At 59.1% G+C, this 230,686-nt stretch carries 182 protein-coding genes, 1 tRNA gene, 1 pseudogene and 1 riboswitch (1 of these 185 cut by a window edge); of the genes and pseudogenes, 74 read left to right on the plus strand and 110 right to left on the minus strand.

What is annotated here, in order from left to right:
- Positions 1-730 precede the first annotated feature (730 nt).
- The 15 genes from argH to infC all read right to left on the minus strand — a co-directional run bounded on the left by argH (position 731) and on the right by infC (position 16,343).
- A complete protein-coding gene (argH, locus tag QP995_RS01245) occupies positions 731-2,170 on the minus strand; it encodes an argininosuccinate lyase (protein WP_016422893.1) in 1,440 nt (479 codons plus the stop codon).
- Between the two features lie 45 nt (positions 2,171-2,215).
- Positions 2,216-3,415, minus strand: coding sequence for an argininosuccinate synthase (locus QP995_RS01250; RefSeq protein ID WP_284852836.1), 1,200 nt, complete (start codon positions 3,413-3,415; stop codon positions 2,216-2,218).
- A 49-nt stretch (positions 3,416-3,464) separates the two neighbouring features.
- On the minus strand, positions 3,465-3,947 hold the full coding sequence (locus QP995_RS01255; RefSeq protein WP_070437612.1) for an arginine repressor: 483 nt from the start codon (positions 3,945-3,947) through the stop codon (positions 3,465-3,467).
- Between the two features lie 4 nt (positions 3,948-3,951).
- Positions 3,952-4,893, minus strand: a complete 942-nt coding sequence (gene argF / locus QP995_RS01260; RefSeq protein WP_038625624.1) for an ornithine carbamoyltransferase — start codon at positions 4,891-4,893, stop codon at positions 3,952-3,954.
- A gap of 6 nt (positions 4,894-4,899) precedes the next feature.
- Entirely contained in the window at positions 4,900-6,105 is a 1,206-nt protein-coding gene (locus QP995_RS01265) for an acetylornithine transaminase (protein WP_070429632.1), read from the minus strand.
- A 56-nt stretch (positions 6,106-6,161) separates the two neighbouring features.
- Positions 6,162-7,055 carry an acetylglutamate kinase gene (gene argB, locus QP995_RS01270; protein ID WP_070429631.1) on the minus strand — a complete coding sequence of 298 codons (894 nt, stop codon included), beginning with the start codon at positions 7,053-7,055 and terminating at the stop codon, positions 6,162-6,164.
- Positions 7,056-7,076: 21 nt separating this feature from the next.
- Complete coding sequence (gene argJ / locus QP995_RS01275) at positions 7,077-8,285, minus strand: bifunctional glutamate N-acetyltransferase/amino-acid acetyltransferase ArgJ (RefSeq protein WP_070605570.1); 1,209 nt, start codon at positions 8,283-8,285, stop codon at positions 7,077-7,079.
- Complete coding sequence (argC, locus tag QP995_RS01280) at positions 8,282-9,322, minus strand: N-acetyl-gamma-glutamyl-phosphate reductase (protein ID WP_187403959.1); 1,041 nt, start codon at positions 9,320-9,322, stop codon at positions 8,282-8,284. Before argC ends, argJ begins: the two co-directional genes overlap by 4 nt.
- Before the next feature lie 184 nt (positions 9,323-9,506).
- Complete coding sequence (locus QP995_RS01285; protein WP_070866612.1) at positions 9,507-10,343, minus strand: trypsin-like serine protease; 837 nt, start codon at positions 10,341-10,343, stop codon at positions 9,507-9,509.
- Positions 10,344-10,370: 27 nt separating this feature from the next.
- Positions 10,371-12,863 carry a phenylalanine--tRNA ligase subunit beta gene (gene pheT / locus QP995_RS01290; RefSeq protein ID WP_284852837.1) on the minus strand — a complete coding sequence of 831 codons (2,493 nt, stop codon included), beginning with the start codon at positions 12,861-12,863 and terminating at the stop codon, positions 10,371-10,373.
- A 33-nt stretch (positions 12,864-12,896) separates the two neighbouring features.
- Complete coding sequence (pheS, locus tag QP995_RS01295; RefSeq protein WP_070429629.1) at positions 12,897-13,946, minus strand: phenylalanine--tRNA ligase subunit alpha; 1,050 nt, start codon at positions 13,944-13,946, stop codon at positions 12,897-12,899.
- 98 nt (positions 13,947-14,044) lie between these two features.
- A complete protein-coding gene (locus tag QP995_RS01300) occupies positions 14,045-14,875 on the minus strand; it encodes a TrmH family RNA methyltransferase (protein ID WP_070549335.1) in 831 nt (276 codons plus the stop codon).
- 184 nt (positions 14,876-15,059) lie between these two features.
- Positions 15,060-15,443, minus strand: coding sequence for a 50S ribosomal protein L20 (rplT, locus tag QP995_RS01305; protein WP_016422904.1), 384 nt, complete (start codon positions 15,441-15,443; stop codon positions 15,060-15,062).
- A gap of 77 nt (positions 15,444-15,520) precedes the next feature.
- Positions 15,521-15,715, minus strand: coding sequence for a 50S ribosomal protein L35 (gene rpmI / locus QP995_RS01310; protein WP_005511726.1), 195 nt, complete (start codon positions 15,713-15,715; stop codon positions 15,521-15,523).
- Positions 15,716-15,791: 76 nt separating this feature from the next.
- Positions 15,792-16,343 carry a translation initiation factor IF-3 gene (gene infC / locus QP995_RS01315; protein WP_172954614.1) on the minus strand — a complete coding sequence of 184 codons (552 nt, stop codon included), beginning with the start codon at positions 16,341-16,343 and terminating at the stop codon, positions 15,792-15,794.
- A 411-nt stretch (positions 16,344-16,754) separates the two neighbouring features.
- Between infC and QP995_RS01320 the strand changes: the two genes are divergently transcribed.
- Complete coding sequence (locus QP995_RS01320; RefSeq protein ID WP_284852838.1) at positions 16,755-19,148, plus strand: DUF2339 domain-containing protein; 2,394 nt, start codon at positions 16,755-16,757, stop codon at positions 19,146-19,148.
- Here the strand turns inward: QP995_RS01320 and uvrA are convergent.
- A complete protein-coding gene (gene uvrA / locus QP995_RS01325; protein WP_284852839.1) occupies positions 19,141-22,002 on the minus strand; it encodes an excinuclease ABC subunit UvrA in 2,862 nt (953 codons plus the stop codon). The two genes, QP995_RS01320 and uvrA, sit on opposite strands and share 8 nt — an antisense overlap.
- 139 nt (positions 22,003-22,141) lie before the next feature.
- Here uvrA and QP995_RS01330 point away from each other — a divergent pair, with 139 nt between their 5' ends.
- From QP995_RS01330 to QP995_RS01345, 4 genes are all read left to right on the plus strand, one after another.
- Entirely contained in the window at positions 22,142-22,849 is a 708-nt protein-coding gene (locus QP995_RS01330; RefSeq protein WP_284852840.1) for an MBL fold metallo-hydrolase, read from the plus strand.
- A gap of 166 nt (positions 22,850-23,015) precedes the next feature.
- Positions 23,016-23,885: a DoxX family protein gene (locus QP995_RS01335; RefSeq protein WP_016422909.1), complete on the plus strand. Its 870-nt coding sequence runs from the start codon at positions 23,016-23,018 to the stop codon at positions 23,883-23,885.
- Positions 23,886-24,018: 133 nt separating this feature from the next.
- Positions 24,019-26,520, plus strand: coding sequence for a HelD family protein (locus QP995_RS01340; RefSeq protein ID WP_070605588.1), 2,502 nt, complete (start codon positions 24,019-24,021; stop codon positions 26,518-26,520).
- 34 nt (positions 26,521-26,554) lie between these two features.
- Positions 26,555-27,649 (plus strand): DNA glycosylase AlkZ-like family protein, encoded by a 1,095-nt coding sequence (locus tag QP995_RS01345; RefSeq protein WP_065421639.1) that lies wholly within the window; start codon positions 26,555-26,557, stop codon positions 27,647-27,649.
- 84 nt (positions 27,650-27,733) lie between these two features.
- On the opposite strand, the gene QP995_RS01350 is transcribed toward QP995_RS01345, so the two are convergent.
- A complete protein-coding gene (locus tag QP995_RS01350; protein ID WP_005511992.1) occupies positions 27,734-28,174 on the minus strand; it encodes a universal stress protein in 441 nt (146 codons plus the stop codon).
- 132 nt (positions 28,175-28,306) lie between these two features.
- Positions 28,307-30,439 carry an excinuclease ABC subunit UvrB gene (gene uvrB / locus QP995_RS01355; RefSeq protein WP_284852841.1) on the minus strand — a complete coding sequence of 711 codons (2,133 nt, stop codon included), beginning with the start codon at positions 30,437-30,439 and terminating at the stop codon, positions 28,307-28,309.
- A gap of 390 nt (positions 30,440-30,829) precedes the next feature.
- On the opposite strand from uvrB, the gene QP995_RS01360 reads away from it, so the two are divergent.
- From QP995_RS01360 to QP995_RS01370, 3 genes are all read left to right on the plus strand, one after another.
- A complete protein-coding gene (locus QP995_RS01360; RefSeq protein WP_049193954.1) occupies positions 30,830-31,714 on the plus strand; it encodes a DUF559 domain-containing protein in 885 nt (294 codons plus the stop codon).
- 94 nt (positions 31,715-31,808) lie between these two features.
- A complete protein-coding gene (locus tag QP995_RS01365) occupies positions 31,809-32,498 on the plus strand; it encodes a hypothetical protein (protein WP_240593373.1) in 690 nt (229 codons plus the stop codon).
- Between the two features lie 104 nt (positions 32,499-32,602).
- A complete protein-coding gene (locus QP995_RS01370) occupies positions 32,603-33,817 on the plus strand; it encodes an aminotransferase class I/II-fold pyridoxal phosphate-dependent enzyme (protein WP_147721755.1) in 1,215 nt (404 codons plus the stop codon).
- On the opposite strand, the gene coaE is transcribed toward QP995_RS01370, so the two are convergent.
- The 4 genes from coaE to polA all read right to left on the minus strand — a co-directional run bounded on the left by coaE (position 33,750) and on the right by polA (position 40,271).
- Entirely contained in the window at positions 33,750-34,391 is a 642-nt protein-coding gene (coaE, locus tag QP995_RS01375) for a dephospho-CoA kinase (protein ID WP_069359775.1), read from the minus strand. The two genes, QP995_RS01370 and coaE, sit on opposite strands and share 68 nt — an antisense overlap.
- A 33-nt stretch (positions 34,392-34,424) precedes the next feature.
- Positions 34,425-35,516 carry a glutathione S-transferase family protein gene (locus QP995_RS01380; protein ID WP_255456234.1) on the minus strand — a complete coding sequence of 364 codons (1,092 nt, stop codon included), beginning with the start codon at positions 35,514-35,516 and terminating at the stop codon, positions 34,425-34,427.
- A gap of 378 nt (positions 35,517-35,894) precedes the next feature.
- Positions 35,895-37,358 carry a 30S ribosomal protein S1 gene (gene rpsA, locus QP995_RS01385; protein ID WP_005510285.1) on the minus strand — a complete coding sequence of 488 codons (1,464 nt, stop codon included), beginning with the start codon at positions 37,356-37,358 and terminating at the stop codon, positions 35,895-35,897.
- A gap of 282 nt (positions 37,359-37,640) precedes the next feature.
- Positions 37,641-40,271, minus strand: a complete 2,631-nt coding sequence (gene polA, locus QP995_RS01390) for a DNA polymerase I (protein WP_284852866.1) — start codon at positions 40,269-40,271, stop codon at positions 37,641-37,643.
- A 459-nt stretch (positions 40,272-40,730) separates the two neighbouring features.
- Here polA and QP995_RS01395 point away from each other — a divergent pair, with 459 nt between their 5' ends.
- The 3 genes from QP995_RS01395 (at position 40,731) to QP995_RS01405 (ending at position 42,632) form a co-directional block, all read left to right on the plus strand.
- Positions 40,731-41,321 (plus strand): TetR/AcrR family transcriptional regulator, encoded by a 591-nt coding sequence (locus QP995_RS01395; RefSeq protein ID WP_284852842.1) that lies wholly within the window; start codon positions 40,731-40,733, stop codon positions 41,319-41,321.
- A 209-nt stretch (positions 41,322-41,530) separates the two neighbouring features.
- A complete protein-coding gene (locus QP995_RS01400) occupies positions 41,531-42,508 on the plus strand; it encodes a DUF368 domain-containing protein (protein WP_049193963.1) in 978 nt (325 codons plus the stop codon).
- Between the two features lie 50 nt (positions 42,509-42,558).
- Positions 42,559-42,632 (plus strand) — tRNA-Leu (locus tag QP995_RS01405).
- A 276-nt stretch (positions 42,633-42,908) separates the two neighbouring features.
- Here the strand turns inward: QP995_RS01405 and QP995_RS01410 are convergent.
- Both QP995_RS01410 and QP995_RS01415 read right to left on the minus strand, forming a co-directional pair.
- A complete protein-coding gene (locus QP995_RS01410; RefSeq protein ID WP_070767265.1) occupies positions 42,909-43,199 on the minus strand; it encodes a hypothetical protein in 291 nt (96 codons plus the stop codon).
- A gap of 148 nt (positions 43,200-43,347) precedes the next feature.
- Positions 43,348-44,106 (minus strand): Ltp family lipoprotein, encoded by a 759-nt coding sequence (locus tag QP995_RS01415; protein WP_083317208.1) that lies wholly within the window; start codon positions 44,104-44,106, stop codon positions 43,348-43,350.
- 756 nt (positions 44,107-44,862) lie between these two features.
- Here QP995_RS01415 and QP995_RS01420 point away from each other — a divergent pair.
- The 4 genes from QP995_RS01420 to ehuA all read left to right on the plus strand — a co-directional run bounded on the left by QP995_RS01420 (position 44,863) and on the right by ehuA (position 48,957).
- The gene (locus QP995_RS01420) at positions 44,863-46,182 is read left to right on the plus strand and encodes an NAD(P)-dependent malic enzyme (RefSeq protein ID WP_284852843.1); all 1,320 of its coding nucleotides are present in this window, start codon (positions 44,863-44,865) and stop codon (positions 46,180-46,182) included.
- Positions 46,183-46,308: 126 nt separating this feature from the next.
- Complete coding sequence (locus QP995_RS01425) at positions 46,309-47,202, plus strand: ABC transporter substrate-binding protein (protein WP_016422930.1); 894 nt, start codon at positions 46,309-46,311, stop codon at positions 47,200-47,202.
- A gap of 63 nt (positions 47,203-47,265) precedes the next feature.
- A complete protein-coding gene (locus QP995_RS01430) occupies positions 47,266-48,183 on the plus strand; it encodes an amino acid ABC transporter permease (protein ID WP_370550222.1) in 918 nt (305 codons plus the stop codon).
- A complete protein-coding gene (gene ehuA, locus QP995_RS01435; protein ID WP_016422932.1) occupies positions 48,184-48,957 on the plus strand; it encodes an ectoine/hydroxyectoine ABC transporter ATP-binding protein EhuA in 774 nt (257 codons plus the stop codon).
- An 8-nt stretch (positions 48,958-48,965) separates the two neighbouring features.
- On the opposite strand, the gene QP995_RS01440 is transcribed toward ehuA, so the two are convergent.
- The 3 genes from QP995_RS01440 to QP995_RS01450 form a co-directional block, all read right to left on the minus strand.
- Positions 48,966-49,727: a sulfite exporter TauE/SafE family protein gene (locus tag QP995_RS01440; RefSeq protein ID WP_049170334.1), complete on the minus strand. Its 762-nt coding sequence runs from the start codon at positions 49,725-49,727 to the stop codon at positions 48,966-48,968.
- 85 nt (positions 49,728-49,812) lie between these two features.
- On the minus strand, positions 49,813-51,156 hold the full coding sequence (gdhA, locus tag QP995_RS01445; protein ID WP_016422934.1) for an NADP-specific glutamate dehydrogenase: 1,344 nt from the start codon (positions 51,154-51,156) through the stop codon (positions 49,813-49,815).
- A 255-nt stretch (positions 51,157-51,411) separates the two neighbouring features.
- Positions 51,412-51,795 (minus strand): hypothetical protein, encoded by a 384-nt coding sequence (locus tag QP995_RS01450; protein ID WP_042388759.1) that lies wholly within the window; start codon positions 51,793-51,795, stop codon positions 51,412-51,414.
- 110 nt (positions 51,796-51,905) lie between these two features.
- Between QP995_RS01450 and QP995_RS01455 the strand changes: the two genes are divergently transcribed.
- Complete coding sequence (locus tag QP995_RS01455) at positions 51,906-53,255, plus strand: DUF4921 family protein (protein WP_187401584.1); 1,350 nt, start codon at positions 51,906-51,908, stop codon at positions 53,253-53,255.
- Positions 53,256-53,298: 43 nt separating this feature from the next.
- Positions 53,299-54,576 carry an amidohydrolase gene (locus QP995_RS01460; RefSeq protein WP_049193967.1) on the plus strand — a complete coding sequence of 426 codons (1,278 nt, stop codon included), beginning with the start codon at positions 53,299-53,301 and terminating at the stop codon, positions 54,574-54,576.
- Between the two features lie 140 nt (positions 54,577-54,716).
- On the opposite strand, the gene pyk is transcribed toward QP995_RS01460, so the two are convergent.
- The 12 genes from pyk to hisH form a co-directional block, all read right to left on the minus strand.
- On the minus strand, positions 54,717-56,132 hold the full coding sequence (gene pyk, locus QP995_RS01465) for a pyruvate kinase (RefSeq protein WP_016422938.1): 1,416 nt from the start codon (positions 56,130-56,132) through the stop codon (positions 54,717-54,719).
- A gap of 33 nt (positions 56,133-56,165) precedes the next feature.
- Positions 56,166-57,089 carry a prolipoprotein diacylglyceryl transferase gene (lgt, locus tag QP995_RS01470; protein WP_016422939.1) on the minus strand — a complete coding sequence of 308 codons (924 nt, stop codon included), beginning with the start codon at positions 57,087-57,089 and terminating at the stop codon, positions 56,166-56,168.
- Between the two features lie 7 nt (positions 57,090-57,096).
- Entirely contained in the window at positions 57,097-57,876 is a 780-nt protein-coding gene (gene trpA / locus QP995_RS01475; RefSeq protein WP_049193968.1) for a tryptophan synthase subunit alpha, read from the minus strand.
- Positions 57,877-59,166, minus strand: coding sequence for a tryptophan synthase subunit beta (gene trpB / locus QP995_RS01480; RefSeq protein ID WP_080985634.1), 1,290 nt, complete (start codon positions 59,164-59,166; stop codon positions 57,877-57,879).
- Between the two features lie 147 nt (positions 59,167-59,313).
- Positions 59,314-60,120, minus strand: a complete 807-nt coding sequence (trpC, locus tag QP995_RS01485) for an indole-3-glycerol phosphate synthase TrpC (RefSeq protein WP_016422942.1) — start codon at positions 60,118-60,120, stop codon at positions 59,314-59,316.
- A gap of 4 nt (positions 60,121-60,124) precedes the next feature.
- A complete protein-coding gene (locus QP995_RS01490) occupies positions 60,125-60,775 on the minus strand; it encodes a TIGR02234 family membrane protein (protein ID WP_049182100.1) in 651 nt (216 codons plus the stop codon).
- Positions 60,776-60,782: 7 nt separating this feature from the next.
- Positions 60,783-62,327, minus strand: a complete 1,545-nt coding sequence (locus QP995_RS01495) for an anthranilate synthase component I (protein ID WP_049193970.1) — start codon at positions 62,325-62,327, stop codon at positions 60,783-60,785.
- Between the two features lie 111 nt (positions 62,328-62,438).
- Entirely contained in the window at positions 62,439-62,837 is a 399-nt protein-coding gene (hisI, locus tag QP995_RS01500) for a phosphoribosyl-AMP cyclohydrolase (protein ID WP_048734633.1), read from the minus strand.
- On the minus strand, positions 62,834-63,610 hold the full coding sequence (hisF, locus tag QP995_RS01505; RefSeq protein ID WP_284852844.1) for an imidazole glycerol phosphate synthase subunit HisF: 777 nt from the start codon (positions 63,608-63,610) through the stop codon (positions 62,834-62,836). The genes hisI and hisF overlap by 4 nt, the downstream gene beginning before the upstream one ends.
- Before the next feature lie 83 nt (positions 63,611-63,693).
- Positions 63,694-64,506 (minus strand): inositol monophosphatase family protein, encoded by an 813-nt coding sequence (locus QP995_RS01510; RefSeq protein WP_049170313.1) that lies wholly within the window; start codon positions 64,504-64,506, stop codon positions 63,694-63,696.
- A gap of 102 nt (positions 64,507-64,608) precedes the next feature.
- Positions 64,609-65,343, minus strand: a complete 735-nt coding sequence (priA, locus tag QP995_RS01515) for a bifunctional 1-(5-phosphoribosyl)-5-((5-phosphoribosylamino)methylideneamino)imidazole-4-carboxamide isomerase/phosphoribosylanthranilate isomerase PriA (RefSeq protein WP_016422946.1) — start codon at positions 65,341-65,343, stop codon at positions 64,609-64,611.
- 148 nt (positions 65,344-65,491) lie between these two features.
- Entirely contained in the window at positions 65,492-66,190 is a 699-nt protein-coding gene (gene hisH, locus QP995_RS01520) for an imidazole glycerol phosphate synthase subunit HisH (RefSeq protein WP_049193971.1), read from the minus strand.
- A gap of 188 nt (positions 66,191-66,378) precedes the next feature.
- Between hisH and QP995_RS01525 the strand changes: the two genes are divergently transcribed.
- Positions 66,379-67,002, plus strand: coding sequence for an arsenate-mycothiol transferase ArsC (locus QP995_RS01525; protein ID WP_284852845.1), 624 nt, complete (start codon positions 66,379-66,381; stop codon positions 67,000-67,002).
- Between the two features lie 105 nt (positions 67,003-67,107).
- Here the strand turns inward: QP995_RS01525 and QP995_RS01530 are convergent, their stop codons facing one another.
- The 5 genes from QP995_RS01530 to hisD all read right to left on the minus strand — a co-directional run bounded on the left by QP995_RS01530 (position 67,108) and on the right by hisD (position 71,992).
- Entirely contained in the window at positions 67,108-68,529 is a 1,422-nt protein-coding gene (locus QP995_RS01530; protein ID WP_048734650.1) for an MFS transporter, read from the minus strand.
- Positions 68,530-68,742, minus strand: a complete 213-nt coding sequence (locus QP995_RS10900; RefSeq protein ID WP_016422950.1) for a CG2302 family histidine operon protein — start codon at positions 68,740-68,742, stop codon at positions 68,530-68,532.
- Between the two features lie 71 nt (positions 68,743-68,813).
- A complete protein-coding gene (gene hisB / locus QP995_RS01535) occupies positions 68,814-69,452 on the minus strand; it encodes an imidazoleglycerol-phosphate dehydratase HisB (RefSeq protein WP_070438967.1) in 639 nt (212 codons plus the stop codon).
- A gap of 45 nt (positions 69,453-69,497) precedes the next feature.
- Positions 69,498-70,640 (minus strand): histidinol-phosphate transaminase, encoded by a 1,143-nt coding sequence (locus QP995_RS01540; RefSeq protein ID WP_070545583.1) that lies wholly within the window; start codon positions 70,638-70,640, stop codon positions 69,498-69,500.
- Positions 70,640-71,992 carry a histidinol dehydrogenase gene (gene hisD / locus QP995_RS01545; RefSeq protein WP_284852846.1) on the minus strand — a complete coding sequence of 451 codons (1,353 nt, stop codon included), beginning with the start codon at positions 71,990-71,992 and terminating at the stop codon, positions 70,640-70,642. The genes QP995_RS01540 and hisD overlap by 1 nt, the downstream gene beginning before the upstream one ends.
- A gap of 296 nt (positions 71,993-72,288) precedes the next feature.
- On the opposite strand from hisD, the gene QP995_RS01550 reads away from it, so the two are divergent.
- From QP995_RS01550 to QP995_RS01560, 3 genes are all read left to right on the plus strand, one after another.
- On the plus strand, positions 72,289-73,995 hold the full coding sequence (locus QP995_RS01550; protein ID WP_016422953.1) for a hypothetical protein: 1,707 nt from the start codon (positions 72,289-72,291) through the stop codon (positions 73,993-73,995).
- Between the two features lie 77 nt (positions 73,996-74,072).
- On the plus strand, positions 74,073-75,863 hold the full coding sequence (locus QP995_RS01555) for a hypothetical protein (RefSeq protein ID WP_016422954.1): 1,791 nt from the start codon (positions 74,073-74,075) through the stop codon (positions 75,861-75,863).
- A 50-nt stretch (positions 75,864-75,913) separates the two neighbouring features.
- Positions 75,914-76,489, plus strand: coding sequence for a hypothetical protein (locus QP995_RS01560; protein ID WP_049170302.1), 576 nt, complete (start codon positions 75,914-75,916; stop codon positions 76,487-76,489).
- Positions 76,490-76,524: 35 nt separating this feature from the next.
- Here the strand turns inward: QP995_RS01560 and nadC are convergent, their stop codons facing one another.
- From nadC to bioB, 6 genes are all read right to left on the minus strand, one after another.
- The gene (gene nadC, locus QP995_RS01565) at positions 76,525-77,406 is read right to left on the minus strand and encodes a carboxylating nicotinate-nucleotide diphosphorylase (RefSeq protein WP_016422956.1); all 882 of its coding nucleotides are present in this window, start codon (positions 77,404-77,406) and stop codon (positions 76,525-76,527) included.
- Positions 77,407-77,412: 6 nt separating this feature from the next.
- Entirely contained in the window at positions 77,413-78,972 is a 1,560-nt protein-coding gene (gene nadB / locus QP995_RS01570) for an L-aspartate oxidase (protein ID WP_049170299.1), read from the minus strand.
- Between the two features lie 10 nt (positions 78,973-78,982).
- Positions 78,983-80,059 (minus strand): quinolinate synthase NadA, encoded by a 1,077-nt coding sequence (gene nadA / locus QP995_RS01575; protein WP_049193980.1) that lies wholly within the window; start codon positions 80,057-80,059, stop codon positions 78,983-78,985.
- Between the two features lie 292 nt (positions 80,060-80,351).
- Positions 80,352-80,930 (minus strand): hypothetical protein, encoded by a 579-nt coding sequence (locus tag QP995_RS01580; RefSeq protein ID WP_049193981.1) that lies wholly within the window; start codon positions 80,928-80,930, stop codon positions 80,352-80,354.
- 75 nt (positions 80,931-81,005) lie between these two features.
- Entirely contained in the window at positions 81,006-81,308 is a 303-nt protein-coding gene (bsaP, locus tag QP995_RS01585) for a biotin synthase auxiliary protein BsaP (RefSeq protein WP_016422960.1), read from the minus strand.
- On the minus strand, positions 81,295-82,302 hold the full coding sequence (gene bioB / locus QP995_RS01590) for a biotin synthase BioB (protein WP_049190419.1): 1,008 nt from the start codon (positions 82,300-82,302) through the stop codon (positions 81,295-81,297). Before bioB ends, bsaP begins: the two co-directional genes overlap by 14 nt.
- A 161-nt stretch (positions 82,303-82,463) precedes the next feature.
- Here bioB and QP995_RS01595 point away from each other — a divergent pair, with 161 nt between their 5' ends.
- The gene (locus QP995_RS01595; RefSeq protein WP_239271831.1) at positions 82,464-83,162 is read left to right on the plus strand and encodes a TetR family transcriptional regulator; all 699 of its coding nucleotides are present in this window, start codon (positions 82,464-82,466) and stop codon (positions 83,160-83,162) included.
- A gap of 40 nt (positions 83,163-83,202) precedes the next feature.
- On the opposite strand, the gene QP995_RS01600 is transcribed toward QP995_RS01595, so the two are convergent.
- The 5 genes from QP995_RS01600 to QP995_RS01620 all read right to left on the minus strand — a co-directional run bounded on the left by QP995_RS01600 (position 83,203) and on the right by QP995_RS01620 (position 88,526).
- A complete protein-coding gene (locus QP995_RS01600; protein ID WP_070862939.1) occupies positions 83,203-84,567 on the minus strand; it encodes a Na+/H+ antiporter family protein in 1,365 nt (454 codons plus the stop codon).
- An 89-nt stretch (positions 84,568-84,656) separates the two neighbouring features.
- Positions 84,657-85,016 (minus strand): biotin/lipoyl-containing protein, encoded by a 360-nt coding sequence (locus QP995_RS01605; protein ID WP_284852847.1) that lies wholly within the window; start codon positions 85,014-85,016, stop codon positions 84,657-84,659.
- 71 nt (positions 85,017-85,087) lie between these two features.
- Positions 85,088-85,393 carry a hypothetical protein gene (locus tag QP995_RS01610; RefSeq protein ID WP_016422965.1) on the minus strand — a complete coding sequence of 102 codons (306 nt, stop codon included), beginning with the start codon at positions 85,391-85,393 and terminating at the stop codon, positions 85,088-85,090.
- Entirely contained in the window at positions 85,393-87,006 is a 1,614-nt protein-coding gene (locus tag QP995_RS01615; protein ID WP_284852848.1) for an acyl-CoA carboxylase subunit beta, read from the minus strand. The genes QP995_RS01610 and QP995_RS01615 overlap by 1 nt, the downstream gene beginning before the upstream one ends.
- A gap of 23 nt (positions 87,007-87,029) precedes the next feature.
- Positions 87,030-88,526 (minus strand): methylmalonyl-CoA carboxytransferase subunit 5S, encoded by a 1,497-nt coding sequence (locus QP995_RS01620; protein WP_284852849.1) that lies wholly within the window; start codon positions 88,524-88,526, stop codon positions 87,030-87,032.
- Between the two features lie 274 nt (positions 88,527-88,800).
- Here QP995_RS01620 and glgX point away from each other — a divergent pair, with 274 nt between their 5' ends.
- Positions 88,801-90,942 (plus strand): glycogen debranching protein GlgX, encoded by a 2,142-nt coding sequence (gene glgX / locus QP995_RS01625; protein WP_070841043.1) that lies wholly within the window; start codon positions 88,801-88,803, stop codon positions 90,940-90,942.
- Positions 90,943-91,090: 148 nt separating this feature from the next.
- Here the strand turns inward: glgX and QP995_RS01630 are convergent, their stop codons facing one another.
- Positions 91,091-91,333, minus strand: a complete 243-nt coding sequence (locus tag QP995_RS01630) for a HigA family addiction module antitoxin (RefSeq protein ID WP_005510305.1) — start codon at positions 91,331-91,333, stop codon at positions 91,091-91,093.
- A 323-nt stretch (positions 91,334-91,656) separates the two neighbouring features.
- On the opposite strand from QP995_RS01630, the gene QP995_RS01635 reads away from it, so the two are divergent.
- The 3 genes from QP995_RS01635 (at position 91,657) to QP995_RS01645 (ending at position 97,032) form a co-directional block, all read left to right on the plus strand.
- Positions 91,657-93,300 (plus strand): exonuclease domain-containing protein, encoded by a 1,644-nt coding sequence (locus QP995_RS01635; RefSeq protein WP_284852850.1) that lies wholly within the window; start codon positions 91,657-91,659, stop codon positions 93,298-93,300.
- Between the two features lie 113 nt (positions 93,301-93,413).
- Positions 93,414-95,876 (plus strand): malto-oligosyltrehalose synthase, encoded by a 2,463-nt coding sequence (gene treY / locus QP995_RS01640; RefSeq protein WP_048734725.1) that lies wholly within the window; start codon positions 93,414-93,416, stop codon positions 95,874-95,876.
- Positions 95,866-97,032: a GTP pyrophosphokinase gene (locus QP995_RS01645; protein WP_070566032.1), complete on the plus strand. Its 1,167-nt coding sequence runs from the start codon at positions 95,866-95,868 to the stop codon at positions 97,030-97,032. Before treY ends, QP995_RS01645 begins: the two co-directional genes overlap by 11 nt.
- Here QP995_RS01645 and QP995_RS01650 read toward each other — a convergent pair.
- Together QP995_RS01650 and QP995_RS01655 are read right to left on the minus strand one after the other, a co-directional pair.
- Positions 96,980-97,372 carry an RNA-binding S4 domain-containing protein gene (locus QP995_RS01650; protein WP_080969602.1) on the minus strand — a complete coding sequence of 131 codons (393 nt, stop codon included), beginning with the start codon at positions 97,370-97,372 and terminating at the stop codon, positions 96,980-96,982. The genes QP995_RS01645 and QP995_RS01650 overlap by 53 nt on opposite strands.
- Entirely contained in the window at positions 97,373-97,618 is a 246-nt protein-coding gene (locus QP995_RS01655) for a hypothetical protein (RefSeq protein ID WP_005510313.1), read from the minus strand. It abuts the gene before it with no gap.
- Between the two features lie 152 nt (positions 97,619-97,770).
- On the opposite strand from QP995_RS01655, the gene QP995_RS01660 reads away from it, so the two are divergent.
- A complete protein-coding gene (locus tag QP995_RS01660) occupies positions 97,771-98,517 on the plus strand; it encodes a helix-turn-helix domain-containing protein (protein WP_016422973.1) in 747 nt (248 codons plus the stop codon).
- Positions 98,518-98,523: 6 nt separating this feature from the next.
- On the opposite strand, the gene QP995_RS01665 is transcribed toward QP995_RS01660, so the two are convergent.
- The gene (locus QP995_RS01665) at positions 98,524-99,225 is read right to left on the minus strand and encodes a YigZ family protein (protein ID WP_370449640.1); all 702 of its coding nucleotides are present in this window, start codon (positions 99,223-99,225) and stop codon (positions 98,524-98,526) included.
- Positions 99,226-99,354: 129 nt separating this feature from the next.
- Here QP995_RS01665 and treZ point away from each other — a divergent pair, with 129 nt between their 5' ends.
- On the plus strand, positions 99,355-101,271 hold the full coding sequence (gene treZ, locus QP995_RS01670; RefSeq protein ID WP_070429574.1) for a malto-oligosyltrehalose trehalohydrolase: 1,917 nt from the start codon (positions 99,355-99,357) through the stop codon (positions 101,269-101,271).
- On the opposite strand, the gene QP995_RS01675 is transcribed toward treZ, so the two are convergent.
- From QP995_RS01675 to dnaE, 3 genes are all read right to left on the minus strand, one after another.
- Complete coding sequence (locus QP995_RS01675; RefSeq protein ID WP_187404135.1) at positions 101,268-104,948, minus strand: hypothetical protein; 3,681 nt, start codon at positions 104,946-104,948, stop codon at positions 101,268-101,270. The two genes, treZ and QP995_RS01675, sit on opposite strands and share 4 nt — an antisense overlap.
- 106 nt (positions 104,949-105,054) lie before the next feature.
- A complete protein-coding gene (gene ilvA, locus QP995_RS01680) occupies positions 105,055-106,350 on the minus strand; it encodes a threonine ammonia-lyase IlvA (protein WP_049190440.1) in 1,296 nt (431 codons plus the stop codon).
- A 56-nt stretch (positions 106,351-106,406) separates the two neighbouring features.
- Positions 106,407-109,964, minus strand: a complete 3,558-nt coding sequence (gene dnaE / locus QP995_RS01685) for a DNA polymerase III subunit alpha (protein ID WP_016422978.1) — start codon at positions 109,962-109,964, stop codon at positions 106,407-106,409.
- Positions 109,965-110,208: 244 nt separating this feature from the next.
- Here dnaE and QP995_RS01690 point away from each other — a divergent pair, with 244 nt between their 5' ends.
- The 3 genes from QP995_RS01690 (at position 110,209) to QP995_RS01700 (ending at position 113,167) form a co-directional block, all read left to right on the plus strand.
- Entirely contained in the window at positions 110,209-110,373 is a 165-nt protein-coding gene (locus QP995_RS01690; RefSeq protein ID WP_016422979.1) for a hypothetical protein, read from the plus strand.
- 80 nt (positions 110,374-110,453) lie between these two features.
- Complete coding sequence (locus QP995_RS01695) at positions 110,454-111,743, plus strand: alanine racemase (protein WP_049190443.1); 1,290 nt, start codon at positions 110,454-110,456, stop codon at positions 111,741-111,743.
- Complete coding sequence (locus QP995_RS01700) at positions 111,740-113,167, plus strand: D-arabinono-1,4-lactone oxidase (RefSeq protein ID WP_048734784.1); 1,428 nt, start codon at positions 111,740-111,742, stop codon at positions 113,165-113,167. Before QP995_RS01695 ends, QP995_RS01700 begins: the two co-directional genes overlap by 4 nt.
- Here the strand turns inward: QP995_RS01700 and rarD are convergent.
- From rarD to lspA, 4 genes are all read right to left on the minus strand, one after another.
- Positions 113,164-114,132 (minus strand): EamA family transporter RarD, encoded by a 969-nt coding sequence (gene rarD, locus QP995_RS01705; protein ID WP_049193996.1) that lies wholly within the window; start codon positions 114,130-114,132, stop codon positions 113,164-113,166. The two genes, QP995_RS01700 and rarD, sit on opposite strands and share 4 nt — an antisense overlap.
- Positions 114,133-114,256: 124 nt before the next feature.
- Entirely contained in the window at positions 114,257-114,982 is a 726-nt protein-coding gene (locus QP995_RS01710) for a hypothetical protein (protein WP_049193997.1), read from the minus strand.
- The gene (locus QP995_RS01715; protein ID WP_042389388.1) at positions 114,979-115,890 is read right to left on the minus strand and encodes an RluA family pseudouridine synthase; all 912 of its coding nucleotides are present in this window, start codon (positions 115,888-115,890) and stop codon (positions 114,979-114,981) included. Before QP995_RS01715 ends, QP995_RS01710 begins: the two co-directional genes overlap by 4 nt.
- A gap of 68 nt (positions 115,891-115,958) precedes the next feature.
- A complete protein-coding gene (gene lspA, locus QP995_RS01720) occupies positions 115,959-116,528 on the minus strand; it encodes a signal peptidase II (RefSeq protein ID WP_049193998.1) in 570 nt (189 codons plus the stop codon).
- A gap of 90 nt (positions 116,529-116,618) precedes the next feature.
- On the opposite strand from lspA, the gene QP995_RS01725 reads away from it, so the two are divergent.
- A complete protein-coding gene (locus tag QP995_RS01725; protein WP_246821782.1) occupies positions 116,619-117,647 on the plus strand; it encodes a hypothetical protein in 1,029 nt (342 codons plus the stop codon).
- A gap of 178 nt (positions 117,648-117,825) precedes the next feature.
- Here QP995_RS01725 and QP995_RS01730 read toward each other — a convergent pair whose 3' ends face one another.
- A complete protein-coding gene (locus QP995_RS01730; RefSeq protein ID WP_049190453.1) occupies positions 117,826-118,593 on the minus strand; it encodes a WKL family lipoprotein in 768 nt (255 codons plus the stop codon).
- A 91-nt stretch (positions 118,594-118,684) separates the two neighbouring features.
- Between QP995_RS01730 and QP995_RS01735 the strand changes: the two genes are divergently transcribed.
- Positions 118,685-119,671, plus strand: coding sequence for an asparaginase (locus tag QP995_RS01735; protein WP_080969603.1), 987 nt, complete (start codon positions 118,685-118,687; stop codon positions 119,669-119,671).
- A 1-nt stretch (position 119,672) separates the two neighbouring features.
- On the opposite strand, the gene QP995_RS01740 is transcribed toward QP995_RS01735, so the two are convergent.
- From QP995_RS01740 to QP995_RS01845, 22 genes are all read right to left on the minus strand, one after another.
- Positions 119,673-120,335 (minus strand): DapH/DapD/GlmU-related protein, encoded by a 663-nt coding sequence (locus QP995_RS01740; protein WP_080969604.1) that lies wholly within the window; start codon positions 120,333-120,335, stop codon positions 119,673-119,675.
- A gap of 66 nt (positions 120,336-120,401) precedes the next feature.
- The gene (locus QP995_RS01745) at positions 120,402-121,868 is read right to left on the minus strand and encodes a DNA polymerase IV (protein ID WP_284852851.1); all 1,467 of its coding nucleotides are present in this window, start codon (positions 121,866-121,868) and stop codon (positions 120,402-120,404) included.
- A gap of 15 nt (positions 121,869-121,883) precedes the next feature.
- A complete protein-coding gene (gene ileS, locus QP995_RS01750; protein ID WP_284852852.1) occupies positions 121,884-125,144 on the minus strand; it encodes an isoleucine--tRNA ligase in 3,261 nt (1,086 codons plus the stop codon).
- 420 nt (positions 125,145-125,564) lie between these two features.
- Entirely contained in the window at positions 125,565-126,578 is a 1,014-nt protein-coding gene (locus QP995_RS01755) for a DivIVA domain-containing protein (RefSeq protein ID WP_049170271.1), read from the minus strand.
- A 398-nt stretch (positions 126,579-126,976) separates the two neighbouring features.
- Entirely contained in the window at positions 126,977-127,276 is a 300-nt protein-coding gene (locus tag QP995_RS01760; protein ID WP_284852853.1) for a YggT family protein, read from the minus strand.
- Between the two features lie 63 nt (positions 127,277-127,339).
- Positions 127,340-127,861: a cell division protein SepF gene (gene sepF / locus QP995_RS01765; protein ID WP_048731168.1), complete on the minus strand. Its 522-nt coding sequence runs from the start codon at positions 127,859-127,861 to the stop codon at positions 127,340-127,342.
- Positions 127,862-127,983: 122 nt separating this feature from the next.
- Positions 127,984-128,706 carry a peptidoglycan editing factor PgeF gene (gene pgeF / locus QP995_RS01770; RefSeq protein ID WP_049170269.1) on the minus strand — a complete coding sequence of 241 codons (723 nt, stop codon included), beginning with the start codon at positions 128,704-128,706 and terminating at the stop codon, positions 127,984-127,986.
- A gap of 6 nt (positions 128,707-128,712) precedes the next feature.
- Positions 128,713-130,032 (minus strand): cell division protein FtsZ, encoded by a 1,320-nt coding sequence (gene ftsZ, locus QP995_RS01775; protein WP_049170267.1) that lies wholly within the window; start codon positions 130,030-130,032, stop codon positions 128,713-128,715.
- 268 nt (positions 130,033-130,300) lie between these two features.
- Positions 130,301-131,077: a cell division protein FtsQ/DivIB gene (locus QP995_RS01780; RefSeq protein ID WP_049170266.1), complete on the minus strand. Its 777-nt coding sequence runs from the start codon at positions 131,075-131,077 to the stop codon at positions 130,301-130,303.
- Between the two features lie 4 nt (positions 131,078-131,081).
- Entirely contained in the window at positions 131,082-132,575 is a 1,494-nt protein-coding gene (gene murC, locus QP995_RS01785) for a UDP-N-acetylmuramate--L-alanine ligase (protein WP_049170265.1), read from the minus strand.
- Positions 132,576-132,588: 13 nt separating this feature from the next.
- Positions 132,589-133,761, minus strand: coding sequence for an undecaprenyldiphospho-muramoylpentapeptide beta-N-acetylglucosaminyltransferase (murG, locus tag QP995_RS01790; protein WP_016422999.1), 1,173 nt, complete (start codon positions 133,759-133,761; stop codon positions 132,589-132,591).
- 4 nt (positions 133,762-133,765) lie between these two features.
- Positions 133,766-135,574, minus strand: a complete 1,809-nt coding sequence (gene ftsW, locus QP995_RS01795) for a putative lipid II flippase FtsW (RefSeq protein WP_284852854.1) — start codon at positions 135,572-135,574, stop codon at positions 133,766-133,768.
- On the minus strand, positions 135,567-137,045 hold the full coding sequence (murD, locus tag QP995_RS01800) for a UDP-N-acetylmuramoyl-L-alanine--D-glutamate ligase (RefSeq protein WP_016423001.1): 1,479 nt from the start codon (positions 137,043-137,045) through the stop codon (positions 135,567-135,569). Before murD ends, ftsW begins: the two co-directional genes overlap by 8 nt.
- Complete coding sequence (gene mraY, locus QP995_RS01805; protein WP_016423002.1) at positions 137,042-138,148, minus strand: phospho-N-acetylmuramoyl-pentapeptide-transferase; 1,107 nt, start codon at positions 138,146-138,148, stop codon at positions 137,042-137,044. The genes murD and mraY overlap by 4 nt, the downstream gene beginning before the upstream one ends.
- On the minus strand, positions 138,149-139,675 hold the full coding sequence (locus QP995_RS01810; protein ID WP_284852855.1) for a UDP-N-acetylmuramoyl-tripeptide--D-alanyl-D-alanine ligase: 1,527 nt from the start codon (positions 139,673-139,675) through the stop codon (positions 138,149-138,151).
- 132 nt (positions 139,676-139,807) lie between these two features.
- The gene (locus QP995_RS01815; protein WP_284852856.1) at positions 139,808-141,382 is read right to left on the minus strand and encodes a UDP-N-acetylmuramoyl-L-alanyl-D-glutamate--2,6-diaminopimelate ligase; all 1,575 of its coding nucleotides are present in this window, start codon (positions 141,380-141,382) and stop codon (positions 139,808-139,810) included.
- A 138-nt stretch (positions 141,383-141,520) separates the two neighbouring features.
- On the minus strand, positions 141,521-143,431 hold the full coding sequence (locus QP995_RS01820; RefSeq protein WP_048731186.1) for a peptidoglycan D,D-transpeptidase FtsI family protein: 1,911 nt from the start codon (positions 143,429-143,431) through the stop codon (positions 141,521-141,523).
- Positions 143,432-143,772: 341 nt separating this feature from the next.
- On the minus strand, positions 143,773-144,603 hold the full coding sequence (gene ftsL, locus QP995_RS01825; protein ID WP_070866631.1) for a cell division protein FtsL: 831 nt from the start codon (positions 144,601-144,603) through the stop codon (positions 143,773-143,775).
- 64 nt (positions 144,604-144,667) lie between these two features.
- A complete protein-coding gene (gene rsmH, locus QP995_RS01830; RefSeq protein ID WP_070767281.1) occupies positions 144,668-145,708 on the minus strand; it encodes a 16S rRNA (cytosine(1402)-N(4))-methyltransferase RsmH in 1,041 nt (346 codons plus the stop codon).
- A 260-nt stretch (positions 145,709-145,968) separates the two neighbouring features.
- Positions 145,969-146,400, minus strand: a complete 432-nt coding sequence (gene mraZ, locus QP995_RS01835; RefSeq protein WP_005510286.1) for a division/cell wall cluster transcriptional repressor MraZ — start codon at positions 146,398-146,400, stop codon at positions 145,969-145,971.
- A gap of 708 nt (positions 146,401-147,108) precedes the next feature.
- Positions 147,109-147,552 carry a DUF3040 domain-containing protein gene (locus tag QP995_RS01840; RefSeq protein ID WP_016423008.1) on the minus strand — a complete coding sequence of 148 codons (444 nt, stop codon included), beginning with the start codon at positions 147,550-147,552 and terminating at the stop codon, positions 147,109-147,111.
- A gap of 230 nt (positions 147,553-147,782) precedes the next feature.
- Positions 147,783-148,271 (minus strand): SAV_6107 family HEPN domain-containing protein, encoded by a 489-nt coding sequence (locus QP995_RS01845; protein WP_049170259.1) that lies wholly within the window; start codon positions 148,269-148,271, stop codon positions 147,783-147,785.
- Between the two features lie 206 nt (positions 148,272-148,477).
- Between QP995_RS01845 and QP995_RS01850 the strand changes: the two genes are divergently transcribed.
- The gene (locus QP995_RS01850; RefSeq protein ID WP_049170258.1) at positions 148,478-149,068 is read left to right on the plus strand and encodes a GNAT family N-acetyltransferase; all 591 of its coding nucleotides are present in this window, start codon (positions 148,478-148,480) and stop codon (positions 149,066-149,068) included.
- Positions 149,049-149,723: an LppM family (lipo)protein gene (locus tag QP995_RS01855; RefSeq protein WP_284852857.1), complete on the plus strand. Its 675-nt coding sequence runs from the start codon at positions 149,049-149,051 to the stop codon at positions 149,721-149,723. Before QP995_RS01850 ends, QP995_RS01855 begins: the two co-directional genes overlap by 20 nt.
- A gap of 3 nt (positions 149,724-149,726) precedes the next feature.
- On the opposite strand, the gene metF is transcribed toward QP995_RS01855, so the two are convergent.
- Positions 149,727-150,713: a methylenetetrahydrofolate reductase [NAD(P)H] gene (metF, locus tag QP995_RS01860; RefSeq protein ID WP_016423012.1), complete on the minus strand. Its 987-nt coding sequence runs from the start codon at positions 150,711-150,713 to the stop codon at positions 149,727-149,729.
- Positions 150,714-150,779: 66 nt separating this feature from the next.
- On the opposite strand from metF, the gene QP995_RS01865 reads away from it, so the two are divergent.
- The 4 genes from QP995_RS01865 (at position 150,780) to QP995_RS01880 (ending at position 156,301) form a co-directional block, all read left to right on the plus strand.
- On the plus strand, positions 150,780-151,892 hold the full coding sequence (locus QP995_RS01865; RefSeq protein ID WP_049170256.1) for a polyprenyl synthetase family protein: 1,113 nt from the start codon (positions 150,780-150,782) through the stop codon (positions 151,890-151,892).
- 18 nt (positions 151,893-151,910) lie between these two features.
- The gene (gene crtI / locus QP995_RS01870) at positions 151,911-153,611 is read left to right on the plus strand and encodes a phytoene desaturase family protein (protein WP_048731199.1); all 1,701 of its coding nucleotides are present in this window, start codon (positions 151,911-151,913) and stop codon (positions 153,609-153,611) included.
- An 86-nt stretch (positions 153,612-153,697) separates the two neighbouring features.
- Positions 153,698-155,314: an alpha-(1->6)-mannopyranosyltransferase A gene (locus QP995_RS01875; RefSeq protein WP_049192941.1), complete on the plus strand. Its 1,617-nt coding sequence runs from the start codon at positions 153,698-153,700 to the stop codon at positions 155,312-155,314.
- A gap of 6 nt (positions 155,315-155,320) precedes the next feature.
- Positions 155,321-156,301, plus strand: coding sequence for a phytoene/squalene synthase family protein (locus QP995_RS01880; RefSeq protein WP_049192940.1), 981 nt, complete (start codon positions 155,321-155,323; stop codon positions 156,299-156,301).
- A 30-nt stretch (positions 156,302-156,331) separates the two neighbouring features.
- Here the strand turns inward: QP995_RS01880 and QP995_RS01885 are convergent, their stop codons facing one another.
- Entirely contained in the window at positions 156,332-156,706 is a 375-nt protein-coding gene (locus QP995_RS01885; RefSeq protein ID WP_005510311.1) for an Rv2175c family DNA-binding protein, read from the minus strand.
- 79 nt (positions 156,707-156,785) lie between these two features.
- Between QP995_RS01885 and QP995_RS01890 the strand changes: the two genes are divergently transcribed.
- The gene (locus tag QP995_RS01890) at positions 156,786-159,158 is read left to right on the plus strand and encodes a Stk1 family PASTA domain-containing Ser/Thr kinase (protein WP_049192939.1); all 2,373 of its coding nucleotides are present in this window, start codon (positions 156,786-156,788) and stop codon (positions 159,156-159,158) included.
- A gap of 72 nt (positions 159,159-159,230) precedes the next feature.
- Here QP995_RS01890 and QP995_RS01895 read toward each other — a convergent pair whose 3' ends face one another.
- From QP995_RS01895 to QP995_RS01925, 7 genes are all read right to left on the minus strand, one after another.
- Positions 159,231-160,616 (minus strand): class II 3-deoxy-7-phosphoheptulonate synthase, encoded by a 1,386-nt coding sequence (locus QP995_RS01895; protein WP_049182155.1) that lies wholly within the window; start codon positions 160,614-160,616, stop codon positions 159,231-159,233.
- Between the two features lie 68 nt (positions 160,617-160,684).
- Complete coding sequence (locus tag QP995_RS01900) at positions 160,685-161,176, minus strand: polyadenylate-specific 3'-exoribonuclease AS (protein ID WP_016423018.1); 492 nt, start codon at positions 161,174-161,176, stop codon at positions 160,685-160,687.
- 151 nt (positions 161,177-161,327) lie between these two features.
- A complete protein-coding gene (locus QP995_RS01905; RefSeq protein WP_038625849.1) occupies positions 161,328-162,119 on the minus strand; it encodes a lysophospholipid acyltransferase family protein in 792 nt (263 codons plus the stop codon).
- Between the two features lie 103 nt (positions 162,120-162,222).
- A complete protein-coding gene (locus tag QP995_RS01910) occupies positions 162,223-163,236 on the minus strand; it encodes an ROK family glucokinase (RefSeq protein WP_284852858.1) in 1,014 nt (337 codons plus the stop codon).
- Positions 163,237-163,245: 9 nt separating this feature from the next.
- Positions 163,246-164,400 carry a glycosyltransferase family 4 protein gene (locus tag QP995_RS01915; protein WP_049192937.1) on the minus strand — a complete coding sequence of 385 codons (1,155 nt, stop codon included), beginning with the start codon at positions 164,398-164,400 and terminating at the stop codon, positions 163,246-163,248.
- A gap of 53 nt (positions 164,401-164,453) precedes the next feature.
- Entirely contained in the window at positions 164,454-165,524 is a 1,071-nt protein-coding gene (locus QP995_RS01920) for an NlpC/P60 family protein (RefSeq protein ID WP_350309311.1), read from the minus strand.
- Between the two features lie 346 nt (positions 165,525-165,870).
- The gene (locus QP995_RS01925) at positions 165,871-166,449 is read right to left on the minus strand and encodes a C40 family peptidase (protein ID WP_048731217.1); all 579 of its coding nucleotides are present in this window, start codon (positions 166,447-166,449) and stop codon (positions 165,871-165,873) included.
- A gap of 14 nt (positions 166,450-166,463) precedes the next feature.
- Positions 166,464-166,606, minus strand: a riboswitch (cyclic di-AMP (ydaO/yuaA leader).
- 413 nt (positions 166,607-167,019) lie between these two features.
- Here QP995_RS01925 and QP995_RS01930 point away from each other — a divergent pair.
- Positions 167,020-168,609 carry a DEDD exonuclease domain-containing protein gene (locus QP995_RS01930; RefSeq protein ID WP_284852860.1) on the plus strand — a complete coding sequence of 530 codons (1,590 nt, stop codon included), beginning with the start codon at positions 167,020-167,022 and terminating at the stop codon, positions 168,607-168,609.
- On the opposite strand, the gene trpD is transcribed toward QP995_RS01930, so the two are convergent.
- Positions 168,606-169,673 carry an anthranilate phosphoribosyltransferase gene (trpD, locus tag QP995_RS01935; protein WP_049190496.1) on the minus strand — a complete coding sequence of 356 codons (1,068 nt, stop codon included), beginning with the start codon at positions 169,671-169,673 and terminating at the stop codon, positions 168,606-168,608. The two genes, QP995_RS01930 and trpD, sit on opposite strands and share 4 nt — an antisense overlap.
- A 537-nt stretch (positions 169,674-170,210) precedes the next feature.
- Between trpD and ctaE the strand changes: the two genes are divergently transcribed.
- The 5 genes from ctaE (at position 170,211) to QP995_RS01960 (ending at position 176,518) form a co-directional block, all read left to right on the plus strand.
- The gene (gene ctaE / locus QP995_RS01940) at positions 170,211-170,825 is read left to right on the plus strand and encodes an aa3-type cytochrome oxidase subunit III (protein WP_088611596.1); all 615 of its coding nucleotides are present in this window, start codon (positions 170,211-170,213) and stop codon (positions 170,823-170,825) included.
- A gap of 75 nt (positions 170,826-170,900) precedes the next feature.
- Entirely contained in the window at positions 170,901-171,791 is an 891-nt protein-coding gene (qcrC, locus tag QP995_RS01945) for a cytochrome bc1 complex diheme cytochrome c subunit (RefSeq protein WP_016423027.1), read from the plus strand.
- Positions 171,788-172,999, plus strand: a complete 1,212-nt coding sequence (gene qcrA / locus QP995_RS01950; protein ID WP_049170241.1) for a cytochrome bc1 complex Rieske iron-sulfur subunit — start codon at positions 171,788-171,790, stop codon at positions 172,997-172,999. Before qcrC ends, qcrA begins: the two co-directional genes overlap by 4 nt.
- Complete coding sequence (gene qcrB / locus QP995_RS01955) at positions 172,996-174,624, plus strand: cytochrome bc1 complex cytochrome b subunit (protein ID WP_016423029.1); 1,629 nt, start codon at positions 172,996-172,998, stop codon at positions 174,622-174,624. The genes qcrA and qcrB overlap by 4 nt, the downstream gene beginning before the upstream one ends.
- Positions 174,625-174,790: 166 nt before the next feature.
- On the plus strand, positions 174,791-176,518 hold the full coding sequence (locus QP995_RS01960; protein ID WP_049192933.1) for an ABC-F family ATP-binding cassette domain-containing protein: 1,728 nt from the start codon (positions 174,791-174,793) through the stop codon (positions 176,516-176,518).
- A gap of 163 nt (positions 176,519-176,681) precedes the next feature.
- Here QP995_RS01960 and ctaF read toward each other — a convergent pair whose 3' ends face one another.
- Positions 176,682-177,128: an aa3-type cytochrome oxidase subunit IV gene (gene ctaF / locus QP995_RS01965; RefSeq protein WP_016423031.1), complete on the minus strand. Its 447-nt coding sequence runs from the start codon at positions 177,126-177,128 to the stop codon at positions 176,682-176,684.
- Between the two features lie 35 nt (positions 177,129-177,163).
- Entirely contained in the window at positions 177,164-178,339 is a 1,176-nt protein-coding gene (gene ctaC, locus QP995_RS01970) for an aa3-type cytochrome oxidase subunit II (protein WP_049190506.1), read from the minus strand.
- A 500-nt stretch (positions 178,340-178,839) separates the two neighbouring features.
- Here ctaC and asnB point away from each other — a divergent pair, with 500 nt between their 5' ends.
- Complete coding sequence (gene asnB, locus QP995_RS01975) at positions 178,840-180,765, plus strand: asparagine synthase (glutamine-hydrolyzing) (protein ID WP_049192931.1); 1,926 nt, start codon at positions 178,840-178,842, stop codon at positions 180,763-180,765.
- Positions 180,766-180,943: 178 nt separating this feature from the next.
- Here the strand turns inward: asnB and QP995_RS01980 are convergent, their stop codons facing one another.
- Positions 180,944-181,285, minus strand: coding sequence for a HesB/IscA family protein (locus tag QP995_RS01980; protein WP_005512007.1), 342 nt, complete (start codon positions 181,283-181,285; stop codon positions 180,944-180,946).
- 309 nt (positions 181,286-181,594) lie between these two features.
- Between QP995_RS01980 and QP995_RS01985 the strand changes: the two genes are divergently transcribed.
- The 4 genes from QP995_RS01985 (at position 181,595) to QP995_RS02000 (ending at position 184,982) form a co-directional block, all read left to right on the plus strand.
- Positions 181,595-182,359 carry a DUF3043 domain-containing protein gene (locus QP995_RS01985; protein WP_016423034.1) on the plus strand — a complete coding sequence of 255 codons (765 nt, stop codon included), beginning with the start codon at positions 181,595-181,597 and terminating at the stop codon, positions 182,357-182,359.
- 11 nt (positions 182,360-182,370) lie between these two features.
- Positions 182,371-182,964, plus strand: coding sequence for a bifunctional adenosylcobinamide kinase/adenosylcobinamide-phosphate guanylyltransferase (locus tag QP995_RS01990; RefSeq protein ID WP_049190511.1), 594 nt, complete (start codon positions 182,371-182,373; stop codon positions 182,962-182,964).
- 102 nt (positions 182,965-183,066) lie between these two features.
- Positions 183,067-184,104: a nicotinate-nucleotide--dimethylbenzimidazole phosphoribosyltransferase gene (gene cobT, locus QP995_RS01995; protein WP_049190512.1), complete on the plus strand. Its 1,038-nt coding sequence runs from the start codon at positions 183,067-183,069 to the stop codon at positions 184,102-184,104.
- Positions 184,105-184,109: 5 nt separating this feature from the next.
- Entirely contained in the window at positions 184,110-184,982 is an 873-nt protein-coding gene (locus QP995_RS02000; protein ID WP_258225332.1) for an adenosylcobinamide-GDP ribazoletransferase, read from the plus strand.
- A 569-nt stretch (positions 184,983-185,551) separates the two neighbouring features.
- Here QP995_RS02000 and QP995_RS02005 read toward each other — a convergent pair.
- Positions 185,552-187,429 carry a vWA domain-containing protein gene (locus QP995_RS02005; protein ID WP_070566889.1) on the minus strand — a complete coding sequence of 626 codons (1,878 nt, stop codon included), beginning with the start codon at positions 187,427-187,429 and terminating at the stop codon, positions 185,552-185,554.
- Between the two features lie 489 nt (positions 187,430-187,918).
- Positions 187,919-189,034: a branched-chain amino acid aminotransferase gene (locus QP995_RS02010; protein ID WP_284852861.1), complete on the minus strand. Its 1,116-nt coding sequence runs from the start codon at positions 189,032-189,034 to the stop codon at positions 187,919-187,921.
- Positions 189,035-189,256: 222 nt separating this feature from the next.
- Here QP995_RS02010 and QP995_RS02015 point away from each other — a divergent pair, with 222 nt between their 5' ends.
- From QP995_RS02015 to QP995_RS02045, 7 genes are all read left to right on the plus strand, one after another.
- Positions 189,257-190,795, plus strand: coding sequence for a leucyl aminopeptidase (locus QP995_RS02015; protein ID WP_080969608.1), 1,539 nt, complete (start codon positions 189,257-189,259; stop codon positions 190,793-190,795).
- A gap of 173 nt (positions 190,796-190,968) precedes the next feature.
- Positions 190,969-192,999, plus strand: coding sequence for a 2-oxoglutarate dehydrogenase, E2 component, dihydrolipoamide succinyltransferase (sucB, locus tag QP995_RS02020; protein ID WP_150961050.1), 2,031 nt, complete (start codon positions 190,969-190,971; stop codon positions 192,997-192,999).
- Positions 193,000-193,568: 569 nt separating this feature from the next.
- On the plus strand, positions 193,569-195,194 hold the full coding sequence (locus QP995_RS02025; protein WP_049170217.1) for an inorganic phosphate transporter: 1,626 nt from the start codon (positions 193,569-193,571) through the stop codon (positions 195,192-195,194).
- Positions 195,195-195,346: 152 nt separating this feature from the next.
- Positions 195,347-196,150 (plus strand): lipoyl(octanoyl) transferase LipB, encoded by an 804-nt coding sequence (gene lipB, locus QP995_RS02030; protein WP_049170215.1) that lies wholly within the window; start codon positions 195,347-195,349, stop codon positions 196,148-196,150.
- 9 nt (positions 196,151-196,159) lie between these two features.
- The gene (lipA, locus tag QP995_RS02035; protein WP_016423044.1) at positions 196,160-197,218 is read left to right on the plus strand and encodes a lipoyl synthase; all 1,059 of its coding nucleotides are present in this window, start codon (positions 196,160-196,162) and stop codon (positions 197,216-197,218) included.
- Positions 197,219-197,311: 93 nt separating this feature from the next.
- Complete coding sequence (locus tag QP995_RS02040) at positions 197,312-198,091, plus strand: DUF4191 domain-containing protein (RefSeq protein WP_005511046.1); 780 nt, start codon at positions 197,312-197,314, stop codon at positions 198,089-198,091.
- Between the two features lie 267 nt (positions 198,092-198,358).
- Positions 198,359-199,978: an aspartate:alanine exchanger family transporter gene (locus tag QP995_RS02045; RefSeq protein WP_172954657.1), complete on the plus strand. Its 1,620-nt coding sequence runs from the start codon at positions 198,359-198,361 to the stop codon at positions 199,976-199,978.
- 2 nt (positions 199,979-199,980) lie between these two features.
- On the opposite strand, the gene QP995_RS02050 is transcribed toward QP995_RS02045, so the two are convergent.
- Complete coding sequence (locus tag QP995_RS02050; protein ID WP_016423046.1) at positions 199,981-200,499, minus strand: RDD family protein; 519 nt, start codon at positions 200,497-200,499, stop codon at positions 199,981-199,983.
- 404 nt (positions 200,500-200,903) lie between these two features.
- On the opposite strand from QP995_RS02050, the gene glnA (QP995_RS02055) reads away from it, so the two are divergent.
- From glnA (QP995_RS02055) to QP995_RS02080, 6 genes are all read left to right on the plus strand, one after another.
- Complete coding sequence (glnA, locus tag QP995_RS02055; protein ID WP_048732575.1) at positions 200,904-202,340, plus strand: type I glutamate--ammonia ligase; 1,437 nt, start codon at positions 200,904-200,906, stop codon at positions 202,338-202,340.
- A 962-nt stretch (positions 202,341-203,302) separates the two neighbouring features.
- Complete coding sequence (locus tag QP995_RS02060; RefSeq protein ID WP_049170206.1) at positions 203,303-204,475, plus strand: ornithine cyclodeaminase family protein; 1,173 nt, start codon at positions 203,303-203,305, stop codon at positions 204,473-204,475.
- A 72-nt stretch (positions 204,476-204,547) separates the two neighbouring features.
- The gene (glnA, locus tag QP995_RS02065) at positions 204,548-206,005 is read left to right on the plus strand and encodes a type I glutamate--ammonia ligase (protein WP_049170204.1); all 1,458 of its coding nucleotides are present in this window, start codon (positions 204,548-204,550) and stop codon (positions 206,003-206,005) included.
- Positions 206,006-206,167: 162 nt separating this feature from the next.
- Positions 206,168-206,362: a PspC domain-containing protein gene (locus QP995_RS02070; RefSeq protein WP_048732581.1), complete on the plus strand. Its 195-nt coding sequence runs from the start codon at positions 206,168-206,170 to the stop codon at positions 206,360-206,362.
- 52 nt (positions 206,363-206,414) lie between these two features.
- The gene (locus QP995_RS02075; protein WP_070866641.1) at positions 206,415-206,705 is read left to right on the plus strand and encodes a PspC domain-containing protein; all 291 of its coding nucleotides are present in this window, start codon (positions 206,415-206,417) and stop codon (positions 206,703-206,705) included.
- 309 nt (positions 206,706-207,014) lie between these two features.
- On the plus strand, positions 207,015-207,674 hold the full coding sequence (locus QP995_RS02080) for a hypothetical protein (RefSeq protein WP_070827458.1): 660 nt from the start codon (positions 207,015-207,017) through the stop codon (positions 207,672-207,674).
- Positions 207,675-207,756: 82 nt separating this feature from the next.
- Here the strand turns inward: QP995_RS02080 and QP995_RS02085 are convergent, their stop codons facing one another.
- Positions 207,757-208,374 (minus strand): DNA-3-methyladenine glycosylase I, encoded by a 618-nt coding sequence (locus QP995_RS02085; RefSeq protein ID WP_049189582.1) that lies wholly within the window; start codon positions 208,372-208,374, stop codon positions 207,757-207,759.
- 52 nt (positions 208,375-208,426) lie between these two features.
- Positions 208,427-209,344 (minus strand): 2-dehydropantoate 2-reductase, encoded by a 918-nt coding sequence (locus tag QP995_RS02090; protein WP_048732590.1) that lies wholly within the window; start codon positions 209,342-209,344, stop codon positions 208,427-208,429.
- Positions 209,345-209,605: 261 nt separating this feature from the next.
- Between QP995_RS02090 and QP995_RS02095 the strand changes: the two genes are divergently transcribed.
- From QP995_RS02095 to QP995_RS02135, 9 genes and pseudogenes are all read left to right on the plus strand, one after another.
- Positions 209,606-211,726: a glucose PTS transporter subunit IIA gene (locus QP995_RS02095; RefSeq protein WP_049189584.1), complete on the plus strand. Its 2,121-nt coding sequence runs from the start codon at positions 209,606-209,608 to the stop codon at positions 211,724-211,726.
- A gap of 65 nt (positions 211,727-211,791) precedes the next feature.
- A pseudogene (locus QP995_RS02100) lies at positions 211,792-212,607 on the plus strand (PRD domain-containing protein); the annotation flags it as partial.
- Positions 212,608-212,784: 177 nt separating this feature from the next.
- Positions 212,785-213,051 (plus strand): HPr family phosphocarrier protein, encoded by a 267-nt coding sequence (locus QP995_RS02105; protein ID WP_224433282.1) that lies wholly within the window; start codon positions 212,785-212,787, stop codon positions 213,049-213,051.
- Positions 213,052-213,139: 88 nt separating this feature from the next.
- The gene (ptsP, locus tag QP995_RS02110) at positions 213,140-214,831 is read left to right on the plus strand and encodes a phosphoenolpyruvate--protein phosphotransferase (protein ID WP_070653252.1); all 1,692 of its coding nucleotides are present in this window, start codon (positions 213,140-213,142) and stop codon (positions 214,829-214,831) included.
- Between the two features lie 467 nt (positions 214,832-215,298).
- The gene (gene brnQ / locus QP995_RS02115; protein WP_284852862.1) at positions 215,299-216,702 is read left to right on the plus strand and encodes a branched-chain amino acid transport system II carrier protein; all 1,404 of its coding nucleotides are present in this window, start codon (positions 215,299-215,301) and stop codon (positions 216,700-216,702) included.
- An 80-nt stretch (positions 216,703-216,782) separates the two neighbouring features.
- Positions 216,783-218,027, plus strand: a complete 1,245-nt coding sequence (locus QP995_RS02120; protein WP_070429144.1) for a dicarboxylate/amino acid:cation symporter — start codon at positions 216,783-216,785, stop codon at positions 218,025-218,027.
- Between the two features lie 123 nt (positions 218,028-218,150).
- Entirely contained in the window at positions 218,151-219,599 is a 1,449-nt protein-coding gene (gene thrC, locus QP995_RS02125; RefSeq protein WP_049189589.1) for a threonine synthase, read from the plus strand.
- Between the two features lie 134 nt (positions 219,600-219,733).
- The gene (locus QP995_RS02130) at positions 219,734-221,470 is read left to right on the plus strand and encodes a thiamine pyrophosphate-binding protein (RefSeq protein ID WP_256700298.1); all 1,737 of its coding nucleotides are present in this window, start codon (positions 219,734-219,736) and stop codon (positions 221,468-221,470) included.
- A gap of 77 nt (positions 221,471-221,547) precedes the next feature.
- Positions 221,548-222,975 carry an MFS transporter gene (locus QP995_RS02135; protein WP_070653248.1) on the plus strand — a complete coding sequence of 476 codons (1,428 nt, stop codon included), beginning with the start codon at positions 221,548-221,550 and terminating at the stop codon, positions 222,973-222,975.
- A 29-nt stretch (positions 222,976-223,004) separates the two neighbouring features.
- Here QP995_RS02135 and QP995_RS02140 read toward each other — a convergent pair whose 3' ends face one another.
- From QP995_RS02140 to QP995_RS02150, 3 genes are all read right to left on the minus strand, one after another.
- Complete coding sequence (locus QP995_RS02140; protein WP_284852863.1) at positions 223,005-225,227, minus strand: hypothetical protein; 2,223 nt, start codon at positions 225,225-225,227, stop codon at positions 223,005-223,007.
- Between the two features lie 98 nt (positions 225,228-225,325).
- Positions 225,326-228,508, minus strand: a complete 3,183-nt coding sequence (locus QP995_RS02145) for a bifunctional [glutamine synthetase] adenylyltransferase/[glutamine synthetase]-adenylyl-L-tyrosine phosphorylase (protein ID WP_049189593.1) — start codon at positions 228,506-228,508, stop codon at positions 225,326-225,328.
- A gap of 61 nt (positions 228,509-228,569) precedes the next feature.
- The gene (locus QP995_RS02150; protein WP_005511085.1) at positions 228,570-229,910 is read right to left on the minus strand and encodes a glutamine synthetase family protein; all 1,341 of its coding nucleotides are present in this window, start codon (positions 229,908-229,910) and stop codon (positions 228,570-228,572) included.
- Positions 229,911-230,050: 140 nt separating this feature from the next.
- Here QP995_RS02150 and panB point away from each other — a divergent pair, with 140 nt between their 5' ends.
- Positions 230,051-230,686, plus strand: the 5' portion of a protein-coding gene (gene panB / locus QP995_RS02155) for a 3-methyl-2-oxobutanoate hydroxymethyltransferase (RefSeq protein ID WP_224783789.1). Its footprint extends 174 nt past the window's final position; 636 of the gene's 810 nt are visible here — the first part of the coding sequence; it begins with the start codon at positions 230,051-230,053; its stop codon lies beyond the right edge, outside the window.

Genomic DNA, 230,686 nt, shown 5'->3' on the forward strand with positions numbered 1-230,686 from the left:
ACTACGACAGACTATCTGGGCGATACGCCGGTGCGAATGACCTGCCCGCAGGCAATCGGCAATAAGTAAGCGTTCCGTCAGCCCTAGCCGCCGACCAGCGCCAACACGAGATACATCACCAGGTGTTATCCGACTGCGGGTATTCATAGTGGTTAAACTAGCCCGCCGGTTATACACCGTGGTTGTGCACACCCCAGCCTGCGCGGCAATCTCGGCAACACTATATGAGCCGGCCATAAGCATCTCGTAGATCACGCGATGCTTATGCATCATCGAGACCTTCGGGCAGTGCGATTGGTGCTGAATCGCAATTCCGGCTTGTCGCGCCCACCGCCTGACAGTTGGTGAGGGTATCCCTAACTCACGTCCAACTGCGCTTGCTGATGCCCCGTTGGCGATGTGTTGAAGCGCAATCGGTTTGATGGCACTGTATTTCGTTCGGCGGGTTTGCTTCACTACTTCTCCTGGTCGAAAGTGGTGATGCATTCACCGCCTGAACCTACCGGCCTGAAAGTGTCATAAACTTACACAGTTTCACATTTGCAGCCCGTATTCGCACGTGGAGCCCGTAATTTTTCGGGTTGCTAGTTACCGGGTCATCAGTTGTCGGGTTGCTGGTTTTTCTACTCTCCCCCCCCGGGCTGTAAAAAATCGGCGTGCGGTCGATTGACCGCACACCGATTAATTAGCCGCTTTAGCTGAGCTAGCAGGTTTGCTAGCTCTAGCAGCTTTAGCCGCGAACCGGCTTTTCAGCCCACTGCTTCAGCTCGGTATTCTTCTCGTCAACGCGAGCGAGCTGCTCTGCAACACGGACACCCGCGGTGCCGCCGCGAGTATCGCGGGAAGCGACAGCGCCGTCAATAGTAAGCACTTCACGGACCTTCGGAGTCAGTGCCGGGTGGACACCGGCGAGGTCCTCGTCGGAAAGCTCGTCCAGACCGATACCGCCCTTGGACTCTGCGATGCGGACACACTGGCCGGATGCCTCGTGAGCGTCGCGGAACGGTACGCCCTCGCGGACCAGCCACTCAGCCAAGTCCGTGGCCAGGGTGTAGCCAGCCGGAGCGAGCTCGCGCAGACGGTCTTCGTGGAAGGTCAGCGTTGCCACTAGACCGGTCAAAGCCGGAAGCAGTAGGGTTAGCTGCTCGACCGAGTCCACCAGAGGCTCCTTGTCCTCCTGGAGGTCGCGGTTGTAGGCCAGCGGCTGAGCCTTCAGCGTGGCCATGAGCCCTGCAAGATTACCGATCAGGCGACCGGTCTTACCGCGGGTCAGCTCTGCCACGTCCGGGTTCTTCTTCTGCGGCATGATGGAGGATCCAGTCGACCAGGCATCAGCCAGAGTGACGTAACCGTACTCCGGGGTGGCCCAGTAGATGATTTCCTCTGCCAGGCGAGACATGTCCACGGCAATCTGGGCGAAGACGAATGCCGCCTCAGAGGCGAAGTCACGCGAAGAAGTGCCGTCAATGGAGTTGTCCGTGGCAGAGTCGAAGCCGAGCTCTTCAGCAATGGCTTCCGGATCCAAGTGCAGCGAGGACCCTGCGAGCGCACCAGAACCGTACGGGGACACAGCCAGTCGACGGTCGAGATCGCGGATGCGGTCCAGATCGCGCAGCAGCGGATGCGCGTGAGCCAGCAACTGGTGGGCCAGCAATACCGGCTGCGCTGCCTGGGAGTGGGTCTTGCCCGGCATGATGGCATCCGGATGTGCCTTGGACTGAGCCACCAGGGCGGCAACCAGGTCAGTGACATCCAGTGCAACGCCGCGCACGGCATCGCGCAGCCACATGCGGAACAGAGTTGCCACCTGGTCATTGCGGGAACGACCAGCGCGCAGGCGACCGCCGACCTCCGGGCCGACGCGATCAATCAGACCGCGCTCCATGGCACCGTGGACGTCCTCATCTGTCGGCTCCGGACCAAATTCGCCGGAGGCAACGTCGCGACCGAGCTGATCAAGGCCTTCGATCATGGTGTCAAAGTCGGCATCGCTGAGCAGCCCACGGGCATGCAGCACTCGGGCGTGGGCCTTGGACGCAAGAACGTCGTAAGGCGCGAGCACCCAGTCAAAATGGGTGGACTTGCTCAATGCGGCCATCGCCTCGGACGGGCCACCGGCAAAGCGGCCGCCCCACAGGGAGCCTTCGTTGGTACCGTGCTTTTCGACCATTGTCTTTTCCAATAGGCCTTTCGCTCTAGTTGCTCTGGAGAATCTTTACAGTTTGAAGTCGCGCTTTGCGGCCATCTTCGAGGACAGGCCGTGCAGCTCGACAAAACCGCGAGCCAGGGTCTGGTCGAAGGTGTCGCCCTCGTCGTAGGTAGCCAGGTTGAAGTCGTACAGCGAGGTGTTCGAACGACGACCGTTGACGTTGCAGTGACCTGCGTGCATGACCATGCGGATGTCACCGGAAACGCCCTTCTGGGACTCCTCGATGAAGGCATCCAGCGCGCGCTTCAGCGGCGAGAACCACAGGCCGTCGTAGACCAGGTTGGCCCACTCGCCCTCGACCTGGCGCTTGTAACGAGCCAGCTCACGCTCAACGGTGACGTCCTCGAGCGCTGCGTGTGCGGTCATGATGGCAATTGCGCCCGGAGCCTCGTAAATCTCGCGGGACTTAATGCCGACCAGGCGGTCTTCAACCATGTCCAGACGACCGATGCCCTGAGCACCAGCGCGGCGGTTCATCTCTTCGATGGCCTCAAGCACGGAAACCATCTTGCCGTCGATGGCAGTCGGCTTACCATCCTCGAAGGAGATGATGACCTCGTCCGGGGAGCTGAAGTTCAGGGTCGGATCCTCGGTGTACGCGTAGACATCCTTGGTCGGTGCGTTCCACAGGTCCTCCAGGTAGCCGGTCTCAATGGCACGACCGAAGAGGTTCTGGTCAATGGAGAACGGAGAGGACTTGGACTGCTCAATTGGCAGACCCTTCTCCTCAGCGAAGGCAATAGCCTTGTCACGGGTCCAAGCGAAGTCACGAGCCGGAGCAATAATCTTCAGATCCGGGGCGGTGTTGGCGAAACCAACCTCGAAACGGACCTGGTCATTGCCCTTACCGGTGCAGCCGTGTGCGACGTGAGTGCCACCGAACTCCTCTGCAGCCTTCGCCATGTGCTTAACAATTAGCGGGCGAGACAGTGCAGAAACCAGCGGGTACTGCTTCATGTAGAGACCATTGGCCTTAATGGTCGGCAGGCAGTACTCCTCGGCGAACTCGTCCTTGGCGTCGACAACGACAGCTTCGACAGCGCCGGCGTCCAGAGCGCGCTGACGCACGGACTCCATGTCCTCGCCGCCCTGTCCGACATCGATGGAAACTGCGACGACCTCGCCGTCGGTCATTTCCTTGAGGTACGGAATAGCAACGGTGGTGTCGAGGCCACCAGAGTAAGCAAGAATAACCCGGTTGGTCATAGGGTAAGCGCTCCTTTAATCGGTGCTTTAAAGCATTTCGTGGAATAGTTTACTGGTTCGTTCCGGCGGCTAGACGCTGGGCTAGGTCAGCGCCGGAAAGTGGTTCTCTAGCCAGGCACATTACGGTGTCATCTCCCGCAATTGTGCCAACGATTTCTTTGAGTCCCGCACGGTCAATCACACTGGCTAGATACTGTGCGGCTCCCGGTGGTGTACGCACAACCGCGATGGTGCCCGAATGATCAATAGAGACCAGCAGCTCGTCTAAAACGCGCCGCATCCTGGCCACTGCCCCGCTGGAGACAACGAGTGCATCTTCGACGATGGAATAACGCGAACCGTTGACTCCGTCGCGAATCTTTCGGGCGCCCAGCTCATCGAGGTCTCTGGACAACGTCGCCTGCGCAATCTCAATGCCTTCGTCGGCAAGCAGCTCGACGAGCTGAACCTGACTGGACACGTGATGCTGCGCCAACAGGTCAGCGATGCGCGTCTGCCGAGCTGTGCGAGAACCTGGTTGTGCTGCGGTCATGACCTTACTGCCTCTCCACCAGCCAGGTCAGCAACGCCTTCTGAGCGTGCATGCGGTTTTCCGCCTCGTCAAAGACTACCGACTGCGGGCCATCGATGACCTCGGCAGTAACTTCGTTGCCGCGGTATGCCGGCAGGCAGTGCAGGAAGATGGCATCCTCATTTGCCTTCGCCATCAGCTCAGCGTTGACCTGGTACGGCAGAAACGGAGTGCGACGATCCAGGCCGTCGTTCTCCTGCCCCATGCTGACCCAGGTATCGGTGATGACAACGTCGGCACCGGCAATGGCCTCATCGACGTCTGCGGTTACGGCCACGGCCGCACCGGTCTGCTCCGCGACCTTCTTGGCGCGGTCGACGTAGACCTGCTCCGGCTGGAAGTTCTCCGGTGCACAGATGGTGACGTCCAGCCCTGCGGTGGCGAAGCCTACTAGGTAGGAGTTGGCCATGTTGTTGGCACCATCGCCAAAGTAGACAGCCTTCTTGCCACGCAGTCCCGCCTGGCCTTCTTCCGGGCATTTGTGCTCGATGATGGTCTGCAGGTCAGCGAGAATCTGGCACGGGTGGAACTCGTCGGAAAGCGCGTTGACAATCGGCACCGTCGCGGTCTCAGACATGGCCTCCAGCCCTGACTGTGCGTAGGTACGCCAGACGATTGCCGAGACAAAACGGCTGAGCACAGCAGCGGTGTCCTGGTAGGTCTCACCCTTGCCCATCTGCGAGTTTCCGGTTTCAACCACAATCGCGTTGCCGCCCAGAGCCGCAATGCCAGCGTCGAAGGAGAAACGGGTACGAGTCGAGGTCTTGTCGAACAGCACCGCAACCGACTGCGGCCCCTCAAACGGCCGGCGGGAGTACGGCGCTGCCTTCAGCTCTGCAGCCAACTGCAGCACCTCAGCCTGCTCCTGTGGAGTCAGGTCATCATCGGCGAGAAAATGACGGAGCATCAGTTCCTAATTCCTTCCATTGTTGGCGACAGCCTCAACGGCGTCGTTCAGGCAGGCATCAATCAACTCGACGGCGCGGTTGACTTCCTCATCGCTGAGGTTCAACGGCGGCACAATACGCAGCACATTCGCCTGCGGAGCGTTCAGAATGACACCACGTTCATAACCGGCGTTAACCGCTTCCTTCGCCAGGTTCTCGCGCAGCACCAGTCCAAGCATGAAGCCGCGACCACGCACGTGATCGACATGGCTTAACGACGCGAGCTTGCGAGCCAGGACCTTGCCCTTCTCGGTGACTCGATTGAGCAGCTTTTCTTCTTCCAGCGTCTCGATGACGGCCAGGCCGGCAGCGGCACAGACCGGATTGCCACCAAAGGTGGTACCGTGCGCACCAGGAGTAAACAGTTCCGCTGCGCGGCCGTTGGCGATGACAGCACCGAGCGGCAGGCCGCCGCCGAGGCCCTTGGCCAACGTCATGACATCCGGCACGATGCCATCGTGCTGGTGGGCAAACCACTGGCCGGTACGGCCGATGCCGGTCTGTACTTCGTCGACAATCATGAGAACGTCGAAGCGCTTGGTCAGTTCGCGGACGGCAGCGAGGTATCCCTCTGGCGGTGCGACCACACCGGTCTCACCCTGAATTGGTTCCAGAATCACCGCAGCGACACCCAACGGATCGGATTCGATGGTCTTGGTGAGGAAGTCAATGTCACCGTACGGCACGAACTCGACTCCACCCGGCATCGGTTCGAACGGGGTGCGCTTGTCCGGCTGACCGGTCATGGCAAGTGCGCCCATGGTGCGGCCATGGAACCCGTGGTGGGTCGCGATAATGCGGTTGCGTCCCGTCAAACGTGCCAGCTTGAACGCCGCCTCATTGGCCTCGGTGCCGGAATTGCAGAACATAATCCGGGTGTCATCAGTGTCCCAGCCAGTGAGCTCAATGAGCTTCTCGCCCAGTGCCAACGGTGGCTCAGAGGCGAAGATGTTGGACACGTGCCCCATCGTGGAAATCTGCTTGGACACAGCTTCCACGATGGCCGGATGTGCGTGACCCAACGCGTTGACTGCAATACCGGCGAGCAGATCCAGGTATTCCTTGCCCTCGGAATCCGTGACAATAGCGCCCTTACCCTGCACAAGCTCAATGCGCGGCGTGCCGTAATTGTTCATCATCGTGTGTTGCCACTGCTGCTTGAAGTCGCTCATGTCGTCTTTCGACCTGCCTAACGTGTGTAGCTAAATTCTTGTCAGTCTTTTCTGCCTTATCCGGGCTCTACCATTGTGCCGATACCGCCGGAAGTCATCAGCTCCAGCAGCACCGAGTGTGGCTGGCGGCCGTCGATAACGTGGGCTGCAGGCACTCCCCGATCTACTGCGTTCAGGCAGGACTCCATCTTCGGAATCATTCCGGAATCCAGCGTCGGAAGGATTTCTCGCAGATGCGAAGTGGAAATCCTCGACACCAGCGAATCGCGGTTCGGCCAATCCGTGTAGAGACCCTCGACATTAGTCAGAATCACCAAACGGTTCGCGTTAATTGCCGATGCCAGTGCACCTGCTGCCGTGTCGGCGTTGATGTTGTAGACCTCTTTGCCATCAGCGGACGGCGCAATCGTGGAGACCACCGGAATACGTCCGGCATCAATCAGGTCTAACAGCGTTTCCGAGTGCACCTCGGTGATATTGCCAACCAGCCCGATATCTGTCTCCTTGCCACCGACATTTACCGTGCGTCGAGTACCGGTGAACAGGCCACCGTCCTCACCAGAGGTACCCACTGCATAGGGGCCGTAGGCGTTGATGAGGTTCACCAGTTCGCGGCCGACCTGCCCGAAGAGCACCATGCGGACAATTTCCATGACCTCCGGAGTCGTGACGCGGAAACCGCCTCGGAACTCTCCCTCCAGCCCCAGGCGCTTGAGCATCGACGAAATCTGGGGGCCGCCACCATGGACAACCACCGGCTTGACACCCACGGTGCGCAGGAAAACCATGTCCTGCGCGAAGGCCTTCTTCAGTTTCAGGTCGGTCATCGCGTTACCGCCGTACTTGACCACCACAATCTTGTCGCGGTGGTGCTGCAGCCACGGCAGTGCTTCCGCCAGCACATGTGCCCGCTGCTCGAAGGACAGCCCTTCGGTCAACTGGTGAACCATTGCAGAGTCTCCTCAAAACCTTTACGACGAATAAGCCGAGTTGATGTGAACGTAGTCGTGGGAAAGGTCAGTCGTACGAATCGTGGCCTCTTCCGGATTACCAGTACCGAGGTCAACCTCAACGGCAATGTCCTTGCCGGACAGATCCACTTCACGTGCATCTGGCGTGCCACCGGTATCGCGACAGACTACGTGACCATTGAAGGAAACCGTGATGTGCTCCGGATCCATATCCACCGGCGCAGTGCCGACAGCCGCCAGCACACGACCCCAGTTCGGGTCCGAACCGAACATCGCACACTTGAAGAGGTTGTCGCGGCCGATAATTCGAGCAGCTACCAGGGCATCTTCCGCGCCACCGGTGCCACGCACGGTCACGGACACACGCTTGGTCACACCTTCGGCGTCCGACTGCATCTGGCGTGCGATGGAATCACACACACTGAGCACTGCCTGGTCGAGCTCCTCCTGCGAGGGCTTCACACCAGAGGCGCCGTTAGCCAAGATGATGACGGTGTCATTGGTGGATGTGGAGCCATCAATATCTAGGCGGTTAAACGTAACCTCACTAGCCTTGGCAATAGCCTCGTGCGCCATTTCTGCGCTTACCGACGCATCCGTCGTAATCACACCGAGCATCGTGGCCATCGACGGGCTAATCATGCCAACACCCTTGCCCATAGCGCCGACAGTGAATCCGTCACCATGCGCAACGGCCTGCTTTGCCACCAAGTCAGTGGTCAAGATGGCTTCTGCTGCAGCCGTACCTGCGGCGGCATCGCTGCCCAGATTCTCACACAGCTTCGGCACACCTGCCAGCACAATGTCCATCGGCAGCCGGTCACCAATCAAGCCGGTGGAACAGGTGCCAATCTCGGTAACGTCGACGCCGAGCTCATCTGCGACCTTTTGACAGACTTCGAGGGCGTCGGAAATACCCGGCTGACCATTGCAGGCATTGGCGTTGCCCGAGTTCAGCACCACAGCTGACAGCTTGCCGTCAGCGATATGCTTCTTGGATACCGTCACCGGCGCAGCCTGGACACGGTTGGTAGTAAAGACAGCCGCCGCGGTCTTCTCCGGCCCCTGGTTTACGATGAGCGCCATGTCCGGGTTTCCGCTGACCTTGATGCCTGCAATGACACCACTGGCCGCGAACCCCTGAGGTGCACATACGCCGCCTTCGTCACCAGCGACGTTGACGAGACCTTCTTTTTCTTCCTTCATCATGGGGCAACTCCTACCAGTGGAAGTCCTGCAGTTTCATTCTGTCCAGTAACCAAATTCATGCACTGAACTGCGGCACCACCGGTGCCCTTTGTCAGATTGTCAATCGACGAGGTCAACACCAGACGCTTGGCGCGTTCATCTACCTCAACCTGAATCTGAACCAAGTTAGAGCCAATTACCGACTGCGTCTGCGGCTGCAGCCCTTCGGCCAACACCTGCACAAACGGCTCACCCTTGTAGAACTCGAGGTAGGCCTCCCGTGCGGCTGCCTCCGTCACCCCGTCGACAAGCGGGGCGGTGATGGTGGTGAGAATGCCGCGTGACGTTGGGGCGAGCACCGGCGTGAAGCTGACGGTGAGATCCTCTGCGTACGGCTTGAGGTTTTGCAGAAATTCTGCGGTGTGGCGGTGCTTGCCCGCAGTGTTGTAGGCGCGGAGATTGCCCATAACCTCGGACCCGAGCAGGGGCACAGCTGCCTTCTTGCCCGCACCGGAGGTACCGGTGACGGAAACAACGGACAGATCCGGCTTGACCAGACCCTTTGCAACTGCCGGCAGTGCCGTAATAGTCCCGCCAGTGGGGAAACAACCCGGCACAGCAATACGCTTGGAAGCAGCCACTACTTCCCTGTTGCCCGGCAGCTCCGGAATACCGTAAGTCCAGGTACCGGCGTGCTCCGAGCCGTAGTAGTGCTCCCACTCAGCGGCGTCCTGCAGGCGGAAATCCGCGCCGCAGTCAATAATCACTGTGTCATCCCCCAACTGCTCTGCAATCGCAGCCGAATGACCGTGGGGCAGACCGAGGAACACCACGTCATGCCCAGCGAGTGTGTCACCATTAGTCGGCTCAATACGGCGGTCAGCCAAAGGTGCCACATGAGGCATAATATCGCCCACACGAGCACCCGCGTTGGATGCTCCCGTTAGTGCGCCGATGGTCAGTTCGCCGGAAAGATACGCCGGGTGCGACAACAGGAGGCGGAGGATCTCTCCTCCTGCGTAACCGGTCGCACCGGCAATGGCAACGGAAATACTCATGCCAAACATTCAACACTTTTATTCACCGTGTTGCAAGATATTCATAGAATTCGTTGTCAAAGTGCTGGAACTCTACCGATGTGACTGGAGTGAATTATGAATATAACGCCGTCATCGGTACATACTCTTCGTTCACTGAGCGCGCCGGTCATTCAATCAGCACGCCGGATTACTCAACGCCGGACTATTCAACTACGACGCTTGGCTCCTGACTCATCACGCCATCTGCCCACTGCGCCACCGATGACGTCGTGGTGTAAAGATAGTAACCCGACTCCTCCGGTGCGACGCTGCCATCAAAAGCCACCGCGCCCGAGAACACCGCCGCTAGCTGGCCGTCGATAAAAAGCGGTCCGCCCGAATCGCCCACCTGCAACGCCGCGGGGCGCTCCATGCGCGCCAACACCGAGTCTTCCCGCACGCATTGTTGATACTTCACTGGACACATCGAAGCGGTGACGGTCGCCGACGGCAGCGTGCCATCCGCAACATCGCCGAGCAGCGATCGCCCATAGACCGTGCCTGCCGTTTCTTGCTCCGAAAACGCTTGACGACGTTCCATTGCGGGATACCCCGGAAGAGCTGCGTCGCCCGCAAGGTGAACAAGCGCTACGTCACCGGTGGGCGCAATTTCCCAGCTATCGATAGGAACACGCCGGGCATCCGGGCCGAATCCGACCTCGACTTCCCCAACCTGCTGCGGGACATCACGCACGCAGTGGGCTGCGGTCATTACCCACTGCGGGGCGACTGCAGTTCCTGTGCAAAAGTTTCCGGTATGGGGACTGGTCTGGACCATGATCGCCACCACGGAGTCCGCCGCCACACTAGGCGCAGCAACCTCCCCGCCAACCAGCGCAGCCGCACTCGGCGCGCCGGTGAGCAACAGACCTGCCGTGACAGCAGCTGCAGCCACAGTCGCCGCAGGCTTCGCGCTGCTCACCGCGCGCGCTCCAACGCGCTGCTCTCGTGCCTCAGCGCTATTCAGCCTGTTGCCGCGGTGCCGCAAGATGCCAATCATGGGTATCTCTCCCTGTGGTCTCCCCTTTTAGCCACGCAGCTGAGCGCCGTGACGGGTAGTGGCCAGCTCAATGGCCGCCTCGCGAGCCGCGGAAGCTTCCTCTTCCCTCAGCGTACGGTCCGGTGCGCGGAAACGCAGGGAGTACGCCAGTGAGCGAACGCCTTCGCCCATCTGCTCGGAACGGTAAACATCGAAGATACGAATGGATTCGAGGAGCTCACCGGCACCTTCCACCAGAGTCTTCTCCACCTCTGCGGCGGAGACCTCATCGCTGACAACAAGCGCGACGTCCTGGTGGACAGCCGGGAACGGGCTGAGTACCGGCGCCGGCAGGTGCTCCGTCACTGGCAGTGCATCGAGATTAATCTCCATCGCGCAGGTGCGCTCCGGCAGACCAACGTCCTTGCACACCTTCGGGTGCAGCTCACCGGCGTGGCCGACGACGTGACCGTCGACAAGCAGCTCAGCGCAGCGGCCCGGGTGCCACGGCAGCACCTCAGCGTTACGGATCTCCAGCTCGACGTTGGCAGCGCGGGCAACAATGCGCGCGGCTTCGATGGCGTCGGCGACGGTGTACGCGGCCTCGTCACCCCACGGGCTATCCAGGCGGATACGACCGCAGGCGACAGTGGCGACGTGCAGCGGCTGCTCCGGCAGCGAGTCCAGCAGCTCGGCGCGCTCGGCCTCGCTCGGCAGACCCGCGGTAGACGGCATCGGCGAGACACCGTTGCCACGCTCGATGGATACCTGCTCCACACCGTAGAGCGACAGGTCGACCTGGCCGCGAGCAACATTGCGCTTCAGCGATTCAAGCATGGACGGCAGCAGAGTCGTGCCCAGCTGAGCGTGGTCGGACTCCAACGGGTTGATGACCTTGACGGTGTTACGACGCGGGTCATCAGCGTCCAGGCCCCAGACGTCGAAGACATCGTTGGCAATGAACGGTGTCGGCAGAATCTCCAGGTAGCCATTGTGAGCCAGCGCGTGACCGACGAAGCGGCGGCGCAGCTGACGCTCGGTCAGACCGCGACCGGCCGGGGCGATTGGGAGGATAACCGGAATGTCTTCCAGGCCCTCCAGTCGCAGGATTTCCTCAACCAGGTCAGCGGACATGGTCAGGTCCGAGCGCCAGGTCGGCGGAGTGACAGCCAGGCGGTCACCGTTGTCGACGACCTCGCAACCGACCTCGCGCAGGCGTCCAATGACGGTCTCACGCGGGTAATCAACGCCCGCAACTTCGCTGGCGCGGTTGACGGCAAAGTCAATAGTCGGCATGGTGGCAACCTCACCGAGCAGGGTGCGACCAGTGTCGATAGTGCCGCCGGCGATGTCAGCGAGCAGCTGGCAGGCCAGATCCAGAGCCGGCTCGACCAGAGCGGTGTCCACGCCGCGCTCGAAACGTCGTGAAGCCTCGGAGCTCAGCTTGTGGCGGCGACCACTGCGGAAGACATGCAGCGGCGACCAGTTGGCGGCCTCGAAGACCACATCGGTGGTGTCGTCGGCGATCTCGGAGGTGAGACCACCCATGATGCCGGCCAGCGACTGAATACCGTTGTCGTCGCAGATGACAACGTCCGCCGGGTCGAGCTTGCGGTCCACGTGGTCGAGAGTGGTCAGAGTCTCGCCGGCCTTAGCGTTGCGGATGTGCAGGCCACCAGCGATCTTGGAACCATCGAAAGCGTGCATCGGCTGGCCGAGCAGCAGCATCACGTAGTTGGTGACGTCCGTGGCCACGTTGACCGGACGCTGACCAGCCAGCAGCAGGCGGCGACGCATCCACCACGGGGTCTCGGCGTTCGGGTCGATGCCGGTGACTCGGCGCAGACCAAAGCGGCGGGTGTCGGTGTCCTCGTCGATGGTGACGTTCAGGACCTCTCCTTCCACCGGCAGCTCGTTGACCTTCGCCGGATCGGCGAAGTCGAGGTTGAAGGCGGAGCAGATCTCGCGGCCCAGTCCGCGGGCCGACAGCGCGTAACCGCGGTCCGGGGTGATGTTGACCTCGAACTTCTCGTCATCGAGACCGATGAATTCCTTGGCGCACGAACCCAGCTCAGCTGGGGCCGACGGCAGCGTGAGAATACCGGCGGAGGAATCGGTCATGCCCAGCTCAGCTTCGGAGCACAGCATGCCGTTGGAAACCTTGCCGTAAGTCTTCCGTGCGGAAATCTCGAACCCACCCGGCAGCACGCAGCCCGGCAGTGCGACGATAACAATGGAGCCCTCTTCGAAGTTGCGGGCACCACAGATGATCTCCTGCAGCTCGCCGGTGCCATTGGCATCACCGACATTGACCTGACAGAAGCGAATTGGCTTCTTAAAGCCCTCGAGCTCCTCAATGTGGTCGACGCGACCGAAAACCAGCGGCCCCTCGACCTTCTCCAGCGGCTCGTGCCCCTCGGTTTCAAAACCAACGCGGACGAAGCCCTCATCCAGCTCGTCCGGAGTGACGGACCAGTCTAGGTTGATGGTGTTCTCTGGGCCGCGAACGATTTCAGTGACCCACGACTGTGGAATGAACATGTAAGTAAAACTCCTAATCTGTAGGTCAGTGAATTAGCCGCGGATACCGAACGGCTGCGTGAAGCGGACGTCGCCTTCGACCATGTCGCGCATGTCGGTCAGGCCATTGCGGAACTGCAGGGTGCGCTCCAGACCCATGCCGAACGCGAAGCCCGAGTACACCTCCGGGTCAATGCCAGAGGCCCGCAGCACGTTCGGGTTGACCATGCCGCAGCCACCCCACTCGATCCAGCCTGCGCCGCCCTTCTTGTTCGGGAACCAGACGTCGACCTCAGCGGACGGCTCCGTGAACGGGAAGTAGTTAGTGCGCATGCGGGTCTTGGTCTCCGGACCGAACAGCGCCTTTGCCATGTGATCCAGCGTGCCGCGCAGGTGCCCCATGGTCAGCCCCTTGTCCACGGCCAGTCCCTCCACCTGGTGGAAGACTGGCGTGTGGGTGGCGTCGAGCTCATCGGTACGGAAGGTACGGCCCGGGCAGATAACGTAAATCGGCAGGTCACGCGACTGCAGAGTACGAACCTGAACCGGCGAGGTGTGCGTACGCAGCACCTGCTTGGATCCTTCCGGCGCAATGTGAAAAGTATCCTGCAGAGTACGAGCCGGGTGATCCGGCAGGAAGTTCAGTGCGTCAAAGTTGAAGTACTCGGCTTCGACCTCTGGGCCCTCGGCGACTTCCCAGCCCATGCCCACAAAGATGTCACCGATCTGCTCGGACAGAATGGTAATTGGGTGCATGCCGCCGCGCTGGCCCCGCGTGGTGTCCACCGACACGTCGATACGCTCCGCGACCAGACGACGCGCGTTTTCCTCTTCCTCCAGCACCGCAAGTCGCTCAGCATAGTGCTTTTCGACGGCTCCGCGAACAACATTTACGCGACGACCAGCATCCTTGCGCTCAGCCTTCGGAATGGAGCCCAGCGCGCGGCGAGCCTGTGGAATGTACCCTTCATCCCCCAAGTGCTCACGGCGGGCGGCAGAAAGCTCATCCAGATTGCCGGCAGCATCAAAGGCATCCGTGGCCTTCTGCGCAGCCGCCTGGAGGGCGTCCTCGGAAAGATCGATAGGATTTGGCGAATCGCTCACGTGTCAACCACTTCTATATAGGACTATCAGTTCTTGTGATGGAACAATCATAGTCGAGGATAACTGCACACGTGCACGCACCTCACCATCGAGGTTTCCTACTTACCCCGGACCGTCTCCCACAGGCACATGGCCGCTGCGGTGGCGAGGTTCAACGACTCCGCCTCGCCCTTAATAGGGATGGACACACTTGCCCCCGCCGAGGCCGTAATCTCCTCCGACAGGCCATGTGCTTCGTTGCCGAAAAGCCAGGCGACGGGACCGTCGGGAAGCGCATCAACGCCGAGAGTGAGAGCGCCATCCATCGCCGTGGCGAGGGTGGTAAAGCCCGCTTCCCTGACTTTCTCCATAACGACATCAATATCGCGCTCGCGTGCGACAGGGGTATGAAAAACAGAACCTGCCGAGGAACGCACAGCCTTAGAGTTCAAAGGATCGACCGAATCGCCAGCAAGGATAACCGCGCCAGCGCCGAGGGCGTCAGTCATACGCACAATCGTGCCGACATTACCCGGGTCATTGCACTCCACCGGAATCACCAGACAGCCGGACCGCTTTCCAACCTCAATAGCCTCTTCCAACGAAGTGGACACCGCATTAGTGTCACAGACGGCGAAGAGTCCGGTGGTGGTGACAGTTTCACTCAAAGAGCGGGCGGCGGAGTCGTCGATAAGCGAAACAGACTTACGCTGCGTCCCAGATTCGAGATACCCCGTGAGCAGCTCACGGAACTGCTCGGCGGCGGCTGCCGTGACGAAAACTTCCACGACAGCCTCTGCGCGGATAGCTGCATCGACGGAATTGAAGCCCTCGATGAGGAAGCGCCCGGCCTTCTTCCGCTTGGCCGCACGGTGGAGCTGAATAGCCGCCGAGACTCGCGGAGTGCGAGGAGTAAACGGCTCGTCATTGAAGTACAGCGCAGAGTTCATAGTGATTAATCCTAGTGATGCGGCTCGGGATTCATAACCGCCAGCAGGCCAATGCGGATACGAAAAACCACCGCCGAGGTTATTCGTTAACCCAATCGACGGTGGTTTTTCAAAGATGTTGGCAGGCGCACTGCCAGTAAGCAGACGCTTGCCGACGCTACGTACGAGTTACCTCGTAGCTGCTTTACTTAGCAGCAGGAGCGTTGACGTCCTCCGGCAGAGCGTCCTTAGCGACCTTGACCAGAGCAGCGAATGCCTGCGGGTCGTTGACAGCCATCTCAGCCAGGTTCTTACGGTCAACCTCAACGCCAGCCAGGTTCAGGCCCTGGACGAAGCGGTTGTAGGTGATGTCGTTAGCGCGGGCAGCAGCGTTGATACGCTGAATCCACAGACGACGGAACTGACCCTTACGGTGGCGGCGATCGCGGAACTCGTAGGTCTTGGAGTGGAGCATCTGCTCCTTGGCCTTGCGGTACAGGCGGGAGCGCTGACCACGGTAGCCCTTTGCGGAATCGAGAACTTCGCGACGCTTCTTCTTAGCGTTAACAGACCGCTTCACACGTGCCACGGTGATACTTCCTTTTCGTTGTCTTTAAGAACTAGTGAAATTAAGAGGGCGATTGCCCTGGGACGAGGCTTGAAAAATTAAGCCTTGCCCAGCAGACGCTTGACGCGCTTGACGTCCGACTTAGCAACGTCCGTGGTGCCCTTCAGGCGACGGGTACGAGTGGACGGCTTGCCCTCCAGGAGGTGGCGGCGGTTAGCCTGCTCGCGGCGCAGCTTGCCGGAACCGGTAACCTTGATGCGCTTTGCGGTGCCCTTGTGGGTCTTCTGCTTCATGTTAAAACTCTCCCCTACCGATCTTTGACGCTCGTGGCGCAAAAATCTCGTTTACAACCATTTCTGGTCAGGTCGGTTACTTCTTACCCTTATTCCGAACCGGCCCCAGGACCATAGTCATGTTGCGACCGTCCTGCTTCGGGCGAGACTCGACAATGCCGTACTCTTCGACATCGGCGGCCAGACGCTCCAACAGGCGGAATCCCAGTTCTGGACGAGACTGTTCACGGCCACGGAACATAATCGTGACCTTGACCTTCGAACCCTTCTCCAAGAAACGAACAACGTTGTTCTTCTTGGTTTCGTAGTCGTGGTCATCAATCTTCGGACGGAACTTCTGCTCCTTGACCACAGTCTGCTGCTGGTTCTTTCGAGCCTCGCGTGCCTTCTGGGCTTGTTCGTACTTGAACTTGCCGTAGTCCATAATCTTGGCGACCGGCGGCTTTGCTCGCGGAGCAACCTCAACCAGGTCAAGGTCTGCTTCGTAAGCGAGCTTGAGTGCGTCACCGGTGCGGACAACGCCCACCTGCTCACCATTCGGTCCTACAAGGCGGACTTCCGGTACTCGAATATCCTCGTTAATACGAGCTTCAGCGCTGATGTGGCCTCCTAGGTTGAACCTGAACAATCTTCGTTTCAAACCGCGATAGCAAGCGGGAAAGGAAGAAAAGCCACGCGTCTACAGCGGATTACTACACACTGTATAAGGACGCCTTCCAATCGTGCGATGTGACATCACCGATTAGGGTGGACCCCGGCGCTACCGTAATTCTTTGGCGCACCTAGGGTGGGACTTAAATCCTCTTCGCTGCCGAATGCAACTAAATGCTCCCCGAAGGCAGCAAGCATCGCATTCTGGCGGTCGTAGACGAGATGTTAACACAGCTGTTCTCGCATACCAAAACCGGCTCTCACTCCGGGTTATTCACCATCGGCACCCGACGCGATACCAAGCGTCAAAAAAGTGCAATCCGAATTGTAATCAGATTGGTAGATTCTCTCCATAGTTTTTAGGCCAAACACGATTAAAGTCGTCACCATGAATACTGGCTCCAACGGCTTTGGCCCTAAAGCCGAGAACACCAATCCTAATCAGCACTCCGCCCGATACGACAAGCCTCCGACCGGCGATTTTGTCCTGACCGGCGACTCCGTCTCAGAGCTTTCCCATGCTCTGGCAGATTTGGAGGCCAGCTCGCTTCGACTGGCTCAGCTCACCCGTACCTGGCAGGTGCGCCTTTCGCAGGCAAGCGGGCAAGCGCCGACTGCACCGAGCGCGCCTCAAACTACGGGAACGGAGTTTGCGTCGGTACCTAAAGCGGTACCTAAATCGGCGCCTGAGCGGACACCTCAAGCGCCGCCCCATGTTGCACCCCAAGGGGCACCTCAACACAATCCGCAGCCACCGCCAACACAAGCGGACTGGCGGAATCAACCAGCTCCCCTGCCACAGAGCGGCGCAACTGCGCAGCCGATGTTCGGCTTCCCCTCTGCCCACCAGTGGCGGCGGGATTCGAAGTCGCCGCAGTCTTCTCCCTTGCCGCAGTCTTCCCCCTCGCCACAGTCTTCCCCAACCGGCTCGGCCCCGCCGTCGAAGCTGCCGGAGGCACCGCGTGAACCTCGCGAGCCCCGCGAACCCTGGTGGCGCAACGAGAAGGCAATCATCAGAATCATCGCCATCTTCGGTGGTCTCATCACCGCTGCCGGTATCGCGTTTTTCGTCGCGGTCGCAATCCAATCCGGCCTGATTGGACCAGCCGGTCGTGTGATCCTGGCTTACTTGTTGGCCGCCGTGCTCGCGGTCGCGGCTGTGCGAGCGCACCGTCGTCAAGCACCGCCTGCTGGTGTGACGGCGCTGATTGCGACATCACTAGCCGCTGCGCACCTGACAACGATGTCGATGTCCTACCTCCTCGACTGGATTCCTGTGGCAGCGACGCTGGTCATCATGTTGCCTTTCGCCGCAGTCGGTCTATACGGCGCGCGGTGGACGAAGTCGAGTGCAACCGCGGCGTGGACAATCACAATCAACACCGGATTAATGCTGTGGGCGACGATCGGCCTCAACTTCCACGCCCGCCCGCTGAGCTCCTCGCTCGCGCAAATCACCCTTCAACTGATGGTCATCGCCGCTATCGTCTGCCTCCTGAACGTCCCCTTCCGGAAGTACGTAGTCGCATTCCTGCTCGGCGCAAACGTTCTCATCGGCGTAATCACGACCAACAATGCACTGGTGATGCCCGCAATCGCCGCACTCACCATTGCCCTTTTCGCGTTTGCCCAGTTCGGCCCGCTGGCGTTGGCTCGCCAACTCACTCCCGAGCTTGACGACGAGCCTTCGGAAACCAGCACCTGGGAAGACGATCTGGTCACCATCACGTCAGTAGTTGCCTTCTCGACTCCGGTTGTAGCTGCAGTCCCAACGGTCAACGCCACACAGTCCACCTCCAGCCTCTGGTTGCTGTTCTACGGCGGATTCGTGCTGTTCATCGCAATTGCTGCAGTATTCCTTTGGAACCGTGCCATCTTCCGCTATCTCGCCCCAATGGCCTTAGCCACGGCAATTCTGCCCTGGCTAGCGCTCGCGGTGGCAGGCCCGGAAAGGAGCTCAGGAGCCGATACTGGACCCCACTCTTGGGGTCTCATCCCAATCTCTATCGGTGCCGCGCTCTTTGTCTGGGCGCTGGCCACAGCATCGAAGCACGGCGCGATTGGCGCACGACTACAGGCTCCTGAACCAACCCGGGATGCCGTGGCACCATATACAAAGATTGCGGCACTGACCTGGCTGCTCGGCGCAACGGTAGTACACCTCTACATCCTGCCCGCAGCATTGAATGCCGGTGCTGCGGACGACTACTCGGCAACGTGGGCAGAAATGCTTTCGCTATTGTTCCTGCTGTGCGCCGACGTCGGCCTGGCCGTGACGGCAGCGAGGTCGCAGCTACCGCCAGCTTTTGCACTGATTGGCCTGGCTGCACTGGGTATGCCATTTATCGTGCTGCTCACGACTATTGGCGTGAGCTTCAACGCTGCACACATGTTGTTGAGTATTTTCTGGGCCACGATTGCCGGCATGCTGGTGCTATCGAAGAGGTTCCACCACATTCCGGCGCGACTGGCAGCGGGTTTAACGATTGCGGCGCTGTCTATCGTCAAGCTGATCTTCTACGACATGGCAACGCTCGATGGCGTTATCCGCGCCTTGGCGTTCCTCGGCTGTGGCCTGATTCTGCTGGCCATGGCGGTCTCCGGGGCGAAGCAGAAGAGTGCCGAGGAGCCGGCGGCACCGGACCGTGACGGCACCGCCAGCAATACTGACGCTGCCGGCGCGAGCGGCGCAGCAGATGCCGACCCCGCTGCTGACAGAATGGAAGGCATCACCCGCACCGACGGTCCTGAGATCTCCGACGGAAACGACCCGACTACCTAAGCTGCTTAAGCAGCGGCTTCAGGTACTGCCCGGTGTGGGAGCCGGAACAGTTCGCGACATCCTCCGGCGTGCCCTCTACAACCACGGTGCCACCGCCGGAGCCGCCTTCCGGCCCCATGTCGATGATCCAATCCGCAGACTTGATGACATCCAAATTGTGCTCAATGACAATGACGGTGTTGCCCTTGTCCACCAGGCCCTGCAACACCAACATGAGCTTGCGGATGTCCTCAAAATGCAGCCCCGTGGTCGGCTCATCCAAGATGTAGACCGTCCGGCCATTGGAGCGCTTCTGCAGCTCACTGGCCAGCTTTACACGCTGAGCCTCACCACCCGAGAGCGTGGTCGCCGCCTGCCCGAGACGGACATAGCCCAGGCCGACGTCGACAAGCGTATTGAGATAACGCGCAATCGACTGAATCGGCTCGAAGAACTCCGCTGCCTCGGAGATGGGCATGTCCAGCACCTCAGCGATGGTCTTGCCCTTGTAACGAACCTCCAGCGTTTCGCGGTTGTAGCGCGCGCCATGGCAAACCTCGCAAGGCACATAGACGTCCGGCAGGAAGTTCATCTCAATTTTGATGGTGCCGTCGCCCTTACACGCCTCACAGCGGCCGCCCTTGACGTTGAAGCTGAATCGACCGGGCTTATAGCCACGAACCTTGGCCTCTTGCGTCTCGGCGAAGAGGTTGCGGATCTTGTCGAACACACCGGTGTACGTCGCTGGGTTGGAACGCGGGGTGCGACCAATCGGCGACTGATCAACTTGCACCAGCTTGTCCAGCTGATCCAACCCCTCCACGCGGCTGTGTCGACCCGGCACCTGACGAGCACCGTTGAGCTCGTTGCTCATCACCTTGGCCAGGATTTCGTTGACCAAGGTGGACTTGCCGGACCCGGAAACACCCGTAACGCAGGTCAACACGCCGAGGGGGAACTTCACGTCGATCTTCTTCAGGTTGTTTTCGCGAGCGCCCTTGACCGTCACCATGCGCGATTTATCAATCGCACGCCGGTTCTCCGGCACCGCCAACACCCGACGACCCGAGAGGTACGCACCTGTCAGCGACTCTTCGCAGTCAACAATGCCCGACGGTTCGCCCTGGTAGACGATCTGTCCACCGTATTCACCGGCCTTGGGCCCAATGTCGACCAGCCAATCGGCCTCGCGAATCGTCTCCTCATCATGCTCGACCACAATCAGCGTATTGCCCAGGTCGCGCAGGTTCTTCAGAGTCTTGATTAGACGACTGTTATCGCGCTGGTGAAGACCAATCGACGGCTCATCCAAGACATAGAGCACGCCGGCGAGCCCCGAGCCAATCTGGGTGGCCAGACGAATTCGCTGCGCTTCGCCACCGGACAGCGTGCCCGCCGAACGCGACAGGGACAGATAGTCCAGCCCCACATCCAGCAGGAACTTCAGACGAGCCTGCACCTCACGCAGAACGCGACCGGCAATCATTTCCTCGCGCTTGCCCAAAGTCAGCGAATTCAGGAATGCCGAGCCATCGTGGACCGACAGCTCTGTGAGCTCGGCAATATTCTTCTGCCCGAACTCCGCCGAATCCAGCGTCACCGAAAGAATTTCTGGCCGCAGACGCGTGCCATTACACGCCGGACACGGCACTTCACGCATGTATCCCTGGAAGCGGTCCTTCTGGGAGTCACTCTCTGCCTGCGACAGCTTGCGGTGCAGGTACGGCATCACGCCTTCAAACGGCGCGGTGTACTGGCGAGTACGGCCGTACCTATTGCGGTAGCGCACCGTGACCTTGTGACTGGAACCATGCAGCAGGGCCTTACGCTGCGGCGCTGTGAGATCTTCGAAAGGCGTGGTCGGGTCGAAGCTCATCTCGGTAGCGAGCCCCTCGACCAGCTTTTCAAAGTACTTCTTGTTCAGCGTCTGTCGCCACGGCGCAATAGCCTCGATCGTCGGCAGTGACGGATCTGGAATGACCAGGTCCGTGTCCACCTCCAGCTTGGTGCCAATGCCGTCGCACTCCGGGCAGGCACCGTACGGCGAGTTAAAGGAAAACGACCGTGGCTCCAGCTCATCGATAGCAATGCGGTGCCCATTCGGGCAGGCCATCTTTTCCGAGAATCGCTGGGTTCGACGCGGGTCATCTGCCTCCAGCCCGACAGCGTCGATGACCACGACGCCGTCGGCAAGCAGAAGCGCCGTTTCGACGGAATCGGTGAGCCTGCGCTGCTGCGACTCCTTCACCTGGAGGCGGTCAATAACCACGTCAATGTCATGCTTGACCTGCTTCTTCAGCTTCGGCGGATCCGTTAGGCGATGCATTTCGCCGTCGACGATGACACGCGCGTAGCCCTCAGATGCGAGGCGTTCAAACAGGTCGACGAACTCGCCCTTGCGCGTACGCACGACGGGTGCGAGGACCTGGAATTTGGTGCCCTCCGGCATCTCCATGACCTGATCGACAATCTGCTGTGGAGTCTGTGAGGAGATTACTTCCCCACAGGTCGGACAGTGCGGAGTACCGGTGCGCGCGTAGAGCAGACGCAGGTAGTCATACACTTCTGTGATGGTTCCGACGGTCGAGCGCGGGTTGCGGTTCGTCGACTTCTGGTCGATCGACACCGCCGGCGAGAGCCCCTCAATCATCTCTACATCGGGTTTTTCCATCTGCCCCAGGAACATGCGCGCATAGGAGCTCAGCGACTCCACGTAACGGCGCTGGCCCTCGGCGAAGATTGTGTCAAATGCCAGTGACGATTTACCCGACCCCGACAGACCGGTGAAAACCACCATCTTGTCTCTGGGCAAATCGATGTCAACACCCTGCAGGTTATGCTCGCGGGCGCCTCTGACCACTAGACGTTCAGCCACAGTGGGAAACCTCAATTCGTCGACGATTCACTGCCGACCAGTCTACAGTCCATAACCAATTTTTCGCACATGTGTTCAGAGACTCGCAGTTACGTTGCGTTCCTAGCGCGCCGACAGACACCTCATTACCCTGGGGCGCATGAACGACGTCATTACAATTAGCCCCTACTCCAACGCGCCGAGCACGCGCGGCGTTGAGCGCATTGACTACGGCAATGTCACTATTTATAAGACCTCCGTCGGACCGATGGAAAACAACGTCTACCTTTTGGTCGACTCCCGCGAGCCCGACAATTCCCTACTTATCGATGCCGCCACCGACGCCGACCATTTAATCCGCTTGGTTGAGCACGTCGGCGCGCAGGTCCGCACGATTGTCACCACGCACTCCCACGGCGATCACGTCCAGGCGCTCGGCGAGCTCCTGCAGGCATTCCCTGCCCGCCACATCACGTCAAGCCTCGACGCTGCAGACATTCCCGAACCCGCCGACCAGCAACTCGACGGCGGCGAGACCATTACTTTCGGCCAGGGCATCACGCTTCCCATGTTCATCCTGCGCGGGCACACCAAAGGCGGCCTCTGTCTCGACCTGTCCGCCAAGGAAACCGGCGCGCTTTCCGACGACACCCCGTCACACCACCTCTTCGTCGGTGACAGCATCTTCCCAGGCGGTGTCGGCAAAACGTACTCGCCCGAGGATTTCACGCAGCTTATCGACGATGTCGAGAGCCGTGTCTTCCGCGTCTACCCCGCCGACTCGGTGATTCACCCCGGCCACGGCAAAGACACCACAGTTGGTGTCGAGAGCCCCGAGGTCGAGAACTGGCGCCAGCGTGGTTGGTAGCGCTGGATGAGCGTGGTCGGTAGTGCTGGATGGTGCCGCAGCTTCTGAAAAACTTGTCATTCCCGCGACATAAATAGGCCGGGCTGCGTAGGATTAATAGTGAATTACAGCGACCAGATGGCCAAAAACACGGTTTCACCTGGACGACAAAGGAGATGGAATTTAGATGATTCGCAAGTTTGCCCGACCAATGCTGGCCTCGGTTTTCGTTGCCGACGGTGTCGACACGCTGATGAACCAGAAGGATCATGAAGAGGGCGCACGCGACCTGATTGCCCGCGTCCGCTCCGTAACCCCGAACCAGTACAACAAGTACGTGCCAAATAGCGAGAAGCTGGTTGTCCAGGTCGTCGCTGGCACCAAGGTTGCTGCGGGTTCCCTCTACGCTCTGGGTAAGGCCCCACGCCTGTCCGCCACCGCTCTGGTCGCTGCACAAGTTCCGACGATGCTCGCTCGCCACGCATTCTGGGAAACCCAGGATTCGAAGGAGAAGGCGGCTCGCCGCACTGGTTTCCTGACCGACATCGGTTTGCTGGGCGGCCTCTTCCTGGCTACTGCTGACACCGACGGCAAGCCGGGTGTCGCTTGGCGCGCTGAGAAGGCAGGCAAGCAGCTGAACAAGAAGGTTCAGGCTGCCCTGCCGACCAAGTCTGAAACCGAGCAGCGCACTGAGGAAATCAGCGCAGCCTTCGCTTCCGCCGGCGAGAACGTCCGCGAAAAGGCCGGCCTGCTCCGCGACCGCGCTTCTGAGGCCACCGATGGCGCTCGTGAATACGTCGAGGACAACAAGGACGGCTGGCGCGAGCAGCTCACCGACGCCTTCGACACCGCTAAGAGCTACGTCGAGGACAACAAGGACGACTGGATTGCCAAGGCCACCGAGCTCGCTGAGGACGCGCGCGACTATGCCGAGGACCTGGGCAAGGATCTCAAGAAGGACACTCGCAAGCAGCGCAAGGAACTGCGCAAGCGCGCAGCCAAGGCTTCCAAGGAGGCCAAGAAGTCCGCAAAGAAGGCGCAGAAGCGCCTGCAGTAAGTTTGCTGCCGCAGTTAAAGCGGTATACTTAAACGCTCCCCACGCCACTACGCGTGCGGGAGCGTTTTCATATTTTTATATTCATTCAGCACATCAGTTAGCACTAATTTTGCGATTCGTTGAGGAGACCAGGTTGGCGTCGCGCGCATCCGAGCCCGGGCAGGACCAGACAGGCCGCATTGGCCACACTGGCCAGGCAGGTCTGCCGGACCAGGCAAGTTCAGCACCACAGCGAGAAGAAGAAAGCATCCTTGCTGCCGAACAGGCCTACGTCGACCGTGCGTTCAGCTTCCTCGACCGGGCACGCGAGCGCGACCAAGAGTACCTGCGCCAGGTCATGCTCATCGACGACCCAGACCCGCAAGCCCGCGTTGAACGCGAGGTGGAATACCACCGACTACAGGCTAATCTGGACCGCTACCGCTCAGCCGAGATCGGCCTGGTCTTTGGTCGAATCGATATCGATGACACAGATCCCGACAATCCTTTGGCAGAGGAAGGGCCGGGGGCGACCGTCGATAAGCGATACATCGGGCGAATCGGCCTGTCCGATGAAAACGACGACTACCGCACGGTCATCATGGATTGGCGTGCCGACGGCGCGCGCCCGTTTTACCTGGCCACGACCGCGCATCCCGAGGGAGTCAGCCTGCGCCGACACCTGCGCACGCACGGCCGGAAGGTCCGCAGCATTGACGACGAATGGCTCTCCGGCGAGGAAGCCGACAGCGCACACGAGACCGAAGTTGAAGCGGGCGTCGGTGGCGAATCGGTGCTGCGGGAGGTCATGAATCAAGCGCGCACCGGCCATATGCGCGGCATTGTGGAGACCATTCAGCGCGAGCAGGACCTCATCATCCGCGACTCCACCCGCGGCACTCTGGTCGTCCAGGGCGGCCCCGGCACGGGCAAGACGGCGGTGGCGCTGCATCGCGTCGCATGGCTTCTCTACACCTACCGCGATCAGCTGGCGAAAACCGGTGTCCTCATCATCGGCCCGAACACAACCTTCCTCGACTACATCTCCCGCGTGCTGCCGAGCCTCGGCGAAACGGGCGTGGTGCTGACCACCATCGCCGATCTCTACCCCGGCGTGCGCGGTTCCGACGCGCTTATCGACGGACACAACCCCGAACCCTTGGTTGCGCAGGAAGTTAAGGGCTCGATTGAGATGCTCACGATCCTGCGTGAGGCCGTGCGGGCCTACCAGGAGCTGCCCGCGGAACCTCTTGAGGTCCGGAACGACAACATCACTCTGACCATCACGCCGGAGATGGTGAAAGCCGCGCGGACGCGTGCGCGGAGGACTCGTAAACCCCACAATCTGGCTCGCCCGATTTTCCGCGATCACGTGGTGGAACTGCTGGCCGCACAGATGGCCGAGGTCATCGGTGCCGATCCGCTGGGCGGCGAAAACCTCCTGTCCGTGACCGACATTGCCGATCTACGCGACGAAATCGACGAATCCGGAGCAGTTGCCGACATCCTCGATGAGCTGTGGCCTGCGCTTACGCCCGAGCGGGTGCTGTCGGAGCTGCTGAGCTCTCGCGAGGCCATCGACTACGCCGCCACCGATTACGACGAGCTGACGCGCGAGGCTCTCTACCGGCCGGAAGGCACCGACTGGATGCCTTCCGACGCCCCGCTTCTCGACGAGCTGGCGGAACTCCTCGGCCCAGTTGGTGACGCGGAGGCCGATGAAGAGGATTGGCAGGCCCGCGTCGAGGAGGCGCAGGGCGCGTTGGATACCCTGTCCAGTTCTGCGTCCCAGGATCTTGACGACGGCTTTGAGGCCGAAATTTTGTCAGCGTATGACGTCATCGATGCCGAGGCACTGGCCGAACGCCACCGTGAGCGCGACCTGCGATCCACCGCCGAGCGGGCGGCGGCGGATCGCCTGTGGGCCTACGGCCATGTCATCGTCGACGAGGCTCAGGAACTCTCCGCGATGGCCTGGCGAATGCTGCGCCGCCGCAGCCCCAACGGCTGGATGACCCTCGTCGGCGACGTGGCCCAGACGGGCTCCCCCGCAGGTGCCGCGACCTGGGATGATGTGCTGGAACCCATCATCGGCTCGAGGTGGCATCTCCACGAGCTGACCGTCAACTACCGCACCCCAGCTGAGGTGATGGAGGTCGCCGCCAGCGTCCTGGCCGAGATTGATCCGGAGCTGGAGGCACCGCAGTCGATCCGCGCGACCGGCCGCAAGCCTGTCCAGGCTCGCACCGTGACGGAGGCTCTGGCGCATGTGGAGCAGGTTGCGCAGCCGGACCGCCTGGTCGCTGTGATCGCGCCCGCCGAGTTGCTCGAAGCCACGCGCGCGGAGGTGCGGGATTTTCTCGGTGGTGGAGCTGATGGAGATGGTGACCCTGATGGTGCTGGCGGGGCTAGTGCCGCCGATGACGCACCTGCTACTCGCCCCAGCAAACTCACCAACTGCGCGGTCTACGACATCACGACCTCAAAAGGCCTGGAATTCGACGAGGTCATCGTCGTTGCGCCCGACCAGATTGTGGCGCAATCCCCACAGGGGCTACAGGACCTGTACGTTGCACTGACTCGTGCGACCCAGGGGCTAATTGTTGTGGCGCCTCAGCAGTCGGGCGTTTTGCCGGAGCTGCAATGGTTAGAATGACGAGGATAGTGCCGTACAGAATGAGTGAGACATTATGTCCCAAAACTATCTACCTCAGCTAGCTGAACTTCGCGCACGCCGTCTCATTGCCCAGGGGTTAGCTGCAAGTCAAGCACGCAGCGATTGGAATACAAACCTCAACTCGCCTGCATTATCAGCAACGCATGGCATGGTCGCTCTACAAGGGCAGAATTATTCGAACGGTGTTAATGCCATCGCCCTACGCAGTGGCAGCACCACCGACGATGTTTTAGCAGCCATTTCTTCTTACGACATCGTTCGCTGTTGGTCTCAACGAGGCACCCTGCACTTTGTTTCAGCGCAAGACGCGGGAGCAATTATGAGGTTGACGAATCCGCGCATCGAAAAGGCAGCAGCAAGACGTCGTACGACACTCGGGCTTTCTCAAGATGATGTGCAGACCGCAAGGGCAGCATTTCATTCCGAATTGCGCTCACGTGGCCTGTCCGACCCGCTGACTCGGACTGAAGCCTATGAGGTTTTCGCAGATCATGGAATAGACCCCACGGAACAAAGAGGTCCTCACCTACTGCGCACATTCGGCGGCGAAGGCGCTGTCGTCCAAGGGCCACGAAAAGGATCCGAAGATACCTTCGTCCTGCTTGCCGACGTAACTTTCAAAGGCGGCCTCTCAGCAAATACCACGGAGGGCTCCAGCACAGAACACTCAGCTGAATCCACGCTGGCCGACATTGCCTGGCGCTATGTTAATTCCCGCGGACCTATCTGTGTAGCTGACTTCGCGTGGTGGCTGGGGCTGACGAAAACTCAAGCGAAAAAGGCCTTTAAGCTTATCGACCACTTAATAGCTCCTTTCTCCCTCGATTCCTCTGCCTCTCCGCACACGCCAACTGACACAGAATTCACCGGCGAAGGACTCGCACAAAATGAGTACTTCATGCCGGCATGGCAGCAGAACGTAGCTGAGGCCGAGCTTGAAGCCGCGCTTTCACTGACGCTTCGACTGCCCGCTTTTGACGAGTACCTCATGGGCTATGGCAGCCGTACCGAAGTTCTTCCTGAATCCCTTCGCAACCAGGTCTTAACCAGAAACGGAATTAGCTGGCCTTTTGTAGTTGAAGAAGGGGTTATCACCGGCCGACAATAGAAAAACCGGCACCTCAACTAAGAGATGCCGGTTTAAAACGAAAGCTAAATTGTTAGCTGACGGTCTTACTAGCTCACCGTTTTGTTAGCTCACAGTGTGAACAATCATGACGTCACAGTCCGACTGACGAGCAACATCAGCCGGCACGGAGCCCAGCAGACGACCAGTCAGCGAGTTAATACCGCGGTTGCCAACCACCAGCAGGTCAGCGCGACGGTCAGTGACCAGAGACATCAGAGCCTCAACCGGGGAGCCGGAACGAACCTCGGTCTCAACCTTGGTAGCGCCGACGGCCTCTGCGGCCTCCTTAGCAGCAGCCAGGTTCTTCTGAGCCGGGTCATCACCGAGGACCTGAACCGAATCCTGGCGCAGGGTCTTGGACGCATCCTCTGCAGTCTCGTAGTAAGCGCAGCCGATAACCAGGGTGGCATCGAAAGCCGCGGCAATCGAGGCAGCGCGCTCTACTGCGAGCAGCGACGACTTAGAACCATCCGTGCCGACAACAATGGTCTTGTAATCACTCATGAAAACTATCCCTCACTGTGGAAGTTGCATTAAAACAGTTCATCGTGCGTAACGCCGTCGTTGCCCCGAACCCACTGGCCAGAGCCACTTTCGCGAATACACTGTTTTACTTCCCACAACAGTAGCAAAAAACTACTCGACACCGGCCTCAATCATCCCCTTAAGTTCCTTCTTGAGGTCGAGAATCTCATCGCGCAAGCGCCCCGCGAGCTCGAACTTCAACTCTCGCGCAGCCGCGGCCATCTGCTCCGACAGGTCCGCGATAAGCGCCTCGAGCTCCGCCCTCGGCATCTGCTTACCGCTAGCACCATCGGCCGCGCCCGAGCCGTCGGCACGCGAGAGCAGCGCATCAGCGGCCGCACCGGTCTTGCCTTCGTAATCGGTGTCAGCGTTGTCGTAGACCTGATCCAGAATGTCCGCGATCTTCTTGCGCAGCGGCTGCGGATCGATGCCATGCTCAGTGTTGTAAGCAATCTGCTTTTCGCGGCGGCGCTCCGTCTCGTCGATAGCGAACTGCATGGAATCGGTGATCTTGTCGGCGTACATGTGCACCTCGCCGGAGACGTTTCGCGCGGCACGACCAATCGTCTGAATCAACGAACGCTCCGAACGCAGGAACCCCTCCTTGTCAGCGTCGAGGATTGCCACCAGCGAAACCTCGGGCAAGTCGAGGCCCTCGCGCAGCAAGTTAATGCCGACCAGCACGTCGTACTCACCGAGACGCAACTGTCGCAGCAGCTCAACGCGCTTGAGCGTATCCACATCCGAGTGCATATACCGCACCTGCACGCCATTTTCGAGCAGGTAGTCGGTCAGATCCTCCGCCATCTTCTTCGTCAGGGTGGTCACGAGGACGCGTTCGTCACGCTCGGTGCGCTTACGGATCTCACCGATCAAATCATCAATCTGTCCCTCCGTAGGCTTAACGACGATCTTGGGATCCACCAGCCCCGTCGGACGAATAACCTGCTCCACATACTCGCCACCGGTCTTCTCGAGCTCATAGTCACCCGGCGTTGCGGACATGAACACGACCTGGCCCACGCGGGCATCGAATTCGTCGAACGTCAACGGGCGGTTATCCAGCGCCGATGGGAGGCGGAAACCAAAGTCGACAAGGTTGCGCTTACGGGAGGCATCGCCCTCGAACATGCCACCAATCTGCGGCACAGTGACGTGCGACTCATCGATGATGGTGAGGAAGTCCTCCGGGAAATAGTCGATGAGCGTCGCGGGGGCCGAGCCCGGCGCGCGACCATCGATGTGGCGCGAGTAGTTCTCAATACCGGAGCAGAAGCCGACTTGCTCGATCATTTCGAGGTCGTACTCAGTTCGCATGCGCAGACGCTGTGCTTCCAGCAGCTTGCCGCGGTTTTCCAGATCGGCCAGGCGTTCCGCGAGCTCGGCCTTGATGTCCGCGACGGCACGTTCCATGCGCTCCGGGCCGGCGACGTAGTGCGTAGCAGGGAAAATGCGCAGCTCAGGGACTTGGTCGATGACGTCGCCGGTGACTGGATTGAGGTAGTACAGCGAATCAATCTCGTCACCGAAGAACTCCACTCGCACGGCCTTTTCTTCGTAGGCCGGGATGATGTCGACCACGTCGCCTTTTACTCGGAAGGTGCCGCGGGTAAAGGCGATGTCATTGCGGGCGTACTGAATGTCCACCAAAAGGCGCAGGAATTGGTCGCGGTCGACTTCTTCGCCCTCCTTCAGCCACACCGAACGGTCGAGGTATGACTGCGGGGTACCCAGGCCATAGATGCAAGAAACAGAGCTGACGACGACTACGTCGCGACGCGACAGCAGCGCTGAAGTAGCCGAGTGGCGCAGGCGCTCCACGTCCTCGTTGATGGAGGAATCCTTTTCAATATAGGTATCGGTCTGCGCGATGTAGGCCTCGGGTTGGTAGTAGTCGTAGTACGAAACGAAGTACTCGACCGCGTTGTTTGGCAGCAGGCTGCGGAGCTCATTGGCCAGCTGGGCCGCAAGCGTCTTGTTCGGTGCCATGACGAGGGTTGGCCGCTGCACCTTTTCGATCAACCACGCTGCGGTGGCTGACTTACCGGTGCCCGTGGCACCCATCAGGACTACCTCGCGCTCGCCTCTATCTAGGCGCTCCGACAGTTCCGCGATTGCCTGCGGCTGGTCGCCCGAGGGCTCGAACTCGCTGATGACCTCGAAGTTTCCCTCAGCGCGCTCGACTTCACCGACGGGACGGAACTCCGAGTGCGCGAGGACGGGTTGCTCTGCTGCAAATGCCATAGTTCCCAGCGTAGCGAAGGCTGTCTTGAAAGCGGCTGGTTACGTTACTTCCTGGGGCTTTGGGCTGTCCAGGGCTGGGGCCCAGGGGCTTAGGAGCGGCTGTCGAGTTCCGGACCAACATTAAAATCGGCACAGATTTGGACAAGGCTGGCATAAAGTCGCTGCCAGGCCAGCAAAGGCGGGTTCCGCTTCACCAGCTGGCCCTTAGTGCGCATGGACTGACTCCTGGTGAAGCGCAAGCCGTCTTATCGATGGTCCGCGGCTGCGGCTGCAAGGCTGCAAGGCTGCGGGAGGCCTGGGTTATCCACACCCTGAAAGTTGTCCACAGATTGGACGTGGAGCCTCTCTCACAGAAAATCCCCTGGGCCGAAAAAGCTTAGAGTCCCGACCATGGGAAGTTTCACCACGGCCGAGTTGCGTGCACTCGGCATCGGAGAGAAAAAGACCAGAGCCCTCCTACAACAAGGCAGGCTAATTAAATTGGTACGTGGCCTCTACATTGACGACCACTCTCCCGCCTCAGTCGCCCGAGCAATCACGGGGCATTACAAAAGCATTGCGCTAACCGGTAAAAGCGCAGCTCAAATCCACTTGAGACTTCCCCTGACACTTCCTATCCAGGCAGAAGGCGCGGGATCAGTTCAGGCCGAGACCTTCTCCATTAGGCACAGCCGCCTACCGTCCTACACCAGCATCAATGGCCTCCCAGTTGTCGAAGCACTCTGGGCAGCACGAGCTTCAAAAGACTATGCACGCAGAATCCTGGAAACACACTACGCCGGCCGGGACGGCGAGAAGCGACTCAACCACGACCTCAGCCGGATGCGGAAAGTTCCCGCCTGGCTGCGTGAAACCATCGCCACCACGCCAATCGGCTCATGCAGCGAACTCGAGCGCAAGCTGGCCCGTCCACTAATCAAGCGCGGGTACCGCATCCGAATGAACCAGTACATCGGCCCCTACTGCTTCGACATCCTGCTTGACCAGTGGAAAATAGCTATCGAAGTCGACTCAGAGACGTACCACGCTAACGAGGACTCGTTCATCGCAGATCGCTGGAAGGCCAACTCCGGCACGCTGCACGGCTGGATAGTCCTGCGGTTCACAGACTCATGCATCAATTGGAATCTCGACAGTGTCCTCGACGAAATCGAGCAGGCAATTCGATGGGTGCAAAAGCGCCGTCCCCGCGTGGACTATAAACCAGGATGGCCTGCCTGTCAGAAAGTTTGGGAATGGAATCCAACGGTTGGCTACGCCAATAAGCAGCGATAAACAGCCGATATCGCGAGATAAACAGCCATCCACTTGCCAAATTGTTATTTATTTTGTAATGAAAACTGACCGAACAGCAACTAGCCTGGCGCCTATGAACACTTCGCGCCGCACACCAGTCCACACGCCCGCTACGACTCGCCCAGGTTCCACCACTCGAAAAGCAACCTCACACCGAGCCCTTGTGGCCGGCATCCTCGCTACCACCGCATTGGCTTTCACCGCCTGCTCAACACAGGAAACTGAAGCAGCGCCCGAATCTGCTGCTCCGGTTGAAACCACTACCGTTACTCAGACCGAGGATGGCGTGTCTGACAAGAGTTCGGGCAACACGCCAAACCCAACCGGTTCTGCACCGGACCAGGGAGGCGATACATCGACGGCGGAGACTGGTGGCGCGTCGACGTCGTCAAGCGAAAGAGGCGACAACGGCGACGGGAGCCGGCTTCGTCAGGACATGACCGCTGAAATCTACAACAACCCCTCGCCGGGATCTACCTTCATGGCGGCCGGCGAACAGGCAACCACCTGCATCTACGGCGATGGGTACGGCCTCAACCTCATCGCGGCGGGCCCGAATACCAGCTGCGACTTTGCGAAGGCCGTTTTCAACCAGCAGACCGAGGGGCTTAACGCCTCGGAGGACAATATCCGCGACCACCTGCAGCCAAACATCAAGGCCAAGAGTCCCGCGACCGGGAAGACCTACGACCTCAGCTGCAGCACACAAGACGACGTTGTCGTGTGCACCGGCGGCAACAACGCGAAGATTTACATGTACTAGCGCACCAGGTGGCGGTCGGCAGTCGGTGCAACTGCTGGCCGCCAGCCGCGATTCGCCGATGGGGAATCGCAACAAGCCCGCAAACTCCCGCCTACAGTGAAACCATGACTGTTTCCCGCTTGCGCCCCTTCGGCGAGACCATCTTCGCCACCATGTCCCGCCTCGCTACCGAGCACGAGGCAATCAATCTTGGGCAGGGCTTCCCGGATTGGGATGGGCCGGACGAGGTGCTCGCGGAGGCGCGACATCAGATAGCTGGAGGAAACAACCAGTACGGCCCCGGCCGCGGTATGAAGGTGCTCCGTGATGCCATCGTCGCCGATCGCGCCCGCCGCACGGGGCAGGTCTACGACGCCGACACCGAATGCCTCGTCACGGTCGGCGCCACGGAGGCGATTGCCGCCACCGCCTTGGGGCATCTCGAACCCGGCAGCCACGTCATCGTCATCGAGCCGTACTACGACTCGTACAAAGCCGCCATCGCACTGGCTAACTGCACATATACCGCGGTGCCGCTCATCCCCGCAGCTTCCGGCACGGCACGCTCCTGGTCGCTCGACCGCAGCGCGCTTGCCGATGCCGTCACCGCTAAAACGGCCATGATTATCATCAATTCGCCGCACAACCCCACCGGCACCGTCCTCACGGAGGAGGACTTGCAGGCCATCGCCGATGTCGCCATCGCAAACAATCTACTCGTGCTTGCCGACGAAGTCTACGAACGCCTGTACTTCAACGGATTGTCACACTCTTCCATCAGCGCTCTGCCCGGCATGCGCGAGCGGACCATTGTCGTGTCCAGTGCCGCAAAAACATTCAACGTCACCGGCTGGAAGATTGGCTGGGCGCTCGCCCCGACCGAACTACTCGATGGCGTCGTCAAGGCCAAGCAGTTCTTGAGCTATGTCGGCGCCACTCCCCTTCAGCCCGCAGTCGCCCGTGGCCTGCAGGAATGTGCCCCATGGGTGGACGAGCTGGCGGGTCAGCTCGAGGGCAACATGCGGCTCCTCGCCGATGGGTTGGAGGGCCTTGGCGCCGACGTCTTCACGCCGCAGGCAGGGTTTTTTGTCGTCGCCGATGTCTCGAGCTGGGGGCTTGGCGACGCCCTGGAGACCTGCACCCGCCTGGTCAAGGAATGCCGCGTCGCAGCCATCCCCGTCACCGCTTTTGTGGATGACCCAGAGTCAGAAAAGTACCGCTACCTGGTGCGGTTCGCTTTCTGCAAGCGCGCCGAGGTGATTGAGGAGGCTATCATCCGGCTGCGGGATTATCTTGCTGCCCGGCCTGCAGCTGGCGAATCTGATTCAGCGGCTGAATAATCCGCTCCCAAATCCGGTCGACCTGGCGCACGAGGTCCTCCTCGGTGCCTGAGTTTTCCAGAACCACGTCGGCGAACTGCAGGCGCTTGTCATCGCTGATTTGCTTAGCGATGCGCTGCTTCGCATCCTCTCGGTCTACACCGCGGCTTTCCACCAGACGGTCGAGACGGACCTCCACCGGGGTATGCACAACTACGACGAGGTCCTGTGCTTCCGACTGCCCCATTTCAATCAACAGCGGAGAGTCAAAAACAATGATGGCGTCACCTGCCGCGTTGAACTGCTCTTCGGTGCGCTGCTCAATACGCGGATGGGTGATGGAGTTCAGCAGCTCCGTCTTCTCCGCGGATACGAAGGCCCGCTTCGCAAGTTCGCCGCGGTTGAGGGAGCCGTCGTCAAGCAAAATGCCCTCGCCGAAAGCTTCGGCGAGTTCGGCCAGCGCCGGTTCCCCGGGTTCGACGACATCGCGAGCGATCTGATCAGCGTCGATGATGACAGCACCGAGCTCGGCAAACCTACGGGCGACCGTAGATTTCCCACTGCCCATGCCACCGGTTAGTCCTACTTTGAGCATGTCTCTAAGGGTACGTGGACACGCCCCCGCACGTTAGTGCTTTACGACGAGATCCTCGATGCGGTGACCCTCTTCAACGGGATCTGGGTTGACTGGGGCCGGGGCGGTGCCGTTACCGAATGGGCTGCCACCAAGGGCCTCACGGCCGTGCGGCTGGAGCAGGTCAGAGAGCTCCGGCCCCTTCGGGACAATCCCTAAAGGATTGAGGTCGCGGTGGACCTCGTAGTAATGGCGCTTGATATCGACGAGGTCAGTGGTGTCGCCGAAGCCCGGAGTCTGGAAGAGATCACGCAGGTAGTTGTATAGAACCGGCATCTCGGAAATCTTGCTCCGGTTGCACTTGAAGTGGCCGTGGTAGACGGCATCGAAGCGGATCAGGGTCGTGTAAAGGCGAATGTCGGCCTCAGTGATGTGGTCGCCCATGAGGTAACGGCGGGTCTCTAAGCGCTCAGAAACCTTGTCTAGGGCATCGAACAGCCGGTCGTAAGCCTTGTCGTAGGAGTCCTGCGAGCCTGCGAAACCACAGCGGTAGACGCCGTTGTTGATCTCGGTGTAGATGAACTGCATAAGCTCATCCATTTCCTCGCGCATCTCCACCGGGTAAAGATCCGGGGCGCCTTCGCGGTGGAACTCGGTCCACTCGGTAATGAAGTCCAAGGTGATCCAGGGAAAGTCATTGGTCACGACCTCGCCCGACTCGATCTCGACGATGGCCGGAACAGTAATGCCACGCTGGTAGTCCGGGAAACGCTTGAGGAATGCCTCCTGCAGGCGCTCGTAGCCGAGTACTTCATCGCGGCCACCTGGGCCTTTGTCGAATGTCCAGGAGCGGGCATCGTGCACTGGCCCTGGAATTCCGACTGAAATTGCATCTTCCAAGCCGAGCAACCTGCGAACAATAAGCGTGCGGTGTGCCCATGGGCACGCGCGAGCCGCGATGAGGCGGTAGTGACCGGCTTCAACGGGCCACGTCTTAATTCCGTCGCCTACCTCGCGACCGTTCTTAACAATGCGGTCGTTGATATAGCGGGTGTCGCGGTTAAAGTCCTTACCCTCCTGCGAGTACACACCGCCTGTGGAGTGGGAGGAATCCTCTACGTGATTAGCCTGATTCTTTGTTGTCATGTCACCAATCATATGGGCAGAAAGATAGGCTGTCAACGGCAGTAAAGACCGCCAGAGCCACCAAAATCGACAGGGCCACCAGGGCATTAGAGTCATTAGGGCCATTAGGACGGCTTGCGCTTCGCCAGCAGCCGGTTACTGTGCAGCAAACTACTTCTGGTGAAGCGTAAGCCCGCCCTAGACAACAGCGGCACCACCCTCATGGCCCAAAGCCCCATCACCCGGACCAAGGATGCAGCAAGCCCTCAAGCCGCCGATATAAGAACAAGGCCGAGCAGGTGCCCGTCGTAAAGCAAAGAAGGCACGAAAAAGCCCCAGCGAGGAAAACCTCGCCGGGGCGATTTCTCAAAGGGACGTGTAAGCCCTTAGCGGCCTAGCTTAGTTGCCAGCCAGCTTCTCGCGCAGAGCAGCGAGCTGCTCGTCGGAAGCCAGGGTGCCGCCTGCGTTGTCTGCAGCCGGTGCGGCCGGAGCAGCCGGGGCTGCCTCGCCGGACTCGGAGGAGTAGTTCGAAGCGGTCTCTGCAGCCTCGGCAGCTGCAGCGCGGTGACGCTCGATCTGGGCAGCGTGCAGCTGGTGGTGACGCTCTGCCTCTGCGTAGCGAGCCTCCCACTCTGCGCGCTGGGTCTCGAAGCCCTCCATCCACTCGTTGGTCTCCGGGTCGAAGCCCTCCGGGAAGATGTAGTTGCCCTGCTCGTCGTAGGAGTCGCCCATGCCGTACTTGGTCGGGTCGAACTCTTCGGTGAAGTCCTCGTCAGCCTGCTTGAGGGACAGGGAGATACGACGACGCTCGAGGTCGATGTCGATGACCTTGACCATGACCTGCTCGTCGACGGAGACGATCTGGTCCGGAACATCGATGTGGCGGGAAGCCAGCTCGGAGATGTGAACCAGGCCCTCGATGCCCTCCTCGACGCGGACGAACGCACCGAACGGAACCAGCTTGGTGACCTTGCCCGGTACAATCTGACCGATTGCGTGAGTGCGGGCGAAGACGCGCCACGGATCTTCCTGAGTAGCCTTCAGGGACAGGGAAACGCGCTCGCGGTTCAGGTCGACCTCGAGAACCTCGACGGTGACCTCGTCGCCAACCTGGACAACCTCGGACGGGTGGTCGATGTGCTTCCAGGACAGCTCGGAAACGTGAACCAGGCCGTCAACACCGCCGAGATCGACGAATGCGCCGAAGTTGACGATGGAGGAAACGACACCCTTGCGGACCTGGCCCTTCTGCAGCTGGTGCAGGAACTCAGAGCGGACCTCAGACTGGGTCTGCTCGAGCCATGCACGGCGGGACAGAACGACGTTGTTGCGGTTCTTGTCGAGCTCGATGATCTTGGCCTCGATCTCCTGGCCGATGTACGGCTGGAGGTCGCGGACACGACGCATCTCGACGAGGGAAGCCGGCAGGAAGCCGCGCAGGCCGATGTCGAGGATCAGGCCGCCCTTGACGACCTCAATGACGGTACCGGTAACCGGCTCGTCGTTCTCCTTGAGCTGCTCGATGGTGCCCCAAGCACGCTCGTACTGAGCGCGCTTCTTGGACAGGATGAGGCGGCCTTCCTTGTCTTCCTTGGTCAGGACCAGCGCGTCGATCTCATCGCCAACTTCGACCACTTCGTCAGGGTCGACATCGTGCTTGATGGACAGTTCGCGGGAAGGAATGACACCTTCAGTCTTGTAGCCGATGTCGAGAAGAACCTCGTCGCGGTCAACCTTAACGACGGTGCCTTCAACGATGTCACCATCGTTGAAGTACTTCATCGTCGAGTCGACAGCGGCCAGGAAATCCTCAGCGGTGCCAATGTCGTTGATGGCAACCTGAGGGACGTTAGAAGTGGACATATAAGATGTGCTCCGAAGCGGATAGAAATCGAAAAACGGACAATTTCGGCCTTGCCCCTCAAAGAAACCCCTGGACAACCGGGCCAAATCCGCTTTCGGCGAATCTCACCATTGGCAATTAGTTAACCCGATGTCCATGAAGCTCGAGGCTGCAAAGTCGGCACGCTAATGCATACCTAGCGAACAATACCGATTTGAGCTGCGACATTCAAGTCCGCAACACATCCGCGGCAAGCCCGCATCAAGTCCGCCGACCAGCACTACGGCCCGACCTTCGCACCACTAATGCGCAGCAGTATCCCAGTTCACACCAGCACCGATGGAAACATCCAACGGCACCAGCAATTCAGCCGCCGAGTCCATCTCGCGATGCAACAGCTCCTTGATGGCTCCCTCTTCCCCATCTGCAACTTCAACAACCAGTTCGTCATGAACCTGCAGGAGGACACGTGAGCGCAACCCGCCCCGTCGTAGAGCATCGTCGACCCGGAGCATCGCAATCTTAATAATGTCTGCCGCCGACCCCTGAATCGGCGAGTTCAATGCCGCACGTTCCGCGTTATCGCGAGCGATGCGGTTGTCGGCGTTGAGTTCCGGCAGGTAGCGACGACGATCGAACATCGTGGCCGTAAAGCCGTCCTTGCGCGCCCGCTCAACAACCTTGTGCAGGTAATCGCGCACGCCGCCGAAGCGCTCGAAGTAGTCCTCCATGAGCTTCTTCGCCTCGCGCTGCGGAATGTCGAGCTGCTGCGCCAGACCAAAAGCACTCAGACCATAAGCCAGACCGTAACTCATCGCCTTCACACGACGACGCAGCTCGGGCGTAACCTCATCGATGCCGACACCGAAAACCTTCGAACCAACGTAGTTGTGCAGGTCCTCGCCCTGTCGGTAGGCCTCAATCAGCCCCGGATCCTGCGACAGGTGCGCCATCACGCGCATCTCAATCTGCGAGTAGTCCGCGGTGATCAGCTGCTCATAGCCATCGCCGACCACGAACGCCTCACGAATCCGTCGCCCGAACTCCGTGCGCACCGGGATGTTCTGCAGATTCGGCTCCGTCGACGACAGACGCCCCGTCGCCGCGACCGTCTGATTAAAAGTCGTATGAATACGGCCATCATCAGCGACAGCCTTAATCAGCCCCTCCACGGTCGACTTCATCTTCTGCGACTCGCGAAACTTCAGCAGGTAATCCAGGAACGGATGCGGGTTGACCTTCGCCAGCCCCTCAATCTCCTTCGCCGCCGTGGAATAGCCAGTCTTCGTCTTCTTTGTCCTGGGCATCCCCAGCTGGTCAAACAGGACCTCTTGCAACTGCTTCGGCGATCCGAGATTCAACTCAGGCTTATCGACGAGGTTGCGAGCCTCACTCTCCGCTTCATCGGTAGCCGCCTGCGCCTGCTTTCGGAGCTCCTCGAGCGCATCAACATCGACAGCGATACCGGCACGCTCCATCCGACCCAGCACTGGGGCGAGCGGGACTTCCAGGTCGGCGTACACGCTGTAGAGCCCGGCCTCGTCGAGTTCGACAGCCAATCGCTCAGCCAGGTCGATGACGGCGGCGACATAGGAAGCGTCTTCGGCCGGGCCATCGAGCAGGGTCATTTGGCCATCGGCCTGCGAAAGAGTCTGGCCCAGGTGACGCTGGACGACGTTGTCCAAGCTGTAGCTGCGCTGGCTTGGGCGCAGCAGATACGCAGCCAGGAAGGTGTCGTGGATGACCCCGGCCAGCTCGAAGTCGTAGTTCCAGAGTGCATGCATGGCCGTTTTAGAGTCATGCACCAGCTTCGGATGGTCGCCAGCGAGCCACTCGCGCAGTGCGTCGGCATCTTCGGCGGAAAGATCACCCAAGTCGAGAGAAACAGCCTGGCCGGAGGTCTTGCCCTTCTCATCTGCGGAGCCAATCATCAGGGTGTGCTCCCCGACCTGCAACGCGGCCGGCTCGTGCAGATTATCGAGCCAGGCAGCCAGGGCGCCGTCGTCAAGCGAAACAGCCTCGAGCTTTGTCGCACTGTCGCTGGTGGAGGCGGTGACGCCCGCGCCTTCGATGGAAAGGGTGCGGAAGACGCGTTCGCGAAGGTTGTCGCCGAATTCGAGGCGGTCGAAGAAGTCGATGATTCCCTGGGCGTCGGCGGGACGGAGCTCGAGCTCGTTCGGACCGTACGGCAAGGGCAGATCCTTGACCATTTCGGTGATGTCGCGGTTCAGCTGGACGTTTGCGACGCGCTCGCGGAAGTTATCGCCGACTTTGCCGCGGATTTCGTCAGCGTGGTCGATGAGGTTTGCCAGCGTGCCGTACTGAACAATCCACTTCGTCGCGGTCTTCTCGCCGACCCCCGGAATGCCCGGGAGATTGTCGGAGGGGTCGCCGCGGAGAGCCGCGAAATCCGGGTACTGAGTCGGCGTCAGACCGTACTTCTTCTCGATAGCAGCAGGCGTGAAGCGATGCAGCGTGGTGACGCCGCGCATTGGATAAAGCACCGTCGTGGTGTCGTTGACCAACTGGAACGAGTCACGGTCACCAGTGACGATGAGCGTTTCGAAGCCCTCAGGCTTGGCTTGGGTAGCCAACGTCGCGATAATGTCGTCGGCCTCGTAGTTGTCCTTTTCCAGCGTGACGATGCCCATCTCTTTCAGCACCTGCTGAATAAGCGGCACCTGACCACGGAATTCCTCAGGAGTCTTCTCACGCTGAGCCTTATACTCCGGGAAGATCTCGTTGCGGAAGGTCTCGCGGGCGACATCGAAGGCGACCGCCACGTGCGTGGGCGTTTCCTCGCTGAGGATATTGGACAGCATAGAAAGGAAGCCGTACACCGCGTTCGTTGTCTGACCACCGGTAGTTGAGAAATTATCCACCGGAAGGGCAAAGAACGCGCGGAAGGCCATGGAATGACCGTCGATAAGCATGAGGGTCTTCTTCATGACATCCCAGTGTAGGAAAATATTGAACAGCGTAGGAAAACTGAGATACGCGCTGAGGAATCGCGAGCTGCGGAGGATGAGCTGTTGGCCAGTCAGCTTCAGTGAACAATAATTACGGTAATCAGGCTGTATTTTGAAACGAGTTCAGCAGCCCCTTAGTCCACCTGAACAGTGATTCGCAAGAGTGAGCCTCTCGAGCGTCGCTTGGCACCTGGTTTCAGTTTCCGAAATGCTGTAATCCAACTTTAATATTCGCCTTATTTTCCTGGAGTTTTTCCATATTTTCCAGCGATTGGTCAACAACATGCACGGAACCTGCCCCAAATGAGGCACCTCGAAATTACCCCCTCTTTGAGGTGGCCGCGAAAACATATCGCCACGTCCTGCGCATGCCTCTGAAATCAATTGGCGTAGTTACGCTTTCATGGCTTTAGACTCTTCAGCATGAGTGAGTTCGATTCGACCGATTTCCAACGGAGCGCCCAGTCCACCCGCGAGCGCATCATCGCGGCTGCAGCTCGGCACTTCGCGCGCAAGCCTTTGCGAAGCGTGCCGCTGAAGGAAATTGCCAGCGATGCGGGCGTTAGCGCGCCGCTCATCATCAAGTACTTCGGCTCCAAAGAAGGTCTCATGGCCGAACTGATTGACTTCAGCCAGTTCAAAGGCACACTCAGCCGAGCTCCCTTCAATGAACTTGGCCAGCGGATGGCCAGCGCTATTTTGACTGGTCAAGGAATGGCCGGACAGTCCATGATTCCGCTGATTGTCGGATCCCTCGACTCCGAGGAAACCGCAAAAGTCATTGCCGAGCGGTTCAATGAAGCTGTTGCAGATGACTTGATTCGCCGCATCGAAGAGGACGGACCGGAAGACGTTAGCCACGACGCTGCTGTGCACCGCAGCCAGATGGCTATTTCCCTCTGCGTCGGATACCTAGTTCTTTCTGATACTGGTCTGATTGATGAGGCCAACGCGCCGAGGATTTCGGTTGAGGCCCTGGGCAGCTGCCTGCAGCAAATCATCGAGCACGGCTAAGAACTGAGCACGGCCAAGGAAGCAGCTCCACTGCCCACTGCCTACTGCCACCACCCACTGCCACCGACTACTCCTGCGTAACTCACTGAATCAGCAGCGCCACCCCAGGCGCTGCTTTTTTGTTTTGTGTCCTTAATCGCACCCCGAAGCCACTAATACACACACGGAAATACGCTTCTTCTCAGGTGGAAGACATACAATGGCCTGCGATGTCTACTGAAAATACGAGCGCTCCTGGCGCAGAGTCGACCACGCTGCCGACCACGAGCCCCTACTCTGAAATCCCGAAGCCGACCCCGCTGGGTGTCATCGCCAACGCAGTTCGCGGTGGCCTCATTGGTCTCGCCGAGACGATTCCGGGGGTCTCCGGCGGCACGCTTGCGCTGATCACGGGCATCTACGGACGCCTGATTGAATCGGCCAAGCGCATCACCGATCTGCCGCGGGCAATGTCGAAGGGCACCTTCAAGGAGGACCTACGCAGGATCGACTGGTGGCTGCTCATTCCGGTGGCTATCGGCATGGTTGCCATGGTCTTCTCCATGGCAGGCGTCATGGAGAACTTCGTCACCAACCAACCAGTCGCTTCTCGAGCACTGTTCATGGGCATGATCGCCGCCTCGATTACCATGCCGCTGAACGAGCTACCGCCAGGCGCTCTGCGTCAGCCGGGCATGCGCGGCAAGGCCATCGCCGTCTTCCTGTTCTTCAGCATCGCCCTGTTCGCGCTTACTTCCCTGCCACAGGCCGCGCCGACGCAGCCGCCTCTCTGGCTTGTACTCATCGCCGCCTCGATTGCCGTGTGCGCACTGGTTCTGCCGGGCGTTTCGGGCTCTTTCTTCCTGCTGGTCATCGGACTCTACGCACCGACCATGGGCGCAATTCACGACCGTGACTTCGCCTACATCGGCACGTTCTTCGTCGGCGCGCTGATCGGCATCGTCCTGTTCATCCGCCTCCTCGAATGGCTGCTGAGTACGCACCAGGCGCTCACGTTGGTCGCCATGTCCGGCCTCATGCTCGGTTCGCTGCGCGCTCTCTGGCCGTGGCAGACCGAAAACAACGAGCTCCAGGGCATCGGCTCCGACTGGGGACTCGCCCTCGGACTGTTCATTCTCGGCGCCGCAATCGTCAGCGTCGTCGCTTATGCGCAGCGCCGTTTTTCTAATTCGGGGTCGATGGACTAAACTAGTCAAAGTCGCTTCGATAGAGCATTTTCGCTTATCGACGGCTTTGCGCCCCTGTAGCCCAATTGGCAGAGGCAACGGATTCAAAACCCGTCCAGTGTGAGTTCGAGTCTCACCGGGGGCACGATTTGAAAACCCGCTTTCACCTGGCTTTTAGCCTGGTGGGGGCGGGTTTTTGCTTGTCTGCGTATTCACTATCTTTCACTCTTTTTCACGCACTTTCACGGGTATTTTGCACCAAAAATGAGCCAAAAAAGAGCCACGTATTGCCTGCTGAATCCTGCGTTAACTCCTGGGTGAATCTGTTTTTGGGAATAAGAAAACCCCGCCACTACCGATTGAGTGAACGGGGCAGTGCCATGGCAGGGACTCGCACCCCGCGAATGTGGCTACTCCATGGCTATGAGTCCGTTGATTTCAACAGGCGAGCATACGCTCTGAAAACTTCTTCATCGCCATCGGCGTACTCGGAAATCCCACTCAACAAAGCTTGCCGCTGCTCTTCTATGATGGAGACTCGAAACTCAGCGATGTCTTCTGCAAGACAGGTGGCTGCGTCTGCGTAGCGGCGCAGTGTCGCGGTTACTTCTGTTTTGCCGCCGCGGTCGCCGATGCGGGCGCGGTTGATAAACGGCACGAATTGTACCGCGCCGAAGTTGTGCTGCAGACACTCGCTCAACTGCCCGGTCACGCATTAAAACTGCCGAGACGGTTTCCGCTTCACCAACAGCCGTTCAGTGTGCAGCAAATGCATTCTGGTGAAGCGGAAGCCGTCCTTTTACAGCAGGCATCCAACTGGGCTCTGGCCAATTGGCGTCATCAACAAACGAAGCCCGCTGCTACAGGTTATCCACCGCGTACTGAGCTTCCTCCGGAGTAAACTGCTCGCCGTATTCCGACGTCAGCTGCTCGTAAACCGCATCCGGGGACATTGCCATCGAATCCTGATAGATTCTCGCCTTTTCCAGTGCGTTCTTATTCCAGTCCGCTTCAAGGTTATCCATTGCATACTGGGCAGCCTCCGGTGAGAACTTCTCGCCATACTCCGAGGTCAGCTGATCATAAATACCGGCCTTCGACATGTGCATGCGATTCGCGTAAATCTCTGCCTTGCGGAGAGCATTCTTGTATTCAGTCGAGACCTTCTCATCCTGCTTTTGCTGCTCCCCCGTCTGACCTTGCTGCTCATCTGCACCTGCCTCGGGTGCCTCAGCGAAATCGGCATTCTCAACAGTCCCAGAATCAGCCGCAACGGCAGTCTCCGAGCCAAAGAGAGACGCAGCTTCAGAATCGGAACCCGCGTCAGTGTCACCGCCACCAGTCAAGCTGGCCGCCACAGCTAGAACGACGACAGCGCCCGCGGCGATACCACCCCATTTGAAGCAGCCACCCTTCTTCTTTTCTTTCGGAGCCGGAGGCACCTGCCCCGCTGCCGACGGACCCTGCGGGTAGGACTGCTGGCCGAGCGGATCCTGCGGGTTGTGCTGGTAGTACTGCTGCCCCGGCGAAGCCTGCGGATCCTGGGATACATACGGATTCTGGGAGCCATACGGGTTCTGTGGGCTCTGCGGGTTCTGGGGGAAAGTGGAATTGGACATCGTAAGAAGCCTCCTGCGTAGAAGTTGCAATAAACGAACAGCTCTCTGTCGTCAGTTGGAACTATCTCAGGAACCCCGGACTCAACTTTCCGCACTACACAAATATTTTCGATTCGCGAACCATACGGCACCACTGAAGGTAAGAAAAAACCAGGCCTCTACCCCATATAACAGGGCTTGGAACTGGTTAATCTCTTTAAAAACTAACCTTCAACCCCGGCCAGCGCTTGCTCAATATCGGCAAATAATATCGCCAACATTTTCCAAACCAATAGAAGGCCAAAAGCGGCCAAGGCGTGGAGCCCCCAACGACAGCCGCCTATATGGAACCCGACAGCACATAGACGCCCCACCGAAGGCACTTCCCAACAAAGACGCTTCCGAGCAAGCCCCGGTGCACACCTTCATCGCAAACAACACAGCAGCGTAGCTCTTGACATAGATGACGCCATGGCAGGACTCGTCGAACTCGGCAAAAGCCGGGGTTCCGGCATCACGCCCGCGGCCGCCAGCCCCACGACACTTCCCAAATCCCCGCTCCCCCAACCGCAAAGATTTTATTTTCCACCCCACTGTCCATATAATGAGATACCAATCCCGTATAGCAAGACTGGTTTAGTTTTTACGCACACCACTACGTATCACCTGCCAAGCTTTGCTCCCGGCTTTACGCACTGCCCACCAGCAGCTCACGCCGCGGTCGAGTTTTCTCAAAGTACAAAGTACTCAGTACTCAACACGTTTTGGACTGTCATCATGCCTGCTGCGAATTCCCCCTCTAGCTCCTCCGCCCACACTGCGAACGCGAACTCCGCTAAGACGCCACTTCACGCAGTACCGGAGGACACCGCCCCCACAGATCCGTCGACCATCACCGATGCGGAAATCTTTGAGGCACACCGAGGCGGCAAGCTCCGCTCCCACTCCACCATGAAGCTCGAGACAATTCGCGACCTCTCCATCGGCTACACCCCAGGTGTCGCTCGCGTCTGTGAGGCCATCCACGAAGATCCGGCTCTGGCCCGCACCTACACCTGGACCAGCCAGAACGTCGCAGTGGTTTCCGACGGCACCGCCGTGCTTGGCCTTGGCGACATCGGGCCCAAGGCCGCGCTACCGGTGATGGAAGGAAAAGCCCAGCTCTTCGAGCAGTTCGCCGGCATCTCCGCTGTGCCAATCGTCCTGGATACCCTCAATACAGAGGAAATCATCCAGACGGTCAAGGCGCTGGCGCCGTCGTTTGGCGGAGTGAACCTCGAAGACATCTCCGCGCCTCGCTGCTTCGAGATCGAGCAGCGTCTCGACCAAGAGCTCGACATCCCCATCTTCCACGACGACCAGCACGGCACCGCCATCGTCATCGCCGCCGGCCTGATCAACGCCTGCAAGCTGACAGGTCGCAGCTTCCAGGATCTCCGCGTGGTCATCTCCGGCGCTGGTGCCGCTGGTGTCGCTGCGACGAAGATGCTGCTGTCCGCTGGCGTGTCCGACATCGTCGTCGTCGATTCGCGCGGCATCATCCACCCGGACCGCGAGCCACTGAGCGACATCAAGCAGTGGGTCGCCGGCATGACTAACCCACGCGGTATCACCGGCTCGATCAACGATGCGCTTGTCGACGCTAACGTGTTCATCGGCGTCTCTGCCGGCCGTATCGGCGAGGATGCGATTAGCCAAATGGCCGCTGACCCGATTCTGTTCTCGCTGGCCAACCCGATTCCGGAGATTCCGATGGAAGTCGCCCGCAAGTACGGAGCCGTCGTGGCCACTGGCCGCTCGGATCATCCGAACCAGATTAATAATGTGCTGGCCTTCCCGGGTCTGTTCCGTGGCGCACTGGAGGCGGGTGCCAAACGGATCACCGAGGCCATGAAGCTGGCTGCTACTCAGGCCATTGCAAATGTTGGCGTAGAAGACCTGAGTGCCGACCGCATTATCCCGTCGGCGCTGGATTCGCGCGTCATGCCGGCCGTGGCGAAGGCTGTCCGCGATGCTGCGCTGAGCGACCCGGCCTCCGGCGCGGTCGGCCCGCTCGACGTCACTGGCAATGGCTTTGCTGCAGCTGAAGCGAACTAGAAAACCGGCGCTGACTATTCCCCGGGAAGTCTGAAAAGCGTGCGGTTTTCCTGCACCAGCCTAAGACGCAGCTGAATAGGGGTACCGAATTTAAGGTATTCCTGTGCCTAGGTAACATATTCAGATATGAAAAGACCCATCGCATTGGCGGCTGCCACGCTGACTGCGACCTTGTTCTTAGGGCTTACAGGCTGCGTCACCAATGACGAAAGCGGTAACCCCGAGGGCTGGTCAGAGATCAAACCGGCAGCGGTCCCCGAACTGGCGAAACAGGTCCCAGCAGATCTTCGTAAGCGCGAAGTATTGCGCATCGGCACCAACCCAACATTCGCCCCGGCAGAGTTTAAGGATTCCGCCGGTTCCATCATCGGATTCGACATTGACCTCATGCGGGCCATGGCCAGCGTCCTGGATTTGCGGCTGGAAATCCAAGAACAGGATTTCGCACTGATTCTTCCGGCCCTGTCGGCCGGCGCAGTTGATGTTGGCGCCTCCGGCTTCACCTCAAATGAGGAGCGCCGCAAGACCTACGACTTCGTCGACTACCTGGATACCGGCCTGCAGTGGGCACGTCGCCCGGGCAGCGACGCCAGCTCCGACAACTACTGTGGCAAAACTGTCGCCGTTCAGCGCAATACCGTCGCGGACATGGAGGACCTGCCGGTAAAGAATCAGGATTGTCTGGATCGCGGTTTGCCACCAATTAACAAATTGGCCTACCAGGATGCCGGTACCGCCGCTACCACTGTGGTGCTGGGGCGTGCTGACGCGCTGGCAGCTGACTCACCAGTCAGTGCCTATGCGGTCAATCGCTCTGAGGGCAAACTCGAGCTTGCCGGAGATATCTACGATGGTGCCCCGTTCGGCTTCGCTATTCCGAAGGATTCAGAACTTGGCCCAGTGCTGCAGCAGGCACTGCAGTACCTCATCGACAACGGCCAGTACAAGCAAATCCTGACCACATGGGGTTTGGAAGACGGTGCTTTGGAACGCGCCACTATTAACGGAGAGGAACTTTAAGTGAGCGACTCATCTGCGTCTGGCGCCCGCTACGAGGCCACACAGGCGGAACTCAACGAAGAAATTAAGGCCAAACCGCTGCCGCACCCGGGTCGCTGGATCACCGCAGCAGTGCTGCTGGTGCTCTTCCTGTGGTTCATCATCGGTGCCGCCCGCAACGAGGCCTACCACTGGGATGTTTACTTCCAGTACCTGTTCGACACACGAATAGCCGCTGCCGCTGGCTGGACCATTGCACTGACGGTCTTGGCCATGCTCATCGGTATCGTCGGCGGTGCTATCGTCGCCGTACTCCGCATGTCGGACAACCCCGTGCTGTCCACTGTTGCTTGGTTCTACCTGTGGGTTTTCCGAGGAACTCCGGTCTACGTGCAGCTGGTCTTTTGGGGCCTCCTCGGCACTATCTACTCGACGATTGACCTGGGCGTTGCCGAGGTTGATCTCAGCACCGTCCTGTCCAATACCTTTGTGTTGGCGTTCGTCGGTCTCGGCTTGAATGAGTCCGCATACATGGCTGAAATTGTCCGTGCCGGCATCCAGGCTGTCCCGGAGGGCCAGACCGAAGCATCGAAGGCACTGGGTATGAGCTGGTGGCAGACTGTCCGCCGCGCCATCTTGCCACAGGCTATGCGCATCATCATCCCGCCGACGGGCAACGAGTTCATCTCCCTGCTGAAGACCACTTCGCTGGTCATCGCAGTGCCGTTCTCGCTGGAACTCTACGGCCGCTCCACGGACATCGCCAATGCGCTGTTCCTGCCGGTGCCGATGCTGCTTGTCGCCGCCACCTGGTACTTGGTCATCACATCAATTCTGATGGTCGGACAGTTCTACCTTGAGCGCTACTTCGCCCGCGGCGCTACCCGTCAGCTCACCGCCCGCCAGCTGGCCGCGCTTGCCGACGCCGAAGGTGTGCCGCTTGCAAATGCTCGCGTTGTCGATAAGGACGAAGAGCACTTCTACCGAGAGGATCCGCAGTAAATGACTACCAAAGATTTGATGGTTGAGGCGCAAAAGGTTCGGAAGAACTTCGGCCGTCTCGAGGTCCTCAAGGGCATCGACCTGGAAGTTCCACGCGGTACGGTTACCTGCCTCATTGGTCCTTCGGGCTCCGGTAAGTCCACGCTGCTGCGCTGTATCAACCACCTGGAGAAGGTCAATGCCGGCCGTCTCTACGTCGATGGTTCCCTGATTGGCTACCGCGAAAAGAACGGCAGCCTCTACGAGATTTCCGCCGCAGAAGCTGCCCGTCAGCGTCGCGATATCGGTATGGTTTTCCAGAACTTCAATCTGTTCCCGCACCGCACGGTGCTGGGAAATATCACCGAGGCACCGGTGCTGGTAAAGGGTGTCTCTCAGGAGCAGGCTGAAAAGCGTGCCATGGAGCTGCTGGAGACTGTTGGTCTGGCGCACAAGGCCGATGCCTACCCTGTTCAGCTCTCGGGCGGTCAGCAACAGCGTGTTGCCATTGCTCGAGCCCTGGCCATGGAGCCGAAGCTAATGCTCTTCGATGAGCCGACTTCCGCTCTTGACCCCGAGCTCGTCGGTGAGGTTCTCAACGTCATGCGTGGTCTGGCCGATAAGGGCATGACCATGGTCGTCGTGACGCACGAGATGGGCTTTGCCCGTGAAGTCGCCGACCAGGTCGTGTTTATGGCTGACGGCGTGGTCGTGGAAAAGGGCACCCCGGATGAGGTGCTGGGTAATCCGCAGCACGAGCGCACCCGCAACTTCCTGTCTTCGCTGTTGAAGTAACAGCAAGCCTAAGCGCCAAAAGTTGCGGAGATTCCGCGAAACATAGTGACTGCCGCGCCGGTAGTCGCCAGAATGACCGCGAGCTTTCGGGCTTGCACAATGGGCACTCGTCGGGAAACGCGAGTGCCCAAAAATATACCCACAATCATGGCAACCAAACACAGCGGCCAGAGGATAACCGGTGTGGTGGCGAAGACAGATACGTCACCGCTGATTTCCTTGAACAGCAAGGACAACGCGCCGGAAACAAAGAAGAGCGGTTGCAGGGTGGCTGCAAATGTCTGCGCTGGCCAACGGGAAGCCTGTGCGTAAACGGTAATGGCTGGGCCCGCAATGCCGGCCAGGGTATTCATAAAACCGCCGGCCACGCCTGAGGCAACGGCGTATTGTGGGCCGTCGACACGCATGCGCTGAGGCATAACGGATGTCACTAGCAGCGCGAGTAGCACGAGCCCGCCGACCAGCACCTGGAGTGGACCGCTGGGCGTGTTGTGAACCACCCAAGCGCCGGGGAGCGCGCCGAGAGCCATCACCGGGCCAATCAGCCAGAACTTCTTCCAATCGACGTTTTCTCGCACCGAGATGGTCTGCATGATCGCATTGACCGATGCGAGCACGTTAATAATCAAAATTCCTGCTACGGGACCTGCAACCAGTGAGAGGACCGGACCTCCCAACAGTCCGAGCCCCATACCGGCTATTCGCTGCATCAGGGCCCCGACAAAAATCGTTGCCACGATAAAGACAAAAGCCCACACTGATAACTCCATGGGAGGGAGTTTACAGCGTGGGCTTTTCGGCTATTCGACGGGCGGGGTCGCCGAGGATCCGTCGTAAAGCGGAAACGTTAGCAGACTAGATGACGCCCTGAGCCAGCATTGCGTTAGCGACCTTCTTGAAGCCTGCGATGTTGGCACCGAGCACGTAGTTACCCTCGTGATCGTACTCAGCGGCGGTGGTTTCGCAGTTCTTGAAGATGTTGGTCATGATGCGCTTCAGGCGCTCATCGGTGTAGGAGAAGGACCAGGAATCGCGGGTAGCGTTCTGCTGCATCTCCAGAGCGGAGGTTGCAACACCGCCAGCGTTGGCAGCCTTGCCCGGCGCAAAGTGGACACCGTTGGCCTTGAAGACCTCGATAGCCTCCGGGGTGGACGGCATGTTTGCGCCCTCAGCAACGAAGCGGCAGCCGTTGTCGACCAGCAGCTTGGCGGACTCGCCATTGAGCTCATTCTGAGTTGCACACGGCAGTGCGACATCAGCCTTGAGCTCCCAGATGTTGCCACCCTCGTGGAACTCAGCGCCCTCAGCCTCAGCGACGTACTCGGAGACGCGAGCACGACGAACTTCCTTGATTTCCTTCAGCAGCTCGACGTCGACACCGTTCGGGGTGGAGACGTAACCGGAAGAGTCAGAGAAACCGACGACGGTAGCGCCGAGCTCCTGAGCCTTCTTAATGGCGTAGATGGCGACGTTACCGGAACCGGAAACGATGACCTTGGCACCGTTGATGTCAGCACCGTTGGCCTTCATCATCTCTTCAGTGAAGTAGACACAGCCGTAACCGGTGGCCTCGGTACGAACCAGGGAACCGCCCCAGGTCAGGCCCTTACCGGTGAGAACGCCGGACTCGTGCTGGTTGGCCATACGGCGGTACTGACCGAACAGGTAGCCAATCTCGCGGCCGCCGACGCCGATGTCACCGGCCGGGACGTCACGGTACTCACCGATGTGGCGGTGCAGCTCAGTCATGAACGACTGGCAGAAGCGCATGATTTCTAGCTCGGACTTGCCCTTCGGATCAAAGTCGGAGCCACCCTTGCCGCCACCGATCGGCAGGCCGGTCAGGGAGTTCTTGAAGATCTGCTCGAAGCCCAGGAACTTAATGATGCCGAGGTTCACGCTCGGGTGGAAGCGCAGACCACCCTTGTACGGGCCCAGCACAGAGTTGAATTGAACACGGAAGCCACGGTTGACCTGGACCTTCCCCTGGTCATCGACCCACGGCACGCGGAAAATGATCTGACGCTCCGGCTCACACAGACGCTGAACCAAGCCGTAGTCACCGTAGTGTGGGTCCTTTTCCAGGACGACCTTCAGCGACTCCAGAACTTCTGCCACTGCCTGGTGGAACTCCGGCTCACCGGCGTTTCGGGTGAGAATCTGGTCATAGAGTCCCGAAACCTTCTGCTCGATATTCAAAATAAACCTCTCTGCGAAACCATTATGGCGCCCACGAAGAACAAACCGTCAGCGGTTGTAAACCACTTCCCGGTTGCCGTAACTCGGTGGCACAGGTTGTGTGCACAAGGACTGGGCAACTGTAGATATTGAAGCGGACATAATTATACAACGGCATATTGCTGGGAAAACTCGTAGCGATTTGCGCTACACCCGTTGGCCAAGCCAATCACTGACTCTGTGGAGGCTTACACTTTTCACGAATTAGGTAGGAAATTACCTAAATACGGCAACATTCCAGGGATACGTCGCAACAGATTCGAGCATTTCGTCGAACTCACGCAGCACTGGGTCCGGGGGCAATTCTGCACGCGGAGTCAGTAGCTCAGAGAGGTCCATAGCGAGTTCATTGAGAGAACCGCCGTGCTGATCGAAGCTCAAGAGATAACGGAATACCTTCCTATCCCCCAACGGCTCCTTCGGGTTCTCACGCTCCCACTGCTCCACCAACTGCGCGTCAGTGTCCGCCGACGCCACCGAAACATCCACGTCACTAATTCGCCCGGCGCGGTCAAACTCACTCAACTTGGTACGAAATGCCTCGGCCAGCGCCTCCGATTCGGTCGGCTTCACCAGGCAGTGAAAAACAATCTTCGACATAACTTCACAGGCTAAGCCACGCGAGACGGCCAGACAATAGCTAACCGTCGTCAAGCCCTGTCCCCCTACATTGGCGCGCCGACCGCCAGCAAAGACGTAGTGTTGGACTTATGCAGGCTTTCAGCAATCCCCTCATCACGCTTGCCGACGGCACGGTGAAGCAAGTCAATCCTTTTTCCGGTACCCAGGTGTGGACAGTCCCAGGTCGTGGCAATCGGCCGTTGGGAATTAAGCACACGGATCCGCAGCCATTGAGCGAGGAGGATTTTGGATCCCGCGACTCCTTTGGCTGGAACAACCTGCTGCAAACCCCGCCGGAGAAGGCCCGCGTTGTCCTCGACGAATCGGTATTCGGCGGCTACAGCACGGTGACCGGAGTACTGCCCGACCAGCTCTTCGACACCACCGCGGAGTTCCGCCGCGTGCCCAACCTGTTCGAGATCGTCTCCTATGACTATTGGTCGGAAAACTATGGCTTCGAGCCCGACCGCGAAACTCAGCAACGTATGGAGGCCTACCTCGATGACCCGAAGGGCCGCGAGCACGTGCTCAACATCATTCGCACGCGCTACCGCGCCGCTGGACGCAGTGAAGAGGAAATCAACGCGCTTTCCGACGAGGAATTGCTGCGCCGCGCCCCAAGCTATTTCGCCGGCGGCCACGATGTGATTGTTGCCCGTCGCCACTTTGTCGACGGCGCTACCCACGATAACCAGCTGGCTTCTTCTGGCACATTGAGCGTTGCCGAGCACCGCGCACTCATTGCGTTTACCGTCGAGTCGATTGCTGACCTGTACCGACGGAACCGCTACGTGCGTTATGTGGCCGCTTTCCAAAACTGGCTGAAACCGGCAGGCGCAAGCTTCGATCACTTGCACAAGCAGCTTGTGGCCATCGATGAGCACGGCGAGCAGCTCAAGCGCGAAGTGCAGGCGGTGCGCAAGAACCCGAATATCTACAACGAATACGCAGTGGACTATGCGGCCCGCCACAACCTGGTTATTGCGGAAAACGAGCACGCGGTGGCTTTCGCAGGATTCGGACACCGCTACCCGACGCTGGAGATCTTCTCGAAGTCGGATGTCTGCGAACCGTGGCTGCAAACCCGGGCTGAGATAGACGCAATGTCGGACCTGATTCACGCATGTCATGCCGCTGCCGGGCCCACCATTCCGTGTAACGAGGAATGGCACCACCGCCCTGTCGATTTGGATGCCCGCATGCCGTGGCGCGTAATGATTAAGTGGCGCACCTCAAATTTGGCCGGTTTTGAAGGTGGCACCAAGATTTATCTGAACACCATCTCCCCATGGGATCTGCGCGACCGCGTTGTCCCGGAGATGTACCGTTTACGGGAGACCGGAAAGATTTCGGACAGCATTCACATTGCGACCGAGTGCCAGTGCCAGCCAAACTCGCTGAAGTACAACCCGCTCGTCGAAGACGGGTCGCGACTGTAGTTCTCTGGCACAGAGTAGAGAGAAGTTAGGAGTCTTAATCCAGGTGAGCAACAATGAAGCACGACTGAGCCGCATTCGCGACCTCATCGCCACTCATCGAGTGCCATTGGACAGGCAGTGGGAAATCTACCGTTACCTGCACCAGCACCCGGAGCTATCTCAGGCGGAGGAGAAAACTGCCGCGTATCTGGCCGGTGCTCTTCGCGACATGGGCACTTACACGGTGTATGAGGGAATCGGTGGTCACGGCCTCGTTGGTGTCATGGAAAATGGCCCCGGCCCTACCGTGCTGTTCCGCGCTGATATCGATGCGCTTCCGGTGTTCGAGGAAACCGGTGTGGACTTCGCTTCCTCTGCCACCGGTACCGCCCGCGATGGTTCTGCCACCGCCGTCATGCACGCCTGTGGCCATGACATGCACATGACGGCCGGTCTTGGTCTGGCTAGCCTGATGGCAGCAACTAAGTCTGAGTGGTCGGGTACTTTCATTGCCCTGTTCCAGCCCGCCGAGGAACTGGCCTGTGGTGCACAGGCTATGATTGACGACGGCCTGGCAGACCTCATCCCCACCCCAGATGTGTGCTTCGGCCAGCACATTGTTCCCGGCCCCGCAGGTCAGGTAATGACCATGCCCGGCCCGGCACTTGCTGGCTGTGACACCATTAGCATCACGCTGACAGGTCGCTCCGCACATGGATCTATGCCGCACAACGCCATTGACCCGACGTACTTGGCTGCCGCAATCGTTCTGCGCTTGCAAGGAATTGTGGGGCGCGAGATTCCTCCCCACGAGTTTGGTGTTTTGTCCGTCGGCACGCTGCAGTCCGGCAATTCGAATAACACAATCCCCGGTCAGGCCAAGATTGTGCTGAATATTCGCTACTACTCCAACGATGTGCGCGCGAAGCTCATTGCGGGCATTGAGCGCGTTGTTCGTGGCGAGTGCCTGGCTTCCGGCACTGAGGTTGAGCCTGTGATTGAGTACTCCGATCACGGCGAAGTCACTGACAATGATCCGGAGGCGTTTGCCACGATTCGCCCGGTCATGGACGCTGTGCTCGGCGACGATTCCACCGATGCTGTGCCGTGGACCGCATCGGAGGACTTCTCAGACCTGCCGCGTGGACTGAACTGCCCATATGTCTACTGGACCGTTGGCGCCACACCTCGGGATACGTGGGAAGCCGCCGTTGCTGCCGACCGCGTGGTCGAAGACGTACCGTCGAATCACATGCCGACATTCCTGCCGGACTTCGAGCCGACGGCTACCTCCGCGACTTCTGCCGCCGCTGCCGCCGTACTGTCCTACTTGGCAAAGTAAGAGCTGCGTGCCGGCCGCTTGCCACCGCGCACAGCGCAAAGATCCCACCAAACAGCCCGACAGCCCAGGTCGAAAGGCTCCAAGCAAAAAGCCGGTAAGCCCCAAAAGGGCTTACCGGCTTTTCCTAACGCGCCAGAGAGCTAGCGAGCGTCCTCGCCAATAACGTGGACGTGAATCATGTTGGTATTGCCCTCATTTCCTGGAGGGGTACCAGCAACAACGACCAGCGTGTCGCCAGCGTTGTAGTTTTCCATGGTCAAGAGCTGCTCATCGATGACCTGCATGATCTCATCCGTGCTGTTAACCTCGCGCACCAAGAAGGTCTCCGCACCCCACGTCAGCGCAAGCTGCGAACGAACCTGCTGATTCGGAGTGAATACCAGCAGCGGCAGGCGAGAGTGCAAGCGTGCCACACGGCGAGCGGTATCACCCGAGGTGGTGAAAGCAACCATAGCGCGGGCATTCAAGCGCTCACCGATATCGCGAGCTGCGTAGGAAATCACACCACGCTTCGTGCGAGGCATGTGGGTCAGCGCAGGAACTTCCCCCTCGCGCTCAGCGGCGGTGACGATGCGAGCCATGGTCTTAACCGTGGACTGCGGGTACTTACCAACCGAGGTCTCACCCGAGAGCATCACGGCATCTGCGCCATCGAGCACAGCGTTGGCCACGTCGGAGGCCTCCGCACGAGTCGGGCGCGAGTTCGAAATCATGGAGTCGAGCATCTGGGTGGCGACGATGACCGGCTTGGCGTTCTCGCGGGCAATCTGAATAGCGCGCTTCTGAACCAGCGGAACATCTTCCAACGGCACCTCAACACCAAGGTCACCACGGGCGACCATCACGGCATCGAAAGCCAGGATGATGGCCTCGAGAGACTCGACTGCCTCTGGCTTCTCCAGCTTGGCGATAATCGGGACACGACGGCCAACCTCATCCATGACCGCATGGACCAGTTCGACGTCGGAAGGCGAACGGACGAAGGACAGCGCGATGAAGTCGACTCCCAGCTTCAGAGCGAAGCGCAGGTCGGCGATATCCTTCTCTGACAGAGCCGGCACCGAGATGTTCATCCCCGGCAGGGAAACACCCTTGTTGTTCGAGACCGGACCGCCCTCGATGACACGGCACACCACATCGTTGCCATCTACCTCGATGCACTCCAGGCCCACCTTGCCATCGTCGACAAGCAGGCGATCGCCCGGACGGGCATCGTCAGCGAGATTCTTGTACGTGGTGGAGACGCGGTCGTGCGTGCCTTCGACATCGTCGACGGTGATGCGGACAATCTCGCCGTCAGCCCAATACGTCGAGCCTTCCTTAAAACGACCGAGGCGAATCTTTGGTCCCTGCAAGTCGGCGAGAATACCGACGGCATGTCCCGTAGCGTCGGATGCTTCACGCACCCAGTGGTAGTTCTGAGCGTGGTCCTCATGCTCACCGTGAGAGAAATTCAGGCGGGCAACATCCATGCCGGCGTTGACCAGCCCGGTAATCCCCTCCAGCGAAGCAACTGCTGGACCGAGGGTACATACAATCTTCGTTCGTCTAAGCACGGCCTCCAGCCTAGTCCCTTAACGGGCTATGCGTCAGTTGGAAGCACTGTGAGCTTCAGCAGCCTCGCGCTCTCCCCCGACTTCAGCTGCGGTTTCGCGGCTCTTGGACCGCAGAATCCACAAAGCAATGACAGCGCAGAAAAAGACCACGAGCGACGTGATGTTATTAATACGCACACCGAATATCAGCGTTGCGTCATCGACGCGCATGAGTTCAATGAAGAAACGCCCCAAAGTGTAGGCCGCGACATAGAGCGCAAAGACGCGTCCTCCGCCCATCTTGAACTTTCGGTCCGCCCACACAATGACCAGACAGGCGAGGACGTTCCACACCATCTCGTAGAGAAACGTTGGATGCACCACGGCCAGCACTTCGCCTGTCGACGTTCCGGTGACAGGGGCAACCCGGCCAAACTCATCAACTCGTTGGTAAATTTCCAGGCCCCACGGAAGTGACGTTGGGCCACCGTAGAGTTCCTGGTTGAACCAATTGCCCAGACGCCCAATGGCCTGTCCAAGGATGATCGCGGGTGCGGCCGCGTCAAGAACTGGCGCAAACGGCACCTTTCGCCACTTAGCGACCGCCCACGCGGCCAGCACCCCCAGCGCCACCGCTCCCCAGATGCCGAGGCCACCATTGGTGATTTTCAGTGCATCGGCGGGATTGGCGCCGAGGCCGAAGTACTTCTCCCAGTCAGTGGCGACGTGGTAGAGACGGCCGCCGATAATGCCCGCAGGAATAACCGCAATGGCAATGTCGAGGACCAACTCCGGGTCTCCACCCCTGGCCGCGTAGCGGCGCTGCATCCAATAAATGCCGACGAGTACGCCAACCAAGATGGAAATCGCGTAACCGCGCAGTGGTAGCGGTCCTAACTGCCACACCCCCTGCGGCGGAGAGGGAATGTTGGCCAGATACGTCGTTGCAGTTTCAGCGAGAACAAGGGTGGAACTCATAAATGCGCTAGCTCTCTCCTCGTACGCCCGCGGCGAGTTCACGGGCGAGCGTTACCAGGTCATCGGTGCTCTTCATCGCGGCCTTGATCAGTGCCGAGCCAACGATTACGCCATCCGCAAACTCGGCAATCTCCGCGGCCTGTGCCCCATTGGAGACACCCAAACCGACGCACACCGGTGTATCGGTGACCTCGCGCGTGCGGGCAACCAATTTGCCGGCGGCCGAGTCGACGCTAGCCTGGGCACCTGTGACACCCATGTGGCTGGTGGCGTAGACGAAGCCGGTCGACGCGGTGGCAGTTAGCTGCAGACGCTCGTTGGTCGATGACGGGGCCACCAACATGATGTTGGACAGACCATTGGCCTCAGCTGCACGCTGCCATTGGCCGGCCTCCTCGGGGATAAGATCCGGGATGATGGTGCCACGACCACCAGCGGCGGCCAAGTCCTTGGCGAAACGCTCCGGACCATACTGGAGAATCGGATTCCAGTAGCTCATGACCACACAGGTACCGCCGTGCTCGGTGACTTCGCGAACCACCCGCATAATCTCACGGGTACGGAAGCCCGCATCCAGAGCCACGTTGGCGGCATCCTGAATGGTTGGGCCATCCATCATCGGGTCGGAGAAAGGCAGGCCGACCTCGATGATGTCGGCGCCAGCGTCGACAATCGCCTTGATGTTCTCAATCGACTTATCGGTGGTCGGGAAACCCGCTGGGTAGTAGCCGATGAATGCTGCGCGGTTTTCCTCACGGACCTTGTCAAAGACGTCACTCAGACTCATTTAGGACTCCTCCATCAGATCAAACCACTTAGCAGCGGTGTCGACATCCTTGTCACCGCGACCGGAAACATTGACAATAATCAGCGGCTTACGGCCCAGCTCTTCATTCAGTTCACCGCTGATGAGTCGGGCGGCAGCCACCGCGTGTGCGGACTCGATAGCGGGCAGGATGCCCTCCATCCGAGTCAGGTCCTGGAATGCCTGCATCGCCTGGGTATCGGTCACCGGCAGGTAGGACGCGCGATCAATATCAGCCAGGTAAGAGTGCTCCGGGCCCACGCCCGGGTAATCCAGACCCGCGGAAATCGAATGAGACTCTGTAATCTGGCCGTCCTCGTTCTGCATCAGGGCGGCGAAGGAGCCCTGGAACACCCCCGGATTACCGGCGGCCGAAATCGGTGCTGCATGGCGACCGGTCTCAACACCGTCACCGCCAGCTTCAGCGCCAATCAGTCGAACCGATTCATCATCGATGAAGTGGTGGAACGCGCCGATCGCATTAGAACCGCCGCCGACACACGCCACGACAGCGTCGGGAAGCGAGCCGGTCTCCGCGAGGATCTGCTGGCGTGCCTCGGCGCTGATGATGCGCTGGAAGTCGCGCACCATTGTTGGGAACGGGTGCGGGCCGGCTGCAGTGCCGAAGCAGTAGTAGGTGTCATCGGCGTGTGAAACCCAAAAACGCATGGCCTCATTGATCGCGTCCTTGAGAGTCTTCGAACCAATCTCGACCTCGATAACCTCGGCACCAAGCAGGCGCATGCGGGCGATATTGAGGCGCTGGCGGATTGCGTCGACCTTGCCCATGTAGATACGGCAGTTAAGGCCGAGCAGCGCACAGGCAGTCGCGGTTGCGACACCGTGCTGGCCGGCACCGGTCTCGGCAATGATGTTCTTCTTGCCCATGCGCTTAGCAAGCAGAACCTGCCCCAAGACGTTATTAATCTTGTGGCTACCGGTGTGATTCAAATCCTCGCGCTTGAGCCAGACGTCAGCGCCGATATCAGCGGAGAACTTCTCCGCGTAGTACAGCGGCGAGGGACGTCCGACATAAGTACGCTGAAGCCGGTCGAGCTCATCGAGAAAATCCTGATCAACGCGGGCCTTCGCGTAGCCATCGGTGACCTCACCGATAACGGCCATCAGCGCCTCCGGCACAAACTGGCCGCCCCACTTACCCCAGTGCCCAATGGCATCTGATTCGTGGTTCGTTGTCTCCGCGATAACCTCACCCATCGTGGGCAGGCGGTCACCGCGGGCATCATGATTCTTGAAATCTTGGTCACTCACAGTTATCTATTGTGGACTATCCCCACCGGTTGCGGGGACATAAGGCCTAAGAAACTGTGGTGTGCCAGCACAACAGGTGTGACACGCAACCAAACTAGGCGCAGTTCGCAGCGCGGTACAGCTGCTTATCGCAACTGCGGTCTATCACTACTCGCTGCGGAGTGTCGGGTGGACACCGGCGGCAACGAGACGTCGGCAAGCCTCACCCGGCTTGCCCGCGGTAACCAGGCCCTCGCCCACCAGTACCGCGTCGGCGCCGTGGGAGGCGTAGTAGCGCAGTTCCTCCGGCCCCTTGACACCGGACTCTGCCACCTTCACAACATGATCCGGCAACATCGGCGCAAGGCGTTCGTACACGGAGAGATCCACGTCGAGGGTCTTTAGATTGCGGGCGTTGATGCCGAGGATCTTGGCACCAGCGGCCTCGGCACGCTCGACCTCTTCTTCGGTGTGCGCCTCAACCAGAGCGTTCATGCCAAGCGACTCGGTGCGATCCAGCAGGGATTCCAGCGTCGGCTGATCCAAAGCGGAGCACATCAGCAGCACCAGGTCGGCACCGTGTGCGCGGGCCTCATGGACCTGGTACGGAGTGACGATGAAATCCTTGCGCAGCACTGGAATGTTGACCGCGCGGCGCACGGCATCGAGGTCGGCGAGCGAACCGCGGAAGCGGCGCTCCTCAGTCAGACAGGAAATGACAGCCGCGCCACCCTGCTCGTACTCTGCCGCCAAGACCTCCGGCGAAGGGATGTCAGCCAGCTCTCCCTTCGACGGAGAGGCACGCTTGACCTCTGCAATCACCTGCACCCCGGGCTTAGCCAGTGCCGCCACGGCATCAATCGGCGACGGCGCCTTCAGCGAGAGCTCCTTGATTTCACCGTAGGAAATCTTGGCTTCCCGAGCAGCGAGATCTTCCCGCACGCCCTCAATAATCTTGTCCAGAACGTTAGCCACGGCCTTACTCCTTATCCAGATCCGTAGGATCTACACCGGCATCCAAAGCATCCCACAGAACTCGACCCGACTGTGGGTCTTCCTCCAGGTCCTCGGCGATACGCTGACGGCGTACCTCCGGGGTCTCATACGCGCTGGACTTCTGCTTCTTCACAGTACCCGGTCGACGCACCAACAATACCGCCCCGACCAGCGCCAATGCGCAGCACAGCAAGGCCAGGGATGGCCCCATCGCATGCACTTCAATCGCTGAGATCTGCGCCCAGTCTGCCACAGTCACCGCATCACTGGCGCGCTGTGAGGCGCTTCCCGACGTCAACAAATCCAGTGCCCGCTGGGAATCCACCCCGTCTTCTCCGCTGGCAAGCAGAGTCATCGGAGTCCACGACGCCGCAACTGCGAGCAGCGCCGCGAGGCCACCGACAATACGGCGCCCCAGTGAGCCCAAAATGGTGGTGGCAAACAGTGCAGCCACCATTGCCAGCGCAATCGACGTCAACTCTGGAGCCCAGACTGCGCCCACCAAATCTGTGGTCGCTGGACCGGACTTGTCATCAACAGTATCGACCGTCAGCCACGCACTACGGCTGCACAACCACATTCCCGCTGCGGCCACACCAATGAGGCCACCGGAGAGCATCGTTGTCGACTTCATCGAAAACCTAGCTCCTTTCCGCTGGGACTAGTGTCTCAGCTGCCGCGACAGCTCGCAGCACGGCCGCGGCCTTGTTGCGGGTCTCCTCATCCTCTGCCACCGGGTCAGAGTCACTGACAATTCCGCCGCCAGCCTGAACATAGACCGTATCGCCCTTCTTCACACCTGTGCGGATGGCAATTGCCTGATCGGTATTGCCCCGGAAGTCAAAGTATCCAACAGTGCCGCCGTAAACACCCCGACGCGTGTCTTCGAACTTGTCGATAATGCTCAGCGCGGAAGGCTTCGGCGCACCCGACAGCGTTCCCGCTGGGAAGGTGGCCGCGAACGCGTCGACGGCAGTGGCGTCGCTGGAAAGCTCGCCGGTGACCGTAGAGACCAGATGCATAACGTGACTGTAGCGCTCAATATGACGGAAGTCGTGCACAACTACACTGCCCGGGCGGCAGACACGTCCGAGGTCATTGCGGCCAAGATCAACGAGCATCAGATGCTCACTATTTTCCTTCTCGTCTGCCAGCAAATCAGCTTCCAGCGCATTGTCCTGCTCCACCGTGGCACCGCGCGGACGTGTGCCCGCGATGGGATTGGTGATGACCTCACTGCCCTGAACTGCCACGAGTGATTCCGGGGAGGAACCGACAATTTGAAAAGCGGTAGCGGAGAAGTCCTTGGTTGGAACGTTGACCAGGAACATGTAGGGCGACGGATTGGAAACCCGCAGGATGCGGTAGATATCAAAAGCTGACGCCTGCGTGTCCATCTCGAACCGCTGCGAGAGCACAATCTGGAACGCATCACCAGCTCGGATGTGGTCCTTACAACGCTCAATACGATCCATGTGGTCGTCGGCGGCGCGCTGGCGACGAATCACCGGCTCTGGGAAGCTAATTTCCGCCGGACGCAGATCAGAAGGCTCTGACAACCGCTCCACCATCGCATTGACACGGTCACAGGCGGTGTCATACGCCTGGTCAATCCGCTCATCCGAGCCGTCCCAGTTGACAGCATTGGAAATCAGCCACAGCACGCCCTCGTGGTGGTCAAAAGCAGCCAGATCCTCCACCAGCAGCTGCATGAGCTCCGGAATCTGCAAATCATTGTCAGTGGTATCCGGCAGCTGTGGCTCGATGTAGCGGACAATGTCATGCCCGAAGTAGCCAACGAGACCAGAGGTGAGCTTGGGTACCGAGGCATCGTCGGCAAGCGGAAGCTCCGTGTGCAGCAGCTCCAGCGTGCGACGCAGAGCATCCAACGGATTTCCGCCCTCTGGCGCACCCGACGGCGCATTACCAATCCAGGTTGCCTCCCCCGCATCATCCACCGTCAGCGCAGCACGACTGCCGCAACCGATAAATGACCAGCGCGACCACGACTGCCCCACATCGGAGGACTCCAGCAAGAAAGTGCCGGGACGATCGGCCGCGAGCTTGCGGTAGGCCGACAGCGCCGTTTCGCCGTCCGCCAAAACCTTGCGAACCACGGGCACGACCCGATGGTGTGCAGCCAGTTCACGAAAGCGCTCACGCGTGGTCATGGTGATACGAGTCATAGCCGCTATTGTGCCACGCACCCCGGATTGCACATCACTTAACCCCGGACTTCACCGGAGGTGGGCGCGCTTGACGACGAAATCCCCACCTCGGCAACCCGGATCGACTGATTAGCCCTCGAACACGGGATGCACGTCAAAGCAGCTATGCGAGCCAGTGTGGCATGCCGCGCCGTCCTGCACTACCTGCATCAGCACGGTATCGCCATCACAGTCCAACGCCAGCGATGTCACGGTCTGGAAATGGCCACTAGTAAGCCCCTTAATCCAGTACTCGGACCGGGAGCGCGACCAGTAAGTGCCGCGCTTGGTAGCGATGGTGTACGCCAGCGCGTGGGAATCCATCCACGCCATCATGAGCACGCGGCCAGTGGATTCCTCCTGCACAATAGCGGGAATCAAGCCGTCAGCGTTGAACTTGGCGATGTTCGCGATATCTGCTGGGAGCGTGTACTCACGCGGATCGTCGCCGGCGCCGTGAGCTGCAGCGCCCGGGGCTAGACCAGTCACTGGCGCACCTCGATTCCCTCGCGGGCCATCTCTTCCTTAACCTCAGCAATGCTGACCTCGCCGAAGTGGAAAATGGATGCGGCCAACACCGCGTTGGCGCCGGCGCGCACTGCTGGCGGGAAGTGCTCTGCCTTGCCCGCACCGCCAGAGGCAATCACCGGGACGTCGACGGCAGCGCGGACTTTCTCCAGAAGCTCCAGGTCGAAACCGTCCTTGGTGCCGTCGCCGTCCATGGAGTTCAGCAGAATCTCGCCGACCCCGAGCTCCTCGCCGCGGCGTGCCCACTCGACGGCGTCGATCCCCGCCGAGCGTGAACCACCGTGCGTCGTCACCTCGAAGCCCGACGGCTGCGGCGTGCCTCCCTCGGGAACGCGGCGGGCATCCACCGACAGGACGACACACTGCGCACCGAAGCGGCGCGACAGCTCGCTGAGCAGTTCTGGACGTGCGATCGCAGCGGTATTGACACTGACCTTGTCAGCTCCGGCGCGGAGCAGCTGATCGACATCCTCGACGCTGCGCACGCCACCGCCGACCGTCAGCGGAATGAAGACCTCACTTGCGGTGCGACGCACCACGTCGAGCATGGTGCCACGGCCATCCTTGGAAGCCGTGACATCCAGGAAGGTCAGCTCATCAGCGCCCTCCTCGCCATAGCGGCGAGCCAGCTCCACCGGATCGCCGGCATCACGGAGATTCTCAAAGTTAACCCCCTTGACGACCCGCTCATTGTTGACATCCAGGCAAGGAATCACGCGTACTGCCAGAGACATAGTTTTTAAGTTCTCCTCGTGTTAGCTCAAAGTTGTGGATCGACGGTTTGCGCAACCACCCAGCTCGGGACGTCGCCCACGGTTTAGCTCCGGAAAGTCTCCGGACGACCCAGTTGGTCAATAATCGACCGCAGCGTGGCATGAACATCGCGAGTTCCCGCCAGCACGCCTACGGAATCATGCCGCCAAGGATTGCCCGCCAAGTCTGTGACCACGCCACCGGCTTCGGAAATCTGAAGTACACCAGCTGCGTTATCCCACACATGCGGTGAGAAAGTCACGGTGCCGCCGAATGCCCCCATCGCGGTGGAACCCAAGTCCACTCCGACAGAGCCAGTAATTCGGATCGTCGGATAGCGTTCGCCCACCTTTGACAGCAGCAGTTGACGCCACTTGCGCGGGAGTGTGCCGTCGGTACTCGCGATGACGGACCCGAAGGCAATCGAAACCGGGCGGCCGGCCTCGGCGTCGATGTTGACGCGACGGCCGTTGACGAACGTGCCGCTACCTTTAGCTGCGGTAATACGCCGGCGTAGCAGAGGCATGGAGGTAATACCAACCACCGGCTCCCCCTCATGCATGAGTGTGAGCAGCATGGCACACAGCGGAAAACCGTTGGAATAGTTCGTGGTGCCGTCAATCGGATCGATGACCCAGGCGGTATGTTCCTCGGGGACTTTGCCACCGAATTCCTCGCCGTAGACGGGCAGCCCAGAATACTGCGTGAGGAGCTTGCGCAGACGACGCTCAATTTCCAGGTCAGTCTCCGTCGCGAAATCTCCGCGCGGCTTCATGACAACCGGGTCCGCGCCCACCTGCTGCGTGAACAGGCCTTCAACCTCATCGAGCGCCGCTTCAGCAATAGCGAGCATCGCCCGCGGTTCCAGGGCATCCATACTTTCTAAGTCCTTCATCCGCCGTCTCAGCCGGGGTGCCGTTTGCTCGTTAACGCTTTCGCTTGACGACGTCTCCCCGGCCCGGCCACGAAAGTGTTCTCTTTAGCCGCGAGCTACTGCCAGGGCCTCTTCCAGGGTGAAACGCCCTGCGTAGAGCGCCTTACCCACAATTGCGGAGTCAACGCCCTCATCGACCAGTGTGGCAATAGCTGCAATGTCGTCCAGGCTGCTGACACCGCCGGAAGCGACGATTGGAGCATCGGTAGCAGCGGCGACCTCGCGCAGCAGTTCCACATTCGGCCCCTGCAGGGTGCCGTCCTTGGAGACGTCAGTCACCACGAAACGGGATGCACCCTGAGCATCCAGGCGCTCCAGCACCTCCCAGAGGTCACCGCCGTCGGAGACCCAGCCGCGGCCGCGCAGGCGCCACTGCCCCTCTTCGTTAAGAACATCCAGACCAATGGCTACACGGTCGCCGTAGTTGGCGATAACCTCGCGGCACCACTCCGGATTCTCCAGTGCGGCGGTGCCAATATTGACGCGGGCACAGCCGGTGGCCAGCGCAGCCTCGAGCGAAGCGTTGTCACGGATACCGCCGGAGAGCTCCACCTTCACGTCGAGCTTGCCCACCACGTCGGCAAGCAGGTCGTAGTTCGAACCGCGACCGAACGCGGCATCGAGGTCGACCAGGTGGATCCACTCAGCGCCTGCGTTCTGCCAATTCATGGCAGCTTCCAGCGGTGCACCATAGGAAGTCTCGGTTCCAGCAGCACCCTGAACAAGGCGCACAGCCTGGCCATCGGCTACGTCTACAGCGGGCAGCAGGGTCAAACTCATGGGGGCTCTACTCTCTTCGACTTTTGGGCGTTGTGGCGATTGTCACCACGATGCTTGTTGCTAGTTATCTCAGTATAGGTGGTCTAGGTGGCGAAACTCCGTCACCTACCAGGTAGTGCGGTTAGGGCAGATACTACCGATTGGGCAACTACAGCGTGTCCACCCAGTTCTGCAGCAGCTTCAACCCTGCTTCACCAGACTTCTCAGGGTGGAACTGCGTGGCCCACAGCGGACCGTTTTCCACGGCTGCGATAAACCGATCGGATTCGTGGGCAGACCACGTCACCAGCGGCGGAGCGATGCGAGAATCCGTATTAAGGTCCCACTTGCGCACACCGTAGGAGTGGACGAAGTAAAAACGCTGACCCTCCAGTCCCTTAAACATCTTTGAGCCTTCCGGTACTTCAACCGTGTTCCAGCCCATATGCGGCAGAATCGACGCCTCGAGACGCTCGACAGTACCGGGCCATTCACCACAACCCGGGGTGCCGGTGACAGCTGCGGATGCGTCGGTCTCCGCTGCGTGGATGCCGTCGGCGTACTCGACGCCGCGGTCAAAGAGCACCTGCATACCGACGCAGATTCCCATCACTGGTCGACCACCTGCGAGTCGTGAGCCGATTAGGCGCGGCCCTTGTACTCGATGCAAACCCTCCATGCATGCGGCATAGGCGCCGACGCCGGGAACGAGCAGACCATCGGCCTCCATCACGGTCTTCGGATCGGCGGTCACAATAACCTCGGCACCCGTGGTGGCCACAGCGCGCTCAGCTGAACGCAAATTACCGGAGCCGTAATCAAGGATGGCAACGGTCGGGGTCTTCGTCGAAGGTGAGACTTGTTCCATAGTTGGACATTTTAAGGCGCTGGGAATCGATGTTTGCCACTTACCCCAAGAAAACTGCCTGGATAGGCAAAAGCACTGGTATACAACTACCGAATACTTTGGTAAACTCAAGGTTAACAACAGGTTAACTAAGTTATTGATTTATCCCTAATACCCCTGATTACTTTTCACAGAGAGGCTCCGACGCCATGACTACCGCATCCGTTCTTAGTAAATCATTTGCCATTGTCCGCGAGGACCTTCACCGACTCTATGGTGCAGCCTGCGATGCTGCGACTATCGATTCCATCCTCGACGATGTCATTGCAGAGCTGTCCAGCTCTGCGAAGGTGACTAACTTCCTCCCCGTCCTCGCCGAACGCGAGGCCACCGAACGCATCAAGGCCGCGAGCGGATGCAAGGACTGCGCCCCGCGCCAAGAGATTCTCTTTGCCGATAGCCGCGGTTCCGGCCGCAGTCAGATTGCCACTGCCCTGGCCTACCACCTGGTTGGCGACGAAGTCTTTATCCGCACTATCGGCCTCAATCCAGAGGATGGCCTGAACCCTCGCGTCGTCGCGGCTCTTCACGACCGTGGCGTGGACACCTCACGCCTCACCCAAAAGGTGATTACTCCCCGCGTTTCCCACCGCGCCGACGTTGTCGTACTCATGGGCATCGACGAGACACCAGCAGTCCCCGGCGACCGCTACGTGGAATGGGATGTCGCAGATCCGGACAATCTCGCAGACGATGAGCTCCAGTCGCTTATCGACGATATCGAAACCCGCCTGCGGGCTCTCTTCACCGAGATGGACGTCGCCGTCGCGTAAACAGGCACGGCTGCCCCACGCCGGGGGTTGAATCTAATAACCAAAAAGAGTGGCTGCGCAAGAACTTGCGCAGCCACTCTTTTTCAAATGTCTCTTTGTGTGTAGTTACTTCTTCTTGCGGTCCCGAACCGTCAAACGCGTCACTGCATTCTTTGCCGGGCGGGCAACACGCACAGCGGCCTCCGGCGTACGACGCTTCACGGCATCTCCCAGACGACGCAGCGTAGCGCGGGTGTTCTGGTATTCCGCCACGCGGTGCTTTCCGATGATTCGGTCGAGCACCGCACCAATGAGGCCAACTGCCAGCAGAGCTGCCGCAAAGGCAAAGACAGCCGGGTACGGACGGAGTGCAGCCGCGGCTACGGCTCCCAGAACGAACGAGCCGATACCAGTGCCCGAGTCAAAGGACATGTTCCAGAAGGCACTGGCCTCAGCAGTACGGTCACGCGGCAGGCGGGCAAACATCAGCAGCAGAGCCTCATTTTGCACTATGCCGAAGCCCGCGCCGTAGAAAATGGCCGCAACCAGCAGCAGCCAGGCCGACAGATCAAAGAGAACCACGCCGGACATCATCAGCAGGCCAACAAAACCACTGATCAATGCCGGAATCAGCAGAATTCCAGCCTCCGACTTCCGGTCGGCGTAGATTCCTGCGAAATAACGGAACACCATCTGCGCGCCACCGAGAACAGACAGCGACAGGCCAGCCACAACCGCACCGGAGACCAGATCAATTTCGCGAGCTGCCGGGGCAAGGAATGCGGAAATACCACCAAAGCCCATCGCAATCGTGCAAATTGCGAGCGCGGGAATGGCCACCAGCTTCCATGTGGCAACGTGCTCAACGGGGCTCGGCTGAGTTGCTGCAGATCCGGGCACAGGATCGCCGACGTCTTCCTTGCCGCCCTTGCCCTCCTTCGGCGCTGGCTTAATCTTCGGGATAAAGAGTGCCATCAACGAACCGACAAGCGAGATGACGGCGCCCAGGACATAAACAGGGGTGTAAGAACCCGTCTTGTCCGCAATGATTAGTCCTAGTGGCAAGAAAATGAGCTCAGATAAACCAACTGCCACACCGAGAACGCCAGAGGCCTTACCCAGAAATTTCATTGGCACTAGCTCGGCAATCAATGCGGACTCGGCGACAGTCAACGCACCGAAGCCCATACCGCGGAGAACCGCAATGATGAGCACCAAAGCAGCATCGGTGCCAAAGATGTGCAGAATCGTCGGCAAGCCCAGAAACAGACCTGAAATCAGCATGGTCATGCCGTAGCCAAGACGGCGACACATACGTGGAGTCTGCGTCTGTGTGAGAACGGTAGCGGCCATAAAAACACCGGTGTAGGCACCGGCGAGCGAGGTTCCACCGCCATCGTCAAGAATTGCCTGCGGAATGACAGGCATGAGGAGTGACCAGCCACCGAAGGCGGCCATCACGGCGACTAGCGTAGGTACTAGTCCGGGCGCTTTCCACATGCTGTCCAGTTCGTCCAACTGCCTGCGGTCCATCACCCGGGACGCCATTTACTCCATCACTCCTATCAACCACAAAATTGCGCCGGCGAGCGCGATCACAGATAAGAGACCAAGGACAATTGTTCCGACCCTCGATCCGGATTTATAGAGTGACCATGTTCCGCCCACCAGCAGACCAGCGACAATGAACAAAAAATAAGTGCTCAGCGTCGATGCGGTAGACACCTGCGCTAAAAGCACGTCTACAGACGTTGTTACCATCGATTCCCCTAAAATGCCAGCTAAGGCGGATTTTCCGGTTTCCTACAGCGGCCGTCTACTTCAGCTGCGACCTACAGAGTGCCCTTGGTCGACGGCACACCGTGGACGCGCGGGTCGTCCTCGACGGCAGCACGCAGGGCACGGGCCACAGCCTTGTACTCAGCCTCGGTGATGTGGTGCGGATCGCGCCCGTAGAGACAGCGAACATGCAGCGCAATACGGGCATTTAGGGCGAAGGACTCAAAGAAATGCTCGTTGATAACCGTTGCGTAGTGACCACCAATAACGGCAGTCAACATCTGCTCTGGTTCGCCAGTGCCAACGAAGTACGGGCGACCAGACACATCAACCACTGCGTGTGCCAGCGTTTCATCCATCGGGATATAGCAGTCACCAAAGCGACGAATACCAGACTTGTCCCCCAACGCCTGGGCGAAGGCCTGCCCCATCACAATGCCGGTATCCTCCACCGTGTGGTGCGCATCGACCTCGGTGTCGCCGTTGGCGTGCACAGTCAGGTCGAAGCTGCCGTGGGAGCCGAAAGCGGTCAACATGTGGTCGAAGAACGGCAGACCGGTCGAAATATCGGCCTTGCCGGTGCCATCGAGATTCACCGAGCAGACGATGCTCGATTCGCGGGTGGCGCGCTCGATACGGCCAACGCGCTCAGTGCGCTCTGCCTTCAGATGGTCCTTATCACTGGCGTGCATAAGTCAGATTTCTCCTTATAGTGGGATGTACCAGCAGCATTTCGCTTAAGCCAGCGCGGTCGCTGCCAATTTCTTGGCCGCCGCCAGCAGTGCATCATTTTCACTGGGCAGACCAATAGTGGCACGCAAACGACCGGGCACGCCAACATCGCGGATGAGTACTCCCTCGTCCAAGAAGCTCTGCCATGCCGTCGAGGCATCGGCGAAACGACCGAAGAAGACAAAGTTCGAGTACGAGTCAATCACGTCGTAGCCATAGCTGTTCAGGGCGGCTACGACGCGGTCACGCTCGTCGGCAAGCTTTGCGACGGTCGACAGCGTCGCATCCGAGTGGCGAAGTGCAACTGTGGCTGCGGCCTGTGTCAACGTCGACAGGTGGTATGGCAGACGTACGAGCATCACAGCATCAATAAATGCCGGGTTAGCAACGAAGTAGCCGAGGCGGCCTCCTGCGAAGTCGAAAGCCTTGCTCATCGTGCGGGAGACAACCAGCTTCGACGGGAACTCAACCAGCAGCGTTGTCGCCGACGGCTCCTCAGTGAACTCGGCGTAGGCCTCATCGACAATGACGATGCCCGGCGCGGCTTCAATAATGCGGCGCAAGTCAGCGAGCGTAGTCAGGTTGCCAGTCGGGTTGTTCGGCGTCGTGATGAAGATGACGTCAGGACGGTGCTCGGCAATTGCCGCGAGCGCACTATCCATGTCGATGTCGAAGGTCTCCGGGTCGCGGTCGATGCCGATAAACTCCGTCTGCGTGCCGGACGAGAGGATTGGGTGCATTGAGTAACTGGGCACAAACCCCATTGCGCTGCGCCCTGGCCCGCCGAATGCCTGCAGCAGCTGCTGGAGAATCTCGTTGGAGCCGTTGGCAGCCCATACCTGGTCAACGGTGATGTCCACGCCGGTCTGGCGGGTGACATAGTCGGCGAGTGCGCTGCGCAGTACTACTGCGTCACGGTCCGGGTAGCGGTTGAGGTCAGAGGCGACCTTCTCCACTTGCGCCACCAGGTCGGCGATGAGGTCATCGGATGGCGGGTACGGGTTTTCGTTGGTGTTCAGGCGAACATCGACGTCGAGCTGCGGAGCACCGTAGGCTTCCTCGCCGCGCAGTTCGTCGCGCAGTGGCAAATCTGCCAGCACCAACTTGGCTACCGACTGCTGTGACTGGTTCTCAGGCTGGTTGCTCATTAGTTGTCGTTCCCCTTTTCTGCGCCATTGCTCTCAGAGCCGAGAAGCGTCTCAAAGCGGGCGCGGATGGCCTCGCCGTGCGCTGGCAGTCGTTCTTCGTTGGCCAGGACTACTACGCTGTCGGCAACTTCCTTCAACGCGGCCTCGTTGTAGTCAATCATGTGGACCGACTTGAGGAAGGTGTGCGTTGACAGCCCCGAGGCGTGGCGGGCGGTACCGGAGGTCGGCAACACGTGGTTGGAGCCAGCCGAGTAATCGCCCAGCGGCACCGGCGAAAAGCGACCGATGAAGATTGCGCCAGCGTTGGTAATGCGTTCGGCAACGGCCTGTGCGTTTTCGGTGTGGATCTCCAGGTGCTCAGCGGCGTAGGCATCTGCAACCTGGATGCCGATATTCATGTCGTCGACAAGCACGATGCCAGACTGCTTGCCGGTGAGCGCCTCACGAACGCGGTCGGCGTTCATGGTGACCTCGTAGCGGTTTTCGACCTCGCGGTCGACAGCGGCGGCGAAATCGGCGTCGTCGGTAATAAGTACGCTGGCGGCCATGATGTCGTGCTCTGCCTGGGAAATCAGGTCGTAGGCGACGGAGACAGGATCAGCGGCGTTATCTGCAAGAATGGCGATTTCGGTCGGACCAGCTTCGGCGTCGATACCGACGACCGAGCGGCACAGGCGTTTAGCGGCGGTAACGAAGATGTTGCCCGGACCGGTGACCATGTCGACCGGCTCGAGGCTCTCGTTTTCATCGCCGTATGCGAGCAGTGCGACGGCCTGTGCACCACCGACGGCCCACACCTCGGTCACGCCAAGCAGCTTGCAGGCAGCCAGGATGGTCGGGTGCGGCCAGCCGTCGTTGTCGGCCTGCGGCGGAGAGGCGACGACGAGGGACTCCACACCAGCTTCCTGAGCTGGGATGACGTTCATCAATACGGACGACGGGTAGACGGCGTTGCCCCCGGGGACGTAAAGACCGACGCGCGAAACCGGAATCCACTTCTCGCGGACAATGCCGCCGGGCAGAATTTCAACAGTCTTATCATTCGGCTTCTGAGCAGCGTGGAACGCGCGCACGCGCCCGATGGACTCCTGCAGAGCAGAGCGGACATCGTCTTCCAGCGCAGCTTCCGCGGCATCGATAACCTCCGCTGGAACGCGCATGGATGCCGGACGAATACGGTCAAACTTCTCGGAGTACTCCATCGCCGCTTCCACACCACGGACTGCCACGTCATCGACAACGGGCTTGACCGTGGGAATCATCGAATCAACGTCTGCCGCACCACGCGGCAACACTCGACGCAGAGTGGCGGTGGTGGGAGTCTGACCGCGAAGATCAATAGTGGACAACATAATTAATTAGTAACCGCCTATTCGCACGATGGATTCATACGTGAGCACTTCAGAGTGACAAAGAAATGACAACAAAGTATTGAAAATCTGGGTCAAAGCCAAAGACTTTATCCACGGTTTTCGCTACTATTCGCCCTTAAAGGCACCCTTGAGTATGAACTAAGCATATCTTTCTCACGTTAGGTTCATACCGATTGCCCCATTTAACCCCTCATACTGTGGCGCAAGTTAGCTCCGCCACAGTGACCCATTACAGTGTTAAGGAAAGTAGTAACCAGTCGTAGAAAGGTCAGCTGTTGAACCAGGAAGGAAACAGCCCGGATTTGCCGGAGCTCGTCGCAGCCTATGCAGACGCGACCGCAGCCGACAATTCCCTGGCCACGCGCCAACTGGAATCAGTTTTCGCGCATCATTTCTACAACCCACAGCTCTTTTCTGACCCGGAAGCCCACGGCGTTACCGAACACGTCGGCGCGTTTTACCGCATAGTCCGCGAGGTCACCGAATCGCTCGGCATGATGACGGCTGCGCACGATGCCGCCCTGAACTGGATGGTATGGGCATCCGATAACGACAACGTCCCGGAGTACTGGCGCGCCCGGGCACGGCTAGCGGCGGATGAAGCCCGCCGCTACACCACCTTTATCGCCGATGGCCCCACCTCTGCTGCCGCAGAGACCGAAATCCCACTCATCGCACGCATGAGCAGGGAGATCACCTCGTACCGGGCACTCGTGCTTGCCGACGATCTGGATGCCCCAACCAGCAGTCACAGCGCGGTGACCACGGATGCGGATGGGCCGCGGCCGCAGGAATCGTCGGCAAGCGAAGAAGCGGAGGAGCCGTTTAGCCCACGCCAGTGGAAGAAGCGGGCGGCACTGACTGACGCGCTGATTCGGATTGCAAGCGCCCTGCGAAAGGTCAACCGCGAGGACTTGGCACGGGAGCTGCACGAGATGATTCGTGCACTGCCAAATGAGGATAAGTTTGAGTCGATTGCGCTGGCGAAGACTCTGACGGAGGCATCACTGCTGCACCGAGCCGGGAAAGTCGTCGACGCAGCGCGACTTTGCGCCTCACAGCTCAATGCAATCGGTAACCGCTCCGTAATCGCGGGCCTTGAGCTGAGGCAGAATTTGGCACGGTACTCGATAGAGACAGGTAATAGCGATACCGCGTTCCGAATGCTGTCAAACAACGTGGCAGTCGCGGACCAGCACAGACTGGACACTGACTATATTCTCGCGGTTCGTGAGATGGCAGACATCAACTTCGAGGTGGCACACAACAAGCCCGATGCCGGGGAGATGCTGAAGCTAACTCAGCGCGCCCAGGATGTGTCGGCAGACTACCCCAACTGTGAAGTCACCATGGAAATCGCGCTGCTGAAGGCAACGGCACTGTACGAGCTCGGAGATTTCCACCATGCCGGCCAGGAAGCGGAGTCGGTTGCAAAGTGGTCTGAGCCTACCCAGGATTCCGCACGTACTGATTTTTCCTGTGCCATTGCGGCGGAATCGGCAGTCCAAGAGGGCAATACTGAGCATGCCGCAGTACTCTTCGACGCACTGGCCGATATTCGTGCCGGATACTCGTCCCCGATTTCGCCTGCGGAAACTCTGATGGATGCCGCACTATCACTCAGTAACGTGGGCGCTACAAGTGAACTGACTGACCACCTGATGGAACGCTCACGTGGCTACGTGGTTGGGTCCTGGGAATCGGCCAAGTGGCATGAAGCACAGGCGCTGTTGTGCTGGTCTGTGTGGGACAACGACGGCGTGTACAAGTACGCCGACGAAGCTGCCGAGCTTTTCTTAGAAGCCCACGCCCCTGCCGACGCCGCCCGCACACTGACCATCGCGGTGCGTGCTGCTGCTAGTGATAACAATGAGGAACGCGCCCGCCGGTTCGCGGTTCGCATCGGCGACCTAGTCGGCCCGGATCACCCGGTGCGCGATGAAGTTCGTGGACTAATGCGTAGCTTTTCAAACCCGGCTTAACAGCGCACCCGACTGCACAGGTCTGAAAAACAAAGCAGTTTTTGCATCTTCCCGATGCCACGGGCGAAGATAGTCCAATGGTCTGGTGGGAAGAAGAAAACTCTGAGTCTGGAATTCAAGTTGGCGATTGGGATACCGGCATCGCGGCCGACTACGCGTCAGGGAATTCAGAAAACGCATCAGCAACGGAGAACTCGTCCGAACCCCTGGACTTTCCTCCCCTGCCCAATCCGCTAAAGGCATTACCGGACTCACTTCCGGAGCTGCTGGTTATTTCCCGCAGGGCCGGTGCCACGCTCGACCACGTCACCAGTTGGCGCGCTGTCACCAAGTTCGCCCACACGCACTGGTTAGCCGACGCGCCTACCAACTCCCCCGATGTCGTTGGCGAATTCCACGCACTCAGGCACGCAGTCGCCGACCAACTGGAATTAGTAGAAGAAGCCGCTGCTGCACGCGCCGAGTGGCTGCGCTGGGCAACTGAGGCCAACATCCGCCCCGCGATCTTGCACGCACGCTCCTACGGAGCATTCGCCGAGGCAGAGGCCTTCATCGACGCCAACCCAGGTGATGCCATCACCGGCCGGCGCCCCGAGGACTCCGAAATCCCCGAGCTGATCAGGCTTACTAAGGACATCGTCGCCACCACTCCACAGCCCGGGGAGGCCTATTACTACCTGGTCAGCGCGGCTGTTGCCGGCGCCGCAGCATCGCTGGCGCGCCGGGCGGAAATCGCCGGTCAACTCTCTGAATGGTCCGCACGCTGGGCACCAAAGCGAAGCAGTTTTGATGACCGCAAGCTATTGGAGGCGCAGCTCGCGCACAGCCGTGGTGAGCTGCGCAGGGCCGCCCGCATCGCAGCCAGCGTCGCGGCAGCCCCTCAGTCGGAACCCGTCACCACGACGATTGAAGCTCGCCAATTCCTGGCTTTCCTCTCTCTGGAAGCTGGTGAGGAAGCGGAGGCAATCCGCCAGCTACGCCCAATCGTGCAGGCTGGTCTCGATGCAGGACTCACGGTCGCGGTGCTTCGCAGCGTGCGTCTGCTCTGTGCGCTTCTCAACGCCCACGGCGATTTCGCGGAATCCGCCGCAATTGCCCGCCGCGCGCTCGCCAGCGCCGAAGGCATTCCGGTCAACCCCATCACCATGGATATCCAGCTCGTTCTGGCCCGCAGTCTCCTCGACGCCGACGAGGTTGACGAGGCGCTGCGCTTTGCCGAACCAGTTGCGCACTGGTCAGCGTTTACCGCCGATGAAGAACGCACCGACGCGGCTTTTTCTATTGCCTCCGCAGCCGCGGGTCTCGGCAATAATCCCCGCCAGGCGGCAAAGCTGCTCATCGAACACGGCGAGCACCTTGAACGCAACGGCGATACCAAGGGCGCTGCCAAGGCCTACCGCCAGGCTGCACGTTCCATCATTCATGTCATTGACCTGGTCATTTCCGAAGAGGGCTCCGAATTCACCGCCGAGATCGTCTCCGAGGACGCTTCCGCCGTCATTGACCACACGCTCAACGAGGCTGAGGACCTTCTGCTGCGTTCTCAGAAGCTCATCTCCGACGACTGGTCACTCGCCGACTGGCACGACGATGCCGCCTACGTCTTCTACTCCGCTGGCCGCGACACTTTGGCCATCAACCATGTGGAAGCCGCCGCGAAGGGCTACCTGCAGTCCGGCGATGGCGAGGAAGCCGCCCGCGCGCTGCTGGCGGGGGTTCGATACCGTCTCGACGCGGGTGATTCCGACGGTGCCGCCGCCTACGCCCGGCGCGTCGAAGAGCTTCTGCCCCGCGACGTGTGGGAAGGCCATCCTGTTCTCGATGCCCTTGACGTCATCATCATTCAGTCGCTTGACGACGAATACTAGCGCCCCGCCCACTTCAGTGCTGGCGGTGGCACAAAGTAGAGTGTTAGGTCATGACTACTTCTGGTGATTCCGCGACTTCTAGCCCGCAGCAGCTTTTCGACGCCGCCACGGCATTGGCTGAGGAAAACAACCTCTGGGAAGCAGCCCTAACTCTGATGCAGGGGTTCGAGGAGCTCGGCGACAAGGCTGATGCCCCGCAGACCGACAGTCTAGGGCGCCCCATCCGTGGCTCTGCACCGAAGCTGATGGACAAGGCCGCGGACTGGTTGGATTTGCTGGATAACCTGGAGAAAGACGGCTTCGAGCCGACTGCGGACACCCCACCGCGCCACCTGCGCTGGGCGATGTGGCACACCTTGAACGGCCAAGCAGAGATTCGTCGAGGACATCAAGGGCGCGCCATTGATCACCTGGAGTTGGCGGCGGGACTTTTCCAGTCCGACAAGCTCAATATCCAGGCCGTGCCTCTGCTTGCACAAATTGCACAGTGCCACCTGCATTTGGGCGATGTCGCTGCTGCGGAGAAGGCGCTTTACCGCGCACAGGAAACCTGTGATGAGCAATCGCGGGAACGCTGGGGGTCGGCACTAAGCGAGATTGGCGCAGAAATCGCCCGTCGCCTGTAGGCGAAGCTGCGAAGCGATACCGGGGGCTGATTCAGCTACTGCTCGTCGAAGTCGAGTCCGACATCGAACACCTTGGCCGAGTGGGTTAGCGCGCCCACAGCCAGGTAATCGACACCACAGGACGCGTACTCACGAGCCACATCGATGGTCAGTCCACCAGAGGACTCAAGCTGCGTGGCCGGAGAAATCTGCGAGCGGCGCTGCACCGCAATCTGGGTCTCCCAGACCTCGAAGTTGTCCAGCATGACGATGTCCGGCTTCATCGGCAGGATTTCATCGAGCTGTGCGAGGGTATCGACTTCCACCTCACACGGCAGCTCCGGGTACTGATCCCGCACCCTCTTCAACGCACCGGACACGGAACCGACAGCCACCACGTGATTGTCCTTAATCAGTGCTTCATCGCCCAAAGCGTAGCGGTGGTTAATTCCGCCGCCGCAGGTCACAGCATACTTTTCCAGGTTGCGCAGCCCCGGCAGCGTCTTTCGGGAATCGCGCACCCGCGCACCGGTGCCGATAATCGCGTCAGCCCACTGGCGCGTCGCAGTAGCTACACCACTGGCGTGCGTGAGGATATTCAGCATTGTCCGCTCAGCAGTCAGCAACCCCCGAGTCGGCGCAGAAATCGTTGCCAGCACTGTGCCAGGACGCACCAGGGTGCCATCTTCAACGTGCTTTTCGACGGTGAACTCACCCGAGATGACCTCCTGCAGCGTCCACTCCACCGCATCGATTGCCGCGATAACGCCCTCTTGCCGGGCCACCAGGCGGGCGAGTGCCTGCGCAGATGCCGAGACTGTCGACAGCGAGGTCACATCCGGCCCGAAGCTCATGTCTTCCTGTAGTGCCGTCCGAATGAGGCCACGGGTGATGTTTTCGTTCAGCACCCCGCGCAGAGTGTCCTTCTCAAGAGTCATGGTTAGCTAATCCCCATCCTTTTCAAACCAAGTGTGGCACCCCAAAGTATATGGTCGTGCCAATGCTGCTTCGACGACTTTCCTTGCGGCCACGACCTGAACCGATTGCGGGAGCCGATCGATAACCGCCAACGCCTGCCGCAAGCTCTGCTCATTACGCGTTACACCAGCGCCTTCCTGCATCGCCGTCTGCAACCGGAAAAGCTGCCGTGGTTCCAGTTCTGACCGTGGCTGAGGCAGGCTTTCAACGGCCGCTGCGAATTCCTCGTCCCCGACCGGCACAGCGTGTGTTTCAGCGACTTTTTCGACCACCCGCTTGCCGACGACCAGGCCCTCCAGCAACGAATTGGAGGCCAACCTGTTGGCACCGTGGAGCCCTGTTGCGGAGCATTCGCCGGCCGCATAGAGGCCCGGCACACTAGTTGCACCGAATGGGTCGACGGCAATACCACCACAGGTGTAGTGGACCGCCGGGGCCACGGGAATGAGGTCCTTGGTCGGATCAATCTCCGCTGCGGTCAGGCCCGCTGTGATCGTCGGAAAGCGGGCGGCGAAGTTGTCGATGTGACGTGCGTCGAGGAAGACGTGGTCCTCGCCGAGCTCGCGCATGCGAGTCGCGATGGCGCGCGAGACGATATCGCGCGGAGCCAGGTCCCCGCGAGGGTCAACGCCGGCGGTCACACTGTTGCCCCGGGAGTCGACGAGAATGGCTCCTTCACCACGGACAGCCTCGCTGATGAGATGGCGTCGGCCGGTGCCATCTGATGCCGAGCGCTCGTCATAGAGCACCGTCGGGTGAAACTGGATAAACTCCATGTCCCGAATCTCCGCGCCAGCATCGGAGGCCATGCCGATAGCCTCACCGCGGGCACCCGAGGGGGCCGTGGTCGCGCGGTAAATATGGCCCACGCCGCCGGTAGCCAGCAGAGTGGCGCCTGCTCGAATAGCTCCACCCCCACGGGGATCCGCTACCAGCGCCCCCAGCACGCGGCCGTCTTTGCCAACGATGAGCTGGCGCGCTGTGGCGTTTTGTAGTACTCGCACGCCGGTAACTGAGGCTTCTAGGGCGCGCTCGATTTCAGCACCAGTGGCGTCACCGCCGGCATGAATGATGCGCCGCGCGTGGTGTCCGCCCTCTTTGGTGCGGGAATATACGGCCGGGTTATCCCGCGCCGGGTCGAATGTAGCGCCTAGCCCTATCAGCCACTCGGTCGCCGCAGCGCCAGCACGGATGATAGAAGCCACGGCCCCTTCATCGCAGTGGCCGGCACCGGCATCGAGAGTATCCGCGATGTGGGAATCAGTGGTGTCATCGAACCCATTGGCCACATGGCCGCTGGGGTCGTCGTCAAGCCCGACGACCGCGAGCCCGCCCTGTGCGAGATTCGTGGCCGCATCGGCGAAACGTAGCTGTTTGCGGGCACCGACGCGCCACTCGACGCTGTCGATAACCAGCACGTCGAGGCCGAGCTCAAGGGCCCGACGCGCAGCACTGAGCCCTGCGACTCCCCCGCCGATGACGAGGAAGTCACACGTCAGTGTCCAACTGTCGAATGATGGGCGCAGACCAAACGTGTTACTCGCCTCCGCCTGGGTTACCGATGGCGATCATGCGCTCGACAGAAGCGCGCGCCTTGTCGGCGACATCCGGCTCGACATCGACTTCATCAGTGCCCTCAACGAGGCAGCGCAGCAGAGCCGCCGGAGTGATGAGCTTCATGTACGAGCAGGAAGCGCGGTCGTTGACCGGCTCAAAGTCGACATCCGGTGCGGCCTTGCGCAGCTGGTGGAGCATGCCCACCTCAGTGGCCACGAGCACCTTGCCGTTGGGCTTGTTCTCCTTCAGCTTCTGCGCCTCGGTCAGCATCTCGCCGGTGGAGAGCATCTGCACGCGCTCGGGCTCGATGGTGCCTTCACCTGCGAGGTAAATCGCAGAGTTCGCGCAACCGCACTCCGGGTGAATGAACAGCTGCGAATCGGCGTTCTCCTCCGCGCGGTGCGCGAGTTCCTCACCATTGATGTTGGCGTGGACGTGGCACTCACCAGCCCATACCTTGATGTTGTCGCGGCCGGTCTCACGGCGGACGTGTGCGCCGAGGAACTGATCCGGGTTGAACAGGATCTCCTGGTCTTCCGGGATGGACTTGACCACGTCGACGGCGTTGGAGGAAGTACAGCAGATGTCGGTCAGAGCCTTTACGTCTGCCGTGGTGTTGACGTAGCTGACCACCAGTGCGCCGGGATTCTCAGCCTTCCACTCGGCCAGTTCGTCTGCAGTGATGGAGTCCGCCAGGGAGCAGCCGGCGCGCTCATCCGGGATGAGGACGGTCTTCTCTGGGCTCAGAATTTTGGCGGTTTCCGCCATGAAGTGGACACCACAGAAGACGATGACGTCAGCATCGGTTTCCGCAGCGATGCGGGAAAGTCCGAGGGAGTCGCCGGTGTAATCGGCAATATCCTGAATCTCCGGCAGCTGGTAGTTGTGCGCAAGAATTACGGCATTGCGTTCGCGGGCGAGGCGCCTAATCTCCTGGGCCCAGCGCTCATCTGCAATTACGCCACCGTAGCGGCCATCTTTATCGACTACCGATTCGTACAGATCCGATTCAAGGCGCGGCAGGCTGGAAGCATTGGCCGCAAGGCTGGTATTCACGGAAAACTACGTCCTTACTTCAATGGGCTGTGGCTACGACCGGAAAAAACGCCGTCACCGTTACCGGCAACGGTCCCCGGAGGCATTCGCAGCGGACTCAAACGGGCAAGTGCAAGAGACCTAAGCTCGCCACACAATATCGAAAAAGCCCCTAAATCGGGGCGAATACTGACATCGAAGACGAACCTATTTCCCAAAATTGTAAGGCTTGTATAAGCCTATTTCCCAATAACTACCCCTGTTCAGTAGGAAATAGTGCTTTACGACGGCCCCCGCGCAGAACCTCACTGCCTCACTTAGTGACCGAATCTGCGTCCGCAACATTGTCCGCAGCGCTCTCGTTACCTTCCGTGAAGTCCGTTTGGAACAACACCCGGGACCACAGTGCGAGCATGGCAACCAGTGGCGCGACGAGCAGTGCTACATAGGTTTTGAAGTCTGGAATCACCGAGAACTTATCGCCCGGCTGCATGCCCGCCAGATCCGGCTGGAGCAATGCCGCAACCGACTGACCGACGAGGTACGTCACTGCTGCGCTCATCAACGCGGAGAAACCTGCCCAGCCAATTGCTGTGAGCATCTGCACAGGCGTCGTGATGGCACGGTTTCGGAAGGTAGTAATTCCCAGCACCAGGCCGCTGATGGCAGTGACAGCAACAAACCAGAGCAGCCCAATAAAACCAGCGTCAACGGTTTCCTGAATAATCGCTAGTTGGTTATCCGGGAGCATTTGCACTTGCTGCTTGGGGCGTAAGAATGCCCAGGCCACTCCGGCTATCGTTCCCGTTACAACGGAAAAGAGAACAATACCCGAGGCCATTGCCACGCTCTGCTTTTCAACGTGTGGGACTCGGGTATTTTTCATAGTCATAGTTGACTAACTTACCTCACGGCGCACATCCAGTACTAGCGTGCCCGAATGGCGCACTAGCACAACCAGCGCCTTTTATCGCTGCTCCAACATAACGGAGTCCACTTCGCCGTGGCGCGAGCACTTTGCAGTCCAGCCGTCCGGACGCACCTGCACCACCATCCGGCGCCCACAGAGCTGGCAGAACCGAGGCGCCTCCAGTCCAGCTTTTGCACCATAGGAGCGTTCGCGCACTTCACCAGCTTCGAGGTCGGCGCCGGTAAAAGGATCGAACTTGGGCTCATCTCCCAGCACCATGGCCTGGAGCAGCTCTGTGGAGTCGACTTTCTTACTCCGCGGCGAGCGCGGGCTAGATGTCCGAGGCTTAGACAGTTGCATTGAGAGCCTTAATTGGGAGTCGTACCTTGCCAAGCATGTCTAGATCCTGCTCCGCCGGACGGCCCAGAGTGGTCAGGTAATTACCGACAATGACAGCGTTGATACCGCCGAGCAGCCCCTTTTCTGCGCCCAGGTCGCCCAGGGTGAGCTCACGACCGCCAGCAAAACGCAGGATGGTCTTCGGCAGTGCCAGACGGAAGGCACCGATGGCACGCAGTGCGTCCTTGGCTGGCATCGGCTCGCGACCGGCGAACGGAGTGCCCGGGCGCGGGTCGAGGAAGTTCATCGGCACCTCGGTCGGGTTGAGGGCTGCCAGGTCCTGAGCGAACTCGGCACGCTGCTCAAGGGTCTCTCCCATACCCAGGATGCCGCCACAGCAGACCTCCATACCGGCTTCGCCGACCATGCGCAGGGTGTCATGGCGCTCTTCCCAAGTGTGGGTGGTCACGACCTGCGGGAAGTAGCTCTTGGCGGTCTCGAGGTTGTGGTTGTAGCGGTGAATACCAGCCTTGGCCAGGCGATCCACCTGCTCCTGCGTCAGAATGCCCATAGAGGCGGCCACATTAATGTCCACCTCTGCCTGAATGGCGGCGACGGCCTGTTCCATCTGGCTGAGCAGTCGCTCGTCCGGCCCCTTTACTGCAGCAACGATGCAGAACTCAGTCGCACCCGACTTTGCGGTCTGCTTAGCGGCGTCCACCAGCGCCGGGATATCCAGCCATGCCGAACGCACCGGGGACTCGAACAGACCCGACTGCGAACAGAAGTGGCAGTCCTCTGGGCAGCCGCCAGTCTTCAGCGAGATAATGCCTTCAACCTCGACCTCTTCGCCGCACCACTTCAAGCGCACCTCGTGAGCCAGCGCCAGCAGATCCTCGATGCTGTCGTCATCGAGATTGAGAACTGCCAGGGTCTCCTCATAGTTCAGCCCCTCACCGCGGCCGAGCACCTTTTCTCGGGCGAGTTCCAAAATGTCCTGCTGCTGTTGAGTCATGGGGGTGACGCTCCTTGAGGCTGGGGATAAAACTTGAACACCGTTTCAGAAGTTGTTCAGTTATCAAACTTAATACCGCAGCTACAGAATGTCGAACAGGGTTCAATTCCCGTCGTGTCGCGGATTTACGCTCCGCATCTCAGCCTTAAGGCATCTTCCAGATGATTCTTCTTTCGTCTACGGTAGGCAGTGTGCAATTGACCAAGGACATCATTGTCGACGCAGCTCTTACCATTCTCAACGAGTACGGACTCGGCGATCTCACGATCCGCCGCCTGACTCGCCACTTGGGTACCGCCGCTGGCGCAATGTACTGGCACTACCCTTCCAAGCAGGCACTGCTGGGTGCCGTCGCTGACCGCATCTTGGCTCCCTGCACAGAGTTTTCCGCCACCGGCGATTGGCGTGCCGACATCGAAGCCGTCGCCGAGCTGCTCTACTCCTGCCTCACCGCTCATCGGGATGGCGCCGAGGTCGTCTCGGCCGCACTCGCTACGGGCACCGCCACGATTCGCCCCGAACAACTGCTTGCCGACGCCCTGGAGAATGCACCCGAAACCTCCATTAACACCCCCTCAGCGGCTGATACCGCGTCTGTCCTCGTGTACTTCATTCTCGGTGCGACAGTCGACCAGCAGACAGCCATCGCGCTTGACCTGAACGGCGCCAAGGGCGTTTCCAACAAGGGCGACACCAGTGGCGAGAACGCCGATGATAAGGATCTTGAGGTCGAGACTTCCTCTGAAGATACTGCTGCACAGGCAAAAGAGCTCGGCCGCCAGCGCATTGCACTGGGAACCGAGCTCTTTATCGCCGGAATTGCGGGGGTTGCGGGGACTAAGGGAATCGCAGGTCATTAAGCCCCGCTGGAGCAATCACACTCACGGTCAAGCCGCGGCGCTAGAGCACCAGAGCTGCTACCCAACCAGCTGCCAGCAGCGGCAGGTTGAAGTGCAGGAAGGTCGGAATAACCGAATCGCGAATGTGGTCGTGCTGCCCGTCGGCATTGAGACCCATCGTCGGGCCGAGCGTCGAGTCCGATGCCGGCGAACCAGCATCGCCCAGAGCACCTGCAGTACCAATGATGGCGACGGTAGCCATCGGCGAGAAGCCCAGCGATACACACAACGGCACATAGATGATGGCGATAATCGGCAGCGTCGAGAAGGACGAACCAATACCCATCGTGACCACCAGACCAACGACCAGCATGGCGAATGCAGCGGCAGGCTTGTTGCCCGCAAACAGCTCTGCAGTAGCGGTCACCAGTGGCTCGACCTGGCCGGACTCCGACATCACCGAGGCGAAGCCCTGTGCGGAAATCATGATGAAACCAATCAGGGCCATCATCTTCATACCGGCGGTGAACACGTCGTCCGCCTCACGCCAGCGCACGGCACCGGTGAGCATGAAGATTGCCAGACCAGTGAGTGCACCAATCAGCAATGGATCGGCATCGGTCTCCATAGAATTCATCACAATCTGGACGACGAAGGTCACCACAATTGCAACGAGAGCAACGATAACTCGGTACTTCGACACCGGTTCGTCAGACTGGGTTTCTGCGTGTGAGGACTGGGCAATCGGCCGATCTTCGTAATGCCGTGGCTTCCGGTAGGAGAAAAATACGGCAATGGCCAGACCGGCCAACATACCGAGAGCCGGAATGCCCATGGTCATCATGATGTTGATATTGGAAACATCAAGACCAGCGTTTTCGATGTTGCCCAGCAGAATGTCGTTCAGGAAGATAGAACCGAATCCGACCGGAACCCACATGTAGGTGGTGACCAAACCGAAGGTCATCACACTGGTAATCATTCGGCGGTCGATGTTGAGGCGGTTAAATACCGGCAACAGCGGCGGAATAATCAGCGGGATAAACGCAATGTGAACTGGGATGAGGTTCTGCGACATGATCGCCATGGCCAAAATGCCGGCGACCATACCCCACTTGGTCCATGCCTCTGCCTTAGATTTAGCGCCTTCATCCTCCGTGCCGATCTTGGCAATCAGCCAATCGGCCAGCAGTTTGGGCAGCCCGGAGGATGCCACTGCCATGGCAAAGGCACCCAGCATGGCATAGCTCAGGGCAATCTTCGCACCACCAGAGAGGCCTTCCTGGAAGGCAACCATTGTGGCATCGAGCCCCATACCGGCGGAAAGACCACCGACCAAGGCGCCAATAAACAGCGCTAGCACAACGTGTACCCGGCAGACCGCCAGGATTAGCATCACCAAAACGGCGAGAAGAACGGCATTCATAAGGAAAATATTAAGGCAACCTTAAGTATTTCCAGCAACCGGGGTTAGAAAGATTTCACCCCAAAATCTCTACACCCCGGCTAATGCGGCTAATCAATCGAGACGAGTCCCTGGCCACCCTGCACTGCGTCGCCGACTTCAACTTGAATAGAGCCGACGGTGCCTGCAGCCGGGGCCGTAATCTCGGTTTCCATCTTCATTGCCTCGAGAATGAGCAGCACCTCCCCAGCCTCAATCTTCTGGCCTTCCTCGACCAAAACCTTGCTGACCGAACCTGCCAGTGGCGCCACCACCGAATTGGCGGAGACACCCGAGACACTAGCGGTGGCCGGCTCAACGGAAGCGCTCGACGATCCACCCAACACGATGGGCGAAAGACGCTTGGGCTCCTCAACTACTTCAACGTCGACATCGTAGGCAATGCCGCCGACAGTCACTTTCAATTTCATGGCTCAACAATCCTCACGTAGCAAAAGTCAATGAGTCAGACTCAAATAAGTCGGTTATCGAAAATTTCCAACTAACGCAGGTTGCGCTGCTGCTGGATCTGGCGTCCCTGCGCAGCCCACGTCTTATGGCGGTTGTATCGAATTGCCTTCACCTTGCCGCGATTGCCCAGGTACGCAGACACCGCTGCCGAAATGGCGATGACAGTATCCTCGGGGATATCTGCGTCCACGCGTTTGCGCAGTTCAGCCAACTCGCTTTCTGCCTGATTCAGGCGTGCCGTGGCCTTCTGCAAGCTTGTCGAGGTCGCATCCAACCGGTCGGTCAGTTCAGCGACGAGCGCTCGCAGCTCCTTAATCTCACCGATGCCGTCAGACATTACTGCGGCCCCAATCCGTGCTTCTTGGCCGGGCGAACCTCGCGCTTGTTACGCAGAACCGACAGTGCGTCAGCCACGCGCAGGCGGGTTTCGGCCGGGTCAATCACGTCGTCGACCAGTCCTCGCGAGGCGGCGACATACGGCGTCGAGAAGCGTGTCTTGTATTCGGCGATACGCTCGTCGCGCACGCGCGCCTGCTCTTCCTCGTCGCCCGCGGCGGCAATTTCCTTTCGGAAGACCACGTTGACCGCGCCCTCTGCGCCCATCACCGCAATTTCCGCGGTCGGCCATGCGAATACGTAATCCGCACCGAGGTCCTTCGAGCACATCGCCAGGTACGCACCGCCGTAGGCCTTACGCATGACGACGGTCACCTTGGGCACAGACGCTGCGGAGTATGCGTAGAGCATCTTTGCGCCGTGGCGGATGATGCCGCCATGCTCCTGGGTGACGCCCGGCATGAAGCCAGGAACGTCAACCAGGGTGACCAGCGGGATGTTAAAGGCATTGCAGAAGCGGATGAACTTTGCGCCCTTGTCCGAGGAATTGATGTCCAGCACACCGGACATCACGTTCGGTTGGTTGGCGACAAAGCCCACGGTACGGCCCAAAACTCGACCAAAGCCGACAACCAGGTTGGTGGCAAAACCCGCCTGGCACTCGAGGAAGTCGCCATTGTCGGCGATACGGATGATGACCTCGCGGACGTCGTAGCCCTTCTTGCCATCGACGGGAACGATGTCGCGGAGCTCTGGATCCGGCTCGGCGTCGAATACCGGATCCACGATTGGCGGCTCTTCCGTGTTGTTCTGTGGCAGGAAGCTTAAGAGCTTCTGCGCAATCAGGATGGCCTGCTCGTCATCGTCGGCAACGAAGTCAATATTGCCGGCCTTGGCCATGTGCGCATCAGCGCCACCGAGCTGCTCGGAGGTAACTTCCTCGCCGGTCACCGACTTAATAACGCCCGGGCCGGTGATGAACATCTGTGCCTTGCGAGTCTGAATGATGAAGTCGGTCAGCGCTGGCGAGTAGGCAGCGCCACCAGCACATGGACCTGCAATGATGGAAATCTGCGGCACCAGACCGGAAAGCCAGACATTGTTGTAGAAGACCTGGCCGTAGCCCGACAGAGAGTCAATCCCCTCTTGAATGCGAGCACCACCGGAGTCGTTGATAAACACGAACGGAGTGCCGTTGTCGGCAGCAGCGCGCATGGTGGCCGCAACCTTGCGGGACTGCGTTTCACCAGCGGAGCCACCCATGACCGTGAAGTCCTGGGAGGCCACGTGCACTGCCCGGCCGAGAACCGCGGCAGTGCCGGTGACCACGCCGTCGGCAGGCGCTTCGGCAGTATCCATGCCGAAGTCGGTGGTGCGGTGAGTCATGAACATCCCGGTTTCACGGAAAGTGCCCTCGTCGACGAAGTTGTCGATACGCTCGCGGGCAGTCATCTTCCCACGTTCGTGCTGCTTGGCCTGGCGGGCTTCACCGCCACCGGCCTCAACACGGCGACGCTGAGCATCCAAATAATCCAGGCGCTCCGCCATCGAGGCATCGACGCCCGGCGCGACGGCATCCGCCGAATTCGGCTGGTTTGCTGAACTTTGCGACATTGCTATCTCTTCTCCCGATGTTCCTAGGCGGGTTCCACCTGGACGGTCTGCGAACGACCGCCAACGGTGACCTTGTAGCGAATTGGCTCGCGAATGGCATTGGCTGCACCAGAGGCCTGCTCTGCCTCGCGGTTGAGCTGCTCGGCGGTCTTGCCGACGTTCTTCGGCCCTTCGCCGCGCGCGGTGAAGAATCCCGGTGCGACAGATGGGAACAGTGCGTTGGTCAGGACGTCTTCGGCGGTGCCGTTGTAACCGTCGAGTTCCCTGGCCTGCTCGACCAGGTCGTCCCACTCTGGCTCGAGGAGATCAGCCGGACGAACCGTGATTTCTTCCTTCTTGGTCTGCTCCGCTGCCTGCTTGATCAGCTCTGGGTTGCGCTCACCCGGGCACTGCCCGTAATAGCCGAGCATGAGGTCGGCGAACTCAGCCGTCATAACCTTGTAGCGTCCCATCAGCACGTTAAACACAGCTTGCGTGCCGACGATCTGCGAGCTCGGAGTCACCAGCGGCGGGTAACCGGCGTCCTTTCGGACAATCGGCACTTCACGCATGACCTCTTCGACGCGGTCGCCCGCGCCCTGGGCCTTGAGCTGGTTTTCCATGTTCGACAACATGCCGCCAGGAATCTGCGACATGAAAATGTCGGTATTGACCAGGGTTTTCGACTCGAACTCTGCGTACTTCGGACGCACCTTGCGGAAGTGGTCACGAATGGTGATCAGATTATCCATGTTCAGGTCGGTGGTGTAGTCGGTTCCCTCCAACATTTCCACCAGCGACTCGGTCGGGTTGTGTCCCGGCCCCAGCGACATCGACGAAATTGCTGTGTCCACGACATCCGCACCAGCTTCGATGGCCTTCATCAAAGTCACCATGGTGACACCGGTGGTCGAGTGACAGTGGACGTTAATCTGGGTGTCCTCGCCGTAAGTTTCCTTGATGCCGCGGATGATGTCGTAAGCCGGCTGGGGTTTCAGCAGCGCTGCCATGTCCTTCAACGCAATGGAGTCCGCCCCCATATCCAGTAGACGACCAGCGAGCTTAACGTACCCGTCGACGTCGTGAAGCGGAGACGTCGTGTAGCAGATCGTGCCCTGCGCGTGCTTGTCGACGTTCTTGACCGCGCGCATGGCGTGCTCGAGATTGCGTGGATCGTTGAGGGCGTCGAAAACACGGAATACGTCCATGCCGTTTTCAGCGGACTTTTCGACAAACTTGTCAACCACCATGTCCTCGTAGTGGCGGTAGCCGAGGAGATTCTGACCGCGCAGCAGCATCTGCAGGCGGCTGTTCGGCATCAGTTTGCGGAATGTCCGCAGTCGCTCCCAGGGGTCTTCGTTGAGGAAGCGAATGCAAGCGTCGAAGGTTGCGCCACCCCAGCACTCCACACTCCAAAAACCGGCCTTGTCCATTTCTTCACAGACATCGACCATGTCTTCCATAGCCATTCGCGTTGCCATGAGGCTCTGATGAGCGTCTCGGAACGCTACTTCCGTTACACCAATGGTTCGTGGACTCATAACTCCAAAAGTAAAGGCCTTTGGGAATCTTCGCGCGTTGGTGACCGCGAATATTGGGGATTCGGCGCCCACCAAGGTGCGTTTAGAGTGTCAAATTGCCCACTTGCAGGGTTAAATACTTATTTTCGCGCGAACTTTACGCGCTTAACCGTTCAACTCGACTTTTTGTCTGGGGGTCGTTTTTGCGAAGTGCGCTCGACGAATAGGACGGTTTGCGCGCCCACACGGGACTGAAAATGGCTCATGTTTTTTACAAAGCGGTTAAGGTAGTCACATGAACCAAGCAAATACAGTCGGCGATTATCAAGTATGGCCGGGTGAGCCTTACCCGCTCGGATCTACCTACGACGGCGCTGGCACCAACTTTGCGCTCTTTTCCGATGTCGCGGAAAAGGTGGAGCTTTGTCTGATTAGCGCCGAAGGCGAAGAAACACGCATTGCGCTGGAAGAAGTCGACGCGCATATCTGGCACTGCTACATCCCGTCCATCATGCCGGGCCAGCGCTACGCCTACCGTGTACACGGCCCATTCGATCCGGCAAACGGTAAGCGTTGTGACCCCAACAAGCTGCTGGTCGACCCATACGCCAAGGCTTTCGACGGCGAATTCGACGGTCACCCATCACTGTTCAACTATGACATTCATGACCACTCGAAGCGCAACACCGAGGACAGCCTGGGGCACACCATGACCTCCGTGGTCATCAACCCATTCTTCGACTGGGGCGCTGACCGCGCACCTCGCACGCCGTACAACGAGACCGTGATTTACGAGGCCCACGTCAAGGGCATGACCATGACTCACCCGGATATTCCGGAGGAGCTACGCGGTACCTATGCCGGTCTCGCTCATCCGGCGATTATTGACTACCTCAAGGACCTTGGTGCCACGGCTATCGAACTGATGCCTGTCCACCAGTTCCTCCAGGACGACCACCTGCGCGAAAAGGGGCTGCGCAACTACTGGGGCTACAACACCTTCGGCTTCCTGGCGCCACACCAGGACTACTCGGCTTCCCAAAAGCCAGGCGGCGCAGTCAGCGAGTTCAAGGGCATGGTGCGCGCATTTCACGATGCGGGGATTGAGGTTATCCTCGACGTGGTCTACAACCACACCGCTGAGGGCAACCACATGGGCCCAACCATCTGCTTCCGAGGCATCGACAACGAGGCCTACTACCGTTTGGTCGAAGGTGACCGACAGCACTACATGGACTACACCGGCACCGGTAACTCCCTGAACGTGCGCCACCCGCACTCCCTGCAGCTGATTATGGATTCGCTGCGCTACTGGGTCTCCGAGATGCATGTCGACGGCTTCCGCTTCGATTTGGCCTCCACCCTGGCTCGAGAATTCCACGATGTGGATCGCCTCTCCGCCTTCTTTGACTTGGTGCAGCAGGATCCGATTGTCAGCCAGGTCAAGCTCATCGCAGAGCCGTGGGATGTCGGCGAAGGCGGCTACCAGGTCGGTAACTTCCCACCGCAGTGGACTGAATGGAACGGTAAATACCGCGACACTATCCGTGACTTCTGGCGCGGTGAGCCATCCACGCTCGGCGAGTTCGCTTCGCGTATCACCGGTTCCTCGGACCTGTATGCAAACAATGACCGCCGCCCAACTGCGTCGATTAACTTCGTGACCGCGCACGATGGTTTCACTCTCAACGACTTGGTCAGCTACAACGAGAAGCAGAATATGGCCAACGGCGAGGACAACCGCGACGGCGAGTCCCACAACCGTTCGTGGAACTGCGGCGTGGAAGGCCCGACCGACGACGAGCGCGTTCTTTCTCTGCGCTCCCGTCAGCATCGTAACTTCCTGACCACTCTCCTACTGTCCCAGGGCACTCCGATGATTAGCCATGGCGACGAAATGGGACGTGGCCAGAAGGGCAACAACAACGTCTACTGTCAGGACAACCGTTTGTCATGGGTGGACTGGAATCAGACTCGTACTAACTCTGAACTGGTCGAATACACCCAGTTCCTGACTGAACTGCGTGCAGAACACCCAGTCTTCCGGCGCCGCCGCTTCCTGCGCGGTGGCCCGCTCGGTGCGGAAACCGATGATCGTGACATTGCCTGGCTGACCTATGAGGGTCGTGTCATGACTACCGATGACTGGAACTTCGACTTCGGCAAGTCGTTGATGGTCTGGCTCAACGGCGATGCCATCACTGAACCTGATCGCCGAGGTCACCGGATTGAAGATGACTCCTTCCTCCTGTGCTTCAACGCCCACCACGAGGACATCATGTTCCAAATTCCGGGCACCGAATACGCACACAGCTGGGAAGTCATCATCGACACCACAGAGATTACGGGTCGACCGACCCGCGAGCGCATCGTTGAGCCAGAAGGCGAGCTCCGCGTGCCAGCCCGTTCTACCATCGTGCTGATCGAGCGACACTAGCCGCGTCCGCGTTGGGTCCTACACAAAAAATCCCCTGTCGGCGGAAGACTTTTCTTCCACTGACAGGGGATTTTCGGCTCTGAGTTCAACTCAAAACAGGGTTTGGGTCAACACAGCACCGCGGGAGCCGAGCTGGCGTGAAGTCTTCTTACGCAGATGCGCGCATATTAAACTCCGCCTGAGAGTTCAACCAGTACTCCGGCTCGGTGTCAAAGTAGTCGGACAGTCGATTTGCGAGGTCAGTAGTGACCGCAGTGCGGCCGGTGCGAAAGCGCTCCAGAGTTGAGCTTGGCACGCCGATGGCAAGAGCCAGTCGGTAGATAGAGAGGTGTCGCGGCTCGAGGAAATTATCGTTCAAGATAGAACCAGGGTGCACAGGATGCGTGCTCAAAATGTTTACTCCTTATTTCATCGCTTCACTGGCATACGTTGTTTCCGCTTTGCCCTTCGCTTGAGCTCGAAAGCTCGAACGACCAGTTACCGCCGTTCGTCGAAAAGTATAAGGAGCGCCCGCTCAAAATGCATCCGGACATTTAACCTCCCAAAACATGTGGTTTTCAGGGGTACAGACACCCCCACTGTCCGAACACTCCATAAATATTCCTATTTCTGTGGACATTTCCACATTGTCGGAAGCCACATGTACTCGGCTAGAACCGCAGGTACCGCAGCCTCTATGGGGCTCAATCCGCCATCGGCGCTACCATCTAGTGCATGACTACGACCACGCCATCCTCCGAGCCCGCCGTCGTCTTCGAGCTCACCGGCGACACGGTGACTATTACCGCAGATGGGCTCCGCCTTACCCACACCATCAACACGGCTAGCACCGCCCCCGCGAAGCCCCTCCCGCTTGCCGACGTTGCCGAGGTCGCATCGGCAAGTAAAAACGGTGTCTACACTCCGGCCAACCGCTTCTTCCCCGGCACGGTAGACCTCGGAGTAACTTTGCCCAAGGCCCGTGTGATGTCTCATCGCCAGGCAGCGGCGCAGTTGCTGGCAGACCTCATGGCGGAGATGGCCAAGAATCCGGAGTTCTACAGCTCAGCAGATGCTTTTACTTCCACGTTGATGCCGTGGGTGGCACAGCGCGCGGCGGTCACCGAAGGCGTGAGTGTGGTTGAGGGCGCGGGCGACGTCGTAAAGCACTCTGTGCCTTTTGCGCCGCTTCCTTCGGGGGATGAGGTTGCGATGTCGGACATCGCACCGTTTGCCGCGTTCGATGTAGAGACAGCGAACGAAGACACCGGCTCGATTATTCAGCTTGGCGTTGCGGTCGTGCGTGGCGGGAAGGTGACGGAGCGTTATTCCTGGATGTGCCGTCCGCCAAAGGGGTTGGAGTATTTTGATGAAGCCAATGTCGCGATTCATGGCATCACGGCAGCAGATGTGGCCGGTGAGCCGTCATTTCCGGAGCAGCTGGCGAAGTTTGTTGACATCGTCGGGGATTTGGACGTAGTTGCTCACAATGCGCGGTTTGATTTCACAGCCCTGTCGCGGGCGTGCCGGGCTGAGGGCGTCGCGGCACCAAAGTTGAATTTTGCGTGTACTTATATGTGGGCTCGGCAGATGCAGTTGGGGCTGCCCAACTTGAAGCTGCCGACGTTGGCGGAGGCCGCTGGAGCGTCGCTGGAGAATCATCATGATGCGACGGCGGATGCGGTCGCATGTGCTGAGGTAGCGCTGTGGTTGATGGAGCAGCAGCACGCGACATCGGTGGCTGATTTGAGCAAGAAGGTCTCGCTGAGCTTGGGCCAGATTGGCAGTGGACGAGTGCGGATGGTGCGCTATGACCCGTCTGGTGTCGCCAGCACTGGAGCCGGGACCAACGCGGGAACTGGTACTGGTGCTGGTGCGCAGTCCGGCAGTTCCGCGCCGTCACGTCGGCCGCGTCGCAATGCGAAGTGGGATGCGGCCAAGACACCGGACACCGTTCCAGACCCGAATCCGGACGCGGATCCAAGCGGCCTGCTGTACCAGCAGCGGGTGACGCTGACCGGCGATTTTGCCCCGTATGACAAGGGCTTTCTGTGGGATAAGATCGCCTTTGCAGGTGCGAATATCAATAAGGGTGTCACGAAGAAGACGACAATTTTGGTCGCCGGTCCGTGGGATTCGGTGACGTCGAAGGAGAAGAGGGCTCGACAGCTGCAGGCCGAAGGCCAGGAAATCCAGATTTGGACTGAGAAGGAGCTCTTCACCGCACTCGGGCTGAATCCGGAAGAGGATGGCGCGTCCGAAGCAGGAGACACTGCGGAAGGGACACCTAGCGCCAGCGCCGGAAACAACTCCAGTGAGTCGGTTCCGTTGTTCGGTTCTACTTCCCTGCCCGGCGATGACGGAATGCCACCCTTCTAGGCCACGTTCACGAGAAGAAATTCGCATTCGGACGGCAGGCGCAGACTCTGGGGCTAGCTGCTGCCACAGCGGTCAGGCAGCAGCTTTTCCTGGTGGGCGGTATAAAGGGGAACATGAGTCGCCGACCAATTACGTCCACCTACCGTCTCCAACTCCGTGGCCCCAAGGCCGACCCAAACGGGCGCGCTTTCACGTTCGCTGACGCGGCTGAACAGGTCGGCTACTTGGCAGACCTCGGAATTTCACACCTGTATCTGTCGCCTATCCTCACCGCCGTACCGGAGTCTAACCATGGCTACGATGTCATCGATCCGACGACGGTGAACCCGGAGCTCGGCGGCATGGAAGAGCTGCAGAAGCTCGCGCAGGTGGCGCACAAGGCCGGTCTGGGCATCATTATCGACCTGGTACCGAACCACCTCGGTGTTGAGGAGCCCAAGCTCAATGCCTGGTGGTGGGACGTTCTGACCTATGGCAAGGATTCTCAGTTCGAGCCATACTTCGACATCGACTGGCACGAGGACAACGGTGCCAACGGCAAGATGGGGTTGCCGATTCTGGGCTCCCCGGAGGATATCGACAAGCTGGAGCTCGACACGTCTGGTGACGAGCCACTTCTGCGTTACTACGACAATGCATTCCCGGTGCGCCCCGGCACCGAGGACGGCACCCCGCAGGAAGTACATGATCGCCAGGCCTATCGCCTGATGTACTGGAAGGACGGGGTCATTGGCTACCGTCGATTCTTCAGCGTCAACGGTCTGGCCGGCATCCGCCAGGAAAACCCGGTGGTATTCGAGCACACACACCGCATCATCCGCGAGCTGCTAGCTGCGGACATCATTGACGGTGTCCGCATTGACCACCCAGATGGCCTCAGCAACCCATTCGGATACCTCAGCGAGCTGCGCCGTCTACTCGGCGATGACAAGTGGCTGGTTATCGAGAAGATTCTGGGTGCCGAAGAGCCACTGGATCCGAGGCTCCAGGTTGACGGCACCACGGGTTACGACGCCCTGCGTGAGTTCGACAATGTCTTCGTCAACCGCGACTCCCGAGACGCCATGAGCATGTTGGCTCTGCAGCAGTCCGGTTCAACCTGGGACAAGACTGCCGTGCAGGCAACTGCGCAGGCTCTCAAGCACGATGTCGCTGCTCACGAGTTGGCTGCAGAAGTCCGTCGTCTAGCACGTGCCCTGCGCCGCGATAACTGGTCTATCAGCGGTACCAGCGTCAGCGATGAGGTACTTATCGACACCATCTGCAAGCTGGTCGCTGCCATGCCTGTCTACCGTTCGGACTATGTCTCCCTGTCGCGAGTGGCTTCCACGGTCATTGGTGAGATGGCAGCGCGTTTCCCCTCGCGTGTCTTTGCTCTCGACCTCATTTCGGCAGGTTTGGTAGCCGGTGGTGAGGCCGCCACGCGGTTCGCGCAGGTCTGTGGTGCGGTCATGGCAAAGGGTGTCGAAGACACGACCTTCTACCGCGCCTGCCGCCTGATCAGCCTGAACGAAGTCGGCGGTGATTTGGGTCGCTACGGCATGTCGGCGGCGGAGTTCCACCTGTTGCAGTCGGAACGTGCTCGCCTCTGGCCACGAACCATGACCACGCTGTCCACGCACGACACCAAGCGCGGCGAAGATGTCCGAGCCCGCATCCTCCAGCTCTCCGATGTCTCCGGCGACTGGGCTGAAAATGTCCGCAACTGGATGGCCATCACCCCCGCCCCGGACGATGCCACCGGCTACTTCCTGCTGCAGAACATCATCGGAGTCTGGCCGACCGACGGCGTGATTACCGATGAACTGCGCGAACGCCTCCACGACTACGCCATTAAGGCCATCCGCGAGGCAGATGTGCACACCTCCTGGACGGAGCCGGTCGAGGAGTTCGAACTCGGCATCCGCAGCTGGATTGACGCGCTTCTCGACGGCCCCCTGACCGACTCCATCACAGAGTTCGTCCGCTCCATTGCGCCAGCTGCCCTGACCACGTCACTGTCGCGCAAGCTCCTCCAGCTTGTCGGCCCCGGCATCCCCGATACCTACCAGGGGACGGAGTTCACAGAGGACTCCCTGGTTGATCCTGACAACCGCCGGTTCGTCGACTACGATGCGCGCGTCGCGGCGCTGGATAAGGTTGCTCGCGATGAGGTCACGTCGGTAACTAAGAGTCCAGAGCACCCAGCTGAGCTGCCGGAGGACTTTACGGATGCCGATGCGGACGTCGCAAAGCTGATGGTGACTCACCACGGAGTGAAGCTGCGTGCGGAACGCCCGGAGTCCTTCGTCGGCGGCGCCTACCAGCCAGTATTCGCCGTGGGTGTCGGCGAGCGTCATTTGGTCGGTGCAGCACGTGGACCGAAGGGCGAGCCGGAAGATGTTATCGCGCTGGTGACGCGCCGTCCGCTGGGGCTGCAACGCGAAGGCGGTTGGGGCGACACTACAGTGACACTTCCCAAGGGATTCTGGACCGACCGTTTCACTGGCCATACTTGGTCCGGCACCATCGCCGTGGCTTCTCTGTTCAGCTCCTTCCCAGTAGCACTGCTGGTACGCGAGGACGATGACGACTAATCGAATGAAGGATTCGCTTCCCGACGATTCCCGCGACCAGACCCGCAAGACTCAGTTGGCGGAGGATCGAGAGGTTACACGTGCACTGCAGTCGAAGTACGACTCGTGGGCAACTCGGCACCCCACCGCCGCGCAGGACTTTGTCGATGCGATTAAAGAGATTCTCTCCGATGCCGGTTTGGCCTTTGACAATGTCACGGCGCGGGTGAAGTCTTTCCGCTCATTGCGGCAGAAGGCCCTGCGTCGTGAAGCGGACGGCAACTACGTCTACCCTGACCCGTGGCACGGTATCCACGACATCATCGGTGTGCGTGTAACCACGTACCATTCGACGGAGATTCCCGCGATCATGGATGCGCTGGGAGATTCGCTGACTGTGCTGCGTAGGATTGACAAAACCGCGGAGACACGAATCAGCGGCCGGTTGGGATACGGCTCCCAGCACTTGATCTGCAAGGTGTCGACGGCGGCGCCGTCAGAGCTAGCTCCATATGCGGATATGCAGTTTGAGGTGCAACTGCGCACTGTGCTGCAGCATGCGTGGGCGGAATTTGAGCACGATATTCGCTATAAGGCCCCTGAGGGAGCGACAGACCCGCGGATTGATCGAGCTTTTGCGCTGGCCGCTGGCCTTATTGAGCTCGCGGATCAGCAGTTCGACCAAGTCGTTGCCGTGCTGGAGGAATCCACGCCGGACGATTCCGCGCAGGGAGAGGGCAAACAGCCCTCAGCTCCGGCAAAGACCACAGCCGATGACATTGTGGTGACTGAGGAAACCCTACCCGGCGTGCTGACGATGCTGCTTCCAGATGCGCCCCGATCGAAATCAGAACATTACGGCTGGGCAGAAGAACTGCTGGAGCGCAATGGCATTCGCACTGTCGGGCAGCTGCGAGAGCTACTTAATCCGCAGCGCCTCAGCGCGGTAAGCAAGGCCATGAAGTACCGCTTTAACCCAGGCCATGTGCGTGTTATCGATGACCTACTACTAGCGGCTCGCGGTGAAAAGCACATCAAGGCCACTGCAGATACCAGCCATAACCCGAAGCGTCGACCAGCCCGTTTGCGCGCACGGTTGCAGCAACTAGCGGAGGCCGGGATGCCTATGAGCGACGTCCCCGAAGACGATCGAGCTGACGGCGATCGCGCTTCGTAGGCCGCCCGGCACCGCGGTCGCGCGTCGGCATCGATGCGAGAATCTCCCTCGGGGGCGGCGGCGGAGAGTGGTCGATATAGCACTGCCTGGCCACCGGAGCTCCGACCCGCTTCTTCACCGTCTTGGTGACCTCAACAATGTGTTCGCGGTGGTTTGCCCACAGTCGCACTCTGTCCCCGGGGACGACCAGAACTGAGGGTTTCACGGCTTCGCCGTTGACTTTGACGTGGCCGCCACGGCACGCATCTGCGGCCAATGAGCGAGTTTTCAGCAACCTGACCGCCCAAATCCAGGCATCGATACGCACTGGTTCGGTAGACAATTGCTGCTGAGCAGGCATTTACTGCGGATCCTTGTAGTTCACAATCCGCTGAACCTTTTGCCAATTGAGAAAACCACCGACCAGGCCGACTACTGCCAGGATGAGGAATAGGGACATGCTTCCGGCTAGAAGTCCGAGCACTGCACCGCCGACGACACCGCTGCCTGCCCACACAACGGCATTGCGGGAGTACTTTCGCACCGCGTTCTTACGGAGCTCAATGGGGTTCTGAGGTTGGGGCTGAAGATAGCTCATGGAGTACATATTAGAGCGTTCTGGTCGCCCTGACGCATCGCATAGGTCGATAGGGCGTACAATTCGGGAAAAATTTCTACAGCTATAGCAAACCTGCTAGATATTCCTATTTGGGTAGGTAATTAACACAATGGCGTAGGTTGATTGCTAGTGTTAGTCCTATGACAGAAACTGTCCGCCCCCGCCACCGCATGGTCGACCGCGTTGCGGCGATCCTCGAACTCGTTGCGCGCTCTAACGAAGGTCTAACCCTCACTGACATCGCCCACACGCTGAACTATCCGCTCAGTACCACGCAGGGCCTTGTCAACGGTCTGACTGTGACAGGTTACCTTGACGAGTCCAACAAGCGTTACACGCTCGGCATGGCGCCGTTTCTGCTCAATGTCATGGCCGGTCGTCGCATGGTCAACGTTCCGACGGCTGAGCTCGAGGCGATTCACAACGAAACTGGCTTGATTACCGTGCTGGCACTGCCGGTTGGTGGCAAGCTTTTCTACCTCAAAACCGTCGGTGAATCCATGCGCTACCAGTACCTGACGGAGAACTTCCTGCCGCGCTCGCTGTTGCGCACCTCTGCAGGTTGGGTTTTGATGAGTCGGTTTGAAAAGCGCGAACTGTGGTCCTACCTGAACTCCGCGCGGCCGGAAGACCAGGTCTATGTGGATGATTTCCTCCGCCAGGCCGGGGAAATCGCAGAGACCGGCGTCTGTGCTGCCCCGGGTATTGCCGAAGGCGGTGGCGTTGACGGTGTCTCTATCGCAGTGGAGGAAGACGGTGCTACTGTCGCGGCAGTCTGCGTTTTCGGTCGGCCAGAAAAGATTGCGGAAAATAAGGACGAACTGGTGGAAATTCTCAAGCGCCATCGCGGCGCACACAACGGCGAGGAATCCCCGAACCAGGGTTAGCGGCTGTTAAGCGCGCAGCTCCCACCAGATTTCGCCACCGTCCGTAGACGGCTCGCTAGCTCCCTTAGTCAGCGCCTGCATTTCGCCGTCAAGCTGGGCAATCCCATCGGCAGTCACCGCGATGGAAAACTCCACGTTCTGGCCCCACCGCGTTTCCACGATCTCATAACCACGAGCACGCAATTCCGCTTCGATGCGACCGGCATCTGCGGCGGAGACACTCACTACTCTCAAGGCTCTTTGCACGCGCCGCATGCGCGTGACTTTTTCTAGACACTCTGAGACCGAATCCGAATAGGCCCTCACAAGCCCACCCGTGCCTAATTTGATGCCGCCAAAATAGCGGATCACTACGGCGGTGACATTCGTCATTCCAGAGCCCTGGAGCACATCGAGCATTGGGCGCCCTGCCGTGCCGCCAGGTTCACCGTCATCTGAGGATCGCTCCACCCGATTCCCTCCGACGACCTCATGAATGTATGCGCTGCAGTGGTGGCGAGCATCCGGGTACTCCGCCTTGGCCAAATTGATGACCTCTCGGGCGCTGTCTTCGTCGTCAGCACGCGCGATCCACGTGATGAAGCGAGATTTCTTAATCTCGATTTCATTCGTGACGATGTCACCGCCGGCGGGGACAATCAGCTCGATGTCGCGCTGCTTCTGCGTCGCTTCGGTCGAAGTGGATGGCTCGGTGGTCATAGTGTCCATTGTTGCCTATGGGCTTCGTGCACACCCAATCACCGTCGCTCGCTACTATCTCGACTTCACCTTGGACTCACCTCAAATACGCGGTGTTCGAAAACGGTTCCCCTGTGCCAATCCGCTGACTGACCTACCATGGTGCCCATGAGCAACTACCGAGTCTGGGCCCCGTACGCTTCCGAAGTCCGTCTGCTGTTGGGCAATCCTGACGCGCCAGCGATTTTTGATATGCATCCAATCGCTGACGCCACCGATGGCTACGGCGCCAACTCTGGTTGGTTTGAAGCTGATGTGGCTCGTACACCGGGGGATCGCTACGCATTTTCGCTGCGGGCACATGCGGGATTCGGCGCGCCTGACGACGAATCGGGGGACGGCTCCTCCCCTGCTGTCGGTGACTGGACAATACCGCTGCCAGATCCGCGTTCCCAGTCGCAGCCGGATGGTCCGCATGGTTTCTCCGAGGTCGTTGACCTGGGTGCCTATAAGTGGAAGGACTCGGCCTGGTCGGGCCGGATTCTGCCAGGAGGTCTGATTTATGAGCTGCATGTGGGCACCTTCAGCGATTCTGGTGATTTCGAAGGTTTGGTGGAACATCTAGACCATCTGATTGAGCTGGGGGTAACACATATTGAGCTGATGCCAGTGCAGCCTTTCGGTGGTGACCGTAATTGGGGCTATGACGGTGTGTCCTGGCACAGCGTGCACGAGGGCTACGGTGGCCCGCGGGGTCTACAGAAGCTGATTGATACGTGTCACCGAAAGGGTTTGGCTGTCATCTTGGATGTGGTCTTTAACCACTTTGGTCCAGACGGCAACTATGTGGGATTTTTCGGCCCCTACACCGCTGGTGGTTCGACGGGTTGGGGTGAGGTTGTCAATCTCACTGGCGACAACTCTGATGAGGTGCGTGCGTATATTTTGGATGCAGTGCGCCAATGGCTGGTGGATTACCACGTCGACGGTCTTCGTCTGGACGCGGTCCATGCCCTGCATGACGAGGGGGCATTCCACATTCTGGAGCAGATGCAGGTTGTCGCAGACACTGTCGCAGCCGAGACTGGTATTCCGCGTTCTTTGATTGCAGAGTCCGACCAGAATGATCCGCGTTTGGTCCGCCCGCGCGCTGCAGGTGGCTTTGGCCTCAACGCTCAGTGGGATGATGACGTCCACCATGCACTGCACACGCTGGTCTCTGGCGAGGACCACGCCTACTACTCAGACTTTGGGTCGGTGGAAGCGCTAGCTAGTGCTTTGGAAACTGGCTTCTGGCATACGGGCACAATGTCGACGTTCCGTGGTCGCACTCATGGTCGTCTCTTCGACCTGTCTGTACAGCCCATGCATGCTTTCGTAACGTACACGACCACACATGATCAAACGGGAAACCGCGCTGTCGGTGACCGTCCGTCGATGAACCTCACTCCGGCGCAGCAGGTTTTAAAGGCAGCAGTTATCGCCTGCAGTCCTTTCACCCCGATGCTCTTCCAAGGTGAGGAATGGGGCGCCTCTACCCCGTTTGCTTTCTTCTGTTCCCATGAAGATCCGGAGCTGCAACGGCTCACGCGCGAGGGACGCCTACGTGAGTTTGCCCGTGCCGGGTGGGATCCGAAGGAGGTATCCGACCCATCGGATCCAGAGACCTTCCACCACTCGAAGCTCAATTGGCAGGAGGTCTCGGAGGGCTCGCACGCCACTATTCTGGCGGCCTACCGCGATCTCTTCGCGCTGCGGAAGTCCCACCCGTCGCTTCGCACTCCCTGGTCGGCATCTGTGGTGACTGAGTATGACGAGGACAATCGTTGCCTCGTCGTTGTGCGCAGCCAGGATGAGCGCGAAATGGGTGCCCGAAACTCGGATGCCTTTGAAACTGTCGCTTTGGTGGCGAATTTCTCCGACGCCGAAACCAGCGTCAGCCTGGATTCCGAGTTCGGTTCCGCCCACCTGCTGCACACTTTTGAAGACGCAGCAGCCAGCATCGTCAATGACGAAGCTGCCGGTCCCGAAATCTCGCTTCCAGCGTGGGGCTACGCTGTCGTCTCGCTCAGCTAGTCAGCCGGACTTTCAGCCTCGGTGTCGGACTCTTCCTCATCCGCTGCACCCGACTCGGGTGCTGGCCACGGCAACTCGGTGACATCACCGTGGAGGACGTGAGCCACCAACGCGTCTGCGATGAGAATATCGCTCATCACCAACGTCGGAACCAGGTCCGCCAGCTGAGCCCACATCGGAATCAGCTCACGGACAGCGGCGACACTGGCATCAGAGTTCTCAGCCTGAGTACGAGCCAATACGCGGGCAGCCACTGCAATAAGCAGTGACGTTCCCGGCACCAGAGTCCAGTGCAGCGAAGGATCATCCGCATCGATGCCGTCGAGCTTGTGGAAGCGCACATTGACCGCCTTGCGCAGTCGTGGAGACGCCTTCGATACCGTCTTAAACAACACCCGAGAGGCGGCGGCAAGCTGGGTCATGACACCGGATTCCACAATCTCAGCACGATTGCGTACCACTTCGTAGATTGCGGTGAAGCGAGCGTCATCGTCGGTCAGCGGACCCGGGACCATGCGGTAAGGATCAAAGACCTGCGACAGAATAGCGCTGGCCTGTGCTTCCGGCAGCGAGGTAATCTGCACCGAGCTCTGGTCGATAGTAGCGGACTCCAGGGTGGTGTCCTGGCCGCTGGCAGCAATGTCCAGCAGTCCCTGGCCACCAGTTGTGCGCAGGTAATCCAGCTGACGAGAACGGTCCACGCTCTCATCAGTGAGATCCGCCAATGCTGCCAATGCACCGAGCCACGGCACACGGCGACGCCCCGGCACTGGCTTAGTAGCGCTGAAGTCTCCCAGCACGAGTCCGGAGGCGATAAACATACCCGGCTGATCGTCGAGCGCGATGACTGAACGGTTCAACGCTGCCAGACCGGCGCGTGGTTCGGCACACAAGATCGCACCCAACCTAGGTGCGGCCAGCAGCGGATTCGCCTGCACCATGTCGGTTGCACGACCAGCCCGCAAGGTCGCCAGTAGTGTCCACAAACGTGCGAGCTGATCCTGATTTAGCTCGCCCCACAGTTCCTGCGCGCGAGCAACGGGATCGGTGTCCTCGCCATCGAGGTCGATAGCCTCTGCATCATCGACATGATTCAGAATGGTCGACCCGGCCGCCGGCCACTGCGGGTGGCGTTCCTTTTCCACACCGAGAGTCACCTGCGCGACAAATGGGCCAAGGCCGCGGAGTTCGGCGGGAAGCTCGCATTCGCCCTCTACGACTTCCAGGGCGACGGGTTCGCGCCACGGCTGACCGGCGGCCCAGAGCCACAGGGTCATCGGCAAGTGCGAAACGTCGTCAGCGACATCAACCTCGATGATGTCAGTGGCTTCATCGTTGAAGGCAATCTGGCGGATGGCATCGCGGGAGGAAGCCTCCACCAGTGGTACAGACAGGCGCTTCCGTCCCGTCACACGTGTCCAGTCCAAACTGATGCGCAGGGCCTTCAGCAGGGAGATACGGTCGGCAAACTTGCCGAACTCCGCGTAGCCAGTATCGCCGAAACGCTTGATGGGGACACGACAGATGTCGCGCTCACCGCTGGAAACTGCAACATGCGCATGGCGCAACTCGCCCGGGGCATTGACGACAATCTTGCCGAAGGCATCGACACGCTTCGGGCGGGTGACCAATGTAGTGGTGCGGCGGGCGACGGATTCGTCGGCAAGCGGAACCTCAAACTGCAGCGTGCCTGGCGTGACCTGCAACTGCAGCCATGCGCCTTCTTCGGTGGAAAGCTCGACGGTACCTGTGACTTCGTCCGCCCCGAGGCGTACGATAGCGGGCTCGGCGTCAAGCGGCTTGTCACCGGAGACAACGCGGATGTCGGCGGGGCTCAGCCCGTCGATGGTTGGGATGCGGAAGCCGTCGCCACCACCGCTGTAAGTAATCGTGAGGTCTGCCTGCTCGGCAATGGCGAAGTGCTTCTGGAAGCTGCGGCCACGCGGATTGACCAGGCGAACCACGAACTCGCCGACCCACGGATAATCATCATCGGTAAGGATCTCAACCTCGCCACCCGCGGCGGGCACCTCGAGGTCATAGACCATGACGGAATCCGTGGTAAACGCACCATAGCCACCAAAATCGGTGACAATGGCGCGCCAGGACTCGTCCTTACCGGACAGCGTCGGCGGGAACACAGCGACCGGCCCACCGGCGTAAACCGGGGTGCCGTAGGCAGACACCGTGCCGTCGAGACGTGCGTGGGGCATGGTCATTCGCGGTTGCCGCTGCGGTGATGCCGAGCGAACCTCGCCAGCCGCCCCGGACCGACGAACCTGAACTGCATGAACATCGCGAAGGTCGATCTCAGCGACTTGCCACAGCTCCCAGTTAAATGGGCGCGGGTCCGATAGCAATGGCACCTCAGCGCCTGTGACGGGGTCAACGAGTGTGGCATCAACCGGGTAGACCACCGTAGCGGACGTCGAGTGTAGCGAGACCTTGTCTGTGACTGACTGACCGTCGGCACCGAAAATGAGAATCGGGTCCTCAGTGCTAATCGCGGGGACTCGCCAGTGCTTCTCATCGCCGATTTCCACCAGCACATCGCGCACCGGCTCATCGATGGTCACCACTGGACGCGGCAGCGAATCCTGCAGGCCCACCACCGGCGTCGTTGCTACCGTGCCGCCGAAGGTGACACGCCAGGTCCGTCCCGCCGGATCCAGCGGCGTCGGTAGCTGTACGCCAACGGTCTGCGTCAGCTCATCGAAGTACAGCTGCGGGCGGCCGGTCGTTGCCACCACGCCCACGGCTTCACGACGATTCGCAGTACCCGCCGGACGCATACGCAGCTCTTCACGCGCAGCGGCCACCAGAATAGGCGGCAGCCCCGCATCGAGCTGGCCGAGTTCTTCCCGAGCCTCCCAGTTGGCCGGATCAGCGGCGGTGGCAATGGCATAGCCGAGGGTTGCCTTAAACAACTTGTGCGCCTGACGAGGTGCCGTCCTGGCCAACTGACGCAGCGCCAGTGGGTAGACACCATCTTCCGCCTCTGCGATTTCGGTCAGCAGCTCCTCGAGCAGCGGATGAACCTTCGACAGCGCCTGTACCAGGTCATTTGATGAAGGGTCGGATAGCTCCGATACGCCGGCAAGTTCCTCGCAGCGCTCGATAATCAGTGGCATCACTGATAGCTGCACACCCGCGTGCAGAAGAAGCACCTGCGCTGCCCGCTGCAGCGGATCCGCGTCGGCCTGGCTGCTGTCGACGTCGTTAGGCAAACCAGCATTGGCCAGCATTGTCGGCACTGCGGCGGCGAGGTGCTCGATGAGCGCGCCGGTAGTGTCAGCGTCTGGATCCAGCTGCAGAGCGGCTGGCCAGTCCAGCCACATTTCGCTTGCCGACGCAACACGCGCGGCGCGTCCTACCAGCGAGGCAAGGGTGACCAGCGGGTGATTGTCAACGACACTCTTCGCAGCTTCAATATCGGCAGCAGTACCACCCACCAGATGATGGGCCAGGAGCGTTCCCAGGAAGCGGTCGATACGCTCAACCTCGTCCATCGCCAGCCCTGACCAGACAAACAGTGGCTCAACTTTGGCCTGTGTGGCGGATTCCAGCAGACCCGGAATCCGGGTGGCCAGGTCCTGCTCTGCGGCAGCCAGCCACATTTCGACAATCACGGTATTTTCCACTCGGACACCCTGGTCGACACTGCTTGCCCCAGTCATAGTGGGTGGACGCTCCCCTTCGCTACAAAGCTTGCTCGAAAAGATTCATTTAATTAACGAAGCTGGGAGGACTTCCTCGGAGGTTTCCCAGCTGGACCCAGCAAGTCTAGGTCAAAAAGTCATACTCTGGTGTGCCGGGTACCAGTCGGCGGCACTTCAGCGGCGAGGCATCCATGCGTGCCAGCAATTCCTCGAGGTCAGAGGCACGACGTAGCTCAATACCGACAAGAGCCGCGCCAGTTTCGCGGTTGTTGCGCTTGAGGTACTCGAACTGCGAGATGTCGTCATCCGGGCCGAGAACATCGCTGAGGAACATACGCAGCTGGCCGGGCTTCTGCGGGAAGTTGACCAGGAAGTAGTGCTTGAGGCCGCGGTAGACCAGCGAGCGCTCCATGATCTCGGCATAGCGCAGCACGTCGTTATTACCGCCCGAGATGATGCAGACAACAACCTCGTCCGGTTCAAACTGCATCTGCTCCAGAGCTGCCACAGACAGCGCACCGGCCGGCTCAGCGATGATCCCTTCGTTCTGATAGAGATCCAGCTGCGCCTCACAGACCGCGCCCTCCGGCGCAATCATCGGATGAACGCGGTTGCGGTTGGCCTCCAGGATGTGCCATGGCAGGTCACCGAAACGGGCCACCGCGGCGCCATCGACGAACGGATCGGTGTGCCCCAGCGTAATCGGGCCATTGTTCTCCAGGGCTGCGCGCATGCAGGCCGCACCCGCAGGTTCCACACCCATGACCTGGGTGTTCGGCGACATATCCGACAGGTAAGAGGTGACACCGCTGAGCAGACCACCGCCACCGACCGGTACGCAGATGGTATCCAGAGTCAACCCCTGACCGGAGAGCTGCGCAATAATTTCAGCTGCGACAGTGCCTTGTCCGACGATGGTGTTGAAGGAGTCGAATGGCTCCACCATGGTGGCACCAGTGCGCTGTGCGTCAGCACGCGCCGCAGCGGCGGCCTCATCGAAGGAGTCCCCGACAACGACAATCTCAACGGCATCGCGGCCGTGGTAAGCGATACGGTCGCGCTTCTGCTTCGGCGTGGCATTGGGCACATAGATGCGCCCCTTAATACCCAGCTGGCGGCAGGCATATGCCACGCCTTGAGCGTGGTTTCCTGCAGATGCCGCAACGACGCCTGCTGCTCGCTCTTCGTCGGTAACCTGAACCATGGCGTTGTAGGCACCGCGAATCTTGTACGAGCGCACGTCCTGGAGGTCTTCCCGCTTGAGGAATACCTTTGCACCGGTGATTTCGGAAAGACGTGGGCTGAACTGCAGCGGAGTGGCCGCAATAACCGAAGAAATTCGTGCCTGCGCAATCTGAATATCGGCCGCGTGAACAAGTCGGCGTTCGGTCTGGGAAGCAGGCACAGAATTCTCACTCATGAGCTATGACTCTACTCGGTCATACAACCGGTTGCGACAATCAGGGCCGCGATAAGCTACCCCAAAATGCTGGCCCCAATCGTCGCCTTCAGATCACCAATCAAGCTGGCGTCCCGGTCGACCCGCAAGTGCTCGCCGAGAACCAAAGTGGTGTGGGAATCGCCGTCGACAAGCTTGAGGTAAACGTCGGAGTCGCCTGGGTTGTCCAGCAGTACTGACTTCAGCTTGGCAATCATCTCCGGAGTGCACTGATCAGTGCGCATGGTCAGACGCAGCGGCGCCGAAGTGGAGCCATTGCGACCAAGGTCCGGCAGCTTCAGGTCATCACAGACCACACTCATGCGGTCATCGCGGTACTGAACGCGGGCACGAATAAGCACGATGGCGTCTTCAGCAATGCTGGTGGCAATCATCGCGTAGGTTCTCGCAAAAGCCATAACTTCCACGCGCGCGCCGTTGTGGTCCTCAATACCGATAATCGCCCAGGGCTGGCCGTTCTTATTCACGCGACGGTCAACGCTAGAGACAATGCCACCAATAGTGATTTCGGTGTTGTTAGCGACTTCCCCACCGACGACCGTGGTCAAAGCGGTATCGGTCTGCGCGGCCAGCGATTCTTCGAACCCATCGAGTGGATGACCGGAGACATAGAGGCCCAGCATTTCTCGTTCCAGGGTCAGCTCGTGCTTGCGATCCCACTTTTCATCCGGCACACGGATTTCAAAGATGCTCTCCGATCCGGTGTCCTCTTCCCCACCGAAGCCCGCAAACAGGTCGAACTGTCCCTTGTCTGCAGCCTTCTTGGTCGACAGCACCGAGTCAATGGCCTCTTCGTGAATGAGCGCAAGGCCCTTTCGTGGGTGCCCCAGCGAGTCGAAAGCGCCGGCCTTAATCAACGACTCGGTGATGCGCTTGTTACACGGCAGCGTCTCAATCTTGTCCAGGTAGTCCGAGAACGACGTGAACTTGCCCTTCTCCTCGCGCGTCTTCACAATCGACGCGACCACATCATGGCCGACGTTGCGGATAGCGCCAAGGCCGAAGCGAATATCCTCACCGACCGGCTCGAAGTCCATACCCGACTCATTGACATCCGGCGGCAGCACCTTAATGCCAAGGTGTCGACAGTCCGACAGATAAATAGCCAGCTTGTTCTTATCATCCGCCACCGAGGTCAACAGCGCCGCCATGTACTCAGCGGTGTAGTTGGCCTTCAGATACGCGGTCCAGTAGGACACCAGGCCGTAGCCCGCCGCGTGAGACTTGTTAAACGCGTACGAGGCGAAGGGCAGAATAATATCCCACAGCTTCTGGACAGCATCCTTAGAGAAACCATTTTCCAACATGCCGCCTTCGAAGTTCACGAACTCCTTGGCCAGCACCTCGGGCTTCTTCTTACCCATGGCCTTACGGAAACCATCTGCTTGGCCCGCGGTGTAATTCGCCAGCTTCTGCGAGATCTTCATGATCTGCTCCTGGTACACGATCAGGCCGTGTGTTTCTTCCAGGATTTCTTTCAGCTGCTCATCCAGTTCCGCGTGGATGGCGTTATAAGGCTTGCGACCATTCTTAATATCCGCGTAGTCAAAGTGCGCGTTCACACCCATCGGCCCCGGACGGTACAGCGCCAGCGATGCCACGATGTCGTCGAAGCCCGTTGGCTGCATGCGTTTGAGCAGCTCACGCATTCCGCCACCATCGAGCTGGAACACACCGAGGGTGTCACCGCGCGACAGCAGCTCATAGACCTTCGGATCATCGGTCTGAAGGTCATCGAGCAGAACTGTCTCGCCTCGGTTGGACTTGATGTGCTCAATACAGTCACCGATAACCGTCAGGTTTCGAAGACCCAGGAAGTCCATCTTCAACAGACCGATGGCCTCACACGCCGGATAGTCCCAGCCAGTGATAATCGCGCCGTCAGCCTGTCGCTTCCACATCGGGATGTGATCCAAGAGTGGCACCGACGCCATCACCACGGCACAGGCGTGCACGCCGGTCTGCCTAACGACGCCCTCGAGACCACGAGCCGTCTCGTAAATTCGAGCCACATCCGGGTCGGTTTCAATAAGCTGACGAACCTCGGCGGCCTCGCCGTAGCGTGGGTGCTCCGGGTCGACGATGCCGCTCAGCGGAATGTCCTTAGCCATAATCGCAGGTGGCAGCGCCTTAGTAATGCGGTCTGCAATCTGGTAACCCGGCTGACCGAACTGCACACGCGCCGAGTCCTTCAGAGCCTGCTTGGTCTTCACCGTACCGAAGGTGACCACCTGCGCCACCTTGTCTTCGCCCCAGCGATCGGCGGCGTAGCGAATCATTTCATCGCGGCGGCGGTCATCGAAGTCGATATCGATATCCGGCGCGGACGGGCGCTCTGGGTTCAGGAATCGCTCGAAGAGAAGACCGTGCTCAATCGGGTCGATATTGGTGATCCACGTCGCGTATGCAACCAAAGAACCGGCAGCGGAACCACGCCCCGGACCGACCTTGATGCCCACCTCACGGGCATGGCGGATCAACTCCGCCACGATAAGGAAGTACGACGGGTAGCCCTTACCGTCAATCACCTCAATTTCGTACTCCGCGCGCCGGATGTACTCCTCCGGTACCTCGCGCCCTTCAAAGCGCTTGCGCAGCCCCTCCATCACGTTGTGATGCAGCCATGTCGTCGGCGTCTCCCCTTCCGGAACGTCCGCCTTCGGCATGCGATCGTGCGGGTGCTCCTCCCACAGCTCGTCGTAGTCCTCGACGCGCTCTGCGATGAGCAGCGTGTTATCGCAGGCACCCGGGACTAGGTGATCCCAGGTCGCGCGCATTTCTTCGGCGGACTTAATAAAGTAGCCGTCACCGTCGAACTTAAAACGGTCCGGGTCATTGAGCGTCTTACCCGTCTGCACACAGAGCATAGCCTCGTGAGCCTTGGCCTGGTCACGGGTGACATAGTGGCAGTCATTCGTAACCAGCGGCGGCAGGTTCAGCTTCCGGCCAATCTCCAGTAGCTCACTGCGCACACGGGTCTCAATATCCAGCCCGTGATCCATCAGCTCAAGGAAGTAGTTTTCCTTGCCGTAGATGTCCTGCCACATCCCGGCGGCCTGCAGAGCCTCGTCGAACTGCCCCAGACGCAGACGCGTCTGCACATCACCCGACGGGCAACCAGTGGTCGCGATAATGCCCTCGGCGCGTTCTGCCACCAACTCGGCATCCATACGCGGGTACTTACTAATTTGTCCCTCATACGATGCCATCGACGACAGGTAGAACAGGTTCCGCAGACCCTGCGCATTCGCAGCCAACATGGTCTGGTGCAAGTAGGAACCGCGACCCGAGACGTCGTCTCGACGCTGATGCGGTTCACCCCACTGAATGCGCTTTTTATTAAAACGGCTCTCCGGCGCCATATATGCCTCAATGCCGATGATTGGCTTGATGCCCTTGGACTTCATCTGCCGATAGAACGCATTCGAGCCAAACATATTGCCGTGGTCGGTGACACCGACCGCAGGCATTCCCTGTCGCGCAACCTCGTCGGCGAGCAAATCAATCTTCGCCATACCGTCGAGCATGGAGTACTCGGTGTGATTGTGGAGGTGCACGAAGGAGGAGTTAGCCATGAGTCCAGATTGTAGACAATCCCCCGGACTGAACAAGATTCCTTCGAACACCCAAAATGAAGCAGCCCCTTATGCCTGCACAGTTATAGCTAAAGACGTGTGCAACATCACTCTTACTTTTCCTTTACTTTTCAAAACCAGTTAACAATACTCGACACCACGGTTCGTGAGGAAGTTCTCATGTTTTCCTCGCGGCCACAAAGAAACGCACTGCCCTCGAGCAAAGAACCAAAGGAGCAATACAGTGTTCGCACCACTTTCCGATGGCCACTTCACCTACTTCCCCAAGCCCGAGCTTGACGAGGTTCTTGCAACCATCGACCGCCGCCCAGTTGCCGCCGGCTACCTCATCGATGGCGATGTCATCACCTCCAACATGGATGCCGCCCGCTACAGCTGGCTGGTCTAAAAGGGCGCAGACCTGGAAAATTCTGACTTTCTTTTCAAAATCAAAGACAGTACAGGTTTTCAATGATTACGTTTTAGGGCATGAAACTTTCTCGAGCTTCTGCCCCGGAGTCCTCGGACACATCCCGCCCGGCTCCGACATCGATGTCTCACCTGCCTGAAGCGCTGCCGCCGCAGACGCCCCAGACAGCCCGCCCGCCACTAGCTACCGACACGCTGCTTAACTGCACTTCCCTTCCTGCAGTCGTCGTCGACCTCGCGGCGGTCGAAGCCAATGCCCGCGATATGCTCCGCCGTGCAAACGGGATGCCTATCCGCGTGGCCTCGAAATCGATTCGCATTCCACAGCTTATTTCGCACGTCCTGGCCTTCCCCGGTTTCCAGGGCGTGCTGGCATATTCACTGGCAGAGGCGCTGTACCTATTCCGAGAAGGCATTAGCGACGACATCGTCGTCGCCTACCCAACTCTTGACGCCCGCGCTATCTCAGAGCTTGCCGACGATGATGCAGCGCGTGCCGCCATCTGCGTCATGGTTGACCGTCCCGAGCATCTGGAGGCGCTGGCGTCGTCGGCAAGCGAAAATGCGCCAATCCGCGTGTGCATGGACGTCGACGCATCCTTTCGTCCCCTCCCCGGCGTGCATATCGGTACGCTGCGCTCAAGCCTGTTCTCGCCGAAGCAGGCAGCGGCGTTTGCCAAGCAGATCATTGCCCACCCGGAGCTGCAGCTGGCCGGAATCATGATGTATGAGGGACACATTGCCGGAGTGGGCGATGCCGGAAACTCCCTGCGTGCGCGCGCAATTCGAGTGATGCAGGCCGTCTCAAAGAAGGAATTGGCAAAGCGCCGCGCGAAGGTTGTCGCTGCAGTCGAGAAAGTGGCGGGGCCGCTGGAGTTTGTCAACGGTGGTGGCACGGGGTCGCTGGAGTCGACGTGCGCCGAGGCCGCAGTCACCGAGGCAGCGGCGGGGTCGGGGTTCCTGGCACCAACCCTCTTCGATAACTATCGCGCATTCAATCTGCGCCCGGCGTCCTGGTTTGTGTTGCCGGCGACGCGACGCCCTAAGAAGGGCGTGGTCACGGTGTCCGGCGGTGGTCGAATTGCCTCTGGACCGGCGGGAGCTGACCGGCTGCCAACCCCCTGGTACCCCACTGGCCTGCGCTACGCGGCAGAGGAAGGACCAGGTGAGGTGCAGACTCCGCTGCTCGGCAAGACCGCCGACGCAATTTCGCTGGGAGATCCCGTGTGGTTCCGCCACGCCAAGGCCGGCGAAATAGCCGAGCACACACAAGAAGTCATTGCAGTTCGAGATGGCGCCATCATCGCCCACTGGCCCACGTACCGAGGAAAGGGATTGATCTTCACATGAGCAATTCACGCAACAACGCCCGCTTCACAGTCTCTACAGTTGAGTCCCGCGTACCACGCGTACGTCGGCGTGCGCAGGCAAAAGCCGTCGCCAACTCTCATTGGAGCAATTGGGCGCACACGCAATCGTGCACCCCGTCCTACACTCATCAGCCGCACGATGATGAGGGCGTTATCTCGGTAATTAAAGCGGCGAAGACCGAAGGAACTACGGTGCGCCCGCTAGGGGCCGGTCATTCTTTTACTTCCGTGGCCACCACCGATGGGCACCGCATTCAACTCGATCGCTGCTCTGGTCTGGTCGAACTCGACGCCGCCAACCAGACCGCCACGCTGCGTGCCGGCACTCGCTTGCGCGACACTCCAGGTATTCTGCGCCCGCTCGGTTGGGCACTTCCCAACCAGGGCGATGTCGATCCGCAGTCGCTGGCCGGTGCTATCTCTACTGGCACACACGGCACCGGGCTTGGATTCACCGGCTTCGCAGGCACCGTGAAAGGATTCAAGATTGTCACCGCGGATGGCGTCGTCAGGCACTGCCATCCGGACGCTGAGGGAATCGACGGCGAGCTCTACCGCCTCGGACGGCTGGGACTGGGTGTCTTCGGCGTGCTTACGGAGGTCACGATGTCCGTCGTGCCAGCGTTTGATCTGCACGCCGACGAGCACCGCGAAGAGTTTGATTCCCTGCGCAAGAGTTTCGCCGAGCGCTGCAAAGAAGCTGACCACCTGGAGTTTTTCTGGTTCCCGGGACAGCGCGAGACGCTGGTCAAGCACAATACTCGCATTGAACCGCAGCGCCACCGCCGCCCGAGCCGCAATAGCCTGAAGCAGCGCCTGGGCAGCGCGCGTACGTATCTTAACGACGAAGTCGTCAACAACATGGGACTCTTGGCGTGCTGCGAGATTGCTAAGGCCATTCCCGCTACGACCGATACCATCAACCGGATTGCCACCAACACCGTGCCAGAGCGCAGCTACTCCAATGAGGCGCACAAGGTCTTTGTCTCGCCGCGCCGAGTGCGTTTTTCCGAGATGGAGTACTCCGTCCCGCTCGAGGCCGCTTCCGATGTCCTCGGGGAAATCCGCGACGCGATTGCCCGCAAGAGGATGAAAGTCTCCTTCCCCATCGAGGTGCGCTCCGCGAAAGCCGATGATGTGGCCCTATCCACTGCGTACGGTCGCGACAGTGCCTACATCGCCATCCACCGCTACTGGAAGGAAAATTATCGAGAGTACTTCAACCTCATCGAGCCGATTTTCAAGGCCCACGAAGGTCGCCCGCACTGGGGCAAATTGCACACGCTTCGCGCGGAGGATTTCGCGGAACGTTATCCGCTGTTCGGCGAGGTCCAGGCACTACGGGAAAAGGTCGACCCGCAGGGAATCTTCCTCAACGAGCACCTGCGCGAACTTTTCTGCTAATTATCTGCCGGCTTTACGACGTCCCGGGTAACCGCCCCATCCGCCTGGTCAGCGGCATCGTCGGAAACCGCGGCCGGTTCAACACCGGCCTTGCGGAGTTCCCGGCGAACCCGACGCTGCCGGAGCATCTTCAAGATGAGGTCGCAGATGAACAGCGCGACGGCACCCCAGATGATGAAGAACCCGATCCAGCGCTCCGGTTCGAGCTGCTCGCCCAGCACAGTGACTGCCAGGGTGATTTGGAGAACCGGAGTGAGGTACTGCATCAGACCCAAGGTGGCCAGCGGCAGGCGTTTGGCACCTTCGCCGAAGAGCAGCAACGGAATGGCGGTAGCAACACCGGCGCTCATCATGAGCAGCGTGTGGCCTGTTCCTTCGGAGCTAAACGTGCTCTGCCCGTTGTAGGTCAACCAGAGGATGTAGGCCAGAGCAATCGGTGTGATTACGGCGGACTCGGCCGTCAGCGAAGCTGCGGAGGAAAGCGATACCCGCTTCTTCATTAGTCCGTAAAAACCGAAACTGAACGCCAGCGCCAGCGCACCCAACGGCGGATGTCCCACACCAATTGTGAGAACAATGACCGCAATGGTTGCCAGGATGACACTGCCGAGCTGCAACCGCGAGATGCTTTCACGGAAGAAAATCATCGCCAACAAAACGCTGACCAGCGGGTTGATGAAGTAGCCGAGCGCGGCCTCCGCCACCTGCCCATTGTTGACCAGGTAGACGTACACACCCCAGTTGACGGAGATCAACAGTGCGGCAATAAAAATAGTGCCCCAGGTCTTGGCACTCGCGGCCTTCAGCTCTGGCCATGCGCGCATGAAGCTGAGGGCAATGACCATAAAGACAAGGGTCCAGACGAATCGGTGCGCCAAAATCTCTACGGCCCCTGCTGGTTCCAGCAAGGGGAAATAGAGCGGAAACAGCGCCCACAAAAGGTACGCACCGAATGCCTGAATCACTGTTGACTGACTCCTTTTCGTTCTTGTTGAAACTGACTGCGTACTGGCGGCAGAGTTCTAGCCGCTTCATCCTAGTCGTTTGGATTTAGGACACTTAGTTCTGGTTTCTATTAGTTCTGGCCGCTTAGTTCTGGCTCAGCCCTGGCGCAAAGAGCGGATCTTTATCCGTGAAGCCGGAACTCAGCACCGGGCGAATACCAAAGCGGCCACGCGCCGCATCTGATGGCAGCGCCTCGACAGCTTTCACATCGGGCATTTTCTTGACATCCATCAACGATTCAGCGTCACCATAGACCAGTAAACCGTTGAAGCCGAGCCGTTCGTCGTCAATCGCGACGTCCGCGTAAGCAGCCGCTAACTCCAGCTGATCTTGCAGCAGCTTTTCTTCGCTAGCTGTTTTACTCGGCTGCGGCAAATACCGGGTGCTCACACCGCCGATGATTGCAGTCGATACTCGCAGAGAGGGCTCTTTTTCATAGACCTGTGCCGCTTCTTGCGCATCAAGCAGCCGATCAAAAGTCACCATCGCCCAGAACTTCGGGTCCTCCACGACTGGCTGGCCTGTCTTTAGCCGGTGGTCCTCTTTCTTCATATTCTCGAGGGACTTGTCGGCACGCTCTACGTACTGCTCGGTTGCTTCCCACGGGTCCGGGCCGAGCGCATCGCCGTTGAGGTTCTGCGGCTTGCTTACCCGATCGGAGGTCGAAGCGACTGCTAACACAATCACCAATACGACAACACAGAAACCAGAGATTAGTGCCATCACTGGCGAAATACTGCCGTCACCAGTGCTTTTCGCACGAGTTTCACGGCGTGGTGGGGTCTTGGATCCCGATGGGGTCTGCGTCATGCGCTCTGCCTCAAAACTTCCAATGCGTGGTTCAAATCATCTGGGTATGGACATTCGATTTCCATCCAGCGACCATCTGCCGGATGGTGGAAACCAAGCGAGACCGCGTGAAGCCACTGGCGGTTGAGCCCCAGCCGCTTGGCCAATGCCGGATCAGAACCGTACATGGGATCGCCGCAGCATGGGTGATTCAGCGCAGAGAAGTGCACGCGAATCTGGTGCGTACGCCCAGTTTCTAGATTCACCTTCAGCAGCGTTGCTGGGGCGAAGGCCTCAAGCGTTTCGTAGTGCGTCACAGCATGCTTGCCATCCTGGCGGACGGCAAAGCGCCAACCCGCCGACGGATGACGGCCAATCGGCGCATCAATTGTCCCGGACAGCGGATCCGGATGCCCCTGAACCAGAGCGTGATAGGTCTTGGACACCTCACGGTTTTTGAACGCCCGCTTGAGCACGGAGTAGCCCCGTTCGGAGCAGGCGACAACCATCACGCCAGAGGTGCCAACATCGAGGCGATGCACGATGCCTTTTCGCTCGGGCGGACCGGAGGTAGAAATGCGGAAACCAGCAGCCGCCAGTCCGCCGATAACCGTTGGGCCTTCCCAACCGACTGACGGATGTGCGGCCACACCGACAGGCTTGTGAACAGCCACCAAATCGGAGTCGTGGTAGAGCACGTCCATGCCCTCGACGAGTTCCTCTTTGGGAACCAATGGCTTTTCCACCGGCGGCAACAACACAGAGAGGAAAGCGTTTTCTTCCAATCGGTCGGACTTGCCAACGCTCACGCCATCGACCGTGATGTCCCCAGCCGCTGCCAAATCAGCCACCGCTGTGCGCGAGAGCCCCAACAACTTAGCCACACCGGCGTCTACCCGCATACCAGCCAAGCCCGGTGGAACGGGCATCTGCCGGGTTTCTCGGTCGGGCTGGTGCGCTCCCCCGAGTGCTGCACCACCATTTACTGCATTGTCGTTCACTGCTGTCCTCCCTCCGCCGACTGCTTCTGATCCTGCTGAGCAGATTTCTTCTCCGCTGCAATCTGATCAGCGAAGAGATCCGGCTCCTTGGAAAAAACCATCCAGATAACGAGGATAATAACGCCCACAGTAATCGCGGAGTCCGCGATATTAAATACGGCAAAACCCTTAACCGACAGGAAATCGACGACGTGGCCGACGTAGAAACCGGGTTCCCGAAACAGCCTATCGATGAGGTTGCCCAGCGCACCACCAGCAATAAGCCCCGCTGCAGTCGCCGATATAGGACTGCGCAGCCAATGGGAAAAGCACATCACAGCCAGGATGTAAACCAGCTGCAACGTGGTAAAAACCCAGGTGGCGTTCGTGCCAAAGGAAAAGGCTGCACCGGGGTTAAAAACGAGCCGCAACTCGAAGAGATCGCCAATGACCTGCACCGCAGGACGGCCATCGAGAGTCTTCAAAGCGATAATCTTGGTCAGCTGATCAATGATCGCAACTGACACAATAACCGCAGCGAGAATCCCCCGCCGCGGGAAATATGTCCTCGTTTCCTTCTTAGTCACTGTCCCATAATGGCCTAACAAACCCATATTCAGCCAACTGACACCGCCCGGGTGGTTCATATCCACCACGAAACCGGTACGCTAACCGGTGTGACTCGACGTTTCCAATCTCAGTTTGTTCCGGCCTCCTCTGCTTTACGACGTGCAGGAGGCACCACCTCCTCGTGGTTCCGTCGACCTAGCCGCAGCGACCAGCCTGGTCACACCAAGCGTGGCCTGCTGGCGAGGGTCGGCACCGCTGTTGTTGCCGCTACCACTGTGGTGTCATTGGCCGCGTGCTCGTCGGAAAGCTCGGTGGAAACGCAACCCGTGGACGTTGCACAACCCAAGGTCGAATTGACCAGTGCTGGTAGCGGTGAGCTGGCGAGCGTGCGCTGGAAGGACGACGGTGCAGAGCAGGAGTCGACCGTGGCGGTGACGCAGGGCTTCGCGCAGCGTGGCGGAAACGCCGATAGCGACCAGACGTTCCCGGACACCCGCCTGGAAATCCCCCTGACCAGCACTGTTACCAGCGATAACGATACTCGTGTGGTGACGTCAGAGGTGGGTAAACCCCACGGCTCCAACGATGAGCTGAATGAGGATATCGCTACCGCACAGGGCTTTATCTCTGATTGGTCAACAACAGCCACTGGTGAGGTCAAGGAACTCAAGCTGGGAGCGCCGGAGAAGGCGACCGACACCGCTCGCGCTGGTGTGGAGATGGCGCTGCAGCAGCTGCATTCCGTACCTATCGTCTTCCCTTCCGAGGACATCGGAAAGGATGCGACCTGGACGGTCGAAAGCGAGGTCGAAGGCCAGACCACGATGACGCAGAAGGTGACCTATACCCTGCTCAGCCGTGCGGGCGACACTGTTAATTTGAAGGTCGATGTCAAGCAGGTGCCGACCGTCACGGAGTTGGACACTGGCGGAGAGGGTGCACTGAAGGTTGTCGAGGCCACGACTGACATGCTTGCCGACCGCGTCACCATCGACCTGACTAAGCCCCTTCCGATGAAGGGCAACATCGACTTTGTGACCTCCGTGACCTACGGCGACGGCAACTCCGATGTGCGCATCACTCAGCAGACGCACCGCGGGCTGGAGTTTAAGGACGGCAGCGAGTCGAAGAAGTAGCCCAGAGCCCAGAAGAAATAGCTCTGGCCAGCGCAAGGTTAGAAGACGAGAAAGTGTCTAGGTTTATGTCACTTTTCTTCCCAAAAAATGGGCGGAACTGTCATAAACCTAGACACTTTCTTTTGTCTGCCCCAGTGCACCCGACCGGGCTAGGCTGTGATGCCTGGGCCAACGGCACCTAAGCCGGTGGAGGTGGAGGAGGCGCGTCCTCCGCCGGAGCCGGAGCTGGCGGTGGCGGGACCTCCTCAGCCGGCGGTTCAGGCGCGGGTGGCGGAACTTCCTCAGCGGGTGGTTCGGGCGCCGGAGCCGGGGCTGGCTCCTCGACCGGTGCTGGGGCCTCCTCAACCGGAGCCTCTTCAACTGGGGCTTCTTCCTCCGGCTCAGGTGGCGGCGGAGGGGTTTCGCCCGGCGCGAGGCAGAACCCAGGCTTGTGCTCCGGATCAAGCGTCGATGCCAGGTTGCAGGCCCATTCCTTGCTCAGCATCCAACGGCCATCCCTGTAAATGAAGTCCACCTGATCCACGAGCATCGGATCTTCCTCCGGGCGGAGGATATTGACACCGGCTACGGCCTGCTTCGTCGTGAAGCCGGGCGTAATCGGATCAATGACATCAAAGCTGATTTCCTGCTCATTGGCACTATTGGTGACAATGTCGAAGAAATCGCCGGCAGTATCGCCGTCCTCAATGGTCAGCGCCTTTTCCTCGATAGGTAAATCGGGGTTGATAAGGCGTGCGAGGACGTCGTTAAGCTCTGCGCGCGTCGGCAGCATGATGACGGGTTCCGCCGAGCTGGATGTCTTCGATTCAGTCGTCGGCGCTGCAGTATTGCCACCACCGCAGGCAGCTAGCCCAAGTGCGCTGACCGAGACCATCGCCGCTACTGTCACACCACGCGCTGTGCGCCAACGCATTCCGCTAACGCGCTGGTTGCAGGGGACTTTCATATGTGCACTACTCCAATAAAATCTGCATGAAGATTCGCTGGCTTCACGCCTTCCATAATCCTACACAAGGCCAAAACATCGCCTGGGTAAGATGGTGGACATGTCGACTCAGGATCATTCCCCGGCTAGCTCGACCTCGTCTAGCACGGCCTCCCCTCGCCGAATCGTTGTCATCACCACCGGCGGCACCATCGCCTGCACCACAGATCGCAGCGGTGCGCTAACCCCGACCATCTCGGGCACGGAGCTCGTCGCAGCGGTCGCGCAGCGTTATCCAGAGGGCATGTTAGAGCTGGAAGTTCGTGAGCTCGGGATGCTGGACTCGTCGAATCTCGCGTTCACCGACGTTGACCGTGTTCTCGCCGCTATTCACGAAGTGCTTGATGACGACTCCGTGGACGGTGTCGTCGTAACTCATGGCACGGACACGATGGAGGAAACGGCCATGGCTGCCGATATTTTCCATGCTGACTCGCGTCCGGTTGTCTTTACTGGTGCACAACTTCCCTATGATCATCCGGAAACCGACGGACCGGGGAACCTCTTTGAGGCCGTGACCATTGCTTCCGATGCCTCTGCGCAGGGAATTGGCGTTCTTATTGTCTTTGGCCACGCAGTCTTGCCGGTACGAGGTGCGACGAAGTGGCACACAACCGATCCTTTGGCTTTTGCCACTAATGCACCGGAGGAGCCGGTTCGTCCAGATCCGCTGCCTCTGGCGGCTTTGGCGGGCTCGAAGGTAGAGATTATCCCCGCCTACTTGGGTGCAGATGGATCACTGCTGGATTCGGCAGTCGCCGCCGGTGCACGCGGCATTGTCGTAGAAGGCCTGGGGTCGGGCAATGTCTCCGATGAGTTTGCCGCTGCCATTGCCCGGGCCATTGCCGCTGATGTGACCGTCGTGATGGCAACGCGCGTCCCGCGTGGTGATGTCCACGCCGCCTACGGCGGTGCCGGTGGCGGTGCGACGCTGGCTCGGCACGGTGTGATTAGCGCTGGTTGCGTGCATGCACCGCAGGCGCGCATCATTCTCGCCGCCGCGCTGGCTGCGAATGTGCATCCGCAGACGCTGTTCTAATTCACGCCTCGATGATGCGGATGATTTTCGCCGGGTTTCCAGCCACGACTACGCCCGCGGGAACGTCCTTAGTCACCACGGCACCCGCGGCGACCACGGAATTGTCGCCGACGTGTACACCGCCCAGGATGATGGCTCCGCCACCGATCCAGGCATTGCGTCCGATGATGATTTCATCTCCAGACTCTAGATAAGCGGCGCGGGCCTCAGCTCCCAGTGGGTGTACTGGTGGAAGAAGCTGCACGTTGGGCCCGAGCTGCGCGTAGTCGCAGATTGTCACCTTCACCACGTCAAGTGCGGTGAGCCCAAAGTTGATGAAAACGTTGTCGCCGATGTGGATGTTATCGCCGTAGTCCAGGTAAATGGGCGGGCGAACGGTGCTGCTCTCTCCGAAAGACCCCAATGCCGGTGCCAGCACTTGCTGTGCTGCCTGCTGGTTTTCGCGGAACGCGACCTCAAATTCAGCAGCCACCTGGCCAATTCGCACGTTCAGAGCCTGCGATTCCGGATGGTCCGCGATATACCACTGACCGTTTAACATGCGCTGGCGGTTATCCAGACCGTCGTCGGGAAGTGTGGTCGACGGATTCGGATCTCGATCGGTGTTGCGCAACGAGGCGCGGCGAGCTGCCTCGAGCTCTGCAATGCGGGATTCGGTAGTCATAGTGCCCCAATTTACGGACAGCGCATAAACAGAGCGCCGCGAACGGCATCGAGGCAGGCAACCGCATCACGCATCCGCGTCGGGGCCGAGTTCGTCTTCGCTTTCCCGCTCAGGTTGCGGCAAGTCGAGAGCTGCTGCTTCGTCGGATGCCAGCCACTCCGGCCAGTCCAAACTGCACACCGCAGAGCACGGGCGCAGCTCCGGGTCGTCTTCCTTCAGCGTGATCATGCGCCCGGGGCCGCTGGTGCGGCTTTCAAAGCGGACGGTCACAATCCCGTGCCCCGACCCCTGTACCCAACCATGTCCGTACTCGCTGTGGTGCACATCCGAGGTGGGTGCCCACTTAGAGTCGGAAAGCCGAACGGTCGGCAACGCGCCGGTTCCAGATAGCTCGACCAGTCCGGCAGGAGCGTCGGAAAGCGCAGGTGCTGGCACTCGATCTTCGACGGTGATAGCGCGGTCGAGCTCAGGAAACAGGACTTCTTGTATGTGCGAATCCAGCCCGGAGAAACCGACGCCCACCAGTCGCACTGGGCCGACCTCCGCGGGCGTGAACGCGATTCGGTGCGCCACTGCCATGAGGGTGTCGAAATCCTGTGTGGCGTAGGCGAGCGTCTCAGATCGGGTATGGATGCTCAGGTCAGACAGACGCACCTTGCAAGTGATGGTGCGAGCACCACGGCCATCTTTTTTGAGCCGTCGAAAAGCGGACTCACCCGCGCGATCGATGGCGGCGTGGAGCTGGGCCTGCGACTCCAGATCCTCAGGATAGGTGTACTCCGCCGATACAGACTTGGCGACATCTCGCTCCTTAACCGGCCGATCGTCCGTCCCCTGCGCCAGCTGCCACAGCATCACACCGGTTTTGGATGTCAGCGAAACCTCGACATCGCGCTGGGACATGGCGGCAAAATCACCGATCGTCTCCACGCCCAGCGTGTGCAATTTTGCAGCGGTGACAGGGCCGATGCCCCAGAGCTTCTCTACCGGTAATGGGTGTAGAAGCTCGTGATTGCGTGCGGGGTCCAGCACGTACACGCCATCGGGTTTCGCCAGGCCTGACGCAATTTTTGCGAACTGCTTGCCCGCGCCCGCGCCTATCGACGAGGCCAAGCCGGTCTCCCGCCGAATATCTGCCCGCAGTTGCTCCGCCCAGGCAATGACCTGCTCCTTCGAGGCTCCCTGAAGCTCTTCGGGTTCCATGAAAGCCTCGTCGACACTGAGCTGCTCGACCACGGGCACGCGCTCGCGGATTATAGAGAACACGCGGCGCGACACCGGCCCGTAAATGCCCTTGCGCGCGCTGACCGTCACTGCGTTCGGTGGCATGAGCCGACGTGCGCGGGCCATCGGCATAGCCGAGTGCGCGCCGTACGCGCGGGCCTCATAGGAGGCACCGGCGACCACACCTCGACCACCCAGTCCGCCGACGAGAACTGGCCGCCCGCGCAGAGTCGGGCGGGTGAGCTGCTCGACGGACGCGAAGAACGCGTCCATGTCGATGTGCAGGACCCACCGCCCGGAAGTCGGCATTGAGATTACTCTCCCCTACTGCTTGGCAATATCCGCCGAGCAGCCGTCCGCCACGTCGTAGCTCAGTGGCTCTCCGCCAGCGACGACTTCGAAGGCGGTTGCGAGAACCTCGCGGGCGATGAGGTCAGCGTGGCGGTTGGCCCATTCCTCACGCTCGGACGGGACCTGCAGCTTCACCGAGATACGGTCGGTGACCTCGAGGCCAGCGTTCTTGCGGGCATCCTGCAGACCACGGATACGGTCAGCGGCCCAGCCACGGGACTCCAGGTCCTCGTCGAGCTCGGTGTCGAGCACAACCAGACCATTGACACCGTCGACCTCAGCGGTGGAATCCGGCGAGATCGCGACCAGGTTGCGGGTGTACTCGCCCTCCTGCAGCGGAATGCCATCGGCGACAACCGCGCCGTCGACAACCTCGTAGTTGCCAGACTTCACAGCCTTGATGACCTTCTGGACATCCTTACCCAGGCGCGGACCGGCCACGCGAGCGTTGACGGAGACCTCGAAACGTCCCACCGAGTCCACGTCGGAGGTGAATTCCACCTTGTCGACGTTGACCTCGGAGGAAACGATGTCGGTGTAATCACGCAGACGTTCGGCATCCGGGAATGCCAGGGTTAGCTTCTTCAGCGGCAGGCGGTTACGCAGCTGGTTGGCCTTGCGGATGCGCGATGTTGCCGAGCAGACATTGCGGACAATGTCCATGGACTCAACGAGTTCGTCATCGGTCGGCAGCTTGTCGACGTCCGGCCAATCCTCCAGGTGCACCGAGCGGCCGCCAGTGAGCGAGCGCCAGATGACCTCGGTGGCCATCGGTAGCAGCGGAGCAGCCACGCGGGTGAGAACCTCCAGCACCGTGTACAGGGTGTTGAACGCCTCTGGGTGCTTGACATCGCCGGCCCAGAAGCGGTCGCGGGAGCGGCGCACGTACCAGTTGGTCAGTGCGTCACAGAACTGACGGACCTCATCGGTGGCAGCAGCAATGTCGGTGTTGTCCAGGCACTCAGTGACAGCACGGACAGTTGCTGCAAGCTTGGCCAGGATGTACTTGTCCAGGATGTTGTCGGAGTCCACTGACCATTCGGCCGGCTTGGAAGCGTAGAGCTGCAGGAACGAGTATGCGTTCCACATCGGGAGCAGCGCCTGGCGCACGCCCTCGCGAATGCCCTGCTCGGTGACAATCAGGTTGCCGCCGCGCAGAATCGGGCTGGACATGAGGAACCAGCGCATGGCGTCGGAGCCGTCGCGGTCGAAGACCTCGTTTACATCCGGGTAGTTGCGCTTGGACTTACTCATCTTGTTGCCGTCATCACCCAGCACGATGCCGTGGGCGACGACCTTCTTGAACGCCGGGCGGTCAAACAGTGCAACAGACAGGACGTGAAGCAGGTAGAACCAGCCGCGGGACTGGCCGATGTACTCCACAATGAAGTCGGCCGGTGCGTGGGACTCGAACCACTCCTTGTTCTCGAACGGGTAGTGGAACTGCGCAAACGGCATGGAACCGGAGTCGAACCAGACATCCAGGACATCCGGGACGCGGCGCATCATGGACTTGCCGGTCGGGTCGTCCGGGTTCGGGCGCACCAGCTCGTCAATCTCCGGGCGGTGCAGTGTGGTCGGGCGAACGCCGAAGTCCGCCTCCAGCTCATCGAGGGAACCGTAGACGTCGACACGCGGGTACTCGTCGTTGTCGGAAACCCACACCGGAATAGGCGAACCCCAGTAGCGGGTACGGGAGATATTCCAGTCACGTGCACCCTCGAGCCACTTGCCGAACTGACCGTCGCGGACGTGCTCCGGCATCCACTCAATCTCGTTGTGGTTGAGCTCCACCATGCGCTCGCGGATCTTGGTAACGGACACGAACCAGCTTGGCAGTGCCATGTAGATCAGCGGCTCGCCCGAACGCCAGGAGTGCGGGTAGGAGTGCTCGATGGTGCGGTGCTGGACGACGCGGCCAGCGGCCTTCAGGTCACGGATGATGTCCTTGTTGGCGTCGAAGACCAACTTGCCCTGGTACTCCGGCACCTGCGAAGTGAACTTACCGTCCATGTCCACCGGAATGATGACATCGATGCCATATTCATTACAGGTGTTCATATCGTCTTCACCGAATGCCGGTGCCTGGTGGACCACACCAGTACCGTCCTCGGTGGTGACATAGTCGGCCACCATAATCTGGAAGGCGTTCGGGTGATCTGCGAAGTACTCGAAGATCGGCTGGTAGGTCAGACCTTCCAGGTCAGCACCAGCGAACGTAGCCACGACCTCGTGTTCCTCACCCAATTCCTTGGCATAGGCACCAATCAGCGCCTCTGCCAGCAGGAAGGTCTTACCTGCAAACTCCGGCACGGAGGAATCCCCTCCGACCTTAACTACGGCATAGGTGACCTTCGGGTTCACGGCCAGGCCAAGGTTGGACGGCAGCGTCCACGGCGTGGTGGTCCAAGCGATAGCTGCAGTGTCAGCGAGCACCGGATTGTCCGCCAGCGTCTTCTCCGCTGCAGAGCCAGCCTTGGCGCCGGTGAACGGGAAGGTCACGGTCAGGGTCGGGTCCTGCCGCATCTTGTAGGAGTCATCCAGGCGAGTCTCCTGGTTGGACAGCGGGGTGTGCTCTGCCCAGGAGTACGGCAGCACGCGGAACCCCTGATAAACCAGGCCCTTGTTATAGAGCTCCTTGAAGGCCCAAATCACGGACTCCATGTAACTCATGTCCATGGTCTTGTATCCGCCGTCAAAATCAACCCAACGAGCTTGACGAGTGACATATTCCTTCCACTCGCCCGCATACCGCAGCACCGACTCGGCGCAGTACTTGTTGAAGTTAGCCAGACCCATTTCCTCGATCTGACCCTTGTCCTTAATACCGAGCTGCTTCTCTGCCTCCAGCTCAGCCGGCAGACCATGGCAGTCCCAGCCAAAGACACGGCCAACCTGGTAGCCACGCATGGTCTTGTAACGCGGAACGATGTCCTTAACGTAACCGGTCAGCAGGTGACCGTAGTGCGGTAGACCGTTGGCGAACGGAGGGCCGTCATAAAAGACGTATTCGTCAGCACCATCACGCTGATCGATAGAGGCCTGGAAAGTGCTGTCCTTACCCCAGTAGTCCAGGACCTTTTCTTCCAGTTCCGGGAACTTCGGGCTCGAGGTGTACTTACCAAAGTCAGCAGTGCGCGGATATGCGCCACCTGCCGGAGTGGCCTCAGCAGAGGCATTTACATCGTTCGAATTAGACACCGTTTTTACGTCGCTTCCGTGGTCGAACATCATTAATACTCACCACGGGGACGCGTGCCTAGCCCCTTCGGCGTTGTTACTGGTGACGCTGAAAAGGAGTCTCGCGCGGTACCACCCCGCTTGGCATCACGCTTTACGACGGTTCTTGCGAACAAGAACCATGCGGCTTCACGCGATAGCCCGCTTATTTAATAAGGCTTTGTAACGGTGCCAAACCGTTCGGTTCTACTGGGCCCATTTTCTACTGGACTGTTCTTCCGAAACGCTCCCCGGTGATGGCCGGCTCATTGCGCGTATGGGTGTCAGTATAGCAGTGTCTCAGGCAACTACTACAACCCTGACCGGAACAAAGAATGCGATTGGTTCACAGGGAAAGATAGCAAAAACCACCGCGCTCTGCCTCCCCTCCCTGGGGAGCCGAGCGTGGTGGTTTTCTACGTGTTGGCTACGTAATTAGTTGTTGTAGCCGTCGGCCGGGGCAGCCGACTCGCGAGAGTTCAGGTCGTCGAGCTGGGACTCCAGGAAGGTCTTCAGGCGAGTGCGGTACTCGCGCTCGAAGATGTGCAGCTCCTCGATGCGCCCCTCCAGAGCGGTCTGCTGCTCCTTGACGGTGGTCATGATCTCGTGGTGCTTGCGCTCTGCATCGTCCTGCAGCGCGGTTGCCTTCTGCTGCGCTGCGGTGATGGTGGCGTTAGAGCGAGCGTCTGCGTCGCTGATCATCTGCTCGCTGCGCTGGCGAGCGTCAGTGAGGGTCGACTCAGACTCGTTACGGGCATCAGCCAACAGCTGCTCACTGCGCTTCTTGGCATCAGCCAAAGTTGCTTCTGCCTCATTGCGAGCGTTGGTGATAGTGCGCTCGGCCTCTTCATTGGCCTCTGCCACGGTGCGGTCAGCGTTTTCACGAGCCTCGGTGACAAGCTTGTTGGCCTCAGCGTCGGCGTCAGTGGTGACGCGATCAGCGGTGTCCTGAGCAGCCTGCAGGATACGAGCAGCGCGGAGGCTAACTTCCTGCGACTCGGTGCCGGTGCTTGCTGCAACTGCCTGCGGCTGCTCCGCAGCTGCGGAGGAAGCCTGCTGTGCAGAAGCCTCTGCCTCAGAAGCACGCTTCTCAAGAGCATCCAGACGATCCTGGTAGTGAGCCTCAATCTCCTGCTGCTGAGCGCTCAGGCGCTCGTTGTACTCAGCGCGCAGCTCCTGCTCAATTTCCTTGCGCAGCTTGTCCTCATCGACAGCCGGCGCCGCAGCGGCAGCACCGGAAGCAGCGTAGTCTGCGCCGCCACCCTGCTCTAGCTGACCCTCAAGGTCCTCAACCCGCTGGCGCAGCTCAGCGTTTTCATCCTGGAGCTCACCCAGTGCGTCCTCCACGAGGTCGAGGAACTGATCGACCTCGTCCTCGTTGTAACCACGCTTGCCAATCGGAGGCTTGCTGAAAGCCACATTATGCACATCAGCCGGAGTCAACGGCATGGTGAGTTCCCCTAACACTTTGAGCGGACAGTTCTTAAGAAATCTTAAGAGAATTATTTCCAGTAGTACTGTTTACCCGGCCAATCCTACCTGCTCTAGTCACAGTCCTCACCCCATTTATTTTGGGCAGGACTCTATCCCCCACGTTCTAACCAATGGCAAAGTTCTAGTAAAACGTTAAACCTCGCCCTTACCCTGCACCTTTAGCCACAGAACTTTACCCCCGACACAATAAAAACCCATTGGGGATTACAATCCCCAACGGGTTCCTATTGTTGCCCCCGATTAACACCCCCGGCGGCAATTCAATGCCCGAGAACATCGCATTCGGGACAGTCAAAACAACACAGCTCCACCGAAATCCACATTGTGGATCCCAAGCAAACAGTTAGCGATATTTACGCCACCGCGCCGAGAGCTACCTGCAGCACCATTCGCAGAATCATAAGGATGAAGAACAAAACAAGCACAGACAAGTCCACCATCACGTTGCCCATCGGCATAGGCGGGATGAGTCGGCGCAACAGCTTCACCGGCGGGTCGGTAATGACAAAAACAACTTCGCCAATCGACGAAAACACCCTGCCTGGTCGCCAAGAGCGAGAAAATGACTGAATCATTTCAATCACAATGCGAGCCAACAGCAGATAGGTGAAAAGCTTCAGCAGGATTAGCAGAACTAGCAGTAGTGAAGACACGAATAAACAGTCTAGCTAATTAATCGAAATACGAAACACTAACAAGCCATGCGAGCCGGCTGACTAGCCGGACATCCGGTCGAACTGGCCCTCGTTGACATCGCAGCCATGCGGGTACAGGGTGAACACGGAGCCGTCAGCCTTGATTCGACCGCGCAGACCGAAAACCAGTCCAGCAACGAAGTCGACGTAGCGCTTAGCCTCAGATGGGTCAAGCTCACTCAGATCGAAGGTGACAATGTCACCGTCGCGGAAGTGCGAACCGATGTCCGGAGCCTTGGAGTACTTGTCCTGGAAACCACTTTCCGGCTTGATGAAGACCTGCTCCGGTTCCTTGGTCTCAGCAACGGAGTGCAGGTTGCCGTAGCGGTAGTCCTCCTCGCGGGAGTTCACACTTGCAGTCTCACGTGGAGCCTCTTCGCGCAGCTCGTAGCGGTGGCGCTCCGCACGACGCGAGTCGGCATAGGAGTCATCAAAACGCTCCTCGTCACGGCGGTCAAACTCGTCGTAGTGCTCGTCGTAAGCCGCGTCATCAGTCGGGGTAAGACCGAAAAAATTTGAAACCCCACGGAAGAAATCAGCCATCTTCTGCTACGTCCTTCTTAGTGTGCGAATTTAAGTCTGTGCTACCCACAACCTACCGGCTGGGTTGGCAATATCGCATAGACACGCGCAAATTTGGCGCGCCAAAATTACAACTTTGAAACTTAGCCCTGCTCAGGCAGGATTACGATGCCCGCCTGACGGCCAGTCTTCCCCTCCCGCCGGTAGGAAAAGTACTGCTCATTGTCAATAGTGCAGCTGGGCTCGACGTTGACATGCCGCACACCGAGGTCATAGAGCTGGCGTATCAGGCCGGCGCGCACGTCGACACCGGCAGTCCCCTGCTTCGTTCGCGTCTTCGCTCCGGGTAAATGCTTATCGACGTCATCGGCCATCGACTCAGGCACCTCGTAATTGTGGCCAGAAGCCGCCGCACCGAGAAGCGCATGGATATTCTCGGGCGTGGCACCGAGCTCAATCATCTTCTCGACAGATTTACGAACGATTCCGTTGCGGGCGCCGGTCCTCCCCGCGTGTACCGCAGCGGCGACACCCGCATGATCGTCGGAAAGCAAGACGGGAACGCAATCGGCAACGAGTACTACCAGCGCGAGACCCGGCGTGGTCGTGACGATGGCGTCGGTGGCCGGGACAGGCTCAGTTTGTGGTTCGTTGACGACGGTGACCGTGTTGGTGTGAAGCTGCTCCATATAGACGAAGCGGGCACGGTCGATTCCCAGAGAATCGGCCAAGCGCTGGCGGTTGCGTTCGACTGCGGACGGGTCATCGCCGACATGATCTCCAAGATTGAAGGAATCATATGGTGGCAGCGAAAACCCGCCGCGCCGATTCGTCAGAATTTTTCGGCTGCGGCGGGATTCAGTCATGATTTCTTAGAAGCCCCACTCCGGCAGGTCGCTGGAAGCCTGGTAGCCGCCACGACGGTCGTCGCGGTCATCGCGCCCCTCGGAACGGTGAGCACCACGGTAGGTGCGGTTTTCCTGCGTACGCGGTGTCGGGTTGTCGGTGAACAGACCACCGCTGTTCGGGTTGGTGCGCGGGACAAAGCGGTCGCGATCCTCACGCTCGCGCGGCTGTGCGACCGGGCGCTCTTCCTCCGCACGCGGGGCCGGAGCGCCGAGGTTGTCACCGCCCGGCAGTGCGCTGCCCTGTCGCGGTGCCTGCTCAGCGGCCGGACGCGCCTCGGCATCCTGTGCAGCCGGACGTGCAGCGGCACCTGCGGCTGGCTTGTCCAGCGGGTTGCCGTTACCCTGCTCAAAACCGGTAGCAATCACAGTGACGCGAACTTCGTCACCGAGGTTGTCGTCGATAATGGTACCGAAGATGATGTTGGCATCCGGATCAGCCTTTTCCTCCACGATGGACGCGGCGGCGTTGACCTCCATCAGGCCGAGATCGGAGCCACCGGCGACGGAAATAAGCACACCCTGTGCACCATCCATGGTGGACTCCAGCAGCGGGGAGTTAATGGCCTGAGTCGCGGCATTCATCACACGGTCGTCGCCGCGTGCGGAGCCAACGCCCATCAGAGCCGAGCCAGCCTCAGCCATTACCGAGCGGACGTCGGCGAAGTCGACGTTAATCATGCCCGGAATGGTAATCAGGTCAGTAATACCCTGGACACCGTTGTAAAGAATCTCGTCGGCAAAGCGGAACGCGTCCATCATGGACAGATCCTGCTCACCAATCTGCAGCAGACGCTGGTTCGGAATGGTGATAAGGGTGTCACAGACCTCCTTGAGGGTTTCAATGCCCTCAGCGGCCTGGCGTGCACGGCGCTTGCCCTCGAAGTCGAACGGCTTGGTTACCACGCCGACGGTCAGGGCACCGGACTTCTTGGCGATGCTCGCGACAACCGGAGCTGCACCGGTACCGGTTCCACCGCCCTCACCTGCGGTAACGAAGACCATGTCGGCACCCTTGAGGGTCTCTTCAATCTCGTCCTTGTGGTCTTCCGCGGAAGTGCGGCCAACCTCGGGGTTAGCGCCAGCTCCCAGACCACGAGTTGCCTCACGCCCAATGTCGAGCTTGACATCAGCGTCGGAGAACATCAGGGCCTGCGAGTCGGTGTTGACTGCGATAAATTCGACACCCTTCAGCCCCTCCTCGATCATGCGGTTGACAGCATTGACGCCACCGCCGCCGACACCGACGACTTTGATAACGGCGAGGTAGTTATTCGGGGAGGTCATTGCGCGTTTCTCGCCCTTTCCTATAGGTCCTAAATAATTTCATCTAGCCACGTTGCACATGGGCCGCACGACAGCATTGGCACCGCCGGGCAGTACAGCTCTCCATGACACCGCACGGAAGAAGTGCATCATGGCCGAAAAGCTGTTGACCCCATTGTGGTCGAAAACTGCAAATAATTCAGCGACCTTTTAGCGCGTGTCGCTACCTTAAACCTGCACTTGAGGGATAGTGTTTAGCCACAGAAATCACTCCAGACACCACCATTCTCTACTCTCCCTTAGCAGCGGGTAGTCGGGGGTTGGAGACATTCCAAATCTTCTCGCCACGGTTCAGCACAATCTCCGTCGCGCGTGCCTTTTCTGCCGCATTATCCGAGGACCCGAAGTACACCTCGTATCCATCGGTCAGAAATAGCTTGATTTCTGCCTCGGAAGGAGCGCTAATCCGCTCCACACGGTGTGCAACGGGCTCTGGCAACGCCTTGACGACGTTCAAAACCGCCTTGATAACGCGCGGTTCGGGGTCAACTTTGCCGTCTGTTGGCTCATCCACGCGAGGTGCATCAACAACCTCGATGACACCCGCCGGCGGGGCTGCCGTGACGAACTCCTGACCATTTGCGGAAAACAGATGCTCTCCGTCAGTGGCACGGACAAACACCACCGGGGTGAATTCCCGTACCGAAATAGTCACGCCCTGCGGCCACGAACGACTGACCGTCACGCTATCGACCCACGGCTGCCCCGCCACGGAGCGCGCTGAGGCATCCGTGTCCAAGCGAATGAGCTTTTGATTCTCGGAGATACCACTGGCCTCGACAATCGCGTCTTTATCCCCGTGGACGACGCCCTCAACATCGATGTTTTTCACAACCAGCCACGGCGAAAACCACACCACCGCTGCAACGATGGCGATAATCGCGACCAGGCCACCGCCGATGAGCCAGCCGCGTCGCGGGGCGCGCGCTGAACGCCGACGCCGCGACGCTGTTGTGCCCCGGCCTGCACCGTCGGTCTGCTGAGATTGCTTTCGGCTGGTTTTCACAGTGCTACGACTCCACCTGTTCGTCGTTGTCGCCGCTGAGCTCGCGCACGATTTCGTCGGCAAGCATCGTCACAGAGCCAGCGCCGATGGTCAGAATGACATCGTGCGGTTCGGCGATTTCGCGAACGCGAGCCGGGACGCTGGTGAAATGCGGCTCATACGTCACAGGGATGGTCATTTTGTTGGCAATGAGCGCGCCGTCGACGCCCGGCAGTGGCTCCTCGCGGGCGCCGAAGACATCGAGCAATACGGCCTTGTCCGCCAGAGACAGGGCGGCAGCGAACTCTTCGGCAAAGTTGCGAGTACGCGAGTACAAGTGAGGCTGGAACACAGCGATGACCTTGCCACGACCGGCCTCGGTGACCAACTCCCGAGCTGCGCCCAGAACTGCGGAGACCTCGGTCGGGTGATGCGCGTAGTCGTCGTAGATACGAGCGCCAACAAATGGGCCCTCGCCGATACTGCCGTGGTAGTCAAAGCGGCGACGAACACCGGTGAATTCACCGAGACCGCGCGCCATACGCCCCAAATCTGCCCCGACGCAGTCGCCACCGACCATTGCAGCCAGCGCGTTGAGCGCCATGTGACGGCCGGGCTGATGAAGTTCAAACCTCACCGATGTCGAGCCAACAGTGGCCTCCACGCGGGCACCACCACCGACCGGAGTCCAGCCGTGCAAAACGGCACCGACCGGCAGCGTCGGGTGTTGAGCCAAGGCTTCTTCCCCACCATAAGCCAGCACGTTAATGCCGCGCTCCACCGCGCGCTCGCCCAATGCGGCCGCATGCGGATCCTCAGCACAGATGACCAGATGACCGCCATCCTTAATGCGCTCTGCAAAAGCGTCAAAGACGGCGTAGTAGGTCTCGTCGTCACCGAAAAAGTCAAGGTGATCGGGCTCGATGTTGGTAATTACGGCCACTTCCGGCTGGTAGGTCAACAACGAGGCATCCGACTCATCGGCCTCAGCAACAAAGACATCGCCACTGCCCTGGTGAGCATTGACACCGGCCTTGCTCATCAGACCGCCAACGGCAAAAGACGGATCCAAACCAGCTGCCTGCAAAGCGGCGACGGTCATCGACGTAGTCGAGGTCTTGCCGTGAGTACCGGCGATCAGGAGAGCCTTGGAGTCCTGCATCAACAGCGCTAACACATCGGAGCGCTTGAGCACCGGAATGTCCAGCTCATGTGCACCGGCCAGCTCCGGATTCGTCTTCGGAATAGCTGCGAAGGAAATGACCACTGCGTCCGGCAGCTCTCCCTCGCCAGCAAGCTCAAGATTCGCACGGTCATGCCCAATGGCGATGGTGGCTCCCATCGCACGCAGTCCCACCACCGCGCGGGACTCCTTGACATCGGAACCGGTAACACGAATGCCACGCGCCAACAGGATGCGAGCGATACCGGACATACCGGCACCGCCAATGCCAATCATGTGGACACTTGCGGGCAGCTCTCCCGTTACCGGCTGAAAGTCATCGAAATTAACGTTCATGTTTATGCTCGCTTTACTTCTTAGAGTTCACAGCCGCAGACAGCACCCGACGGGCGATGTTCTCCGCAGCGTTACCATGTCCAATGTTGGCCAGGGCGCGGCGCCCGTCGGCAAGCTTTTCTGGGGACGTGACCAGCGGAATCACGATATCCGAAACTGATGCCGCAGTCAGCGACTCGTCGGCGATGAGAATACCGCCACCAGCATCGATGACATCGGTGGCGTTGAGCGCCTGTTCCCCATTTCCGTGTGGCAGCGGTACATACACCGCAGGCAAGCCGACAGCTGAGACTTCAGCCACCGTCATCGCACCGGAACGGCACAAAATCAGGTCGGCGGCGGAGTACGCCAGATCCATCCGGTCGATGTACGGCACAGCGACATAGGGGGCGTCCTCGCGGATAGCCTCGACCTCGACGTGATTCTTCTTGCCGTAGGCATGCAGTACAGATACACCGGCGTTGGCGAGCTCTGCGGCTGCACCGGTAACAGCTTCGTTGATGGAACGTGCCCCCTGCGAACCACCGGTGACAAAGAGCACCGGACCCTCCTGCGGTAAACCGAAGAACTCGCGGGCTTCGGCACGCTTGGCGTCGCGGTCCAACGCCGCGAGACTGGCACGCACGGGATTGCCAACAACCTCGGCCTTCAGGCCAGAGCCAGTCACGGCGGCCAAGCCGACGCCCCCGAGTGCGACACCGAGCTTATTGGCCAGGCCCGCACGGGCGTTGGCCTCGTGAACCAGGAACGGAATCTTCTTCCCCGCACGGCACGCCATGTAGGCCGGTGCCGATACGTAGCCACCAAAGCCGATGACCGCATCAGCGTCAATACGCTTGAAAACCTTGCGGGTCTCACGCACCGCACGAGCGACGTTGAGAGGCAGCTTGAACAAATCCGCAGTCGGCTTGCGCGGCACCGGCACTGGCGGAATCAGCTCCAGGTCATAGCCTCGCGCCGGTACGAGGGTCGACTCCAACCCCCGATTCGTACCGAGTGCAATGACGCGGGCATCCGGCTGCAGTTTCAAAATCGCATCCGCTACTGCCAGTGCAGGTTCGATATGGCCAGCCGTACCACCGCCGGCCACCACAATGGTCGGAGCAGAGCCATCTTCCTTGAGAAACTGCTCAGACTCCGAAGCGCCTTTCGCCCCAGCGGCTGCGCCCAGATTCTTGTCTGCCATGGTGTTATCGATTCCTCCTCCGCGGTGCTGAACCGCCGTTCCTATTGTTTCGGCCCGGGCGCTGGCGCGAACGCGACTGTCCGCCACGGCCTTCGCCCCGAATCCTACTGCCCCGGCCTGAGCTTGACGACGACCAGGAGCCCTGTGACCGTCCAGCCCGCGGCGACCTCGCTGTAAATCCCCGCGTCCGTCCGTTGTCACTGCGAGGGGAATAATCCACTTCGCGGCCACGAACGCTGCCCGAGTTTCCGGAGCTGCCGGAGGTTCGGGAGCCACGCTGCGGGGCGGCACCTCGACCACTGCGGCTGCCTCCACTACGGCCGGGCCGATTGGGTCGGTCAGCTCGGCCACTGTAGGTTTCCCGCACCTGCGCCCCCTCGCCGCGTGGAGTACGCGCTCCACTGGTCACCACGGGAGGACCGAAGCGTTGCGGATCGCGATGGGCACGCACCTTCGGCGCGTGGCGACGCGATTCGTCATACGGGATTGGTTCCGGAATACCCAGGAACCTGTCCAGCCCCGGACGTCCCGAAGTCTGCATTGCAGAGACTGCCTCCGATTCGTGGCGGGCACATGTGGCCAGCAGACCCATCGAGAACAACGTCACCATCGCCGATGTACCACCGGCGGAAATCAGCGGCAGCTGCAGACCAGTCACTGGCAACGCACCAACGACGTAGCCGATGTTGATGAAAGCCTGCACCACGGTTGCAGCAGTAATCGTGCCCGCGAGCAGACGGAGAAACGGATCGTTCTGACGACCGGCGATACGAAGTCCCACCCAGCCGAGCGCTGCGTAGAGCAAAATAACCATCAGCGCGCCGAGGAAACCAGTCTCCTCACCGATAATGGCGAAAATGAAGTCATTCTTCGCCTCCGGTAGGTATCCCCACTTCGCGCTCGACTGACCGAGACCGACACCGGTGAGAGAGCCGTCGGCAAGCGAAAGAAAGCCTTGGTAGGACTGGTAGGCATCGCCCTGCACGTCGTTGAAGTTACCAACCAGCGAGTCCAAGTAGACCCTGATTCGCGCCGAACGGAAACCCGCGGTGACGGTAAAAATCACCAGGGCGAAAGCCGCAGCGGCAAGCAGCCCGGTGATGAATACGCGCGGCAGGCCAGCGAACCACGCCAACGCCACCACGACGAACGCCATGGAAGCAACCATGCCGAGGTCACGCTGCAGCATCACCAGTGCCAATACCACGAAGCTGACCGCACCGAACAGCCCGAACAAATCGGTATAGGACACAGCAGTGCGGACCTTTTCAGCCAGCAGCTTCGAACCCCACAGTGCCAGCGCGATCTTCGCGATTTCTGACGGCTGCATGGTGATACCACCAATACTCAGCCACGAACGCGCACCGGTTTCCTCCAGGCCGATGCCGATACCAGGGATAATCACCAAAACCAGCAGCACAAAGGACAAAATCAGCGCTGCTGTCGATAGCGAGCGAATCAATTCCACCCGCATTCGCAGCACAATCCACATGGAGATAAGACCCGCCACCACCATGACCAGCTGACGGATGAACACCGACCACACGCTGCCCGAGTCATTACCCGCGCTGGCCATGGATGCCGACAGCACCATCACCAGTCCGATTGACGTCAGCAGCGCGACGATAATCATCAGCAGGTGGTAGTCGAACAGCGGACGCGACTTCCAGTCGTTAAAACGCTCCACCCACGCCGGCCGTTCTCGAGCACTAGAGCTTGACGACGAAGGCCGCTGTGAACTGGCAGCCTTCGTCCCCTTTTGTGCCGTCGCGGCGCTAGCGCTTAAATTACGAGCCTTGCGGGAGTTATCCATCAGTTGACGTCACCTTCTGCGCCCATTGCGCGAACAAGTCGCCACGTTCAGCCATACCGGAGTACATGTCCAAGCTGGCGGCAGCTGGTGCCAACAGCACCACATCCCCAGGGTTGGCATATTCACTAGCTGCCATACAGACCTTCGCCATGGCATCGACCTTGTCGGTGTCATCAATGACAACGACCGGCACAGCAGGTGCGATGCGGGAGAGCGCATCGCTGACTAGTTGCCTATCGACGCCCAGAACCACGGCGGCCTGCAGGCGGTGAGCATGCTTCGCCACTAGCGGCGAGATTTCCGCGCCCTTGAGCTGACCACCGACGATCCAAACGACACGCTCATGACCGGACAGTGCAGCGTCGGCAGCGTGGGGGTTGGTGGCCTTGGAGTCATCAATCCACACGACATCATTTGCCTTATGGACAATCTGACCGCGGTGTGCCCGAACTTCGAAAGTCTCCAATGCCGCTGCAATTTGCTCCGGTGAGGTACCGATACTGCGCGCCATCGCAGTGGCGGCCACCGCGTCGAGAACACCTGCCCGGCCGGGAGGAGAAATTCCCGCTACCGGTGCGATGACAATGCCCGGACCAGAGTCGTCAGCTGCGGCATCGCCGCCGCCAAAAGCACGGTCGACAATCATGCCGTCGCGAACTCCGACCTGGTGTGCCTCCGGGGGACCATCGGTAAAGCCCACGACGGAGTTGCCGAGCTCGTCGTTTTTCAGCATCTTTTCCACGTGCTCGACGACATCTGCGTCATCCGCACCGTAGATTGCGACAGTACCGCGCAGCGCACGGGTCTTGTCCAGACCGTAGTTTTCGTAAGAACCGTGCCAGTCGATGTGGTCTTCCGCCAGGTTCAGCAGTACTCCCGCATCTGGGCGAATGTTTGGAGCCCAGTGCAGCTGGAAGCTGGACAGCTCTGCGGCCAACACCTCGATACGAGGCTCAGCAGTCAGTGCGTCGTACAGAGCCACACCAATGTTGCCCACAGCTGCGCCCTGCTCCCCGAGCATGGCGGCCAGCATGGAGGTGGTTGTGGTCTTGCCGTTAGTGCCGGTGACTACCAACCAGGTCCGTTTCGGACCCCACAGCTGGGCACAGTCGCCGGCGAAAGCCAGCGCCACATCACCGAATACCGGGACACCGGCCTCAGCGGCGGCGCCGAACAGCGGACTGGTCGGACGCCACCCCGGGGAGGTCACGATCGCAACCGCGTCGGCAAGCTCGTCGCGAGCGTCTGCGGTCGTGACATGCCGAACCGAAAAGTCAGCGGCAACCAGTGCGCCGAGCGCGGAGTCGTCCACGACGACAACTTCCGGACAGCCGATGTCCTTAAGCATCGCAATGGCACCGCGACCGGAAACCCCGGCACCTGCCACCAGAACTCGACCAGAGCGCACCGTAGCGACTAAGTCGAGATTTCGGATATCGGTGAGGTTGGTCGGGTCTGGTGAGTTAATCATTGAAATACGCCTACCTGAGAGAGCCAGTCACTGTAGAAGATGGCTGCGCCAATCATGTTGAAAATGCCTGCGAGTAGCCAGAAGCGAACGACAACAGTTGTCTCCGCCCAACCTCCGTTTTCGAAGTGGTGATGGAGAGGAGCCATGCGGAATACGCGCTTGCCAGTCGTTTGGAAAACCGCGATCTGGATTGCCACGGAAGCAACTTCCATCACGAAGATGAAGCCAATGATAACCATCAGCAGCTCAGTCTTGGTGACAAATGACAGACCCGCTACCAAACCGCCAAGAGCCAGCGAACCGGTATCTCCCATGAAGATCTTTGCCGGCGCTGCATTCCACCACAGGAAGCCCAAACAGGCGCCCAGACCCGCGACGGAAATAACGGCGATATCCAGTGGATCGCGGACGTTGTAGCAACCGCTGCCCAGCGAAGCCTCGCAAGAGTTACGGAACTGCCAGAAGGAAATCAGCGTGTAGGTGGCCAGTAGCAGCGCGGTGGCGCCAGCGGCCAGGCCGTCAAGGCCATCAGTGAGGTTGACGGCATTCGTCCATGCGGCAATGACGATGAAGACAAATACCAGGAAGACAATCATGCCGAACCACACAGGCCCCGGTGCCAGATTCAGGAACGGAATATCTCGAATCAGCGACAAGCTCGTCGAACCGGGAGTCAAGCCAGACGCATCCGGGAACTGCAGCAGCAGCACGCCGAAAATCAGCGCTGCCGCCAGCTGCCCAACCAGCTTCGCTGTCTTGTTCAGCCCCAGGTTGCGTCCTTTGTAGAGTTTGATGAAGTCATCGGCAAAACCCAATGCGCCCATCGCCAGAACCAGGAACATGACCAACAGACCGGAGGCGGACGGCCCTACGCCAGTCTGGATATACGTAACGAGGTGTGAGAGGAAATAGCCAGCGACGATTGCGGCGATGATGGCGATGCCGCCCATGGTCGGAGTTCCACGCTTGCGCAGGTGGCTCTTCGGCCCTTCTTCACGGATCTCCTGGCCAAGACCTTCAGCAGAGAATTTGCGAATAAGCACTGGTGTTAAAAAGACACTCACCAGGAATGCAATCGCACCACTGAGAATAAGTTGAATCACTTACTTTTCCTCTCCGCTTTCACCTTCGGGCGTAGTCCCAACCTTGGCAGCCAGCGAGTCCGCGACCCGCCACATACCGTCCGCATAGGAGGCCTTGACTAACACCACATCGTCCGGACGCACCTCGGCCGCCACCAAATCCGCGGCAGTGGATGTATCCGGCACCCTAGAAGTATTTAACCCCAACTCTTCCGCTTTGTCGGCCAGGGCATGCACATTAGAACTCTCTCCGACTGCAATTAGTCGATCGATGCCGCGGCCCACAAGGTACTCGCCAAGCGACGAGTGCTCATCTTCAGCGGAATCACCAAGCTCACCCATCTGTCCCAGCACGGCCCACGATGAGGCGTCCTGGTGCGTTGGGCCAGCTGCTGTACGTGCCAGAGCGTCAATCCCCGCACGCATCGAATCAGGGTTGGCATTATAGGAGTCGTTAATTACGACGATATTGCCAGTGAGCTGCTGGACATCCATGCGCCGCTCTGACGCTGCCACATGCGCAGCCATCGCCTTTGCGACCTGCTCAGCATCAATACCGGACTCCACTGCCACCGCAATCGCCGCCAGGGCATTGGCCACTTGGTGCGCACCATAGACCTGCAGTTGGATCGGGAATGTACGCCCATCCGGTACATGCAGGTCAAAAGATGCACGAGCAAAATCATCGAGATGCACATTCGTGGCGCGGTAATCCGCGGTTGCGTGGCGTTCGGAGTTCTCATCGGCAGAGAAGAACACCACCTTCGCCTGGGTACGCGGAGCCATGCCAGTGACGTAGTCATCGTCGGCATTGAGTACGGCCACACCGCCCTGCTCCGCAGCCGGCAGCGCTTCCACGAGCTCGCCCTTAGCCTGCGCGATTGCCTCGCGCGAGCCAAACTCACCAAGGTGCGCCGTGCCAACATTGAGCACCGCACCGATCGTCGGTGGCGCGATGCGCGCCAGGTGGGCCACATGCCCAATTCCGCGTGCGCTCATCTCCGCAACCAGGTACTTCGTCTCCGGAGTGCACTGCAGCACCGTGTACGGATGCCCAATTTCGTTATTAAACGACCCCTTCGGCGCCACCGTCGGACCGTCGGTACGCAGCAGCGTCGCCATCATGTCCTTCGTCGACGTCTTTCCCGCCGAACCCGTCACACCGACGACATGCAGCTGATCCTTCTTCAGCTCGTCGACGACGTAACGCGCCAACTTACCAAGCGCTTCCAGCACCGCCGCCCCGGAACCATCCGGATCGTGTGCAAATGCGTCGGCATTGGAGTCCTGCTTACCAAGGGGCTTGACGACGACCGCAGGTTGCCCAACATCTCGTGCCGCCAGTGCCATCGGCGCTCCAGCTGCTACAGCCTGATCGATGAAGTCGTGGCCGTCGACACGCGCGCCCGGCAGGGCGAGGAAGAGCGAGCCTTCGCGAATCTTTCGGGAGTCGAATTCTGCGGGCTGAGTCACTGTGGCGTCATCATCGACGTGGGCGAGTTCACCTCCCACGATGTGAGCGATTTCCGCGGCGGTCAGGGCAATCATGATGTCTATAGTCCTTGTTGGTTAGAGTTCCAGGCGCCTAGTAAAGGATGATTTCTTGATTCTATTCGCTTACCGCGAATGGTTCGCGGTAGGCATGTCAGGTGGTGCGCTTCCTCAGCGATTTCAGCAATCTCAATCAGCGGATCCCTCCAGTCGCTGTGTGAGTGCTTCGGCCAGCTGCTCACGGTCATCGAACGGGTGAATCACGCCACCGATATCCTGGCCGGTTTCGTGTCCCTTGCCTGCCACCACGATGCTGTCGCCGCTGTGGGCAAGTTCGACGACACGGCGAATTGCCTGGCCGCGATCGCCGATTTCCTCAACAACCGTGTCAGAACTGGCCTTGCTGCTGGCAACCGCTTCCTTCGCACCGGCGACCACGGCCGCACGGATTTCAGAGGGCACCTCGGAGCGTGGATTGTCATCGGTGATGATGACGACATCGGCACCGCATGCAGCCTCAGCTCCCATAATTGGACGCTTGGCACTATCGCGGTCGCCACCGGCGCCGACGACAACCAGCACGCGACCTTCGGTCTGTGCACGCAAGGTGGCCAACACTTCAGCTACTGCGGCTGGCTTGTGGGCATAGTCCACCACAGCCAGGAAGTCCTGTCCGCGATCGATGCGCTCCATGCGGCCTGGCACACGCACCTGTGCCAGACCGCTCTTGGCCGCGTCATTGGCATGCCCAATCGCATCGAGCACAGCCCATGCGACTGCGGCATTGGCAACGTTGAAAGCACCCGGCAGAGGAACTTCCACCTCAACTGTGTCAGTGTTGTTTCGCGTTAGCTCCACATGCTGGACACCGTTAGTGGCGACAGTGGCTGCAGCGGCGTGCCATTCTGCAAAGACCTCGGCAGCTGGCGTCTTGTCGGTTACGCGATGCTGAGTATGGACAGTGGTGACTTGGACATCCGGGTCGCCGGCAGCGATATCTGCCATGCGGACACCCCAGTCGTCGTCGATGCACACGACAGCCTTCGGTGCATGTGTCGGACCTTCAGGATCAAAGAGCTTGGCCTTGGCTTGGAAATACTCTTCCAAGGTCTTGTGGAAGTCCAGGTGATCCTGCGAGAGGTTGAGGAAACAGCCGACGTCGAAACTGACTCCGTCTACACGTCCCAACGACAGTGCGTGGGAAGAAACCTCCATGACAACGTGCGTCACACCCTCGGAGAGCATCTGGTGGAACAGGCGCTGGAGGGCTGGAGCCTCTGGGGTAGTCAGGCTCGACGGAACGGCACGGCCATTGATGCGCGTGCCGGTAGTACCAATGATGCCTGTCGAGCATCCAGCTGCCAGCAGCGCGCCCTCCAGCATGTAGGTCGTGGTGGTCTTGCCAGAGGTGCCGGTAACCCCAATGATGGTCAGTGAATCCGAGGGATGATCGTAGATTTCTGCAGCAACGTGCCCCATGACGGCCCGGACATCGTCGACAACCAGGACTGGGCGAGTCTCCCCTGCTTCCCGCAGGGTTTTCAGACCTTCCTCATCAGTCAGGATCGCTGTAGCAGCCGACTGCTGCGCGTAGCGCGCACCATGCGTGCGAGTACCTGGGACGGCAGCAAACATTCCGCCTTCAGGCACTTCGGCAGCGTTGAGTTCGATTGCGGCGATATCCGCTCCTGCCGCCGCGGATTCGGTAATGCCGTCAAGTCGGCCATGCGCGAGGTTACACAATTTCGCAAGGGTGGCGGTCATTGGCTGTTCCCTCTTTCAAGTCAGTCGTTGGTGTACAACAGGTTGGAAAAATTCAAGAGATTCACTTTGCAGAAACCAAAGTAATAAAAGTCTGTGTATTAGTGCTGTCGCGGTAACTTCATTGTGGTGGTGACCTCGTTACGGCTGCAGCAACAACTTGCCCTCGCGGGGTGGCGACGGCGGTACGTTGTAGCGGTTAAGCGCCCAAGCGGCGATGTCCTTAAACAGTGGGGCTGCTGACTGACCGCCGTCACCATGGACACCACGCTGGGGTTCGTCAAGCATAATGCCAATGACAAAACGGGGATCGTCGGCAGGCGCGATGCCTGCAAACGTGATGTGGTACTTGGAATTCGAGTACGCGCCGGTGTCGGGGTCAAACTTCTGCGCCGTACCTGTCTTGCCTGTGAGCGAGTATCCCTCAATACTATTGCCGGCCGCGGTACCCGACTGCTGCCCCGTGGGATCAGACTGCATAACGCCTTCAAACATAGCGCGCACAGTTTGGGCGGTCTCCGGGCTAACCACACGCACTGTTTCCGGGCGCTCTGTTGCCGTCTTCGTGCCGTCCGGGGAAATTGTCGAACGAATCATACGCGGCGGGATGCGCTCGCCATCGTTGGCGATTGCCTGGAAAACTCCTGTCATCTGCAGCAGTGTCATGGCCATACCCTGACCAATGGGCAGGTTCGCAAATGTACCGCCGGACCACTGCGGACGCTGTGGCACAAAGCCGGACGATTCACTGGGCAACTCGATACCCGTGGACTGCCCCAGCCCGAAGAGATGCAGCATCTCAGCGAAGCGGTCCTGACCCAAACGCTCTGCCAGCATTAGGGTGCCGACATTGGAGGACTTGCCGAATACACCGGTCGTCGTGAAAGCTTCCGTGCCGTGCTCCCATGCATCGCGCACGGTGACACCCGCCATATCAATCGTGCCCGGGACCTGCAGAACCTCATCCGGTGTGGTCTTGCCATCTTCGATAGCGGCCGCGGCGGTAATGATCTTTGCTACAGAGCCCGGCTCAAATGGGTTCGATACAGCGGAGTTTCCGATAGTGCGCCCCTCTTCGAGCTCGGCCCCCATATCCTTATTCGGGTTAGCCGTGTCCGCCTGCGCCATTGCAAGCACTTCGCCGGTCTTCGCGTCGAGCACGACTGCCGACGCATCCTTCGCTCCCGAGTTGGCCTTCGCCTGGTTGACCTGCTGCTGGACAAAGTACTGCATGTCGAGGTCCAGGGTCAGCTCGTAAGTCGTACCGTCCACAGCTGCGTGGACATCGCGCGTGGATCCCGGGATTGCCACACCGTTAGAGGCGATATCAATGGTCTTGCCACCGTTAATACCCTGCAAAGTGGCATCACGAGAGGCTTCAAAGCCGAACTGGCCGACGCCATCCATGCCAATCTTGCCGATGACGTTAGCCGCCGTCGCCCCATTCGGGTACTGGCGAATATCCTGACGCTCCGCCACCAGTTCCGGATACTTTTCCACGATGGCAGCGGCCTTGTCCGGGTCGACATTACGCACGAGCACCTCATAGGTGCTGTCCTCATTGCGCAGCTTCTCCAGAATGTCCTTCGAGCTCACCCGGGACGGCGCGCTCATCACCGAGTTCTCCTCGGTTTCGGGTTCCGCTTGACGACGGCGACTGCTTCCCGACTTCTCCGCGTCGATGTCGGCCACGTCGAGTAGCTTCGGCAAATCCTTGGCGATCTGCTCGAGGCGTTCATCGTAGGTAGCGACATCATCCGGGCGCTGCTTATGGGCGTCCCCAATCCACTTGCGCAAAGTGTTCGGGTGAACGGTAATACTGCGTGCCTCCATAGTGAAGGCAAGCTGAGCTCCGTTACGATCGAGAATCGCACCGCGCCGAGCTGCATCAACAACTTCCACCGTGCGCTGATTCTGCGCCGCCGCCGACAGGTCAGGACCTGCGACGAGCTGCACCCAAGCCAAACGGGAGACCAGCACTACAACTGCGATAGCGCCTATAAACTGCAGCCAGTTGCGACGTCGGATGAAGTCCTTATTACTAATGCGCATTTTTTCGCGCGGGGGCACGCTTCGGTTGGTTTTAGCATCGAGCCCCCGGCTGCGCTGACCATCCCGAACGCGACTTTGGCCTCTGCGCTCACGGGATGTAATTCGGTAAGCACGTTCGCCGAAGTCATACCCCCCTCCACGGTTGGGGTAGTCGTCTTCAGATCGAATCATGCGCTAGTGCTTTCTACTAAGTCGATTCTCCCGCGCGCGATAACGTTAGGCGGTATTCCCTGCCATCGCGAGTACTGAATTAATTAGTCTACAGTCGACTGACCAGAAACAGTGGAACCGCCAGAATATCGGACAGTTGGCCAGTTTGGCCCAGTTTGTTTTCTAAGTTCCTACGGTGCTGGAGCTGGCTCGGGTGCCGGAGCTTCCGGTGCTTCCGGCGCCGCGGCTGGCGCTTCGGGCGCTTCCGGAGCTGGCGCTGGCGCTTCAGCCTCAGGCGCGGGTGCCGGAGCCGGCGCAGGTGCTGGTGCTGGTGCTGGTGCGTGGTTCTGCGGCGCATACGGAGCAGTAGCCGGCAACCCGTTCGGACGTGGATGCGCTTCCTCAATAGCCGGTGCCTGCATCCCCGGAACATTCTCGGTGTCCTTCGGGTTCGACGACGGCGCATGCGGATTATTCGGCGACTCACTGTTGAGGTCGACAATCTTCTGCTGCTTCTCATCGCCCGGTCGCACTTCCACGACCTTGCCTTCCGGATCAGTCGTCAAAACGGCAGGCTGCTCCGGATTGACCATGCCCTCTTCCACAGCACGCTGCGCGATAGCACCGGTTGACTTCATGTAAGCAACATCCCGCTCGAGCACTTCAAGCTGGTTACGCAGCTCCTTTTCCTTGGTCTGCGCAGCATCCAGCTGCAAGGATGTCGAGGTCGAAATACCCGACAGCCACATCGCCGCCACGATTCCGGCAACGACGAGAATGATCATCACGGCCGCACCGGCAAACTTGTGGTTATCCCTCGAGGACGTCGTAACGCGACGCCCACGCACCGAGATGACCTGCTGAGAACCTGTGCGCCCAAACCGCCGGCGCTGATAAAGATCCTGTTTCGTGCGGGCGCTGCGACCGCGCTGACGAGTCTTCGTCTTGGCACCGGCGACGGTTGCAGATGCGCCGCGGGAGGTGCGCCGGGTGGGGGCGTGCTCCGTGATTGTCGTTGCCATGCTCGAAAGTTCTCCCAGTACTTAGATCGTTAAGGGTGCGTTTGGTGCGGTTGAAAGGTTTGGGTCAATCGGCTCGAATTCGCTCGATACAGCGAACTCTCACCGGTGCGGCTCGGGGGTTGTCTTCGATCTCGCTTGCCGACGCCTTCTCCGCACCTCTCGTGATGAGAGCAAAGTGCGGTTCATGCCCCGGAAGCTCCATCGGGAGCCCCGGTGGGGTTGTCGACTTCACGCGCTCCGCAAAGTCCTTCTTGACGATGCGGTCTTCCAGACTCTGGTAGCTCATGAACACTGCACGCCCATCGACTGCGAGTGCATCGCAGACCTGCGGCAGCACATTTTCCAGAGCTTCAAGCTCACGATTTACCTCGATACGAAGAGCCTGGAACGTACGCTTGGCCGGGTGTCCGCCCTTACGACGAGATGCCGCCGGAATGGTTTCGTAGAGCAGCTCAACCAGACGACCGGAAGTCGTAAACGGTTCCTTCTCCCGCTCACGCAGGACTGCCGAGGCGATCTTGCCGGCGAAGCGCTCGTCGCCGTAAGTCGATAGGATGCGCGCGATATCACCGTGCGAATAGGTATTGAGCACATCCGCTGCGGTAATCCCCTGGCTTGCATCCATGCGCATGTCCAGCGGGGCGTCGACTCGGTAGGCGAATCCACGATTGACCTGGTCAAGCTGCATCGAGGAAACACCGAGGTCGAAAAGCGCACCTGCAATGCCCTTCTCAGCGGCGCGGGCGAGAATGTCCTCCGCGCCACTTCCACCAGCGGCTGCAGAAATTTCACCACTGAGCACCTCGGCGAGCGAATCGAAACGCACACGGAACCCTACAAAGCGATCACCGAAGCGCGCGAGACGTTCTTCTGCCCCTCGCAATGCATTGTCATCGCGATCGAGTCCAACAACGCAGAGCTTCGGGAACTGCTCCAACAGGTATTCCGTGTGTCCACCGGCACCAAGAGTGCCGTCGACAACTACTGCGTCGTCACCCAGTGCCTCGATGCCCGGGCGCAATAAATCAGTTACTCGGTGAAGCAAAACGGGGACATGACCAAACTCGCCGGACTTGCGATCATCCGCAGGTGCCGATCCGTTCATTTCCCCTCCTCACCGGGTATGTTCGCACTGGTCAGAGAATCTATCGAGTGTATTCCCGGTTTGCTTAACGACGAGTGCCGCGCCAGCAACCAGACCGCACCTCATGAGCACTACTGGGAATGCTGCTATCGGTGCTTAAAACAAAAAGCGGGGATGTTCACAGGGCCCCGCCTGACAGAACCTGGTATCGGGGAAGTACACCAGGGGCTATCAGGCAGAGTCCATGCGGACATTCCCTCTTTTCGGTTATTCCAAGCGGTTTATAAAACGCCGAACAGCGAGTCATCCTCACCTTCGGAGAAATCAGCTTCATGCTCCGCCTGGTAGGCCTCCCAGGACTCTTTGTCCCAGATCTCCAGAAAGTCAATAGAGCCGATAACCACGCACTCCTTGGAGAGATTCGCGTACCGACGGTGATCCATCGATAACGTGATTCGCCCCGAGCCATCAGGACGCTGCTCATCTGTGCTCGCCGCAAGATTTCGGATGAAAGCTCGCGCCTTGGCATTCGTACGAGAGGCCTTAGTAGCCCGCTGAGCTAATTTGACGAACTCCTCTTTCGGATACACCGCCAGAGAATGATCCTGCCCTTTAGTGACCATCAGGCCACCTGCGAGATCCTCACGGAACTTCGCCGGCAACGTCAGGCGCCCTTTGTCATCAAGCTTCGGCGTATAGGTGCCCAGAAACATGCGTCACTGGCCTCCTATCCCCGTGTCAACCTCAATGTCAACGCACAAACGCTTACCGAATTCAGGGATTTAGGCGTTGCCTTCAAGCAGAGCCAGAGGGCTGTGCTTTCCCGCTGTGCCAAAATCTCGCCAAACTTTAAGCGCAAATCGGATATTCACTTCTGCAATGTTGACCAACCTCAATCAACATCACGCCCCACTTTACCCCACTATCTGCCACTATCAACACAAGAAGGAGAAAAATAGTCACAGCATCAGCGCAACCCCACCGCCAGGACATCCATTTTAACCCAATTGACCTGGGACTTTAAAGAATCCTCTCGACAATTAAAGTGCGAATAAAAAGTGGGGCACCCACCCGCGACCACGCCGACAACGACGCCACACCAACCACATTGTTAACAGAAAGCAGTTTACGCCCCACTACCCACCACCTACCTGCTAGAAACTATCCAGATTGAACCTGATCGCCAGAATTAGCGCGTTGACCTGCAATTTTGTGTCGCCAGAGCCAAACATTCGGAAATACCAGCAACGACCGAAGATAAGAATTCCCTCACCCCAATAGCTAAGTGGAGGAAAGTGGGGACTCGGGGTGGGGCAAAGTGGGTGAGATCTTGTGGAGACGATTCACGTCTAGAAAAACAAAAAAGTGAGGGCAAGCCATCGCTGGCTTGCCCTCACTTGTTAATTCTTGAGGCTTATCCCCTAACGCCCCTCGAAGCGGCCACGGAAACGCGATTCCAACGTGGAATCACCAGAGGAGCCACGGCTACCCGAGGTCCCTCGACGACTCTTTGCCGCCCCGGACTTAGACTTTCCAAAGCTCAGCCCCGAAGCAGAACTAGCCTTCTCCTGCTTACCGGCGCCGGTCAGAGCCCAAACGCCGGAACCGAACATAAGGCCAAAGCCGGCAACCGATAACACAATGAACCAATTGCTCACAGAGAAAAGAGCGACGCCGCCAATCAACATCAGCAGACCGAGGAGCATGAGCGCAAAAACCTGGATGGAAAACCCACGAGGTGCGCTGTTTTCCTCCGGAAAGCTGAACGCATTTCCGGCCATCGTCGAACTAAATTTAGGATCCTCAGCGTAGAGTGCAGACTCGATTTCGTCGAGCATCCGCTGTTCGTGCTCAGATAGTCCCACAATTCCTCCATCGCCTACTTGAGCATTGCCCACCGCGATACTGGCGAGCCTTGACCCCTCAACTAACAATGCCGATACAACAAAGCTAATAACAGGCCACGTGCTGCTAACGCGGCGTCCGTTAGCTTCATTCTTACCCCTTCAACGGGCGACTCACCTCTATTGTTCCATGAATCCGAACAATCCCCCATTTATTTAGGAAAGCAACGCTCTAACACGCCCCCACCGGCTTACGCAGCCGCGGACAGAACACCCAGCTCAGCCCGGACAGCCCCCAAGAATGCACAACTTAAATCCCACAACTCCTGCGCCCGCCGAGAGTCAATGCGACGCGAAATACCCAACCGGACTTCCTCACGCAGCGCGGTGAACTGCTCAAACTTGGTGACCCAGCTATCAAATTCGGGCTGCTCTTTCTTTAAACGCAACCAGGCACTCTGTGTTGCCGAACGACGACGCTTAACTACCGAGCCCGAACGAGCGCCCGAGCCAGAACCCCCAGCCACCGACACATCGTCGCGATTCAACAGCGCGCCTGCGCAACGCAGCGCCGCACAGTAGGAAAGCTCCAACATCTCATCAGAGCTGGCATTCCAAGCATTCGCTAGCAGAGCCTCTGCCCGCCCCAGCAGCTCCAGCGATTGCCTTGAGACACCGACCGGGGCGACCAAACCCGACTGCGAAATCGCCCTAAACTCCACCACGTTCGACCTTGCCACCACCCTGCTTCTCCTTTCACACAGCATTCACATGAGCACGGATTTTCCGCTTCCCCTTAGCGGGATTGACTGCAATCTATCCCCAACCCCGGACTACGCCAGGCATACTTTCGCACAACTGTTCGACTCGATGTTATTGCAGTAATCTCACAACTAAGTTCGTCTAAGTCGCTAATCTGGTCACTGTGAAATACAGCGTGGTTCCGATGACAGCAGGAGACTTCAATCTCCGCCTGCAAGAAGCAGTGGCTCTCTACATCACCGCGATGCAGTACAACCCCGCGATCTTGCCCGGTCGTCTCCACGAATGGCAGAAGCAAACCACTCAACCCGGCTTCATGGCTGCTGCAGCCATAGCTCACCCCGAAGAGCTCTCCCCTGCCCACGCTCTCCGCGACCCGCGCTGCAGGTTGGTCGGCATCGGCTACTGCCGTACAGGATTGGACACGCACTGGTGGTATCGCCAGGTAAGAGATGGACTGCTCATGGACGGGCGCTCGCTACCGGACGTCGTCAAGCTCTTGGGCAACTACGCCGAACTGTCTGAGATTCACATTCACCCCAGCTTTCAGGGGCGGGGACTCGGTAAACGGTTGCTCCACGAGTTGGTCGATTCCCGCCCGGAGACGCGAGTTCTGTTGTCAACCCCGGAATACCCGAATGAGGCCAATAGGGCATGGCAGCTCTACCGCCAATTTGGTTTCAAAGATGTTTTAAGGAACTTTTATTTCACAGGGGACTCTCGTCCCTTCGCAGTTCTAGGAGTAGATCTTCCCCGTGACATCATCACCGAGTGAACCTTCCACACCACGTCAACGACTTTCGCCTCTGCGCATTGCCACAGCAATGGCCGGAATTGCCGCCATCTTGCCGCTCAGCGGCTGCTTTGACGCACAGGCTGGCATTACCATTTCCGGCGACGACAGAGTCTCGGGCACAATTCACGTAACACCCACGGAGGAAGTCCGTTCCCAATTTGAGCAGTGGCAAGTACCGGAAGATCTCTCCGACCGCGTCTCGCAGGGAGTAATCGACTCCTCCACAGGAAAGATGGAAGTCTCGTTCAACGAGCTGCACTTCATTGCACTCACCGATACGCTCCGACAGCTTTCCGACGATCGCGTAGACATCGACCTAGACCGTACCGGTGGCGGCAAGATTTCGATGAACGGCCACATGGATTTGACTCACCTGCCCGGCGCGAAGGTTGATTTCGTCGTCGCGTTCCCGGAGCAGGTTACTGACTCCAATGGCCGCCAGACCGAACCGAACAAGGTGGAATGGCAGCTCGCCAGTGGCGAGAACCATAATGTATGGGCTTCGTCGCCGGCTGGATCCACCAAGCGGAATCAATTCCTATTATTTGCCGGTGTGACCACAGCCGCCGGTGTCCTAGCCTCAGTGCTAGGTGTCCTGTGGGCGCGAAGAGTTCGCGACATGCAGGACTTTTAGCAATTAAAAACCGCCGCGCAGCATATCCTGGCCGGTGCCCCATTCGGGCGCCATGCCGAGGTTGTGCAAAACTTCCTGGGAGGCGCGAGCGAAGTTCATAGTCATAAAGTGCAGCCCCGGCACGCCTTCGGCGATGAGCCGCTCTGCCATGTTGGTCGAAAACTCGATACCAATCTTGCGAATCTCATCTTTATTGGCCTGCTCGTCACCATCTGCTGCCTTAATCAGGCGTTCCTCCAAATCGGATGGCAACTGTGCCCCGGAGAGCTCAACCTGCCTGCGCACTGAGCGCAGCGATGTAATCGGCATCAGCCCCGGAATGATGGGCTTGGCACCGTGCACTGGGTCGGCTTCCACCAGGCGGTCTCGAAGGCGCAAGTAGTGCTCAATATCGAAGAACATCTGCGTAATCGAGTATTCGGCTCCCGCGCGCAGCTTGGCCAGCGTGTACTGCGTGTCATGGTCCAAATCCGGCGAGCGGTAATGTCCCTCCGGGAACGACGCAATGCCGATTTCAAATTTCTCGAACTCCGGCTCGGCCTTAATTAGCTCAATCAGTTCGCTGGCGTAGTGCAGACCGCCCTCGGTCTCCACCCAAGGGCCAAGCGGGTCTCCCGGCGGGTCACCACGCAGAACGAGCAGATTCGTCAGCCCCGCGCTGAGATAAGAGCGCAGGATTTCCCGCAGCTCGTCGACAGTGTGCTCTACCAATGTCAGGTGCACAAGCGTTGTAAGCGGCTGCCTCGAAACGCGCTGGGCGATTCGCAGGGTGCGGTCGCGGCTAGAACCACCGGCGCCGTAGGTCACGGATGCAAAGGAGGCACCAAGATCATGGAAAGCCTCAGCTGCTCGGAGAAGACGTTCCTCGGCCGCGTCGTCACGCGGGGGCATGAACTCGACCGAGAAGGGAATACTGCCCGCGCTCGGCATTGAAAGCGCCTGGCGGATTGTCACTTGGCGGCCTGGCGACAGTGGCATTGTTGAGGACATAGTCACTCATACTAAGCGGTGTCCTATTCTTGAGTCAGCATTACCCGTCATCGACGAGAGGCTCACATGAGCGAAGAACTGGATTTGGCCGCGCTACAGCCCCGCGAAGTACCAGCTACTGTTACCAAAACGCTGGAGAATTACCTCAAAAGCCGTGGCGACGATGTCGCGTCGGTCGATGCGGTGTACACCGAGGCCATAGATTCGCTCCACTCCTTCGTCCTCAATGGGGGCAAGCGCGTGCGTCCAGCCTTCGCCTGGCAGGGGTGGTTGGGGGCAGGCGGCCTCGAAGGCCGTTTCTCCCCAGCCGAGGATTCCCTGGCTGTGATGAACGCGGTGAGTGCCTTGGAACTCATTCAAGCCTGCGCACTCATTCATGACGACATCATCGATGACGCTGATACGCGCCGTGGCGCACCGACTATCCACAAGGTATTCGAGGCCAAGCACGAGGCCAATAGCTGGAATGGAGCCGCCGACCGCTTCGGTATTTCCGCCGCGATTCTCATTGGCGATGTCGCCCTGACCTGGGCTGATGACATGATGCACTCTTCAGGCCTCAGCTCGGAGGCGCTAACCCGCGCACTTGTCCCCTGGCGGGCGATGCGCACTGAAGTACTTGGCGGCCAACTGCTCGATATCACGGCCGAAGCCAGCCGGGACAGTCGCGTCGAGACCGCTGAGAAAATCAATCTGTTCAAGACCGCCGCCTACACCATCGAGCGGCCGCTCCACATTGGTGCTGCGATTGCCGGCGCCCCAGCGGAATTGGTTGAGGCCTACCGCAGCTTCGGCCGCGATATCGGTGTGGCATTCCAGCTCCGCGACGATCAGCTGGGTGTTTTCGGCGATCCCGAAGTCACGGGCAAGCCTGCCGGCGATGACCTCCGCGAGGGCAAGCGAACCGTACTGGTCGGCCAGGCTTTAAGCCTCTACCTCGATTCCGCACCTGAAAAGGCCCGCTTTATCGATGAACGCCTGGGAGCGGTCTCGTCTGCTGCAGATATTGATGAGCTACGAAATCTCATCGCTGATTCCGGCGCTGCCGATGCCGTCGAACGTGAAATTGACCGCCTGACCAGCCGCGCTTTCTCCACTATCGAGAATGCCGACCTGCCTGCAACGTCGCGCGAGAACCTCATTGCTATGGGCGTTCGCGCCACCGCTCGTCAGCATTAGACCAGGTGTTGCGTAGTCATGCCCGCTGCTTCCCCCACTCGTGCCCCCATTAATTCCCCGCGTCTGCGACGTGCGGTCACTCGTCCTCATAAGGGCTCCAAACCACGACTGACCATCATCGGCGCAGGCCTGTCCGGACTTACCGCCGCGCTCTACGCCATCGCCGATGGCTACGATGTCACCGTTGTCGAGCGGGGAAGTTTCGTCGGCGGACGCTGCGCCAGTGAACCCATCACAGTCGATATCGACGAGCAATCGCTCACCGCAGTCTTCGACACTGGCGCAACTGTATGGACCATGCCCTCGCTTGTCGACGATGCCCTCGCCGCCGTCGGCCTCTACGCGCGCGATATCGACCCGGGTTTTTCGGCCTCCCCAATCACGCCCACCTACCGTGCGGAATTTGCCACCCGCGGCGGACTCGACGTGTTTTCCAACGAAGACATGATGGCCGATGAACTCGCGCGCTTCGGTGCCTCTGACTCCACCGTCGCCGGTTACCGCAAACTTCGCACGTGGCTGCAAACTCTCTTCAATGCCTGCTTCGACAACTTCATGTCCCGCAGCTTTGACCGCGTTACGGACCTATTCACCGGGCCCGGCGCGCTTCGCGACCTCACTACGCTCCTCCGACTCGGTGCCTTCGGCGCCCTCGAACCTAAGATTCGTGCCTTCCTCGGAGATAATGATCTCGCTCGCGTTTTCAGCTTCCAGGCGCTTTACGCAGGTGTGCCTCCCGCTAAGGCCCGTGCGGTCTACGGCTGCATTTCCCACATGGATACCTCGATGGGGGTTTACTATCCGCACTCCCCCGCATTTGGTTCGGGTATAGGCGCCGTCAGCGAGTTGCTCGCCGAGGCCGTCCGTCGAGCTGGCGGAACCATCGACTTCGGCGTTGATGTCACTGGGCTGAAAGTTGACGAAGCAGGCTTTGTCTCCGCCATCACCACGGCAACTGGCGAGCGTCCCACCGATGCCGTCATCGCTACGACCGATTTACCTGTGGTGCAGAGCTGGCTTCACGACGCGGCTACCTCTGCCGCCGGTAGCTCATCGAAGCGGCGAGGCCTTCGGAGCGTCGTAAAGCGGACGGGAGCGCGACGGTTGTTCCCAGTTCGATTTTCTCCATCGGCGGTGGTGGCGCACGGGCTGATTCCGGTTTCGGAGACTGCGACGTGGCCGAAGCGGCATCACCTGATTTCGTTTGGCGAAAAGTGGAACGAAACCTTTGAGGAGATCTCGTCACCGCGTCATGGAAAGCTAATGTCGGACCCATCATTGCTGGTCACCCGGCCTGCGGTGAGCGCGCCGGAGCGTATTGTCACAGATGCGAACGGCGTGCAGTGGGAGCCCGTCAGTGTGCTCGCGCCGTGCCCCAACTTGCAGTCGGCCAATCTGATCTGGTCACGAATCGGTGGGGACTACGTTGCGAAAATAACCGCTGAGCTGGAGCGGCGCGGACTGACCGGGATTTCTACGAAGTGGCGAGTCGGTCGGATCGATACCCCTCAGCAGTGGCAAGAACGCGACATGGGCGTTGGCTCGCCGTTTGGGCTGGCGCATCTGTTCCGACAGACGGGGCCGTTCCGTCCCCGCAACTTCTCTCCGAAGATGCCAAAGAATCTGACGCTGGCGGGATCGACGACGGTGCCGGGGGTTGGCGTGCCGACGGTCATGATTTCGGGACGACTTGCGGCACAGCGGTTTGAAACGCCTTAGCTCATGAATGTCTCCCGGATGTCTGCCGGTGGTCACTGACCAACTAGGATTAATGCATCAGCAATGTATCGATTGTTTAGGTTGACATGAATTTATCGCGGAGTGCTCAGCTGGGTGTCTACGGTGGCATCCTCATTGCTCTGGGCTCCTACGGTTCCGGTGCGAATCGCTACCGTGGCGGCCTTGTCCACGCTCTGGGACTCGACTGGATCACCTACGGTCACGGTCAGATTTTCTGTGAGATTGTGATTTGGGTAGGTATCGCCCTGCTGCTTATCTCGTGGCTGCGCATCGGGCGGGAACTGCTGTTCTCGAAGGGGACCATCCGGGACATTGTGGCCGGTTCTGCCCATGATGGCGACGCAGCAGACGCTGCGGTTCCAGCGAACGCTGGCGGCGATGAGTCCACGTTGCGTCGGTTCAATTCAATCCTGATGGCCTGGGCAATTCCCCTCGCGCTGGCCGCACCGCTGTTCTCTCGCGATGTCTATTCGTATCTCATGCAGGGCGCGATGGTCCGCGATGGGTTTGATCCCTACACTGAGGGAGCTGCAGCCAATCCAGGGCCGATGCTGCTGGAGGTATCCGCAGATTGGCGGAATACCACCACCCCGTATGGCCCGCTGCATCTGGGAATTGGCGAGGTCATCACGCGGATTGTCGGCGACAACATCACCGTCGGCGTGATTCTCTACCGCATTGTGTGTCTGCTGGGCTTCGCCGCCATTGTCTGGTCGATCCCGCGAATCGCCCGGGAGCTTGGAGCAAATCCGGCTTTCGCACAGTGGCTCGGTGTGCTCAATCCACTGGTGCTACTGCATCTGATTGCGGGTATGCACAACGAGGCACTGATGGTCGGATTGGTCAGCCTGGCACTAGTCGCCGCACTGCACATGGAGCGCATGCGGGGTGGCCTGGTCGCTGCTGTCCTCATCGGAATTGGCGTCGCGCTGAAAGCCACCGCTGTCCTGGCGCTGCCCTTCGTCGTGTGGATTGTGTTGACCAGGCGCGAGCCCATCGCCACGGTTCAAGAGATGCTGCGCAAGATTCCGGCGATTGCCGGTGTGGGCATCGTGTTGGTCGCAGTTTGCGTCGGCACGCTTGCAGTGGTGACGTGGCTGACCGGCTCGAGCTGGGGCTGGATTTCCGAGATCAGTGGCAATACCAAGGTGATTAACCCCCTGGCAGCACCGTCAGCGGTCGCTGGTGTGATCTCGGGCGTCATGGCGTGGTTCAACGACGACATCGGTTTCAATGTCATCGTCAGCCACACACGCGTGGTCTCCTCTATCATCATGCTGGTGGGACTCGTGATCTCCTGGTTCTACTTCCGAGCCACCCCTCGTAACAATGTCGCTGGCATGATTGCCGCCTACGTGGTGGCCTGCGTATTTAATGCCGTGGCACTTCCCTGGTACTACGCCAGCTTATTGACTCCCATGGGAACGATTCGCCCGCCACGGTGGGTGGTTCAAGGCACCGTGTTGTTCACATTCATCCTGTCGCTGTCCTTCGCCGGCGGCGGCAATCACCGCTTCTACGACGTGCCCTGGATGGTTATCATCACCGTTCTCGGCTGGCTGGCCGTCGGCTGGCTGACCACTGGAAAATTCAGCTGGAAGTACTCGTGGCGCGACGAAAAAACCGCCGCAGACACGGATTCCACAGTGGCGCCCCTGTCGCGGTCAACCGAGGTCGCATAGTTGTCCATGCCCGCCCCACAGCCTCTCTCGACCATCGCGCTGCCACAGTCCTACGAGCTCTGCCGCGATATTATGGCCTCCCACGGTCGCACGTATTCCCTGGCCACGCGACTGTTGGCACCCTGCCAACAGCGTGCGGTGTGGTCTCTCTACGCCTGGGCACGCATCGTCGATGACTACGTCGACTGCCCCGCCGACGCCGACCGCTCCCCCACGCACATCGAAGCCACGGTCATACGTTTAAGCGAGCTTTTCCACTCAGCTGTCGTCATCGGTTCGCTTGACGACGTCCACCGCGACCGCGACCGTGCCGTCATCTCGGCGGCCGCACAGACTTTTCGCGACTACGACATCGATCCACAGCTCTCTGCGGACTTTGTTCACTCCATGTTGATGGACGTGCCCGACACATCGTGCCACATTGCGCATTTTGAAACATGGGAGCAACTCGACTCGTATATGTGGGGCTCCGCAGCAGTCATCGGCCTTGAGATGATGCCCATCCTAGGCACCCGCACAGGGGTCTCCCGTGAGGAAGCCACTCCCTACGCAGAGCTCCTGGGAAAAGCCTTTCAGGTGACGAATTTCCTCCGCGACATCGCCGAGGATTTTCGCCGTGGCCGTATTTACCTACCACTGAATGAGTGGGAGGCCTTCGGAGTGGGTACCGAGGAGATCGGCTACTGTGCCGCCACGGGACAGACGACCCCGGCGGTACGTCAGGCATTGGCCTTCTTCATCGCTCGCAACCGCGCCCTCTATGCCGAAGCCAGCAGCGGCGTGGACATGTTAGAGGTGCCAGGGCGTCAGGCTATCCGTGCCGCGGAGATTCTCTACTCAGACATTCTCGGCGAAATTGAGCGCATGAACTACAACGTCTTTGCGCAACGCGCTCAAGTGGGACGCGCTCGAAAAGCAAAAATCGCCCTCCCGCTGCTTTTCACAGCAGTGGCCGGGCGATTACGACAGGAGCTATCGCGGGCGTAGGACGGCGGGCGTAGGACGCCGTCCGGGTCTTTACAACGCCATAGCCTGTGCGCGGCGCATTACTTCGCGTGCAAGGTGACCGTGTAGGGCGTCCACCGGACGTCCAGGCAGAGATTCATCTTCGGTGAATAGCCACTCCAGCGTTTCTTCTCGCGTGTAGCCGCCGTCGGCAAGCAATGCGAGTGCGCCAGGTACAAAACGCGCGACCTCGTCATCTTCAAAGAAGCGGGCGGGAATTTGTGCAATGCCGTCGCGGTGGACTGCAATAAGGCGCCCCTCCTGCAGCAACGCGTGAATTCGGGTGACGGTGACGCCAATGAGGTCAGCGGCATCAGGCAGCGCAAGAGTGGGTTCGTCGGCGCTCAGGACATCGTGGCAAGTTGGAATCTTTCTCACACTGGTCACTTTAGCGCGTTGGCCTTGCAGTAGGTACGTCCCCATATACTTATTAGAAGCAACTGATTGGAACAGGGAAGGCTGGTTTATGTCGCAGCTTGTCGAGGGGCAGATTCTCGATGGTCGCTACCGTATCGGAGCCACCATCGCACACGGTGGCATGAGCACCGTGTACTGCGCCACCGATTTGCGGCTCGATCGCAGGGTGGCCGCAAAGGTCATGGATCCGCGTTTTGTCGACGACGAGTCTTTCCGCATCCGCTTCGAACGTGAGGCCCGCGCGGTCGCGCACCTCAATGACGAGTCGCTCGTCAACGTCTACGACCAGGGCACGGACCCGGCGGGGCATGTTTTCCTCATTATGGAATTCGTCGACGGTGGGACCCTCCGCGAGCTGCTCCGTCAGCGCGGTCCGATGCCTCCACATGCAGCTGCCGTCGTAATGCGCTCGGTTTTGCGCGCCCTATCGGTGGCGCATTCCCGCGGCATGGTGCACCGAGATATCAAGCCGGAAAATGTGCTGATTGCCTCGGACGGGCGAGTGAAGCTGGCGGACTTCGGTCTAGTGCGCGCGGCCGCTGATGCCAAGGTGACCTCTAACTCGGTCATCGTCGGCACCGTCGCTTATCTGGCTCCGGAGCAGGTCACGGGTGAATCCATCTCCCCTGCCTCCGATGTGTATGCGGCGGGTATTTTGCTCTTTGAGCTGCTTACCGGCACCACGCCATTCATCGCCGATTCTTCGCTCGGCGTTGCCATGAAGCGATTGAACGAAGATGTCCCGCCACCCTCGGAGCTCATCGACGGCGTTCCCGAGGAGTTCGACGAGTTGGTCGCCCGCGCTTGTTCCCGCAGGCCGGAGGATCGGTTTGAGACGGCCGAGGAATTCGGTGACGCACTCGAAGACATTGCGGACAAACTCGCGCTGCCACCATTCCGCGTGCCATCGCCCGTCAATTCAGCAGCCGCCAACGCTGCCGCCATGGAGGGGCTCACAGAGGACTTCCACCGACCGGGCAACGACCATTTCGATGACAGACACGGCACCGCAGAGACGGCACCCGAGCGCTTCGGTCACGACGGCTATGGCTTCTCGACGGACGCACCCGGTAGCCCCGTTTCTTCCCGACCACCGGGACCACCAAACGTTTTCGATGATTTCGACGACCCGGATGCGGGGCGGACACGCACTTTCGATCGCTATGACGAGTACAACCCCACTGGCTGGGAATCCCCGGAGCCGTCTGGTGGAGCTCTCGTACCAGCCGACGTTCCAGGCGCTCCGGAATATCCGCTGCCGCCGGACACTCAGGGCCCACAGCACCCACAGCATCCGCAGCCGCGATCTGCTCAGACTCAGACGCCTAAGAGCCGTCGAGCTACCCGACAGCGGACGCGCCGTGGATGTGCATTGTGGCTGATTATCGCCCTGGTTGCCACGTTGGGCATGGGGCTTGGCGCATGGTGGCTGGGCTCTGGCCGTTACGGCGAAGTGCCCTCTATCACTGGGCTGTCGCAACCACAGGCGATGACCGCAATCAGTGAGGCGGGCTTTGAACCGGTGGTTGATGAGCGCTACGACAACGATGTCGCAGTGTCCCAGATTATTGGCTCGGACCCCCTGGCTGGAGCGCGGGTTGTCCGCGGTGATGATGTTCGCGTGCTGGTCAGCCTCGGCCGCCCGACAGTGCCCGCATATCCCGCGAACCACTCAAAGGAAGTATTCAGCGCTGCCCTAGCTAAGCGGACGTTGAAAGAAGAGGTCGGAGACCCCGTCTTTTCCGATGATGTCTCCACCGGCGGCTTGGTCTTTGCGGTTCCTGCTCCAGGACAGACCGTCGAAGTTGGCTCGGTTGTGACTGTGCATTACTCCAAGGGGCCAGCACCGGTGAAGGTGCCAAAAATCGTGGGCCTTCAAGAGGATGAAGCTCGTGAGCTGTTGAGTAAGGCCGGACTGGAAGTCCGGGAGGTATCGGCGGAGTTCTCCTCCTCTGCTGAGCCGGAAGAGGTTCTTTCCGTGTCTCCTGAGGAAGGCACTGGCCTCGAACGCGGTAGTTCTGTGACGTTGACCATTAACAACGGCATCGAAGTGCCCAATGTAGTGGGCAAGTCGGAAGATACTGCTCGCCAAATACTGCAGCGCGAGGGCATTGAGGTAAGCGAAGTAAAGGACGCGTCCTCCTCCTCGCGCGACTACGGCCGTGTCGACGCAGTCTCACCGAGTGCAGGTCGTCTGGTTAACCCCAATGATGCGACTGTCACGCTGACCGTGTCCAGAGCAGTGAAGGTTCCGCAGCTGCTGGGTAAAACTGTTGCGCAGGCACGTCGTGAAGCGGAGAAACAGCATCTTCAGCTCGACATCGACGGCTCTGCGAACGATGACGATCGCATCGTATTGCAGTCACCCCGACCGGGCGCTAAGGCCACGGCGGGTGACAGCATTTCGGTCAGCACTCTGTAAAAAAGTGCGGCGCTCTACTGAGTGCGGTGCTGCACTAGCTGGGCTAGTTGTACCTAGCTGAGCTGGTTGCAACTAGTTGCGCAGCATCTCGGCAACCAGGAAGGCCAGCTCCAGCGACTGCTGAGTGTTCAAACGCGGGTCGCAGGCGGATGCGTAACGGCCTGGCAGATCGACATCGGAAATGTCCTGCGCGCCACCGAGGCACTCAGTGACATCTTCGCCGGTCAGCTCCACGTGGATACCACCCGGGTGCGAGCCGATCGAGCGGTGCACCTCGAAGAAGCCCTGAACTTCGTCGACAATGCGGTCGAAGTGGCGGGTCTTGTAACCATTGGAGGCCGAGTAAGTGTTGCCGTGCATCGGATCGCACTGCCAAATGACCTTATGACCAGAAGCTTCCACAGCCTCAACGATGGGAGGCAGCACGGAGCGAACCTTGTCATTGCCCAGACGCGAAGTCAGGGTCAGGCGACCAGGCTGGAAGAACGGGTCGAGCTTGTCGGCGTAAGCGACAGCCTCCTCCGGCGTGGTGGTCGGGCCAATCTTCACACCGACGGGGTTGCCAATCATGGCAGCCAGGTTGATGTGGAAGTCCTCAATACCACGGGTGCGCTCACCAATCCACAGCTGATGCGCGGAGAGGTTGAACAGCTCCTGATTGCCATCGTTTTCAGACAGGCGCAGCATAGCGCGCTCGTAGTCAACAACCAGTGCCTCATGCGAGCAGTAAATTTGCGCGGTCTGCAGGTTCGAGTCCGCAACACCACAGGCAGCCATGAACCGCAGTGCGTGATCAATCTCGCGTGCCAGGTCCTCGTAGCGGGCACCAGCCGGCGAGTTGCTGACGAACTCACGGTTCCACTCGTGCAGACGATGCAGGTCAGCGGTGCCCGAACCTGTCAGTGCACGTACCAGGTTCATCGCCGCAGACGCATTGGCGTAAGCACGCACCATTCGAGCTGGGTCGTGAACTCGAGCTTCTTCAGTCGGCTCAACGCCGTTGACCATGTCGCCGCGGTAGCTAAGCAAGCCGTCGCCGTCGATGTCCTTCGAGCGCGGCTTAGCGTACTGACCAGCGATACGAGCCATCTTTACAACCGGGGTGGATGCGCCGTAGGTCAGCACAACGGCCATCTGCAGCAAGGTCTTCACATTGGCGCGAATGTGCGGCTCAGTATTGGACTCAAAGGTCTCCGCACAATCACCGCCCTGCAGCAGGAAGGCCTTACCATTAGCGACGTCGGCAAGCTCCTGACGAAGCTTACGAACCTCAGGCGCGACCACAATTGGCGGCACCGATTCGAGAATGCGACGCACGTTAGCAGCGGCGCGGGCATCCCAGCTTGGCTGCTGTAGGGCTTGGCGGGATACGACATCAGCAAAGCGCTCAGCCATGTCGCCGGGAAGCGGTGGCAGATCGGGCAGGTCATCTACAGGGAGATCAATAGTCCAACTCACAGAAGTTCATTGTAGTGCCCCTGCCAGAAGGGTGTTAGTCAGGTCACCAAATATTCGCATTCCGCTGCTTAATCAAGCGGCAACTTCTGGGCAATCTTTTGAAACTTCAGCAGATTGTGCTGGGCATCTGCCAGCGCATCGTGCTTACCTGCAGTCTGTTTTGGTAACCGTGGCTTGCCCGCCATCTCCCAGTACTGCTTGAGTTCACGGGTATAGCGCGGCATGAACTGCGGCAGCTTGGTCATATCGCCCCAAAGCTGCACCAACGCAATATGGTCGTAGGCGCCTACCCAGGCCCACAGCTCTGGACTGCCCGTACCGGGTTCGGTGAAAAATGCCAGCAGTTCCTCGCGGATCGTGTCCCGGTTCTTCCACAGCGGAGATGAGGGATTGGGCAGCTGATTGAGCACATTGGCCCGCACCCACGGCCCAGCCTTGCTCTCGTTGAACTCGGTAGACACCGCGTAGTACTCGCGGCCGTCCTCAGCTACGACACCGATGGAGACAAGATCAATAGTCTTGCCGTCTTCAATAAACTCGGTGTCATAAAAATAACGCACGGTGTGGAATCCTCTCCAGCCTCGGCCTCGCGTCGGCTACCTCGCGACCAAAAGACCGCGGAGCCCTACCGAGCAAATCTTCCCCATGCACCGAATCGCCTTAGGAAGTGTGCAGCCCCACTGTCGCGAAAACTATCTGCGCCTTATTATTCTAGCGAGCGCGTCGGAACCAGCGACGAGGGGTCGGCTTCGGCCCCGGAGCCGGAAAAGTCAGCTCTCCCCCCGGCTCGGTTCCCGCTGGATAGCCGTTGCCGGCCTCCAAGGACTTCTTCACATCAGTCGCATAGGCATCGACATATTCCTGACCCGAAAGCTTCTGAATTTCCTTAATCAGGTCATCCGTCAGTGCCCTGGCCGCTTCATACTCATCGCTGTACTTGGCTTTGTACTCCGACGGATCAATCGGATCGCCGATAATCGTGCCCACCTTCACCGGACGAGGAATCCACGAGCCAATCGGGTTGGCCTTCTCCGTATCAATCATCGCCATTGGGAACACCGGCACACCGGCCTCCAGTGCTACACGTGCCGCACCGGTTTTCCCGCGGTACAGTCGACCATCCGGACTACGAGTGCCCTCCAAAGAAATGCCCAGCAGATCACCGCGTGACAGCACCTTCAAGCCTGCATTCAGCGCATCGCGGGCTGCATCACCAGAGGTACGGTCAATCGGCACCTGCCCCACCGAGGAGAAGAAGAACTTCTGAATACCGCCGACAAAGCCCGGCGTGGTGAAGTACTCTGCCTTCGCCAGGAACGTCAGCTGACGGCGGCAGACCAGTGGGAAGAAAAAGTGATCCATCACAGCAAGGTGGTTCGACGCCATCAGCGCTGGACCTTCCTGAGGAATCTTCTCACCACCGATGTAATACGGGCGATTATAAATCCGCAGCCAAGGGCCAATGAGGATGTACTTAAAGAACTTGTACCAGCGATTATTCACAGTTTAAAACTATACAGGTTCACGTGGCCCGGCGATCCATCTCCGCAGCCATTCCCCCACCTTTTCGCGGGCGAATTCCCCTGCAATCCCCCCAATTGACGCTTTACGACGATGCCGCACCCTCGGCAGCCACAACGCTGCGCGCAATATCCGCCGCACCGATCAACCCAGCATCCGCACCTAGTTCAGCGACCCGCACATCCGCTACCGGACGATAGCCAGTACCGGTGAGATTGCGGGCAAACTCGGCCTTGGCCTTGTCCAGGTATAGATCAGACGCCGAGGCAACACCGCCACCGATAACAATCAATTCCGGATCAAAGACATCGCCCACCATCGACAGGCCACGCCCCAGCCAGGTAGCAAAGTCATCAATCGCAGCTAGAGCCAATTCATCCCCCTGGCGAGCAGCCGAGACGACATCGGTACCAGTTACCGAGCCGGCCACGAGCCCGTCGGTAAGCCGCGAGAAGTAGCGACCGGATCCAGAGAGTTCCTGAGCGGTGGTAACCAACGCCGTACCCGAGCAGTAACGCTCCAAGCAACCACGCTTTCCGCAGGAGCAAGGACGACCATCCGGCACAACGGTGAGGTGGCCGAATTCCGGCGCCGTGCCGTACGCGCCACGGTAAATCTCACCACCCCGCATCATCGCGCCGCCGATTCCCGTACCCAGCGCAAACAGCACCCAATTATCCGCACCGCGAGCCGCACCAAAGCGATACTCACCCCAGGCGGCCGAGTTGGCATCGTGCTCAAGCTGCAGCGGACATGGGAGAAGCAAGGATAAACGCTTGACGACGTTCGCATCGCGCCACGGCAGATGCGGGGCAAAACGAACCGTCTGGCGGTCAGAATCCAAAAAACCAGCTACAGCTAAACCGATGGCGCTGACATCTGGAAAGCGTTCAACCAAGCGCTCGGATGTCTGGACAATGCCACGTTCAATGGCATCCACACTGCCGTCAGAACTAGTCTGAACTCGATACAGCACCTGCCCATCAGCGCTGACCACTGCAGCGCGCAGGTTTGTTCCACCAATATCAAAACCGATAGCCGGGCGATCAGCGGCGTCGGACTCGTCTGAGCTCGGATGAATCGGAATATCGGTGGACATAACAGTTGATTATAAAGGGATTGCGCAGGTTCGGAGAATTCGGCGAGCCCGAGCAGCCATGACCTCCCAGGTCCACGACTGCACAACATGCTCCCGACCACAGGCTCCCATCGCCGCCGCGCGCTCCGGATTATCCAAAATCTCAACCAGCCCGGTGGCGACGCTGCGCTTCGAGGCCCCGTCGACAACGATGCCAGTTTCGCCATCGATAACTGTCTCCGGGGCGCCACCAGACTTGCCAGCTATGACAGGGACACCGCAGGCCTGTGCTTCCAAGTAGACAATGCCGAGGCCTTCTACATCGAGGCCACGTCCGCGGGTTCGGGCGGGCATGGCAAAAATGCTGGCCGCATTGTAATAGGCGGGGAGGTCATCATAAGAGACCTTGCCGGCAAAAATGACCTGCTCGGAGACCCCGAGCTTTACTGCCAGCTTTTTCAATTCTCGGTTCAACGGACCAACACCCACGATCAGCAACCTGGCATCCGGGTGCTGCTCAAGAACCTTAGGCATGCTGCGAATCAGCATATCTTGGCCTTTTCGGCGCACTAGCCGAGAAATACAGACGATAAGCGGCTGAGACTCACCGATTCCGTGGTGCTGCCGGATCTTCTGTCCCGCCTCGGGGTCCGGAGAAAATCGCTCGATATCGACACCGGAAGGCAGGCGTTCAAATGCTGTTTGCGGACCAAAGGCTGCCGCAAATCGACCACGGGTGTAGCGGGAAATATAGGTCACAACATCGGAGCTCTTACCAATGCGCCTCAGCATCTGGCGGGCCAAAGGCAGCATCGACCAGCCCACTTCATGTCCGTGAGTGGTAGCAACGATGCGGGTGGCACCTGCGCGACGGCATGCGTCGGCAAGCAAACCAAGTGGCGCGGCGGCACCAAACCATACGGTGTCAATGCGTTCGGTGCGAATAATCTGAGCGGCGCGACGAGCTACGTGCGGCAGTGGCAGCAGCACGGAATCACGCATGCGGTAAACACGGTACGGTAGCGACTCGTCGTAGGCGCGGAGCTTTTCCTTCGGAGCTCGCGAGGACGCGAGGACTACGAGGTTCTCCGGATCCAAACGAGCACAGAAATCACGCAGGTAGGACTCGATTCCACCATCGCGAGGCGGGAAGTCATTCGTAATGAGCAGTACGCGCGCAGACATGGAGCCGAGTTTATCTACCTTGACTAAAAGGACGCGAGGTCACCTGCCGCTAGTTAGAAGCGGACAGCGCCTTGGTACGGGCCCCCCTGGTCGATGGAAACGACCTGGACTGGAATACCGTAGTCGGAAGCATGGACAATCTGACCATTGCCGATGTACATGCCCACGTGCGTGATTCCCGGGTAGTAACCGATGATGTCGCCCGGCTGCAGCTGGTCGCGGCTCACCGGAGTACCACCGGCGAGCTGCGCCTGCGAGGTCCGCGGGATGGACTTACCAATCTGCTGGTACGCCCAGTACATCAGACCCGAGCAATCGAACTCAGAGGGACCAGCAGCTCCCCACGAGTACGGGGAGCCCAGCTTCGACAGAGCGGCATCAACTGCGGCGGAAGATCCGAGCAGTTTGTCCAACCCTTCGGTAATTGGGTTGTTCTTGGAAATCCAAATTTCCCGCTGTTCGGGGCTCAGCGATTCAACCATGGACTTGACATGCTCGGCGCGCTCATCAAATTCGGCGCTGCGCTTGTCCAAATCATCGCGGCGCTTGGCCAGGTCATCGAGCTGCTTGCGGATATCGTCCTGCAGACGCAGCGCATTGGCCTTACCATCCTCGGCATCCTTGCGGGCTTGCACCGCACGGCTGACAACTTCATCGTTGTCGCGGAACATCTTGTTGATGTAGCCGGCACGGTCGATAGCGTCCTGAGCACTGGAAGATCCCAGGGCGGCAGACAATGGGTCGACGATTTCACCACGCATCCGCTTCTTCGCGAAGTAGGAAATCTCACCAGAGAGCGCCTTGAGATTATCCTGTGCTCGGAGAACCTGATCCTCAGAGTGCTTCAGTTCCCCTTCGGCGTGCCGGAGTTCCTCTTCCTTGGCCTGAACCTGAGAATCCAGCTCGGTAACTTCCTCAGAAACCGCTTCGGTATCCCGAGAAATCTTCTCCAGCTCTGCAATAATGCCGTCTGCAGTAGCCAGATCCGGGGCTGGCTGTTCATCCTGCGCAGAGGCAATCGGCGCCAAACCTACGGAGCCAAAGGTTAGCCCAGTCACGACCGTAAGCCCGACTACACCGCGACGAGAGTTGTGGCGACGGCGAGAGGCACGGTGACGCGACAAATCCAAACCCTTTTCAAGTTGTGTATTCAAATTTCTTCCCCGAAAAACAAAACATCAAACCACTTGACGCATTCGAGCAAATTGTAGCAGCCTTGCCGCGGAACAACACACCGACAAACCGCCAGCACAAAGGGGTATCCAAAGGGAGTAACCAGGATAGCCCTTCGACTCCACGCATTGCGTAACCGCAGTAGAAAAACAAAAAATGAGGCGAGTGCCCCTATAGTGCTTTACGACGCGCATAGCGTCAGCACCCGGGCGCTCGCCTCAGTGCCCCCTCGGTAAAAAGAGAGCCAAGGCTCTGCGGGGCATCAAGGCCCCGCAGGTTGTCATCCGTTCAAACAGATTAGAAGCGGACGAAGTTGTGAACCGGCATGTAGTTCATCGGAGCTTCCTTGACGACATCGCCGGACTGCGGAGCGTGAATCACGTTGCCGTTGCCGGAGAAGATGCCGACGTGGGTAGCGCCAGAGTAGAAGGAAACGATGTCACCCAGTGCCGGGCTGGAGACCGCGGTACCCTGGGAAGCCTGCGCCTGGGAGGTACGCGGGATCGACTTACCGACCTGCTGGTATGCCCAGGAGGTCAGACCGGAGCAGTCGAAAGAGTTCGGACCGGTAGCGCCCCACACATACGGGGAACCGATCTTGGAACGTGCAGCGGAGACGATAGCCGAACCAGTGGACGGTGCTGCAACGTTTGCAACGCTGCCGGAGGTAACCTCACCTGCGATGTCGTTGAACTTGCCAACAACATCCTGCATACCTGCAACCTGCGGGGTATCGAAGCCGTTCAGTGCGCCCTGGATGTCGTTCAGCGGGTTAGCGTTAGCGGTCGGAACTGCGAGAGCGGTAACGCCGGCGACAGTTGCGCCAAATGCGACTGCGTTGCGTGCAAAGTTAGAACGGCGGTGGTGCTTGCCCATTGTTTTGAAACTCCAAAATCTTCCTGTTTAGCCGACCGGGTTAGCTGACGGGTTCGGAAGAATGGAAGACTTCCTACCCTCCGGGATTTCCCTTTGGGATTCACCCCATGGTTCGAGGTGGGTCCCCGGCTCGAATCCCCTGAGGCTCTCACTACTTAGACCCTCAGGACCTTCGATAAGGCTCTGTGTTTTCTTATCAATGACCGGCACCAACTCAGTGGCCCCGTTTCAATGTCTCGATAAGGTTACGAAATGGCATCAAGTTTTGTCTAGCCGTTTGTCCAGAAAACCGCTCGAGGCCCGGTTGTTACCATCGATAGAACTAAACCGTTACCAAGCTGTTACAACTAAACACTCCCCCTATAGCGGAATAATAACAGTTTGATAAACGTGTCACTACCTGGCATTTTGAAGTCCGCCGAGAACTTTACACTTAATGCCTTAAAGTCGACACATTTTTATCGCGGGCTCAAAACGTGTTTTATGTCACACTCCAGCTTGCAACAGCTCAATTTGCTCAAGTTTCACAGTTTTAACACCACTAGGAGCGCTCAGCATAGGATTATTGACGTGGATTCAGGACAACAGCACTTCCCTCTCGAAGGCACCGTCGATGATTCTCTTTTCAACACCACCTTTGTCGTCGTAGACCTGGAAACGACCGGATTGAAGGCCAAAAACGACCACATCATTGAAATTGGGGCCATCAAAACCCGTGGCGGTAAGACAATTGGCACCTTTTCCAGCTTCATCGACCCCGGTATGGAGATCCCCGACCACATCACATCTCTGACCGGCATCACTCCCGCCGATGTTGAAACCGCCCCACAGCTCGGCACAGTTATTACTCAGTTCCTCGAATTTGCCCGGGGAAGCGTCTGGGTTGCGCATAATGCCAAGTTCGATATTGGATTCCTCCGCCAGGCTTGCACAGATTTGGGCCTAGATTGGCCTAGCCCCAGTGTCGTAGACACCCTCACGTTGGCGCGTCGCGTCCTCGACCGCTCACAAGTTGGCAGTTTCAAGCTCTCACAGCTCGCACGGTACGTCGGTTCTCCGAATCGCCCCACCCACCGGGCGCTTGACGACGCAATCGCAACCGTCGACGTCCTTCACTACCTCGTGGAGAGACTAGCTGGCGATGAAGTACAAACAGCGTCCGAGCTAGTGCACTACTCGCCCACCGTCGCTCCAGAGGTTCGTGCTAAACGGCACCTTGCCGATGGAGCTCCGCACACCCCTGGTGTCTATGTTTTTCGGTCAAGAAATGACGACCCCTTATATATAGGTACAGCTCTCGATTTGCGACGTAGACTTCTGCAGTATTTCAACGGTACTGATTCTCGTCGCAAGATTACGGAAATGGTCTCTCTAGCCGAACGCGTCGAGATCATCGAGTGCCCGCACGGCTTCGCTGCAGAAATTCGCGAGGCTCGTCTGATCTCTGCACTCCGTCCGCCCTACAACCGACAACGCACCGAACCAACCCGCGGCTGGTACATCGTCCCCACTAGCCCCGGTCGGCCTGCCAAGATTAGCCGGGCAGTCACCGACGCCCGCAGCCTAGGTCCTTTCCGCACGCGCGACACCGCTACTGCCATCCGCGACAGGTTCTCCGCGCTTAACGACGACTTTGCGATAACAACCGCTCAGATCTCCACCACCGGCGCAGACGAGATCGCAGACATGATTGCAGAGATATCAGCACTTGCCGAAGCACACCGCTTCCAACGCGCGGCAGTGCAACGTGACCGCGCCGCGGAGTTCATTATCAGCTTGGACAAGCAGCAGCGCCTGAGCATGCTTGCCGCCATCCCATCTCTGCAAGCCGCTTTCCCCGATGGCAATGGCGGCTGGCATCTAGCGGAAATTCGCTACGGCAGGTTGGCCGGCGCCAGCACCGCACCACGTGGCGCGGAAATGAACTACATCATCGAGCTCATGGAGAGTTCAGCCCAAACAGTCACTCCAGATGATTCCTTATATAAAGGAGCATCGATTGATGAACTCAGTATTATCTGGAAATGGCTGCAGCGCCCGGAGGTACGAATAAAGCCCACCGGAGGCGAGTATTCCTACCCTAGGTTAGGCGCAGGAAAATACCTTCAGTGGGCAATTGACGCGCAGCAAGCACGTCGTGAAGCGCGACGCGAACCTTAACCCTTCATCGCCGCGGTAAGGATGTCCAAGCACAGCCCCGACTGGAGCGTTTCCTTGACCTCTTCAATGGAGTCGGCCATAGCTTCCTTTAGCGGACGGCCACTCAGACCACGCGAAATGGCGATTGCGGCGGCGGAGTTAAGGATGACTGCATCGCGAATCGGGCCTTCGAGCTCGCCAGCCCAAATGCGACGTGCAACATCAGCGTTGTAAGCAGGGTCACCGCCACGCAGCGCGTCAATTTCGGAGTACTCCATGCCATAGTCATGTGGATCGATGGCATCTTCGGCAACTCCACCGTTTTCCACAATAAAGACCTTGGTGGGGCCAGTAACGGTAATCTCGTCGAGGCCATCGCTTCCGCGAACCACCAGCGCGCGCTGACCACGGCGGGCGAAGGTGTCCGCCATCGTCTCCATCTGATCTTCGAAGGCACAGCCAATCAAGCTCGCCTGCGGGCGTGCTGGATTCGTCAGCGGCCCCAACAGGTTGAAGACTGTCGGAACCGCTAGCTCCTTACGCACCGGTCCAGCGAAGCGCATGGCCGGATGAAAGCGAGCGGCAAAGAGGAAGCGCACGTAGAAATCCGGATGTTCCGGAGAAGTAACGAGACCGTTCTCAATGTCGATGCCAAAGGCCTCCAGCATGTCAGCTCCGCCCGACTTCGAGGAAGCCGCGCGGTTACCGTGCTTGAGCACCGGCACACCGCTGGCCGCGATAACAATCATGGACATCGTGGAGATGTTGACGGTATTTGCGCCATCACCACCGGTGCCGACGATATCGACTGCACCGCGCTCAATAACACCGGCGAGCTGTGGATCATGAACTGGGCGGGCAAATGAAAGCATGCCCTCAGCCGCAGCATCGAGCTCGGCAGCCGTAATCCCCTTGGCGAGGAGACCGAAAGCAAACGTTGCGGTCTGCACGTCTCCGGAAGCACCGGACATGATTTGATCCATGGCGAATCGAATGCCCTCACCGGAAACTTCGCGGCCAGCGCCAATCGTGGAGAGAACATGGCGCCAGTTTTCGACCGCCCTCTTATCGCCGATCTCGCTCATCGCCACTCCCTTCCACTAGATAGTCAAGTCTGTATTCGTACTTTATTAATACAACTGCACCTAGGTACTGCTGGCTATCCCGCCCACCAGGCGCACCACATCACAGGGCTGTTGAAAAAAATCCCACCGTGATGTACGTAATAAGACAAGATACCTCCCCCATATATCCAGCGCATCACCAGGTCCACCTTTTGCGTTCACCGAAAATCTCACCCCCATTGGGGCAACTGGAAAAATACGATATTAAACAGAGCCGAACCTGCGATAAACTAACCGACAACTGATGTCGCAGTATCGCTAACCCAGGTTCACCGGAGGTGAACCTGGCAGTCCAGGGGATGGACACCGCGCAACTCAGCACAACCAAACCCTCGAATTCGCCCGCGTCGGATAAAGACACCGGAAAGTTCCCATCAGGGGGAAAAATTAGTGAAATTCTCAGAAACCTTTCCTCGCGACCTGGGATTTTAGGAATTTTTATACAAAAACGGGGGTTGCAACGTGACTACTCCTTAAGAACAGTACATACTGTTAGTTGTGACGAGCGCAGTTGAAAATCAAGGTATGACAGCACCACGTCGTGCTGCGACACTGAACCGACCGAATATGGTCAGTGTCGGCACGATTGTGTTCCTGTCTCAGGAATTAATGTTCTTCGCCGGTCTGTTCGCGATGTACTTCGTGTCACGCGCGAACGGCCAGGGCGATTCGTGGGATTGGGGTACCGGCCACCTCAATGTCCCGTACGCACTATTGATCACCGTGATCCTAGTGTCGTCTTCGTTCACTGCCCAGTGGGGCGTGTTCGCGGCCGAGCGTGGCGACGTTTTCGCACTCCGTAAGTGGTACGCACTGTCTACCGCCCTGGGTGCAATCTTCCTCGTCGGCCAGGCTTACGAGTACTTCACACTGGTTAGCCACGGTCTGACCATTCAGAACTCCATTTACGGTTCGGTCTTCTTCATCACCACCGGATTCCACGCAGCCCACGTCCTCGCGGGTGTGCTGGCTTTCGTTGTGGTGCTTATCCGTACCTCCAAGGCGAAGTTCACCCCGGCACAGGCCACTGCTGCCATCGTGGTCTCGTACTACTGGCACTTCGTCGACGTCGTGTGGATTGGCCTGTTTATCACCATCTACTTCATCCAGTAGGCCGTATTGGCCGTCCTTTGTTTAGTACGGCCTACAGCCCATCCACTTTCCACGAACAGTATTAAAGGGAAAAAGATGGAAAACACTACCTCCGAAACCAAGGACACCACGTCCTTGGCTGCGGCCCCGAAGTCAAAGGGCCGCCGCAAGATGCGCCGTACTGCCTCCGGCATTATGGCTATGGCTCTCGCCCTCACCGGCGCGGGCTTCCTCGCTAATGCTCTGACCCCTGATGCACAGACGGCTACTGCTCAGCAGGATGAAGCCGCAATGATTCAGCAGGGCAAGGAGCTTTACGACGTTGCTTGTATTACTTGCCACGGCGCCAACCTTCAGGGCGTTAAGGACCGCGGCAAGTCGCTGATCGGCGTCGGCGAAGGCTCGGTTTACTTCCAGGTTCACTCCGGTCGTATGCCGATGCTCCGCAACGAGGCTCAGGCAGCACGTAAGACCCCGCGTTACTCCGAAGAGCAGACGCTGGCTATCGCAGCCTACGTCCAGGCTAATGGCGGCGGCGCCGGCATCGTCCGCGACGAGGACGGCTCCATCGCTATGGAGTCGCTACGCGGTAAGAACGCTGGCCCGAACGGTGAGCTTGACAAGGCTGACGTTGCTCGCGGTTCCGAGCTGTTCCGCCTGAACTGTGCATCCTGCCACAACTTCACCGGTCGTGGCGGCGCACTGTCCAGCGGTAAGTACGCACCGGTCCTGGATCCTGCAAATGAGCAGGAAATCTACCAGGCCATGCTGACCGGCCCGCAGAATATGCCGAAGTTCTCTGACCGCCAGCTGTCTGCTGACGAGAAGAAGGACATCATCGCCTACATCAAGAACGCCAAGGAAACTCCGACCCCGGGTGGTTGGGGCATTGGTGGCATCGGCCCAGTTGCTGAGGGCCTTGTCATGTGGATTGTAGGCATTGTCGCTCTCGTAGCGGCCGCTCTTTGGATTGGATCCCGCCGATGAGTAATAACGAAAACAAGAAGTACAGCTCCGAAGAGCTGTCGAAGATGAGCAATGCGGATCTCGCTCGTCTGGGTGCTGAACTCGATGACGTGACCATTGCTTACCGCAAGGAACGCTTCCCGATTGCCAACGACCCGGCTGAAAAGCGCGCGGCTCGTGGTGTCACCATCTGGCTGGCACTGTCGGTCATTCTTGGCCTGGCATTCATCGCCATCTACCTGTTCTACCCGTGGCACTACAAGGGGCACGGCGAAGAGGGTCTGTGGCTGTACACTATGTACACCCCGCTGCTGGGTATCACCATCGGTGGCTGCATCGTCACCCTGGGTATTGGTGCAGTTAAGTTCACCAAGCGCTTCATTCCGGAAGAGATTTCGGTTCAGCGCCGCCACGATGGTCCGTCCGAAGAGGTCGACCAGAAGACCATCGTTGCCCTGCTGAACGATTCTTGGCAGACCTCCACCCTGGGTCGTCGCTCCGCTATCAAGGGCCTCCTTGGTACCGGCGCCGTCCTGGCTGGTATCGGCATGATCCTTCCGCTTGGCGGCATGATTAAGAACCCGTGGAAGCCACGCCACGACGTTGACGTCACTGGTGACGGCACCCTGTGGACCACTGGCTGGACTCTCGTCGAGAAGGGCCACAAGGTTTACCTGGGTCGCGACACCGGCGCTATCGCTGAAGAGGGCGTACACGGCTACACCACTAAGGGCGTTTCCCGCCTGGTTCGCCTCCGCCCAGAGGACCTGTCCGCAGGTTCCATGGAGACCGTCTTCCCTCTTCCGGAGGAGGACGTCAACGACGGCGACAAGTACTCCAAGGATGCTGATGTCTACGAGGCACACATGCACTCGATTCACGGCTCCCGCAACTCGGTCATGCTGATCCGTCTGCGTTCCCAGGACGCTGAAAAGGCAATCCTGCGCAAGGGTCAGGAAGACTTCCACTACGGCGACTACTTCGCCTACTCGAAGATTTGTACACACATCGGTTGCCCGACTTCTCTGTACGAACAGCAGACGAACCGTATTCTCTGCCCATGCCACCAGTCGCAGTTCGATGCACTGCACTACGGCAAGCCGGTCTTCGGTCCAGCTGCTCGCGCTCTTCCAGAGCTGCCGATCAGCGTTGACGAAGAAGGCTACATGTACGCAGAGGGCAACTTCATTGAGCCCGTCGGTCCGGCATTCTGGGAGCGTCAGTCATGAGTAATCCAACGAAACTAGCAACCGCTGCTAAGAATATGGATGACCGCTACACCCTGTCTGGCGGCATGCGTAAGCAGCTCAATAAGGTATTCCCTACCCACTGGTCCTTCCTGCTGGGCGAGATTGCACTCTACTCCTTCGTAGTCCTGCTCTTCTCGGGTGTTTACCTGACTCTGTTCTTCGACCCGTCGATGTCGAAGGTCATTTACGACGGTGCCTACGCGCCGCTCAACGGTGTCGAGATGTCTCGCGCCTACGAGACCGCCCTGCAGATCTCCTTCGAGGTTCGCGGTGGCCTGTTCATTCGCCAGATTCACCACTGGGGTGCTCTGCTGTTCGCCGTGTCCATCATGGCGCACATGTTCCGCATCTTCTTCACCGGCGCATTCCGCAAGCCGCGTGAGGCTAACTGGGTCATCGGTTCCATCCTCCTGCTGCTGTCCGTGGCAGAGGGCTTCATGGGTTACTCCCTGCCGGACGACCTGCTTTCCGGTGTTGGTCTGCGTATTATGTCCGCAATCATCATCGGTCTGCCGATTATCGGCACCTGGCTGCACTGGATGATGTTCAACGGCGACTTCCCGGGTGACATGATTATCCCGCGCCTGTACATTGCACACGTGCTGATTCTCCCGGCCCTGCTGCTGGGTCTGATTGCCGCTCACCTGGCTCTGGTCTGGTACCAGAAGCACACCCAGTTCCCTGGCGCAGGTCGTACCGAGAACAACGTCGTCGGCGTTCGTATTCTCCCGATCTTCGCAGTCAAGTCCGTTTCCTTCGGCCTGATTACGTTCGGCTTCCTGGCGCTATTCGCTGGTATCTTCCAGATCAACGCAATTTGGAACCTTGGCCCGTACAACCCGGCGCAGGTTTCCGCTGGTTCCCAGCCGGATATCTACATGCTGTGGACTGACGGTGCTGCCCGTGTCATGCCGCCGTGGGAGCTTTACTTGGGCTCTTACACGATCCCGGCAGTCTTCTGGGTCGCCCTGCTCTGTGGTGTTCTGGTTGTCCTGCTCTTCGCTTACCCGTTCATCGAGGCGAAGATCACCGGCGACAACGCCCACCACAACCTGCTGCAGCGTCCGCGCGACGTGCCGGTTCGCTCCGGCCTGGGTGCCATGGCTTTGGTCTTCTACACCCTGCTGACTCTGTCCGGTGGTAACGACCTGATCGCATACCACTTCCAGATCTCGCTGAACGTGATGACCTGGGTTGGCCGTATCGGTCTGATCATCCTGCCTCCGATCGCTTACTTCGTCACTTACCGAATCTGCATCGGCCTGCAGCGCTCTGACCGCGCTGTCCTGGAGCACGGCATCGAGACGGGCATCATCAACCAGCTACCTGATGGTTCCTTCATCGAGGTCCACCAGCCACTGGGTCCGGTCGACGAGCACGGCCACGCCGTTCCGCTCGAGTACCAGGGTGCTTACGTCCCGAAGACCATGAACGAACTGGGCGCCGCTGGTAGCCCGGGTCGCGGTAGCTTCTTCAGCCCGGACTCCCCGGAGATCGCCGAAGAGGCAGCTCGTATCGAGCACGAGAACCACGAGCAGCAGGCTCAGATGTTCCGTGACCTCGAAGCTCAAAACGCTGAAGAGCGTCGCCAGCTCGAGCAGTAAAGTTCCGCGGTAGGTTTTCTACTGCGCTCAAATAAGACCACCCCGGTCCGCATCCACTTCGGATGTCGACCGGGGTGGTTTTTGTTACCCAGATTCTTCCGATTTCGCCTTGACCCCACATATGTCGGATACCAAATCTACTGTTTACCAGTACTAAAATGGACATATGTCTACCAGTCCCTCCCCCACCACCGATCTTTCGAGCAACGCCACACAGCTTGTCGCCAACGGTGTCAACTTCGACTACGAGGCCACGCCTGTTTTGCGCGATGTCTCGCTCACGCTTTCCGACGGCGATGTCCTCGGTCTGGTTGGAGACAACGGAGCCGGCAAGTCCACTCTTCTTTGGCTGCTGTCGGGTCGTCGTCGGCCCACGAGCGGTACGGTGACTCATATTGGCACGCGTGTACTCGGCTCTCAGGAACTGGAAGCTCCTTTCGACTCCACGGTGCAAATGCTTATCGATGAAGCCCTCGGCCCCTCGAAACGTCGTTTAGCGGAGTTAGAAGAGGCAGCTGAGGCGATGGCCTTAGCAGAGACCCCAGATGAGTCTAAGGCGGCAGAGAAGGCGTATTCGAAGGCCTTCTCGGACGTCATGGCTCACGATGACTGGAACGCCGAACATAATGCGGAGATTGTGCTCGACCATCTCGGCCTGACCGGTTCTGCTCCGGACGGCGCTCCCCTGACAGAGCAACTAACCACGGAGATTTCCGGCGGGCAGCGGGCGCGGTTGGGGCTCGCGATTACGCTCATTCGAAAGCCAGAGATTCTGCTTCTCGACGAGCCCACCAACCATCTCGATGAACGCGGTCGCCAGCTCGTGATTGACACCATCCAGAACCACCCTGGAGTGGTTGTGGTGGCAACACATGACCGCGACTTCCTGGATGCCGTTTGTACTGTAATTGGAGACTTGGTGCCGGGGCGCCCTGGTATTGGGCTGTTCCGTGGTAATTACTCCGACTACGCGAAGCACCGTCGCCACCAGCGTGAGCTATGGGAGCACCAGTGGCGCTCGGAGGAGCATGAACGCAATCGGTTGGAAGACACCATCGAGAATGGCGCTCGTGAGATCTCACCGGGTCGGGAAATGACGGACAATAACAAGATGGCTTATGACCGCCGTGGCGGTCGTGTAGAGCGGCAAATCGCCCGCCGCGTGCGTTCGGCTAAGCAGCGGCTGGAGGAACTCATTGAGGAAGGTGTGGAGCGTCCACCGGCACTACTGGGCTTTGATGCCCCGTTGACCGCACCCCTACCGACCAAGCGCGCTGCTTCGGGCAGCGATGAAGATTTTCACATCAAGATGCGCGGTGTGGTCGTCCCAGATCGAATTCGGGTTGGTTCACTGACTATTCGTCCCGGCGACAAGGTCGTGATCACCGGCCCTAATGGGGCCGGCAAATCTACTTTGTTTAAGACGATCATGGGGCAAGTTGAGACGCAGGCTGGCGAGGTGCGTATCGGCGAGAACTGTCGAGTAGCCATGCTGGCTCAGGAACAAGACTGGGAAAACCCAAAGAAGTCCGCCCGTGAGTTGTACGACCTTGCGCCCAATGCCCGCGTGCCTCTCGACGACTTTGGATTGCTTAGCCCTGAGGATGCCAATCGACCGGTAGGAAGCCTCTCCATCGGCCAGCAGCGCCGGGTGGCGTTAGCGTTGGTCGTAGCCAATCCGCCGGAGATCTTGCTGCTCGATGAGCCTACGAACCATCTGAGTGTGGATCTAATCGAGCAGGTCCAAGACGCGATCGCATCTGCAGAGGGCACAATTATTGTGATTACCCACGATCACCGCATGATCAACTCGCTCGAAGCGCGTCATCTGCAGGTGACTGACGGTGAGGTCATCGAACTACCTAAGGGGCAGAAACCCGTCGAATTCGCTTGATGCGGAATCATATATTGACTACAGATCCTAACCGACGAGGTAACACCAGTTAGGAATCCCCTCCCACTCGCCCAAACAAAAAAGTCTCTCCCACTAACGCCCTTGTTAGTGGGAGAGACTTTTCGGTTATCTACGACTGTGGTTCAGTCTGATTGCACTCGGACTAGTGCTTCTCCGGCGGAGTGATGTACTGAGTGTTGAGCTTGGTGCCGGAGACGATCAGAATTACCGCGCCAAGGACAATCAGCCAGTAGGCCATGAATGCGATGCCGTAGCCCATGAGGAGGATGCCCATGGTCATCACGAACGGCCAAATCGAGCTAGCGGAGAAGAAACCGAGGGTACCTGCACCGTCGGCAATCTCTGCCTCTTCGAAGTCGGCCGGGGTGATGTCGGAGCGGCGCTCAGTGAAGTGGAAGTATCCACCGAGCATCAGAGTCATCAGAGCTGCGAGGACCAGGCCGGTTGCGCCAGCCCACTCGAGGCGACCCTGGCTTTCGTTGATGACGTTACCGGTGTCCTGGAGGTACTGAGTGCCGAAGATGTAGACGACAGCCATGAACCCCAGGAACACGGTAAGTCCGTAGAAGAGCTTTGCTGCAGACTTCATTTGAGAACTTCCTTTAAGTAAGAATCTTGCTGGGTTTACTTGGCGGTCGCGTTCAGGTCAATGGTGTTAGCACCACGATCACCCATGTCGCGGGTGTCGACACGACCGGAGTTGAACGGCGAAGTGGAGACTGCGAATGCCGGCTCACCGATGTGCTTCAGAGCATCAGCGTTAGTAGCTTCTGGGTTCTCCTGGCGGAACTTGATGTACTCGGTGAATGCCTCACGGGAGACAGCACGAATCTCGAAGTTCATCATTGCGTGGTAGGTACCACACATCTCGGCACAACGGCCAACGAATGCGTTCTTGACCTTGTCGCTCGGGTTGTCCTCTGGTCGGTTGGCAATCTTGTCCGAGTCAATCTTTTCGATCTGGAAGACACGGTTGGACTTGTTAGCCTCCGGGTGCGGGAACACGTCGCGCTTGAAGAGGAACTCCGGAACCCAGAAGGAGTGAATCACGTCAGCGGACGCGAGGTCGAACTGGATTGCAGTGTCTTCCGGAACAACGAGGACCGGAACCTCTTCGGTGGTACCGAGGGTCTCAATCTCGTCGTAGTGCAGGTAGTCGAGGCTCTCCTTGGAGCGTCCGTGAACCGGGTGCTCCTTCTGCTTTGCGCGATCCTCAGCGGACGGAACCTCGTGGCCGCCCTCGGTGAAGAACTGCTCATCAGCCGGCTTCTCAATACGGCCGTTGTATTCCTCGCCGCCCATCAGGTCAGCGGAAATGTTGGCGTAACCGAACTTCCAGTTCCACTGGAAACCGGTGACGTCGACGGTAACTTCCGGATCCTTATCCAGGGCAGTGACCTTGTCCTGAGTCTGAACCGTGAAGAAGAACAGAGTCATCACGATCAGAATCGGGAGAATGGTCAGAGACAACTCAACCGGAACGTTGTATGCAGTCTGGCGCGGGAACTCGCCCTTGCCCTTCTTTTCAGCCTTCTTAGCTGTGAAGTTTGCCATCGAGTAAAGGGTAACGCCCCAAACGATGATGCCGATAATCCAAGCTGCAACCCAGGTCCAAACCCAGAAGTTACCCATGGACTGTGCTTCCGGGGTCACACCTTCCGGCCAACCAAAGCGGAGCAGCTTGAAGAAGCCGTTCTCCGGAGGATTAACATCGCAGCCGGCAAGCAAGGCTGCGCTACCGGTGGCAACGCCGAGGACGCCGAGCTTACGGGCGACTCCGAACTTTCTACGCTGATTCACGTGTGTCTGCCTTCCTGATCCACACAATTTTCGATAACCGATTAAGGTTTCGTCCTACCCAAGCAGAGTAGTCGATTCTTAAGCTTTCTCCACAATAAATATGGCTGTGGGGTGCCTTTGAGTATATCTGCCCTAATAAAATACTGAGAAAGACCCGCCTATCGGGGGTGGCATTCTCACCAGTTACACCCTGTTGACGCTCCTAAGTCTATGAATTTTTTAGTGTTTGTGCCACGCGCTGACGCACACACCGTCCCGCGCAACCTTGCCCCGAGCCCTAGACACGGCAAACTCAGACATTCTCGCTTTTCCCCAAAAGGCATTAAAGTAGGTGCAGCATTTCTATGTGGCGCCAATCTGGGGTTCAACCCAGCTACTCAGCCACGCGGCGGTCCTTCACGGCCACCGGTTAAGGCGACAACCAGTCGCGCTGAGCCGCTAGCTACGGAGCCGTCGAAAATCCATTAAGTGACACTAAGCGAAAGGTGCGCGCACGAAGCATGTGTGGTCTTCTCGGAATCCTGGCTGCAAATTCTGACGCAGCGGAGCTCGTTCCCGTTGTCGAAAGGGCCCTGCCCTGCATGCGGCACCGCGGCCCTGACGATGCAGGCACGTGGCACGATGAGGACGCAGTTTTCGGCTTCAACCGCCTATCCATTATTGATATTGCCCACAGCCACCAACCGCTGCAGTGGGGACCAGAGAATCAGCCGAATCGTTACTCCATGACCTTCAACGGCGAAATCTACAATTTCGTCGAACTTCGCGAGCAGCTGGAGAAGAAAGGCTATGCCTTTAATACCTCCGGCGATGGTGAACCTATCGTCGTTGGGTTCCACCACTGGGGAGCGGACGTCGTAAAGCACTTGCGCGGCATGTTCGGCATTGCCATTTGGGACAGCGTCGAGCGCAAGCTTTTCCTGGCGCGCGATCCGTTCGGCATTAAGCCGCTCTACTACGCCACCACAGAGCGTGGCACAATTTTCGGTTCTGAGAAGAAGTCCCTGCTCGAAGCTGCGCCGGAGATGGGCATCGATGCGAAGAAGCTGAATAAGCGCGCACTGGAGCACTACGTCGATCTGCAGTACGTTCCGGAGCCGGAGTCGCTGCACACTGACATTGTTCGTCTGGAGTCGGGTTGCACTGCCATCGTTACGCCTGGTGGCGAAGTTAAGCAGACCCGCTACTTCAAGCCGAATTTCCCGATTCAGCCAGTGGCTAAGGGCGCTGAACAGGATGTTTTTGACCGCATTGCCCGTGCGCTGGAGGACAGCGTCGAGAAGCATATGCGTGCCGACGTCACGGTGGGCTCGTTCCTGTCGGGCGGTATCGACTCCACTGCGATTGCAACTTTGGCTAAGCGCCACAACCCGAACCTGCTGACGTTTACCACTGGCTTCGAGCGCGAGGGCTTCTCCGAGGTCGATGTGGCTGCCGAGTCCGCCGCCGCCATTGGCGTCGAGCACATTGTGAAGGTCGTCTCGCCGGAGGAGTTCGCCGGGGCGATTCCGAAGATTATGTGGTACCTCGATGACCCGGTAGCTGACCCTGCACTGGTGCCGCTGTACTTCGTGGCCGCAGAGGCTCGTAAGCACGTTAAGGTCGTACTGTCCGGTGAGGGCGCAGACGAGCTCTTTGGTGGTTACACCATTTATAAGGAGCCGCTGTCGCTGAAGCCGTTCGACAAGGTTCCATCTCCCCTGCTGCGCGGTCTGGCTAAGGTCGGCGAAGCTCTGCCAGAGGGCATGCGCGGCAAGTCGCTCCTGCAGCGAGGCACTACTCCGCTGGAACAGCGCTACTACGGCAATGCTCGTTCCTTTAACTTTGAGCAGCTGCAGGAAGTGCTGCCGTGGGCCAAGAAGGAATGGGACCACAGCGATGTCACTGCGCCGATTTACGCGCAGTCTGAAGGCTGGGACCCGGTGACTCGGATGCAGCACTTGGATCTGTTCACCTGGTTGCGTGGCGACATTCTGGTCAAGGCGGACAAGATCACCATGGCTAACTCCCTGGAGCTGCGCGTGCCGTTCCTCGACCGTGTGGTCTTCGACGTTGCACAGACGCTGCCGGTGGACATGCGTGTTTCTCACGGCACCACCAAGTACGCACTGCGTCGCGCCATGGAGCAGATTGTTCCGGAGCACGTGCTCAACCGCCGCAAACTGGGCTTCCCGGTGCCGATTCGCCACTGGCTGGCAGGCGACGAACTGCACGGCTGGGCCGAGGACATCATCCGCGAGTCCCAGACCGATGAGTTCATTAATAAGGACGCCGTGCTCAAGATGCTCGCCGAGCACCACCCAACCGAGCGCGACCACTCCCGCCGCCTCTGGACCATCCTTGCTTTCATGGTCTGGCACGGCATCTTCATCGAAGACCGCATTACTCCGGACATCGAGCAGCGCGACTACCCCGTCGAGCTCTAGCTCGCTTTACGACGGTCCCCGCGCCTCAACCCCATCCTGCCCCGGCAGGCTGCCACCATAGCTGGGGCAACCAATAGAAAAGGCTCGGACCTCACTCAGTTAACAAGAGTGAGGTCCGAGCCTTTTACTATCCGACGCTTTTCACAGCGTCTGCTGACAGCTCTGCTCAGCTAATGACTTAGTTGAAGGAGTCACCGCAAGCGCAGGAGCCAGTGGCATTCGGGTTATCGATGGTGAAGCCCTGCTGTTCAATGGTGTCAGCGAAGTCGATGGTGGCACCGGACAGGTACGGAACCGACTGGCGATCAACGACCAGCTTGACGCCACCGAAAACTTCGGCGACATCGCCGTCGAGGCTGCGGTCATCGAAGTAGAGCTGGTAGCGCAGGCCGGCACAGCCGCCCGGAGCCACGGAAATACGCAGTGCCAGGTCGGTGGCACCTTCTTGGTCCAGAAGTGCCTTTGCCTTGGCAGCCGCAGCTTCGGTCAGGGTAACGCCAGTGCTCTGAGCAGTAGTCATAGCGCGTGTCCTCCTTGTTGAAGTGTTTAAGTATGCGAGTCGACCCCAAGGTCGGCTACGTCATTATTTATCACAACCTTACCGACCAGTCTTTAATTCCCAATTCTGGGTTCTCTTTTTCTTTCTCTTTTTCGGAAGTCTCTTTTTGCCGCCACATCGCAACCACACCACGGCTTCCCACGCCACAAGCGCACTCTTCCCGCCTGCCCCTGCGGCGGTCATCCCCAAAACCTCGCCCTTGCCCCGTCCCTGCCCCTCAACCTGCAACCTAATTAGGGAAGCACCTTGAAGACCTTATAATCTGGGGTCGTGAATCTACCGTGGAAAAAGAATGACAAAAAGTCCAAGGCAGCTGAGGCAGCTAACGCTGACGCAACCAACGCCGGAGACGTAGCCACCGACGCGACCGCATCCAGCGGGGCCAAGGGCACCGCTTCGGAGTCTCAGCAGCCCGAGAAGAAGCACAGCGGTGCTTTTACTCCCAAGAAGGGGCGCCCCACTCCGAAGCGCAACGAGGTTGAGCGCGAACGCGGCATCCGCCGTGGCCCGGTCGAGGCGCCGCTGACCGCTAAGGAAGCTCGCCAGCGCCGCAAGGAGCTCAAGGCTTCCATGTCCAAGGAAGAGCTCAAGGCCGCCAAGGCACGCGAGCGAGCAGAGCGACGTGAGCAGCGTCGCATTGCCGACGAGCGCATGGCCGCCGGCGATCCGCGCTACATGCTGCCACGCGACCAGGGCGCTGAGCGCAAGTTTGTCCGCGACTGGGTTGATTCCCGTCGCTTCCTCGCTAACGTGTTCCTCCCGTTCGCGCTGATTCTGCTGCTGATTATGATGATTGGCACTTCCCTGCCGAAGCTGGCCAACATCGCATCTCTCATCGCGATGGTTCTCATCATCGCCCTGATTATCGAGGGCATTTACATCGGCCGCCGTGCCATCAAGTTGACGCGTGAGCGCTTCCCGAAGACCACCGAAGGGGCCTGGGGACTGGGCTTCTACGCTTACTCCCGCGCTTCTCAGCCGCGTCGTCTGCGTACTCCGCGTCCGCAGGTCAACATCGGCGACGAAATCAAGTAGCCTCATCTGCCATGCGCACTTTGGTTCTCGGTGGCGCCCGCTCAGGCAAGTCCTCATGGGCTGAGCACGAGCTGCTGGCCACCGCCGCAGCCTCAACCGGCGGTGCCTCAGATGCTGCAGCCTCAACGGTGTTGCATTACATCGCAACAGCACGGCCCTGGCCCGGTGATAGCGATTTTCACTCCAGGGTCGAGGAGCACCGCATTCGTCGTCAAGCACAGGCAAAAGAGCACGGAGTGGCCTGGCACACGGTTGATGACGTCGATGCGGTGGAAGCTCTCGCGTCGCCGGAGCGGCGCATGCTGCTGGACGATGTCGGCACCTGGCTGACGCACATCATCGACGCGCAGGGGCTGTGGGAGGCGCCGAGGGGCAGCGTCGCGCCGTGGACGCACTCGCTTGTCGACGCCGTGCGCAACTTCCCCGCAGATTCCGACCTGTTCATTGTGTCGCCCGAAGTGGGCTTCGGTGTCATTCCCGAACACCGCTCAGGGCGGCTTTTCCGTGATGAAATTGGCCTTCTCAACCAACAGCTCGCAGCTGTCTGTGATCGTGTTGTCCTAGTTGTGGCTGGCTGCCCCATGGAAGTCAAGGCGGCGAACTAGATTCACTCCACGCCGCTTCCCCTATGACGGTCTGCCTAGCAATGCGAATAGCTGTGCACCAATGGTCGGTAGACAAATCGTTTTCGGGTAGCGTTTGAGAGTATGAACGCGGATTATTTTGGACCGGTAGCACGCCCTGACGAAGAGACTGAACAGGCCGCCCGCGCGCGCCATGAGCAGTTGACTAAACCCGCAGGCTCACTTGGCCGGTTGGAAGAACTCGGCATTTGGATTTCGGCGTGTCAGGGAGAATGCCCTCCGCGTGACCTGGACGATTGTCGTGTTTATGTCTTCGCTGGTGACCACGGTGTTGCCCAGGGCGGGGTGTCCGCGTACCCGTCCGAGGTGTCTATTCAGATGCTTGCCAATATCGAGGCAAAGGGTGCCGGCGTGAACGCTATCGCTGACATCGCGGGAGCCACTGTTACCGGTGTGGACATTTCCCTCGACCACGATGCCGAAGGGCCATACCGTATCCGTCGCAGCTGTGGTTCTATCGACCGCGAGGATGCGATGAGCGAGGAGGAGGTCGATAAGGCCATCCGCACGGGCATCGCGATTGCCGACGCCGCCGTTGATGAAGGCGCTGACCTGCTCATTGCCGGCGACCTGGGCATCGGAAACACCACTCCAGCCGCGGCGCTGATTGGTGCCGTGACCAACTCCGAACCGGTGGTCGTCGTCGGCCGAGGCACTGGCATTGATGACGAGGGGTGGAAGCTCAAGGTCGCTGCCGTACGCGATGCCATGTTCCGCGTGCGTCGCCTGCGCAATGACCCGGTTGAGGTGCTCCGTCGTATTTCCTCGCCGGATATGACCGTGATGGCCGCGTTCTTGGCGCAAGCAGCGGTTCGTCGCACTCCTGTGATTTTGGACGGAGTGGTTGTCACATCCGCTGCTCTGCTGGCTGACCAGCTCGCTCCGGGCGCCCGCGATTGGTGGGTCGCCGGCCACAAGTCGGCAGAGCCCGCGCACGCGCTTGCCCTTCGACACCTGGATAAGGAACCACTTCTCGAATACGGGATGCGTCTTGGCGAAGGCTCCGGCGCCGTCGCTGCCCTACCGCTGGTCAAGTCCGGCGTATCGGTCCTGCGCAACATGGCTACTTTCGCCGACGCAGGCGTAAGCACCAAGGACTAATCGACTTGTCCGACAAAGCCGGCCCGTCTCGCCAGGACAACCTCGACGGCGATCCCTCTGCTCACGGCAATGCCGTCGCTGAGGCCATCACCACTGCCCTGTCCTGGCTCACCATCCTGCCCTTCAAAGGCGCGAGCGTGTTCGACCGCATCACCGGCCGTCGCGCCATCGCCGCACTGCCAGTAGCTGGGCTCGTTCCTGCCGCGGGTGCAGTTCTCATCACGGCGGCGCTGTTCGCAACGTCGTCGTCACGCACGCCCACGCTTTACGACGTCACCCCGATCCTCGGCGGCGCCCTGATTATGGTGGCGGCACAGATGTTGACCCGCGCGATGCACCTGGATGGGCTGGCGGATGTGGCGGATGCCCTCGGCTCGTATAAGCCGCCGGAGGGGGCGCGGGAGGTGCTGCGCGATCCGAGCACCGGCCCAATGGGCGTGGGCTCCATCGTGCTGACGATGTTGACGACGACGACTGCTTTTGCCGTGATTGTGGCTAGTGTGCTGTCGCAGTGGTCTGCCGGTCAGATGTGGCCTGGCGTGGTTGCGCTGTGCTTGCCTTTTGTAGCCTCTCGCGCGGCAGCAACGACTGCCTGCTGGCGCGGCTTTCCGCCTTTTTCGAACAGCGGCTTCGGCTCTCTGTCTGCCGGTACTCAGTCCACAGTCACGGTGACCTGCTGGTGGATACTGCTGCTCGCTGTGTCGGGCTGGGTGGTTGGGCTCGTGGGCGTAGTCGCTTGTGCACTGAGCTTTGGCGTTACACTGCTGCTGACGCGGCATTGCGTGAAGAGGTTTGGCGGAGTCAACGGCGACGTGTTTGGTGCAGTCATTGAGATAACGTGCGCTGTCTGTGCCGTGGCACTTGCCATAGGGTTCTAGCAGGGAAAATGCGCGCATTGCCCCCGTTGGGGTTTTCTTTAAAAAGAACTATTGACGGTCGCTTTGACGCGGACGTATTCTGAGGGCACACCGCCGGGAAGGCGGAGTACAGGAGGCTCGTTTCGGGGCTCGCCCAAATTATTTTGCGCCGACCGTTTGCCGGGGCGCCAAGAACGAGCACACCTTCTAGCCTCCCAGCTAATTAAAAAAGCGCGTCCCGCCGCAGCGATGCACGGGACGCGCTTTTCTTTGTTGGGGTGACACTCCCGGGGTTTAGGTTCAGTGGGGTTTGGGTTCAGTGGGGGCTAGTGACTGCGGTTATGTTAGCGACAGCGGGCCAATGCGAGTTACTGACTGCGTTTATGTCAAAAATGGTCCGAAAAATGGCTTGAAAGTGTCATAAACTCACACAGTTTCACATCTGCAGCCCATAATTCTTGGAGTTGTCAGTTCTTGCGGCTAAGTAGCAAAAAATGTGCCCGCCAGCGATACGCCAAGCGGACACAATTTTGCTGCCTTCCCCACCCTGCCCCCCCCCTGCTCAGGAACTTCCTGATCTTACGGTTTGTCTACTCCTTGCGCTTCTTGTTCTGGTAGACGATTGCGCCGGCAATGCCGATAAACACGGCGACCACTGCTACAACGGTGCCAATGACCAACGGGCTCATGCCCTCATCTTCCATGTCCGACGAGGATGCGGATGCCTGAGAATCCGTATCCGAGGAGTCAGATTCATTCGACGCATCTTCTGACGAGTCCTTTGACGTTTCCTGTTCCGACTCTCCCTTGGCCAGAATCGGCTTATCGGATGGAGTCGGGCCGTTCTTGTCAGTCGGTCGCCAGTCAGGCCCCTTAGTTGGCTTGTTGTCCAGGAGGAATGCGAGCTGGAACGGCTGATCGATGCCACTGACCTCTTCATCCGGGCGATAGTTAGCCATTCGGACAGTCGCGTAGTAGTAGCCGGCGTTGGCTACAGGTCGTCCTCCAACATTAGATTCTCGGTTGTTGTATTCGACCGGACGATCTGTTGACAAGTTCAGGTCCTCGGAATCCTGATAAAAGTGCATTGTTCCATCCGCAACGGAAACCTCGAACGGATTCAGCAGGGCAACTCCCATGGAATCGGCATTATCGCGCTCCGAATTTCCAGTGCGGGCAGCAATCACTGGTCGCTGACCCCACTCGACAGGGATCTTGTAGAACTTCTGTTCACCGGGCACGATTGTGTCAGAGATGGTATCCCCAGATTTAACTTCCGGCGCTTGGGCTGCGTTATTGCCACCGTTTACGGGCTTGGCCTCTCCAAAAGTGGCCTTTTTGTAGGCTTTGTCGCCGGTCGAAGAAGACCGCCCCTCATTTAGCTTGCCAGCATCCTGCTTCTTCAGGACTGGCTCAAACTGGACGCTAACCTCGACCTTCACCGGTTCATCACGATAGTCCGCTACTGAATCACCGTCATAGACCCACACGTTATTTGCGACGAGCCACTTGGTTTGATCGCAACTGGATTCGATGCGGTCACTATCCCATGCAAGAATGCTTGCATCAGCCGAAGTTGGAGTCCACGAATCGGCACTAGCTTCGGCGCCAGTCAGCGACCCCATACGACCGTCGTCCTGGCATTTTCCGCCAGTTTCATTGATGATTTCGTCAACTTCAGTTCGGACATCCTGCTGGCCTTTACCCTCAGCATCGATATTCGCTAACACCTTTGAGGTAACAATCGCGTTGTGTCCCTTCGGCACTGCGATTCGGTAGTAGAGCGGGGTGCGATCGTGCTGGGCAACCTCTGGCACCAGCGTCGTCTGGTACTTGCCCTCGCCGAGCCATTTCGCGCCTTCCTTAGTCTCGGAGAACTCGAAAGGAGTACCCGTGGTTTCGTAGCCCTGCACTGACCGCTGAGTCAAGAACTTCATGTGGTCTGCAAGCTGGGTAGCATCGTCCGCAGTCATGCTCTGTCCACCGGATACCTGCGCAACACACTCCAGCTCAGCGCGAGCTTCTTCATCGACCTTGAAGCCCACTGTGTGAATCGTCAGGCCAACACCCTGCCCTGCCAGTTCCTTCGCAACCTCACACACCGGTGGCGGCGCGCAGGTGTCGATACCGTCAGAGACCAAAATAATTGACCGCTCACCGTCTGGGCCAAGCTCATCAGCCGCCTTACGCAGTGCATTGCCGATCGGCGTATAGCCCTGAGCTTCCAACCCGGCAATCCTGCTCTTCAGGCCTTCTTTGTCGACCTTTTGGACAGGCGACAGCACCTCGATGTCCTGGCAACCACGTTCGCGGTTGGATTCATCACTGGATTCGCGCTGGCCATAAACCAGCATGCCAAGCAGCGCATCATCCGGGAGGGAGTCAATCAGCTCCGTGGATGCGCGCTTTGCCGCATCGAGGCGGGTGCCTCCGGCGTCGTCGGCAAGCATCGAACCAGACAGATCCATGATTAGCTCTGCTTTTGCTTCGCCCGTACCCCCTTCGCCCGTAGGAGCGGGCTGTTCCACCCCGGACGGCGAAGGCGAATCTTGGGCTGCCGCCACCGGAGCCGGAATCGCACTAAACCCAATCGTCCACGCAGCCAACAACAGAGTGACAACGATGGTTACCCTTAGGCGCTTTGAACTACTTGACGAAAAACTATCTTTAAAAAAGTCTTGAACTACCACCATCACAGCGCCTCAAACTGTTTTCCCAACTACAAAAATCAATCGTGTTGGTAGTTTTTCACAGTGACCCCGGTCACGCTAGAGGTGTTTTTAACGGCTAAACAAATGCCGCCTGAACAATTCATGAACCATGAGAAAATCGCACAGCCGTTGGGGAGCCAGCAAAGCAAAAACGCAGCCCCTGAACAGCGAATACTGAACAGGGGCTGCGAAAGTACTAATTCTAGTAACCACTATTAAATTTTTCTTAGCCGACCTACGCCGAAACTAAGCCTCAACGAGCTTGTAAATCCAACCGTGGGTATCCTCAACCTCGCCGTGCTGGATACCGGTCAGCCGCTCGCGCAGCTTCATAGTCCACTCACCGGTCTCGCCGCCGTTGATCTCGAACTCGCCCTCAGCGGACTTCACAAAACCGACCGGGGTGATGACTGCAGCAGTACCGCAGGCGAATGCCTCGCTCATAACACCGGAGGTGGCATCATTCTTCCATTCCTCGGTGGAAATGCGACGCTCCTCGACACTCATGCCCAGATCCTGAGCAGCCTGCAGCAGCGATGCCCGAGTAATGCCCGGCAGCAGCGAACCAGACAGCTCTGGAGTCACCAGCCGAACACCAGCGTCAGCATTCTCATCCGGGTAGATAAACGCCAGGTTCATGCCGCCCATCTCCTCGATGTACTTGCGCTCGACAGCGTCCAGCCACACAACCTGGTCGCAGCCCTTTTCCTCTGCCTGCTGCTGAGCCGCCAGCGAAGCTGCATAGTTACCTGCGAACTTCGCAGCACCGGTGCCGCCCGGCGCGGCACGCACGTACTCGTGGGAGATCCACACGGTCACCGGGTTAATGCCACCGGAGAAGTACGCGCCGGCAGGTGAAGCGATGAGCAGGAAGGTGTAAGAGTTCGACGGGTGCACGCCCAGGGTGCTCTCGGTGGAGAACATGATTGGACGCAGGTACAGGGATTCTTCGCCACCAGCTGGCGGCACCCATGCTGCATCGGCTTCAACCAGCAGGCGGATTGCCTCGAGGAAGGTCTCCTCCGGCAGCTGCGGCATTGCAATGCGGTCAGCGGAGCGCTGGAAGCGACGAGCGTTCTGCTCCGGGCGGAAAGTAACAATGGAACCATCCGGCATGCGATACGCCTTCAGTCCCTCAAAAATCGACTGCCCGTAATGCAGGACCGAAGAAGACGGCTGCATTTCAATCGAACCGTATGCCTGCAGCTTGGCGCCATGCCAGCCTTTGTCTGCAGTCCAGTCAATTCGGACCATGTGGTCGGTGAAGTGCTTACCGAAACCAGGGTTGGCCAAAATCTCCTCGCGCTCGGCATCAGAGAGTGGATTCGGGTTACGTTCGATTGCAAATTCCAAAGCAGACATGTCTTTCATCCTAAACCGTCGAGGATCGAGTCGTATCAATACTCGCCCCCGAAAGACCGTGTTAGTCAGGGCAATGTCAGCGTCGCGGGCACTAGGCGCGGGTACATTCCAATAGTCGTGGCGCTGGCTCGTCAGTCCGCTGTCCAGGGGTGAAGGACACGAACCGGCAAATAGGGATACGGTGGTGTACCACATAGTACGACTACAAGGAGATGCAACTACATGTCAGTCCCCGCTAACAATGATTCGGCACAGCTCGGCGCTTCTCGCAACGCCGCTGTTTTGTCCAATTACCTGCCGGCTATCGGCACTCGCGTGGTCATCGCTGCCGACAACTCTCTGCCCGCGGACGCCGACGCGGTTCTCGTCGCGCTTATCGACGGCGAGGATGGTCTCGAGCTGGTCGCACCCGAGGCCATCGGTTCGGTTGCAGAGCAGCTGCTCGCCTCCTTTGAGGCAGTCTCCGCCAGCGCTAAGGCCGAGTCCGTGACCACCATCCCGGCTCCTGCTGGCTTGGATGTCGACAGTGTCACGGGCGTTGGCGTGGGTTCTGAGGACCTGGATGCCGAGGACATCCGCCGTGCCTGCGGCGCCGCTGCGCGCCGTATGACCAAGGCCAAGGTGGTCTTTAACACTCTCGGCGCCATCGATCCGCAGGCTGCAGCCGAGGGCTTTGCGCTGGGCGCTTACGCTTACTCCGGTCAGAAGAGCGACGAAGAAAGCAACGAGGCCACCCAGAAGGTGGTTGTGTTGGGCGCTGATGACGACGTCGTAAAGCGCGCTTCGGCAATTGTAGATGCCGTTGCCACCGCGCGTGACTTCGTCAATACAGCATCGTCGCACCTCTACCCCGAGACGTTTGCTGACGCTGCTGCAGCGCTGGGCCGTGACGCGGGGCTCGAGGTCGAGGTGCTTGACGACGACGCTCTGCGCGCCGGCGGTTTCGGAGGCCTCAATGCCGTGGGTGGTGGATCCTCGCGCGGGCCGCGCCTGGTGCGCCTGATCTGGAAGGGCGATGAGTCGGCAGAGAATTCGCTGGGCCTGGTCGGTAAGGGCATCACCTTTGATACTGGCGGTATTTCGCTGAAGCCGGGCGCCAGCATGGAGAACATGATCTCCGATATGGGCGGCGCTGCGGCTGTTATTGCCACAGTCGTCCTGGCTGCTCGCCTAGGTGTATCCACCCCGGTGACCGCAACTGTTCCAATGGCGGAGAACATGCCGGGTGGTAAGGCGTACCGTCCGGGCGACGTCATTACGCAGTACGGCGGTAAGACCATTGAGATTCTGAATACCGACGCTGAGGGCCGCCTCGTACTCGCAGACGCCATTGTCCGCGCCTGCGAAGACAAGCCGACTCACCTGATTGACACCGCTACCCTGACCGGTGCGCAGCTGGTCGCTCTTGGCGAGCGCACCCCGGGCGTCCTGGGTAACGACGAGTTCCGTGACCGTGTTGCAGAGCTGTCTCAGAGCATTGGTGAAAATGGTTGGGCAATGCCGATTCCAGTTGAGCTAGCAGAGGCCCTGAAGTCGCCGGTGGCTGACCTGCGGAATGTCACGAACTCTCGCTTTGGTGGCATGAGCGTTGCAGCTGCATACCTGCGCGAATTCGTTGGCGAGGATGTTGAATGGGTTCACATCGACGTTGCCGGTCCGGCCTTCAACACCACCGGGGAGTATGGTTATACCCCGAAGCGGGGCACTGGTGTTCCGGTTCGGACGATGTTCTCTGTGATTGAGGATTTGGCAACGAAGTAGCCGGTCATCCGACTGCGCCCCGCCCGGCTGGAATCCTGGCTGGAATGAGCTATTCCACGCACCAGTCGAAAGCGGGCGCAGCCCACGGGGCAAGCAGAGTTTTCAACCTGTAAGCTAATTTGTAATAACCGTCTTAAAACGAGATTTCTTAACTTTTCGAGGAGTGCACAAACATGGCGACCTCTATTGAGATGCCGGAGCTCGGTGAATCAGTTACCGAAGGCACCATTACCACCTGGCTGAAGAAGGTCGGCGACACCGTCGAGGTCGACGAACCGTTGCTCGAGGTTTCCACCGACAAGGTCGACACCGAAATTCCATCTCCGGTCGCCGGTGTTCTCACCGAGATTCTCTTTGAAGAAGACGACACCGTCGATGTTGGCGAGGTCATCGCAAAGGTCGGCGAGCCGGGCGAAGAGCCGGAAGGCGCTGACGATTCCGCTGAGGAGACCGAGGAAGAGGCTCCGAAGGAAGACGCTGAAGAGCCAAAGAAGGAAGCACCGAAGGCTGCCTCCGGTTCCGCTACTGACGTTGAGATGCCGGAGCTCGGCGAGTCCGTCACCGAAGGAACCATCACCACCTGGCTGAAGAAGGTCGGCGACACCGTCGAGGTCGACGAGCCGTTGCTCGAGGTTTCCACCGACAAGGTCGACACCGAAATTCCTTCCCCGGTCGCAGGTACCCTGCTCGAGGTCCTCTACGATGAAGACGACACCGTTGACGTCGGCGAGGTCATCGCTCGCGTTGGCGATGCAGACACTGCTCCGGCCGCCAAGGAAGAGGCCGAGGAGGCATCTGCCGCAGTCGAGAAGGACGAGGAGCCAGTAAAGGCTAACGAGGAGACTGAGGAAGACTCCACCGACGTTGACGCTGGCGACGCAACTGACGTTGAGATGCCGGAGCTCGGCGAATCCGTCACCGAAGGCACCATCACCACCTGGCTGAAGAAGGTCGGCGACACCGTCGAGGTCGACGAGCCACTGCTCGAGGTTTCCACCGACAAGGTCGACACCGAAATTCCTTCCCCAGTCGCAGGCACCCTGCTCGAGGTCCTCTACGACGAAGACGACACCGTTGACGTCGGCGAGGTCATCGCTCGCGTTGGCAGTGGCCAGCCAAAGAAGGCTGCACCGAAGAAGGAAGCTCCAAAGGCTGAATCCAAGCCGGAGCCAAAGAAGGAAGCTCCAAAGGCAGAGTCCAAGCCGGAGCCAAAGAAGGAAGAGCCGAAGAAGGAGACTCCGAAGGCTGAGGCTCCGAAGGCTGAATCCAAGCCTTCCGCTAACAAGGACGTTCCTTACGTCACCCCGCTGGTCCGCAAGCTGGCTGACAAGCACGGCGTTGACCTGACTAAGGTCGAGGGCTCTGGAATCGGCGGCCGCATTCGTAAGCAGGATGTTCTGCGCGCTGCCGAGGGCGGCCAGGAGACTACTGCTGAGTCCGGCTCCAACTGGTCCACCAAGGGCGTTCGCCCTGAGCTCGCTGAGCTGCGCGGCACCACCCAGCGTGTCAACCGCATCCGCGAGATCACCGCTGCCAAGACCCTCGAGTCTCTGCAGACTTCCGCACAGCTGACCCAGGTCCACGAGGCCGATATGACTGCCATCTGGGATTTGCGCGCTACTAAGAAGGCTGAGTTCGAGAAGAAGCACGGCGCAAAGCTGACCTTCCTGCCATTCTTTGCAAAGGCAATCGTTGAGGCTCTGGTCAGCCACCCGAACGTCAACGCTTCCTGGAACGAAGAGACCAAGGAGATTACCTACCACGAGCAGGTCAACCTGGGTATCGCTGTCGATACCGAGCGTGGTTTGCTCTCCCCGGTCATCCACAACGCTCAGGATATGTCCCTGCCGGAGCTGGCTGCTGCTATTGCGGACATCGCAGACCGCGCTCGCAACAACAAGCTGACCCCGAACGACCTGTCCGGCGGCACCTTCACCATTACCAACATCGGCTCCGAGGGCGCTCTGACCGACACTCCGATTCTGGTTCCGCCGCAGGCCGCAATGGTCGGCACCGGCGCGATTAAGAAGCGCGCAGTAGTCGTCACCGAGAATGAGGCAGATGCCATTGGTATTCGCGCCATGGTCTTCCTGCCAATTACCTACGATCACCGCCTGATCGACGGCGCTGATGCAGGTCGCTTCATGACGACCGTTGTTGACCGCCTCGAGGTTGCTAACTTCGAATCGGATCTGCAGCTCTAAGCAGCTTGCTCCCCTCCTGGGGTAGTAGCGCCGCGGGAATCTAGCTGGCTTGCTAGCAGGAGGTTCTGCCTCTTCCCTGCCCGCGTTAGTCGCACTTTGCGGCTGACGCGGGTATTTCTTTTGCCGCATTCGTCCCGCAGTTGAACCTAATCAGCGATTCCTTCAAATGCGCAGGCCCCCTATTCTTGGCTAGTGCTCAGATTTCACGTAGCCACACATAGCTAGCAAAGGCTCCATCGGCACAAAGAATTAACGTGCTGTTATTGCGCCGTTAAGCCATTAGCAGACAGCGGGAGGGTCGAACCGAAAGCAAAGCTGCAAGTAGCAAATGCGCATACTTTTTGTCCTGCCGAAATGCGAGAACACCACACACCCCCGCACACAGTTCCGGCTATCGCTTTCAGCTACACCGACGAGAGCTGAAGATAGCGATAATTAAATTCATTATTTGTTAACCTCGCCGTCACCTAGTTAGCAATTAGCCTTTACCAATCTAAGAAATCATTAGACAGCAGGCTTCTTTGGCGTGCCTATTTTTGCTCTCTGTACGTAACTTAGAAAGGTGGAGCATGTCCTCGGCTCCAGCGAATACTAGTTCGTCGACCGGGACCACATCATCTGAGCAATCGAGCTCCTCAGATAAGTGGTGGCACCTCTTCTTCGGCGGGCTTCTCGCAATCAACATCGTAATTTTTGTCTTCTGGGCTTATGACTTTGTGGGCCCGCAGGCAAATACGGCAATCCTTCTGATTACCATCGCGTTCGCCGTCTTCATGGCGTTCAACATCGGCGGTAACGACGTTGCTAACTCCTTCGGTACTTCAGTCGGTGCCGGCACCCTGAGCATGAAGCAGGCGCTTGTTGTCGCTTCAGTCTTTGAGGTTTCGGGCGCCGTCCTCGCTGGTGGCGAGGTTACTGACACCGTCCGTTCCGGCATTGTGGACCTGAACGCAATCCACGGTTTGGACCCGATGGAGTTCGCCTTCATCATGATGTCCGCGCTTCTCGGCGCGGCAGTGTGGCTCCTCGTTGCCACCCGCATGGGTTGGCCAGTCTCCACTACCCACTCCATCGTCGGCGGTATCGTCGGTGCCGCACTGACGGTCGGTTTCATCACCGGCAAGGGTGGCTGGAGCATGGTCCAGTGGGATCAGATTGGTCAGATCGCCGTTTCCTGGGTCCTCTCTCCGCTCCTCGGCGGTTTGGTTGCGTTCCTTCTGTTCAGCGGTATTAAGAACTCGATTCTCGTCTACAACGACAAGGCTTCCAAGCAGCTGCAGGCCATCCACCAGGAAAAGGCGGACCTCAAGGCGCAGCACCGCGACGACTTCGAAAAGCTCCCTGAGCACGATCAGATCTCGTACACCAACGCGATGCTTCGCGACGCTACGACGATGCGTGACAATGACTGGACCCCGGATGACCTGGAGTCTGAGTACTTCCGCAAGCTCGTCCACATCGAATCCAAGGTTGATGATGTCCGCGCTCACCGTGCGCTGGAAGCTTGGGTTCCGGGTCTAGCAGCCCTGGGCTCTATTGTCATCTCCGCGATGATGCTGTTCAAGGGTCTGAAGAACCTTCACCTAGGGCTTTCCAGCCTGGACAACTTCCTGATTATGGGCATGATCGCCACCGCAGTGTGGCTTGCCGTTTACATCTTCGCGCGTACTTTGAAGCGTCAGGATTTGGATCGTTCCACCTTCCTGCTGTTCAGCTGGATGCAGGTCTTCACCGCTGCTGCGTTCGCTTTCTCCCACGGCTCGAACGACATCGCTAACGCGCTTGGCCCGTTCGTGGCAATTCTGGATGTTCTCCGTACCAACGAGATCTCTTCCGAGTCCGGCGTCCCGCTGGCAGTCATGACCACCATGGGTGTCGCTCTCATCTCCGGTCTGTGGTTTATCGGCCGCTTCGTTATCAAGACCGTCGGATCCGGCCTGACTGAGATCCACCCAGCATCGGGTTTTGCCGCAGAGCTTTCCGCTGCTGTGGTCGTTATGATTGCTTCCCTGCTGGGTCTGCCGGTTTCCTCCACCCACATTCTGATTGGTGCCGTTCTCGGTGTCGGTATCGTTAACCGTGCCGCTAACTGGAACCTGATGAAGCCGATTGGTTTGGCCTGGGTTATTACCCTTCCGGCCGCTGCAGGTATCTCGGCAATCACCGTTTCCATCCTCCGCGTCGTCTTCGGCTAAGCCCACAAAAGCACGCCACTTTTACCCCGGCGGTCACTTTCTAGTGACCACCGGGGTATTTTTACGTCTGGCGCTATCCAAGTAAGTTTGGCGCTATCCAAGTAACAAGTAATCTGAGGCCTACAGAATTTCGGCGTATCCTATAGGCCACCATGACTGCCCCAAGAAAACCTTTTACTCGCGCAGATAAATCCATTCGGGAATCAAGCTCCGACATCGAGATTCAACATCTCGGCCTTGTCGACTACGAAGAGACCTGGCACCTACAGGCAGACCTTGCTGCCAAGCGTGCGAAAGACCTAATTCCAGATCAGGTTCTCGTGCTTGAGCACCCGAGTCTTTACACAGCAGGAAAGCGCACCCAGCCGGAGGACCGTCCTACCAATGGGTTGCCGGTCGTCGATGTCGACCGCGGTGGCCGCATCACCTGGCACGGCCCGGGCCAGCTTGTGATGTATCCCATCATCAAGCTCGCTCAGCCGGTCGATGTGGTGGACTACGTCCGCAGACTGGAAGAAGCCCTCATTCAAACCGTTCGCCGAGCCGGCATCGCGGCTGCTGGCCGCATCGATGGCCGCTCGGGGGTATGGGTTCCCGCATCAAACGGACTGAGCGACCGAAAGATTGCGGCACTGGGAATCCGCGTGACCCATGGTGTAACCATGCACGGACTCAGTCTGAACTGCGACAACTCTATGGAGTTCTACAACTACATCATCCCGTGTGGCATCTCCGATGCTGGAGTGACCACCCTATCCCGGGAGCTTGACCGAAATGTTAGCGTGTCAGAGATGACAGAGCCGCTTCTGGCAGATTTGCAAGATGCTTTGGAAGGCCGTTTGACCGTTGCCGACCATTCCTTCGGCTCCGCGCCCGACCCCACGAAGGACCTGCCACACCGGGTGAAGCACAACTCCACCACCGGCATATTCGAGTACTCATCAACAAAAGAGTAGGATGAAACTGTGACTGTTAAGCCAGAAGGACGTAAGTTACTGCGCGTCGAGGCACGAAATGCCGAGACCCCTATCGAGAACAAGCCCCGGTGGATTCGCAACCAGGTTCGTCCGGGCCCCAGCTACAAGGACATGAAAAACCGTGTCTCGGGTGCCTCTTTGCACACGGTCTGTCAGGAGGCTGGCTGCCCGAACATTCACGAATGTTGGGAAGACCGCGAGGCCACCTTCCTCATCGGCGGCGATAAGTGCACCCGCCGCTGCGACTTCTGCCAGATTAACTCAGCCAAGCCCGACCCATTGGATAAGGATGAGCCGCGTCGTGTTGCGGAATCCGTCCGCGAGATGGGTCTTCGTTACGCCACTATCACCGGTGTCGCCCGCGACGATCTGCCCGACGGTGCATCCTGGCTCTACGCTGAGACCTGCCGCCAGATCCACGAACTCAACCCGAATACCGGAGTCGAGCTCCTTGTCGATGACTTCCGTGGCGACGAATCTGCAGCACAGCAGGTATTCGACGCCAAGCCCGAGGTTTTCGCCCACAACTTGGAAACGGTGCCGCGCATCTTCAAGCGCATCCGCCCCGCATTCCGCTACGAGCGTTCCTTGGAACTCATCACTCGCGCTCGCGAAGCTGGGCTAGTTACCAAGTCCAACCTCATCCTGGGCATGGGCGAATCCTACGACGAGATCATCTCCGCTATGCAGGATTTGCACGATGCCGGCTGCGATATTCTGACGATCACTCAGTACCTCCGCCCCACTCCACTGCACCATCCAATTGAACGTTGGGTTAAGCCGGAGGAGTTCGTCAAACTCTCCAAGACCGCTGAAGAGATGGGCTTTGCCGGCGTCATGTCCGGCCCGCTGGTCCGCTCTTCCTACCGCGCTGGCCGACTCTACGCCCGTGCACTGGCGCACCGCGGTCAGGAACTGCCTGCGCATCTGTCCGCGCTTGCCGACGACAACGACAACAACCTCGCGCTTCAGGAAGCCTCGACTCTGCTCGACCGCTATGGCGCATCGGAGGATACGCCAGTCACTTCGACTATTCCGGCTTCCTAGAGGCCGACGGCCGCAGCGCCGTCGTAAAGCGAAACGGCGCTACGGCGCGGTCTATTGCCTAAAACTACATCGCATGCCCTAAAGTTGGTGATTATGGCGACCAATGATGCGAAAGAAATGAAGAAGGCGAACCGCGCCGCCAAGCGCGCTCAGCGTAAGCAGACTCGTAGCCAGATGTGGCAGGCGTTTAAGCTGCAGCGCTCGCGGGACAACAAGCTCGTGCCTTACATGGCGCTGGGCTTCTTCGGTCCAATTATCCTGCTGTTACTGCTTGGTCTGCTCATTGGTGGAGTCTGGCCCTGGGTTCTGACGATTATTGGTATCTCGATCGGCTTTATGGTCGCGATGTACATCTTCTCTAAGCGTCTTGAGGCGTCCTTCTACACAGAGGCGGAAGGCCAGGCCGGCGCTGCGGCGTGGACGCTGGACAATATGCGTCAGGGCGTTGGCTATGTCTGGCACGTCAAGACCGGTGTTGTCGCTAATCAGCACATGGATGCTGTTCACCGTGTTATTGGTAACGCCGGTGTTGTGCTGGTCGGTGAAGGTGATCCGAACCGCGTCAAGCAGATGATTGCTCGTGAGAAGAAGTCGCTGGCACGCATTGCGGGCGAAGCGCCGATTTACGACATGATTGCTGGTAGCGACGAGGGCCAGGTCCCGCCGAAGAAGCTGCAGCGCGAACTCATGCGTTTGCCGCGCAACCTGAATAAGGATCAGGCCAACGCTCTGAATGAGCGCATCCAGTCGATGGACCGTATTCGCGATGCGCGCGCGAACATGCCCAAGGGTCCAATGCCGAAGGGCGCTAACCCACAGGCCGGCATGAACCGTCGTGCGCGCCGTGCCGCCAATCGCGGCAAGAAGCACTAGAGGTTTTAGCTAGGTTTCACCAGGGTCGGTTGCTCGGGCAACCCGCCGAGGGGCAACCTAGGTTGAAGCAGAAAAAAGGGGCTTTCGGGCCCCCTTTTTTTGTGCTTTAAAGCTTTAAAACGATGCCTAAAGCCATGTCTTCACACACAGTTATTGATGTCTTGTTGAAGTGATTGCTCTCACTTATCACGCTGTCAGCAAAGGTCGTATCCTTGCTGGAAACAATGCTTAATGAAGATTACTGCTAGTTGTGCCACCATGGGATATGTGCAACTCTTGGCTGAAAATGAACTCTTAGCGCTTCTAGTGATTTTGTTTCTTGGCCTGGCAATTGGCCAGATCAAGATCTTCGGCTTCAAGCTTGGCGTGGCTGCCGTCCTCTTCGTCGGCCTTATCCTCGCGACTATTGAGCCGGAAATTCAAATCTCCCCGTTGATTTACATCGTGGGCCTGGCATTATTCGTCTACACCATCGGGTTGGAGGCGGGCCCCGAGTTCTTCAGCTCGTTACGCTCGCGCGGTATCAAGCACAACCTGTTCGGCATTGGTGTGCTCGCAGTTGTCACTATCGAGTCTTTCTTGCTGATCAAGTTTTTGCCTATCGACCCGGTGGAGGGCGCAGGCGCCTTCACAGGCGCCCTGACCAACACCCCGGCTATGGCCGCAATCGTCGATGCTCTTCCTAGCCTCATTTCGGATAAGGGCGAGCTGGCCGCTGCCCACGATATGCCGGTGATTGGTTACTCCCTGGCCTACCCAATCGGCGTGCTGGCAGTGATTGCCTCTATCGGTATTATGTCGAAGGTCTTCCGCGTCGATCACGACCAGGAAGCTATTGACGCAGGTGTCGCCGCGCTTCCGCTACATACTCGGGACATCAAGATTCTCAAGGACGACCTGCCTTCCATCACTGACCTTCCGTCGAAGTTCGGTTTGGACATTACGGTTTCGCGCATTGAGTACAAGGGCCACCTCTACATTCCGTCTCCGGGTGACACTGTCTCCGTCGGCGATATTATTTCCGTCGTCGGTACAGAGGAAGAAATTGCTCGTGCCGCCGAGTACATTGGCGAGCTTATGCCGGGTGATCCGACACACGACGGTCGCCTGGACTTCCGTCGCATCTTCGTCTCTGCATCTGACGTGGTCGGTGTACCCATTGCGGAACTTCAGACTCGCATGGACGGCATAATCATTACGCGTATTCGCCGCGGCGACCACGACATCGTCGCAGAGCCAAACATGCGCCTAGAGCTTGGTGATCGCGTCCGCGTAGTTGCACCGCCAGAGAAAATCAAGGACGCAACAAAGTTCTTCGGCGACTCCTACAAGAAGCTTTCCGACGTCAACCTCTTGCCCCTCACCCTTGGGCTTACGCTGGGTGTCTTGGTGGGTCTCATCAAGATTCCGCTTCCGGGCGGCAGCTCGCTCGCCCTGGGATCCGCTGGTGGTCCACTGGTTGTGGCGCTGATTCTGGGTGCTGTCGGTCGCACTGGCCCGTTGGTCTGGCCTATCCCCTACTCGGCCAACCTGGCGTTCCGCACCATGGGTCTAGCACTGTTCCTGGCAGGTATCGGCACCACTGCCGGTAAGGGATTCCAGGCTGCGTTGTCTGACCCGGCATCACTGACAGTTCTGGGTCTTGCCGCCATCATCGCGTTTAGCTCCGCACTGTTGACCCTCATTGTCGGTCACCGTGTGCTGAAGATTCCATTCGGCCAAACTGCGGGTATCCTCTCGGGCTTGCAGACTCACCCGGCAGTGCTCTCATACGTCAACGACCAGGCCAAGAACGAGTTGCCGGCAATGGGATACACAACGGTGTATCCAATGGCCATGATCATGAAGATTATTCTCGCCCAGGTCCTGGTCGTGTTGGTGCTATAGCGCTAACCCAAAATGACGGCCGTGCCAGTGGCACGGTCGTGCATGCCGCGCATATCCGAGTCGGTGATTGCTGGCGGCAGCAAGAAAAGAGTAAGCAAGCTGCGGAAGAAGGCACGAACAAAGCCAACTCGCTCGCCGGGCTTGTCCACGCGAGCGACACCCATCTTCATCATCCACTGGCCCGGAGTGCGGGCGAACAGCCAAACCGACACCGTGCCAATAATGAGGAAGACAACTGGCGAATAGGTCGCAAGGAATGACTGCCAGGCGATAAACGAATCCCCGAACTGGTCAATCTGCGCCTCGCTCGGGCCGAAGAACATCGAAAAAGCGCCGGCAATCATCAAGGAAATAATCCAGTCAATGAGAATGCCGCCGACGCGACGCATCAACGTCGCTTGCGATCCTGGGCCATCGGGGGCAAGACCCAATGCCTGGCCGGGATAGTCCGAGAGCTTGTCCGGATTATCGAACTCTCCCGGAATCTGAGGGCCATCTAGCCAACTGTGCTTTTCTTCCATGGGTTCATAGTCTAATGCAGCAATCCGGCTATCAAATCACGGGCTGGGACAGCCATTCAGCGCGTGCGGGGGTAATCCGGGGGCGATGTTGCGTCGCCTTTTCCATTTTCTTATCAGCACGGGAGCTAAAGGCGCGTCGTAAAGCGTGTGTGACATGAATGCGCAGGGTATTGCCTTGTTTCCACAAATAGATAACCTGCTCCCTATTTGCGTAACCTGTTCCGTATTGGCGAATTTCTCACGCACCATGCCAGAAATTCGTGGTTCTAATTCCAGAATGAATGCGTGGTTCGTTAAGCTTGAAGGCGTCAACCGGCCAGTCCTTGACAGCGCGGCAGGTGCACGAAACATCGTGCAAGAATTCCCTACTGCGTACTAAACAAGGCCAACTAAGGAGACCGCACATGTCCTTCAAAACTCCCGAGGAAGTAGTCGCGTATATCAAGGAAGAGGGCGTCGAGTTCGTAGACGTCCGCTTCACGGATGTTCCCGGCATCGAGCAACACTTCACCATCCCGGCATCCGCATTTGACGAGGACGCGATGGCCGAAGGCCTGGCATTCGACGGTTCCTCGATTCGTGGTTTCACTTCCATCGACGAGTCCGACATGGCACTGCTACCCGACCTGAGCACTGCGCGCATTGACCCGTTCCGCAAGGCAAAGACCCTGAACGTCAAGTTCTTCGTCCACGATCCGTTTACCCTCGAGCCGTTCTCCCGCGACCCGCGTAACGTCGCGAAGAAGGCGGAGGAATACCTCATCTCTACCGGCATCGCCGACACCTGCTTCTTCGGCGCTGAGGCGGAGTTTTACATCTTCGACAACGTCAAGTTCGAGACCGACACCAACCGCGGCTTCTACGAAGTTGATTCCATCGAAGGCTGGTGGAACCGCGGCAAGGACCAGAACCCGGACGGCTCTGCAAACCTGGGTTACAAGACCCGTCTTAAGGGCGGCTACTTCCCTACCGCTCCGTACGACCACTACCAGGACCTGCGCGACAAGATGTGCCTGAAGCTCGCTGACGCCGGCTTCGACCTGGAGCGCGCCCACCACGAGGTCGGCACTGGTGGCCAGCAGGAGATCAACTACAAGTTCAACACGATGTTGCACGCTGCAGACGACCTGCAGACCTTCAAGTACATCATCAAGAACACCGCCTGGGAAGAGGGCAAGTCCGTCACCTTTATGCCGAAGCCGCTGGCTGGCGACAACGGCTCGGGCATGCACGCTCACCAGTCGCTATGGAAGGACGGCAAGCCGCTGTTCCACGATGAGGCCGGTTACGCAGGACTGTCGGACATCGCTCGCTGGTACATCGGCGGCATCCTGCACCACGCAGGTGCGGTACTGGCCTTCACCAACCCGACCCTGAACTCCTACCACCGCCTGGTCAAGGGCTTCGAGGCTCCGATTAACCTGGTCTACTCACAGCGCAATCGCTCCGCCGCTGTTCGCATTCCGATCACCGGCTCCAACCCGAAGGCAAAGCGCATCGAGTTCCGCGCCCCGGACCCGTCGGGCAACCCGTACCTTGGCTTCGCTGCCATGATGATGGCCGGACTGGACGGCGTGAAGAACCGCATCGAACCGCACGCTCCGGTCGACAAGGATCTCTACGAGCTCCCGCCGGAGGAAGCCGCCGACATCCCGCAGGCTCCGACCTCTCTCGAGGCCGCACTCGAGGCCCTGCGCAACGACCACGAGTTCCTGCTCGAGGGCGATGTCTTCACCGAGGACCTCATCCAGACCTACATCGACTACAAGTACGAAAACGAGATCGAACCGGTTCGCCTGCGCCCGACTCCGCAGGAATACGAAATGTACTACGACTGCTAGAGTTTTCGCTTCACGACGGCCACAGCAAGCACCCCCCCCCATTGCTCCTCATGGCCGCCCAACGAGCTTGTTAGATGCCGCCTGACCACAGTTAATGTGGTCAGGCGGTTTTTCATTGCGGTCATGCTGGCTGCGGGCGCCTGGGCCCGCATACGCGCGCGTATGTGAGCACGAATTTGTGCGCGGTTCCGGGCCACTCCCCTGAACAGGGTCATACACCACCACAAAAGGGCCGCGACTCCTGCACGAGTAGAGTTGCACACTCTCCGCCCCAGTCTTATCGATGCAATATTCACTTGTCGATGCGCTATAGCGTGGCCATAAGTGAACAGCGCATCGACAAGTGACAGGGTGGGGAGGATACCGTGCGCATAAGTGCCGGACAGCCGTCGATAAGTGATGAAAAATCGTCGATGAGTGAAGGAAAATCATCGATAAGTGCCAGAAAAGTGGCCATAAGTGCGAGGGTGGCGCTAGGGACAACACGAGGGACGGATGCGAGGGACACCGCAAGGGGGCGGCCACCAGGGGGGGGGATGGACATGCTGCGAAGGTAGGATGCCAGGCAATCACGCCCGTTGAACCAGAAATGTGTCGCAGCTTAATGACATGTGACAAAGTTCATAAACACTGATGCGTGGGAGGATAATTCACTCATCTGTAATCGTTCTCAAAAAGTATCAATTGTGCATGTCGAAGTAGTTATTACGGGCAACTTATTGACGGAAGTTGGGCTCTGTCGCTGTGACCGTCGTAAAGCGGGAATGTCGTGCTGAAAACTGCGTAAACGCCCCTACGCTGTGGTTTTTCCGTATGGTGGTACGCCATACCCCTCGGAAATGGCGACTCGAGAGCCCACGCCGAGGCGATTTGATTGATTCTGGAGAGCATGCATCTGGAATAACTTAAGCCCAGCCGCCGCATAGGGTGGCCGATGAACATTAAGAAGGATTTGAGCATTCTTGACTAACGAAAACGCTGCCAACCCAGAAAACTCAACTCGCATTGATTTTCTCTACCTCAGCGAACCTGACATGGTTGAAGCTGGTGTCACGGATTTCGCCAAGTGTGTTGAGACCATGGAAGAAACCCTGATTCTGCTGGCCGACGGCGACTACCGGATGGCCGGCGCTTCCGCTAACTCCCACGGTGCCCAGATCAACTTCCCGGATAACCCAATCCATGAGGGTATGCCGGCAAATGGCCCTGACCGTCGTTTCATGGCAATGCCCGCTTACCTCGGTGGTCGCTTCAACGGCGCAGGTGTGAAGTGGTACGGCTCCAATGCCGATAACCGCCAGAACGACCTGCCACGTTCGATCCACCTGTTCATTCTCAACGATGCAATTACGGGTGCGCCGAAGGCTGTCATGTCGGCAAACCTCCTTTCGGCATACCGCACTGGCGCTGTCCCGGGTGTCGGCGTCAAGCACCTGGCCGTCGAAGATGCCGAGGTCGTTGGCATCATTGGCCCGGGTGTTATGAGCCGCACCATTCTCGGCTCTGCTATGTCACAGCGTCCGAGCATCAAGAAGGTTAAGGTCAAGGGCCGCTCCCAGGCTTCGACTCAGAAGGCTGTCGATTGGATTAAGAACGAGTTCCCACAGCTTGAAGAGGTCCGTATCGTCGAGACCGAAGAAGAGGCCATCCGCGACTCCGACATCCTCATCGCCGGCACCTCGACTTCCTCCGATGGCCCGTCCGGTTTCCCGTACTTCAAGAAGGAGTACCTGAAGCCCGGCGCGCTGCTGCTCATGCCGGCCGCTGCACGCCTCGACGACGACTTCGTGCGTTCCGACGACTGCAACCTCGTCGTTGACTACACCGGCCTGTACGAAGAGTGGTTCAACGAGAACGGCCCAGACGTGACCTATGAGCGCTTGCTCGGTATTCCGGGTAACCGCTGGTGGGATATGAAGGAAGAGGGCACTCTTCCCGCCGAGAAGCTTGTCAACATCGGCGATATCGCTTCCGGTAAGGCCCCGGGTCGCCAGAACGACGAGGAAATCTTCTGCTACTCCATCGGAGGCATGCCAGTCGAGGACGTCGCCTGGGCCACCGATGTCTACGACAACGCCCTGGCAAAGGGCATCGGCACCAAGCTGAACCTGTGGGATGTTCCGCTGCTGAAGTAGTAGTGACCAGCAAGTTCGATAACACGATTAGTAAGCTCAACAAGCTAGACGCGAAGTAGGCGAGTTTTACCAATGGGTAAGTTCAAACCCAGCAGTGACCAGACAACTCCGGAAGGAATCCAACGATACATCCGGGACAATGACATTCGCTGGGTAGACGTCCAGTTCACCGACGTTCCCGGCATCGAACAGCACCTAACCGTTCCGGTATCCGAGTTTGATGAGGACTCAGCCTATGAGGGCCTCGCCTTCGACGGATCGTCCATTGCGGGTTACACCTCGGTGGATAACTCCGACATGATGCTGCTGCCCGACCTGGACACGGCTTTCATCGACCCGTTCCGTAAGTCGAAGACGCTGAACATGAAGTTCTTCGTCCATGACCCGCACACCCGCGAGCCGTTTAGTCGCGACCCGCGCAATATTGCCCGTAAGGCCGAGAACTACCTGAACGAACTGGGCTTCGCCGATACCTGTAATTTTGGCGCTGAGGCAGAGTTCTACATCTTCGACTCCGTCCGCTACGACTCCAGTTCAAACAAGTCATTCCACGAGGTGGATTCGGTTGAGGGCTGGTGGAACTCCGGGGTGAAGGTAAACCCGGACGGATCGCGCAACCTCGGCCACAAGGTGCGTACCAAGGGCGGCTACTTCCCTACTGCTCCGTATGACCACATGCAGGATCTTCGTGACGAAATCGGCGAGCACCTGCAGGATGTTGGCTTCCATGTTGAGCGCTCCCACCACGAGATGGGTTCGGGCGGTCAGCAGGAGATTAACTATCGTTTCAATACTCTGCTGCACGCCGCCGATGACATGCAGACTTTCAAGTACGTGGTGAAGAACACCGCCAAGTTCAACCAGAAGTCCGCTACCTTCATGCCGAAGCCGTTGGCCGGCGATGGCGGCTCTGGTATGCACATCCACCAGTCACTGTGGAAGGATGGCAAGCCACTATTCCACGATGAGAACGGCTACGGTGGCCTGTCCGACATGGCGCGCTACTACATTGGCGGCATCCTGAAGCACGCCGGTGCAGTCCTGGCTTTCACCAACCCGACGATGAACAGCTACCACCGCCTGGTTCCGGGATTCGAGGCTCCCGTCAACTTGGTCTACAGCCAGGAGAACCGCTCGGCCGCCATCCGAATCCCGATTACCGGCGCAAACCCGAAGGCCAAGCGCATCGAGTTCCGCGCTCCGGACCCGTCGGGCAACCCGTACTTGGCTTTCACCGCCGCAATGATGGCTGGTCTCGACGGCATCAAGAACCGTATCGAGCCTGGCAAGCCGATTGACAAGGATCTCTACGAGCTGCCACCAGAGGAACTCAAGGACGTCCCTACCGTCCCGCATTCGCTGGAGGGTGCGCTGAAGGCGCTGGAGGAGGACCACGAGTTCCTGCTCGCCGGCGATGTCTTCACACAGGATCTCATCGACGCGCATATCCGCTACAAGTTCGATCAGGAGATTATGCCGGCACGTCTGCGCCCGACGACGCAGGAGTTCGAGCTCTACTACGACTGCTAGCATTCGCCCCGTAAAGCTCGCTTAACGACGCCCACACCGCTACCCCACCTAACCGTATTGGGGTAGCGGTGTTTTTAGCTGGGACACGCTGTTTTTAGTCGGCACATTTAGTAGAGCCAGCACCACTGCGAACTAAACGGATTGGGGCTACCCTTGATTGTTATGAACAACAAGTCACTGACCCGTTCCACCAATAACAAAATGGTTGCCGGTGTGCTCGGTGGGTTCGCTGAGTATTTCAACTGGGATGCGACTTTGCTGCGCGTTATATTTGTCGCGTCTTTCCTGATGCCTGGTCCGCAGTTTCTTCTCTATCTCGCAGCATGGATCATCATGCCGAAGGAAACTTACGTATAAGCGCGGTCGACCGAAAAATACCTAAATAGCCATACCTTGGAGTATTTATCTAATGAGCGACGCCGCTCCCGAAAAACCCACCAAGAAAATTTACCGCTCGCGTAATGACCGCCTCCTCGGTGGCGTCCTCGCAGGAATCGCGGAAAGCCAAGGCTGGGATATCACTTTCACACGAATGGTCTACATCATCCTTCCCTGCGTTGGATCGATGATTGGCTGGAAGATTGGCGCTGGATTCCTAGCTCTTTACCTCTTAGCCTGGTTCGTCCTGCCAGATGGCGAGTACACGCTTGACGACGATGCCCGCGGCTCCAACCACGCAGAGAAAGAAAATAAGCAATAAACGTCAAGCTTAATAAGATTGATACCTTTCCGTTACTCGCAACGCCCTCACCAGCACTATTCCAATTTCGCAATCACGCAAATTCGGTAACAAATAGAGCATAGAGTGCACAGACTCGCGCCATTTGACTTGCACAGGCCCCAGAATTACCTAGTGTTCTTTCTGTACGGCTTTGAAGCCACACCATCTTCGAATGTCCGATATTCAAAAGAATTGTCAATTTCTCTTTGAATTTAATTCGGACAAATAGTGGAAGATGCCAATAATTGAATAGGTAACTTAGTTAGCTCTCAAGAAAGTGGTTTTGAAATGCAGAACAAGAAGATGACCCGTATCGCTACCGCAATCGTTGGCTCCGCCGCCCTACTCGGCGGCCTGGCTGCATGTTCTTCCGATGATGCACAGGATGCTGCTAACAACGCCAAGGATCAGGCTGGCCAGGTAGCAACCGACGCCACTGATAAGGCTGGCGACGCTATGGACGGCGCTAAGGACAAGGCCGGCGGCGCAGCTGATGGCGCTAAGGACAAGGCTGGCGAGGCTGCTGATGGCGCTAAGGACAAGGCCGGCGAGGCTATGAACGGTCTGGGTCTGGGCGACGCTGCTGGCGAGGATGTGGCAGAGGCTGACCTGCCTGAGTCCATCACCGAGGCAGCTTCTTCCTTCACCTCCCCGTACGATGCTGAGGCTGGCGAGTTCAAGTCCGCTAAGAAGGTCGGCGACGCAGTTGCCGCTGAATACGAGAACGTCACCTTCGTTGAGTCCCCGGAGACCAACGGTGCACAGCCGCTGATCGGTAAGATTCGCGAGACCTGGGTTGCCAACGGTGCACTGGAAAACGAGATTGGTCTGCCGACCGCACCGGAGTCGGAGATTGAAAACGGCTGGGAGCAGCCGTTCACTAAGGACACCATGAAGTGGACCTCTGAGGACGGCCAGAACTACTCCGACTCCTACGAGAACAAGTAGTTCTACACGAACCGAAAGATTTTGAGCGTGCCGGGTGGCACGCTCTTTTCTTTCCCCCTAGCTAGTTAAATCCCCCTTTCCCCTAGCCAAAAACGCCAGAGGCACCGCGCCGATGTGCGCCAACAATGTTGATATCGACAATCCCCACGGCAGCCATTGATGCAAAGACCGTGGTGGGGCCTACGAACTTAAAACCAGCTTTCTTCAATGCCTTGGCAAGCGCCTTGGACTCCTCGGAGTAGCTGGGCACCTCTTCGATTGAACGTGGCTCGGGAGACTTCTCCGGTTTAAACGACCACATCAACTCGGCTAAGCCGCCGTTTTCACGCAGAGCAATCGTCGCCGCGGCGTTATTGATTACCGCGGTAATCTTCCTGTGATTCCGAATGATTCGTTCATCATTCATCAATCTTTCGACATCTTCGTCATCGAAATCAGCAACCGCATCGGGGTCGAAGTTCGCGAAGGCTTCCTGAAACGCGGGCCGCTTCTTCAGCACTGTCTCCCACGACAACCCCGCCTGAAATACCTCCAGGCTGAGCCGTTCGAATAGTCCTTGCTCATCGCGCACCGGCATCCCCCACTCGGTGTCGTAGTACTCTCTCAGCAGCTCACTGTGAGCAGCCCATGCCGGTCGAGCCAATCCATCCTCACCGATGATGAGCCCATTGTTTTCCGTGTAGTCCGATCCAATTTTCATCAGTCTTTCCAATCCCCCAATTCCGGTTTGACTTAGCTGAGCACCGCAGCTCTTAATTCTTATGCTTGTGTTGACGCCCAACCAGAGCGCCATACACCAGATCCAGCGTCGGCGTTTCCACTTTCGCCTTCTGCCCCATCCGGCGGATTGCGCCAATCTGGGCATCGAGCTCATTGGTAAGACCCGCGGTGTAGTCGCGCTGCATCGACGAGGTGTTGTCGTACCCTTGATCATCAGTAAAGGCCAAGGTCCGCGACACGATGTCCTCTGGCAGCGCAACGCCGCAGGCTCGACCGACTGCCTCGGTTTCTTCAAACATCCGCGTCAAGCTGTCGCGCATTTCCGAACGCAAGTAACCAATCGGACTATCAGCCAGGGCACCTAGGGCACCGAGGTTAGCCACGAACATCGCTTTTGCCCAGATATCGACCCAGATATCCGGGAGCTGTTCGCCACCGAGCCCAGCCATGTGCAATGCCTCGATAACTGCCCCGACCAGGTCATTAGTGGAGTCATCGAATGTGCCGATGTTCAGGCTCATCGGTCCTGGTCGGAAGGTGACTTCTGCCGGGCCAGTGTGGATAAAGAAACCGCGGATAACACCCGGGAACACCTTGTCCTCACCGAACCGCCCCGCTGCCAAATAAGGGATTTCCACCGAGTTATGGGTGGTCACCACTGCTGCACCAGCCGGAACTTGCGGGAAAGGATCGTTGCCCGGCAGCGCCTTGGTCGCCGCAATCACAACATCGACGTCGACGCCATCGGCAGTGAGTTCACCCCAATTGTCGGCTGCTTTGACGGGGATAATGCTGCGTTCCCCGTGCTCGTCGATAAGCGTGAGCCCCACCTCACGAAGACGTGTCAGGGTCTCGCCGCGGGCGAGAAAGACGACATCATAACCCGCTTGCACGAGGCGACCGCCAAACCAGCCGCCGACAGCTCCTACACCTAAAACTCCAATCCTCATAGCTGCCACCTTACGACTTCCGCACTGAGCGCGAAATAGGTTGCATGCGGTTGTCCACAGGCAATCCAGGCTATCCCCAAATGTGAAATTTGAGCTTGAATTACTACCTTGTCAAAACTATGTAAAGCGGAGTAGGGTCGAAGTTAATAGATATCAACCCAGGGTTGTTACTCTTTTGAGGCAAGACCTGAGGCCCACAGTTTGTGGCGCCTCGGGTCTTTTTGCGTTTAACGGCCCTGCTTACTGTGAAGGAAGGTCACGATGGGGTCGTCAAAAGATTCCAGCGCGAGGGCAATAGTTGAAAACCTCGGTGGACCCGGAAACATCACAAGCATGACGCACTGTGCGACGCGTCTGCGTTTTGAACTCGGTGATGTCTCCAAGATCAACGAGGACAAGATTGACAAGGTGCCGGGCGTACTCGGTGTCGTTCACCAGGGCGATAACCGCTACCAGGTCATCTGTGGCGGTGGCGTCGAATCGATGTACACGGCCATTAAGCACCTACCGGAAATGAAGGGTGCCGGCGCAGTCGCCACTAAGTCCGACGCAGACGTTAAGGCAGAAGCTCGCTCGAAGGCACGCGGCAAGTACTCCTGGCTGGACAATTTCTTCGAGTACCTCTCGGATTCCTTCCGCCCAATCCTGGGCGTGCTGTTGGGTGCATCGCTGATTATCGCGATTGCGGCTGTACTCGACGGCCTGAACATCGTCGACTTCCGCGCTGAGGATAAGTCCGCCACCTGGATTTTCGTCGATGCCATGTGGCGCAGCGTCTTCTACTTCCTGCCAATCATGGTCGCCTACAACGCAGCGAAGAAGCTGCGGGTAGATCCATGGCTGGGCGCAGCCATCATGGCTGCCCTAATGACGCCGGAGTTTATGAGTCTGCAGGATACCGATCGCTTCTCGGACACCATCAAGACAGTCAACGAGGAACTCGGTACCGAAACTTTCACCGCCAACATCTTCGGCCTGCCAATGCAGCTCAATGACTACGGCGGACAGGTCTTTGTACCGCTGATCATGGTCGCCATCCTGGCAGTGGTCTACCACGGTTTGAAGAAGATCTTCCCGGAGAATGTGCAGATGGTCTTCGTGCCGTTTATCTCCATGTTGATTATGATTCCGCTGACCGCTTTCCTCATCGGCCCACTGGGAATCTGGCTGGGTAACGGCATCGGCTCCGGCCTGGCATGGATGAACTCGAACGCACCGTTTGTGTTCGCAATTCTCATCCCGATGCTCTACCCGTTCCTGGTGCCACTGGGTCTGCACTGGCCACTGAATGCGCTGATGCTGGTCAATATCCAGACTCTCGGCTACGACTTCATCCAAGGCCCGATGGGTGCCTGGAACTTCGCCTGCTTCGGAGCAACTGCCGGTGTGCTGGTTCTTTCCATGCGCGACCACGACACTCAGATGCGCCAAACTGCAACGGGTGCACTCGCTGCCGGTCTCTTCGGTGGTATCTCCGAGCCGTCCCTCTACGGTATTCACCTGCGCTTCAAGCGGATTTACCCGCGCATGCTGCTCGGCTGTTTCGCCGGCGGTCTGACTATCGCCATCCTGTCGGCTCCGTTCGGTGGTGTGACAACCAACGCCTTCGTCTTCACCTCCCTCATCACCACTGTCGTGTTCAAACCGATGTGGGTCTACCTGATTTCCGTCGCCGTGGCATTCTTCGTCGCCATGTTCGCCATCATTCTCACCGACTACCGCACGCCGGAAGAGAAGGCTGAGGCCGAGGCCGCACGCGCCGCAGAGCTTGACGACGAACCCAGCGACGCCACCCCACACGCTGCCACCAGTGGCTCCGATTCGGCTCCAGCTGAGGCTTCCGGTGACGCTGGTACCAACGCCGAGGCTGCCGCACCGGCTGCTGCGGCAGCTGGCGCCGGTGGTGTCGCAACTGCCGTTGATACCAAGCCTGTACAGGTGCAGGCCCCGGTTGCCGGTGAGGTTGTCAGCCTTGCTGAGGCCGGCGACGCGGTCTTTGCCTCCGGTGCTCTCGGTGACGGTGTCGGTATCAAGCCAACCAGTTCTACCGTGGTCGCACCCGTATCGGGCACGTTGATGACTGTGGCAAAGACCGGTCACGCCTTCGGTATTAAGACCGATGACGGTGTAGAGGTACTCGTCCACGTCGGTATCGACACGGTCAAGATGGCCGGTGAAGGCTTCGATGTCCAGGTTTCCAAGAAGCAGCACGTCGAGGCCGGCGATGTTCTTGCCGAGGTCGATTTCGACAAGGTCAAGGAAGCTGGCTACCCAACCACGACACTGATGACCATCACCAATACCAAGAAGCTGACCAAGGTTTCCCCGGTCACCGGCATCTCCGTCCAAGCCGGCGACACGGTCATCGAAGTTCAGCCATAATTGATTTCTAGAAGGCATACCGGCCTGAAATCCCTCAACTTATGGAGGAGTTCACGGTTACCGACATGGAAATCCTGAGAGTATTCAATAACAACGTGGTTCTGGCCAAGGACGCGACCGGCGAGAAAATCATCACCGGCCGCGGCATTGGCTTCAAGGCCCGCCCGGGGCAGCCGGTTGATTCGAGCAAAGTTGTTCGCATCTTTGTCCCAGCGGAAGGCCGTGATCCGGACCATATTGCCACGATGCTCACAGAAATTCCGCTGGCTCACATGACTCTTGTGACCGATGCGGTAACCGCAGCCGGCCTGCCGGAATCAATGACGAAGAACGCTTCCCTCCTTGTGGCGTTAGCCGATCACATTGGTTTCGCCATCATGAGGGCAGCTAACGGGCAGCGAGCAGATTACCCGCTGCTCGCGGAAGTCAGCCAACTTTATAGTGAAGAATACGCGCAGGCGCAGGCGATTTTGTCGCATATCAATCGCGCTCTCAATGACCGTCGTATAGCACCATTGCCCCGTTCCGAAGCAGTGGCTATTACGTTGCACCTGGTCAACGCCGGGTTTGCCACGGGTGATTTGAGCTTCACCTACACCATGACGGGCGTCCTGCAGCAGCTGCTCACAATCATTGAAAGTGATTTTGGCATCACGCTGGAGCCAGAGACTGTCAATGTGGGGCGCTTCATCACACACCTGCGCTACCTGTTCGTCCGGATTGCCAAGCATGAGCAGTTGAAAGATCACTCCTCCGCTATTGGCCAGGCCATCCGTGACTCCGCCCCAGAGGCGTTTCGCTGCGCACAGCGTATCTCCGCAGTCATTGAACTGCGTCTGGGGTCGGGGTTGACGGAAGACGAAGTTTCCTACCTCACCCTGCACATTGCACGCATTGTGCAGGCAGCGGCTGTATCTCCCACCGCCTCCAGGGTTTCCCGGAGCGTGCGCGACGTTGATGCTAAGCAAGCACCAGCGGGCGGCGCACCAGCGGTGGGGTGTACAGGCACTGTGCCTGAGTCAGAAAATTTCACATATTCGACCCGAAAGGATTCAACCATGATTACTCGTACCGCTACCATCGGTTCCTCCGTAGGCCTGCACGCTCGCCCGGCTTCCCTGTTCACTCAGGCTGCTGCTGAGTACGACTACGACATTGTCATTTCCCTAGACGACGAAGAGGCCGATGCCGCCTCGATCCTGGAGGTCATGACCCTCGGCGCTAAGCACGGCGACGAAGTCACGCTGAGCTGCGAGGACGACTCCGCAGCTGCAGCTCTGGACGAGCTTGCAGCCATGCTCGAGCGCGACCTTGATGCCGAGTAAGCCCAGCTAGAACGCTCCTGGATAACACCACGGCACACCACGACCGACGAGTATCCCCGCAGAGGTCCCGAAAAGGAGATCGGAAGCAATGAACGAGCAGCACACTGTCATCTATGGCATCGGTGTCTCGACCGGTACGGCCAGCGCTGAAGTAGTAAAGGTACTCCCCGCCCCGGGAGTTGATACTCAAGAGCCGTCGTCGACCGATCCCGTCGCCGATGGTGAGCGCGTCCGCGCGGCGATGGCCAACGTCGCAGAGTCGCTGAAGAAGCAGGCTGAGCACTCCAGCCCGCAGGCACGCCCGATTCTGGAGGCCACTGCGCAACTGGCTTCCGATAGGGCGCTCGCCAAGGCCGTGGTGAAGAAACTCAAGGCAGGCTCCGGCATCACCCAGGCCGTTCACGATGCCGTTGAAGACTACGCGCAGCTCCTAACCAGTCTCGGTGGCTACATGGCTGAACGTGTCACCGACCTCTACGATGTTCGCGACCGCACAATTTGCGAGCTGCGTGGCCTGCCAAAACCGGGCGTCCCGGATGTTTCCACCCCAACTATTCTGCTTGCCGACGATCTCGCGCCCGCCGAAACCGTGGGTCTTGACCCCGAGTTTGTCGTAGGCATTGCCACCGCCGGTGGCGGGCCGACCAGTCACACGGCTATCCTCGCAGCACAGCTGGGCATTCCAGCCGTCGTTAAGGCGAAGGGCGTCATGGAACTCGAGGCCGGTACCTTCGTCGCCATTGACGGCGGCGCCGGTGAGGTAATTGCGAATCCGACCGCCGATGAGGTCGCCGCGTTGGAAGAGCGCGCTCGACGCCGGGAAGCAGCCCTGGCGCAGTCTGTGGGCGCAGGCAAGACCGCTGATGGGTACCCCGTGAATCTGCTGGCCAACATTGGTACGGCGGAGGATGGTGAGTCTGCAGCAGCGCAGGACAATGAGGGCACCGGCCTGTTCCGTACTGAGTTCCTTTTCCTCGACCGCGACAAGGCTCCGAGTTTGGAGGAACAAACGGAAACCTACACTCGTGTGCTGAAGGCATTCGGTGAGCGACGCGTGGTTGTGCGCACGCTGGATGCGGGTGCGGATAAGCCGCTGAGCTTTGCCGACCTAGGCGAGGAAGAAAACCCGGCGCTGGGTCGCCGCGGACTGCGCCTGTCGCAGGCTCGGGAAGATTTGCTGGATACGCAGCTGGATGCACTCGCCGCTGCGTTTGACGCCACCGGCCGTAAGGCTGACCTGCGGGTTATGGCTCCGATGATCGCAACGGTCGAAGAAACAAAGTGGTTTGCAGACAAGGCACGGGAGCGTGGCCTGCCGAAGGTCGGCATCATGATTGAGGTCCCCGCAGCAGCAATTCGCGCGAAGCAGCTGCTGTCCATTGTGGACTTTGCCTCCATTGGTACTAACGACTTGTCGCAGTACACTATGGCGGCCGACCGTATGCAGGGGGCTCTGGCGGATCTCCTATCGCCATGGCAGCCGGCTGTGCTGCAAATGATTAAGTCCGCATGCAAGGGCGGCAATGCTACCGGCAAGCCCATTAGTGTCTGCGGTGAAGCCGGCGGTGACCCGCTGCTGGCACTGGTCCTGGTGGGCCTCGGCGTGAGCTCGCTGTCCATGGCTTCCAAGAAGGTGCCGGCCGTCCGCGCCGCTCTCCGCCTCCACGACCGCGCTACCTGCCAGCAGATGGCAGCATACGCTGTCGATGCCGAAACTGCGGCCGATGCGAAGGCCGCAGTGACCGCGCTGGTGGATCCGAAGGTGAAGGATCTGCTGTAGAGCGACGGAATTAGCACTAAGCCTGGCGTACACACGCTGTCAGCGTAAACGTGTGCGCCAGGCTCTTTCTCTTATGTTCGCTGCCCCATCACAGGCAGCAAATTTTCTGGGAAATTTCTTGATTTTCTCTCTCTCGAACGCCCCATTAGGATAAATAGAGTGCCTTCGTCGGCACCACCAACGCCGTCGAAGCCCCTTAATAATTCCAATAAAGACGGCTCATACAAGCCGCAACTTAATTCACGCATCAGGCTCCACCCAGCCCGTGAAAATTCACAATTTCACATTAAGAGTGTCAGTTTTCGACATCGTGGCCTTTCATCTACATGGGCACACGAACTGCAATTGCGCTGTTGTAACGGGCGTTTGCGCCACCGCAGCACAGGCAACAACGGCGTCGCCACAGCAGCTTGCAGCATCGCCCTTGACCTTACGGGCGACACTAATTTAGAAAGAACACAATTCTCATGACCAAGTCGAGCGGAGTGGAGTCCCCGAAGTCTTTCGCTTCCATTATCGTTGTTACAGCTCTCATGCTGTTTTCGATGTTCTTCGGCGCGGGCAACCTCATCTTCCCGCCGAAGCTCGGAGTGGATTCCGGTACCAATTTTGGCCTCTCAATCACCGGCTTCCTGCTCACCGGTGTGGCGTTGCCAGTTCTGGCCATCATCGCCATCGCCATTTCAGGCAACAACCTGCGTGACCTAGCGTTTCGCGCGGGCCGCATCTTTTCCTTAGGCTTCCCGGTAATCGCATACCTTTCCATCGGTGCTTTCTACGCTCTGCCGCGTACCGGTGCCGTGTCGTACGAAACCGGTGTCCAGCCGATTTTCGGCAGTGATTCACTGGCCGTCGCTGCGGCCTTCTACTTTGTTTTCTTCGGTATCGCCTTAGCACTTGCGTGGAATCCGAATGAAATTGTGTCCAAACTGGGCAAGATCCTCACCCCGGCTCTGCTAATTCTCTTGGTTGTATTGGTTGGAATGTCGGCATTCAAATTCGATGCCGCTCCGGCTGCGCCAATTGAGAAGTACTCCTCTACCCCATTTGCCTCCGGCCTGGTCGAGGGCTACCTCACAATGGACTCCATCGCCGGCCTGGCATTCGGCATCATTGTCATTTCTGCCCTCCGCGTCAGCGGTGTCCCAGAGGGCAAGCGTATGGTTCGCGGCACAATGATCTCAGGCCTGTTCGCCGGCATTTTGCTGGCCATCATCTACTTGGGTCTGGGCTATGTCGGCCAGGTGCTGCCGAATGCCGCCTCCTTCGATAACGGCTCGGGCATTCTCGCAGAGGCTTCCAAGCTGGCCATGGGCCAGGTCGGACAAATCGTCTTCGGCCTCATCGTTCTGCTCGCATGTATGACCACGGCTGTCGGCCTGATTGCCGCCACCAGCGAGTTCTTCAACCTGCTACTTCCGGGCATCAGTTACAAGGCATGGGCGATTATCTTCACGGTCATGTCCTTCGTAATGGCAACACAGGGGCTGTCTCAGGTACTGGCGATTGCCGCGCCAATCATCACCTTTATTTACCCGCCGGCTATCACGCTGATTGCACTGACTCTTCTCGACCCGGTCATTTCCTACTCCTTCAAGCTGCATTACACCTACCGCCTGGGCGTCTGGGTTGCCACCATCTGGTCGGGTATCTCGGTGCTCTCCGGTTTGGGTGTCGGTGGTTCTGCTTTGGCGGACTTCCTCAGTCTCGTACCTGGTCAGACCATCGAGTTCGGATGGTTCCTGCCAACTCTGGCAGCGGCGGTGATCGGATACGCAATTGACGTCGTCACGCGAAAGCAGCGCGCAAATCGCCCGGCGAGTGTGCTTGCCGACGAGACCGTTACAGAAGAGGTAGCCGAAAAGGCGTAAAACCACACCCGGTTATTTGCGTTGCATAACGTAAATACCGCACGCTAGAGAAGTAAATTCCATCCGAACAAGGATTGACTATGAGTACCCGAATGCGTTTTACGCAAACGCTCCTATTCCGCGTTATTGTCGCGATTATTCTGGGCATTGTCTGCAGCTTTTTCTTCCCGGAATGGCTGGCTCGAATTTTTGTCACTTTCAATGGCCTCTTTGGTAACTTCCTGGGCTTCTTTATCCCGGTGCTGATTTTTGCCCTCATCACGCCGGCGATTGCCAGCCTGGGCCGCGGCGCCGGAAAGTGGCTGGGTATTACCACTGCTATCGCCTACGGCTCGACGGTGTTTTCAGGCTTGCTGGCCTACGCCGCCACCCAGGGGCTCTACCCTTGGCTGCTCGGCGCTGATCAGGCCGGCACATCGGTGGATATTGATGAGGGCGCGCTGGAGAGCTTCTTCAATGTGGAGATGCCACCGCCGTTTGACGTCATGACCGCCCTGTTGCTGGCTTTCACGGTCGGTGTGGCGATGACCACCGTGAAGTCGGACTCGCTCTACCGCGGTGCGACGCAGCTGCGCGACGTGATTATGAAGATCATCTCGGCGTTTATCATCCCGCTGCTGCCGATTTACATCTTTGGCATGTTCCTGTCTATGGGCATGAACGGCAACCTGACCACGACGCTGTCGATGTTCTTCAAGGTGCTGCTTCTGGCAGTCATCGGCACCGTGCTCCTGTTGGCAATCCAGTTCTCCATCGCTGGCGCCATCGCTGGCCGCAGCCCGTGGACGTCCCTGAAGAACATGCTGCCGGCTTACGCCACCGCACTCGGTACCTCCTCCTCGGCCGCTACCATTCCGGTGACTTACAAGGCCGCGCTGAAGAATGGTGTCTCGGAGAAGGTCGCAGGCTTTACCGTGCCGCTGTGCGCGACCATTCACCTGGCCGGTTCGATGATGAAGATCACCCTGTTCGCGTTTGCTGTGATGTTTATGGCGGACAAGCCGCTTTCGCCGGGCATGGCCATCGGCTTCATTCTCACTTTGGGTATCACCATGATCGCGGCTCCGGGCGTTCCAGGTGGCGCAATTATGGCCGCGGTCGGAGTGCTGCAGTCCATGCTGGGCTTCGATCAGGAGCAGGTCGCTTTGATGATTGCCGCCTACATCGCCATCGACTCCTTCGGTACCGCATGTAATGTCACTGGTGACGGTGCAATTGCCATGATTGTTAATCGCTTTGCCAAGGATGATGTCATCGACCGTTCCGAAGAGCTCAGCTTCGACGCTGAAGCGGCCAATTCCGCATCTTCCACAACCGAGGCCTAACTGGCTTCGGTGCATATGTAAAAATTAAAGAAAACATCCACCGGTCAACCCCGTCGCAATCTTTCAAAAGGCCTTCTTATGGGCCGATGCGGCGGGTGTTGGCATACATGTAAGGGGCCCGCCTTGGACTTCATTTCGACTCGCGACCCAGAGCGCACGCCGCACAAGTTCTCAGACATTCTCCTGGGAGGTCTCGCTAACGACGGTGGCCTCTACCTGCCGGTCGAGTACCCACAGGTTGACGATGCCACTTTGACGCGTTGGCGCTCCGTGCTTGTCGACGACGGTTACGCAGCCTTGGCTGCAGAGGTCGTCAGCCTTTTTGTGGACGACATTCCACTGGAGGATTTGCGCGGTATCTGTGCACGGGCGTACACCTACCCGAAGTTCTCCGATCCGGATATTGTGCCGGTGACGAAGCTGGAAGATCAGCTCTACATCGGTCACTTGTCCATGGGCCCCACAGCGGCATTCAAGGATATGGCGATGCAGCTGCTCGGTGAGTTCTTCGAGTATGAGCTGGCTCGTCGTGGCGAGACCCTGAACATCCTCGGCGCCACCTCTGGTGACACGGGTTCCTCGGCCGAGTATGCAATGCGCGGCCGTGAGGGAATCAGCGTGTTCATGCTAACTCCGGCTGGTCGAATGACCGCGTTCCAGCAGGCTCAGATGTTTGGTCTGCAGGATGCCAACATTCACAACGTCGCCCTCGACGGTGTCTTCGACGATTGCCAGGACATCGTTAAGGCCGTCTCCGGTGACTTGGAGTACAAGGCCAGCCGCCACATTGGTGCAGTCAACTCGATTAACTGGGCTCGCCTGATGGCTCAGATCGTGTACTACGTCTCCTCGTGGATTCGTGTCACTGGCGGCAACGGTGCTGAGGCGAACAACGCGCAGAAGGTCAGCTTCAGTGTGCCGACCGGCAACTTCGGTGATATTTGCGCCGGCCATATTGCGCGCCAGATGGGTGTGCCAATTGACCGCCTGATTGTGGCTACCAATGAAAACGATGTCTTGGATGAGTTCTTCCGCACGGGTGCCTACCGCGTGCGCAGCGCTGCGGAGACGCAGGCTACCTCTTCCCCATCGATGGATATCTCCCGCGCGTCTAACTTTGAGCGTTTCATCTTCGATCTGCTGGGGCGCGATGCTGAGCGCACTGCAGACCTCTTTGGTGTCAAGGTCAAGGAGGGCGGCTTCTCGCTTACTGCTGATCCAATCTTCCCAGAGGCTTCTGCCCAGTACGGTTTCCTCTCCGGTCGCTCGACTCACGCTGACCGCGTCGAGACCATCAAGGACTGCTGGGAGCGCCTAGAGGTCATGGTCGATCCGCACACCGCTGACGGTATTCACGTCGCCCGCGGCCTGGTAGACCAGGTATCCACCCCAATCGTCTGCCTGGAGACCGCCCTGCCGGTAAAGTTCTCCGAGACCATCCTGGAGGCCACCGGACGCGAGCCGGATTGCCCGGAGCGTTTCGCGGACATCATGAATGCCCCGCGCCGCGTTACCGAGCTGCCGAATGATGTCGATGTGGTGAAGAAGTTCATCGACGACAACGTGGCTTAAAACCGGGCATAGCCCAACGTCACCCCCATCCGCGCAGCAGCGATGTGGAATAGTGCCCTCTTTTTTAAGGGCAAACGGCATTATCTTGGGCTATAGGGCTGTTATTACCCCCGTGATTACTCACAATTGTTCACATGAGTTTCACTCGAGTTAATAGCCGTCCTATGCCCCACGCGCCCGCATCTTCCCCGCAGGAAGGTTCCCAAAAGACAACCACGGTCTCGCGGGCGCTGGCCGACACACTGGCCCAGCACTGCGACCACTGCTTCGGTCTCATCGGCAACGCGAACTCCCACTTCACGTCAGCCCTTACTGAATCGGGATTCGGCTACTCCTCCGTCCGACACGAATCGGCTGCTGTCGGGGCCGCCGATGCCTTCCACCGTGCAGGCGGAGGGCTTGCTATCGCGACCGCTACTTGCGGCGCAGGATTCACCAATGCGCTAACCACTCTGGCCGAGGCCCGAGTAGCCCGTATTCCGCTGATTTTTGTCGTCGGCACGCACCCGGAACGCCCACGTCCCTTTGACCTTAATCAGGCGGCGCTCCTCGACGCCCTCGACGTCTGTCATCGCACCGTTACTCCCGAGTCCGCGCTTGACGACGCAAACTTTGCGGTCCAGCACGCACTGAGTTCTCGGCAGCCTGTCGTGCTGCTGCTCCCCTATGACATCCAAGAAGCACCGATTACGGCATCTGCGTCTGAAACACAGTCGACTAATCAGGAGCATCTGCACACCGGCCGACCAGAATGGTTGGAGTCAACTGTCGCGTCGCTGGCCGAGGAACTGCAAACTGCCCGTCGCCCACTCATTATTGCTGGTAGAGGTGTGTTGCTCTCTGGTACCGCAGATCTAGTTCGCCGCATCGGGGACGGTGCGGGGGCACTGTTTATGCACTCAGCGATGGCTCGTCATGTGCTTTCCAGTCCGTGGCAGATTGGCACCGTGGGCGGTTTTGCGCACGCGTGGCAGGTGGAGCTAGCTCGACAGGCCGATGTGGTGCTGTTCCTGGGAGCAAGCTTCAACGCTTTCCAAAACCGTGGCGGCAACATGTTTGCACCGGACGCGAAGATTATCCAGGTTGTCGACGAGCCCCATCCCGCTGCTCAGCCGTCGGTGACACCGCTATTGGCTAAGTTGGAGGAACTTCTGCCCGTACTGGCAGAGCAGCTGGAGAAGTCCCGGGGGTCGTCGTCAAGCACATGGCGTGCGGAGTTGAAGACACTGCCGACGACAGCGGAGGTCGAGTCGCTGACGTGCGCGGATGGCCGGTTGGATCCGCGGGCGTGCCTGCAGTATCTGAATCGTAGCCTGCCCAATCAGCGCGCTGTGTGTACTGACGGTGGCCATTTCCTGGGGTGGGTTCCGAAATATCTTGATGTGCCTGGTCCGCAGCAGCAAGTGATTGTGGGCACGGCGATTCAGTCAATTGGTTTGGGCATGGGGTCACTTGTCGGCCTCGCGGCGGCACGCCCCAAGGACTATTGCGTGCTAGTCGCCGGTGACGGTGGCGGCACGATGGGTATTGCGGATTTACCTGCGGCGATTGAGCAGCTGCGGCGTGGTCGTGGCGGTTGCGTGGTGTTCATTAACGATGCTGCCTATGGCGCGGAGCTGCACCAGTTTGGCGATGTCGGGTTGGACACCTCGTCCATGGAGATTGCCGACTACGACTTCGCCGCAGTCGGACGTGCCTATGGCGCTCACGGTTTCAGTGTCGGCGAACCTGAGGACTTTGCCCAACTCGACGCCTACTTCCATGACGTTTCCAACTCCGATGAGGCTTCCGTTGCCGTAATTGATTTCAAGGTCTCACGGCTGGTGGTCGCGGACTTCGTGAAGGAAGTTCTGGCTAAGGCACAAAGGTAGTTTGCCGCAGGCATGATCGGGGCCATCTAGGCCCCGGTGCGACCCCTCTTCAGGCCGGTTGGTTGATGGGGTCTACAATGTGGCGAGTGGTAAAGCAGCGTAACGGTAAAGATCAGATTTCATCAACAGATCAGCCCGCCACCGCAGTGGCAAAGGACCCGCGCGAGCATGTCACTGGTCGCGCGATTGCCGTCTGGCTGGCGGCGCTGATTACCTACATCGTTGCCATCGTCGGCCGCACCTCCATGGGTGTCGCTGGCGTCGAGGCGCTCGATCGCTTCCATATCAACGCCTCCCAACTCGCGCTGTTCACCGCCGTGCAGGTTGGCGTCTACGCCCTGGCGCAGATTCCGACGGGCATCATCATTGACCGCGTCGGCGCCAAGAAAACGATGGTCGTGGGCGCACTGATCATGGCACTGGGCCAGGTCATCATTGCGTTCACGACATCGTATCCGCTGGCTGTCATTGCTCGTGTGTTCATCGGCGCCGGCGATGCCACCGCATTCCTCGGTGCTATGCGGCTGCTTCCCGCGTGGTTCCCACTGCGCGTCACTCCGCTGTTCACGCAGCTCACGGCTGGTCTTGGCCAGCTCGGCCAGTTCATCTCTGCGGTCCCGTTCCTCGCGATTCTGCACGCCGCGGGGTGGGTGCCCGCGTTCTTGTCGCTGAGCACCGCGGGTCTTCTCATCGCTATCGTAGGCATGATCGCGCTTGCCGACGTCCCGGAGAACTCCTCCACAGCCAAGATGTCACTTCGTAAACGCCGCGCCGCCGAGAAGGCCGCGAAAACGGCTGCCGATGGCGGAGCCTCTGCCGCAGCCGATGAGAAACTAACTATCGGCCAGACTCTGAAGATTGTGACCACTCACCCGGTGTGCTGGCAGGGTTTCTTCACTCACTGGACTGGTTTGATGCATCAGTGCATCTTCACATTGCTGTGGGGCATGCCTCTGATGATGCTAGGTATGGGTCTTAAGCCCTCCGAGGCCAGTGTGGTGCTGGTCGTTAACACGCTGTCAGTAATTATCGCCGGGCCGTTGATGGGCATGGTCTCGGCACGCACCGGCCGCGACCGTATCAAGGTTGTTGTCGCAATCGCGTTTATCAACATGGCCGTCTGGATTGTGTTCCTGGCACCGAGCAACCCACCAGCGTACTGGGCAATTATCGTAGTCAACATCCTAATGGCCGGTCTTGGTGCAATGTCCAACTTCGGCTTTGACTCAGTGCGCGAAGAGGTCGATCGCAAGGTACTCGCCACCGGCACTGGGTTGGCGAATATGGGCGGTTTTGTGGCCACCATGCTCGCTGCACAAGGTGTCGGCTTCCTGCTGGATATTGCAGCTCCCGATGGAAACTACACCTGGGAAACCTTCCGCATTGGCTGGTTGGCTGTCGTCGGTGTGTGGGTGATTGGTTTCGTTGGCCTGCTGGTGGCAAAGCGTGCGGCGGCACGCTTTGTCGCCCAGCAGAGCCGTTTTGAGCTGGAACCTACGGAGTAGGAACTACAGGAAGTCGAGAGACGGAGCGGCTAGAACAGCGAAAGCTGCTCTGGCCCTTCCAGTCCCTCCGAGTCATCCGAGTCCTCCGAGTCCTCCGCTTGCTCGGAGGAGTCTGCGTGGCCGCTATCCTCCGTGCGTTCGCTGCCATCAGTCTGAGCACCATGGGAAACGCGCTCACCGGTGTCAGTTTCGGAGGCTGCGTTCTCCGGGACGTCGTCAAGCGAAGGCGTTGATGCTACGGCCTCACGCTCATACATTTCCTGCAGCTTCTCGGTCTTGGTAATGCGGACTAGCTCGGCGTAGATGACCAGCTTCATAGAACTATTGACCAGTGGCCCCAGCTGGGAAAACAGGACATCGACGTCGCCGTCAACCGCGAGGCAAGCGCGACGCAGGCTCTCCTCGGAAATAATCCAGCGAGAAGTTTCCGCGCAGGTTTCGCGGTCGCCGATGAAGTCCAACGCGAGGGCAACCTGGTTGCTGGCGACGCCATCCAATGTGGCAGCCAGGCGCTCGTTAGGTGCGGCATCCTTGAACAGGCGGGCAATCTGGACTGCCTCCGCCGTCGGCACCTGGCCAGCGGCATACTCAGCGATGAGTTCGGCCATGCGCTGAGCACCGACGTGCTGATCAGTCAGCCAGATGTCGTGCAAGGCATACATGATGGCCATGGCTTGCCAGGAGGCGTGCCCATGATAGAGAATGCCCAAGATGCCGGCCTGCTCCAGCAGCCAACCGACCATCGCTTCCCCATCGGCGCCATTGCGAGCGCAGAGGTTGTCGACATTCCAAGCCATATGCCCTTCGACGCAGCAGCCATAGAACTTCTGATCTTCCTCCAGCTGCGCGGCCAGTGACACTACTTCACGCGCGGCATACGGGTAGCCGTAGGCAAGGGTGGCATGCGACAGATCATCGACGCCCATGGTCACCCACGGAAACTCGCCGTGCCACGGACCGCGACCAACGAGGAAGCCCGCCGCGAGATACGCCCATCGGGTCGAGGCATCAGCGTTGTACCAGTACTGCAGTGCGCGCGGCGTCGGATGCCCGCTGTCAGCGTGAATCAATCCCGCGTTGACCAGCATCTCCACAATCCAGGGCGCCGCGAAAGCACTCGCCCCTATTGACGCTGCGAAGTCCTGAATCCACAGCAGGCTCGATTCCTCATACATGTGCAACGGGTCCTTCAGACGTCCGTCGCCGCTGCCCGCAGCATCCATAAACGCCGAAGCAAACGCCACCGCAGCCACCGAAGCTTCGGTCAATTCCTTTGACTCCAGCGTTGCCGGGAAAGACTCCGTCGGATGCGGCTTACGAATCGACCACATGTCGCCCTTGAGCGCCAACGCGACTGCGCCCACCAGGCGGGCAACCACTGTCGATTCGTTGCGTGCTTCCGATTCTTGCTCAAATGTCGGCATCGCCGGTTCTTCTAGCACAGTCAGCAGCAGACGCTCTTCGGCCCAGCGCACCGCGTCGGCACGTAGTTCAGACCACATATAGGAGGGCAAGTACTTCTCGTCGGTTGCCATCCAGCGCAGCTCATTGCGAATATCCACCGGAGCTGTCATCACCAGAGCCCGCACCTTCACCGGATCGCAGAGGAAGCCTGCAATGAGCTCCACCTGGCGAGCCTGCACATTCCGCACCGTTAAATCGCTGGCGTTCAGGGCTCGCGGTGTGCCCTCTCCCGGCGCGTTATCCGGCTCCAGCCCCATGCGCTCCATACGGCGACTCAGCACATCCGCTGGCATATTCGCCACTAAGTCGGCGACGCGGAAGCTAAGGCTCGGTTCCGCCGGGAACACCTCCGAAATATGTGGCGGCACATGCCACACGCCCGCCGGTTCCTCCCACACGAGCCCCTGGCGCTGGCCACGGCGTAGCACATGCTCAAGCTGCTGCTTGCCGACGCGACGACGCTTGCGGTCAACGCCCTTCGGCGTATCGTGCGCCATCACGTCCGCATCCGATGCCCAATAGGCCACTTCTGTGAGGGTATCCAGCGATGCGGAATCCTCCAGAATATGAACCAAGTGGGCCACATCGAGAACATCGGGATCACAAAAAGACAGCGCCGTATGCGCTGAATCCTGTGACATCAGCAATTCCACCGCCTCTTGCCCAGCAGCTGAGGTATCAGCGGCTGGGCACGTGCGGCTCAATAAAAAACGCAGGTCAGTGCCATCGAGGTTGAGAATGAAATCCTCATACCTAGGGCGTACCGAGTAATCGACGTTGCGTTCCATAGCCCACCATTATGCCCGGTCGCCGTGCTAAGACAAAGGCTGCACCCCGCTGCCACATATTGAGCCTCGCAGCGAGGTGCGGCAGACCTCTGCCCGGCCTACTCGTGGTCGGGGTTCTCCTCACCCCAAAACACACGATTGACGACACGGCTGGAGTGACGAGTCAGACGCAAATAGTGCTCAATAAAACCGTTGGAATCCGATGCCTCCCACCCCGCCGCACCGGCGACCTGAGTCAGCTGACGCCCCGGCTGGGGCAGCTGATCCGTGCGCTTACCACGGGTGAGCACCAGCGCATTGCGAGCATTCGTCGCCATCAGCCAGGCATCCCGAAGTGCGTCGGTATCCTCCGCATCTAGAATTCCGCGGTCTTTCAGCACTTCCAGACACTCCAGCGTCGACGTGTTGTGCAACTCCGGCACCTCGTGGGCATGCAGCATGATTAGCAGCTGCACAGTCCATTCGATATCGGTCAGTGCACCGGAACCGAGTTTGGTGTGGGTACGGCGATCGGCTCCGCGAGGCAGTCGCTCGGAATCAACACGCGCTTTCATACGACGGACATCGCGGACCATCTTGGCATCAGCTCCGCCCTGTGGGTACCTCAGCGGATCGATGGCCTTAAGGAAGCGGGTGCCCAGGTCTTTGTCGCCGGCAATCCAGGTAGCCCGTAGCAGTGCCTGAATCTCCCAGGTTTCACCCCAGCGCTCGTAGTAGGTCACATAGGAATCCAGGGTCCTGACAATCGGGCCCGAGCGTCCTTCTGGGCGCAGGTCCACGTCGACCTCCAATGGCGGGTCCTGGCTTGGCTTTGCCAGCCGACGACGCAACGAGTCACAAATCCTGGTTGCCCACTTGACCGCCTCGGAATCGTCGACAAGCGGCGCTCCATCGGCGTCCTTGCGGGGTTCACAGATGAACATCACGTCGGCATCGGAGCCGTAGCCCAGTTCAGCACCGCCGAGTCGCCCCATACCGATTACGGAGATAATGCCCGGGACCTCCGAGTCAGGATGCTCCAGCGACCACGCACGGATTTCGGCGGCGAGGGCAGCTTCGAGTACGTTGTCCCACACCATCGACAGAGAATGACAGACCTCTTGCACATCCATCAGTCCGAAGAGATCTGCGGAGGCAATGCGCGCGAGCTCTGCACGGCGCAACGCACGTGCCACACCAATGGCCTTAGCTGGACTGTTGTGACGAGCAGCCGCTGCGACCAGCGCACGCCCGACTGCATCGGAGTCGGTATTCAGTAGCTTCGGCCCGGACGCGCCGTCGCCGAACCGTTTAATTACGTCCGGCGCACTCATAATCAGATCAGACGCGTACGGCGAAGAACCGAGCACCCGCATCAACCGCTGGCCGACGACGCCCTCATCGCGCAGCGTACGCAGGAACCACGTTTCGTCGTGGAGCTTCTCAGAGAGCTTGCGATAATTGAGCAGACCCGCGTCGGGGTCTGGCGTCGACGATAGCCACTCCATCAGCGTCGGTAGCAGCATCGCCTGAATACGCGACTTGCGCGAGGTGCCCGCCGCCAGCGCAGAAAGATGCTCGTAGGCGCGATCCGGGTACTGATAGCCCAGCGCGGCCAGCTGGCGCTTTGCCGCATCGGCCGATAGCTGCAGGGTTCCAATGTCCTGCTCCACCACGGAGTTCAGCAGTGGACGGTAGAAAAGCTTGTTGTGCAGGGAGCGGATCTGTGAGCTGGCCAGTCGAACCTGCTTGGCCAGCGGTTTGCTGGCATCGGTGCCGCCCTCACCGACGATGCCAGAGGCGCGACCGAGCCACTGAAGAGCTTCGGTGTCGTCGTCGGCAGGCAACAAATGCGTCCGCCGCATCTTTTGCAGCTGCAGGCGGTGCTCCAGCAGACGGACGAACTCGTAGGCGTTAATCAGCGCGGCACCGTCTTCGCGACCGATATAGCCAGCCTCGACAAGTGCGTCGAGTGCCATCACAGTTGGCAGCACGCGGAGGCTATCGTCATAGCGACCATGGACCAGCTGCAGCAGCTGCACCGCGAACTCGACATCACGCAGACCACCGCGACCGAGCTTGAGCTCTCGGTAGCGAAGCTCTTCGGGGACGTTTTGGACCACACGGGCGCGCATGCGTTGAACATCATCGACGAAGGATTCCCGCTGAGAGGCGGTCCACACCATCGGAGCTAGAGCATCGATGTATTCGCGGCCCAGCTCGATATCGCCTGTCATCGGCCGCGCCTTCAGTAACGCCTGGAACTCCCAGGTTTCAGCCCACCGCTTGTAGTAGGCGACGTGGGAATCCACGGTGCGTACGAGTGCACCCGACTTACCCTCCGGTCGGAGATTCGCGTCGACCTCAAAGAAGCAGTGGCAAGAAATCCGGATAAATTCGCTGGCCAAACGGGTGGCTCGGGCATCCGCCGGCTCTGCGACGAAAATGACATCCACATCGGAGATGTAGTTCAGCTCTTCCGCACCGCACTTGCCCATGGCGATTACGGCCAGGCGTGTTGAGACCGGCGACGAAGGAAAGACCTGTTGCACCGCGACAGAGAGTGCAGCCGTCAACGCCGCATCAGCCAGATCACTGAGTGCCTCCGAGACCTGACGGAATGGGACTTGTGGCTGTCCCGGACGGCGAGGGCCCCGTGGGTACGTGCCAGCCAAGTCGTAGCACGCAATACGCATAATCAAGTCGCGGTAGGCGCACTGCATCGCAACTTCGGCCTCACGGCCGGTTAGCTTCGCACGGTACAAACCGGGGCCTTCAAGCGTGGCGGGCGCAACGACGGGGTTGCGATACTCGGGATCCTCCTGCTTTTCCAGACTGGCCTCATCAGTGAGTTCGATGACCTCGGGCACAGCCCCGACGCTGGAGAGCATCTCGCGGAACATGTCTGCCTCAGTTGGAAACTCAGCTTGGAGCAGAACCCACTTTTCTGGGTGTGCAACCAGGTGATCGCCCAGTGCACTCGAGCCGCCGAGCAGCGCAAACATACGCGTACGTAGCGGCACCTGCTCGCGCATGGCTTCATCGAGACCGGACCAGGTGGCCCAGTTCTCCAGCTTTCCCTGCTGCTCCAGCTCGTCGAGAGCGCCTTTCAGCCGCACTAGCGCCATAAGCGCCAGCTTGGGGTCGCTGGCTCCGGCAAGACCCCACAACAGATGTAGGGACTCCTCGTTGTACCACCCCAAATCTTCCAGGTCAGCCCGCGTCCGATCGTCATTACGCAAGCCCAGCGCTGCGGGCCGCGGCACTGATTGGCGAGATGTGCGAGGTCGATTCATCACCATTGAAACTGGTCACCCAAAAAACAAATTAAAGACGAAAAAGGAAGGGGGCGGTACGGGGAAACTAGTAATCCAGAGTTGTGCGCAGCTCCCACTGCGTCACCTGACGCTGGAACTCGCGCCACTCGCGCCACTTATTGAGCAGGAAGAACTCGTAGACATGGTCACCGAGAGCATCGGCCACCAGATCGGAGCGTTCCATCTCCTGCAGCGCCACCTCCAGGGATGTCGGCAAATCGCGGTAGCCCATCGCACGTCGTTCCCGCTTGGTCAACTCGGAGATGTTGTCCTCTGCCTGCTCCGGAAGCTGGTAGCCCTCCTTAATTCCCTTCAAACCGGCGGCCAAAATCACCGAGTAAGCAAGATACGGGTTACAGGCCGAGTCCAAGGAACGAATTTCCACCCGGCGCGAATGTGCCTTACCCGGTGAGTACATGGGCACACGCACGAGAGCCGAGCGGTTGGCCATGCCCCATGTCGCGGACGTCGGAGCCTCATCGCCAAATGCCGTGCGCTTGTAGGAGTTGACCCACTGATTGGTCACAGCGGAAATTTCGCTGGCGTGAGTCAGAATGCCGGCAATGAAACCCTTTGCGGTGTCGGAGAGCTGGTTTTCATCATCCGGGTCGTGGAATGCATTAGTGTCCCCTTCAAAGAGGGAAATATGAGTGTGCATGCCATTGCCCGGCAAATCCTGGAAAGGTTTCGGCATGAATGTCGCCTGCACACCGTTTTTCATTGCGATCTGCTTAATGATGTAGCGGAAAGACATCACGTTATCCGCCATAGTCAGCGGATCGGCGTAGCGCAGATCGATTTCCTGCTGACCCGGCGCATTTTCGTGATGGGAGAACTCCACAGGGATTCCCATGTCTTCCAACACCGTGATCGCTTCTTGGCGAAAGCGGGGTGCGCGGTCGTAGACCGCCTGGTCAAAGTAACCGCCATTGTCCGTTGGCACCGGCGGCTTTCCATCAGTAGCCAGGCTCTCTACTAGGAAAAACTCAATCTCCGGGTGGATGAACGCGTGGAAGCCCTCGTCGGCAAGCGCCTTAATTTGGCGGCGCAGCACCTGGCGTGGATCTGCCCACGACGGCTGACCATCGGGCATGACGATGTCGCAGAACATGCGCGCGGACGTGATTGTGTCTTCTTTATGCAGACGCGGCATGACCTGGAACGTCGAAGGATCCGGTTGCGCGATAGTGTCAGCCTCGGAAACGCGGGAAAAGCCCTCCACCGCGGAGCCATCGAAACCAATGCCCTCTTCAAAGGAGCCCTCGAGCTCAGCCGGTGCGACGGCAACGGACTTCAGATACCCCAAAATATCGGTAAACCAGAGGCGGATATAACGGATATCTTGCTCTTCGATTGCGCGGAGGACGAATTCCTGCTGACTGTTCATACTTTCCAACGTTACCCAGGTGCCCGGATTCGCGGTACACATTTTGACCATCCGGCGTGGCTAGCCAACTGCCGCGCCCGTGTCATAACCGCTGCCCTCGTGGCCTCGAATTGCGGGTGACTATGGCATGCTCTATTGACATGAGCGGAAAAAAGATTCGTCTGAATAATCTGGCCGAATGGAAGGCTGAGTCTCGCCCCTGGGCAATGCTGACTTGCTACGACTACTCCACCGCGCGCGCTTTTTCCGCCGCCGGTGTCGAGCTGCTGTTGGTCGGCGACTCTGCAGCAAACGTTGTCTACGGCTACGACACCACCACCGAGATCTCGCTGGAAGAAATGATCCCGCTTGCTCGCGGTGTCGTCCGGGGCGCTGGCAACGCACTTGTGGTTGCCGATCTACCCTTCGGCACTTACGAGGCCTCCGATGAGCAGGCCGTGCTGTCCGCCGCGAAGATGATGCGCGAAACCGGCGCACACATGATCAAGATCGAAGGTGGCGTGCGTATCGCCCCGCGCATCCGTGCGCTGGTCAACGCCGGCATTCCGGTCATGGCGCACATCGGTTTCACCCCGCAGTCCGTCAACGCGCTGTCCGGTTTCAAGGTCCAGGGGCGCGGTGCGGGGGCGGACCAGCTGCGTGCCGACGCCCATGCGGTAGCCGATGCTGGTGCCGCGGCCGTTGTCCTGGAGATGGTGCCTGCGGATCTGGCCACCGAGATTACCCGCGAGCTATCCATCCCAACCTGTGGCATTGGCGCTGGTAACCAGTGCGAT

The organism is Corynebacterium sp. MSK032 (assembly GCF_030232065.1).
Lineage (GTDB): Bacteria > Actinomycetota > Actinomycetes > Mycobacteriales > Mycobacteriaceae > Corynebacterium > Corynebacterium jeikeium_D.

Coding starts and splice junctions, on each gene's coding strand:
- dnaE (WP_016422978.1), bottom strand. CDS start 109,964: ATGGCTAACTCCTCCTTCGTGCACCTCCACAATCACACCGAGTACTCC.
- QP995_RS01350 (WP_005511992.1), bottom strand. CDS start 28,174: ATGAGTGATTACAAGACCATTGTTGTCGGCACGGATGGTTCTAAGTCG.
- QP995_RS01425 (WP_016422930.1), top strand. CDS start 46,309: ATGAAAAGACCCATCGCATTGGCGGCTGCCACGCTGACTGCGACCTTG.
- ftsZ (WP_049170267.1), bottom strand. CDS start 130,032: ATGACCTCCCCGAATAACTACCTCGCCGTTATCAAAGTCGTCGGTGTC.
- murC (WP_049170265.1), bottom strand. CDS start 132,575: ATGAACGTTAATTTCGATGACTTTCAGCCGGTAACGGGAGAGCTGCCC.
- QP995_RS01380 (WP_255456234.1), bottom strand. CDS start 35,516: ATGACAACAAAGAATCAGGCTAATCACGTAGAGGATTCCTCCCACTCC.
- argF (WP_038625624.1), bottom strand. CDS start 4,893: ATGCTCCGTCATTTTCTCGCCGATGATGACCTGACTCCACAGGAGCAG.
- QP995_RS02140 (WP_284852863.1), bottom strand. CDS start 225,227: ATGGAACGCAACGTCGATTACTCGGTACGCCCTAGGTATGAGGATTTC.
- QP995_RS02015 (WP_080969608.1), top strand. CDS start 189,257: ATGTCAGTCCCCGCTAACAATGATTCGGCACAGCTCGGCGCTTCTCGC.
- QP995_RS01370 (WP_147721755.1), top strand. CDS start 32,603: ATGACTGTTTCCCGCTTGCGCCCCTTCGGCGAGACCATCTTCGCCACC.
- QP995_RS02090 (WP_048732590.1), bottom strand. CDS start 209,344: ATGAGGATTGGAGTTTTAGGTGTAGGAGCTGTCGGCGGCTGGTTTGGC.
- glgX (WP_070841043.1), top strand. CDS start 88,801: ATGAACCAAGCAAATACAGTCGGCGATTATCAAGTATGGCCGGGTGAG.
- polA (WP_284852866.1), bottom strand. CDS start 40,271: ATGCTTATCGACGGTCATTCCATGGCCTTCCGCGCGTTCTTTGCCCTT.
- QP995_RS02050 (WP_016423046.1), bottom strand. CDS start 200,499: ATGGAAGAAAAGCACAGTTGGCTAGATGGCCCTCAGATTCCGGGAGAG.
- QP995_RS01300 (WP_070549335.1), bottom strand. CDS start 14,875: ATGAACTCTGCGCTGTACTTCAATGACGAGCCGTTTACTCCTCGCACT.
- QP995_RS01665 (WP_370449640.1), bottom strand. CDS start 99,225: ATGGACACTATGACCACCGAGCCATCCACTTCGACCGAAGCGACGCAG.
- treZ (WP_070429574.1), top strand. CDS start 99,355: ATGGTGCCCATGAGCAACTACCGAGTCTGGGCCCCGTACGCTTCCGAA.
- QP995_RS01360 (WP_049193954.1), top strand. CDS start 30,830: ATGGGAAGTTTCACCACGGCCGAGTTGCGTGCACTCGGCATCGGAGAG.
- QP995_RS01580 (WP_049193981.1), bottom strand. CDS start 80,930: ATGACTATGAAAAATACCCGAGTCCCACACGTTGAAAAGCAGAGCGTG.
- QP995_RS02080 (WP_070827458.1), top strand. CDS start 207,015: ATGCAGAACAAGAAGATGACCCGTATCGCTACCGCAATCGTTGGCTCC.
- hisB (WP_070438967.1), bottom strand. CDS start 69,452: ATGCACGCCAGTGATAAGGACCATCTGAAGGCAGAGCGCACTGAGCGC.
- QP995_RS01255 (WP_070437612.1), bottom strand. CDS start 3,947: ATGACCGCAGCACAACCAGGTTCTCGCACAGCTCGGCAGACGCGCATC.
- QP995_RS01700 (WP_048734784.1), top strand. CDS start 111,740: ATGAGCAATTCACGCAACAACGCCCGCTTCACAGTCTCTACAGTTGAG.
- QP995_RS01715 (WP_042389388.1), bottom strand. CDS start 115,890: ATGCCCGTTCCACCGGGCTTGGCTGGTATGCGGGTAGACGCCGGTGTG.
- QP995_RS02040 (WP_005511046.1), top strand. CDS start 197,312: ATGGCGACCAATGATGCGAAAGAAATGAAGAAGGCGAACCGCGCCGCC.
- ptsP (WP_070653252.1), top strand. CDS start 213,140: ATGAACGAGCAGCACACTGTCATCTATGGCATCGGTGTCTCGACCGGT.
- bioB (WP_049190419.1), bottom strand. CDS start 82,302: ATGACTCAACAGCAGCAGGACATTTTGGAACTCGCCCGAGAAAAGGTG.
- QP995_RS01400 (WP_049193963.1), top strand. CDS start 41,531: ATGTCTACTGAAAATACGAGCGCTCCTGGCGCAGAGTCGACCACGCTG.
- QP995_RS01615 (WP_284852848.1), bottom strand. CDS start 87,006: ATGTCGCAAAGTTCAGCAAACCAGCCGAATTCGGCGGATGCCGTCGCG.
- QP995_RS01495 (WP_049193970.1), bottom strand. CDS start 62,327: ATGACTCGTATCACCATGACCACGCGTGAGCGCTTTCGTGAACTGGCT.
- QP995_RS01490 (WP_049182100.1), bottom strand. CDS start 60,775: ATGAAGTCGACAACGATGCTCTCCGGTGGCCTCATTGGTGTGGCCGCA.
- murD (WP_016423001.1), bottom strand. CDS start 137,045: ATGATTAACTCACCAGACCCGACCAACCTCACCGATATCCGAAATCTC.
- QP995_RS01810 (WP_284852855.1), bottom strand. CDS start 139,675: ATGATTGCCCTGACCGCCGCGGAAATCGCTCACATCGTGGGAGGTGAA.
- QP995_RS02085 (WP_049189582.1), bottom strand. CDS start 208,374: ATGAAAATTGGATCGGACTACACGGAAAACAATGGGCTCATCATCGGT.
- QP995_RS01635 (WP_284852850.1), top strand. CDS start 91,657: ATGACTACGACCACGCCATCCTCCGAGCCCGCCGTCGTCTTCGAGCTC.
- QP995_RS02105 (WP_224433282.1), top strand. CDS start 212,785: ATGATTACTCGTACCGCTACCATCGGTTCCTCCGTAGGCCTGCACGCT.
- argJ (WP_070605570.1), bottom strand. CDS start 8,285: ATGATGAAGGAAGAAAAAGAAGGTCTCGTCAACGTCGCTGGTGACGAA.
- QP995_RS02130 (WP_256700298.1), top strand. CDS start 219,734: ATGAGTTTCACTCGAGTTAATAGCCGTCCTATGCCCCACGCGCCCGCA.
- QP995_RS01735 (WP_080969603.1), top strand. CDS start 118,685: ATGGTGGACATGTCGACTCAGGATCATTCCCCGGCTAGCTCGACCTCG.
- QP995_RS01610 (WP_016422965.1), bottom strand. CDS start 85,393: ATGTCTGACGGCATCGGTGAGATTAAGGAGCTGCGAGCGCTCGTCGCT.
- QP995_RS01420 (WP_284852843.1), top strand. CDS start 44,863: ATGCCTGCTGCGAATTCCCCCTCTAGCTCCTCCGCCCACACTGCGAAC.
- QP995_RS01650 (WP_080969602.1), bottom strand. CDS start 97,372: ATGCCTGCTCAGCAGCAATTGTCTACCGAACCAGTGCGTATCGATGCC.
- QP995_RS01865 (WP_049170256.1), top strand. CDS start 150,780: ATGAGCGAAGAACTGGATTTGGCCGCGCTACAGCCCCGCGAAGTACCA.
- nadC (WP_016422956.1), bottom strand. CDS start 77,406: ATGACTCTTGAGAAGGACACTCTGCGCGGGGTGCTGAACGAAAACATC.
- ctaF (WP_016423031.1), bottom strand. CDS start 177,128: ATGAAGTCTGCAGCAAAGCTCTTCTACGGACTTACCGTGTTCCTGGGG.
- QP995_RS01960 (WP_049192933.1), top strand. CDS start 174,791: ATGTCTACCAGTCCCTCCCCCACCACCGATCTTTCGAGCAACGCCACA.
- metF (WP_016423012.1), bottom strand. CDS start 150,713: ATGTCCTCAACAATGCCACTGTCGCCAGGCCGCCAAGTGACAATCCGC.
- qcrB (WP_016423029.1), top strand. CDS start 172,996: ATGAGTAATCCAACGAAACTAGCAACCGCTGCTAAGAATATGGATGAC.
- ftsW (WP_284852854.1), bottom strand. CDS start 135,574: ATGGATAACTCCCGCAAGGCTCGTAATTTAAGCGCTAGCGCCGCGACG.
- QP995_RS02145 (WP_049189593.1), bottom strand. CDS start 228,508: ATGGTGATGAATCGACCTCGCACATCTCGCCAATCAGTGCCGCGGCCC.
- rpsA (WP_005510285.1), bottom strand. CDS start 37,358: ATGTCCACTTCTAACGTCCCTCAGGTTGCCATCAACGACATTGGCACC.
- QP995_RS01345 (WP_065421639.1), top strand. CDS start 26,555: ATGTCCCAAAACTATCTACCTCAGCTAGCTGAACTTCGCGCACGCCGT.
- QP995_RS01330 (WP_284852840.1), top strand. CDS start 22,142: ATGAACGACGTCATTACAATTAGCCCCTACTCCAACGCGCCGAGCACG.
- QP995_RS02025 (WP_049170217.1), top strand. CDS start 193,569: ATGTCCTCGGCTCCAGCGAATACTAGTTCGTCGACCGGGACCACATCA.
- QP995_RS01755 (WP_049170271.1), bottom strand. CDS start 126,578: ATGCCGTTGACTCCGGCTGATGTGCATAATGTGGCTTTCAGCAAGCCT.
- glnA (WP_049170204.1), top strand. CDS start 204,548: ATGGGTAAGTTCAAACCCAGCAGTGACCAGACAACTCCGGAAGGAATC.
- QP995_RS01600 (WP_070862939.1), bottom strand. CDS start 84,567: ATGAATGCCGTTCTTCTCGCCGTTTTGGTGATGCTAATCCTGGCGGTC.
- QP995_RS01740 (WP_080969604.1), bottom strand. CDS start 120,335: ATGACTACCGAATCCCGCATTGCAGAGCTCGAGGCAGCTCGCCGCGCC.
- pgeF (WP_049170269.1), bottom strand. CDS start 128,706: ATGACTGAATCCCGCCGCAGCCGAAAAATTCTGACGAATCGGCGCGGC.
- rsmH (WP_070767281.1), bottom strand. CDS start 145,708: ATGAACGGATCGGCACCTGCGGATGATCGCAAGTCCGGCGAGTTTGGT.
- QP995_RS01980 (WP_005512007.1), bottom strand. CDS start 181,285: ATGACTACTGCTCAGAGCACTGGCGTTACCCTGACCGAAGCTGCGGCT.
- QP995_RS01675 (WP_187404135.1), bottom strand. CDS start 104,948: ATGACTGGGGCAAGCAGTGTCGACCAGGGTGTCCGAGTGGAAAATACC.
- QP995_RS01605 (WP_284852847.1), bottom strand. CDS start 85,016: ATGAAATTGAAAGTGACTGTCGGCGGCATTGCCTACGATGTCGACGTT.
- rpmI (WP_005511726.1), bottom strand. CDS start 15,715: ATGAAGCAGAAGACCCACAAGGGCACCGCAAAGCGCATCAAGGTTACC.
- QP995_RS01710 (WP_049193997.1), bottom strand. CDS start 114,982: ATGACGCAGACCCCATCGGGATCCAAGACCCCACCACGCCGTGAAACT.
- QP995_RS01560 (WP_049170302.1), top strand. CDS start 75,914: ATGACTACTTCTGGTGATTCCGCGACTTCTAGCCCGCAGCAGCTTTTC.
- QP995_RS01395 (WP_284852842.1), top strand. CDS start 40,731: ATGAGTGAGTTCGATTCGACCGATTTCCAACGGAGCGCCCAGTCCACC.
- lipB (WP_049170215.1), top strand. CDS start 195,347: ATGACTGCCCCAAGAAAACCTTTTACTCGCGCAGATAAATCCATTCGG.
- cobT (WP_049190512.1), top strand. CDS start 183,067: ATGAACGCGGATTATTTTGGACCGGTAGCACGCCCTGACGAAGAGACT.
- QP995_RS01645 (WP_070566032.1), top strand. CDS start 95,866: ATGACGACTAATCGAATGAAGGATTCGCTTCCCGACGATTCCCGCGAC.
- QP995_RS01335 (WP_016422909.1), top strand. CDS start 23,016: ATGATTCGCAAGTTTGCCCGACCAATGCTGGCCTCGGTTTTCGTTGCC.
- QP995_RS01595 (WP_239271831.1), top strand. CDS start 82,464: ATGATTCTTCTTTCGTCTACGGTAGGCAGTGTGCAATTGACCAAGGAC.
- argH (WP_016422893.1), bottom strand. CDS start 2,170: ATGGTCGAAAAGCACGGTACCAACGAAGGCTCCCTGTGGGGCGGCCGC.
- QP995_RS01555 (WP_016422954.1), top strand. CDS start 74,073: ATGGTCTGGTGGGAAGAAGAAAACTCTGAGTCTGGAATTCAAGTTGGC.
- sucB (WP_150961050.1), top strand. CDS start 190,969: ATGGCGACCTCTATTGAGATGCCGGAGCTCGGTGAATCAGTTACCGAA.
- mraZ (WP_005510286.1), bottom strand. CDS start 146,400: ATGTTTCTGGGCACCTATACGCCGAAGCTTGATGACAAAGGGCGCCTG.
- QP995_RS02150 (WP_005511085.1), bottom strand. CDS start 229,910: ATGAACAGTCAGCAGGAATTCGTCCTCCGCGCAATCGAAGAGCAAGAT.
- trpA (WP_049193968.1), bottom strand. CDS start 57,876: ATGAGTCTGAGTGACGTCTTTGACAAGGTCCGTGAGGAAAACCGCGCA.
- QP995_RS02070 (WP_048732581.1), top strand. CDS start 206,168: ATGAACAACAAGTCACTGACCCGTTCCACCAATAACAAAATGGTTGCC.
- QP995_RS01265 (WP_070429632.1), bottom strand. CDS start 6,105: ATGAGCGACTTCAAGCAGCAGTGGCAACACACGATGATGAACAATTAC.
- qcrC (WP_016423027.1), top strand. CDS start 170,901: ATGGAAAACACTACCTCCGAAACCAAGGACACCACGTCCTTGGCTGCG.
- ftsL (WP_070866631.1), bottom strand. CDS start 144,603: ATGGCAACGACAATCACGGAGCACGCCCCCACCCGGCGCACCTCCCGC.
- QP995_RS01660 (WP_016422973.1), top strand. CDS start 97,771: ATGACAGAAACTGTCCGCCCCCGCCACCGCATGGTCGACCGCGTTGCG.
- QP995_RS01540 (WP_070545583.1), bottom strand. CDS start 70,640: ATGAGCAACCAGCCTGAGAACCAGTCACAGCAGTCGGTAGCCAAGTTG.
- treY (WP_048734725.1), top strand. CDS start 93,414: ATGAGTCGCCGACCAATTACGTCCACCTACCGTCTCCAACTCCGTGGC.
- murG (WP_016422999.1), bottom strand. CDS start 133,761: ATGGCAGACAAGAATCTGGGCGCAGCCGCTGGGGCGAAAGGCGCTTCG.
- QP995_RS02010 (WP_284852861.1), bottom strand. CDS start 189,034: ATGTCTGCTTTGGAATTTGCAATCGAACGTAACCCGAATCCACTCTCT.
- QP995_RS01815 (WP_284852856.1), bottom strand. CDS start 141,382: ATGACCGCCACCCTTGCGAAATTGTGTAACCTCGCGCATGGCCGACTT.
- QP995_RS01915 (WP_049192937.1), bottom strand. CDS start 164,400: ATGTCTGCGCGCGTACTGCTCATTACGAATGACTTCCCGCCTCGCGAT.
- QP995_RS01820 (WP_048731186.1), bottom strand. CDS start 143,431: ATGCGCATTAGTAATAAGGACTTCATCCGACGTCGCAACTGGCTGCAG.
- QP995_RS02120 (WP_070429144.1), top strand. CDS start 216,783: ATGAGTACCCGAATGCGTTTTACGCAAACGCTCCTATTCCGCGTTATT.
- asnB (WP_049192931.1), top strand. CDS start 178,840: ATGTGTGGTCTTCTCGGAATCCTGGCTGCAAATTCTGACGCAGCGGAG.
- priA (WP_016422946.1), bottom strand. CDS start 65,343: ATGAGTTTGACCCTGCTGCCCGCTGTAGACGTAGCCGATGGCCAGGCT.
- QP995_RS01990 (WP_049190511.1), top strand. CDS start 182,371: ATGCGCACTTTGGTTCTCGGTGGCGCCCGCTCAGGCAAGTCCTCATGG.
- QP995_RS01365 (WP_240593373.1), top strand. CDS start 31,809: ATGAACACTTCGCGCCGCACACCAGTCCACACGCCCGCTACGACTCGC.
- QP995_RS02005 (WP_070566889.1), bottom strand. CDS start 187,429: ATGGATCTGTCTGGTTCGATGCTTGCCGACGACGCCGGAGGCACCCGC.
- sepF (WP_048731168.1), bottom strand. CDS start 127,861: ATGGCTGATTTCTTCCGTGGGGTTTCAAATTTTTTCGGTCTTACCCCG.
- QP995_RS01745 (WP_284852851.1), bottom strand. CDS start 121,868: ATGCCGACTTCCGGGCGGTGGGTCCTGCACATCGACATGGACGCGTTC.
- QP995_RS01925 (WP_048731217.1), bottom strand. CDS start 166,449: ATGGGCAAGCACCACCGCCGTTCTAACTTTGCACGCAACGCAGTCGCA.
- qcrA (WP_049170241.1), top strand. CDS start 171,788: ATGAGTAATAACGAAAACAAGAAGTACAGCTCCGAAGAGCTGTCGAAG.
- QP995_RS01880 (WP_049192940.1), top strand. CDS start 155,321: ATGCCCGCCCCACAGCCTCTCTCGACCATCGCGCTGCCACAGTCCTAC.
- trpD (WP_049190496.1), bottom strand. CDS start 169,673: ATGAGCGAGATCGGCGATAAGAGGGCGGTCGAAAACTGGCGCCATGTT.
- argB (WP_070429631.1), bottom strand. CDS start 7,055: ATGGTTCACCAGTTGACCGAAGGGCTGTCCTTCGAGCAGCGGGCACAT.
- lgt (WP_016422939.1), bottom strand. CDS start 57,089: ATGAGTTCCACCCTTGTTCTCGCTGAAACTGCAACGACGTATCTGGCC.
- QP995_RS02135 (WP_070653248.1), top strand. CDS start 221,548: ATGTGGCGAGTGGTAAAGCAGCGTAACGGTAAAGATCAGATTTCATCA.
- uvrB (WP_284852841.1), bottom strand. CDS start 30,439: ATGGCATTTGCAGCAGAGCAACCCGTCCTCGCGCACTCGGAGTTCCGT.
- QP995_RS01440 (WP_049170334.1), bottom strand. CDS start 49,727: ATGGAGTTATCAGTGTGGGCTTTTGTCTTTATCGTGGCAACGATTTTT.
- ileS (WP_284852852.1), bottom strand. CDS start 125,144: ATGATGTTCGACCACGGAAGCGACGTAAAAACGGTGTCTAATTCGAAC.
- QP995_RS01320 (WP_284852838.1), top strand. CDS start 16,755: ATGAATACTGGCTCCAACGGCTTTGGCCCTAAAGCCGAGAACACCAAT.
- hisF (WP_284852844.1), bottom strand. CDS start 63,610: ATGTCTCTGGCAGTACGCGTGATTCCTTGCCTGGATGTCAACAATGAG.
- hisH (WP_049193971.1), bottom strand. CDS start 66,190: ATGGAACAAGTCTCACCTTCGACGAAGACCCCGACCGTTGCCATCCTT.
- QP995_RS01875 (WP_049192941.1), top strand. CDS start 153,698: ATGAATTTATCGCGGAGTGCTCAGCTGGGTGTCTACGGTGGCATCCTC.
- glnA (WP_048732575.1), top strand. CDS start 200,904: ATGTCCTTCAAAACTCCCGAGGAAGTAGTCGCGTATATCAAGGAAGAG.
- QP995_RS01285 (WP_070866612.1), bottom strand. CDS start 10,343: ATGATTGGCATCTTGCGGCACCGCGGCAACAGGCTGAATAGCGCTGAG.
- QP995_RS10900 (WP_016422950.1), bottom strand. CDS start 68,742: ATGGTAACAACGTCTGTAGACGTGCTTTTAGCGCAGGTGTCTACCGCA.
- QP995_RS01510 (WP_049170313.1), bottom strand. CDS start 64,506: ATGGATGCCCTGGAACCGCGGGCGATGCTCGCTATTGCTGAAGCGGCG.
- coaE (WP_069359775.1), bottom strand. CDS start 34,391: ATGCTCAAAGTAGGACTAACCGGTGGCATGGGCAGTGGGAAATCTACG.
- QP995_RS01850 (WP_049170258.1), top strand. CDS start 148,478: ATGACAGCAGGAGACTTCAATCTCCGCCTGCAAGAAGCAGTGGCTCTC.
- pheT (WP_284852837.1), bottom strand. CDS start 12,863: ATGTTCATTCCACAGTCGTGGGTCACTGAAATCGTTCGCGGCCCAGAG.
- crtI (WP_048731199.1), top strand. CDS start 151,911: ATGCCCGCTGCTTCCCCCACTCGTGCCCCCATTAATTCCCCGCGTCTG.
- QP995_RS01910 (WP_284852858.1), bottom strand. CDS start 163,236: ATGTCCACCGATATTCCGATTCATCCGAGCTCAGACGAGTCCGACGCC.
- QP995_RS01530 (WP_048734650.1), bottom strand. CDS start 68,529: ATGGCGTCCCGGGTGATGGACCGCAGGCAGTTGGACGAACTGGACAGC.
- QP995_RS01620 (WP_284852849.1), bottom strand. CDS start 88,526: ATGAGTCCACGAACCATTGGTGTAACGGAAGTAGCGTTCCGAGACGCT.
- QP995_RS02095 (WP_049189584.1), top strand. CDS start 209,606: ATGGGGTCGTCAAAAGATTCCAGCGCGAGGGCAATAGTTGAAAACCTC.
- brnQ (WP_284852862.1), top strand. CDS start 215,299: ATGACCAAGTCGAGCGGAGTGGAGTCCCCGAAGTCTTTCGCTTCCATT.
- ehuA (WP_016422932.1), top strand. CDS start 48,184: ATGACTACCAAAGATTTGATGGTTGAGGCGCAAAAGGTTCGGAAGAAC.
- ilvA (WP_049190440.1), bottom strand. CDS start 106,350: ATGAGTGAGAATTCTGTGCCTGCTTCCCAGACCGAACGCCGACTTGTT.
- QP995_RS01250 (WP_284852836.1), bottom strand. CDS start 3,415: ATGACCAACCGGGTTATTCTTGCTTACTCTGGTGGCCTCGACACCACC.
- QP995_RS01415 (WP_083317208.1), bottom strand. CDS start 44,106: ATGTCCAATTCCACTTTCCCCCAGAACCCGCAGAGCCCACAGAACCCG.
- hisD (WP_284852846.1), bottom strand. CDS start 71,992: ATGTTGTCCACTATTGATCTTCGCGGTCAGACTCCCACCACCGCCACT.
- QP995_RS01890 (WP_049192939.1), top strand. CDS start 156,786: ATGTCGCAGCTTGTCGAGGGGCAGATTCTCGATGGTCGCTACCGTATC.
- argC (WP_187403959.1), bottom strand. CDS start 9,322: ATGAGTATTTCCGTTGCCATTGCCGGTGCGACCGGTTACGCAGGAGGA.
- QP995_RS01455 (WP_187401584.1), top strand. CDS start 51,906: ATGCAGGCTTTCAGCAATCCCCTCATCACGCTTGCCGACGGCACGGTG.
- bsaP (WP_016422960.1), bottom strand. CDS start 81,308: ATGCAACTGTCTAAGCCTCGGACATCTAGCCCGCGCTCGCCGCGGAGT.
- QP995_RS01655 (WP_005510313.1), bottom strand. CDS start 97,618: ATGTACTCCATGAGCTATCTTCAGCCCCAACCTCAGAACCCCATTGAG.
- QP995_RS01730 (WP_049190453.1), bottom strand. CDS start 118,593: ATGAAAGTCCCCTGCAACCAGCGCGTTAGCGGAATGCGTTGGCGCACA.
- QP995_RS02075 (WP_070866641.1), top strand. CDS start 206,415: ATGAGCGACGCCGCTCCCGAAAAACCCACCAAGAAAATTTACCGCTCG.
- QP995_RS01525 (WP_284852845.1), top strand. CDS start 66,379: ATGACTACCGCATCCGTTCTTAGTAAATCATTTGCCATTGTCCGCGAG.
- QP995_RS01450 (WP_042388759.1), bottom strand. CDS start 51,795: ATGTCGAAGATTGTTTTTCACTGCCTGGTGAAGCCGACCGAATCGGAG.
- QP995_RS01695 (WP_049190443.1), top strand. CDS start 110,454: ATGAAACTTTCTCGAGCTTCTGCCCCGGAGTCCTCGGACACATCCCGC.